This window comes from Bacillus sp. NTK034 (assembly GCF_017303275.1).
Lineage (GTDB): Bacteria > Bacillota > Bacilli > Bacillales > Cytobacillaceae > Cytobacillus.
The window spans coordinates 172,455-364,459 of record NZ_JAFKOJ010000006.1 but is presented as its reverse complement, the minus strand read 5'-3'; the positions used below and the strand labels follow the sequence as shown (position 1 = coordinate 364,459).

General features: G+C 42.3%; 196 protein-coding genes, 2 pseudogenes and 2 riboswitches (1 of these 200 only partly in view). Of the genes and pseudogenes, 63 read left to right on the top strand and 135 right to left on the bottom strand.

Annotation, left to right across the window (positions count from 1 at the left end):
• Positions 1 to 330 precede the first annotated feature (330 nt).
• Positions 331 to 1,206: a nucleotidyltransferase-like protein gene (locus tag JI665_RS18715; protein WP_206842701.1), complete on the bottom strand. Its 876-nt coding sequence runs from the start codon at positions 1,204 to 1,206 to the stop codon at positions 331 to 333.
• 150 nt (positions 1,207 to 1,356) lie between these two features.
• On the opposite strand from JI665_RS18715, the gene JI665_RS18710 reads away from it, so the two are divergent.
• Positions 1,357 to 1,713, top strand: coding sequence for a YgzB family protein (locus JI665_RS18710; protein WP_009335859.1), 357 nt, complete (start codon positions 1,357 to 1,359; stop codon positions 1,711 to 1,713).
• Between the two features lie 112 nt (positions 1,714 to 1,825).
• On the opposite strand, the gene perR is transcribed toward JI665_RS18710, so the two are convergent.
• From perR to JI665_RS18675, 7 genes are all read right to left on the bottom strand, one after another.
• Positions 1,826 to 2,263: a peroxide-responsive transcriptional repressor PerR gene (gene perR, locus JI665_RS18705; protein ID WP_166672513.1), complete on the bottom strand. Its 438-nt coding sequence runs from the start codon at positions 2,261 to 2,263 to the stop codon at positions 1,826 to 1,828.
• Positions 2,264 to 2,371: 108 nt separating this feature from the next.
• Entirely contained in the window at positions 2,372 to 2,929 is a 558-nt protein-coding gene (locus JI665_RS18700; RefSeq protein ID WP_206842630.1) for a cob(I)yrinic acid a,c-diamide adenosyltransferase, read from the bottom strand.
• 405 nt (positions 2,930 to 3,334) lie between these two features.
• The gene (gene bcp / locus JI665_RS18695) at positions 3,335 to 3,805 is read right to left on the bottom strand and encodes a thioredoxin-dependent thiol peroxidase (protein WP_206842620.1); all 471 of its coding nucleotides are present in this window, start codon (positions 3,803 to 3,805) and stop codon (positions 3,335 to 3,337) included.
• Positions 3,806 to 3,879: 74 nt separating this feature from the next.
• Positions 3,880 to 4,293, bottom strand: coding sequence for a potassium channel family protein (locus JI665_RS18690; protein ID WP_206842618.1), 414 nt, complete (start codon positions 4,291 to 4,293; stop codon positions 3,880 to 3,882).
• Between the two features lie 139 nt (positions 4,294 to 4,432).
• Positions 4,433 to 5,218 (bottom strand): ABC transporter permease, encoded by a 786-nt coding sequence (locus JI665_RS18685; protein WP_206842616.1) that lies wholly within the window; start codon positions 5,216 to 5,218, stop codon positions 4,433 to 4,435.
• Between the two features lie 3 nt (positions 5,219 to 5,221).
• On the bottom strand, positions 5,222 to 6,013 hold the full coding sequence (locus JI665_RS18680) for an ABC transporter permease (RefSeq protein ID WP_206842600.1): 792 nt from the start codon (positions 6,011 to 6,013) through the stop codon (positions 5,222 to 5,224).
• Positions 6,014 to 6,049: 36 nt separating this feature from the next.
• On the bottom strand, positions 6,050 to 7,057 hold the full coding sequence (locus JI665_RS18675; protein WP_206842700.1) for an ABC transporter ATP-binding protein: 1,008 nt from the start codon (positions 7,055 to 7,057) through the stop codon (positions 6,050 to 6,052).
• A 193-nt stretch (positions 7,058 to 7,250) separates the two neighbouring features.
• Between JI665_RS18675 and JI665_RS18670 the strand changes: the two genes are divergently transcribed.
• The 3 genes from JI665_RS18670 to JI665_RS18660 all read left to right on the top strand — a co-directional run bounded on the left by JI665_RS18670 (position 7,251) and on the right by JI665_RS18660 (position 15,059).
• Positions 7,251 to 8,546 carry a glutamate-1-semialdehyde 2,1-aminomutase gene (locus JI665_RS18670; protein ID WP_206842598.1) on the top strand — a complete coding sequence of 432 codons (1,296 nt, stop codon included), beginning with the start codon at positions 7,251 to 7,253 and terminating at the stop codon, positions 8,544 to 8,546.
• 411 nt (positions 8,547 to 8,957) lie between these two features.
• Positions 8,958 to 13,430, top strand: coding sequence for a glutamate synthase-related protein (locus JI665_RS18665; protein ID WP_206842596.1), 4,473 nt, complete (start codon positions 8,958 to 8,960; stop codon positions 13,428 to 13,430).
• 549 nt (positions 13,431 to 13,979) lie between these two features.
• Positions 13,980 to 15,059 carry an FUSC family protein gene (locus tag JI665_RS18660; RefSeq protein ID WP_206842594.1) on the top strand — a complete coding sequence of 360 codons (1,080 nt, stop codon included), beginning with the start codon at positions 13,980 to 13,982 and terminating at the stop codon, positions 15,057 to 15,059.
• A 59-nt stretch (positions 15,060 to 15,118) separates the two neighbouring features.
• Here the strand turns inward: JI665_RS18660 and nikC are convergent, their stop codons facing one another.
• From nikC to fabL, 10 genes are all read right to left on the bottom strand, one after another.
• On the bottom strand, positions 15,119 to 15,979 hold the full coding sequence (gene nikC / locus JI665_RS18655) for a nickel transporter permease (protein WP_206842697.1): 861 nt from the start codon (positions 15,977 to 15,979) through the stop codon (positions 15,119 to 15,121).
• Positions 15,980 to 16,033: 54 nt separating this feature from the next.
• Positions 16,034 to 17,038: an ABC transporter permease gene (locus JI665_RS18650; protein ID WP_206842591.1), complete on the bottom strand. Its 1,005-nt coding sequence runs from the start codon at positions 17,036 to 17,038 to the stop codon at positions 16,034 to 16,036.
• Between the two features lie 118 nt (positions 17,039 to 17,156).
• Positions 17,157 to 18,767 carry an ABC transporter substrate-binding protein gene (locus JI665_RS18645; RefSeq protein ID WP_206842590.1) on the bottom strand — a complete coding sequence of 537 codons (1,611 nt, stop codon included), beginning with the start codon at positions 18,765 to 18,767 and terminating at the stop codon, positions 17,157 to 17,159.
• Between the two features lie 78 nt (positions 18,768 to 18,845).
• Complete coding sequence (locus JI665_RS18640; RefSeq protein ID WP_206842588.1) at positions 18,846 to 19,814, bottom strand: ABC transporter ATP-binding protein; 969 nt, start codon at positions 19,812 to 19,814, stop codon at positions 18,846 to 18,848.
• A complete protein-coding gene (locus JI665_RS18635; RefSeq protein ID WP_206842586.1) occupies positions 19,789 to 20,805 on the bottom strand; it encodes an ABC transporter ATP-binding protein in 1,017 nt (338 codons plus the stop codon). Before JI665_RS18635 ends, JI665_RS18640 begins: the two co-directional genes overlap by 26 nt.
• 330 nt (positions 20,806 to 21,135) lie before the next feature.
• Entirely contained in the window at positions 21,136 to 22,884 is a 1,749-nt protein-coding gene (locus JI665_RS18630; RefSeq protein ID WP_280516106.1) for an ABC transporter ATP-binding protein, read from the bottom strand.
• Between the two features lie 177 nt (positions 22,885 to 23,061).
• Entirely contained in the window at positions 23,062 to 23,592 is a 531-nt protein-coding gene (gene ntdP, locus JI665_RS18625) for a nucleoside tri-diphosphate phosphatase (protein ID WP_009335840.1), read from the bottom strand.
• A 292-nt stretch (positions 23,593 to 23,884) separates the two neighbouring features.
• On the bottom strand, positions 23,885 to 24,136 hold the full coding sequence (locus JI665_RS18620; protein WP_009335839.1) for a YgaB family protein: 252 nt from the start codon (positions 24,134 to 24,136) through the stop codon (positions 23,885 to 23,887).
• A 205-nt stretch (positions 24,137 to 24,341) separates the two neighbouring features.
• A complete protein-coding gene (locus JI665_RS18615) occupies positions 24,342 to 24,533 on the bottom strand; it encodes a gamma-type small acid-soluble spore protein (protein WP_035333109.1) in 192 nt (63 codons plus the stop codon).
• 86 nt (positions 24,534 to 24,619) lie between these two features.
• Positions 24,620 to 25,369 carry an enoyl-[acyl-carrier-protein] reductase FabL gene (gene fabL, locus JI665_RS18610; RefSeq protein ID WP_206842584.1) on the bottom strand — a complete coding sequence of 250 codons (750 nt, stop codon included), beginning with the start codon at positions 25,367 to 25,369 and terminating at the stop codon, positions 24,620 to 24,622.
• 230 nt (positions 25,370 to 25,599) lie between these two features.
• Here fabL and JI665_RS18605 point away from each other — a divergent pair, with 230 nt between their 5' ends.
• On the top strand, positions 25,600 to 25,824 hold the full coding sequence (locus tag JI665_RS18605; RefSeq protein ID WP_019383506.1) for a hypothetical protein: 225 nt from the start codon (positions 25,600 to 25,602) through the stop codon (positions 25,822 to 25,824).
• Positions 25,825 to 25,855: 31 nt separating this feature from the next.
• Here JI665_RS18605 and mutY read toward each other — a convergent pair whose 3' ends face one another.
• The gene (gene mutY, locus JI665_RS18600) at positions 25,856 to 26,956 is read right to left on the bottom strand and encodes an A/G-specific adenine glycosylase (RefSeq protein ID WP_206842576.1); all 1,101 of its coding nucleotides are present in this window, start codon (positions 26,954 to 26,956) and stop codon (positions 25,856 to 25,858) included.
• Between the two features lie 243 nt (positions 26,957 to 27,199).
• On the opposite strand from mutY, the gene JI665_RS18595 reads away from it, so the two are divergent.
• On the top strand, positions 27,200 to 28,180 hold the full coding sequence (locus JI665_RS18595; protein ID WP_206842574.1) for a metal-dependent hydrolase: 981 nt from the start codon (positions 27,200 to 27,202) through the stop codon (positions 28,178 to 28,180).
• A gap of 33 nt (positions 28,181 to 28,213) precedes the next feature.
• On the opposite strand, the gene JI665_RS18590 is transcribed toward JI665_RS18595, so the two are convergent.
• On the bottom strand, positions 28,214 to 28,483 hold the full coding sequence (locus JI665_RS18590) for a YfhJ family protein (protein ID WP_206842572.1): 270 nt from the start codon (positions 28,481 to 28,483) through the stop codon (positions 28,214 to 28,216).
• A gap of 128 nt (positions 28,484 to 28,611) precedes the next feature.
• Here JI665_RS18590 and JI665_RS18585 point away from each other — a divergent pair, with 128 nt between their 5' ends.
• A complete protein-coding gene (locus JI665_RS18585) occupies positions 28,612 to 28,782 on the top strand; it encodes a small, acid-soluble spore protein K (protein WP_009335832.1) in 171 nt (56 codons plus the stop codon).
• Positions 28,783 to 28,801: 19 nt separating this feature from the next.
• The gene (locus JI665_RS18580; RefSeq protein ID WP_009335831.1) at positions 28,802 to 28,960 is read left to right on the top strand and encodes a YpzG family protein; all 159 of its coding nucleotides are present in this window, start codon (positions 28,802 to 28,804) and stop codon (positions 28,958 to 28,960) included.
• Positions 28,961 to 28,982: 22 nt separating this feature from the next.
• Here JI665_RS18580 and JI665_RS18575 read toward each other — a convergent pair whose 3' ends face one another.
• The gene (locus JI665_RS18575) at positions 28,983 to 29,312 is read right to left on the bottom strand and encodes a YfhH family protein (RefSeq protein ID WP_206842570.1); all 330 of its coding nucleotides are present in this window, start codon (positions 29,310 to 29,312) and stop codon (positions 28,983 to 28,985) included.
• Positions 29,313 to 29,512: 200 nt separating this feature from the next.
• Here JI665_RS18575 and JI665_RS18570 point away from each other — a divergent pair, with 200 nt between their 5' ends.
• The gene (locus tag JI665_RS18570) at positions 29,513 to 30,184 is read left to right on the top strand and encodes an SDR family NAD(P)-dependent oxidoreductase (protein WP_206842568.1); all 672 of its coding nucleotides are present in this window, start codon (positions 29,513 to 29,515) and stop codon (positions 30,182 to 30,184) included.
• Between the two features lie 18 nt (positions 30,185 to 30,202).
• On the opposite strand, the gene recX is transcribed toward JI665_RS18570, so the two are convergent.
• Entirely contained in the window at positions 30,203 to 31,009 is an 807-nt protein-coding gene (recX, locus tag JI665_RS18565) for a recombination regulator RecX (protein WP_206842558.1), read from the bottom strand.
• Between the two features lie 105 nt (positions 31,010 to 31,114).
• Between recX and JI665_RS18560 the strand changes: the two genes are divergently transcribed.
• The 3 genes from JI665_RS18560 (at position 31,115) to JI665_RS18550 (ending at position 32,501) form a co-directional block, all read left to right on the top strand.
• Positions 31,115 to 32,020, top strand: a complete 906-nt coding sequence (locus tag JI665_RS18560; RefSeq protein ID WP_206842557.1) for a TIGR01777 family oxidoreductase — start codon at positions 31,115 to 31,117, stop codon at positions 32,018 to 32,020.
• A 73-nt stretch (positions 32,021 to 32,093) separates the two neighbouring features.
• The gene (locus JI665_RS18555) at positions 32,094 to 32,219 is read left to right on the top strand and encodes a YfhE family protein (protein ID WP_206842555.1); all 126 of its coding nucleotides are present in this window, start codon (positions 32,094 to 32,096) and stop codon (positions 32,217 to 32,219) included.
• A gap of 93 nt (positions 32,220 to 32,312) precedes the next feature.
• Complete coding sequence (locus tag JI665_RS18550; protein WP_206842545.1) at positions 32,313 to 32,501, top strand: YfhD family protein; 189 nt, start codon at positions 32,313 to 32,315, stop codon at positions 32,499 to 32,501.
• Between the two features lie 54 nt (positions 32,502 to 32,555).
• On the opposite strand, the gene JI665_RS18545 is transcribed toward JI665_RS18550, so the two are convergent.
• On the bottom strand, positions 32,556 to 33,059 hold the full coding sequence (locus tag JI665_RS18545) for a DoxX family protein (protein WP_206842543.1): 504 nt from the start codon (positions 33,057 to 33,059) through the stop codon (positions 32,556 to 32,558).
• Between the two features lie 309 nt (positions 33,060 to 33,368).
• Between JI665_RS18545 and JI665_RS18540 the strand changes: the two genes are divergently transcribed.
• Positions 33,369 to 34,430 (top strand): M20 family metallopeptidase, encoded by a 1,062-nt coding sequence (locus JI665_RS18540; RefSeq protein ID WP_206842541.1) that lies wholly within the window; start codon positions 33,369 to 33,371, stop codon positions 34,428 to 34,430.
• A gap of 71 nt (positions 34,431 to 34,501) precedes the next feature.
• Positions 34,502 to 35,170, top strand: coding sequence for a vWA domain-containing protein (locus JI665_RS18535; protein WP_206842531.1), 669 nt, complete (start codon positions 34,502 to 34,504; stop codon positions 35,168 to 35,170).
• A gap of 102 nt (positions 35,171 to 35,272) precedes the next feature.
• On the opposite strand, the gene JI665_RS18530 is transcribed toward JI665_RS18535, so the two are convergent.
• The 8 genes from JI665_RS18530 to JI665_RS18495 all read right to left on the bottom strand — a co-directional run bounded on the left by JI665_RS18530 (position 35,273) and on the right by JI665_RS18495 (position 44,637).
• A complete protein-coding gene (locus JI665_RS18530; protein ID WP_206842522.1) occupies positions 35,273 to 37,102 on the bottom strand; it encodes an ABC transporter ATP-binding protein in 1,830 nt (609 codons plus the stop codon).
• On the bottom strand, positions 37,095 to 38,825 hold the full coding sequence (locus JI665_RS18525) for an ABC transporter ATP-binding protein (RefSeq protein ID WP_206842520.1): 1,731 nt from the start codon (positions 38,823 to 38,825) through the stop codon (positions 37,095 to 37,097). Before JI665_RS18525 ends, JI665_RS18530 begins: the two co-directional genes overlap by 8 nt.
• A gap of 170 nt (positions 38,826 to 38,995) precedes the next feature.
• Positions 38,996 to 39,970 (bottom strand): glycerophosphodiester phosphodiesterase family protein, encoded by a 975-nt coding sequence (locus tag JI665_RS18520; protein ID WP_206842518.1) that lies wholly within the window; start codon positions 39,968 to 39,970, stop codon positions 38,996 to 38,998.
• Positions 39,971 to 40,075: 105 nt separating this feature from the next.
• Entirely contained in the window at positions 40,076 to 40,786 is a 711-nt protein-coding gene (locus tag JI665_RS18515) for an ABC transporter ATP-binding protein (protein ID WP_206842516.1), read from the bottom strand.
• The gene (locus JI665_RS18510; protein WP_206842514.1) at positions 40,779 to 41,552 is read right to left on the bottom strand and encodes an ABC transporter ATP-binding protein; all 774 of its coding nucleotides are present in this window, start codon (positions 41,550 to 41,552) and stop codon (positions 40,779 to 40,781) included. The genes JI665_RS18515 and JI665_RS18510 overlap by 8 nt, the downstream gene beginning before the upstream one ends.
• Positions 41,524 to 42,501 carry a branched-chain amino acid ABC transporter permease gene (locus JI665_RS18505; protein WP_206842513.1) on the bottom strand — a complete coding sequence of 326 codons (978 nt, stop codon included), beginning with the start codon at positions 42,499 to 42,501 and terminating at the stop codon, positions 41,524 to 41,526. Before JI665_RS18505 ends, JI665_RS18510 begins: the two co-directional genes overlap by 29 nt.
• A gap of 12 nt (positions 42,502 to 42,513) precedes the next feature.
• On the bottom strand, positions 42,514 to 43,389 hold the full coding sequence (locus tag JI665_RS18500; RefSeq protein ID WP_206842509.1) for a branched-chain amino acid ABC transporter permease: 876 nt from the start codon (positions 43,387 to 43,389) through the stop codon (positions 42,514 to 42,516).
• A gap of 93 nt (positions 43,390 to 43,482) precedes the next feature.
• Positions 43,483 to 44,637, bottom strand: coding sequence for an ABC transporter substrate-binding protein (locus JI665_RS18495; protein ID WP_206842499.1), 1,155 nt, complete (start codon positions 44,635 to 44,637; stop codon positions 43,483 to 43,485).
• A gap of 300 nt (positions 44,638 to 44,937) precedes the next feature.
• On the opposite strand from JI665_RS18495, the gene JI665_RS18490 reads away from it, so the two are divergent.
• The 3 genes from JI665_RS18490 (at position 44,938) to JI665_RS18480 (ending at position 48,827) form a co-directional block, all read left to right on the top strand.
• On the top strand, positions 44,938 to 45,855 hold the full coding sequence (locus JI665_RS18490; protein WP_206842497.1) for a proline dehydrogenase family protein: 918 nt from the start codon (positions 44,938 to 44,940) through the stop codon (positions 45,853 to 45,855).
• A 171-nt stretch (positions 45,856 to 46,026) separates the two neighbouring features.
• Positions 46,027 to 47,475, top strand: coding sequence for a sodium/proline symporter PutP (putP, locus tag JI665_RS18485; protein WP_280516109.1), 1,449 nt, complete (start codon positions 46,027 to 46,029; stop codon positions 47,473 to 47,475).
• A gap of 122 nt (positions 47,476 to 47,597) precedes the next feature.
• The gene (locus tag JI665_RS18480) at positions 47,598 to 48,827 is read left to right on the top strand and encodes a PucR family transcriptional regulator (RefSeq protein ID WP_206842493.1); all 1,230 of its coding nucleotides are present in this window, start codon (positions 47,598 to 47,600) and stop codon (positions 48,825 to 48,827) included.
• A gap of 187 nt (positions 48,828 to 49,014) precedes the next feature.
• Here JI665_RS18480 and JI665_RS18475 read toward each other — a convergent pair whose 3' ends face one another.
• The gene (locus JI665_RS18475) at positions 49,015 to 49,203 is read right to left on the bottom strand and encodes a hypothetical protein (protein WP_312886244.1); all 189 of its coding nucleotides are present in this window, start codon (positions 49,201 to 49,203) and stop codon (positions 49,015 to 49,017) included.
• 89 nt (positions 49,204 to 49,292) lie between these two features.
• Positions 49,293 to 49,478: a histidine kinase gene (locus JI665_RS18470; protein ID WP_206842489.1), complete on the bottom strand. Its 186-nt coding sequence runs from the start codon at positions 49,476 to 49,478 to the stop codon at positions 49,293 to 49,295.
• A 227-nt stretch (positions 49,479 to 49,705) separates the two neighbouring features.
• On the opposite strand from JI665_RS18470, the gene JI665_RS18465 reads away from it, so the two are divergent.
• The 5 genes from JI665_RS18465 (at position 49,706) to JI665_RS18445 (ending at position 54,100) form a co-directional block, all read left to right on the top strand.
• Positions 49,706 to 50,554, top strand: coding sequence for a YitT family protein (locus JI665_RS18465; RefSeq protein WP_206842488.1), 849 nt, complete (start codon positions 49,706 to 49,708; stop codon positions 50,552 to 50,554).
• 193 nt (positions 50,555 to 50,747) lie between these two features.
• Entirely contained in the window at positions 50,748 to 51,377 is a 630-nt protein-coding gene (locus JI665_RS18460; RefSeq protein WP_206842487.1) for an NAD(P)H-binding protein, read from the top strand.
• 14 nt (positions 51,378 to 51,391) lie between these two features.
• On the top strand, positions 51,392 to 52,999 hold the full coding sequence (locus JI665_RS18455; RefSeq protein WP_206842486.1) for an FMN-binding glutamate synthase family protein: 1,608 nt from the start codon (positions 51,392 to 51,394) through the stop codon (positions 52,997 to 52,999).
• A 223-nt stretch (positions 53,000 to 53,222) separates the two neighbouring features.
• On the top strand, positions 53,223 to 53,600 hold the full coding sequence (locus JI665_RS18450; RefSeq protein ID WP_048010370.1) for a hypothetical protein: 378 nt from the start codon (positions 53,223 to 53,225) through the stop codon (positions 53,598 to 53,600).
• Positions 53,597 to 54,100, top strand: a complete 504-nt coding sequence (locus JI665_RS18445; RefSeq protein WP_206842483.1) for a hypothetical protein — start codon at positions 53,597 to 53,599, stop codon at positions 54,098 to 54,100. The genes JI665_RS18450 and JI665_RS18445 overlap by 4 nt, the downstream gene beginning before the upstream one ends.
• A 213-nt stretch (positions 54,101 to 54,313) precedes the next feature.
• Here JI665_RS18445 and JI665_RS18440 read toward each other — a convergent pair whose 3' ends face one another.
• The 3 genes from JI665_RS18440 to JI665_RS18430 all read right to left on the bottom strand — a co-directional run bounded on the left by JI665_RS18440 (position 54,314) and on the right by JI665_RS18430 (position 55,825).
• Entirely contained in the window at positions 54,314 to 55,096 is a 783-nt protein-coding gene (locus tag JI665_RS18440; RefSeq protein WP_206842481.1) for an alpha/beta fold hydrolase, read from the bottom strand.
• Positions 55,097 to 55,110: 14 nt separating this feature from the next.
• Positions 55,111 to 55,392: a GNAT family N-acetyltransferase gene (locus JI665_RS18435; protein WP_206842479.1), complete on the bottom strand. Its 282-nt coding sequence runs from the start codon at positions 55,390 to 55,392 to the stop codon at positions 55,111 to 55,113.
• 67 nt (positions 55,393 to 55,459) lie between these two features.
• Positions 55,460 to 55,825, bottom strand: a complete 366-nt coding sequence (locus tag JI665_RS18430; protein ID WP_206842478.1) for a DUF488 domain-containing protein — start codon at positions 55,823 to 55,825, stop codon at positions 55,460 to 55,462.
• A 96-nt stretch (positions 55,826 to 55,921) separates the two neighbouring features.
• Here JI665_RS18430 and JI665_RS18425 point away from each other — a divergent pair, with 96 nt between their 5' ends.
• A complete protein-coding gene (locus JI665_RS18425; protein WP_206842476.1) occupies positions 55,922 to 56,146 on the top strand; it encodes a hypothetical protein in 225 nt (74 codons plus the stop codon).
• 39 nt (positions 56,147 to 56,185) lie between these two features.
• On the opposite strand, the gene hemG is transcribed toward JI665_RS18425, so the two are convergent.
• The 8 genes from hemG to JI665_RS18385 all read right to left on the bottom strand — a co-directional run bounded on the left by hemG (position 56,186) and on the right by JI665_RS18385 (position 65,905).
• A complete protein-coding gene (gene hemG / locus JI665_RS18420) occupies positions 56,186 to 57,571 on the bottom strand; it encodes a protoporphyrinogen oxidase (protein WP_206842473.1) in 1,386 nt (461 codons plus the stop codon).
• 142 nt (positions 57,572 to 57,713) lie between these two features.
• Complete coding sequence (locus JI665_RS18415) at positions 57,714 to 58,778, bottom strand: C45 family autoproteolytic acyltransferase/hydolase (protein ID WP_206842463.1); 1,065 nt, start codon at positions 58,776 to 58,778, stop codon at positions 57,714 to 57,716.
• Between the two features lie 207 nt (positions 58,779 to 58,985).
• Positions 58,986 to 59,702: a LutC/YkgG family protein gene (locus JI665_RS18410; RefSeq protein ID WP_206842689.1), complete on the bottom strand. Its 717-nt coding sequence runs from the start codon at positions 59,700 to 59,702 to the stop codon at positions 58,986 to 58,988.
• Positions 59,702 to 61,129, bottom strand: a complete 1,428-nt coding sequence (locus JI665_RS18405) for a LutB/LldF family L-lactate oxidation iron-sulfur protein (protein WP_206842461.1) — start codon at positions 61,127 to 61,129, stop codon at positions 59,702 to 59,704. The genes JI665_RS18410 and JI665_RS18405 overlap by 1 nt, the downstream gene beginning before the upstream one ends.
• Before the next feature lie 18 nt (positions 61,130 to 61,147).
• Entirely contained in the window at positions 61,148 to 61,864 is a 717-nt protein-coding gene (locus JI665_RS18400; protein ID WP_206842459.1) for a (Fe-S)-binding protein, read from the bottom strand.
• Between the two features lie 139 nt (positions 61,865 to 62,003).
• Entirely contained in the window at positions 62,004 to 63,788 is a 1,785-nt protein-coding gene (locus JI665_RS18395; RefSeq protein WP_206842458.1) for an L-lactate permease, read from the bottom strand.
• A 182-nt stretch (positions 63,789 to 63,970) separates the two neighbouring features.
• Positions 63,971 to 64,690, bottom strand: a complete 720-nt coding sequence (locus JI665_RS18390; protein WP_206842456.1) for a FadR/GntR family transcriptional regulator — start codon at positions 64,688 to 64,690, stop codon at positions 63,971 to 63,973.
• A gap of 165 nt (positions 64,691 to 64,855) precedes the next feature.
• Positions 64,856 to 65,905, bottom strand: a complete 1,050-nt coding sequence (locus tag JI665_RS18385) for a DUF1835 domain-containing protein (protein ID WP_206842454.1) — start codon at positions 65,903 to 65,905, stop codon at positions 64,856 to 64,858.
• A gap of 147 nt (positions 65,906 to 66,052) precedes the next feature.
• Here JI665_RS18385 and JI665_RS18380 point away from each other — a divergent pair, with 147 nt between their 5' ends.
• The 4 genes from JI665_RS18380 (at position 66,053) to JI665_RS18365 (ending at position 67,882) form a co-directional block, all read left to right on the top strand.
• Entirely contained in the window at positions 66,053 to 66,529 is a 477-nt protein-coding gene (locus JI665_RS18380) for a glutathione peroxidase (protein WP_009335774.1), read from the top strand.
• A gap of 20 nt (positions 66,530 to 66,549) precedes the next feature.
• Positions 66,550 to 66,990: a MarR family winged helix-turn-helix transcriptional regulator gene (locus JI665_RS18375; protein WP_206842451.1), complete on the top strand. Its 441-nt coding sequence runs from the start codon at positions 66,550 to 66,552 to the stop codon at positions 66,988 to 66,990.
• An 87-nt stretch (positions 66,991 to 67,077) separates the two neighbouring features.
• Positions 67,078 to 67,380 (top strand): DUF5634 family protein, encoded by a 303-nt coding sequence (locus tag JI665_RS18370; protein ID WP_206842449.1) that lies wholly within the window; start codon positions 67,078 to 67,080, stop codon positions 67,378 to 67,380.
• Between the two features lie 85 nt (positions 67,381 to 67,465).
• On the top strand, positions 67,466 to 67,882 hold the full coding sequence (locus JI665_RS18365) for a VOC family protein (RefSeq protein WP_206842447.1): 417 nt from the start codon (positions 67,466 to 67,468) through the stop codon (positions 67,880 to 67,882).
• A gap of 38 nt (positions 67,883 to 67,920) precedes the next feature.
• On the opposite strand, the gene JI665_RS18360 is transcribed toward JI665_RS18365, so the two are convergent.
• The 9 genes and pseudogenes from JI665_RS18360 to JI665_RS28450 all read right to left on the bottom strand — a co-directional run.
• Entirely contained in the window at positions 67,921 to 68,673 is a 753-nt protein-coding gene (locus JI665_RS18360; RefSeq protein WP_206842445.1) for an AAA family ATPase, read from the bottom strand.
• Positions 68,674 to 68,701: 28 nt separating this feature from the next.
• Positions 68,702 to 69,544, bottom strand: coding sequence for an SPL family radical SAM protein (locus tag JI665_RS18355; protein WP_206842688.1), 843 nt, complete (start codon positions 69,542 to 69,544; stop codon positions 68,702 to 68,704).
• A gap of 92 nt (positions 69,545 to 69,636) precedes the next feature.
• Positions 69,637 to 69,987 carry a VOC family protein gene (locus JI665_RS18350; protein ID WP_206842442.1) on the bottom strand — a complete coding sequence of 117 codons (351 nt, stop codon included), beginning with the start codon at positions 69,985 to 69,987 and terminating at the stop codon, positions 69,637 to 69,639.
• Positions 69,988 to 70,095: 108 nt separating this feature from the next.
• On the bottom strand, positions 70,096 to 71,562 hold the full coding sequence (locus JI665_RS18345) for a protein adenylyltransferase SelO (protein WP_206842672.1): 1,467 nt from the start codon (positions 71,560 to 71,562) through the stop codon (positions 70,096 to 70,098).
• Between the two features lie 145 nt (positions 71,563 to 71,707).
• A complete protein-coding gene (locus JI665_RS18340; RefSeq protein ID WP_064503396.1) occupies positions 71,708 to 71,863 on the bottom strand; it encodes a DUF1540 domain-containing protein in 156 nt (51 codons plus the stop codon).
• A gap of 103 nt (positions 71,864 to 71,966) precedes the next feature.
• The gene (locus JI665_RS18335; RefSeq protein ID WP_206842435.1) at positions 71,967 to 72,386 is read right to left on the bottom strand and encodes a hypothetical protein; all 420 of its coding nucleotides are present in this window, start codon (positions 72,384 to 72,386) and stop codon (positions 71,967 to 71,969) included.
• 15 nt (positions 72,387 to 72,401) lie between these two features.
• On the bottom strand, positions 72,402 to 72,563 hold the full coding sequence (locus tag JI665_RS18330; protein ID WP_211202614.1) for a hypothetical protein: 162 nt from the start codon (positions 72,561 to 72,563) through the stop codon (positions 72,402 to 72,404).
• A 181-nt stretch (positions 72,564 to 72,744) separates the two neighbouring features.
• Positions 72,745 to 73,722, bottom strand: a complete 978-nt coding sequence (locus JI665_RS18325) for a tRNA dihydrouridine synthase (protein WP_206842432.1) — start codon at positions 73,720 to 73,722, stop codon at positions 72,745 to 72,747.
• A 183-nt stretch (positions 73,723 to 73,905) separates the two neighbouring features.
• Positions 73,906 to 74,043 (bottom strand): annotated as a pseudogene (locus JI665_RS28450) (conserved phage C-terminal domain-containing protein); the annotation flags it as partial.
• Between the two features lie 201 nt (positions 74,044 to 74,244).
• Here JI665_RS28450 and JI665_RS18315 point away from each other — a divergent pair.
• Positions 74,245 to 75,987: an ABC transporter ATP-binding protein gene (locus JI665_RS18315; protein WP_206842430.1), complete on the top strand. Its 1,743-nt coding sequence runs from the start codon at positions 74,245 to 74,247 to the stop codon at positions 75,985 to 75,987.
• 130 nt (positions 75,988 to 76,117) lie between these two features.
• Here the strand turns inward: JI665_RS18315 and rlmD are convergent, their stop codons facing one another.
• The 5 genes from rlmD to JI665_RS18290 all read right to left on the bottom strand — a co-directional run bounded on the left by rlmD (position 76,118) and on the right by JI665_RS18290 (position 81,496).
• Positions 76,118 to 77,506 (bottom strand): 23S rRNA (uracil(1939)-C(5))-methyltransferase RlmD, encoded by a 1,389-nt coding sequence (gene rlmD, locus JI665_RS18310; RefSeq protein WP_206842428.1) that lies wholly within the window; start codon positions 77,504 to 77,506, stop codon positions 76,118 to 76,120.
• A 21-nt stretch (positions 77,507 to 77,527) separates the two neighbouring features.
• The gene (locus JI665_RS18305) at positions 77,528 to 78,388 is read right to left on the bottom strand and encodes a DNA-3-methyladenine glycosylase family protein (protein ID WP_206842407.1); all 861 of its coding nucleotides are present in this window, start codon (positions 78,386 to 78,388) and stop codon (positions 77,528 to 77,530) included.
• A 273-nt stretch (positions 78,389 to 78,661) separates the two neighbouring features.
• Complete coding sequence (gene pdaA / locus JI665_RS18300; protein WP_206842405.1) at positions 78,662 to 79,453, bottom strand: delta-lactam-biosynthetic de-N-acetylase; 792 nt, start codon at positions 79,451 to 79,453, stop codon at positions 78,662 to 78,664.
• 119 nt (positions 79,454 to 79,572) lie between these two features.
• Positions 79,573 to 81,126 carry a fumarate hydratase gene (locus JI665_RS18295; protein WP_211202613.1) on the bottom strand — a complete coding sequence of 518 codons (1,554 nt, stop codon included), beginning with the start codon at positions 81,124 to 81,126 and terminating at the stop codon, positions 79,573 to 79,575.
• Between the two features lie 187 nt (positions 81,127 to 81,313).
• A complete protein-coding gene (locus JI665_RS18290) occupies positions 81,314 to 81,496 on the bottom strand; it encodes an SE1561 family protein (RefSeq protein WP_009335760.1) in 183 nt (60 codons plus the stop codon).
• A gap of 173 nt (positions 81,497 to 81,669) precedes the next feature.
• On the opposite strand from JI665_RS18290, the gene JI665_RS18285 reads away from it, so the two are divergent.
• Positions 81,670 to 82,188, top strand: a complete 519-nt coding sequence (locus tag JI665_RS18285; protein ID WP_206842394.1) for a DUF421 domain-containing protein — start codon at positions 81,670 to 81,672, stop codon at positions 82,186 to 82,188.
• A gap of 12 nt (positions 82,189 to 82,200) precedes the next feature.
• Here JI665_RS18285 and ggt (JI665_RS18280) read toward each other — a convergent pair whose 3' ends face one another.
• Together ggt (JI665_RS18280) and JI665_RS18275 are read right to left on the bottom strand one after the other, a co-directional pair.
• Positions 82,201 to 83,907 carry a gamma-glutamyltransferase gene (gene ggt / locus JI665_RS18280; protein WP_206842392.1) on the bottom strand — a complete coding sequence of 569 codons (1,707 nt, stop codon included), beginning with the start codon at positions 83,905 to 83,907 and terminating at the stop codon, positions 82,201 to 82,203.
• A 140-nt stretch (positions 83,908 to 84,047) separates the two neighbouring features.
• Entirely contained in the window at positions 84,048 to 84,677 is a 630-nt protein-coding gene (locus tag JI665_RS18275; protein WP_206842390.1) for a YtxH domain-containing protein, read from the bottom strand.
• Between the two features lie 169 nt (positions 84,678 to 84,846).
• On the opposite strand from JI665_RS18275, the gene yfkAB reads away from it, so the two are divergent.
• On the top strand, positions 84,847 to 85,962 hold the full coding sequence (gene yfkAB, locus JI665_RS18270) for a radical SAM/CxCxxxxC motif protein YfkAB (protein ID WP_211202612.1): 1,116 nt from the start codon (positions 84,847 to 84,849) through the stop codon (positions 85,960 to 85,962).
• 38 nt (positions 85,963 to 86,000) lie between these two features.
• Here yfkAB and JI665_RS18265 read toward each other — a convergent pair whose 3' ends face one another.
• The 4 genes from JI665_RS18265 to JI665_RS18250 all read right to left on the bottom strand — a co-directional run bounded on the left by JI665_RS18265 (position 86,001) and on the right by JI665_RS18250 (position 90,341).
• Entirely contained in the window at positions 86,001 to 86,822 is an 822-nt protein-coding gene (locus JI665_RS18265; protein ID WP_206842388.1) for a YfkD famly protein, read from the bottom strand.
• Between the two features lie 439 nt (positions 86,823 to 87,261).
• Complete coding sequence (gene cax / locus JI665_RS18260; RefSeq protein WP_206842386.1) at positions 87,262 to 88,323, bottom strand: calcium/proton exchanger; 1,062 nt, start codon at positions 88,321 to 88,323, stop codon at positions 87,262 to 87,264.
• A gap of 346 nt (positions 88,324 to 88,669) precedes the next feature.
• A complete protein-coding gene (locus tag JI665_RS18255; RefSeq protein WP_206842375.1) occupies positions 88,670 to 89,812 on the bottom strand; it encodes an acyl-CoA dehydrogenase family protein in 1,143 nt (380 codons plus the stop codon).
• 145 nt (positions 89,813 to 89,957) lie between these two features.
• The gene (locus JI665_RS18250; protein ID WP_206842373.1) at positions 89,958 to 90,341 is read right to left on the bottom strand and encodes an OsmC family protein; all 384 of its coding nucleotides are present in this window, start codon (positions 90,339 to 90,341) and stop codon (positions 89,958 to 89,960) included.
• Between the two features lie 160 nt (positions 90,342 to 90,501).
• Here JI665_RS18250 and JI665_RS18245 point away from each other — a divergent pair, with 160 nt between their 5' ends.
• Both JI665_RS18245 and JI665_RS18240 read left to right on the top strand, forming a co-directional pair.
• Positions 90,502 to 91,680, top strand: coding sequence for an MFS transporter (locus JI665_RS18245; RefSeq protein WP_206842372.1), 1,179 nt, complete (start codon positions 90,502 to 90,504; stop codon positions 91,678 to 91,680).
• A 439-nt stretch (positions 91,681 to 92,119) separates the two neighbouring features.
• Positions 92,120 to 94,042 (top strand): heavy metal translocating P-type ATPase, encoded by a 1,923-nt coding sequence (locus JI665_RS18240; RefSeq protein WP_206842371.1) that lies wholly within the window; start codon positions 92,120 to 92,122, stop codon positions 94,040 to 94,042.
• Between the two features lie 223 nt (positions 94,043 to 94,265).
• Here the strand turns inward: JI665_RS18240 and JI665_RS18235 are convergent, their stop codons facing one another.
• A complete protein-coding gene (locus JI665_RS18235; RefSeq protein ID WP_206842369.1) occupies positions 94,266 to 95,090 on the bottom strand; it encodes a YihY/virulence factor BrkB family protein in 825 nt (274 codons plus the stop codon).
• A gap of 19 nt (positions 95,091 to 95,109) precedes the next feature.
• A complete protein-coding gene (locus tag JI665_RS18230; protein WP_206842367.1) occupies positions 95,110 to 95,490 on the bottom strand; it encodes a YtxH domain-containing protein in 381 nt (126 codons plus the stop codon).
• A gap of 250 nt (positions 95,491 to 95,740) precedes the next feature.
• Between JI665_RS18230 and JI665_RS18225 the strand changes: the two genes are divergently transcribed.
• Positions 95,741 to 95,971 carry a DUF1128 domain-containing protein gene (locus JI665_RS18225; protein WP_009334896.1) on the top strand — a complete coding sequence of 77 codons (231 nt, stop codon included), beginning with the start codon at positions 95,741 to 95,743 and terminating at the stop codon, positions 95,969 to 95,971.
• A 301-nt stretch (positions 95,972 to 96,272) separates the two neighbouring features.
• On the opposite strand, the gene JI665_RS18220 is transcribed toward JI665_RS18225, so the two are convergent.
• The 4 genes from JI665_RS18220 to JI665_RS18205 all read right to left on the bottom strand — a co-directional run bounded on the left by JI665_RS18220 (position 96,273) and on the right by JI665_RS18205 (position 99,948).
• The gene (locus tag JI665_RS18220; protein ID WP_206842366.1) at positions 96,273 to 96,788 is read right to left on the bottom strand and encodes a type 1 glutamine amidotransferase domain-containing protein; all 516 of its coding nucleotides are present in this window, start codon (positions 96,786 to 96,788) and stop codon (positions 96,273 to 96,275) included.
• A gap of 83 nt (positions 96,789 to 96,871) precedes the next feature.
• A complete protein-coding gene (gene treR, locus JI665_RS18215; RefSeq protein WP_206842364.1) occupies positions 96,872 to 97,600 on the bottom strand; it encodes a trehalose operon repressor in 729 nt (242 codons plus the stop codon).
• Between the two features lie 60 nt (positions 97,601 to 97,660).
• Positions 97,661 to 98,650 (bottom strand): class I SAM-dependent methyltransferase, encoded by a 990-nt coding sequence (locus JI665_RS18210; RefSeq protein ID WP_206842361.1) that lies wholly within the window; start codon positions 98,648 to 98,650, stop codon positions 97,661 to 97,663.
• Complete coding sequence (locus JI665_RS18205; RefSeq protein WP_206842359.1) at positions 98,647 to 99,948, bottom strand: FAD-dependent oxidoreductase; 1,302 nt, start codon at positions 99,946 to 99,948, stop codon at positions 98,647 to 98,649. Before JI665_RS18205 ends, JI665_RS18210 begins: the two co-directional genes overlap by 4 nt.
• A 372-nt stretch (positions 99,949 to 100,320) precedes the next feature.
• Here JI665_RS18205 and mnmH point away from each other — a divergent pair, with 372 nt between their 5' ends.
• Positions 100,321 to 101,379 carry a tRNA 2-selenouridine(34) synthase MnmH gene (gene mnmH, locus JI665_RS18200; RefSeq protein WP_206842350.1) on the top strand — a complete coding sequence of 353 codons (1,059 nt, stop codon included), beginning with the start codon at positions 100,321 to 100,323 and terminating at the stop codon, positions 101,377 to 101,379.
• A gap of 180 nt (positions 101,380 to 101,559) precedes the next feature.
• Entirely contained in the window at positions 101,560 to 101,886 is a 327-nt protein-coding gene (locus JI665_RS18195; protein WP_159346328.1) for a helix-turn-helix domain-containing protein, read from the top strand.
• Between the two features lie 38 nt (positions 101,887 to 101,924).
• On the opposite strand, the gene JI665_RS18190 is transcribed toward JI665_RS18195, so the two are convergent.
• The 7 genes from JI665_RS18190 to JI665_RS18160 form a co-directional block, all read right to left on the bottom strand.
• Positions 101,925 to 102,212, bottom strand: a complete 288-nt coding sequence (locus tag JI665_RS18190) for a DUF5658 family protein (protein WP_206842336.1) — start codon at positions 102,210 to 102,212, stop codon at positions 101,925 to 101,927.
• Positions 102,213 to 102,282: 70 nt separating this feature from the next.
• Positions 102,283 to 103,086, bottom strand: a complete 804-nt coding sequence (locus JI665_RS18185; RefSeq protein WP_206842333.1) for an LPXTG cell wall anchor domain-containing protein — start codon at positions 103,084 to 103,086, stop codon at positions 102,283 to 102,285.
• 81 nt (positions 103,087 to 103,167) lie between these two features.
• A complete protein-coding gene (locus tag JI665_RS18180; protein WP_206842323.1) occupies positions 103,168 to 104,022 on the bottom strand; it encodes a TasA family protein in 855 nt (284 codons plus the stop codon).
• An 87-nt stretch (positions 104,023 to 104,109) separates the two neighbouring features.
• On the bottom strand, positions 104,110 to 104,679 hold the full coding sequence (sipW, locus tag JI665_RS18175) for a signal peptidase I SipW (protein WP_206842319.1): 570 nt from the start codon (positions 104,677 to 104,679) through the stop codon (positions 104,110 to 104,112).
• A gap of 48 nt (positions 104,680 to 104,727) precedes the next feature.
• Complete coding sequence (locus tag JI665_RS18170) at positions 104,728 to 105,447, bottom strand: hypothetical protein (RefSeq protein WP_206842313.1); 720 nt, start codon at positions 105,445 to 105,447, stop codon at positions 104,728 to 104,730.
• A 294-nt stretch (positions 105,448 to 105,741) separates the two neighbouring features.
• Complete coding sequence (locus JI665_RS18165) at positions 105,742 to 105,888, bottom strand: anti-repressor SinI family protein (RefSeq protein ID WP_206842309.1); 147 nt, start codon at positions 105,886 to 105,888, stop codon at positions 105,742 to 105,744.
• Positions 105,889 to 105,917: 29 nt separating this feature from the next.
• A riboswitch (cyclic di-GMP riboswitch) is annotated at positions 105,918 to 106,006 on the bottom strand.
• Positions 106,007 to 106,171: 165 nt separating this feature from the next.
• Positions 106,172 to 106,423, bottom strand: coding sequence for a hypothetical protein (locus JI665_RS18160; RefSeq protein ID WP_206842306.1), 252 nt, complete (start codon positions 106,421 to 106,423; stop codon positions 106,172 to 106,174).
• 266 nt (positions 106,424 to 106,689) lie between these two features.
• On the opposite strand from JI665_RS18160, the gene JI665_RS18155 reads away from it, so the two are divergent.
• Both JI665_RS18155 and JI665_RS18150 read left to right on the top strand, forming a co-directional pair.
• Positions 106,690 to 107,031, top strand: a complete 342-nt coding sequence (locus tag JI665_RS18155; RefSeq protein WP_206842655.1) for a helix-turn-helix domain-containing protein — start codon at positions 106,690 to 106,692, stop codon at positions 107,029 to 107,031.
• Positions 107,032 to 107,643, top strand: a complete 612-nt coding sequence (locus JI665_RS18150; protein WP_206842304.1) for a class D sortase — start codon at positions 107,032 to 107,034, stop codon at positions 107,641 to 107,643.
• Between the two features lie 216 nt (positions 107,644 to 107,859).
• Here the strand turns inward: JI665_RS18150 and JI665_RS18145 are convergent, their stop codons facing one another.
• The 3 genes from JI665_RS18145 to JI665_RS18135 form a co-directional block, all read right to left on the bottom strand.
• Positions 107,860 to 108,771: a pseudouridine-5'-phosphate glycosidase gene (locus tag JI665_RS18145; RefSeq protein WP_206842300.1), complete on the bottom strand. Its 912-nt coding sequence runs from the start codon at positions 108,769 to 108,771 to the stop codon at positions 107,860 to 107,862.
• Between the two features lie 14 nt (positions 108,772 to 108,785).
• Positions 108,786 to 109,883, bottom strand: coding sequence for a carbohydrate kinase (locus tag JI665_RS18140; RefSeq protein ID WP_206842287.1), 1,098 nt, complete (start codon positions 109,881 to 109,883; stop codon positions 108,786 to 108,788).
• A gap of 131 nt (positions 109,884 to 110,014) precedes the next feature.
• Positions 110,015 to 111,400 carry an alanine/glycine:cation symporter family protein gene (locus JI665_RS18135; RefSeq protein WP_206842284.1) on the bottom strand — a complete coding sequence of 462 codons (1,386 nt, stop codon included), beginning with the start codon at positions 111,398 to 111,400 and terminating at the stop codon, positions 110,015 to 110,017.
• 160 nt (positions 111,401 to 111,560) lie between these two features.
• Here JI665_RS18135 and JI665_RS18130 point away from each other — a divergent pair, with 160 nt between their 5' ends.
• Both JI665_RS18130 and JI665_RS18125 read left to right on the top strand, forming a co-directional pair.
• Positions 111,561 to 111,989, top strand: a complete 429-nt coding sequence (locus tag JI665_RS18130) for a MarR family winged helix-turn-helix transcriptional regulator (RefSeq protein ID WP_206842282.1) — start codon at positions 111,561 to 111,563, stop codon at positions 111,987 to 111,989.
• A 54-nt stretch (positions 111,990 to 112,043) separates the two neighbouring features.
• The gene (locus JI665_RS18125) at positions 112,044 to 113,240 is read left to right on the top strand and encodes an MFS transporter (RefSeq protein ID WP_206842269.1); all 1,197 of its coding nucleotides are present in this window, start codon (positions 112,044 to 112,046) and stop codon (positions 113,238 to 113,240) included.
• A 306-nt stretch (positions 113,241 to 113,546) separates the two neighbouring features.
• Here JI665_RS18125 and motB read toward each other — a convergent pair whose 3' ends face one another.
• From motB to JI665_RS18095, 6 genes are all read right to left on the bottom strand, one after another.
• Positions 113,547 to 114,344, bottom strand: a complete 798-nt coding sequence (gene motB / locus JI665_RS18120; protein ID WP_206842266.1) for a flagellar motor protein MotB — start codon at positions 114,342 to 114,344, stop codon at positions 113,547 to 113,549.
• A complete protein-coding gene (gene motA / locus JI665_RS18115) occupies positions 114,337 to 115,131 on the bottom strand; it encodes a flagellar motor stator protein MotA (RefSeq protein WP_206842245.1) in 795 nt (264 codons plus the stop codon). The genes motB and motA overlap by 8 nt, the downstream gene beginning before the upstream one ends.
• A gap of 136 nt (positions 115,132 to 115,267) precedes the next feature.
• Positions 115,268 to 115,663 carry a hypothetical protein gene (locus tag JI665_RS18110; RefSeq protein WP_206842243.1) on the bottom strand — a complete coding sequence of 132 codons (396 nt, stop codon included), beginning with the start codon at positions 115,661 to 115,663 and terminating at the stop codon, positions 115,268 to 115,270.
• Positions 115,664 to 115,803: 140 nt separating this feature from the next.
• The gene (locus tag JI665_RS18105) at positions 115,804 to 116,265 is read right to left on the bottom strand and encodes an STAS domain-containing protein (RefSeq protein WP_206842240.1); all 462 of its coding nucleotides are present in this window, start codon (positions 116,263 to 116,265) and stop codon (positions 115,804 to 115,806) included.
• Between the two features lie 30 nt (positions 116,266 to 116,295).
• Positions 116,296 to 116,670: a DnaJ family domain-containing protein gene (locus tag JI665_RS18100; protein WP_206842238.1), complete on the bottom strand. Its 375-nt coding sequence runs from the start codon at positions 116,668 to 116,670 to the stop codon at positions 116,296 to 116,298.
• A 124-nt stretch (positions 116,671 to 116,794) separates the two neighbouring features.
• Positions 116,795 to 117,382 (bottom strand): peroxiredoxin, encoded by a 588-nt coding sequence (locus tag JI665_RS18095; RefSeq protein WP_244671246.1) that lies wholly within the window; start codon positions 117,380 to 117,382, stop codon positions 116,795 to 116,797.
• Between the two features lie 161 nt (positions 117,383 to 117,543).
• On the opposite strand from JI665_RS18095, the gene JI665_RS18085 reads away from it, so the two are divergent.
• A complete protein-coding gene (locus tag JI665_RS18085) occupies positions 117,544 to 117,732 on the top strand; it encodes a hypothetical protein (protein ID WP_009334922.1) in 189 nt (62 codons plus the stop codon).
• 130 nt (positions 117,733 to 117,862) lie between these two features.
• Here the strand turns inward: JI665_RS18085 and hutH are convergent, their stop codons facing one another.
• Together hutH and JI665_RS18075 are read right to left on the bottom strand one after the other, a co-directional pair.
• Entirely contained in the window at positions 117,863 to 119,356 is a 1,494-nt protein-coding gene (hutH, locus tag JI665_RS18080) for a histidine ammonia-lyase (protein WP_206842653.1), read from the bottom strand.
• 349 nt (positions 119,357 to 119,705) lie between these two features.
• Positions 119,706 to 120,542 carry an STAS domain-containing protein gene (locus JI665_RS18075; protein ID WP_206842174.1) on the bottom strand — a complete coding sequence of 279 codons (837 nt, stop codon included), beginning with the start codon at positions 120,540 to 120,542 and terminating at the stop codon, positions 119,706 to 119,708.
• Between the two features lie 203 nt (positions 120,543 to 120,745).
• Between JI665_RS18075 and JI665_RS18070 the strand changes: the two genes are divergently transcribed.
• The 4 genes from JI665_RS18070 (at position 120,746) to JI665_RS18055 (ending at position 127,012) form a co-directional block, all read left to right on the top strand.
• A complete protein-coding gene (locus tag JI665_RS18070) occupies positions 120,746 to 122,839 on the top strand; it encodes a DNA topoisomerase III (protein WP_206842144.1) in 2,094 nt (697 codons plus the stop codon).
• Positions 122,840 to 122,939: 100 nt separating this feature from the next.
• Positions 122,940 to 124,250 (top strand): short-chain fatty acid transporter, encoded by a 1,311-nt coding sequence (locus JI665_RS18065; protein ID WP_206842141.1) that lies wholly within the window; start codon positions 122,940 to 122,942, stop codon positions 124,248 to 124,250.
• Positions 124,251 to 124,365: 115 nt separating this feature from the next.
• Positions 124,366 to 125,643 carry an MDR family MFS transporter gene (locus JI665_RS18060; protein WP_206842138.1) on the top strand — a complete coding sequence of 426 codons (1,278 nt, stop codon included), beginning with the start codon at positions 124,366 to 124,368 and terminating at the stop codon, positions 125,641 to 125,643.
• A gap of 136 nt (positions 125,644 to 125,779) precedes the next feature.
• Entirely contained in the window at positions 125,780 to 127,012 is a 1,233-nt protein-coding gene (locus tag JI665_RS18055; protein WP_206842135.1) for an aminopeptidase, read from the top strand.
• Positions 127,013 to 127,033: 21 nt separating this feature from the next.
• Here JI665_RS18055 and JI665_RS18050 read toward each other — a convergent pair whose 3' ends face one another.
• The 4 genes from JI665_RS18050 to queF all read right to left on the bottom strand — a co-directional run bounded on the left by JI665_RS18050 (position 127,034) and on the right by queF (position 130,889).
• On the bottom strand, positions 127,034 to 128,230 hold the full coding sequence (locus JI665_RS18050) for a hypothetical protein (protein ID WP_206842131.1): 1,197 nt from the start codon (positions 128,228 to 128,230) through the stop codon (positions 127,034 to 127,036).
• Positions 128,231 to 128,502: 272 nt separating this feature from the next.
• The gene (panF, locus tag JI665_RS18045; RefSeq protein ID WP_206842128.1) at positions 128,503 to 129,945 is read right to left on the bottom strand and encodes a sodium/pantothenate symporter; all 1,443 of its coding nucleotides are present in this window, start codon (positions 129,943 to 129,945) and stop codon (positions 128,503 to 128,505) included.
• Entirely contained in the window at positions 129,942 to 130,232 is a 291-nt protein-coding gene (locus tag JI665_RS18040; RefSeq protein ID WP_206842126.1) for a YhdT family protein, read from the bottom strand. The genes panF and JI665_RS18040 overlap by 4 nt, the downstream gene beginning before the upstream one ends.
• Positions 130,233 to 130,391: 159 nt before the next feature.
• Positions 130,392 to 130,889 carry a preQ(1) synthase gene (gene queF, locus JI665_RS18035; RefSeq protein ID WP_095244376.1) on the bottom strand — a complete coding sequence of 166 codons (498 nt, stop codon included), beginning with the start codon at positions 130,887 to 130,889 and terminating at the stop codon, positions 130,392 to 130,394.
• A 114-nt stretch (positions 130,890 to 131,003) separates the two neighbouring features.
• A riboswitch (PreQ1 riboswitch) is annotated at positions 131,004 to 131,049 on the bottom strand.
• Positions 131,050 to 131,191: 142 nt separating this feature from the next.
• On the opposite strand from queF, the gene mscL reads away from it, so the two are divergent.
• The 3 genes and pseudogenes from mscL to JI665_RS18020 all read left to right on the top strand — a co-directional run.
• Complete coding sequence (gene mscL, locus JI665_RS18030; RefSeq protein ID WP_206842109.1) at positions 131,192 to 131,563, top strand: large conductance mechanosensitive channel protein MscL; 372 nt, start codon at positions 131,192 to 131,194, stop codon at positions 131,561 to 131,563.
• Between the two features lie 69 nt (positions 131,564 to 131,632).
• Entirely contained in the window at positions 131,633 to 132,274 is a 642-nt protein-coding gene (locus JI665_RS18025) for a Bax inhibitor-1/YccA family protein (RefSeq protein ID WP_206842107.1), read from the top strand.
• A 220-nt stretch (positions 132,275 to 132,494) separates the two neighbouring features.
• Positions 132,495 to 132,932, top strand: a pseudogene (locus JI665_RS18020) (AhpC/TSA family protein); the annotation flags it as partial.
• Between the two features lie 7 nt (positions 132,933 to 132,939).
• Here JI665_RS18020 and JI665_RS18015 read toward each other — a convergent pair.
• Positions 132,940 to 133,668, bottom strand: a complete 729-nt coding sequence (locus JI665_RS18015) for a 5-formyltetrahydrofolate cyclo-ligase (protein WP_206842101.1) — start codon at positions 133,666 to 133,668, stop codon at positions 132,940 to 132,942.
• A 460-nt stretch (positions 133,669 to 134,128) separates the two neighbouring features.
• Here JI665_RS18015 and JI665_RS18010 point away from each other — a divergent pair, with 460 nt between their 5' ends.
• The 5 genes from JI665_RS18010 to JI665_RS17990 all read left to right on the top strand — a co-directional run bounded on the left by JI665_RS18010 (position 134,129) and on the right by JI665_RS17990 (position 138,037).
• Positions 134,129 to 134,893: a gluconate 2-dehydrogenase subunit 3 family protein gene (locus tag JI665_RS18010; RefSeq protein ID WP_206842099.1), complete on the top strand. Its 765-nt coding sequence runs from the start codon at positions 134,129 to 134,131 to the stop codon at positions 134,891 to 134,893.
• Positions 134,894 to 134,919: 26 nt separating this feature from the next.
• Positions 134,920 to 136,629: a GMC family oxidoreductase gene (locus JI665_RS18005; RefSeq protein WP_206842095.1), complete on the top strand. Its 1,710-nt coding sequence runs from the start codon at positions 134,920 to 134,922 to the stop codon at positions 136,627 to 136,629.
• A gap of 38 nt (positions 136,630 to 136,667) precedes the next feature.
• Positions 136,668 to 136,886, top strand: a complete 219-nt coding sequence (gene tatA, locus JI665_RS18000) for a twin-arginine translocase TatA/TatE family subunit (protein WP_095244370.1) — start codon at positions 136,668 to 136,670, stop codon at positions 136,884 to 136,886.
• Between the two features lie 14 nt (positions 136,887 to 136,900).
• Positions 136,901 to 137,629 (top strand): twin-arginine translocase subunit TatC, encoded by a 729-nt coding sequence (gene tatC / locus JI665_RS17995; protein ID WP_206842092.1) that lies wholly within the window; start codon positions 136,901 to 136,903, stop codon positions 137,627 to 137,629.
• Between the two features lie 66 nt (positions 137,630 to 137,695).
• Positions 137,696 to 138,037 carry a DUF3243 domain-containing protein gene (locus JI665_RS17990; RefSeq protein WP_206842079.1) on the top strand — a complete coding sequence of 114 codons (342 nt, stop codon included), beginning with the start codon at positions 137,696 to 137,698 and terminating at the stop codon, positions 138,035 to 138,037.
• A 41-nt stretch (positions 138,038 to 138,078) separates the two neighbouring features.
• Here the strand turns inward: JI665_RS17990 and JI665_RS17985 are convergent, their stop codons facing one another.
• The 5 genes from JI665_RS17985 to JI665_RS17965 form a co-directional block, all read right to left on the bottom strand.
• Positions 138,079 to 138,360 (bottom strand): hypothetical protein, encoded by a 282-nt coding sequence (locus JI665_RS17985; protein ID WP_206842076.1) that lies wholly within the window; start codon positions 138,358 to 138,360, stop codon positions 138,079 to 138,081.
• Positions 138,361 to 138,430: 70 nt separating this feature from the next.
• Positions 138,431 to 138,967 carry a GNAT family N-acetyltransferase gene (locus JI665_RS17980; RefSeq protein ID WP_206842073.1) on the bottom strand — a complete coding sequence of 179 codons (537 nt, stop codon included), beginning with the start codon at positions 138,965 to 138,967 and terminating at the stop codon, positions 138,431 to 138,433.
• Positions 138,968 to 138,983: 16 nt separating this feature from the next.
• Positions 138,984 to 139,466, bottom strand: a complete 483-nt coding sequence (locus JI665_RS17975; protein WP_206842070.1) for a GNAT family N-acetyltransferase — start codon at positions 139,464 to 139,466, stop codon at positions 138,984 to 138,986.
• A gap of 68 nt (positions 139,467 to 139,534) precedes the next feature.
• The gene (locus JI665_RS17970; RefSeq protein WP_206842054.1) at positions 139,535 to 140,893 is read right to left on the bottom strand and encodes a TldD/PmbA family protein; all 1,359 of its coding nucleotides are present in this window, start codon (positions 140,891 to 140,893) and stop codon (positions 139,535 to 139,537) included.
• Between the two features lies 1 nt (position 140,894).
• Positions 140,895 to 142,286 (bottom strand): TldD/PmbA family protein, encoded by a 1,392-nt coding sequence (locus JI665_RS17965; RefSeq protein ID WP_206842052.1) that lies wholly within the window; start codon positions 142,284 to 142,286, stop codon positions 140,895 to 140,897.
• A 145-nt stretch (positions 142,287 to 142,431) separates the two neighbouring features.
• Between JI665_RS17965 and JI665_RS17960 the strand changes: the two genes are divergently transcribed.
• Positions 142,432 to 142,728: a hypothetical protein gene (locus JI665_RS17960; protein WP_206842048.1), complete on the top strand. Its 297-nt coding sequence runs from the start codon at positions 142,432 to 142,434 to the stop codon at positions 142,726 to 142,728.
• Here JI665_RS17960 and cls read toward each other — a convergent pair.
• The 3 genes from cls to JI665_RS17945 all read right to left on the bottom strand — a co-directional run bounded on the left by cls (position 142,723) and on the right by JI665_RS17945 (position 144,836).
• Entirely contained in the window at positions 142,723 to 144,234 is a 1,512-nt protein-coding gene (gene cls, locus JI665_RS17955; RefSeq protein ID WP_206842045.1) for a cardiolipin synthase, read from the bottom strand. The two genes, JI665_RS17960 and cls, sit on opposite strands and share 6 nt — an antisense overlap.
• A gap of 163 nt (positions 144,235 to 144,397) precedes the next feature.
• Positions 144,398 to 144,571, bottom strand: coding sequence for a hypothetical protein (locus JI665_RS17950; protein ID WP_206842021.1), 174 nt, complete (start codon positions 144,569 to 144,571; stop codon positions 144,398 to 144,400).
• A 121-nt stretch (positions 144,572 to 144,692) separates the two neighbouring features.
• The gene (locus tag JI665_RS17945) at positions 144,693 to 144,836 is read right to left on the bottom strand and encodes a hypothetical protein (RefSeq protein ID WP_206842018.1); all 144 of its coding nucleotides are present in this window, start codon (positions 144,834 to 144,836) and stop codon (positions 144,693 to 144,695) included.
• A gap of 134 nt (positions 144,837 to 144,970) precedes the next feature.
• Here JI665_RS17945 and JI665_RS17940 point away from each other — a divergent pair, with 134 nt between their 5' ends.
• On the top strand, positions 144,971 to 145,468 hold the full coding sequence (locus JI665_RS17940; RefSeq protein ID WP_206842015.1) for a GNAT family N-acetyltransferase: 498 nt from the start codon (positions 144,971 to 144,973) through the stop codon (positions 145,466 to 145,468).
• 40 nt (positions 145,469 to 145,508) lie between these two features.
• Here JI665_RS17940 and JI665_RS17935 read toward each other — a convergent pair whose 3' ends face one another.
• From JI665_RS17935 to JI665_RS17920, 4 genes are all read right to left on the bottom strand, one after another.
• Positions 145,509 to 145,835: an SCP2 sterol-binding domain-containing protein gene (locus tag JI665_RS17935; protein ID WP_206842013.1), complete on the bottom strand. Its 327-nt coding sequence runs from the start codon at positions 145,833 to 145,835 to the stop codon at positions 145,509 to 145,511.
• Positions 145,836 to 145,977: 142 nt separating this feature from the next.
• On the bottom strand, positions 145,978 to 147,759 hold the full coding sequence (gene ggt / locus JI665_RS17930) for a gamma-glutamyltransferase (RefSeq protein ID WP_206842010.1): 1,782 nt from the start codon (positions 147,757 to 147,759) through the stop codon (positions 145,978 to 145,980).
• A gap of 160 nt (positions 147,760 to 147,919) precedes the next feature.
• Entirely contained in the window at positions 147,920 to 148,525 is a 606-nt protein-coding gene (locus JI665_RS17925; RefSeq protein ID WP_206842006.1) for a zinc dependent phospholipase C family protein, read from the bottom strand.
• Positions 148,526 to 148,540: 15 nt separating this feature from the next.
• Positions 148,541 to 149,053 (bottom strand): acyl-CoA thioesterase, encoded by a 513-nt coding sequence (locus JI665_RS17920; RefSeq protein ID WP_206842002.1) that lies wholly within the window; start codon positions 149,051 to 149,053, stop codon positions 148,541 to 148,543.
• Between the two features lie 144 nt (positions 149,054 to 149,197).
• Between JI665_RS17920 and JI665_RS17915 the strand changes: the two genes are divergently transcribed.
• Complete coding sequence (locus tag JI665_RS17915) at positions 149,198 to 149,770, top strand: TetR/AcrR family transcriptional regulator (protein ID WP_206841998.1); 573 nt, start codon at positions 149,198 to 149,200, stop codon at positions 149,768 to 149,770.
• A 76-nt stretch (positions 149,771 to 149,846) separates the two neighbouring features.
• A complete protein-coding gene (locus JI665_RS17910) occupies positions 149,847 to 150,797 on the top strand; it encodes an NAD-dependent epimerase/dehydratase family protein (protein WP_206841995.1) in 951 nt (316 codons plus the stop codon).
• 10 nt (positions 150,798 to 150,807) lie between these two features.
• Here JI665_RS17910 and JI665_RS17905 read toward each other — a convergent pair whose 3' ends face one another.
• A complete protein-coding gene (locus tag JI665_RS17905; protein WP_206841992.1) occupies positions 150,808 to 151,746 on the bottom strand; it encodes a magnesium transporter CorA family protein in 939 nt (312 codons plus the stop codon).
• Between the two features lie 201 nt (positions 151,747 to 151,947).
• Between JI665_RS17905 and JI665_RS17900 the strand changes: the two genes are divergently transcribed.
• Both JI665_RS17900 and JI665_RS17895 read left to right on the top strand, forming a co-directional pair.
• Positions 151,948 to 152,211: a hypothetical protein gene (locus JI665_RS17900; protein ID WP_206841989.1), complete on the top strand. Its 264-nt coding sequence runs from the start codon at positions 151,948 to 151,950 to the stop codon at positions 152,209 to 152,211.
• A gap of 58 nt (positions 152,212 to 152,269) precedes the next feature.
• Positions 152,270 to 152,944: a hypothetical protein gene (locus tag JI665_RS17895; RefSeq protein WP_206841987.1), complete on the top strand. Its 675-nt coding sequence runs from the start codon at positions 152,270 to 152,272 to the stop codon at positions 152,942 to 152,944.
• Between the two features lie 34 nt (positions 152,945 to 152,978).
• Here JI665_RS17895 and JI665_RS17890 read toward each other — a convergent pair whose 3' ends face one another.
• From JI665_RS17890 to JI665_RS17840, 12 genes are all read right to left on the bottom strand, one after another.
• Positions 152,979 to 154,304, bottom strand: coding sequence for a polysaccharide biosynthesis protein (locus JI665_RS17890; protein ID WP_206841985.1), 1,326 nt, complete (start codon positions 154,302 to 154,304; stop codon positions 152,979 to 152,981).
• A gap of 134 nt (positions 154,305 to 154,438) precedes the next feature.
• Positions 154,439 to 155,806 carry a YjiH family protein gene (locus JI665_RS17885; protein ID WP_206841980.1) on the bottom strand — a complete coding sequence of 456 codons (1,368 nt, stop codon included), beginning with the start codon at positions 155,804 to 155,806 and terminating at the stop codon, positions 154,439 to 154,441.
• 12 nt (positions 155,807 to 155,818) lie between these two features.
• Positions 155,819 to 157,138: an aspartate aminotransferase family protein gene (locus tag JI665_RS17880; RefSeq protein WP_206841965.1), complete on the bottom strand. Its 1,320-nt coding sequence runs from the start codon at positions 157,136 to 157,138 to the stop codon at positions 155,819 to 155,821.
• 93 nt (positions 157,139 to 157,231) lie between these two features.
• The gene (locus JI665_RS17875; RefSeq protein WP_206841962.1) at positions 157,232 to 158,602 is read right to left on the bottom strand and encodes a sigma-54 interaction domain-containing protein; all 1,371 of its coding nucleotides are present in this window, start codon (positions 158,600 to 158,602) and stop codon (positions 157,232 to 157,234) included.
• Between the two features lie 229 nt (positions 158,603 to 158,831).
• Entirely contained in the window at positions 158,832 to 160,712 is a 1,881-nt protein-coding gene (gene abc-f, locus JI665_RS17870; RefSeq protein WP_206841948.1) for a ribosomal protection-like ABC-F family protein, read from the bottom strand.
• Between the two features lie 329 nt (positions 160,713 to 161,041).
• A complete protein-coding gene (locus JI665_RS29000) occupies positions 161,042 to 161,176 on the bottom strand; it encodes an RAxF-45 family protein (RefSeq protein ID WP_264740266.1) in 135 nt (44 codons plus the stop codon).
• A gap of 174 nt (positions 161,177 to 161,350) precedes the next feature.
• Positions 161,351 to 162,301, bottom strand: a complete 951-nt coding sequence (locus JI665_RS17865; protein ID WP_206841945.1) for a cation diffusion facilitator family transporter — start codon at positions 162,299 to 162,301, stop codon at positions 161,351 to 161,353.
• Positions 162,302 to 162,438: 137 nt separating this feature from the next.
• Complete coding sequence (locus JI665_RS17860) at positions 162,439 to 163,071, bottom strand: response regulator transcription factor (RefSeq protein ID WP_206841942.1); 633 nt, start codon at positions 163,069 to 163,071, stop codon at positions 162,439 to 162,441.
• 45 nt (positions 163,072 to 163,116) lie between these two features.
• Positions 163,117 to 164,133 carry a sensor histidine kinase gene (locus JI665_RS17855; protein ID WP_206841940.1) on the bottom strand — a complete coding sequence of 339 codons (1,017 nt, stop codon included), beginning with the start codon at positions 164,131 to 164,133 and terminating at the stop codon, positions 163,117 to 163,119.
• The gene (gene liaF, locus JI665_RS17850) at positions 164,130 to 164,864 is read right to left on the bottom strand and encodes a cell wall-active antibiotics response protein LiaF (RefSeq protein ID WP_206841937.1); all 735 of its coding nucleotides are present in this window, start codon (positions 164,862 to 164,864) and stop codon (positions 164,130 to 164,132) included. The genes JI665_RS17855 and liaF overlap by 4 nt, the downstream gene beginning before the upstream one ends.
• 219 nt (positions 164,865 to 165,083) lie before the next feature.
• Positions 165,084 to 165,716, bottom strand: a complete 633-nt coding sequence (locus tag JI665_RS17845; protein WP_206841934.1) for a PspA/IM30 family protein — start codon at positions 165,714 to 165,716, stop codon at positions 165,084 to 165,086.
• A 16-nt stretch (positions 165,717 to 165,732) separates the two neighbouring features.
• Entirely contained in the window at positions 165,733 to 166,080 is a 348-nt protein-coding gene (locus JI665_RS17840; RefSeq protein ID WP_206841931.1) for a flagellar basal body rod protein, read from the bottom strand.
• 247 nt (positions 166,081 to 166,327) lie between these two features.
• On the opposite strand from JI665_RS17840, the gene JI665_RS17835 reads away from it, so the two are divergent.
• Entirely contained in the window at positions 166,328 to 166,840 is a 513-nt protein-coding gene (locus JI665_RS17835; protein WP_206841929.1) for a hypothetical protein, read from the top strand.
• Positions 166,841 to 167,079: 239 nt separating this feature from the next.
• On the opposite strand, the gene shc is transcribed toward JI665_RS17835, so the two are convergent.
• Positions 167,080 to 168,972 carry a squalene--hopene cyclase gene (shc, locus tag JI665_RS17830; RefSeq protein ID WP_206841927.1) on the bottom strand — a complete coding sequence of 631 codons (1,893 nt, stop codon included), beginning with the start codon at positions 168,970 to 168,972 and terminating at the stop codon, positions 167,080 to 167,082.
• 230 nt (positions 168,973 to 169,202) lie between these two features.
• Between shc and JI665_RS17825 the strand changes: the two genes are divergently transcribed.
• Complete coding sequence (locus JI665_RS17825) at positions 169,203 to 170,138, top strand: VanW family protein (protein ID WP_206841909.1); 936 nt, start codon at positions 169,203 to 169,205, stop codon at positions 170,136 to 170,138.
• A gap of 54 nt (positions 170,139 to 170,192) precedes the next feature.
• Here the strand turns inward: JI665_RS17825 and JI665_RS17820 are convergent, their stop codons facing one another.
• Together JI665_RS17820 and rraA are read right to left on the bottom strand one after the other, a co-directional pair.
• Complete coding sequence (locus JI665_RS17820) at positions 170,193 to 170,450, bottom strand: hypothetical protein (RefSeq protein ID WP_206841890.1); 258 nt, start codon at positions 170,448 to 170,450, stop codon at positions 170,193 to 170,195.
• Positions 170,451 to 170,541: 91 nt separating this feature from the next.
• Positions 170,542 to 171,021 (bottom strand): ribonuclease E activity regulator RraA, encoded by a 480-nt coding sequence (gene rraA, locus JI665_RS17815; RefSeq protein WP_206841887.1) that lies wholly within the window; start codon positions 171,019 to 171,021, stop codon positions 170,542 to 170,544.
• 519 nt (positions 171,022 to 171,540) lie between these two features.
• On the opposite strand from rraA, the gene JI665_RS17810 reads away from it, so the two are divergent.
• Complete coding sequence (locus tag JI665_RS17810) at positions 171,541 to 171,684, top strand: hypothetical protein (RefSeq protein ID WP_019382584.1); 144 nt, start codon at positions 171,541 to 171,543, stop codon at positions 171,682 to 171,684.
• A 33-nt stretch (positions 171,685 to 171,717) separates the two neighbouring features.
• Here JI665_RS17810 and JI665_RS17805 read toward each other — a convergent pair whose 3' ends face one another.
• Complete coding sequence (locus tag JI665_RS17805) at positions 171,718 to 172,527, bottom strand: Fpg/Nei family DNA glycosylase (protein ID WP_206841884.1); 810 nt, start codon at positions 172,525 to 172,527, stop codon at positions 171,718 to 171,720.
• A 248-nt stretch (positions 172,528 to 172,775) separates the two neighbouring features.
• Between JI665_RS17805 and JI665_RS17800 the strand changes: the two genes are divergently transcribed.
• Positions 172,776 to 173,189 (top strand): hypothetical protein, encoded by a 414-nt coding sequence (locus tag JI665_RS17800; protein WP_244671245.1) that lies wholly within the window; start codon positions 172,776 to 172,778, stop codon positions 173,187 to 173,189.
• Between the two features lie 6 nt (positions 173,190 to 173,195).
• Here the strand turns inward: JI665_RS17800 and JI665_RS17795 are convergent, their stop codons facing one another.
• From JI665_RS17795 to JI665_RS17775, 5 genes are all read right to left on the bottom strand, one after another.
• The gene (locus tag JI665_RS17795; RefSeq protein WP_206841882.1) at positions 173,196 to 174,329 is read right to left on the bottom strand and encodes a trans-sulfuration enzyme family protein; all 1,134 of its coding nucleotides are present in this window, start codon (positions 174,327 to 174,329) and stop codon (positions 173,196 to 173,198) included.
• 123 nt (positions 174,330 to 174,452) lie between these two features.
• Entirely contained in the window at positions 174,453 to 175,646 is a 1,194-nt protein-coding gene (locus tag JI665_RS17790; RefSeq protein ID WP_206841879.1) for a Ger(x)C family spore germination protein, read from the bottom strand.
• Positions 175,643 to 177,232, bottom strand: coding sequence for a spore germination protein (locus tag JI665_RS17785; RefSeq protein WP_206841864.1), 1,590 nt, complete (start codon positions 177,230 to 177,232; stop codon positions 175,643 to 175,645). The genes JI665_RS17790 and JI665_RS17785 overlap by 4 nt, the downstream gene beginning before the upstream one ends.
• Positions 177,229 to 178,350, bottom strand: coding sequence for a GerAB/ArcD/ProY family transporter (locus tag JI665_RS17780; protein ID WP_206841861.1), 1,122 nt, complete (start codon positions 178,348 to 178,350; stop codon positions 177,229 to 177,231). Before JI665_RS17780 ends, JI665_RS17785 begins: the two co-directional genes overlap by 4 nt.
• 56 nt (positions 178,351 to 178,406) lie before the next feature.
• Positions 178,407 to 178,640: a hypothetical protein gene (locus JI665_RS17775; RefSeq protein ID WP_206841858.1), complete on the bottom strand. Its 234-nt coding sequence runs from the start codon at positions 178,638 to 178,640 to the stop codon at positions 178,407 to 178,409.
• 212 nt (positions 178,641 to 178,852) lie between these two features.
• Between JI665_RS17775 and JI665_RS17770 the strand changes: the two genes are divergently transcribed.
• Positions 178,853 to 180,379 (top strand): FAD-dependent oxidoreductase, encoded by a 1,527-nt coding sequence (locus JI665_RS17770; protein WP_206841855.1) that lies wholly within the window; start codon positions 178,853 to 178,855, stop codon positions 180,377 to 180,379.
• Positions 180,380 to 180,570: 191 nt separating this feature from the next.
• On the opposite strand, the gene JI665_RS17765 is transcribed toward JI665_RS17770, so the two are convergent.
• The 8 genes from JI665_RS17765 to JI665_RS17735 all read right to left on the bottom strand — a co-directional run.
• Positions 180,571 to 180,741 (bottom strand): hypothetical protein, encoded by a 171-nt coding sequence (locus tag JI665_RS17765; protein ID WP_206841853.1) that lies wholly within the window; start codon positions 180,739 to 180,741, stop codon positions 180,571 to 180,573.
• A 38-nt stretch (positions 180,742 to 180,779) separates the two neighbouring features.
• Positions 180,780 to 180,914: a hypothetical protein gene (locus tag JI665_RS28995; RefSeq protein WP_019382593.1), complete on the bottom strand. Its 135-nt coding sequence runs from the start codon at positions 180,912 to 180,914 to the stop codon at positions 180,780 to 180,782.
• A 58-nt stretch (positions 180,915 to 180,972) separates the two neighbouring features.
• Positions 180,973 to 182,454, bottom strand: a complete 1,482-nt coding sequence (locus JI665_RS17760) for an amidase family protein (protein ID WP_206842650.1) — start codon at positions 182,452 to 182,454, stop codon at positions 180,973 to 180,975.
• A 127-nt stretch (positions 182,455 to 182,581) separates the two neighbouring features.
• Positions 182,582 to 183,706: a DEAD/DEAH box helicase gene (locus JI665_RS17755; protein WP_206841850.1), complete on the bottom strand. Its 1,125-nt coding sequence runs from the start codon at positions 183,704 to 183,706 to the stop codon at positions 182,582 to 182,584.
• A gap of 164 nt (positions 183,707 to 183,870) precedes the next feature.
• On the bottom strand, positions 183,871 to 186,261 hold the full coding sequence (locus JI665_RS17750; RefSeq protein WP_206841846.1) for an immune inhibitor A domain-containing protein: 2,391 nt from the start codon (positions 186,259 to 186,261) through the stop codon (positions 183,871 to 183,873).
• A 231-nt stretch (positions 186,262 to 186,492) separates the two neighbouring features.
• Positions 186,493 to 190,011, bottom strand: coding sequence for a bifunctional 2',3'-cyclic-nucleotide 2'-phosphodiesterase/3'-nucleotidase (locus tag JI665_RS17745; protein WP_244671244.1), 3,519 nt, complete (start codon positions 190,009 to 190,011; stop codon positions 186,493 to 186,495).
• 262 nt (positions 190,012 to 190,273) lie between these two features.
• Positions 190,274 to 191,512: an ATP-binding protein gene (locus JI665_RS17740; protein WP_206841814.1), complete on the bottom strand. Its 1,239-nt coding sequence runs from the start codon at positions 191,510 to 191,512 to the stop codon at positions 190,274 to 190,276.
• A 138-nt stretch (positions 191,513 to 191,650) separates the two neighbouring features.
• Positions 191,651 to 192,005: the 3' portion of a zinc-dependent alcohol dehydrogenase gene (locus JI665_RS17735; protein WP_206841812.1), read on the bottom strand. It continues 779 nt past the right edge of the window; only the last 355 of its 1,134 coding nucleotides appear in the window; the start codon falls outside the window, past its right edge; the stop codon is at positions 191,651 to 191,653.

The window sequence follows — 192,005 nt, the reverse complement described above, 5'->3', positions numbered from 1 at the left end:
TATTAGGCACGCCGCCAGCGTTCGTCCTGAGCCAGGATCAAACTCTCCATATAAGAGTTGATTAAGCTCATAAGTTGTCTTTTCAAAAAAGACTAAAGATTTAACGTTGACGTTTATGTTCGTTCAGTTTTCAAAGATCAATTTCTCTTTGTTATATTTTACCTGATCGCTCAGAAGCGACTTTATAAATATAACACGTGCTGATTTTAGTTGTCAACACTTTTTTTATAAGTTATCCGTCGTCTGTGAAAATGTTTTTCGTTCATATCGCAGCGACGGATATAAATATAACAAGGATTTAAATAAAGGTCAATAACTTTTAAAGTTTTTTTACGATAATTTTTTTTTGAGTTTGTAATACCTGTGATAAATCCCTTGACCTTTTGTTTCCACATTTACTACTTCGATAAAATGCTTATCAATCAAATACTCAAGAAGCATGCTTAAGTCAACTGCATATAGATAAAGCTCCTCATGGTTCATAATATCGTGGATGGACCATTCATCTTTCTCAGCAAGCACATCTGCAAGATGGCTGATTCCTTGCTTAGTTCTTGAATGAATTAAAAATTCACTTGCAAGGAATAGAAGCTCCAGTCTCTTTTCGAGAGGCTCCTGGCTATTCACCAATTCTTCATATAGCTTCATTATTTCAGGTTCAATTTGCTTTACCTGATTCCAGACAGTTACCTCTGGATGGAATCCATTTTCGATAACAGCCAGCCTGGCCAGGTGATGAAGGGAATGAACAATATGGTTATAGGCATCGAAATAATGGCGATTTTCAAAAAAGGCTTTGCCATCCATATATCTTCTAATCAGCTTGGCAAACTCAAGACCCATTTTTAATTTTCGCCCATAGAACGGAAACTCTCTTAATTCCACCTTCAGGTTATGAATATATTCATTTCGATCAAATAAAACTTTCCCATTATAGAGCCAGTCAAAGATCTTTCGGTTCGTCCCCAGCAGGATCCATTCACGAAGCTGCTTGTCTGTCACGATATGAAGAGCAGCCTTTTTATCTTTATATGTGTAATGTTTAACAAACACAGGTTCATCTGCTTCCTCTACAAGGATCAGCAGTACAGCATCAAATGTATCAGTAGCAGGAATCGCTTTATGCAGTTTTTCGGTCATAATCACGCCAAGAGTGTTTGTCTGGCTTGCCCGTTCTTGATATATAGGACGGAGAATATCTTCCATCATAATTCCTCCATTTTATTGATAGCGTATATCTTCGACAATTATAAATGAAATCCTTCCTAAATGTGAGACATTTTTCGACACCATTCTATATTAATATTTATTTAAGCAAAAGGAGTATGGTATAGTTAGTTTTTAGGAGGGAGCAGAATGGCTAAGTACTCAAATAAAATCAATAAGATTCGTACATTTGCCCTTAGTTTAATTTTTATCGGATTTATCGTTATGTATCTCGGAATATTCTTTAGGAATTCCGCTCTTCTCATGACAATATTTATGCTTCTTGGAATGCTCTGCATTCTTGCTAGCACCGGTGTATATTTTTGGATCGGCATGCTTTCAACAAAAACCGTGCAGGTGGTTTGCCCTAATTGCGGAAAACATACAAAGATGCTTGGCCGCGTTGATATGTGCATGTACTGTAATGAACCTTTAACGCTCGATCCAAAACTTGAGGGCGTTGAATTTGATGAAAAATACAACAAAAAAAATACGAAGCAGAGCTGATTTATCTCCTGCTTCATACTCAAGTTCAAGAATGACCGGCTAAATGACAGCCGGTTTTTTAATGGAAAAATAAAAAGCTGACAGCACACAGCCGGCAGCTTTAAATAATTTATTAGTGAGCTTCTTTACTTGCACATTCCGGACACGTTCCGTAAATCTCCATTCTATGATGGCTAATTTTAAAACCTGTAACATGTGAAGCAAGGTGCTCTACTTCATCAAGACCAGGATAGTGGAAGTCTACAATCTTGCCGCAGCTTTCACATATGACATGATAATGATGAGTGGTTACAAAATCGAAGCGGCTAGATGCGTCACCATATGTCAGTTCCTTTACCAGGCCAACCTCACGGAATACTCGTAAATTATTGTAAACTGTTGCCACACTCATATTTGGAAATTTACCCTCTAATGCTTTGTATATATCGTCAGCAGTAGGGTGTGACATGGAGTTTATTAAATATTCAAGTATCGCATGACGCTGCGGAGTGATACGGACTCCAGTGTCTTTTAAAGTATCCAGCGCCTCTTTTAATTCCATATGCGCCACCGCCATGCACCTCTTTTCCAACAAATATTCTTACTTTATAATCTTTATAAATAGTGTACTAATTTTTTACCACATTTGTCAATATTACAAACTCCTTAATAAAGGGAATCAACTCTTTTCAGAGTGAAGCGATTGCTCACCAGAACCTAAATGATGATTGACAAATCGGGCAGCAACAAACAGCAGATCTGACAATCGGTTCAGGTATACTAAAACGAGCGGATTCAATTCTTCGCCGAGTGAGACCGCACATCGTTCCGCTCTCCTCGCCACCGTTCTAGCCACATGGAATGCAGCTCCCGAAGGATGACCGCCGGGTAATATAAAGTTATTAAGCTCTGCAAGGTCAGCTTCCCACTCATCAATTTGCTTTTCCATGAAGGTGATATCCTCTTCTTTTATCGTCCATTTAACTTCTTTTCCAGCAGGCGTTGCCAGCTCTGCTCCTGCATGAAACAGGTCTGTCTGCACTTTATGAAATACCTGTTCCACTTTTTCTTTGCCGCTGAAATACTCACTTTTTAGATAGCTTAAGGCCATTCCAATCATTGAATTTGCCTCATCACATGAGCCGTAAGCCTCAACGCTAATGTCATTTTTACCGACTCTCTGCCCGTATATTAATGACGTTGTTCCCTTATCTCCCGTTTTTGTATAAATCCTCATCTTAATACCCTCTTTCAAAATCGATCACGTTAATATAATCTTTGTTATTTTTTATATATGTATGAAGGTTATGCTTAAAAATTTCAAAAGATCTGGGCAAATAGCTTTTTGTTCTGCTTGGTAAATGAGGAGTGACTGTACTTCCTTCAATACTCCATAATGGATGCCCTTTAGGCAGAGGCTCTCTTTTTCAAAAACATCCAGGCAGGCATGTGAAATTCGGTTATTTTTTTCAAGTGCACTTTTTCCTCGGCATAAATAATAAATATAAAAAAAACGAACCTGTTCAGGTCCGTTTCGAAAAAGTATCTGAGGAGGTATGCCCTAATAAAATGATATGCAAAACTTGTTCTTAGGAATGGACAAAAGCCTTGTTCCGTTAAAAAATAGGCAACCCATTTACAGCTAGGCCAGATTCTCCTTAATATATTCCAGTGCCTCCTCGACATGCCCTTTTACCTTCACCTTGCGCCACTCTTTAACCAGTTTGCCTTCCTGGTCAATAATAAAAGTGGAACGCTCAATGCCCATATATTCTTTTCCGAAGTTCTTTTTCAGTTTCCAGACACCGTACGTCTCTGCCGCTTTATGGTCCTCATCTGAAAGCAGCAGGAAAGGCAATCCATGCTTTTCAATAAACTTCTCATGCCTGCTGAGGGGATCGGGGCTAACTCCTAAAACGACTGCGTTCACTTCTGCAAAATTCTCATGCCGGTCCTTGAAATCACATGCCTGAGTTGTGCAGCCAGGCGTCATGTCTTTTGGGTAAAAATAAAGAACAATATTTTTCCCGCGGTAATCTGATAGCTTTATTTTTTCACCATTGCTTGCCGCCAGTTCAAAATCCGGTGCCAATTCTCCAATTGAAATTGTCATCTTTTATTCCTCCTGTTGGATAAGTTTCTTACTCTAAGCCTATCCAACTTTTTGTTCAAAAACAACTCCTGGCATTATGGAGCCCGGTCACCTGCATCAAATACCACCCTGGCTACAAATGCTGCAGGGATCACATAGCCAATCAAAGCCTCAAGTACCGCGATCAGCCTGCCTATTCCAATAGGACTGATATCTCCATACCCAACCGAAAAAAGGGTTACCGCACTAAAATAAAAGCCCGTCTCCAGTCTTTCGAGGAAACCAGTTTCCATATAGTCAGTGCCATCCATTAAAACCACCAGCCCATGTAAATCAAGCCAAATATATATCAGGCCAAACCCAATCATAATCGTTGCATACAAACTTATTAGATAAAGAAAGTTCTCAACAGAAACCCATCTTCCTTTTATCTTGGCGGATGAAAAAAGAGTCTGCAGACTCATGATCATGCACAGCACAATTAAAATCAGCGATAAATAAAATGCCATACTGCACCTCATTTCGAAATGCTTTTCAATTCATTTATACGCTTATGGCCAGTCCTGTATGACAGCCTGTCTCTGAAACGTCTTTCTGCTTATAGCCAGAATTTCTTCCCATAAAAAAAGCCAGGTTTATAACCCGGCTTTAATTGCCCGCACCGCGATAACGCTTAACACCCGAATTCCAAGTCAGGATTGAAATGCCGAAAAATACTATACCGATTACAGGCGTTAAAAAGGAATACAAAAACCATTCCTCTTTCCCCAAAAAGTATGAAGCAGGATATACACCAACAAAGGCAAACGGAAGCACCCAGGTTAAGACGAAGCGTATGACACTGTTATAAATATCAACCGGATACCTTCCATAATTCCCGATGTTGTACATCATCGGCATGATTGATGTTCTGGCATCCGCCCAAAAGCTGATGCAGGCAATCATGACAAAGATGCCTCCGTACACTAGCATTCCACCTATCACAAATATGAAGAATAAGAATGGATCTGTCCAGCTTATCTCTAACCCAAGACTGTTACCGGCGTAAATCATAACCGCAATTCCAGTAACAGCCCCAAAAAGAGATTCAAGTTCCATCCGTTCTAAAACGATTTGGAATAGACTATGGATCGGGCGGGTCAAAATCCTATCGAGTTCTCCTTTTACAATATACCTCTCATTAAAATCCCAGATATTAAAGAAAGATGAAAACAGTGCATAGGGAACAAGGAAAAATCCGTAAATAAAGATAATTTCATCCCTTGTCCAGCCCCCAAGGAGATTTGTATGGCCAAAGACTACTAAGATAAAAATTAAATTAACTGCCTGAAATAATAGATCTGAAAAGATCTCAACAAATAAATCTGCACGGTACTGCATTCTTGTTTTCATATATTGGGCGACATATTGAAAGAAAATAGTTATATAAAACATCTGTCACCCTCCTTGAATAATGAGCTGTTTTTTCGCTATGATCCACAAAACCTGAATTGGTATGATTAGAACAATCACCCATACACCCTGCATCACGATCGCCTGAACGGCTTCAGTATTCGAAAAACTATTAGTAAAAATCATACTCGGCACATAGCTGATCCCCTGAAAAGGAAGAAATCTTAAGACATCCTGTGCCCATAACGGAAAAAAGCTGATAGGAATCAGAAGGCCGGAAAAGAGATCGATTACAACTCTTTTCGCCCGGATAAGCCCAGTATTATTAAATAAGAAGAAAGTGGTAATACCTGTCAGCAAATTAATTTGCGTATTTATAAGAAAACTTAATAAAATCGATGCAGCAAAGAAAATCCAGGTAGTCCAATCCCCAGAAAATTGGAGCGGAAAAATAAACGAGACAATGACCATTCCCGGAACCGAGAAAAAGAAGAGACGGAATATCCCTTCTCCCAATCCCTGCATCGTTTTCATGCCCAAATAATTATATGGGCGGATCAGTTCCACCGCTACTTTACCTTCTTTAATTTCAGCAGCCATTTCCCGATCTATATTATTAAAGTAAAATGCCCTCGCCATCCAGGCTACAGCCACATATGTCGACATCTGGATCACAGACATTCCCTCAATCGCATCTTTTTCTCCATAAATGGCGCTCCACAAGAAATAGTAAGCGCCAATATTAATGCTGTATATCAGAATGCCTGTATAGTAATTCGTTCGGTAGGCAAGCATCATCAAAAAGCGGATCCGAATCATTTCTATATATTTATCCACAGGAACACCCCCCCCCGATATAAATAAATCCTTTCATTAAGAGATCCCCCGGTCATAAATTTTTCTAATTATTTCCTCAGTTGAAGTTTCTTTAATATTGATGTCTTTCACTTTCAATTCCGCCACGACTTTAGCTATCAGCAGGGAAATCAGTTCATCATTATCCTCTGCAAAGGCTGTAAAGATCGCTTCTTTCTCATCCTTCTCCCATTTCACTTCCGATGATGCCGTTATTTTGTTTAAATCACTAAGATCCACTTCTTCAAGAAATTGAAATTCTATTTCCTTCCCCTCTCCCCATTTTTCCTTAAGGCTTTTTAAAGCCCCATCATAGATGATTTTCCCGTCATCTAACATAACCACGCGTTCGCATAGCGCCTCAATATCCGACAGATCATGAGTAGTAAGCAGGATGGTTGTATTATATTTTTCATTAATTTCTTTTAAAAACTCCCTGATTTTTAACTTAACAAGTACATCAAGCCCAATTGTCGGCTCATCCAAGAACAGCAGCGGCGGATTATGGATGAGTGCTGCTGCCAGTTCACACCTCATTCTCTGCCCGAGTGAAAGCTTCCGGACCGGCTTATCTAGCAGTGGTTCAATATCTAAGGTTTTGATAACATGCGCCATATGGCTGTTGTATTGCTCATCAGTAACTTTATACACCTTCTTGAGCAGCCTGAAGGATTCCTGTACAGCAATATCCCACCAAAGCTGAGATCTCTGGCCGAAGACAACTCCAATCGTGCTGACGAATTTTTCACGGTCTTTATGAGGGTTCATTCCATTCACAATCACTTCACCGCTGGTTGGGGTTAGAATCCCCGTCAGCATTTTTATGGTGGTTGATTTCCCTGCTCCATTTTCACCAATATACCCAACCATTTCCCCTTGCTTTACAGTGAAACTGATATTGTTAACCGCTGGCACAATCTTATAATTCCTTGTAAGCAAATCACGGAAAGCACCTTTTAATCCTGAGCGGCTTGAATAAGCTTTAAACTCCTTCTTTAAGTTCCTTACTGTTATTGCATCATTCATCATTACTCCTCCTGCCGATTAATGCCCTAATGAAATAGTTTAGACAAACAGCGCATTCTTCACAACTAGATTGCTCCATTTACGCTTTCTAAAATACAGAATAGTCCGCCTTCCTTTTAGATTGGACGAAGCCCCTTCCATACATGTTAAAATAATGATGAACTTATAATTGGATTCTATCAGGAGGATTAACATGCAATTTACTAATTCTGAACGGCTGCATAAACAGGCTTTAGAACATATTGTCGGAGGAGTGAACAGTCCTTCCCGCTCCTATAAAGCTGTTGGCGGCGGCTCGCCGGTTGCAATGGAACGTGCGCAGGGCGCTTATTTCTGGGATGTGGACGGCAATCAGTATATCGATTATCTTGCTGCGTACGGTCCCATCATTACCGGACATGCCCACCCCCATATTACAGAAGCAATAAAAACAGCAGCTGAGCGCGGAGTATTATATGGAACTCCTACACCTCATGAAGTGAAATTCGCGGAAATGCTAAAGGAAGCAATGCCTAATTTGGATAAAGTCCGCTTTGTGAACTCAGGAACTGAAGCGGTCATGACCACGATCCGTGTTGCAAGAGCCTATACAGGCAGGGACAAAATCATTAAATTTGCAGGCTGCTATCACGGCCATTCCGATCTTGTACTGGTTGCTGCAGGTTCAGGGCCGTCGACACTTGGAACCCCTGACTCTGCCGGGGTTCCAAAGAGCATTGCCCAGGAAGTGATCACAGTTCCTTTCAATGAAATCGAACCATATAAGGAAGCGCTGGAAAAATGGGGCGACCAAATCGCTGCCGTCCTGGTTGAACCGATTGTCGGCAACTTTGGAATTGTTGAACCTAAACCAGGGTTTTTGGAACAGGTTAACGAATTAACACATGCAGCCGGTGCACTAGTCATTTATGATGAAGTCATCACAGCTTTCCGGTTTATGTATGGCGGCGCACAGGACCTGCTGGGCGTAAAACCGGACTTGACAGCTATAGGGAAAATCATTGGAGGCGGCCTTCCAATCGGTGCGTATGGCGGAAAAAAGGAAATCATGGAAACAGTAGCTCCGTTAGGTCCTGCATATCAAGCCGGTACAATGGCTGGTAATCCAGCTTCGATTCTGTCAGGAATTGCATGTCTCGAAGTATTGAAACAGCCGGGTGTCTATGAATATCTGGACCAACTTGGCGAAATGCTTGAAAAAGGCATTAGCTCAGCTGCTGAAGAACATAACATTCCAATAACAATTAACCGATTAAAGGGTGCCCTGACAATTTACTTTACAGAAGAAAAAGTTGTGAATTATGAGCAGGCGGAAAATACAGATGGAGAAATGTTCGCAAAATTCTTCAAACTGATGCTCAATCAGGGAATAAACCTGGCTCCATCAAAATATGAAGCATGGTTTATGACAATCGCGCATACCGAGGAAGATATCCAAGCAACGATTCACGCAGTACAAAATGCATTTCAGCAATTAAAAGGCGAATAAATATTCATATTTTTATACATTAACGGGAGCAGAAATGCTTCCGTTTTCTTTAACTCCAATAATGAAAACGTTTACAAACAAGGCGATTTTTTATTCATAAACCAATGTCCTCCTTTAAATCATATCCAACTTTTTGTATAAATAATTGATTTCTGAAAATTCATATGATATGATAGGAGAAATCTTTTGTGTAAGAGCGGATTACGCTGACATAAAGAGTTAATAATTTTATTAGCCTGTCCCGAATAATCTAACTATTCATTTAATAAATGCCTATGCATTTATCCTTTCAAAACAAGATTAACTTTGCAGTAGCCTCATTTAAAACCCGTAAACATTAAATTTTTATAGATTACTATTTTTCAGGAGGTGAACGGCTTTAAGGCACAGCCTTATTTTCAGCCGAATTTTATGACATTACAGCAATGGAGTCCTTCACTTTTTACAGAGTTTCACCGCCAGGAGCACGATGCGTGCGGCATTGTTTCTGCAATGGAGAAAAAGAAAGTCCCAACCCGCGAAAATATTTTCAGCTGCATCAACGCACTTGTTACGATGAATCACCGTGCCGGTTTTATAAATGGAGAAGGCGACGGCGTAGGGATTCATATTGATATCCCGAGAGAGCTGTGGAAAGAAAAGTTAAAGGAAGCAGGAGCAGATCCTAAAGCAGCAGAAAAGGAAGGATTTGTCGTTGGACATGTGTTCATGTCCAGAAAGCAGGATACTGAATCACTTAAAGCCATTTTGCTGCAAAAGCTTGCTGACGCAAAACTAATGGTTATTTATGCATCTGACGAAGTAACTGAGTCGTCAGCTTTAGGTCCCATTGCCATTCAGGAGAATCCTGTATTCTGGCAGTTTGCCTGTTTAGCAGAGGAAACTGGAGGGGAGCTTTCAAAAAAGCTGTTTGAATTGATTGTTGACTTTGAAGAAGACGAACATGTTCATGTCGCTTCCCTAAGCCAGTATCATGCTGTATACAAAGTAATGGGAGCGGGAGACATTCTGCCTAAATACTACCATGATTTAGCAAGCCCTCTTGTTGCTTCAACAATGACTCTTGGGCACAATCGCTACTCCACTAACACATTATCAAGCTTTTTCCGCGTACAGCCTTTTAGTGTGTTAGGACATAACGGAGAAATCAACACGATTGCCAAACTCAGGGATGAAGCCAAAATGGTTGGCGTTCCGCTTGTAAAAGACGGCAGTGACTCTCAGGATCTGAGCAGGACACTTGAAACGTTTATCTGCAGGGATGGCTATACCCTCTTTGAAGCAATGGATGTCATGTTCCCGCCTATCGTGAATGAAATCAAGTCATACCCTGATCACCTTCAGGATATGTACGCCTATATCCGTGAAGCATGGGGACATTTTGCTCAAGGTCCAGCAGGAATTATTTCCCGATTTGCCGATGAGGCTGTTTTCAGTGTCGATGCGCTGGGTCTCCGCCCGCTTTGGATGCTGGAAACTGAAAGTTCCTATCTGTTCTCTTCTGAGCCTGGCATCATCCCATCCAGTGAATATGTAAATGAACCTAAGCCGCTTTCACCGGGTGAAAAGGTTGGTTTAAAATGGGACGGCGATACACTTGCCGTTTACGAACACAGCCATTACCAGGCTGAAGTTTTTGACAGATTTTCAAAGAGAGTGGACGCTGAAAACTTCCGGATTCGCCTGCAATCTCCTAAACTGGAGAAAACCATCTCAGTAAACTATCCGGATAAGATTCATAACGGGCAGTATAAAGCCTTCGGCTGGGAGAGAGACCATGTCCAGCTTGTCGAGCAAATGGCAGAAAAAGGAGCGGAGCCAATTCGTTCTCTTGGACACGACTCCCCTTTAGCAGCACTAAATCCTCAGCGGAAAAACATCGCTGATTTTATTAAGGAAAGTGTTGCTGTCGTTACAAACCCTGCCATTGACCGTGACCGGGAAACTGAGCATTTCTCAACCCGCACGATTATCGGCCAGCGTCCTTCATTATTTGAAAAACAGGAGCCAGGGGCAGTAATTGAATTGCAGACTCCTATTTTAATAGAGGGCAAGGCAGGCTTTGAATGTTCCGATGAACTTAATCAGCCGACCTACGATCAGGTAACCTGCTTCTATCAGGAACAAAAGCTGATATCTTATCTGTCTACCACATTTAATAAAGATGAAACGGTAAAAGAAGCATTGGACCGCTTATCAGCAGAAGCAGTTGATGCTGTCAAAAATGGCAAAACCCTGCTTGTACTCGATGACGCCAATGCTCATCAGGAGGATGCTTACTGGATTGATCCGCACCTTGCCGTCTCTGCAATCGATCAAGCTCTGGTAAAAGAAGCTATACGCCGTGAATGTTCCCTATTACTGCGCTCAGCTTCAATCAGATCGCTTCATGATATCATCACAGCATTCGGTTTAGGCGCTGATATTATAAGTCCTTACTATATGTTTATGACAGTTCTAGGCGAATCTGAAACACCGCTGAAGAATCTTTACTCAGCTCTGACTAAAGGACTTGAAAAAGTCATTTCAACAATCGGCATTCATGAATTAAGAGGCTATGGACGTTTATTCTCTGCCATTGGTCTTCACGAAGAATTAGCCGAATATCTGAATATAGTAAATTTCTTCGGATCTAAGGAGCTTTCTTTTAGCTTTAGCGCTTTAAAGGAAGATGCTTTTGCAAGAGCAGAAGATTACCAGAATGAAAAAGAACGGATCGGAAAAACATTCAGCCTTTTCCCACGTATCTGGAAAGCGATCGGCGAAGTTGCCTCAACTGGTGACTACAATGCATATAAGGAAAAAATAACAGAACAGGAAGACCAGAATCCAACAACAATCCGTCATTTAACCGGATTTAAGGAAACTGATTCTCACCTAAATCCTGAGGATATCAGCTTGCATGTGGGCGAGCATGACCTGCCATTTGTCATCTCCTCCATGTCCTTTGGGTCTCAGAATGAAACAGCCTTCAGAGCCTATGCTGAAGGTGCTGACCGCTTGAACATGGTCAGCCTCAATGGAGAAGGCGGAGAAATTAAGGATATGCTTGGAAAATATCCGAGAACCCGCGGACAGCAAGTAGCATCAGGGCGCTTCGGAGTTAATGCAGAGCTCCTTAATTCATCCAACCTGCTGGAGATAAAAATTGGGCAGGGTGCAAAGCCGGGTGAAGGAGGTCACCTTCCTGGATCCAAGGTAACTGCAAAAATTGCAGAGGCACGTAATGCAACAATTGGATCGGATTTGATTTCACCTTCGAACAATCATGATATATACTCGATTGAAGATTTGGCACAGATGATTCACGAACTTAAAACAGCCAATGACATAGCTAAAGTTGCTGTAAAGGTGCCGGTTGTACCAAATATTGGAACCATCGCAGTCGGTATTGCAAAAGCTGGCGCCGATATTATCACATTGAGCGGTTTTGACGGAGGTACAGGCGCAGCCAGAATTCATGCCTTGCAGCACGTAGGCCTACCGGTTGAAATTGGTGTTAAGGCAGCCCACAATGCCCTGCTGGAAGCAGGAATCCGCGATAGTGTGGAGCTTTGGGCTGATGGCGGAATCAAGAGTGCAGCAGACGTATTGAAGGTTATGCTGCTAGGAGCTAACCGTGTAGGCTTCGGTACACTTTCCATGCTTGCTATCGGCTGTACGACATGCCGCGGCTGCCATCTTGATACTTGTCATGTCGGGATTGCAACACAAATTGATTCAGAAGCACAGGCGAAGGAACATGGCTTAAGAAGGTTTGTTCCACGCCAATTCGACCTTGCTGTCCAAGGCATTATGAACCTGTTTACTGCTTTTGGCAACGAACTGAAAGCATTGGCAGCTTCAATTGGTGTAAAAAACCTGCAGGATGCAGTAGGGCGTTCTGACCTGCTTGTACAGATTAAGGGGCAGGATCAGCTCGATCTTACTCACCTTCTGAAAACACTTGAAATCGGCCAATTCTCTATTCAGGAAACACCTGAAGCCCTGCAGGAAGCCCAGCTGCAGGTAGCTGTTGGAGCAGAGTATCTGGACGCAAGTGTGGAAGAATTACATCAGTCACGTGAGTTCCATAGCATCACTTCCGAGCAGCGTGTACTGGGAAGCCGGGTTTCCTGCCACCGTGTAAGAGACAGACTGGACGGTTCTTATAAAACTCTTCCGCAAGTTGATTTGAAATACAAGGGCGGATCCATCCCGGGCAATGGCCTTGGAGCTTACAACAGCTTCGGCATCAACATCGAAGTTGCTGGAGGAGCACAGGATGGCATCGGAAAAACTTCTTTCGGCGGACAAATTAAAATCTTTAAAGCAAAAGGCAAGAATGGCAAGTTTTACAATGGCTCTGTTGGTAAAGGCTTTGGTTATGGTGCTCAGCAAGGTTTGCTTGTGGCTCAAGGAAACGCTGACGCCCGTGCCGGAATCAGATTATCTGGAGCAGATATGATTATCGGCGGCCAGCTGCAAAAGCCGCTGCCTGAAAAAGAATACGGCAATATCGGTTCAGATGCCAATATTAAAGGGTTTGCCTTTGAGTATATGACTAATGGCCGAGGCCTGGTCCTGGGCGATGCTGGTCCATGGATCTGCGCAGGAATGACAGGCGGTGTTGTTTACTTAAGACATCAGCCGGAAATGGGCTTAACAAAAGAAGCCATCCAGCGCAGAATTGCCAAGGGAGCAAAAGTCTCTGTTACTACTCTATCCGATAAAGGAAAGGAAGATGTAAAAGACCTGCTTGGCCAATACGTTGCATTGCTTAAAGATCAATGCCAGGAAGAAGAAGCTTCAAAGCTTGCTTCCCTTCTTAATCATCCGGAAGACCACTTCGTTCAAGTCATTCCGGTTAAAGAACAGGCAGATCCTTCTGTTTCCACAGAGTGATGATCTGCACCAATCAAGCCCCATCCGTTTATGCGGATGGGGCTTTAAGTTTTAGTTTGGCTTCTTTATTCTGTTTTGGCACAACTCTTTAGTTCCCTTTACTGCTTCTGTGCCTCGTCCAGCGGCACTATTCCGTTTCTTTAGTTCCTTTCGTTGCTTCTGTGCCTCGTCCAGCGGCACTATTCCGTTGCTTTAGTTCCTTTCGTTGCTTTTAGTTCCTTTCACTGTTTCCACAATTCGCCCAGCGGCACTATTCCGCTCCTTGTGTTCCATTCGCTGTTTCCATGCTGCCTCAGCGGCACTATTATCCGTTCTCTTGAACTTTTCACATCATTTAGGCACCCTTACCTTTTTTAATAACTTTTTATAAAAATTTCATGAAAATGCCCCTTGAACTTCTTTCCATATCCCTGTATAGTACAATATTGTTTAATAATGAGCAAAACCGTTTAAAGTATGTATAATTACTGTAATTACGGTTTAATTCAAGTTGCTTTTTAATGAGCCATAAGATAAAAAAATCTTAAAGAAAGAAAGGACATTTATTGTATGAAACTTGGCGCCCGCATACTTAAGACGGGAATCGCAATCATTCTATCTCTTTTATTATCGGAACTTTTTCATCTGCCTGCCCCTATCTTTGCTGGAATAGCAGCTATTTTTGCCGTTCAGCCGACTATTTACAGATCTTATCTTTCTATTGTTGAACAGATCCAGGGAAATGCGATCGGTGCATTAATTGCCGTGATATTCGTGCTTTTATTCGGCAACGATGTATTCATCATAGGTCTGGCAGCTATCATTGTTATTACGATCAATCTAAAGCTTAAAATCGAAAATACGATTGGCCTGTCACTAGTAACCCTGATTGCCATAATGGAAACACCAGGCGATACTTTTTTGCAGTTTGCACTTATTCGTTTTTCAACCATAATGCTTGGTGTATTATCAGCTTTTATTGTTAACCTTGTCTTCCTGCCTCCTAAATATGAGAATAAGCTTTACTTTAAAATATCCAATAACACAGAGGAAATTACTAAATGGATCAGGTTAAATATACGGCATGCATCTGAGCACAAGCTGCTGAAAAACGATATTGATAAAATGAAAGAAAGCAATGTGAAGCTTGATCAGCTGTATTTAATGTATAAAGAGGAAAGAAATTATTTTAAACGAAATGATCTGGTTAAATCCAGAAAACTCGTTATATATAGGCAAATGATCTCGACTGTTAAACGCTCTCTGGAAACGTTAAAAAAGCTTCACCGCTATGAAAATGATCTGCAGCAAATGCCAGAAGAATTTCAGCATGCAGTTCAGCAGCAGCTTGATATTCTTATCCATTATCATGAACACGTCATGCTTAAATTTATTGGGAAAGTTCGGCCCAATGTAGTGTTTGAGGAAGGCGATTTCAGCCTTAGCAGAAAGGAACTGGTGAACCTTTTCCTGGCTCAGCAAAAAGAGTATGAACATGATGAAGAGTCCATTCTCCCGCATATCATGCAAGTTGTATCAGCTATTGTTGATTACGATGAACATGTGGAGCACCTTGATAAACTGATATCCAGTTTTCAGGCATATCATAAAGAGGAAAATGAGGTTTCAATACCGGAGAACGCCGAATAGACCGGGGTATATGATATACGATTCATAGGAAAAAGCAGCTGATTTCAGCTGCTTTTTTGTTAGTTCTTCATTCTTGGATCAAGTGCATCCCTTAATCCGTCACCCATTAAGTTAAAACCTAGAACCGTAAGCATAATCGCAAGCCCAGGGAAAATCATCGTCCATGGAGCTTGTATTAGATATGCCTTAGCATCAGAAAGCATTTTTCCCCACTCAGGATTTGGAGCCTCAGCACCGAGACCAAGGAATCCAAGGGCCGCACATTCAATGATTGCAGTGGCGATGGCAAGTGTTCCCTGTACAATAATCGGAGCCATGCTATTAGGCAGCACATGCCTGAAGAGAATCCGGCTGTTGCTCATTCCGATCGCTTTTGCGGCCATTATATATTCCTCCTGTTTGACACTCAGCACCCTTGAACGGATAAGTCTGCCAAAGTTAGGAATATTGATTACCGCAATGGCAATCAGGGCATTTCTCAATGATGGGCCAAGCACTGCCACAATCGCAATGGCCAGCAAGATGCTTGGGAAAGCAAGCATGATATCAAAAATGCGTGAGATAATTGTATCAACCCATTTGCCATAATATCCCGCCACAACACCTAAAAGGCAGCCAACTACAATAGATCCGATTACGGCCAGAAACCCTACCCATAAGGAGATCCTTGCACCATAAACAACCCTTGAGAAGATATCCCTGCCGAAGTCATCCGTTCCAAACCAATGCTCGCCTGATGGCGCCTGAAGCCTTTTTGACAGCATTTGTTCATTAATTCCCTGCGGCGCAATAAGCGGTGCAAATACAGCAAGAAGAACGAAAAATAATACAATAATGGTGCCGATTAAAGCCAGTTTATTTTTTCTAAAGCTCCTCCATGCTTCCACCCAGGGGGAAACTGCTTTTTCTTCAGCTGGCATAATAGGCGGCTGAAGGTCTTTTTGTGTTGAAAGTTCCAAGTACGTTCCCCCTCCTTAATTATATTTAATCCGCGGATCAATTGCTGCATACAGCAAGTCCACCACTAGATTGATCATGACAAAGATAAATGCAATGATAAGTATGCCTGACTGGATAACAGGATAGTCCCGATAGTTGATAGCCTCATAAATATATCGTCCGATTCCCGGCCAGCTGAAAATTGTTTCAGTTAAAATGGCGCCTCCCAGCAATAATCCCATTTGAAGACCGATAATCGTAAGAACAGGAATGATGGCATTCTTTAATGAGTGCTTATAAACAACCCAGAACATTCTCAAGCCTTTGGCCCTCGCTGTTCTGACAAAATCGGATCTCATTACTTCAAGCATCGTAGAACGGGTAATCCTCGCAATGATCGCCATTGGGATGGTCGCCAAGGCAAATGCCGGCAGAATCAGGTGTCTGATGACATCCCAGAATTGATCGATTCTTCCCTGCAAGAGAGCATCGATCATATATATGTTCGTTATGGCCTCAATCGGATTTCTTACTTCTTCCCTTCCCGATGTAGGAAGCCAGTCCAGCTTTATGGCAAACGCCCATTGTTCCATTAAGCCAAGCCAGAAGATTGGCATGGAAACACCAATAAGTGCAAGCACCATTGCCACATAATCAAACCATGAATTCTGATACCATGCACTGATGATTCCGGCATTCACACCGATAAAAACAGCAATTAACATGGCAACGAATGTAAGTTCAATTGTTGCAGCCAGATACGGCCAAATTTCCTGGCTTATTTCTGTTTTTGTACGGAGTGATTCTCCAAGGTCCCCCGTAAAAAGCCCGCCAAGATATGTAAAATATTGAAGGTACCAAGGCTGATCAAGCCCCAGCTGCTTCGTTAATTCCTCTACTGCTTCTTTTGTTGCCAATTGTCCCAAGATAATCTGTGCCGGATTACCAGGAATTGCCCGAATCATAAAAAAGACGATAAGGGAAAGCCCCAGCAGAACTGGAATAAGGGAAAACAAACGCTTTAGTGTATAGGACAGCATTGCCATTTCACCTCTCTTGAAGGTTATCTAAAATTGTTGGAATAGAAAAGGGAGCTACAGAACTGTACTCCCTTTTCCTTGAATATAAGAAGTATACTTATCTCACTTGAAAAGCATCTTATTTAAATTCTACAGTTGCCAGTAAATCCGAACCTGTTGGATGCGGCTTGAAGCCTGTGATATCAGCCTTGCCCGCAAGGATAGGTCTTGAGTGGACAAGCGGAATCCACGGAGCATCTTCTTTGATCAGAACCTGAGCCTGTTTGTAAAGCTCTTCACGCTCTGCCTGGTCTGCACTAGCCTGAGCTTTTACAAGCAATTCATGCACCTCAGGATTTTCATAGTAAGTGTAGTTGTTGGAGCCGATGCTGTCCTGGTCTAGAAGCACATATAGGAAGTTATCAGCATCCCCATTGTCGCCAGTCCATCCTAATAGGAATGTATCAGCTTCACCATTCTTTGCTTTATCCAGGTAAGTACCCCACTCATAAGTAACGATTTTTGCCTTTACGCCAATTGCATCAAAGTTGGCTTGAAGTGCTTCAGCCACTTTTTGTCCGTCCGGCATATATGGTCTAGGAACCGGCATTGCCCAAAGTTCCATTTCAAATCCATTTTCATATCCTGCTTCTTTTAAAAGTTCTTTAGCCTTTTCAGGATCGAATTCATAATCTACAACATCATCGTTGTAACCCGCTACTACTGAAGGCATAGGGTTTTTCGCGGGCTCAGCTGCACCAGCATAGAAGGCATCAATTAGAGCTTGCTTATCGACTGCATAGTTTAATGCCTGGCGGACTTTTTTATCTTTTAATGGTCCGCGAGTACTTGTTAACCCGAGATAAGCTACGTTTAAGGATGGACGTTCAAAAGTTTGAAGATCCGGATTTCCTTCAATTTGGCCAATATCACTGAAGTTAACACCATCGATTAAGTCTACTTCGCCTGTAGCCAATGCATTTAGACGCGCAGAGTTTTCTGGAATGACACGGAAGATAACCTCATCAAGCTTTGGAAGACCTTCCTGCCAGTATTCTTCATTTTTCACAAGAGTGATGCGGTCATTTGCTTTGTATTCCTTAAATACAAATGGTCCTGTCCCAACCGGGTTGTGAAGGAATTTTTCACCGTGCTTTTCAACAGCAGCCGGGCTTGCAATTCCAAATGGAGACATTGCAAGGTTCTTTAAGAATGGTGCAATTGGCTTGTTTAAAGTAAATTCAACTGTGTAATCATCTACAGCTTTTACTTCAGAGATCTTGTCTCCAAACTGAGAGTTATAGTAATAGAACTGCTCAGCGTTTCCAGCTTTCCATCTTTCAAAGTTGAAGACAACCGCTTCGGCATTAAAATCAGTTCCATCGTGGAACTTTACACCTTCACGAAGCTTTAATGTATGCTTTAGCCCGTCTTCACTTGTTTCCCATTCAGTAGCAAGGCCAGGCTGAATTTCTGTATCCTGCTCACCAAATTCAATCAAAGTTTCATAGATGTTTTTTGTTACTTTAAAAGATTCACCTTCTGTTGTGATAGCGGGATCAAGCGAAGTTGAGTCACCGCCGCGGCCAAATACTAATGTGCCGCCTGAAGACGTTTCTTCTGTATCTGTACCTTTCTCATTATCCTTTTCGTCTTTCGTTCCGCTGCTTGAGTTGCTGCTGCAGCCGGCAAGAGCCAGTGACAGAAGCAAAGCTGCAACAAGGAACCAAATGCCATTGCGCTTCTTCATTGTTTTCCCCCTTTTTTCTTTTGCCGGTATCGGCTATTTACATATTTATCATCCATGCAGCCCTGCCCTTTTTATAGCTCAGCTATAAAGATGACAGGCTGCAAAGTGACCTGGTTCAATTTCCTTCAGCTGCGGCCTCTCTGTTTGGCAGATCTCCATGCATTCTTTGCATCTAGTATGGAATGCACATCCAGCTGGCGGATTCTGCGGACTTGGAATGTCCCCTGTTAATAGCTCCCTGTCTTTCTTTAAAGTCGGGTCAGGGATTGGAACTGCACCAAGCAAAGCCTTTGTATACGGATGGAGCGGTTTATCGTAGAGCTGGTCAGATGTTGTGATCTCAACTAGTCTCCCAAGATACATAACACCAACTCTATCACTAATATGTTTAACTACCCCGAGATCGTGGGCAATGAATATATACGTCAGCTGGAATTCCTTTTGCAGATCTTCCAGCAGGTTGAGGACCTGCGACTGAATGGATACATCAAGAGCTGAAACAGGCTCATCTGCAATGATTAGCTTAGGCTTGGTCATTAATGCTCTTGCAATTCCAATCCTCTGCCTTTGGCCACCGCTGAATTGATGCGGATAGCGTTTTGCATGGTAGCTGCTGAGGCCGACAACCTCAAGCATCTCCCTAACCCGCTGTTTCCGCTCTTCTTTATTACCGATGCCGTGGACAATGAGAGGCTCCTCCAAAATCTGCTCAACTGTATGGCGCGGATTTAAGGAAGCAAAAGGATCCTGGAATACCATCTGCATTTCCTTTCTCATTTTTCGCATCTCCGCTGAGTTTAGAGCAGTCAAATCCTTGCCTTCAAAAACTACTTTACCCTCTGTTGGCTCTATCAGGCGCATCAGCATTCTGCCTGTGGTTGATTTGCCGCATCCTGATTCACCAACCAATCCGAGCGTTTCCCCTTTATTAACGAAGAAGCTGATATCGTCAACCGCTTTCACATCACCTTGTTTTCTTCCAAACAGACCCCCGGTTACTGGAAAATACTTTTTTAACTGATTAACTTCCAACAGCACTTCGGTCATTAATGACACCCCCAGACTCATGCAGGAAACAGCGCACAGTATGCTGTTCTGCTTTTTCGACATTGTAAAGCGGAGGACTTTCCGTCATGCATCGGTCATGAACAAATTCACAGCGCGCTGCAAAACGGCATCCAGTCTTGATGGAGCCCGGTTTTGGGACATTTCCAGGTATGGAATATAGACGCTCCTTCTTTTCTCTTACATCAGGCACAGATTGAAGAAGTCCTTGGGTATAAGGGTGCTTCGGGTTTTTGAATATCTCTTCTACCGGAGCTTCTTCCACTATCTTCCCGGCATACATAACAATTACTCTTTCACAGACTTCGGCAACGACCCCTAAATCATGAGTGATCATAATAATGGCTGTATCCAGTTTTTCATTAAGATCCTTCATTAGAGATAGAATCTGGGCCTGGATTGTCACGTCCAAAGCGGTCGTCGGCTCATCCGCAATCAAAAGGCGCGGATGGCAGGACAAAGCCATGGCAATCATTACCCTTTGCCTCATTCCCCCTGACAGCTGATGGGGGTATTCCTTCATAATCTGCTCTGCCCTTGGCAGTCCAACAAGCTTCAGCATTTCAATTGCCTGCTGGCTCGCTTCCTTCTTTTTTAATTTTTTATGTAATTTGATTCCTTCTACCAGCTGATCTCCAATTGTAAATAACGGATTTAATGAAGTCATCGGCTCCTGGAAAATCATAGCCACTTCATTGCCTCTTAGTTCACGCATTCTTTTTTCTGATGCATTAACAAGATCTTCTCCATCCAAAAGGATTTCGCCGCCCGTAATTTTTCCCGGTGGCTGTGGAATCAGCTTCATAATGGAGAGAGAGGTAACGCTCTTTCCGCAGCCTGATTCACCTACAATTCCAAGAATTTCGCCCTTGTTAACCGAGAAACTGATATCATCCACGGCGGGAACTTCTCCATCGGAAGAGAAAAAGGAAGTCCTCAGCTGCTTTACCTCTAAAACTGGAGCTTGAGTCACACGGATACTCCTTTCTTGATCGTCCGTTTCTATGAATTAGGACATTTTTAACAAATTTGAATCTAAGGTCACTATCTTTTTTTCATTCTATAAAAAAAGAATGATGAAGTCTACTTATTTTTCTAAATTATTTAAATATAGTAAACATTATATATATTTTTCGACATGAATAGGTAAATATAATAACAATATCCTGCTAATATTTATGAAAAAGATGGAGATTATTGACCGCAATGTGCCTGCAGCTGTTTTAACACTATAGTAATTTAACGCATTGCAATAAAAAAGCACACAATAAAGCCGGCCCTGTAATAGAGCCGGCTTTTAGACCTAATTTTCAAGCTGCTGAACCTGAAAAAGCTTATAATAATTACCCTGTTTATTCATTAATTCTTCATGGCTTCCCGCTTCCGAAATTTCACCATGCTCTATGAGGATAATTCTATCCGCATGAGTGATGGTGGAAAGGCGATGAGCCACGATGAAAGTCGTGCGGTCTTTAGCCAATTTTTCCAACGCTTCCTGTATCAGATGCTCACTCTCTAAATCAAGGGCTGAAGTGGCTTCATCCAGCACAAGGATCGGAGGGTTTTTCAAAAAAATTCTCGCAATGGCGATCCGCTGCTTTTGCCCCCCCGATAGTTTCACACCTCGCTCGCCAACCCTGGTATCATATCCTTCAGGCAAATTCATAATAAATTCGTGGGCATTGGCAGCCTTGGCAGCTCCTATTACTTCCTCCTCCGTGGCATCGGGCTTGCCGAGAAGTATGTTTGTTTTAACCGATTCACTGAACAGAATATTATCCTGAAGCACCATGCCGATTTTATCGCGAAGACTCCTTACTTTAAACGAACGGATATCAGTGCCATCAAGCAGGATTCTGCCTTTGCTGACATCATAAAAACGCGGAATCAGCCCTACTAATGAGGACTTCCCTCCTCCGCTCATTCCAACAAGGGCAATAGTCTCCCCTGCTGATACATCAAGATTAATCTCCTTTAACACTGGAGGCTCATTCTCATTGTAGGAAAAGCTCACTTCTTCAAATTGAATATGCCCTTTAACATTCCGGCATTGGATTGCATCAGTGGAATCGTCAATATCATATTTCTCATCAATTAACTCAAATACACGATCCATGGATGCTATCGATTGAGTTAAGGTTGTTGATGAGTTAACAAGCCTTCTCAGCGGGCCGTACAATCTATCTATATAAGCGACAAACGCCATCATGACACCCAGAGAAATTTCCCCCTGGATCACCTGATATCCTGAATAGCCAATAACTAAAAGCGGTGATATATCTGTAATGGTGTTAACAACTGCAAATGCCTTTGCGTTCCACTTCGTATGGTCGATCGCTTTTGTCAGGAAGTTTTTATTTTGCGCATCAAATTGGGTTTGCTCATAATCTTCAATTGCAAAGCTTTTAACAACTGCCATCCCCTGAACCCGTTCATGCAGATAGCCCTGTACTTCTGCAAGAGCCTGTGAACGGGCCCTTGTCAGCTTTCTGAGGTTCCCAAAAAAGTATTTGACTGAAAAAGCATAAAACGGAAATAGAAGCAGTGACACAATTGTCAATGTAACATCCATATTCAGCATAATGACAACTGCAATTAATATGGTTGCCACATCAAGCCATAAATTCATTAAGCCTGTTACTACGAAAGTTTTGGTTTGCTCAACATCATTTATGACCCTGGAGATGACTTCCCCTGTTCTTGTATTTGCATAGAATCTGAAGCTTAACTTTTGAATGTGGGTAAAAAGCTTATCCCGGATATCGTATAGAATTTTGCTTGCCACCCATTGGGCAAAGTATTGGCGGTAATACTCAATTGGCGGACGGGCGATGACAAATAAAGCAATCATCACAGCCATAACCATTAAAAGTGTGCTGGTCTTATCGCTCTGGCTCAATGCCTCATTGCCAATAATATCATCTATTACATACTTAATCAGAAGCGGAATCAAAAGCGGAATGGCAAATTTAATGATGCCTATTATTATGGTTCCGATAATCTGAAGCCGATACGGCTTTACGAATTTCAAATATCTCTTTATACTATCCAACCGGATCGCTCCCCCTCTCTGCATCATGCAGCTTTCTTATATTTGACTATCAGCCGATATTTCCAGTTATTTTCTTAAACTTACCCCTAAACTTGGTAATCATGCAGATCTGGACAAAAATAAAAACCTGCTGACTCAAGGTCCAACAGGCGTTTTTTTTCGGCATTCAGCCATTTTTTAGCGTCTGTAAGTAAGATAACGTTCATACCATATATCAATAAAGTCGGGTGCAAAAGGACCTTTTCTCTGACGGATCCAATGGATGAGATTGTCAACATTCGATTTAAGGATGCTGTCAATTACATCGGGATAATTCATCTCCTGACGGTGCCGTTCATACTCATCTTCGTCAAGCAGATTGAATGTCATGTCAGGATACACTTTAATATCCAGATCATAATCAATATACTTTAACGCTTCTCCGTCAAAAATAAATGGTGAACTGATATTGCAGTAATAATAAACACCATCTTCCCGAATCATTCCAATCACATTAAACCAGTGCTGTGAATGGAAATAACAAATGGCCGGCTCTCTTGTTACCCATGTTCTTCCGTCAGATTCTGTTACGATTGTCCGGTCATTTCCGCCAATCACTAAATTTTGTGTCCCTTTTAATACGGTTGTTTCCTCCCAGACGCGGTGGATATGCCCATTATGTTTATAGCTGTGTATTTGCATTGGTTCGCCTTCGATGGGTACCGCCATTTTTTTCCCCTACTTTCCATTCCGGAAGCTTTGCAACCTGAAAATACTTTTTTTGGCGCCATGAATAGGCGTCCTCCCCTTCATGCCTGTGTTTACTGCACAGCATGACTCAATAATATCCAAAAGAAAAAGGCAACAAAGTACGATTCCTGTTTTCTACTATTATAACGGTAAAAGGAAATTTTTAAAACAAAGAGCCATTGAAATGTATCAACGGCTTAAAAAAAAGGATATAATAGCTGATTTTATAGGTATTAAAAAACAGATAGATTTAGGGAAGGAATGTCATTTTTTAAACAGTTACATTTACTTCCTGATAGGAGCGGATGACCTCTTCGGTCTGTTCCTCAAATATACGATGAATTTCTTTTAGTTCTTCTTTCATCCTTGCAATCTCATACTGTACACTTTCCAGCTCCGTTTCCTGCTGAATAGCCTTCAATTCTTCTTCTATCTCTTGGCAGCGCTCCAATTCACTTTGGAGATAAAGAAGCTTTTCCATCGTTTTCATCTGTTCTGAAACTAAACTGTTAAAGTTCTCCATGTTTGTTTCACCGTCCCCATTATTTTTCCTATTTCTATATTTCGCTGCACCTTTTTTTAACCCTTTGACTAGTTATGTTGACTTTATGGAAGTTTTGTCGAAGAGATGGCCAGAGATAAAATTAACAGAGGACTTTATATCTAAACCGAAGCAAAAAAAGAAGCCGCCCTTTCCAATTAAAGGCGGCTTCTTTCTTTAAATGCTATTAGCGGCTTTGTTTGCCGGCATTTTGACCTTTGCGGGCTTCAGCTTGCTGATTCTGCTGTCTTACTTCAGCAGCGTTTGTTTCGCTGGCAAATTCAGTACCGAATTGTCCTTGGCCAGCAGATTGTGCGTTTTGTTGTCTTACTTCTTGAACGTTAGTTCCAGCTTGAGATTGGTTTGGTTGTTTAGCCATTATAATCACCTCCACGCTCATTAATTTAACCGGGAGTGGAGGAAACTATCCAACTTTTTTAATAACCAAAGATATCCATTTTTTTATTAAACAAGCAAAGAAATACCACCATCCACAATAATCGTTTGGCCGCGGATCATGCTGGATTCCTCACTTATCAAAAACATAACGGTATCAACCATATCTTCAATTTCCACCATACGCCCTGCAGGAGTTTTGGTCTTTGCTTCTTCGAGAAGCTCTGCACGGTTAGGGAAATGCTTTAAAGCTTCAGTATCAACTGCACCGCCTGAAACAGCGTTTACGACGATATTTTTAGGAGCCAGCTCAATAGCCAAGTAACGTGTCAGTGCTTCTAATGCCGCTTTTGAAACCCCTACAGTTGTATAGTTTTCCAGATAGCGGATCGAACCCAGCGAGCTGATGCTTACAATTTTTCCGCCTCCATTTTTCTCCATTAGCTTTGCAGCTTCCTGGCCGCAGAATAGGAGGGCTTTGCTGTTAATATTCATCGTCCAGTCCCAATGAGATTCTTCCAGTTCCATTGCCGGACGCAGAACGCCGGATGCTGCATTGTTTACAAACACATCCAATCTTCCAAATTCACGGTCAATCTCCTGGAAAAGCACTTTAATTTTTTCTACATCACCCACGTTTGCTTTTACAACCAGAACCTTTCTTCCCAGTGCCTCAATTTCGGATGCTGTTTCATTTGCAGCTGATTTGCTCCGTACGTAATTGATGACAATGTCATAGCCTTCTTTGGCAAGCCTGATGGCCGTGGCTTTTCCAATTCCTCTGCTGCTTCCTGTTATCAATGCTACTTTTTGTGTCATGACTCAGTTTCCTTTCTGTTATGTATTCCTGTTCGTAACTGTTTAGCGATTTGTTTTTCCGGGAAATTAAAAATTAAGCTTTTTTCTCTAGTTTGTTGATTTAGCCTAACTTTAAAGAATTGGCCTAAACAAAAATACCTTACCGATTTCATTTTAGCTTTTTCCATGTATATATGGCAATTCGAATTAAAACACTATCTGTAATCCAAATGAGGAAAGGAAGATGGCAAATGTTTGTCGGACGTGATATGACAGAGCTTTCCATGATGTCAAAATCAGACTGGAAGGACAGTGAGCTTGCTTTTTACCATCATTCGTTTCAGCAGATCATGCCTTATCTAAATGCTGAGGGCCAAACCATCCATAGGGAGATCATTGAAGAAATAGAAAACCGCGGCGGCTTGAAAAGACAGGAAGCTGATTATACGCATGGAACCCGGGTAAGCTACGATTAACTTAAAGAAAAAGGGGGCACGCCCCCTTTTTCTATGCTTTGCTTTCCAAATATTGCTTCCATATCTTCTGATGGGAAACCGGAAAAGGAAATTCCTTAATTTCTTCAAGGCTGACTAATCTCAAATCGCTTTTTTCCTTTTCGAGTTTTAATATTTCTCCTTTATACACATTTATGTTCCATGTTAGGTGGGAAAAAACGTGCTCAATCTGACCAGTCATTTCTTGTATTTCCACCATGGCACCAAATTGTGTGCTGAACACATCTTTCATCTGCTCTTTGTCGCTTACATAAGAAATATTGATTTCTGCCATCGGAAATTCCCAAAGATTACCAAGAAGGCCTTTTCCAGGTCTTTTGTGTATCAAAACTCTTTTGTGATCATCTATGAGGACAGCTGCTGCTAATTGGACATTTCTTTGCTTCTTTGTTTTGGTTTTTACAGGGAGCTCATGCTGCGTCCCCTCATAAAAAGCAGTACAATGTTCTCTCACCGGGCATAATAAGCATGAAGGTGACGTTGGTGTGCAAATTAATGCTCCAAGCTCCATCAGGGCCTGATTGAAATGGGACGGATTTTCATGTGAAATTAATTTCCGGACGGAAGCCTCAAAGATTTTCCTGGAAGAAGGCTTGGCGATATCATCCCAGATAGAGAGGATACGCGAAAGGACCCGCATGACATTGCCATCCACAGCCGGTTCCGGTATCCCGTAAGCAATACTGAGAATTGCTCCTGCTGTATAAGGCCCTACTCCTTTTAATGAAGAAATTTCTTTTGGTGTATCTGGAACAATTCCGCCATATTTTTCATGGACTTCCCGGACGGCCGCCTGAAGGTTTCTTGCTCTTGAATAATAGCCCAAACCCTCCCAGGCTTTTAATACCTTTTCTTCGTCTGCTTCAGAAAGATCTTTTATGGTTGGAAACTTTTCAATAAAGCGATGAAAGTAAGGAATAACGGTATCCACACGCGTCTGCTGAAGCATAATCTCAGAAACCCAAACTTTGTAAGGATCCTGGTCCTTTCTCCAGGGCAAATCCCTTTGCTCAGCTTCAAACCACCTGAGCAAATCATTTTGAAAACCTTTTATATCAACTGATTCAATATTATTTTGACTAATTTCTTTCAATTTTTAATCCTCCTGATGTTAAACAATCGGGAAATATGGGAATATATTAGTACAGTTGCTTATTTAATCGTTAGTTCTTGATGATTGAATATTTTGTTTCAATTTCAGCAACTCCTTTAAAGGTACCCATATTCAGCTGTTAATACAAGAAATTTGCTGGTACACTTTAGAAAGCGGCCATTGAGTCCGCAATATATAAAAACAAACAATAGATCATGTCCCAAGGAAGGAGGTATTTTCCTCTTGGATACCGGCACACATGTAGTTATGGGGCTGGCGATTGGCGGGATTGCCACTCTTGACCCCGTTGTTGCGGAGAGTTCTGCTACAGCAACAAGTGTCATGATTGGAGCCATAGTCGGTTCACAAATACCAGATATAGATACTGTCTTAAAACTAAGAAATAATGCCGTTTATATTCGCAATCACAGGGGAATTACCCACTCCATACCTGCAGTTCTGCTTTGGCCACTTGTCATACTTGCAGTTGTTTACCCATTTTTTCCAGCGGCAAATTTGCTTCACTTATGGCTGTGGACATTTTTGGCTGTTTTCCTGCATGTTTTTGTCGACATTTTTAATGCTTATGGAACACAGGCACTTCGCCCCTTTTCATCGAAATGGGTAGCATTGGGAATCATCAACACATTCGACCCATTCATTTTCGGGATTCATGTTGCTGGATTATTTATATGGGCCTTCGGGGCTCATCCTGGTTATACATTTTTAATTATTTATGGCATTATTGTCGTGTACTACCTTCTTCGTTTTGCAGCTCAGAGAAGTGTACTGAGGGCTGTAAAAGTAATTATTCCGGATGCCACAGAAATCATCATTGCCCCAACCATGAGGTTCAATCAATGGCGTGTTGCGGTGATGAGCAGGCAGCAATTTTTCGTTGGGCGTGCTGTAAAAAACCATGTGAGGATTCTCGATCAATTTAATCGCGTTCCTGTCCCTGAGACACCAGTAATTGAAGCGGCGAAGAAAGATAAAAATTTATCTGCATTCCTATCCTTCTCACCAGTTTACCGCTGGGAAGTGGATGAATATGATGATTATTATGAAGTTCGATTCATTGACCTCCGCTACCGGAGCAATGGACATTATCCATTTGTAGCCGTGGTCCAGCTCGATCGGGAGTTTAACATTCAATCATCCTATACAGGCTGGATTTTCAGTGAGGAAAAACTTCGAAAAAAACTGGATATTATTCCCGGCTAACGAAAACAGGCTGCTAATATACGCAGCCTGTTTTTAATTTAGCTTATTTTCGTCCTGTTCAAGCAAATGCTTGTAATTAGGGTTATCAGCAACAAATACATGGAGCCTGCTTCCATGGTTTTCTACCCATTGCCTTACGATTCTTTCTGTCATTTCGGCACCTTTATATTCTCTGCCAGCCTTGGCATATGTTGCTTCAAAATCTTCCCATAAAAGCTCAATCCATGTCTGGGCCTGGCTTGCTGAAAGCATGTGGTTTTTTTTCAATAAAAGCTCATAAAGCTTTTTCTGGTACTCATTCATAAAAGTCACCTCATTACCATTAATTAATAACCTGTATCCTTCATAGCCTCCCGAAAAAAACAAATAATAGTATTACGTGATTGGCAAATTTGCCGGTCGCGCCCGTATTCCGGTTTAGGAGGCTGCATATGCGCAATAAAGCGAGAAATTTCCCAAATCAAAACAACATAAAACTGGAGGGGGAGCCGCGGGCTAAAGCAGAATATGCTTCACGCCGGGCTGATGGCACGATTAATACGCACCCTCAGGAACGAATGAGAGCTTCATCAAACCGCGAAAGTGACACACCAGAATTTTAAATACGAGGAGGGCTTGGTTATGGGAAACAGCAAAAACTTTTTTGGGGATAATCCTTATTCCAGTCCATTTACTTCACCGCACTTTAGGCCTAAGCGTGCACATTCACAAGTAAATGGTGAGACCCAGCAAACTCAAGACCTCATTATTTTAAAACGGCAGATTCGCAAAAATTCATAAAGCAGAAAGAGGATGGTTTACATCATCCTCTTTCTTCCAGTTTTTTCAGCATGGAGATCGGCAAAGCTTCTTCACCTTTACTGCCATTTAGCCGGAATCCCCAGGCAAACACGCCATTCATATATTCAATTTTAAAGTAAACTCCTGGATCCCCGTCGATTTCATAAATTTCACCAGGGGAAAAATCATCCGGATTGAGCAGGTAGGATTTTCCCATTATTACTTTGCGCTCAAGCACGGCAAACTCATTTACCATGCCCATCTGTTCCGCTTTCCTTGCTTTTTCATTTAAGCTGGCAATTTCTTGCTGAAGCTCATACGTAGTCATTGTACTGTACCTTTTCTCCTGCATACTTAATCCCTTACTTTCTTCAGATAGTTGGCCAAGCTAATTTATATTCACTTTTACTTCATTTCCACTCCACATTGCTAAGTATATGAGAAAATGCCTGTTTAGAAAAGGCTCCAGCTTTTTGTTTTTCATACCATTTCGCAAGTATTGAACTTTTTTGTTAAGATGGGGTTTATAAGACCTTCAAAGGAGCGAAACATATGAAGTCTGTCATCATTACCGGCGCGGGGTCCGGATTAGGTAAAGAGCTTGCCTTATTATTTGCCAAACAGGGCTACCATACTATTTTAACAGGAAGGACATTGGATAAACTGCAAAGTGTAGAAAAGGAGATTCATGAAGCTGGCGGAAGTACTCAGGTCTTTACATTAGATATTACTAAGCCCCAGGAGATCAGCAGCTTGTTGTCGCAAATCCAAAGCCATGAACTTTACGGCTTAATTAATAATGCCGGAGTTGGATATTTTGGGCCATTAGACCATCTTGGAGAGCAGGAAATACAGGATATGCTTCAAACAAACGTGCTGGGCACTATTTATATGACTCAGGCTGTTTTGCCTCATTTTAAAGATAAAAACTGCGGCTTGCTGATGAATATCATTTCGACAGCTGGCTTAAAAGGAAAAGTAAATGAATCAGTGTATGCTGCAAGCAAGTTTGCTGTAAGAGGATTTACAGAGAGCCTTCAGAAAGAACTTGAAAGCACTGATATTAAAGTTAAGGCCGTTTATATGGGCGGAATGGATACCCCATTCTGGGATGAAAGCGACCATATCAAGGATAAATCCAGGCTTCGTTCTCCTGAAGAAGTGGCAGCAATAATTCTGGATAATATGGATGAAGAATCAATTGTAATCGAATCTAAAAAATAACACATGGGTTTCCATGTGTTATTCTTCTCCATCACTTAAATATTGCTCAATTAAATTGAAAGAAAAGCCCTTTCTGAATAAGGCTTGTTTCATTTTTTGCCTGTATTCGAATTCGGGAAGGTTCTCATATTTCCTCTTGGCTTTTTCCGCCTGGTACTTTAGGGCTGCCAATTCTTCATCCTCTTCTTTTTCAATCTCCGTTTCAGATACTGCTTCTTGAATGATGTCAAAATTAAAACCTTTGCGCATTAACATCTGTTCCAGTTTTTGTTTGAGGATCTTTGATGAATCACGGGCATATTTCTGTGAATGCTTTTCACACAGCCTTTTTGCTGTACTTAATTCAGCTTCCCATGGATACTCCTTCAGCGCTTCTTCGATTAATTCAGGGGAAATCCCTTTCTCTTTTAGTTCAGTGCGGATTAATCCTTTCCCTTTATCAGATGTGTTCATTTGTGTACGCACAAATGCTAGTGCATATTCTTCATCATTTAAAAATTTGTAGTCGTACAATTTGTGGACAACTTCCTGAATAACCGGTTCTTCAACTTCTTTTTCTGCTAAATGTTTGCGGACTTCGGTTTCTGAGCGCATCCTTCTGGATAAATAATGAATAGCCATATTATATGATTTTCGGATATCATCCTGGAAGCCAATTTCATTTAGTGAAAATTCATCCAGCTCCATTCCTTTTTTGAGCTGATGTTTTATTAACACATCTTCATCCACACTAAATGCATATTCTTCACCTTTCCCATAATCCATATATATATTGTAGCGGTCTGTGTTTTTTTTCTGAAATGTGATTTTCGTAATGATCGGCATTTTTCTCCACCTCTTTTCTTAAATGTAACATATCCAAAAAAGGAATTTGAAAGAAAACGTCGTAAATTGTAACAAAGTATTTGCCACTTGAAAGGGGAATCTCCCATGAGAATAGCCATCACAGGCGGAACTGGGTTTGTTGGAAACGCATTGGTGAAAAAATTCCTGGAGAAAAAACATGAAATATTTATTCTAACGAGAAATATATCTGATAAGCAGCATTCTAAAAATTTGAATTATGTACAATGGCTGAACGATGATGATTCACCGGAGGATGCTCTGGAAGGCATTGACGTGTTTATTAACCTGGCAGGTGAGTCCATTAACAGCGGAAGATGGACAGAAGAACGCAAAAAACGGATATTAAACAGCCGCATTACAGCCACGAAGGAAGTTCTCCGTATTATTAGCCGCCTGGAAGAAAAGCCGTATACACTAATCAATGCCAGTGCTGTCGGTTACTATGGCACTTCCCAGACTGAAACCTTCACCGAAGCTTCCAGGAAAAGCGGTACTGATTTTTTGGCTGAAACAGTACGACGCTGGGAGGAAGAGGCATCCAAAGCAGAAGAATTTGAAGTCAGGACAGTTTTCTGCAGGTTTGGAATCATTCTTGAAAAAAACGATGGAGCTCTTCCGCGAATGGCCTTTCCTTATAAATTATTTGCCGGTGGGACTGTCGGAACAGGCAGCCAATGGGTTTCATGGATTCATTTAGATGATGCCGTAAACGGAATCCTTTTTTGCATTGATCAAGGACAGCTTCAAGGTCCCCTAAATTTTACATCACCATATCCTGTGACAATGAAGGAATTTGGACAAATACTTGGAAAAGTCCTTAATCGCCCTCACTGGATGCCTGCTCCGGGTTTTGCTTTAAAGATAGCTCTTGGGGAGATGAGTACACTGGTATTAGAGGGGCAAAAAGTGCTTCCTGAAAAATTGCAGTCATTAGGTTTTGATTTTTTATATCCAGATTTAAAGGCAGCTCTTGACGATATTTATCAATGAAATTTGTATCATTTTTTTCAAATAAGGGAAAAATAAGGGAAGTGTGAACCTTATTCTGAAAGGATGTTGCGAAGTGGATAAAAAAAAGAAAGACAAATCCAAAAGCACTTTATCAAGCATGCAGGAAGTAACTTATTCAAGAGAATTCAAAAGAGCTGACAAAGCAGGCGGATTTACAGGCAGACAGTCAAAACATTAATTTCCACCCATACCAGCCCTATTAATGGCACATGATAAAGGTACGGAAACATTCAGGTTTCCGCACCTTTATTGCTGAAAGGGGTTATTTACAATGGGCCGTGCACATGGACATAAAACTCGTGATAAAAACAAAGCATCACTTCCACAAGTACCAAAGAATATGAAATCTGACGGCATCGACGTAGAGTTCAACCGCGAGCTTGCCGATCAAGAAGATCTCGAGGCAATGGCACGTTCCAATGCAGCCAATCAGCGGGTTAAGAACAGTCAAAAACGCTAAGGTGCAATTTACACAAAAAAGGAGCAGGGACATTCAGCCCCTGCTTCTTTCAATTCAGTGATTGTGTGCTTCTTTTTTGCCTATTCCGTGTCCGCCTTTCATCATTGTCTTAATATATGGGATGGCGACTTTGTCAACTCCCCAGTAGTAAGCACCTGCACCTGTAAATAGAAGGATGATTGCTGCTGTATATAGTATTGGGTTAGTGCTTGTTGTTCCTGCTAATAAGAAGTTTAGATTCATGAATGCGCCTGCTATTAATGCCGGAATGGTTGCTGCTCCGAGTATTAGTCCAATTCCAACAAGAACTTCACCCCATGCAACTAAAGTGCTGAATAAATCTGCGTTTGGCAATGCTACATTTTCCAGGAAGCCCGCATACCACCCCTGCACGGCCGGATGGTCGCCAGCGGCTTGGGCTATTGCCCCCTGCATGAACCCTCCTGCATTAAATCCGTCTGCTACCTTATGCCATCCTGCTTCCAGCCATTGTATACCAAGCCAAACCCTTAAAATCGTCCACACGACTGCTGCCTTAGGAGTTTTCCACCATTTCATAATAATCATCTCCATGTTATTATTGTGAATAATTTCACATAATCTCTTAAAAATTTTTCCCTATCAGGGGACTTAATAAGCCGGCCAGCTCTTGAGAAGAAAGATTGCTGAAGTGAAGTTATTTGTGAAGTACTTCACTAACTTTCCTCACTTTTAATATACTCCTTACCTTCCCTTTTCGCAATATACTTCACTAATTCTTCACAAATATTGGGCTATCATTGATCAGGCTGTTTTCATCCTGCCAAAGCGGGAATAGGATTAGTACTGTGTAAAATCATTGCTGCATTAAAGGAGGACCTTTGACACATGCTTGAAAGCTTACTGAAAGATCTCATTTCTATTAAAAGCTCTTCTAAGGAAGGAGCAAACCAGGCTATCGAATATTGCCATCAATGGCTGTCGGGCCAGGACCTTCCTTCTAGAATAATCGAAAATAATGGCTATAAAATGGCAGTATGTGAAATTGGAAGCGGTGATCAGACCGTTATTTTTAATGGACATGTGGATGTTGTCTCGGGAAAGGATGAACAGTTCATTCCTGTAGAACTCCGCGATAAGATATATGGACGCGGGGCAGCAGATATGAAAGCCGGGGTGGCTGCCATGATGTGTGCAGTGAAAGAACTACGCAATAAGCCAATTGGTGTAAAAATACAGCTTCAAATTGTATCAGATGAAGAAATTGGCGGTTTTAATTGCTCCGGTTATTTAGCAGAACAGGGGTATCGCGGGGATTTTGTCATTTGTTCTGAACCGACGCAGCTCGGAATTGCGCTGGAAGCAAAAGGAGTAATCCGGCTGGACATCCAGATAGACGGAGATCCGGCACACGGCAGCCGTCCATGGGAAGGAGTCAATGCCATTGAAAAGGCTTTTGAAGTACATCAAAAACTATTAAAATTGCCCTTTGCAAAAGAAGCATCTGAATTCTTTCCACAGCCTTCGATTAATCTGGCAAAAATTACCGGAGGAGATGTTTATAATAAGGTGCCTGAAAAATGTATAATGTCGTATGATATCCGATACTTGCCTGAACAGGATCATGAAGAGATTATCAAACAAATCGAAAATATCACAGATGGGGAAATTATCATGAATATGTTCTCAAAGCCGCTTGTGACAGACAGAGACAATCCTTTCATCCTGATGCTTGAACCTATTGTTGAAAAACATACAGAAGATAAAGCTGTTTTCTTTGGACAGCATGGTTCTGCTGATACTGTGTTCTTTGCCAATTACGGGATACCAGCTGTCGAGTTTGGTCCAACCGGCATGAACTGGCATGGTGATCATGAATATGTCCTGCCGCATTCCATCCATTTATATGAAAAAATGCTTATCGACTTTGCCATGAAATTTTCAAATTAAAGCTTTATTAATGCTAATAGTCTCCCGATATGGTAAATTTTTGGATAGATAATTAAAGGGGGATTCACAGAATGAGCTCTATTAGTTTATTAAAAAAATCAGCGGGAATTGTACTGGAGAAAAAGGAACTGACAAATGTTACTGCCAGAGTAGGACTTGTGCTGGACATTTCAGGCTCCATGCGCAAGTTATATAAAAACGGGACTGTCCAAAGGGTTGTGGAGAGAATCTTAGCAGTTGCCAGCCAATTTGATGATGACGGCGCACTTGATATTTGGGTCTATGATAATGAATTTTCCAGGTTGAAGCCTGTAACAGAACATGACTTTGAAGGATATGTGGATCAATATATCTTAAATAATGATCTGATTCACAAATTCGGAAGAAATGATGAACCGCCCGTAATGGAGGATGTTATTCAGAAATATACCTCAGAAGATATAAGTAAAGACCCTGCCTTCATTGTTTTCATTAATGATGGAGGCTGTAAAAGAACGATCAAAAAACCCGTTGTTGCTTCATCCGATAAACCATTATTTTGGCAGTTTGTCGGGATAGGCGATTCTAACTTTGAAGTACTGGAAAAGCTGGATGAAATGGATGGCCGCTATATCGATAACGCAAACTTTTTCCACATTAAAGATGTCGAGACCATTTCTGATAACGAACTATATGACCTCTTGCTGAATGAATTCCCGGACTGGCTAAAAGAAGCACAAGAAAAGAATATCATTTTATAGGTAAGCAAAAAGGCGGATTTGATTTAGTCAAGTCCGCCTTTTGTTTGTAAAATTCAATGTTTCGCTAAAGGGCAAAAATCTTTTTTGTATCCAACTGCCATATCATGCATTCGCACCCACAGACGCTTTACCATGAAGCCGATAATAAAAGCCTTCCTGTTCAAGCAGAGATTCATGTGTACCTTCCTCAATAATCCTGCCCTCTTCAAGAACAAAAATTTTATCCGCTTTCTGAATCGTATTCAAACGGTGGGCAATGACAAAACTGGTCCTGCCTTTCATCAGTTCCTGAAGGGCATCCTGAATTTTAAGCTCTGTCACCGTATCAATGCTGCTTGTCGCTTCATCCAGAATTAAAATGCACGGGTTGGCAAGAAATGCACGTGCAATGGAAAGAAGCTGCTTCTGCCCCTGACTAATGCCATTTCCATCCTGACTCAGCAGTGTGTCATACTGTTGGGGAAGTTTCATGATAAAAGAATGGGCATTGGCAAGCTCAGCCGCTTCCACCACTTCTTCATCTGAGGCTTCCAGCCTGCCGTAGCGGATATTTTCACGCACAGTGCCGCGGAATAGAAATGAATCCTGCAGGACAAATCCCATATGCTTCCTCAGGCTTTCTTTTTTCACATTAGCTATATCTTCGCCGTCAATTAAAATACGGCCTGACTCCCGTTCATAAAATCGGGAGAGCAAATTGATCATTGTTGTCTTTCCTGCACCTGTTGGGCCAACTAAAGCAGCAGTCTGTCCTGCTTTTACATGAAGGCTTACATCCCTGACCGTATTTCCATCTTCTTCATATGAAAAAGATACTTTATGGAATTCAACCTCACCTTTCACTTCGGTAAGTTCTTTTAGCTGCTCCTCATTCCTGAATTCTTCATCTTCATCCATAATGTCAAATACCCGCTCTGCTCCTGCAATCGCTGATAAAAGTGTGTTAAATTGGTTTGCAAGGTCATTAAGCGGGCGTGTAAATTGTCGGGAATACTCCGTGAATATGACAATGACACCGATTGAAATCATTCCATTCAGGGCAAAAATGCCTCCAACCCCCGCAATAATGGCAAAGCTCAAGTTGTTTAGAACATTCATGAGCTTCGGGATAAATCCGGAATATGTCTGAGCCCAGAACCCTGCCCCCCTAAGTTTTTCTCCTTTTTCCCTGAACTCGGCCATAACTTTCTTTTCCTGTGAAAAGGTCTTGATGATCCTCTGTCCTGATATGGTCTCTTCAATAAAACCGTTCAGCTCTCCAAGATTCTTTTGCTGCTCTTTGAATAACCTTCCTGTCCGAGCTGTAATCCATTTCATTCCAAAAAACATCAGCGGCACAATGATCAGTGTAATGAGCGTCAGCAAAGGGCTGAGCCAAAGCATAACTGAAACAGTGCCAATTAAAGTCAGCAGGCTGGAAAAGACCTGGATCACTGAACTGTTCAGAGTCGAGCTGACATTTTCAATATCGTTTGTTACCCTGCTCATCAGTTCCCCCTGCTGCCGCTTGTCAAAGAACGGAATGGGGAGCTTATGCAAATGTTTGAAAAGCTTCGTTCTCATTGTAAATACAGTTTCCTGTGCGATGCCGATCATCCAATAATTCTGAAACCAAAGTGCAAGCGAATTCAGCACATAAATGACCCCTAGCCAGATCAGTAAGGCTATAAATCCATTGCTGTTTTTTGTGACAATATACTCGTCGATCGCCATCCCGACTAAATATGGACCAAGCAGCCCCATTGCTGAGCTGATAACCACCATTAATAGAACAAGAGATAACAATCCTTGATTGTAGGCTAAGTATGTCCAGACTCTTTTTAATGTGGAGTTAATGTTCTCAGATTTCGGCTTTTTCCCTTTAGTAAATTCAACATTTAAGTCGAGAGGAATCTTTTTATATTGGAAAGGTTCTTTGAGCTGTTTAAGCATAATTTCTGTTCTCCTCTCCAGATTGAGATTGAAAAATCCGCTTATACAATCCCGATGTTTGAAGAAGAGTATCGTGGTCACCCTCAGCCAGAAGCCTTCCATCTTCAAGCAATAAGGTTCTGTCTGCTTCCATTGCTGTACTGATTTTCTGTGTGATAATCAGTGTTGTACAAGTATATTTTTTTAAAGAACTCAAAAGTTTTGCCTCTATTTTCATATCCAGTGCACTTGTGCTGTCATCAAGCAGAAGGATTTTCGGCATTCTTACCAGCGCCCGGGCAATGGATAGACGCTGTTTTTGCCCGCCCGATAAATTAACACCCTTTTGTCCTACTTTTGTTTCATAACCTTGAGGCAGCTTCATAATCGTTTCATGTATTTGCGCATTGACAGCTGCTTCAGTTATTTCCATCATCACGGCATCTTCCTTGCCCCATTTAATGTTCTCTTTCACACTTCCTGTAAAAAGCAGGGCTTCCTGAGGCACAAAGCCAATTTTCCTGCGAAGATTCTCCATTTTCATTTCCCGGACATCATGCCCGTCAATTTCAACCTTTCCTCCGGTCACATCATAAAGCCGGGGGATGAGCTGGAATAAAGAGGTTTTCCCTGAGCCTGTTGCACCTAATATCGCTACTGTTTCCCCGGGATTTATAGTAAAGCTGATGCAGTCCAGCACCTTCTCTGAAGTACCTGGGTATATAAAAGATACATTTTCAAAATGAATTTTTCCCTGATTTACTGTTAGGACATTCTTGGATTCTGAGCTGTCTGTCAAATCCACATCAGTCTCCAGTACCTCTGCAACACGATTTGCAGAGGCCCGCGCCCTTGAGAATGCCATGATAATCCAGGAGAAAATGGAAAAAGCGGCCGTTATTCTGGTTGCATAGTTAACAATGGCAACAATCTCTCCTACCTTTACATCCCCTTCATTTACCTGTATACTGCCAAACCAAAGCACGCCAAGAATACTCAGATTCATGATTAAAAGCAAAACAGGCATGGTCACTTCCATCAGACGCAATGCTTTAACCGTTCCATCTCTAAGATCCTCATTCGTGCGCGTAAATCGTTTTACTTCATGATGTCTGCGGACAAACGCTTTAATTAGCCGAATCCCAGTCAGATTTTCCTGCATGACGCTGTTCACAGAGTCCAGCTTTTCCTGGACAGCTTTAAAGAGCGCGCCGCCTTTTCCCATTACCCAGAACAGAAATAGAAAAAGGAATGGGGCCACAGCTGACAAGATAAGAGCAAGCTTCACATCTACCACAAAAGCCATTATAAGGCCGCCAATTATTAATAAAGGAGCTCTCATCATGATTCGCAGACTCATAAAGACGGTATTTTGCAGCTGCGTAATATCATTAGTCATTCGGGTAATTAATGAAGATGTCGGGAAAAGATTAAAGTTGGCAAAAGAGAAGGACTGCACTTTGTCATATAAGCTTTTCCTTACATCAAAACCAAAGCTTTGGCTGACGTGGGCAGCATAAAAGGAATTAATGACTCCAGCTGCAAAAGCGGCAAAAGAAGCAGCCAGCATAAGCCCTCCCCACTTCACGACCTCCTGAAGATTATTCTGAAGGATGCCTTGATCTATGATCTTTGCCATTAATAATGGCTGAATAAGCTCAACAGCAAGCTCAGTCAGCATTAAGCATAATGCTATTGCCACCGCTATCCGGTAAGGCTTAAGAAATGCTAAAACTTTCGCCATTTATAGTCCCCCAAGCTGTAATTTGCAATTTATAATATATGTATAATAAGACACCTGAAATCCTTCGACAAACTAAATAATCCTTATTAATATCATAATCCTTTTTACAAAATTTTTAAATAATTCCATTAAAAAAATCAAAAACGCCTGGATAAACCAAGCGCCTATTCTTACTTATATATGGGGGCAATCAGGTCTATCCTGTTTGTCCAGATGCCTCCTGAATAATCATCAGGCAGCCGTTCCAGGTCTTTAGGTCTATCAAATCCTTCCGACCAGCTTCCGTCTCCTGCAACCACAATAACTCTTGTGCCTGCATCGTCCATCCGATTTATAAATTTATTCGGCCAGCCCCACATCAGCTTCGTATATGATTCAGGAATATGAAGCTGTGTGTTTTTGCAGGAGTTTGGAACATACCCTGTCCATCCCGCCCCTATATAAGGCAGAAGACAATCTTTCAATGTTGCCTTTGACATCACCCTCATTGCAGGCATTTCTTCCTTCAGTGCAGCAATAGGTTCGTCTCCTCCATACACAGATATTTTCTCCAATCTGTCTTTTGAAAACATGGACAGGTACTCAGCAAGCTTTTCTCCTTCCTGGGGGTCATTGCTTTTAATATGGAGTAATAAATCGCCTTCCGGAAACTCTTTCATGACCTCATCGAGACTTGGCATCATCCCGATTCCTTTACCGCGAAACGGAAAGGTTTTTCCATTATCCGCTGTATAGCCGTAACCAATGTCCAGCTTTTTTAATTCCTGCATTGTATATTCTCTCGTATTTCCCTTTGCATTTGTCCGGCATTCCAGCTTCCAATCATGGAACACAGCAAACTGTCCATCTTTTGTAAGCTGAATATCCAATTCAACTGCATCTGCACCTGCTTCAAAAGCTGCTTCCATGGAAGGAATCGTATTTTCAAGTAAGGAATGCTCAGGCTCGTAGATTCTTTCAGCCGTACACGTCTCCCCCGTTATCCCTTCCATATGAAAGGTCTGGGCCATTCCTCGATGGGCGAGAAGCAGCGGCTCAGCATTTCTTTCTTTTGTAAGCAGGGAGGTATTGTTTAAAAACATAAATACGCCGAGAATTAATAAAATTATAATCAGCCGTTTTAAGATCTTCTTTATTTTTTTCATTTATCCTCCGGTTTTTGCACTAATAATTCTTTTCTCATCCGATTTTACCATAATGCAATAGGTAAAAATATAAAAGGCCAAATCTAAAGATTCGGCCTTTTATTGTTAGCTTGATTTCCGCCCCAGGTAGGCTTCCATGATTCTAGGGTCATTCAGCAGCTTCTGTGAGCTTCCCTCAGCAACCATTTTTCCGGTTTCCAGGACATACCCATAATCGGATATTTTTAGTGCCTGCCTGGCATTCTGCTCCACCAGAAGAACGGTAGTGCCCATTTCGTTAATTTCTTTAATAATCTTAAAGATATCAGCCACTATCAGAGGTGCCAGCCCCATTGACGGCTCATCAAGGAGAAGCAGCTTGGGTTTACTCAGGATCGCTCTGGCAATGGCCAGCATCTGCTGCTGTCCGCCGGATAAGGTTCCACCTTGCTGTTTCTGTCTTTCTTCGAGGATTGGAAAACGCTTCATTACATCCTTAATATCCTGGTCAATTTCATTGTCCTTACGGTGATACGCACCCATTTCCAGATTTTCGAGCACTGTCATTCCTGAAAGGATCTGGCGGCCTTCCGGAACAAGGGCAATCCCTTTACGGAGCAGCTGGTCCGGCCGAAGTCCCGTTACATTATGCCCCTGAAATTGAATATTTCCGGCTTGAGGCTTAAGCAACCCGGAAATGGTCTTCATGGTTGTTGTCTTCCCAGCTCCGTTTGCGCCAAGTATCGTAACAATACTGCCTTCTTCCACTTCGAGGCTAATGTTCTTAAGCACCTGGATTTTTCCATAAAAAGCGTTAATCCCGTTTACCTTAAGCATACAAATCTTCCTCCTCACTGCCGAGATAGGCTTCGATGACATCAGGATTATTTTGGATTTCAGCAGGTGTGCCTTCAGCAATTTTTTTGCCGAAGTTAAGCACGGCAATACGGTCGCATAATTTCATGACAAGCGGCATGTCATGCTCGATCAGGAGGACAGTGATGCCCTGTTCCTGAATTTTTTTGATGAGATGAAATAATTCACTTGTTTCTGTTTCATTCATTCCGGCTGCCGGTTCATCCAGCAGCAGCAGCTGAGGAGAGCTGGCCAGTGCCCTGGCAATTTCCAGCCTTCTTTGCTGGCCGTATGCCAGGCTGTCAGAAACGACCTCCGCAAAACCTCCCAGCCCAACAAACTCTAATAGTTCATTCGCTTTGCTGCGGATTCTTTCTTCTTCTTTTCGCTGTGATTTTGTCCTGAATACACTGCTGAATACGCCGGACTTACTTCTGCAGTGCTCCCCAACCATCACATTTTCTTCTGCTGTCATCTGCGGAAACAGGCGAATATTCTGGAATGTTCTGCAAATGCCCTTTTTCGTGATCAGGTGCGGCTTTAAGCCATTGATGTTGTCTTCATTAAAGATAATCTCGCCTGAGGTAGGAGTAAACATCGATGTAATCAGATTGAACATCGTTGTCTTCCCGGCTCCGTTAGGACCGATCAGCCCAAAAATTTCACCCTGATTGATAGAGAACGAGACATCAGACAAGGCACTTAGCCCGCCAAAGTTTTTACATGCTTTTTTGACTTGAAGTACCATGCTTTTGCCCCCTCTTTGATGTTTTAAGCTTAAGCCAGTTTAAAATATTTACATCAATTAATCCCTGCGGCCGGACAGCCATCATAATAATAATGATCAGACCATAAATCATGTAGCGGTATTCGCTGATAAACCGGAGCACTTCAGGCATTACAGTTAAGAAGAGCGCTCCAAACACCGGTCCCCATATTACTTCGCTTCCCCCGAAAACCGCGAAAATCAGTATCTCAACAGCACGGTGATAGGCAAAATCGGCAGGACTTATGTATGCAAGAACATGTGCAAATAATGCCCCTGCAAATCCAGCTACCAATGCTCCCTGTGCAAATGCCAGGACCTTATAATAAGTAATATTGATGCCCATTGACTCTGCTGCTTTTTCATCCAGCTTAATCGCTGCGAAAGCACGTCCCACCCTGGAACGGTTCTGCCTTCTGAAAAAAGTGATAATGATAATCGTAACCCCTAATAAAATGAGGAAAATAGCAAGAAATACAAACTGGTTATTTTGAAGTCCAAGTATTTTCGGATCAAAGCCAAAGTCTTTTAAAGTATTCAGCAGTTCACGGCCCATATGCGGTATGCCTGATAAACCTACAGCTCCCTTTGTCATAGACTCCCAGTTTACAAAAATAACCCGGATAACCTCTCCAAACCCGAGGGTAACAATGGCGAGGTAAACCCCCTGAAGCCTTAGTGTCGGTATCCCGATAAGGATTCCAAATAACCCCGCCAATAAAGTGCCCGCCAGTATCCCCACAATAATCGGAAGGTCAAAGTTCAGCGTCAGAAGGGCAGATGTATAGGCACCGATCCCCATAAATCCTGCATTGGCAAGCGAGAGCTGACCGGTTGATAGAGTAATATATATACTAACCCCTAAAATTATGTTGATTAATATAAAAGAAGCAACTTGTAAATAATATGGATTTATTAATTCTGCAAGCATGAGTTCACCTTCTTACGCTGAAATTTTTTGGCCAAACAATCCCTGCGGCCTGATGAGAAGGATGACGATAATAGCCGCAAAAGCTATTGCATCCTTGTATCCCGAATTGCCGTAAACAACGACAAAGGTTTCCGCCAGACCAAGGATAAGGCCCCCGGCCATCGCTCCCTTGACATTCCCCATGCCGCCAAGAATGATAATGGCAAGTCCTTTTAGCCCGATGGACAATCCCATTTGAGGCGTAACAGAGTTAAATGCCATTCCGACCAGGATCCCGGCAATCCCGCCCATCGCAGATGCGATGATAACAGTCATCGTAATCGTTCTTTTCACATCAACACCAAGAAGGCTGGCAGTTTCCAGGTTTTCAGCAGTTGCCCTTAAGGCTTTCCCTGCCTTTGTTTTGCCTAGCCAAAAAGAAAGGGCGTACATGAGAAGGACAGAGATGACAAAGATGACAATCTGCACAAGATATACGGTGATCGAACCAATCTGGAAACTAATTTCCGCAAATGAAGCACGGAAAGGATGGTTGCCTGGGCCAAAAATGTGGTGAGACAGGTTTTCCAGCAGTATGGAAACACCAATTGTGCTGATCAATGGCGCGAGATGGGATACCCCCTGTTTATTCCGGAGCGGTCTCAAAGCAAATCGCTCAAGCAGATATCCCATTGCGGCAGTTACCAAAATTGCTGCCATAAAGGCCAGCCAAAGCGGCCCTTTAAATGTAGAAGTGACAACTACACCAATGAAGGCCCCGAACATAAAGATTTCTCCGTGTGCCATATTGATAATGCCAAGCACTCCGAAAACCAATGTAAACCCAAGAGCAACGATGGCATAAATGCTGCCAAGGGTAATTCCGTTTATTAATTGTTCAATTAACACGGTATTCACCTACTAACCTTTATTTATATGAATCATTTTCTTAAAAGTAAGCTCTGGCACTGAAAGCGCCAGAGCTTTACTTTTGCAGCTTTCTTAATTAAATTCTTTAAATGCCCCGCCTTCGATAACCAAAACGGTCGGATCCATTACGACATCCCCTTCTTCATCAAAAGAGAACTCTCCAAGGATTCCGTTAAAGCCTCTGATTTCGGCCAAAGCATCACGAAGTGCATCACGGTCAGCTTCACCTGCATTTTTTAATGCTTCAGCCATAATGTATAGTGCATCATAAGCCTGGGCTGCAAATTGGTCAGGCTTTTTGCCGTATTCTTCCTCATACTTACCGACAAATTCCTTGACCTTATCATCTTCTTTTTCACCATACCAAGGAGTTGCCACAATCAGGCCATTTGCTGCATCCCCTGCGATATTGATGACCTCAGGAGAATTGAAGCCGTTTCCTCCGACAAACGGGACATCAATGCCCATTTTCCTTGCCTGATCCATTATGACTGCACCTTCATTGTATAGAGCCGACGCCAGAATAAGGTCCGGCTTTAAACCTTTAATTTTCGTCAGCTGTGCGTTATAGTCTGATTGTCCTTTTTGGAATGTCTCAATCGTTAAGATTTCAAGGCCCTTCTCTTCTGCTGCTTTTTTCATCGTGTCAAAGCCCGATTTTGTAAAAACATCATCATTTCCATATAGAATTGCTACTTTTTTAGCATCATATTTTTCAATGGCTTTATCTATTGAAGCCGGAATTGCCAATGCCTCAGGCAGCGAGTTGCGGAAGACATAATCCCCAATTTGCGGAATCCCTTCTGCAGTTGTTGAAGTACCCATGATCGGCACCCCATTCAGATCGGCTTCAGGACCTACTACATTCATTTCTGTACTTAATGTAGGCCCGATAATGGCTGTCACATTCTCTGAATTCATAAGCTTTTGTGCTGCTGTTAATGCCTGATCCTGCTTGCCGGCAGAATCCTCAATTACAAGGTTTATCTCGACTTCACCCTTGCCATTGATTTCTTCCTGTGCGAGCTTTAAGCCATTCGTGATAGCTTCGCCATATGCTGCACCTGGCCCGCTGATATAAGAAATAACTCCAATATCCGCTTTAACAGCTCCTCCGCTGCTCTCCCCTTCCTCATCCCCAGCAGCCTGATTGCCGCCGCAAGCAGCGAGAACAAGCAAACTGGACAATGCTGTAAATTGCGCAAATTTCTTTAACTGCTTTCTCATTTTCTCTAACCCCCATTTTCAGAAATAAGTTAATATTCAAAACTATATTACTATTTAAATACAAATGCTTGTCAATGTAAACAATAATTATGGAAACTTTTCTTACATATTAATTGACAACAGAAAGCGGAAGTTGCCTGGAACTGAAGCAGATGTTTTCTCGTCTGGAAAATGCAGCCTTTCATTGTCTTCAGTCAACAATAGAAATATAGAATCTTTGTTTTAAATGAACATTGTCGTAACTTGTCACAGAATTGTAAGATTAATCTAAAGAAATAACCATTGGAGGTGCTTGTTAAAATGGAAGCGATTACAAGAGATTTTTTTCTATATTTATCAAAAAATAGCTTACTGAATAAAATTGCCCAGAACAGAGGCGGAAGTTTTGCCGCAGGTAAATTAATTGGCGGAGTTGATTTTAAAAGCAGCGTCCGCTTTATCAGAGATCTGAATAATCAAGGACTTTCTGTAACAGTGGACCATTTGGGAGAATTTGTTGATTCTGTTGAAGTGGCCAATGAACGGACAGAGGAATGTATTTCAACCATTGAAATGATCAGCAAAGAAGGACTTGATTCACAAGTATCCCTTAAAATGACTTCCCTTGGCCTGGATATCGATCATGATCTTGTTGTGAAAAACATGACCAGAATTCTTGATACTGCCGAGAAGCATAAGATAATGGTGACAATCGATATGGAGGATGTTCCTCGCTGCCAGGCCACTATCGATTTGTTTAAACAGTTTAAAGAGAAGTACAGCTGTGTAAGCACAGTTCTGCAGGCTTACCTGTACCGGACTGAAAAGGACCTAGAGGATCTGGGAAAATACCAGCCTTTCTTAAGAATGGTAAAAGGTGCTTATAAAGAATCACCGGAGCATGCATTTCCTGAAAAGACAGATGTAGATGAAAACTATAAGAAATTAATTGAGCAAAGTCTGTTAAATGGAAATTATACAGCAATAGCTTCTCACGATGATCAGATCATCGAGTACACAAAAAAATTAGCAAAGAAGCATAACATTCCAAACGATCGCTTTGAATTCCAAATGCTCTATGGCATGAGGAATAAAACACAGCTGGAACTGGCAAAGCAAGGCTATAAGATGCGTGTCTATGTACCTTATGGAATGGACTGGTATGGATATTTCATGAGAAGGCTCGCTGAACGCCCGTCTAATATTGCTTTTGCATTTAAGGGCATTTTCAAAAAGTAAAACTTTAAAATTATTTTTCTTCCAAAACAATAAAATATGGCTATAATAATAAACAACCATTCTTGATTTCTAAGTAATGAGAAAGCTATTCCACTGCTTTCTCATCGCTTATTTTATCTAAATATTTTGTTAAACTAACAAAAAGGAGGCTTACAAATGGATTATGCATTAATGATATCCATTACCGTGTATATGATTGGGATGCTTTGGATTGGCTATTATGCCTATAAACGGACTTCCAATCTATCAGATTACATGCTCGGCGGACGAACACTGGGTCCTGCAGTAACTGCTTTAAGTGCGGGCGCATCCGATATGAGCGGCTGGCTGCTGATGGGACTCCCGGGAGCCATGTATGCCACTGGCCTAAGCGCTTCCTGGATTGTCCTTGGCTTAACTCTCGGGGCATGGGCGAACTGGATCTATGTTGCGCCAAGGCTTCGCACATATACTGAGGTAGCCAATGATTCAATTACGATTCCCGGTTATCTAGAAAACCGCTTCGGGGATGCTTCCAAAATCCTGCGCCTGATTTCAGGATTAGTTATCTTAATTTTCTTTACCTTTTATGTATCATCAGGCATGGTATCCGGTGGAGTATTATTCCAAAGCACTTTCGGACTGGATTACCATACGGGTTTATGGATCATTACAGGTGTTGTAGTAGCGTATACACTATTTGGAGGATTTCTTGCGGTTAGCTGGACAGACTTTGTTCAAGGTTTGATTATGTTTATCGCCCTTATTCTTGTACCATTAGTAACACTATTCCATGTTGGCGGGTTTGGGCCGGCAATTGATACTGCAAGAACAATCAATCCAGCTTTCCTTGATGTCTTTAAAGGGACAAGTCTATTAGGCATCATTTCCCTATTTGCATGGGGCCTTGGCTATTTTGGCCAGCCTCATATTATCGTCCGTTTTATGGCTATCAGTTCTGTAAAAGAAATCAAGAAAGCCACCCGAATTGGGATGGGCTGGATGATTTTCTCGAGTATTGGAGCTATGCTGACTGGTTTCGTCGGAATTGCATATGTGGCTGATACAGGCATTTCAATTGACGACCCTGAAACCATTTTCATCCTTCTCGGAGAGGTCTTATTTCACCCGATCATTACCGGCTTTTTAATCTCGGCAATTCTCGCAGCTATTATGAGTACCATCTCATCACAGCTGCTTGTAACATCAAGCTCATTAACTGAAGACTTATATAAAACATTTTTCCGCCGCTCAGCTACAGATAAAGAATTAGTTACAATAGGAAGATTATCTGTATTGCTGGTTTCTGTCATTGCATTGATTATTTCATGGGAGAAAAATGAAACGATTCTGGACCTTGTGGGTTATGCATGGGCTGGTTTCGGATCCGCTTTCGGACCTCTTATCATTCTTAGCTTATATTGGAAGCGCATGACAAGATGGGGAGCATTAGCCGGAATGGTTGTTGGGGCCAGCACTGTTATAATTTGGTCTCAGGCCGGTTTATCTGATGTACTTTATGAAATGATTCCAGGTTTTGCTGCCAGCTTAATTGCCATTATAGTGGTAAGCCTTCTAACTGCAAAGCCATCTGCAGAAATCGAAAAACAATTTAGTGACTTTGAAAAGTCATTAAAATAACCTAAATGTTTCAGGACTGGGCGAAGAAAATGCCCGGTCCTTTTTCTTATGGCAAAATTCGAGTGGTGTCTCCCATTATTTTTCACTATAATAAGAACAGCAATGTTTAGGAGTGAGCCTTAATGAGTCAGCCGCTGGAGAAAATCCTTAATATGTCAGATATTGATGAGATTACAGAAATGGTCAGTACTTTTTTAAAGAAGCCTGTTGTCATCGAGGATGAGCAATTCTCACTGCTGGCCTATAGCTCGTATTATATTGAACATTTTGATTTGGCGAACCAGCAGACCATATTTTCGAAGAGATGGCCCATTCCCATTTTGGAGAAATTTATGGATGAAGGCATTGTTGATCAGTTAAAGACAATTCCTGAGCCTTTTAGAATTAAGAAAATGGAAGAAATAGGCCTTAACCAGCGCGTGGTTGTAAGTGCAAAATATAAAGAGCAGATACTGGGTTTTATTTGGGTTCAGGAAATAGAAGACTTTCTATCTGAAAGCGAAATGAGCTTTCTGCATGATGTTTCCTTCCATATTGGAAAGCTATTATATCAGAAAAACCTGAAAAAACTGCGCAAAGAAGAAGAAAAACATCAATTTTATCAAAAGATTATTGATCGTACCTATCAGACGGAAGATCAGATCAAATGGGAAGCGGCGAATGTTAAAATCATCCTCCCGGAGGCCTTTATCATCAATGTATTTACGGTAGTGCAGGCAGATGAAGAGATATTTGCGGAATTGAATGAAACCGTTCGGCTGTTTGCGAATGCCCTCAGCCATCCGGCTCATATATTTACAAACCAGCATGAAATTATCGTCATGATCGGCAGCAGTTCCCCTGCACCTGGCAGCCTGGCAGAAGACGCACATGAATTAACCAATACCGTCCTTAGCCAATTCAGATCGAAGATTGTGTATGCAGGAATTGGAGGAGAATATTCCTCCATCTTAAAACTGCGCAAAAGCTATGCAGAGGCTTTGGAGGTTATCAAAGCCGCCAAATTCATTGGATCGCCTGAAGAATTGCCTTATGAATATAAAAAGCTGTGGGTATTCCGGTATTTAGAACCTATCGCACAGCATAACAGCATGACTAAATATGTAAATGAAGATCTTATGAAGCTGCAGAAAAAAGACCTGGAAAGCCAAACCAGCCTGCTGAAGACGCTTGAAGTATATTTATTGAATAACTGCCGCCTTAAGCCGACAGCGGAACAGCTTTTCATCCATACAAATACATTAAAATACCGAATGAAACAAATTACTGATTTAACATCCATCGACTTTGATGACTTTAACACAAGATGCCAGCTGTACATTGATTTACAGCTGCTTAAGCGGAAGAAATAGGAGAGCTGGCTGGCGGAAGCGATTCATGATGACTTTTTCATGTTTGTTACCTGAAATTCGGCTTCATGTAGCGCTCATGGCGACACTTTTTCTCTTTGCTTCCTGGTTTTCGGCTTCATGAAGCGCTCATGGCGACCATTTTTCTCTTCGCTTCCTGGTTTTCGGCTTCATGAAGAATTCTCTTCTATCACCGGCTTCTAAACTTGCCTGGATTCTCAACTCTAATAGAAACCACTTCTCCGCAGCTTAAACAAAAGCGATAGATTTTTAAGGATCCTGCTGAGAGTTTTTTATTTAATGGTTTAACCGGCATGAAGTCGGTGCCTTCCGCAAATTCAGTACCTTTGCACCCTGGGCATTCTTCAATATGATTCACCTCTATCAACCCCTTCTGCTTATATACGATCCCAAATGGGAAAGGTTACAAAAAGAAATGCCAGTCCCTTTACGAGGGAGCAGGCATCTTTATTGTTCTTCTTTTTCCGGCTTGAATAGAAAGTATGAGATAACTCCTGATAATAGTGCTGCACCAGCTGCTATCATCAATCGAATCAACACATCTATTTGCTGATAATCTTTATTAAGCATCCACATTGCAGCTGCAGCTACAAGAATCATAATGGGAATGACAATAAGCTTCCTATTTTTCAAGATTTCTTTACATCCTTTCGAATCGTGCTAATCATAACTTATTATATAAGAATTAAACAAAAATAGATAATAACATCCCCTTTTGCAAACCCTCCCAATTTTCATAATTATTAAACCTTATTTTTTTGACCTTATTCCCTTTACAAAGGAGCTTTAAGGGCTTTATAATCCCGTTGTTCCACTTTATACGGATCTCGAAAAAAACTATAAAAAAGGAGGTTGCGGCGATGCGGCAAAAACTGTTTTCTTTTACCATGATCAATCTGGGAGCATTCCTGGTTTCTATAAATGTCCACTTTTTCTTGTCCCCCAATAATTTAGCAACTGGAGGGGTCAGCGGATTGTCGATTATCATGAATGACTTATTTCCCGTTTTCTCGATTGGTACTTTCATGATTTTTGTCAATTTGATCTTGTTTGCAGTTGGTTTTATTTTTCTTGGATCAGGTTTTGGGGCAAAAACCATTTATGCGAGCTTCGCCTTGTCTTTTTATGTGTGGGCGCTTGAAAAATTCGCCCCAATGGCCCAACCGCTAAGCAATGACCTGCTTATTCAGCTGATCATTGGGCAATGCATCGCCGCGACCGGAATGGCAATTGTCTTCAACCAGCAGGCTTCTACTGGCGGGACAGACATCATCGCCATGATTTTTAATAAATACTTAAATATTGAAGTTGGCAGAGGAGTGCTTCTTGCCGATTTATTGATCGCCCTGTCTTCTGCCGTTCTGTTCGGCCCGCAAGTCGGCATGTATGCATTTTTTGGGGTCATCATTAATGGGTTTGTCATTGATTATGCACTCCAGCAATTCAATTCAAACAAGGAAATTGTGATTATCAGCCGCCACAGTGATGAAATTAAAACCTATATCGTTCATGAACTGGGCAAAGGGGCAACCATCCACACTGCAACCGGTGCTTTCACATCCGATAAAAAAGAAGTCATTACAACCATCCTGGGGAGAAAGGATTTCACAAAGTTGAAAAGTTACATTACCCAGGTTGATAATAAGGCATTTATCACCGTTCATACAATGAATGAAATTCTTGGCCAAAATTTTAAAAGGCTGGCATAATGGCGAAGCTTCATCCGCAAAGGATGGAGCTTATTTTTTTACAGTGAGATTTGCTTTGGGCTGCAGAGCCATGCAGTGATTTATAGTAAAAATGGAATCCTATAAGCGGTCCTAATGGTCCGCTTTTTTGTTTGCCTCATTTTGGTTTTAAATAAACCCTATGTGGAAAAAGGGTAGAAAAGGAGGCGTTAGCATGAAAGTAATTGTAATCGGTGCCAATGGAGATGTAGGTGAGCATGTCATCAGAAAGCTCGCGGAGAGAAAGCATGAAGCTCTTGCCGTTGCTGCAAATGAAAACCAAATTGAAGATCTTGTAAAATTGGGTGCAGCCCATGCAACTGTTTATGACGAGCAAAAGCTGATTCCCCATCTTCAGGCATCAGATGCAGTGATTTATTTAACAGGCGTCAATCCTAAAAAACATACGAGCAAAACAGTCATGGTCGATCACCAATCTATTTCAGATATCATCGAATTGGCTCAACAATCCGGCGTCAGACGATTTGTGATGATGAGTGCAGTCAAAGCGGAGGAAAGTGAAACGGACTCTTCCCGCAAGATTGCGGCGAAGGATCTTCCAGAAGATATGCTTAAAGCTGCCGATTTGGTCTACACGGTTATCCGGATTGGCCAATTGACGGACAATCCCGGCAGCGGAAAGATTACCCTGTCAAAGAAAATCCATGACCGGGATGCTGAGATTCCGCGTGAGGACGCAGCCGAAGTTCTGGTAGAGTCTATTGATAAAGAAGCTGTCTTTCATTCAACCATAGAGGCAGCCTCTGGCAACATCGCTATACGAGAAGCCCTAAGCCAGTTTTAGAGAAGGAGGACAAAATGAGTTTAACAGATTACCTTGTGATTGCTTTATTTATATTTATTGCAGTAGTTATTTTAGTACCAGTCATTCTATTTATTTATTGGTATGTAAAAGATGACAGGCAGAAACAGCACTCCATACTCAGAAACTTCCCGGTAATTGGGAAGGTACGATACATCACAGAAAAAGTGGGACCTGAACTAAGACAATACCTATTCAATAATGATACAGAAGGCAAGCCTTTTTCCAGAAAGGAATACCAGGATGTTGTCAAAGCAGGCAAATACAAAGAAAGGTTAATTGGATTCGGCTCTATAAGAGATTTTGAAGAAGAAGGCTTCTATATACGCAATACCTTGTTCCCTAAACTCGTTGATGAGATGAAGATGGATAATACACAGAAAGTTAAAACACGTGTTTATAAAGTGGATGGAGACAATCTGTTTTCAAGAAAGGAACACAGCGAAGAAAAATTGGCAGATCCTTACTATCTGCGTGATGAAGATGCGGTTGTGCTGGGGGAAAAGACCTGCCGGCAGCCATTCAGAGTCAAGGGACTTGTAGGCCAATCGGCCATGAGCTATGGCTCTCTTGGCGAAAAAGCGATCACTGCACTTTCAAAAGGCCTTGGCCTTGCAGGCGGCACCTGGATGAATACTGGTGAAGGCGGTCTGTCTCAGTATCATCTGGCCGGCAGCCCGGACATCATAATGCAAATTGGCCCTGATATGTTCGGTGTCCGAAAGGCTAACGGGGAATTCTCCTGGGAAGAATTTAAAAAGAAAAGTGAACTGCCTGAGGTAAAAGCCTTTGAATTAAAACTTGCGCAGGGTGCGAAAACCCGCGGCGGCCATGTTGAAGGTGAAAAAGTAACCGAAGAAATTGCCCGTATCCGGCTTGTAGAGGTTGGCAAAACGATTAACAGTCCAAACCGTTTCTATGAATTTGATGATGTCCCTTCCATGTTCAATTTTATTGAGGAGCTCCGAAGTGTAGGCGGAAAACCTGTCGGAATGAAAATAGTGGTAGGCGATCTTGATGCCCTGGAGAGCATGATTTCCTATATGAAGAAGAGCGGCAAAGGCCCTGATTTTATTACAGTTGATGGCGGTGAAGGCGGAACAGGCGCTACTTATCAGGAGCTTGCAGACAGTGTGGGGCTCCCCATTCAATCAGCCCTGACAGTTGTGGATGAAATGCTGAGAGAGTACGGAGTCAGAGACCGCGTAAAAATTATCGCTTCCGGTAAGTTAATCACTCCTGATAAAATTGCCATTGCTCTTGCGATGGGAGCGGATCTTGTCAATATTGCCAGGGGCTTTATGATCAGCGTCGGCTGCATCATGGCCCAAGTTTGCCATACCAATCATTGTCCTGCAGGGGTTGCAACAACAGACAAGAAGCTGCAGGACGGATTGATTATTGATGAAAAGCATTACCGTGTCTGCAACTATGTCATCTCTCTAAGAGAAGGACTATTTAATCTTGCGGCAGCTGCAGGTATCGATAATCCGACTCAATTTGAAAGAAAACATATTGTTCATAAAGATAAATTCGGCAGGGTCTCTCCTATTGAAGATATACTGCATGCAGCCAAACGCGCACAGCTGCAGAAAGAAAGCTGACAACCTGATGCCTGGTCCTGTATGGACCGGGCTTTTGTCCTCTTATTTTCCTTTTGATAAGAAATAAGATTTACCATCCGCACCTTTTTCTTACATAAATTCAGGACTATCGTGTTATTTTTGAGTTTATCATTCGAAATCCCCCGGCATTAAAGGTATAATTTATTTTGGTTAAAAAATAGATACATAGAAAAAATGTGTTTACATAAGGGAGGATTTTAGGATGGGATGGGTAATCGCCATATTATTTGGTTCAGCAGTCGTGCTGCTCATTTTATCGTTTTTAAAAACGGCGCAATCCAAATCAAATATTGAGCAGCAAATCGATCAGGTTACTTTTACATTAAAAAATGAAATTCATGAGCTGCAGCAGCAGATCAGAAATATTGAATTGGATGCTGAGATTACAGCAAAGCAATCAGGGGCAATGAGCGGGCCATCAGAAGAAAGACTATTGCTTCGCGAAGTATTGGATATGCATAAACGCGGATATTCTAATGAAAGCATTGCATTAAAGAAACAGCTTACACCGAACGAGGTCGACCTGATGCTCCTGCCTTATTCAGCGAACAAAGGTGAAAGGAGCATGGTTGCCCAATGACACCAAATACCTTGCGCAGTTTTGCAGCAGGCCTTTTAGCGGCGGCCATCTTAACAGGAAGTGTCTACCTTTTTGGACCCTCTGAAGCAAAGAGTACAGAAAAGCCTTCTAATAAAACTGAGAAAGCAGAAAAGCTGTCAGATAAAGAAATGATTGAACTGCTGGCATCTAAAGGATACGTCATCAACACTGAAGCTGAATGGAGCAAACAGCTCGCTGCCGCAGCAAAGTCCAGCGAGAAAAAAGATGAAAAGGCAGAAGAGAAAACTGAGGGCAAAACTGGCGAAAAAGTTGTTTACCGGACTATTTTAACCGTATCAATGGGAATGACCAGCATTGACGTTGGGAACGCACTTGAAAAAGCCCACATTATTGAAAGCGGAGTCCAATTCTATAAAGATGTAGAAAAACGCGGTCTTGAGAATGATTTGCGTCCCGGCACGTTTGAAATTGAAAGCGGTATGACGACGGATGAGATTATTTCAGTTATATTTAAGTAAGATAAAGCTCCTTTTCTGGTGAAAAGGAGCTTTTTTTCTATATTTCAATCGCAAAAATGATTAATTTGGCGGCAAAGGAACCTTTCTGTGCGCATAACGCCAATTTATGTGCGGATAAGATTTTTTATATGCGGATAACCCAAATTTATGTGCGGATAACCCAAATTTATGTGCGGATAAAAAAATTTATGTGCTCTCCAAAACAGAGACTGCTTACTCTTTCAAAAACCCGAGGATAACCTCTGCCAGTTCATCCGGTGCTTCGTACATGCTCATGTGCCCCGCACCATTAATGGTCACCGGCTTGATGTTAGATCCTTTAACTGTAAATGATTTTTCTGGAGGGACAATCTGGTCTTGTTCTCCAGCCACAATTAAAACTGGGAACTTTGTACTTTTCAAGACATGACTGCGGTCCTCACGCTGTTTCATCGCTTTCAGTGCAGCCTTTGCACCTTCAGCTCTTGTACGATAGCCAATTTCTTTTGCCATTTGAATTTCGTCCGGGTGTTTCTCCCCAGGTGCAAAAAGCTTCGGCACCAGCCCATCTATAAAGGACTCCATTCCTTCCTTATCAATTTTACCGGCAGCGACATCCCTTCCCTTTTTCCCTTCTTCAGAATCCGGGCTGGCTGTTGAATGGATAAGTGAAAAGGATTTCAGCTTCTCCCCATACGCTTCAGCAAATGCAAGGCTTACATAACCGCCCAATGAGTGGCCAAAAAGAGATACTTTATCAAGTCCGAGCTCATCTATAGCCCCTTTGATTGCTTCAGCCATCTTTTCAATAGAGGGTTCACCCTCTGGCAGCCCTGAACTCCCATGCCCCGGAAGATCCACCGCAATGACGCGAAAGTCCTCTGCCAATAATGGAATGACCCTTGCCCAGTAATCTTTGCTGCCGCAAAATCCATGCAGTAATACAAGCGGATCCCCTGTGCCTTCATCATAGTATGAAATGGCTGTTCCATTTACATCTATTATTTTTGCGTCCATTCAGAAAACCTCCTTTAGTTTGCAAGCAAATCCTGATATCCGCTCTTTCGGTCAAAAACAGCTTTTGCATATGAGCAGGCAGGCACAATCTTATATCCCTTGCTGCGTGCCTCCTGAACAACGCTTTCCAAAAGCTTTCCTGCAACTCCCTGACCGCGGAGGGACTCACTTACATATGTATGGTCTATGGTTATGACAGAATCACCGCTTGGAATATAGGTAATTTCAGCAATCATATTCCCTTCATCATCATTCATAAAAAACCGGTTTTCTTCTTTTTGTATATTTGCATTCATATCATTTCCTCCTGTATTTAAAATTAACTTAATCTTTCTATCTTGCTTTCCCTCCTTATTAGAAAGACTAAACATACCTTTTCATGATTTCCTCACACAGAACTCTCGCATGGTTATGAATGGGATCTTTGGCAGCATATAATAAAGTAACCTTCTGCTCTTTTGACATTCTCGCCAGCTCATCTAATTTGCGGATTTTATCGTCCTGTGTTCGCAGCTCTGCAAGATATTTTTTCCGAAATTCTTCAAAAAGCTCAGGCTTATGGTTAAACGCCTTTCTAATCTCATTGCTTGGCGCAGCCTCTTTTTCCCATGCTGATAAACGGGCATCTTCTTTTTTAATTCCGCGGGGCCACAGCCGGTCAATAAGCACCCGATAGCCGTCTGCTTCGTTGTATGGGTCATAAATTCTTTTTATAAAAATTCCAGTCAATTTAAGACACCCCTTGTATATCCCTTGTGATTTGCTATTATTATAAACATAATATACAATTTTTTCTAATTCAATCAAATGTGAGGTGCAGGAAATTTGACAGGTATTATTGCTGTGGTTATGACTTTCTCTATTCCCATCATTGCCATCATGACTGTTCATACTCAAAAACTCGCAAAGATCAAACATAATATGATAAAAGATGAAATCACCTTGGAAAAGCTGAAGCAGGAAAACTTTTTGCTTGAAACAGAAAAAATGAAGCTCGAACTGGAGCAAATGAGAATTGAAAGTCCTAAGGATCTTTCCAAAAGCATATAAGCTAAAAATCCCCAGCTTACACAGAAGGGGATTTTTGTTTTACATATTCTCAATAATTTTTCCGGCAGTTTCTGCCCCATTTTCGATGCAGTCAGGAATGCCAACACCATAATACGAGCAGCCGGCAAGCCATATTCCAGGGTATTCCTGAGCCAATCTGTTTTCAATTGCCTCTACTGTCTGAGGATGGGATATCAGATAGTTTGGCATTTTTTCAGTCCACTTCGTCACTTCACTTGCAGCGGGAACAGATGTAATGCCAAGGCTTTTTTCAATATCGGCCACAGCCGTCTGCAGCAAATCGTCTTCGTTCATTTCCTTTAGAGTTGCAAAGGCCGGATGGCTGCTTTTATAAAATAATCTTACAAGTAAATTACCGCTTTCAGAAGTATGCTTCCATTTGCGGCTTGTCCATGTACAGGCATTGCAGGTCAATTCTTCCATATTTGCAGTGATGAAGCCTGTCCCGTCTTCAGGCAGCTCGCTGTCTGGAATATCATAAGCAAGATAAATAGAGATTAAGGAACTGTTCTTCAAAAGTCCGAATTCCGCTTTCAGCTCCTCATGATCGAACAGCGCTGCAGCGGCATTATGCGGAATGCTTAGAACCACATGATCGGCCTCCAGGCTTTCCCCATTCGAGAAATCGACTATATATCTGCGATCACTTTTCTTTATTTTAACTGCCTTCGTGTTTTTAAATATTTCTGTTTCATCCAATTTTTCCTCATAAGCATCTATCATCGCATCAAGACCTTTTTTAAAGGAAAGAAACTTCTTGCCCCCTCCAATCTGGAACACCTTTTTATTTTCTTCAAAACCTTTAATGATGCTGCCGTATTTTTCTTTATAATCAAACACCTGCGGAAGTGTCGAAGCAATAGTTAAGTCACTGAGATTCCCGGAATATACTCCAGAAAGAACAGGCGCAATTTGTTTTTCCACCAGCTCTTTTCCGAAGAAATGCTCCAGGAAATCACCGATGGAATCGTTCTTTGTAAAGCCATCATTTTTCGTATAAAAATCTTTTAGGGCTTCAACTTTTCCTTCTGCTGAAACAAGAGCAGATTTGGCAAGAGATTCAACACTGGCCGGTATCCCAAACACAGAATCTGCAGGGATCAGCTTCAGCTCTCCATCACTGTATATATAAGACCGCCCCGCAGCATTGTAGACAACAGCTTCTTCCAGCCCCAGCTCCTGGATAAAATTCATCGCATTTGCTTTGCGGGCAACAATCGAATCAGCTCCCGCCTCGATTACAAATCCGCCTTCCCTGACTGTGCGGATTTTTCCGCCGAGCTGTTCTGCTGATTCTGCCAGCACAAGCCTAATATCCTGATCCTTTTCTTTTTTCCACTTATTCAGTTCATACATAGCGGACAATCCTGTTACACCGCCGCCTATGACCAATACTGTTTTCACGTGTATGCACCTCAGTTTACATCCAATTCATATATAAAGTGTACCACAACATAAAGATAAGAAAGAATGTGAGGGTTTGTCCAAATGATGAATATATTCTTTCAAAATAGGAAAAAAACGGAGAAAGTAACTCTCCGTTTCATCATTTCCTAAACCAATTCGCCTGTTCATCCATATGCAAAAAGGGAATGTCCGTATCAACTTCACCAGTGATTCTATTCATTTTAATATCCTGGCCATCGAGCCAGTCCCTGAAATCAAAAATTACTGGCTCTCTGTCACCGCCGAGCGCAAACCAGGCTTTCATCTCTCCCGGCAAATAGGCTGATGTATGAATTGTCCCGGCCCAGCTCCCATAAAGATCCGAGAAAACGCCTTTATCGTTATCATTCAAGAGGCGGAAAGCATCATGTACATCTAAACGCTCACCCTGATGGCTTTTCATGACATCCAGCCTGCGCAGGCTGTCAGCTAGATGATTGCGATTTTCATCCTTCATGATTTCAAAATGGTTAGTACAGGCAGTTGTCTGACGGACCTGTACACCTCTTGGAGATGTTTCCACTGCATAAGCCTCTCCGCTTGTGTCATACACCACATATGTAAAGGAATGGCGGTGCGGTATTTCCTTCAGCATCTCAACCGCTTCTTCCACATTTGCACATGATTCCAAAATCAGGCGGCCGATCATGCAGCAGATAAAGCCATCAGCAGGCTTTTTCCGGTTCATAAAATTATAGCCGATTACAAGTCCTTTTTCGTTCATGCCATCCATCCGTCCGGTCATCCTCTGGCTTGGACCAATCATCGCATATCCCTGATCTGTTGGCTGATAAAAAGTATAGCGCCCCTCATAGGTTTTCGGATGGTAATCATAATTGCGGATCAGGTAATCAGCCCCTGTAAGGATGGAACATCCCGAGCGGACATAATCGAGGCGATAGCCGCCAAACTCCTTCAAAACCCGCTCCATCGGCCAGTGCAATGCTTCCCGTATCCCAAGCAGTTCATCCCAAATACCAGGGGCAAACCTCGTAATCGCTTTTTTCACTTCGGCTTCATTTATTGAAAATCGCGGCTTTCTTACCTTCCATTGATCCTCCCGATTTTTCACAGAAAGAGAATCCTTTATAAGTTCTCCCTGCATGAAGCCAAAATCAAAGTGGGTTCCGCGGAATTGAATAATATCACTGTAAATCTTTTTCAAGATGAATCCCTCTTCTATTCTTTTCTTTTATTAAGAATAAATGAAGCCTGCATGAAATTCCAGCAGATGGCTTATCAGAAAAGCGGAAGCGCCTTGCCCACCTCCGACACCTCGAGGGGTAGCACTGGAGATAGACAGTTATCGAAGTTCAAAAATTTTACTACCTTATAAAAGACTGAGCTGCATTTTTCTGCAGATCAGCCTCCTTTATTTATCGTTAACAATGATATATACAGCCTGCACAGGACCATGTACACCTACAATTAAATTCATTTCAATATCGGCACTGTTGCTTGGGCCTGAAATGAAATTTACACAGGATGGGACAGGTTCGCCATTCTCCACAATTGTGTGGATATGCTTTGCAACCTGGGTCATTCTTGGAACAATTGTGCTTTTTGGGATAATGGCAAAGTAAATCACTGGAAGAAGGCTTACTGCTCGCCCCTTCCCTTTATCACTGAACAAAACAACAGTTCCTGACTCTGCAAGCGCAGCATCACTAAAGGTAATTCCGATGTCTGCATGTGCGGAGAAAGCAAGATTCTCTTCTCCTCCTTCTTGATCCCAGACATGGACTGCTATTCCATTGCCATTCAAATCAATAGGGAGGGAAGATAATCCAAATTCTTCAAAGCGCGGATCATCCCATGTAACGACCGATTTGCCTCCGTATTCTTTAATCAAGCGGCCGATTTGCTCAGGTAGCTCTGCAGAAGGTGTTTCATATACATCCGTATGAATTAACAAACATTGCTTCTTCAGGACCTCTACAAGCTCGTCCTGTGAGGCGCCCTTTAAAACGTCCCACTGAGGATTATGATCCCATGCAGGTTTTTCTACCTCAGAAAGACGTTTTCTCCCCAGATTTTTTGCCAGATTGTCAAGGAAAGAAGTGCGATTATACACTTGTCCAGCTGCCATCATTCTCCCCTCTCTTTCTTTCTCTTTTTATATAAATCTCTGAATCTGTCTTTCTTTGGTGCGGGGAAATCCCGAATTTCCGTCCAATTTTTTAAAGGGCCGGGACCAGCTGAAATTTTATCATCCTTTGTGAATGCTCCCAATGCCTTGGGTGCCAGCTTTGAGCCGATATTGTACATGGATGGTGAAGCTGTGCCGAGACTGAAGGCTTTCATGGATAAGTTTTCAAACACCGGTGCTCTGCCTTCTTTTTCAACAATCTCCTGGCGGTGGCGGAGCAAATGCTCGTGTAATGGAATTTTTACCGGACAAGCTTCCGTACATGCTGCACACAGCGTTGAAGCATATGGCAGTTCTTTATATTCATCATAGCCGCCAAGAAGAGGAGTCAATACCGCTCCTACTGGCCCCGGATAGATAGATCCATAGGAGTGACCGCCGACATGGCGATAGACTGGACAGACATTAATGCAGGCTGCACAGCGGATGCAGTGAAGGATGGACTGGAATGCTGTTCCTAAAATTTTTGAACGGCCATTATCCACAATAACAAGATGGAATTCTTCTGGACCATCTATTTCTCCCTCTTGCTTTGGACCAGTTAATGCAGTTATATAACTCGTTAATTTCTGCCCGACTGCTGCGCGGGTCAGCAGGCTTACCAGAACTTCCATCTCTTCCCAGGTAGGCACAATCCGCTCCATTCCCATTACAGTAATTTGCGTTTTTGGAATGGTTGTCACCATCCGCGCATTTCCTTCATTTGTCACCAGGGAAATCGTTCCGGATTCGGCAATGGCAAAATTGCATCCCGTAATGCCAATATCCGCCTGAAGAAACTCTTCCCGCAGTTTTTCTCTTGCAAAAAATGCAAGCTCTTCAGGCTTCTCGGTTTTGTCATAGCCTAATTTATCCCTAAAAACATCGCGAATCTGTTCTTTATTTTTATGAAGGGCAGGTGTAACGATATGGGACGGTGGATCATGATCGTCCACTTGCAGAATCCACTCGCCAAGGTCGCTTTCAATGACTTCACAGCCAGCATTTTCAAGCGCTTCGTTCATATTAATTTCTTCTGTCACCATCGACTTGGATTTGACAACCTTTTTACCATTTTTCTTTTTAACTACATTGGTAATATACTCATTTGCCTCTTCAGCTGTTTCAGCGAAAAAAACATATCCCCCTCGCTTAGAGACATTTTCGCTCATGAGTTCCAGATAATAATCCAGATTCTCAATGGTATGGGTCCGAATCTCTTCACCCAGCTTGCGCCATTCCTCCCAATTTCCTAATTCTTCAGCTGCGTTCAGCCTTCCGCTGCGAAAACGCCCCTGTGCAGAGGAAACAGCACCGCGCATAAAAACATCGCCTATCCCGTCTTTGACACGCTCTTTAAAAGGTTTTTCCCCTATTTTCATAGCCATATGTGTTTCCCTCTTTTCCTATCTGCTATTTAATACAGAAGCAATATGCATCACCTTAATCGGCTTCCCTTTTCTGTCTATCCGTCCTCCAATATTCATCAGGCATCCGCAGTCGGCTCCTATTAGAATTTCAGCTCCGCAATCTTCAACACTCTGAACCTTTTCATCTACCATCTGCTCTGAGATTTCCCCCATCTTTACCGAGAAAGTGCCGCCAAAGCCACAGCAATTATAGTTGTGTGCGAGCGGCTTCATCTCAAGACCTTCTACATTGCTTAACAGCTTCATTGGGGCTTCCTTTACTCCTAATAATCTCGTCATATGACAAGAAGTGTGGTAGGTCGCTATTCCATTCAGCTTTGCCCCTACGTCCTCCACTCCTAAAACAGCCACGATAAACTGTGTCAGTTCATACGTTTTTTCAGCTAATTTTTTGGCGCGCGGCTCCCACACTGGGTCTCCTTTAAAAACGTGCGGATACTCTCTGAACATAGTTCCACATGATCCCGAAGGAGTTACAACATAATCTGAATGTTCGAAAACAGAAATCATATGCTTCATGGATTCTTTCGCCTTATCCACATATCCGCTATTATAGGCAGGCTGCCCGCAGCATGTCTGCTTTTCTGGAAAATCTACTTCGCAGCCCAGCTTTTCCAGTAGTTCTAAAGTATCCATTCCTACATCCGTCTGAAAAATATCTATTAAACAGGTTACAAATAATGATACTTTCATAGATCTCACCTTTACTTTCTTCAAGTAAATATATTCATTCTGGGTCTTAACTAAGTTTAAGCCCAGATACCCGCACAGTCAACAGGTCATCAGATGACTTTAGTGTAATATAGCAAGCCCCTCAATGGAGCTTGCACCATTATGCTGACTTTTTCAGCCTTTTATCTTCCATTCTGTTCTGTTCCTGGCCTTTAGCAATAAAAACTGCAATGAATACTGCCACTGCGGCCAGGATAAGCGTTCCAATATTCATGCCAATTCCATTGATGGCCACATACCCGATTCCGCCTGCAAAAATAACATAGAAAGTCATTGGGATAAGCGTTTTTCGTATTAAGCTTCCTTCCCTTCCTATTAAACCGGCAGAAGATGAAGCAGCAACAACATTATGGACACAAATCATGTTACCTGCTGCTCCGCCGACAGCCTGCAAGGCAACAATGGTGGCGGGAGAAGCAAGGATATTATCAGCTACTCCGAATTGAAACAAAGAGAACATCATGTTGCTTACTGTATTGCTTCCTGCAGCAAATGCTCCAATCGCACCGATTGTTGGCGCCGCAAGTGGCCAATAGCTCCCAAATATATTGGAAATCCCCTCTGCCAATGCCAGTGGCATGCTAGTAAAATCGGCTGCATTGATTCCTGAGTTGATAAATACCTGGACCATTGGGACCGCAAATACCAGAGCAGCCATTGCACTGACAATCGTTTTAAAAGAGTCTTTTACTGCCTGTCCGTAATCTCTCACATTCATTTTAAAAATAAAGATTGAAAGCAAGGATACTACAATAAAAATGACACCAGGAAGATTTAGCGGCTTGGATTCAATTGTTATAGCCGTCCCGAAAACGCTCTCAAATTTCAGGACAAAGGCTTGAAGCCAGGCCGAGAAAGGCAAGTATTGCACACGTGTTAAAACTAATAGAACAGCCACCAGCAGGTATGGCAGCCAGGCAGCCAGAAATGATACTTGTTTCTTTGGTTTGTCTGCCGCGTCCACATCAAGGGAGCCCGTCCATGAAGGATTCCAATGGCTTTTTTCTTCGAAGTCCCATGCTTTTACAGGGGTAAATAATCCTTTTTTAGCGGCTGGCACCACAATCGCCAGGCCGATTAAACCGCCAATCAAAGATGGAAATTCAGGACCCAGTAAATTGGCAACTAAAGCATATGGGACTGTAAATGCCAAACCTGCAAAAACGGCAAACTTCCATATGGCCAGCCCTTCTGCAATTGATTTATTTTTTCCGAAGAAGTAAGTCAGCATTGTTACCATAAATAATGGAATAAATATGCCGATGACACCATGAATCAGGGCAACCTGTCCTCCGATTGCATTTATGTAGGCATCAAATGTCGTGCCTTGCTCTGCAATATAGCTTTGAACAAGAGGCGAATCCTTCAACCCTGAATGGACCCCGATTAATATCGGTGTTCCTACAGCCCCATAGGAAACGGGTGTGGATTGCAGAATAAGCGCGACCATAACTGCACCCATTGCTGGAAAGCCAATCGCAACTAAAAGAGGACCAACTATAGTGGCTGGAGCCCCCCAGCCAGCTGCCCCTTCCAGGAAAGATCCGAATAGCCAGCAAACGATAATTGTTTGGACACGGCGGTCAGGGGAGATGCTCATAAAGCCTTTACGAATGGTAAAAATAGCACCACTTACTTTCAGTGTGTTCAGCAGCAGGATGGCACCAAATACAATCACTCCCACTTCAAGCGCCGTGACAATCCCTTTCGCACTTGCTGCAGCTATTTGGTTTCCCGGAACTTTCCATATGAACATAGCCATAAGGATGGTCAGAATCAGAGAAACCGGCATAGCCCTCTTAGCTGGCCAGCGTAAAATAACCAAAAATAGAAAGACAGAAACAATAGGCAATGTAGCAATTAAAGCTAATAAACCAATACTCAAATTTCTCTTCCCCTTTCATGATGAAGGAATACTTCCTGGATGGAATTAATCCTATTAACAGGTCATCTGATGACTTTAGTATATTAAACAGTATAAATAAAACGCTTTCATATCTCAATAGAATTTTTCGAAAAATTTGCAGAATTAAACCCAATCGTAGGAATTACGATTGGGTAGTCCTATTACATTTCAATTTCCTGAAAGTATTCCATTAATACATCTTCCACACTTTGAAGATGCTGAAGCAATAGTTTTTGTGCTCTTGCACCATCCCTTTGTTCAATTGCCTCATAAATGCTGGCATGCTCAAGGGTCAGCCGGCCAAGTGTAGATTTTTCCGAATAAAGCCATAGCCTGCGGGTTTCACGCATAGTTGTGAACATCATTTCTGAAACATTGTTCATGAGGCTGATCAGCAAATCATTTTGGGATGCTCTTGCGATGGCCATATGAAAACGAAAGTCAGCTTCTTCTCCTAATTCTTCATCATTAGCATTTTTCATTTTCTCCAGTGCTTCTTTAATTTCAGAAAGTTGCTCTGCCGTCCGTCTTGACGCTGCGGCTTCAACAGCTCCTACTTCAAGAATCCTGCGAACTTCAAGCAAATTCTTCACATCGTCCTTTTTCATTAAGACGGCAATTTGCACTGGCAGCTTAAGCATATTTGAATTGAATTCACGGACATAGGTACCTTCCCCCTGATGCATTTCAACCAGGCCCATAGCCCGCAGTGCACTCAGTGCCTCCCGAACCGCCGAACGCCCAACCTGAAAATTCTCAGCCAGCTGCTGAACAGAATCGAGCTTATCACCCGGCTTCAGATCACCAGCTTTTATCATATCCATAATGGCTTCAGCCACTTCTTCATATATTTTGCGTGGTTTAATACGTTTATAATTCAATCATGTTCACCCCATTATGTATCTAACTATGATTTTATAGTAATATGTGCGGTGAGACAAACGCTAATTTGTAAGCGGTTAATCCATATAACAAGGAAAATGCTATTTTTTCTGGTCCTTCCTGCAAACATTAGGTTTCAGCTAAATCATATACCACAGTTTCTGCTAATCAACTGATGACGGACGGTCTCCGCATTTAGCTTTTAGTTCTTTTAGCTTAATGCTATAAAACCTCATACTTTTCGGAATTCCTTTTATGGCAAATATTCCGTTATAAATTAAGGATCTTACTCTATACTCGGCAAAGCCATCACCAATTGGCTCATCCAGATGCCCTATCACTTCCCCAATTAATCTGGCTGATTTTATAAAACCTTTATTGCTTTTATGGAGCTTTTTGGCTGATTCGATGATATTTTCATCAAAATAACTCTCTCGTACACTATGTATTTCATTATCTTTCCATATGCGCAATAATTCCTTTGTTTTGGAGAGGGACTGCCAATCAGATACAAACCTATTTCTTTCTTCTGCAGATAAAGGGCTTCCCATTTTTTTTTCTAATATGATCTTCAGTTTTTCTGGAGCTGCTTCACCTGAGTGCCTTAAAATGTATTGTTTCTTTTTCGCAGGAAAAAGCTCCTTATATGACCGAGCAGTATTAATAACATGCACAATATTTTCTTTGTTTCTTAATAAGTGAAGGAAATACCGCAAACCGGTTTGTTCATCTGCATTGTCAGCTGTCCAGATCACGATCGGTTTTCCCGCTGGAATTTCATCGATCTCCTCAAGTGCTTTGGCTATTTTTCTTTCATATTCCTTTTCCAGATAATCTTCATGCATATTAATATGATCCATCAGCCATTCTAATCGCTTTTTTCTCCCCTCCTCTTCATGCAGCCTCCAGAGAGGTCCATTGCTAAAGAAGTCAGGAAAACCAATGACCTTATTTTCTTTATTAAGCCCAACCTTTAAAGCGCCTGCCGGTGATTCTCCGCACACAATGTGGTATGTTTCATATTCCCGTTCCAATTTCCTCTCTTGGGAATAAAAGATTATCTTTTTTTGGATATTATTGAGCAGTTCAATGATATCTTCCTGGGAATCAACGCTGTTTTTCAATAAGTGGACCCGAAGTAATATGTGGAATAAATAGCTCTTCGCTCCCCTCTCAGGGAGTTTCTCAATCGCTTCCCGCAGTTCGTCCAACATCCTGATCACCCTTTGTAAATGAATTAGAAATCTATCTTTCTACGAATGAACTTTAATGGTAGTTTCATAAAAAGCTGATTTGTTTGCAAAAAGACTTTAGATCGCTTAAGATTAAATCGCACACGATTTAAAATAGGAGGGATTCTTATGACAACAGTTTATGATTTTGAAGTCAAAAAAACGAATGGTGAATTGAAATCTCTGAAAGAATATGAAGGAAAGCCTCTAATTATTGTAAACACAGCCAGCAAATGCGGGTTAACGCCACAATTCAAAGGACTTCAGGAGCTTTATGAAAAGTATAAAGACAGCGGCGTTGAAATTCTTGGGTTTCCTTGTGATCAGTTCAATAACCAGGAATTCGATAATATTGAGGAAACAACTGAGTTCTGCCAGCTTAATTATGGTGTGTCTTTCCCGATTTTCGCAAAAATTGATGTAAATGGTGACAATACTGACCCATTATTTGCTTACCTAAAAGAACAGAAAAAGGGAATTCTGTCTAAAAACATTAAGTGGAACTTTACTAAATTCCTCGTGGACCGCAATGGCCAGGTTGTAGAACGGTATGCACCTACAACTGAACCAGGAAAAATCGAGGATGATTTGACGAAGTTATTGTAATTCTGGAATCAGGTGATGATGTGAAAGATTTTTATACACTGGATAAACAGCTGTGTTTTGCTGTTTATGAAACAGCAGGCGAATTTACAAAACTGTATACAAGTGCCCTTCAGCCATTTGGCTTAACCTATCCGCAGTATCTGGTTCTTCTGGCACTTTGGGAAAAGGATGGACTGACAGCAAAGGAGCTTGGAGAAAGACTAAATCTTGGCACGGGGACACTCACCCCTATGATTTCCAGAATGATTTCTAATGGATGGCTTCGAAAAGAGCGTTCCAAAGCTGATGAACGCAAGGTGTATATCTTCCTTGAGGAAAAAGCACGCAAGGAAAAAGAGGTTATCACGCAGAAAGCCGGAGAGGCTATTCAGGCTTGCAGCATTGAGCGGGAAGAATATGAAGAACTTATGGAGCTTCTCGGAAAACTTAGATTTAAGTTAAGGAGCAGAGTACTTCGCTGATGCGGAGTACTCTTTTCACAGTTCAATGTTTAATCCCTCCAAAAAAAGCCATATTAAGGGATAGATAATCGGAAGGGAGCAAGCATAATGGAGTTTTTACCAAGAGAGCAAATTATCAGTGCATTGCAGGAGCCATTTCAGTCATATTTAGACAAATATGAAATCGATGATATTGGTATTTTCGAGGAAGAAGGCCAGGATCATAATTACTATATAGGATACACGGTGAAAAAGGCAGGGAAAACTTATCACGTACATAGTCCATTCATTAAAGATGGTAATGGAGGATTAACTCCTGCAGAAAATGAGTGGACAATTGAATCGGATGAACCTGATAGCATTGACCGAAGAGGCTTCAGTAATATAGAACAAGCACTTCAAGAATTATAAAGATGTTCTGATTTTGACTTTTGAACTATATTAATTTTAGAATATTTTGTCTATAATGGAATTGTATTAGGAAGGAGTGAAAGGAATGGCTGTTAATGCCTATCTTAATTTTGAAGGAAATACTCGTGAAGCAATTGAATTTTATGTAAAGGCTTTTGAACTGGAAATGCCTGAGATTTCAACTTTTGGTGAATCACCGCAACATCCTGAATATCCTCTTCCAGAGGAAGCAAAGAATTTGGTCATGCATTCAAGCCTTAACATTTGCGGCAGTAATGTAATGTTTTCAGATACTTTTCCAGGTATGCCATTTACAGTAGGAAATAACATTAATCTCGCAGTTGTCATTAATGACCTGGATGACCTGAGAAAGTATTTTAACAATCTGCAGGAGGGTGGCAAAGTAACCATGGAGCTGCAGGAAACATTCTGGAGCAAGAGCTTCGGCCAGTTAACCGATAAATTCGGTATAAACTGGATGTTCAGCCACGAAAGTGAATAAGATACATAGACAAAATGGAGGCATTCGGCCTCCATTTTTTATTCATCCAGCAAATGGTGAAGCATTCTTTTCTTATCATCAAAGAATTGTTTCATGATGCGGTAATGATTCGTTTCCTCCAGCTTCTTTTCTGAAATGCCTTCCTCGCTGAATTCATATATTACTGCGTCCGGATAGGCCATAATGATCGGAGAATGTGTGGCTATAATAAATTGTGAGTGTTCCCTGACTAAATCATGAATTCTTGTCAGCATGGACATTTGCCGCAAAGGAGAGAGTGCTGCCTCCGGCTCGTCAAGGATGTAGATTCCATTGCCGCGAAACCGGTGAAGAAATGTGGAGAAAAACGCTTCTCCATGAGATTGCTCATGTAAAGAACGGCCTCCAAAGGAGTCGATTACTTTTGGTGCGCTGCCTCCCCTGTCCATTTCCTCAATATTGGAAGCGACATTATAGAAACTCTCCGCCCTTAGGAAAAAGCCATCAGACGGTCTATCTATGCCTTTTATCACCTTGAGATAATCTCCCAGCACAGAATGCGAATCGAAGGTTGAAAAATTAAAATTGAAAGATCCCCCTTCAGCATTAAATCCTAAAGCTACCGCTACGGCCTCCATCAGTGTCGACTTTCCCATTCCATTCTCGCCGATCAGAAAGGTTACTTTCGGGTGGAAAGGCATCTCATCCATGGTTTTCAAGCTGGGAAGGCTGAAGGGATACTGATTGAAGGATGGAATATCTTCTCTTTTAAGCCTAATGCCTCTTACGTACTGTGAACTTAATAGATCCATAATAATACCTCATATATCCTTTAGTCAGCTATTTGCCATCAGGGCTGAACCCCGTCTTGGATACACCTAATTGAATGGGTGCACCTTGAAATTCCTGCTCCAGCATTTTAAGAACCACTTTATATGCAGACGGATTATACCATTTCTCCAAACCAAGCTCATCAAAAATCTTGCGGATTCCCAGTCTTTCGGTCCTTCTTCCTCCGCTTCCATCCCCCATCCAAAAATCGTCAATCGTCACACGGTTTGCAATAGATTTAAGTTTTGCAGGAAATTCCCTCGAGCATGGAAGTAACGGGGCCAGTGTTGCCTGAGTTATAATTCCTGCATCTTTTATGTCTTTTAGTGCAGCCATTCTTGCCGGGATGGGAGGTGCCGCTGGTGCAAATGCTTTTCTGACTTCTTCTTTGTCTGTCTCGATTGTCATAGAAATTCTGATTCTTTCTCTGAATTGCTGGAATAAATCGATATCCCTCTTTACCAATGGCGAACGGGTTTGTACATGTAAAAAGTCAGGCTGATTTTCAAGCATAACTTCCAATAAACTTCTGGTCAGTTTTGAGGTATATTCAATCGGCTGGTAAGGATCAGTGGAAGAGGACATAAATAAAGCAACTTTTCCGCTTTTTTTAGCTTTAGCCAATTCTTTCTCCAAAAGCTCGGCCGCATTTGATTTTATATCAATCCACGCACCCCATTCCTCTTCACGGAAAATGGAAACAGGGAGCTCCCTTACGTAGCAATATTTACAGCCAAAAGCACAGCCCGCATAGGGGTTCAATGAATGAGTAAAGTTGTCTATTGCACCTTTGGCAGGTGTTAAGATACTTTTTGATATGATTTCTTTAATTTGTATGTTCAAGTTAACCACCAAACAGAATGTATGTTCTGTCTTAAAAGTAACACTCTGATAACCTGATGTCAACAATAAGCACTAACTTCTCCTGCCATTAGACTCTTCTATCAATTAGTGAACTCAACTATTTCAATTTGATTTCCTGAAGGATCCTCAATAATGAAGTAACGGCCAGGAGGACAAGGCTGAGGATTTTCAAAAAGCATTTTCACACCAGCTTCTCTCATTCTGCTAAAATCACTTTCGATATTCTTTGAGAGGATTCCAGGCAATACGTTTGATCCCGTTTTTTCATCTGCGCTTTCTTCCAGAACAACCGGCACATCATTATGTACAAGACTGACAATTTTATCTCCATAATGTTTCGATACTTTGAAGTCTAAAACCTCAGTGTAAAAATTCACCGCACTTTTCAAATCCGTTACTTTGATTGTAATAACACATAATTGATTTAACATGGAAATTCCCTCCTTTTTTTAATCATAGATAGTATTCTTTTCTAAAATGAAAATTCCTGCATAATAAAAAATGCCTGACCCGATAATGGGTCAGGCTTTGCCCATTTATTAAGTTCCGCAAAATGTTCGATAGGGTGCGCCGGTTGGCTCTGGAAGTTTGCAGTATTCTTCCTGATCTTCCCTATAAGCATAAGGATTCTCCAGCACTGCAAGAAGCTTTTTCATCACGCTGTAATCTCCATTGTTAACAGCTGCTTCCAGAGCTTCTTCCACCCGGTGGTTTCGCGGGATGACGGCCGGGTTGCTGGTTCTCATTAATTCATTTACTTCTTCTTTCGATTCCTTCTGCCTGGTCAGCCTTTCCTGCCATTGACCATGCCAGCCGGCAAATTCCTGATCATTACCTAACACAGTGTTCTCAAGATCGCCCAGCGTTAAGGCACGGAATGTGTTCGTATAATCGGCTTCAGACTTTTGCATAATCTTTAGAAGTCCGGTAAAAAGGGCTTCATCTTCTGCTTCTTCATTAAAGATCCCAAGCTTTGCCCTCATGCCGGCAAGCCAATAGTCCTGATACATTTTATTGTATTCTGAAATGGCGCCCTGAGCTATTTTAACAGCTTCCTCTTCATCTTCATGCAGCAGAGGCAAAAGGGTTTCCGCAAATCTCGCCAGATTCCAGCCGCCAATATAAGGCTGATTTCCATAAGCATAACGGCCTTCCCTGTCAATGGAACTGAAGACAGTTGCCAGATCATACTTATCCATAAAGGCGCACGGACCATAATCAATCGTTTCTCCGCTGATTGCCATGTTGTCGGTGTTCATGACTCCATGGATGAAGCCTATGTGCTGCCATTTTGCAATGAGCGCAGCCTGACGCTGGATCACTTTCTTTAGGAGAGCCAGGTAAGGATTGTCATCTTCTTTGATTTCAGGATAATGACGCTCAATTGTGTAATATGCCAGGGTTCTAAGCTCCCCAACAGGCCGCCAATTCGCCGCATATTGAAAAGTCCCCACCCGTATATGGCTATCCGCAACTCTTATCAGGATCGCACCCGGAAGCATAGTCTCCCGGATAATGGCTTCCCCTGTTGTTACAACCGCCAGACTGCGGGTCGTGGGAATTCCCAGTGCATGCATGGCTTCACTGATAATGTACTCCCGGAGCATAGGGCCCAGAGCCGCCCGCCCATCTCCGCCGCGCGAAAATGGCGTTCTGCCGGAGCCCTTCAGCTGAATGTCGACCCTTTTATCCTCTGGTGTTATCTGCTCGCCAATCAGCATTGCCCGGCCATCCCCAAGCATATTAAAATGTCCAAACTGATGTCCTGCATAAGCTTGAGCAAGTGGTTCAGCGTCTTCTGGAACTTGAGAGCCTGAAAGGACCTCAATGCCTGTTTCACTTGTCAATGCATCCATATTTAACCCCAGAGATTTCGCCAGTTCCCCGTTAAAGATTACCAGCTCAGGGGATTGTACAGGGTTAGGCTTCATTTTTGAGAAGAATGTCTGCGGAAGCCGCGCATAGCTATTATCAAAATTCCATCCGATTTCATTGCTAATTGTCATCATAACTCCTTCCTTGCCTTCATGGTTTTATAGTCATTTTCCTTTATTATACCCTTTCTTGTAAAACATAGTGGGCATCTTTTTGTATGTAAAAAAACCTGACAGCCGGGATTTTTCATCCTCCGGCGGTCAGGCTTTCTCATGCTTATGCATCTGGCTCAAACGTTTTACAGGCTGTTTCCTCTATTTCATCCGCTTCTCGGCCATTCTGGCCAATCACATAAATAGAGTCAGCTACACATTTATCACCTTCAGCCCAGTACTTACAGTTTTCCACGTTACACAAAACTTCTACTTCCATTTTTGGCCACCTCCTTTTGGTTTAGTGATTATATACCCCTTTTTCGGATAGTTAACCATATGGGATAATATTCCAAATTAAGGCAGGAAAGCCTTGGAGGGAGTTAGTCTGAGAGGATTAGGCTTCTTAGTTTCTTTGTCATTTGCGGTGAAGTCTGGTAAATATCTTCATTGGTAATATACATGAATGCGCTCTTTTCATTATCCTCACCGAGCCATAAATGAATGCCGTGAGAAGGAAGATCTCCTTTGTATTCTACTGCTATATCATACTCAGGTTTACTGATATCGGCCTTCCCTGACTGTTTTACAGCAGTTGTTATTGCTTTTTCGAATACAGCGATCGATTTTCTGTCCTTGAAAGAAATAAAACTTTCTTCATTTATTCCGCCTAAACCCTCTGATTTTGAAACTTTGATTTCACGTATTTCTTCATCCAAGAGAACCATTGTTTCAGCTGATTGACAGCCTGTTATAAGTGCAAAAGAAAATACCATGAATGTGCATAATAAAAAAGCTTTCATCCTCGTACCTCAAGTTTAATATTTTAATTCTTTTCCTATATATTGTTGTTTTCGCTTAGCAATGCTGTCCGTTGATTTCAGCTCCAGGCTGCTCAGCGAACCGCGGGGCGGGCGGTAAGCCTCCTCGACGCTGCGCGTCTGTGGGGTCTCACCTGTCCCGCTACTCCCGCTGGACATTGAATAAGCTCCCTTGAGTAAACACCGCACGAAGAAAATGCGAATGCATTTTCGAGGATCCCGTACCTTCCGCTACAATCAACTCAGTAAATATAATACAAAAAGCAAAAAACTTGTGAAGAAAGCCAAAATTTATTTTTATAAAAGGAGGATAGACCGCTAGCCCATCCCCCTTAAGAATTCAATTATTATTTTCAAGGTTCTGTAAAGCGAAAGCATTAAGCAATTCACGTACTTCATTTGTTGACCTTGTGTTCATCAAATGATTTCTTAGTGCACTTGCCCCTGGGAATCCTTTGACATAGATCTTGAAGAAGCGGTGAAGAGCCGTGAACGGCCGCAGCTCTAAATGTGAATATTGATCATGGAGATCCATATGCAATCTTAAGAGGTCCAGCAATTCCTCACTAGTATGATCCTTCTTCTCCATTTCAAAGGCAAATGGATTATGGAATATGCCGCGCCCAATCATGACTCCATCAATCCCGTATTTCTCGGCAAGCTCCAAGCCCTTTTGACGATCAGGAATATCTCCATTGATCGTCAAAAGTGTATCCGGTGCAACCTGGTCACGAAGTTCCTTAATCTCCGGAATCAGCTCCCAATGCGCCGGCACTTTGCTCATTTCGTCCCGTGTCCGCAGATGAATGGATAGGTTAGCAATGTCCTGCTCCAAAATGTGTTTCAGCCAGACCTTCCATTCGTCTACCTCCGTGAAGCCAAGCCTTGTCTTTACACTTACCGGCAAACCTCCTGCTTTGGCTGCCTGTATTAGTTCTGCTGCCAGTTCGGGACGGCGGATCAAGCCGCTTCCCTTCCCGTGCTGTGCCACATTGGGGACAGGACAGCCCATATTAATATCCAATCCCTTAAAGCCCATCTCCGCCACACCAATACTCATTTGCCGGAAATATTCAGGCTTATCCCCCCATATATGGGCGACAATCGGCTGTTCATCCTCTGTAAAAGTCAAACGCCCTCGCACACTATTGATTCCCTCAGGGTGACAATAACTATCTGAGTTTGTAAACTCAGTAAAAAACACATCAGGTCTTGCTGCTTCACTCACCACATGGCGGAAAACAACATCTGTCACCTCTTCCATGGGTGCCAGTATAAAAAATGGCCGCGGTAACTCACGCCAAAAATTTTCTTTCATCTTTTTATTCCAATCCTCTCATTATGGGATACCATACTAACCCATATCCCAAAATTAAAAAGCAGCGTGTCTCTGCTTCTTTTACACTTATACCATGGTTGGGCACTTTTTATCAAACTGCCTGCAGAGGTTCCACATTAGATATTTTTTCCTAGTTTTTATCAGCGGCTCTTTAGCGTTTAGTCAGTCAAGGTTAAAATCTTCCTCCCGCAGCTGTTTTGCCTGCGGCTTTTGATTTAAATACGCTTCAAATTTTGAGCCAAACAGTGTTTCAGGTCTCAGGTAGCGGAAATATTGCGGGTCTATCTTCCACTCATGTTTTAGGCGCGTTAATTTTACGAATATTCTGTACACATTTAATACAATTAGATTATACTTTTCTTATCAATGATTAAGGAGGAATTTCAATGAGAAACATCGTGAACAAAACCGTACAGACATATAAGGGGGAAACACTTCTTTAATTGTAACGGTGTACTCCCTTATATGTGTTTATTTAAATAACACATAAAGGGGTAACTCATGGATTTTTCTGTCAAAAAATTTTTCTCTTATTATAAGCCTTATCGGAAATTGTTATTGTCCGTATTGGCATGTGCCTTTATCGTCTCCGCCTTGTCTCTGTTGTTTCCACTTCTCGTAAGGTATATTACAAAGGATGTCCTGGAAGGGAACCTGTCAATCGCATTAAAAAAAGTGTTTTGGATTGGCGGGCTGATGCTTGTTCTAACCGCAATCCAAAATCTTGCGAATTACTTTGTTGACTTTAAAGGACATGAATTAGGCGCTCGCATGGAAAGCGCCCTGCGCGGCGAACTGTTTGAGCACATGCAAAAACTTTCTTTCAGTTTTTACGATAAAGAAAAAATCGGCAAGCTCATGTCGAGGATTACGAACGACCTATTGATGCTTTCCGAGCTATACCATCATGCACCAGAAGATTATCTAAAATACCTGGTTCGCTTAATCGGCGCGTTTGTCATCTTATTCTTAATCAATGCCCCCCTGACGATTATTGTATTTTGCTTTTTGCCGTTCCTGGGTTTATTTATTTTTCAGCTCAATAAGATTGAAAACAGGGCATTAAGAAAGAACAAAGAAAGGATTGCCGACGTAAACGCTCAGGTAGAGGATAGTCTGGCTGGCATCCGCGTTGTAAAATCGTTCACCAATGAAAAGGTGGAAATTAAAAAATTCGCTCGTGAAAATAACCTCTTCCTTGAAAGCAGGATAGCCTTCTATAAAGCAGAAGCGATTTTTTACAATGGGGTACAAACATTTATCCAGCTGATTACAATTGCAGTTATTATTTTCGGCAGTGCCAGTATTGTAAAAAACACACTTGATTTAGCAGATTTAATTACTTTTTTGCTGTATATAAATTTTATGCTGGAACCGATTCAAAAAATGGTGCATATGAGCACGCAACTCCAGGAAGGAATTACCGGCTTTCAGCGCTTTATGGAAATTATGAATCTAAAGCCCGCAATTGAAAGCAAACCTAATGCCGTGAGTCTCAAGAAAGTCCTTGGTGAAATTGAATTCAGGCATGTTCAATTCCGTTATGAAGACCATTTGGATCATGTTTTGGAAAATATGTCTCTTAAAATAAAACCGGGAGAATATGTTGCCTTGGTTGGCCCATCGGGTGCAGGAAAAACGACTTTCTGCTCTCTTATCCCCCGCTTTTATGATGTAACTGACGGCAAGATAATGCTGGACGGAATTGATATCCGTGATATCGATCTTTATTCATTAAGAAAAAACATCGGTATCGTTCAGCAGGATGTTTACCTGTTTTCAGGAACGGTAATGGAAAATATCCGGTACGGGAATCCCCATGCAAGTGATGAGGAAATTATCGCTGCGGCCCAGTGCGCCAATGCACATGAATTTATCATGAAGCTGACAGACGGTTACAATTCTGAAATTGGTCAGCGAGGGGTCAGACTTTCGGGCGGACAAAAACAGCGGATAAGCATTGCCCGTGTATTCCTTAAGAATCCGACAATCCTCATTTTGGATGAAGCAACGAGTGCACTTGATAACGAAAGCGAAAGCATCATTAAGGATTCACTAGAATTGCTCGCAAAAGGGCGAACAACCCTCGTCATAGCCCACCGCCTTTCAACAATTCGGAACGCACAGCGGATTATCGTTTTGACTGAGGAGGGTATTGTCGAAGAAGGAACACACGATGCACTGCTTGCAAAACATGGAGCCTATTCAAGCCTCTACTCCAAACAGTTTGAATCGATATTCTAATTTTCTTGTTAACTCTGCTCTTAAAATAGGGCCGAGTTTTTGTTCGTGCCTTGGTATCCTCAGACATTAAAAACGGGAATGAATTAGTCGGATTTCCATTCCACAAACAAAAAGGCAACTCCCTTAAGGGTTAGTTGCCTTCTTTTAAAATAAGCTGCGCCACACACTCAACATGCGCCGTCTGGGGAAACATGTCCACAGGCTGTATGCCATTTACTTTATATTTGGAGCTCAAGACTGAAATATCCTTTGACAATGTAGATGGGTTACATGAGACATAAACCACTTTCTTCGGCTGGACTTTTAAAATAGTTTTTAACAGCTGCTGGTCCAGCCCTGTTCTTGGCGGATCGACGATGATAACATCCGGACGCCATCCTTCTTTTGTCCATTTCCGAAGCCATTCTTCTGCTTTGCCAACCACGTATTGGGAATGTTTAATTCCATGCCGTACAGCATTTTTCTTAGCGTCCTCAATGGATTCTCTGATGATATCCATGCCGCGGATTTCGGCTGCCTGATCGGCTACCCATAGTCCAATCGTTCCGACGCCGCAGTATGCGTCAGCTACTTTTTCTTTGCCGGTCAAAGCCGCTGCTCTTTTGACTTCATTATAAAGCTTCACTGTCTGTTCAGGGTTCAGCTGGAAAAATGTCCTGGCTGATAGTTCAAACTGAAGATCTCCAAGTGTTTCCTGGATAAAGTCGCTTCCGTCCAGATTCATGGTTTCCTGTCCAAAAATAAGGGAGGTTTTTTCACCATTCACATTTTGGATGATTGATTTTACTTCAGGTAGCTCGGTTTTGATTTTTTCTATAATGATCTCTTTCTTTGGAAGCTCTTTTTGAGTTGTGATCAGTACAATCTGAAGCTCTCCTGTCTGGATTCCCACCCTGGCAACGATTGTCCTTACGATGCCTTTTCGGCTTCTTTCATTATAGATTGGGATTCTCAAATCCTGGAGAATCCGTTTCACTGCTTCAGTCGCCTTTGTTGTTTGCGGATGCTGTACCGCACAGTGCTCAATATTAATCAGGCGGTGCGAATTCATGCCATATAATCCGGCAAGCACCTTCCCGTCTTTTTGGCCAACCTGGAACTGGCTTTTATTTCTGTAGCTCCACGGATCTTCCATTCCAATGGTTTCTTTGATATCCAGCTTCTCAGGATTCAGCTTTGTATGGCGCTCTAAAGCCTGAATGATGATATCCCGTTTCTCCTTCAGCTGCTGATCATAGCGGAGATGCTGCAGCTGGCAGCCCCCGCACTCATGATATACCGGGCATGGCGGCTGAACACGAAATTCCGACTTTTTGCGGATTTTCTTTATTTTCGCCTCAGCAAACTTCGGATTTACCTTTGTTGCTTCAGCTGTGATTTCCTCGCCGGGCAGCGCTCCCGGAACAAAGACGACCTGCCTTTTAAAATAACCGACACCTTCGCCATTGATGCCAAGCCTTTTGATTGTCAGCGGAAAAGTTTGCTTAAGTTTTAATTTAGCTGTTTGTTCTTGTTTCATGGTGCTCCATCACACTCCAAATTACTCGATACTTCTCCACAAATAAAGAGAAGCATAGCTTAAATAAGGATCCCAGTTCTTCGAAAATGTCTCCATTTCCTCCCGAGTCGGTTTCGCTTCTAATTTATATAATTTCTTTAAGGCATTCTGGATGCCTATATCTGCTGCTGGAAAAAGATTTGGCCGGCCAAGCCCGAACATCAAGAAGTTCTGAACAGTCCAGGGACCGACACCGCGCAATTTGATAAGTTTATCATAAATTTCTTCATCTGAAAGGTTTTTAAGCTCGTCAAAGTTTAATTTTCCCGCAGCCGTTTCTTTTGCGATGCCAATGACATATTCAGCCTTCCGTCCGCTGAACTGCAATTCCCTGAGGTCATCCACCTTAAGACCTGCCACTTTTTCAGGGAGCGGATAAAACCACACACCGTCCTTTTCAAATCCAAATGCTTTTACAAACCGTTCTGTTAATGTGTGGGCAAAAGCAAGATTAAGCTGCTGGTGAATAATGCATTTTAATATACAGTTATATGGATCAAAGTCGAGGACAATCGGAGTACCATAATGAGCATCGAAAATTGGCTGTAATTCCGTGTTTTGAAAATGTTTGTGAATTCTCTCAAGCGGCAGATGCCATTGAAAAATTTCCGATATGCGGTCAGCTGCTTTTTCTTTAAGAGGGCCCTCCGTTCCGGTTATTAAAAATTCCGGATTATCAGTCGTTCCGAATGCTTTTACTTCTGCCACAACCGGCTGATTGCTGAGCAGCATTGGCACTTTCACAGACCGATTTTCTATATCCACCTGATTAAGAGGATCATTCGAAAGCCTGTCCAGTACCAGATCAAAATTATAAGGTCCTTCTACCTGAATCTTTTCCAAAAGAGAATCCGTCCTTTATCATTTTCCCCGATTATAGCATTTTTTAAGGAAGTTTTACTAAATAGGCTGTAAAAATAGGAAGAAACCCGAAGAATGGGCATCCCCGGGTCTTTGAAGAATAAAAATTTCCTATAGTTAACGGTCAGAATTTCATTTTATCGGTCAGGTTTTTCTGTTTATCGGTCTGTTTCCAAATATATCGGTCACTTTTGAAAGTTTATCGGTTAACTATCCGATTTATCGGTCACTTGTTGATATACCGGCTTTGAAAAATCAGTACAGCATCCTCTCCCCAATTGCCTGTTCCCATGTCAGGTCATCAAGGCTCTTAAAGGTATATCCGCGTTTTTTCAGATCCTGTATGGCTTTTTGGAGAGCATCGGCATTGTCCTTTGAAACAGTGTGCAAAAGAAGGATACAGCCTGGATGGATCTGGCGCATAATATTGTCGTAAGAATACTGCCAGCCCTTTTGACGGTCTGTGTTCCAATCGACAAAGGCCAGTGACCAGAAGACATGAGTGTAGCCCTCCTTCTTAGCCAAAGCCAAAGTGCGTTCGCTGAAAATGCCGCGAGGCGGACGCAAGTAAGACATATGCTTAACACCTGTAAGCTTTTCGTTTTCAGCACGGACCATTTCAAGCTCTTTGATAAATTTTTCATCGCTCACTCTTGTCATATCAGGATGATGCCAGGAGTGATTACCTATGATATGCCCTTCAGCTGCCATCCTCTTTACAAGATCGGGTGCGCTTTTTAAATAATGTCCTGTTACAAAAAAGGCAGCAGGAACGTTTTCCTTTTTCAGAACATCTAAAATTTGCCCTGTATAGCCGTTTTCATATCCATTATCAAATGTTAGATAAATGTCTTTTTTTCTTGTATCGCCTTTATAATAGGAACCATGTCTTTCAAGCAGTGAGTCGAGCGGCTTTCCTGCTTCGGCAGGCACTTCATTTTTTGCTTTTTTGAATCCCCAGTGAACCGGCGAGTTGCCATAATTCGCATAAGCTGTCCCGGAAAAAAACAAAATAAAAACACTCAGGAAGATACTTAATTTTTTCATCTGAGCTCCTCCAATATTTTTTCTTAGTGTTTGTGAATGTAATAAAAACATTCGCAGGGATCATTGGCAAAAAAATGCACAAAAAAGAGAGGCCAAACAGCCTCTCTCCCGTTCATCTATTAGAAAACACGCTCTTTAAATTGAGCCAATTTCTCAAGTGAAGATTTATCTACATCCCTATGAAGACTGTTTCCATGGGAATCCATTGTCACAACTGCAGTAAAGCCTTCAACCTTCAAGTGCCACATTGCTTCCGGAATACCGAATTCCATGAGGTCTACGCCTTCAACCGATTTGATGCAGTCAGCATAATATTGTGCTGCTCCGCCGATTGCATTTAAGTAAACACCGCCATGTTCCTGGAGTGCTGCCAGGGTTTTCGGACCCATTCCGCCTTTACCGATAACAGCGCGAATGCCAAACTTTTTCATGATATCGCCCTGATATGGCTCCTCACGAATACTTGTAGTCGGTCCAGCAGCTTTTACATGCCACTTGCCGTCTTCATCCTTCATCATGACCGGGCCGCAGTGGTAAATAACCTGCCCATTAAGATCAACTGGTGCATCATGGTCCATCAAGTGGTGGTGAATGGCGTCACGGCCCGTGTACATCATGCCGTTGATTTGAACCACATCACCAACCTTAAGATTGCGTATCTGTTCTTCAGTGATCGGTGCCTGCAATGTCACGATGTTTGTTTGCTCTGCTGATTCTGCTGCTGCCGCTGTCTCAAGTTCGGCTTCAGAAGCACCAAAATCGATATGCTCGCCTTCCTGGTACATCCATTCATTAATTTCACCTGTTTCCATGCTGATTGCTGCGCCAAGGCGGCGGAACGCCCAGCAATTATAGGCAACAGATACGAAGAAGCTTGCAGGAATACGGTTCATAACACCGACTTTACAGCCTAAAAGGGTGGTTTCCCCGCCGAAGCCCATTGTTCCGATTCCTAACTCATTTGCATTCTCCATCACGTAATCCTCGAGTTTGCGGAGGTCTTCATTAGAATTCACATCATCTACAGAACGGAACAGCTGCTCTTTCGCCAGGTCATAGCCAGAAGAGCGGTCTCCCCCGATGCCGACACCGATAAAGCCGGCACTGCATCCCTGTCCCTGCGCCTGGTATACAGAGTGCATGATGCATTTGCGGATTCCATCAAGGTCTCGTCCAGCTCTGCCAAGGCCTTCAAGTTCGCAGGGAAGACTGTATTGGATATTTTTATTTTCACAGCCGCCGCCTTTAAGAATCAGGCGGGCGTCAATATAATCCTTTTCCCATTGTTCAAATTTAATGACAGGTGTTCCGTAACCAAGATTGTCCCCGCTGTTGGCGCCAGTTAAGGAATCCACAGAGTTCGGGCGAAGCTTTCCGTCCTTAGTCGCCTGAGCGATTGCGTTTTTGATCGCTTCCTTCATAACCAGCTGGTTAGCACCGACTGGCGTCTTGATTTTGAACGTCGGCAATCCGGTATCCTGGCAAATTGGCGACACATTATCATCAGCCATTTTAATATTATTCGTAATGGTATCTAAGCTCATCGCCGCTCTCGTGCCAGCATTTTCTCTTTCTTTCGCTGATTTGATTGCACGGCGCACATCACGCGGAAGATTAGTGGATGTCTCAACAATCAGCTGATACATGCTTTCCTGAAATTTGTCGATATTCATTGCTTTAGTCCCCTTCCCTTTGCTCCCTATATAGCTTATATCTTTTATGAAAATTACAATTATTAATCGTCTACCATTATACTCCTATCTGATGCGTATTTAAAGACAAAGGTTGCAATCGTTTACAGGATGAAAGAGGAAATTTCCAAATCAATTTCCATAAAAAAAGAGCCATCAGGCTCCTGTTTTAATCGCGGTTATTAAATTCACGGCATTTGGATTCGAGGTCATCGATCATCGCAATAAGACGGTCGATGTCTTCGATTTCGGTGTCTTCCGGCTCAATAGCTTCCAGTACATCCAGGAACATATTTAAGCGCTGTTTTAGAAAAGTAACCTGTGAATTCTTATCTTGAATCGGACTGCCCAAAACGTTCTCTCCTTTCGTCTCGATTACATCCTACATGAAATTAGTTATTTCAGCAAATAAGTATTTTACTTAATATACCCTCTATTGGCTTCATGCAATATAAAAGAATCATTAATCGTCCGTTTACTGCCTTCCTATAAAAGGAATAAGAACCATATAGAAGGGAGGCACTCATGCTTTTTTCCAGCTGGCAGGATTTATGGAGAGTTCTTTCTATTGGAGCTATGAGCTATATTTTTCTGATTCTGTTCCTGAGAATATCAGGAAAACGGACCTTAACAAAAATGAATGCATTTGATTTAGTGGTAACAGTGGCCCTTGGGTCTACTCTGGCGACTATTTTCCTTAACAAACAGGTGTCACTTGCAGAGGGGCTGACTGCATATGTTCTATTAATTGGCATGCAGTATACAGTAGCCTGGCTTTCTCTTCATTCATCCAAATTCAATGAATTCATTAAATCCAGGCCTGAACTGCTTTATTATCAAGGACAATTCATAGAGTCAGCCTTAAATAAAAACAGGGTTTTGAAATCAGAAATTATACAGGCTATTCGTTCCAATGGGTATTCCTCAATGGAAGGTGTTGAGGCAGTTGTATTCGAGACTGACGGAAGTATGTCAGTCATTAAAAGGAGCAGCTCAAGCAGCAATATGAGCACGCTATCAAATATTGACCCAAAGAAAAGCTGACGCCAGGCGGCATCAGCTTTTTATTTGGTCCTCTGTAATTCCGGCTGCCTTTCCTTCGCGGCTGGAGTCAGCCGCGCCATACAGACGGCCTTTATCCCGGTCGATCTGAATGGCCTGAACATTCCCGATCCGGCTTGGCTTATCGCCAAATTCAAATCCGCTTGATTCCATTTCGCCTTTGGATTCCATGCTTATTCCCGGCTCCCATTCAATGAGCGGGCCAGTTGTGGCAAAGATCCGGGGCTCTTCAATGGCTTCCTTCAAATTCATTTTATGATCAATGATATTTACGATTGTTTGAAAAACTGAGCCAATAATGGTCGGTCCGCCTGGTGAACCAAGAGTTAGTACGGGCTGGTCATCCTTAAATAAGATTGTCGGGCTTTTACAGCTGACTGGCCTTTTGTCCGGTTTTGGTTCATTAATTCCGCCAGGGTTGGCATCAAAGTCTGTAAGCTCATTGTTTAATAAAAATCCGTAGCCCTTTACCATAATCCCTGACCCAAATGGATGCTCAACGGTTGATGTACATGCGGCAATATTGCCCCATTGGTCGACAACCGTGAAATGAGTTGTTTCACTTTTCTCTAAGTCATCAAGCTGGCGAATAATCTGCTTTGGTTCGCCTTCCTGGTATTTCCAGGGGTTTCCAAAATCTATTGCATCATTTCTTCTTTTAAAATTAATGGCTTTTACCCTTTCAGCAATATAATCATCATGTAGCAGTCCTTCTATAGGGAGATCAGAGAATTCCGGATCCCCTGAATAGGCAACTTTGTCCGCAAAAGCCAAACGCATAGCTTCGGTAATCAGATAATACTTTTCCCAGGACTTTGCGTCATATTGGCTTAAATCCAACTTCTCCAGCATTTTAAGAATTTGGATAACGGTTACCCCGCCTGCACTTGGAGGAGCTGACGAAGCAATCTTATAGCCTTTATACTCGCCCCATATCGGCTCATCAATGGTAAGCCGGTAATTCTTTAGGTCCTCAAGCGTCATAAAGCCTCCTTCCTCTTTTAACGTATCTACGATGGCTTCAGCTATCTCTCCTTCATAAAAGGAGGCTATTCCTTCCTTTTGCAGGATCCGGAATGTCTTCGCTAAATGATCCTTGACCAGTCTGTCACCTTCCTTTAAAGATTTGCCTTCCGGAAAATAAAAGGCTTTCGCTTCCTCACCCAGCCTGTAATGAAAGTTCTGAAGTGCTTCCTCCATCACCCAGTTCACTTCCACACCGCTCTCTGCTGCATCTATTGCCGGCTGAATCAGATCGGCTAATGGCTTGGAACCGTGTTCCTTAATAGCTGTATCAAAAGCTTTTAAGATACCGGGAATCCCTACTGCTGTACCATGCGTTGAACGTTTGCGAAAGTCGATAACTTTTCCATTGTTATCGAGGAACATCTCAGGATACACGCCTTTTGGCGCCCTTGTGTGGCCATCATATATTTTTACATCTTTCTTTTTATTGTCGTAAACCATTAAAAATCCGCTTCCGCCAATTCCTGTCATCATTGATTCTACTACATTTAAAGCAAATTGGATGGCTGCTGCAGCATCTACTGCATTGCCTCCCTCCCGCAGTATTTTTTCACCTATATCTGTGGCAACTGAATGAGGAGTGACTACCATCCCTGCAGTTCCAACAGCTGTTTCTCTTTCGTAAGATTGTTTTTCCATATCCTTTGATAATGATTTCCCTCGTCTATAACCCATAAATGTAACCTCCAAAAAATGTCCTATACCTATAGTTAAGGGTTACCCCCTCCGTGTATATATAAAACAACCATCATTAGGAAACAGAACCAATAAAAAATCCTCCACTCATAAGAGCAGAGGAAATTTTATATTATTAATTATAGGTTATTGCTGTTCTTTTGAGTCTCAGGGCTGTAAGTGACTGCACTTTCGCCACGCTCTACCGGAAAAGCAGTGTCTGAACTGCTCACTGAGCTTGTTGCCTGATAGTTTGAGCCAGAGGAAGTTCCGCCGTTTTCTACAGGGCTTTCCATTAATTCTGAACCTGCTTCCTTTACTTTTGACCCGATATCAGCCAGCTCGCTTTTCGCTTCCTTTGCTGTTGACATGGCTTCGTTAGAAACTTCTTTTACCATATCCATGTTGCCGAAAACATCTTCGTTGACACGCTGGTACAAACTTTGGGCATCTTTAATGGCTTCTTTAAGAGTATTGGAAGCACTCTTAAACTGGTTAATCATATTTTCCTTTACATCTCCAGGATTTTCTTTCACTTCGGATATAAGATTTGCAGAAGAATCCTTTAGATCCATCGCTTTTGTTTTTACTTTTGTTCTTGTTGTACTATCCAGCATTGCTAAAGCCCCGCCAATAATACCGCCAATGACAATCCCTTTCATCAGCTTGCTGTTTGGTCCGTTATCATGGTCATAATTCATGTCCTGTCCATAATCTGATCTCAAAGCAGTTGTTGTGTTTGCTGTATTATAAGTGTTATTCTGTTCCATGTTAAATCCTCCTCTTAAGTTAAAAAGTGTTTCGCGTTTGTTATTGAGTTAATTCCCGCAGGAGGAGAAATTAAACGTTTTTATATCATTTTTAGTCCAAACTATCGATTGACAAGGGATATGAAAGATTAAATAATGACAAAGGACTTAGATTTAAAAGGAGATACATATGAAAACACAACTTTCACCTATCACACCGGAAAATGATCCATGGGAAGCTTATTCTGATATCGATCAGCACGGAAAATTGGTGCTTTCAAATATTGAATTCACAACAACTGTATTATGTAATATGCGCTGCGAACACTGCGCTGTCGGCTATACACTTCAGCCTAAGGACCCCGATGCCCTGCCCATTGATTTGATGCTTAAGAGGCTTGATGAAATTCCTCATTTAAGCTCATTGAGCATTACAGGCGGGGAGCCGATGCTTTCAAAAAAATCGGTTAAAAATTATGTTGCGCCGCTGCTTCGCTATGCGCATGAAAGAGGGGTCAGAACACAGATTAATTCTAATCTGACACTGGAGTTAGCCCGTTATGAAGAAATCATTCCATACTTGGATGTCCTTCATATTTCTCATAACTGGGGAACTGAGGAGGACTTTATCGAGGGCGGCTTTGCTATGATGGAGCGAAAGCCGACGATAGAGCAGCGTCAGCGGCTCTTTTACAGAATGATTGAAAACAGCAGGGAGCTCGTGAAAGCGGGGGTAATGGTTTCTGCTGAAACAATGCTCAACAAACGGACATTGCCTTATCTGGAAAAAATTCATAAACAGATTACAGAAGAAATGAACTGTCAGCGCCATGAGGTCCATCCGATGTACCCATCAGATTTCGCCTCAACATTAGAAACTTTAACTCTTGAAGAAATGAGATCAGCCATCCATCATCTGCTGGATATCCGGGATGAGAATACATGGATGCTGTTTGGCACTCTGCCCTTTTATGCCTGCAGCAGCAATAAAGAAGACCTGGAGCTTCTAAGAAGATTGCACTCATCCAATAATGTAACCGTCCGGAATGACCCTGATGGAAGATCACGGCTGAATATAAATATTTTTACCGGTGATGTCATCGTGACTGACTTTGGCGATACACCGCCGCTCGGTAATATCCAAACCGATCAGCTTGAGGATATTTATCAAAAATGGAGCAGAACGGAACTCGCTGATTCTCTGAACTGTCATTGTGCGGGGGTTAGATGCCTTGGCCCTAACGTTCTTGTTAAAAACAGCTATTATAAAGAAACAAATTTTAAAACAAAACGCTCGAATATCTAAAAGATTAAGCCAGCCTATATGTCAGGCTGGCTTTTTTATTATCTAGGCCTTTCGGAAACAAGAAACCCAAACGTCACATGATCCTGAATCGGAATCCAGGCACCTATTCCCTGTGAAGTGACATTTTTAATAACGATCATTTTCTTGCTGCCTTTTAACATTAAATATACTTCTCCATACGTTACTTTCCCCTTTTCGTTGATTGCAGGGGCATAGCCGTATAGGTACCCTAATCTTTTGGGCGGAATGTTATAGATATGATCCTTTTTAGTGCCTGCTCCAACAATCGTCTCAAAAGCAAGAGGCAGACCCGATTTTTCCATGGCTTTGAGGAGCATCATCTTTTTTACATCCTCGGCATTGGGAACCTTGGCAGTCAGACCTCCGCGGACAACCTTTTGGGCTTCCTGCACGTAATGAATCTGATAAGGAGCTTTGCCGCCGCGGTTGTCGAAATAATTCGTGTTAATCCTCTGATATTCCCAATTAGGGGAGGTTTCAGCAGACTCATAATTAAGCGGCCACTGACCGAGATATACAATGGCTCTGTATCCAAGTGCGAACGGAGTGCTGCTCACAGATGTTTCATTCAGCATCCGAATGAGATCCGGATTTTCGATTTTAACCTTGGAAGAATCAATGAGCTGCTGGGTTAATTCACTCGGCTGGAGTGTCGGCATATCCTGAGCCGGATTCGGATACGTATTTTCCTTTGTAACATTCAGCACCGAATTAGGGACAGCAATGGCCTTCGGCGGCTGTTTTGCCGATTTCTCAGTCCCTTTCTGCGCTTCTGCGGCCGGATGGAACGACAGCATTAATATAAGACCTAAAAAAAGAATGCTTACGTATTTTTTCATGATGTCTTTCTCCTTTCAAGTCACAATCTTTTTAGGTTGATATTAGTTTTTTCGGAGAAAGTGAATATTATCCCTCCCGTGAAAAATTAGAAAGTGATTAATGAAGGAATGAACAGTAAAAATATTTCATTTGTAATGATTTTGTAAAAATCTGAATATTTACAAATATCTAATAATGTTTTATAATAGGCTTACTAAACAAAAGGAGGGCAGTGGAAATCAACCCCACTACTATGTAAAAGGAGGAGAATCGTTTTTTTGTTAAGTCATCTGCAAGTCAGGTTAATGGTCAAATATCAGCGTAAAGGTTGGTGATCAATGACTGAAAGCGAACAGAACCATTCTCTGAAAAACATAATCCATTAAAAAAGTACTTAAATACCCATATAAATAACCGGCCCTGAGATTTATTCAGAGCCGGTTTTCTGTTTGGTCTGCCCTATAAAAGATAAAACCCTATTCCCATGATAACGTAAGCTGCCAGCAAAGTGGCGCCTTCAAACCAGTTGGTTTCTCCATCATTGCCAATGACAATCATCAGCAGCACCGATGTGACCATGGCAATTAACTCAGGCATTGTAAAGACAAGAGGCATTGCAGCCGGGAACAGCAATGAAAGCAGTACAAGGACAGGTGCTACAAACATCGCAATCTGCAGCGTGGAACCAACAGCAATTTCAACAGCTATATCCATTTTATTTTTATAAGCCATAATGATGGCAGAAGCATGCTCAGCCGCATTTCCCACGATTGCCACAATGACTACCCCAATAAACAGTTCTGTCCAGCCAAACGCTTCTCCCACTTCTTCGAAGGTGTGAACCAGATTCTCTGATACATAAGCAACGGCAATGGTCGCAATGGCAAGTACAGCAATGGCTTTCCCTTTGCTCCACTCCGGAGTTTCCTCCTCATGAGAGCTTCCGCCTTCTTCGTTTGTTTGATAGACGCCCCGGTGAGTGACCAGCTTGAAGAACAAAGCCGCTAGGTAAAGAGCGATTAAAATGACCGAGATGCCGATGCTGAAAGTAATTGTTTCTGCTTCATCCATGGTCATTGAAAACACTTCAGGAATCACAAAAGCCACAATGACGGCAAACATCAAAAGTCCTGAGTTATGGCGTGCATCATAGACATTAAAGGACTGGGTCTTGTATTTAACTCCGCCAACGAAAAATGAAAGGCCTGCCACTAACAGTAAATTCCCCAAAACGGATCCTGTCAGTGATGCAAGAACCACACTAATCAGGCCGGCCTTCAATGCAAAAATCGATATGATCAGTTCAACCGCATTTCCAAAGGTGGCATTCAGCAACCCTCCAATTCGGGGGCCTGCAACTATGGCAAGGCTTTCTGTCGCCCTTCCCATATAGCTGGCCAATGCGATAATGGTGATACAGTAAATCACAAACAGCAAAATATTGGACCAATGCATCAATGTTCCGATAACAGACAGCGGCACACCTGCAAATGCCAATACCATAAAAATTTTATTAGTCATATCTCTTTTCTCCTTACGTTTTAATATTTTTAGTATTGCCTGCTCATTCCCGCCTATGTGATTATATGCAGTGAGTTTATGTAAAACGTTCTTTCTCTTTAGCCGATTTCGTAAAAATTCAAACTTGGAGCAGGATTTAGGCATTTTAAAAACAGGCATAAAATTTGGCTTTTGCTTTCCGAACTCGGGGCAGCTTCGGACACAATCCACGGTTTTTGCTGTCCGAACTTAAAGCTAATTCAGATTTGAAGACAACAAAATAGCCCAATCACCAGGCGATTGGGGCTACAATGATATAAGTTTTTTTAAACAATAACTAAAGCTGCTAAGACAGCTGCCTTCCAGGTTACTTTATAGCTTTTTTTGCTAAGGCCTGAATCGTCATATCATCCATTGGCGGATTATGGAGGCCGGCACGCACATCCCTGTAATAACGCTGCAGAGGATTTTTTGCTGATAAACTGCGGGCACCTGCCACACGCATGGCTAAATCGACTACTGCAATGGCAGCGTTTGTTACAGCCAGCTTGACTGCTCCCAATTCAGGCTGCATTGTGCTTCTGGCTTCATCATTTGCTTCATCCCATTTGTTTGCAACGGAATAGAGAAAATGGCGTGCTCTCATCAGTTCAAGCTCCATCTCGCCAATTTTTTGCTGAACATTGGGCAAATCAATGATGGCACCGCTAATGCTGTTCGGGGAATAATTTTTGGCAAAAGTAATGGCATAATCTTGAGCTGCCTGTGCAATGCCTAAATAACAGGCCGGTATATGGAGAAGCCAGCCTGCCGCTCCTTTTTTGCCGGGCTGAAACAGCTCAACAAGAGCGTTCTGCTTAACCCTTGCATTTTTTAAAAGAAGGTCGTGGCTCCCCGTTCCCCTCATAGCAATGCTGTCCCATGTTTCTTCTATCTCCAGGCCTTCGGAACTTCTCGGAATTAAGAAGTTCCCTATTTCCCCGCTTTCTTCAATCGTGGCGCTCACATTGAAGTAATCAAGCACAGGAGCCATTGTCGTAAAGCTCTTCCGGCCATTAATAATCCAAGAATCTCCTTCTTTTCTGGCAGAGGTAACTGGCTTTCCTCCCCTTGTAGGGCTGCCCGTCTGCGGTTCTGTTGCACAGTTATTCATTAATGCTCCCTTTTTCACTTCTTCACATAAAGTCCTAAATATGGATTCATCCCAGTTGTTTTTCTCGCCCAGGCTTTTGATAATGCCCATATGCCAGCCAATGGATAAGGCTGTGGAGCCATCTCCTTCAGCAATTTTTTCCTGGAGGCGGAGAAATTCAGAAAGGGAGATTTCCTTTCCTCCATATCGTCTGGGGACTGTTAATGATGTATATCCTGATTCTTTAAGTTCTTTTATATTTTCAAAGGGGAAAAGACCCTCTTCATCATTTTTGCCAGCTCTTGATAAAAACGCTTCCGAGAGTTTTTCCATGAGCTGGATTCTTTCTTCGGCTGTATGTAAGTCTTGGAATTTCATTGAGAGGCACCTCACTTCAAATTTTTAATTCTTATTATTTTTATAGGAATTATTATACTATTTTTCATTCACCCTTCACAAAGATACCTGATGAAAAGCTTGCCTATAAAAAAAAGAAAGAGGCACCCTCTTCCTTTTTTGCGTTTTAAATAAGTTCAAATGTCTCTTCAATTTCAATGCTTCCCTCAACTGAGCGTACCATTGAACAATTCTTTCTAGTCAATTCCAATGCTTTGTGAAGCTTATCCTTATTTAAGTCAGTTCCTTTTATGATGAAATGAATATGTACCTTCTCAACACGGTCAGCGACTTCAGGGTTTCTTTCCACATTGGTTTTTATTTCGATGTCTTCAAATTCCATGCGCATTTTTTTCATGATTTTCCTCAAAACACCCCCGCTGCACACAGCCAGCGAAGCGACAAGCAGCTGGTACGGTCTGAAGCCATACTCTTCATCCCCGGCAACATCCAGGCGTCCAAATGGCAAATCGGTATAAAAGCCTGCTTCTTCCTTCATTTTAAATTCCATGGTATTCGCCCCTTTTTATCTTATTAATATTAGAGATTACACTATTTTACCTACAAACAAAAATATTATGACCAGCAACTTTCTCTTGCCAAGATTCCCTAATCCCGATACCATCATTTAGGAGACATTTATATTTCACGTCAGAAAATGAGGTTTTAATATGAATAAAGAAACGTTGCGGTTTTGGATTCTCATCACCATTGTGGCCATCTCAGGTTTTAGCCAGGGAATGCTGCTTCCTTTAATTGCAATTATTTTTGAAAATGACGGCATTTCCTCAAGCTTAAATGGTTTGAATGCAACAGGTTTATACATTGGGATCCTGCTCATCTCTCCTTTTATGGAATATCCATTGCGCAAATACGGCTACAAACCGGTTATTATCCTTGGAGGTTTATTAGTGGTGGTATCTCTCATCCTTTTCCCTCTCTGGAAATCCTTTTGGTTTTGGTTCATTCTCCGGCTGTTAATTGGAATTGGAGACCATGCCCTGCACTTCGGCACACAAACATGGATCACATCCTTTTCACCTGAAAACAAGCGCGGCCGGAATATTTCATTATATGGACTTTTCTTCGGGGTAGGATTTGGAGTAGGGCCATTAATGGCACCCCTTGTCAAAATTAATGAAACCCTGCCGTTTGTCATTTCTTCCATACTGTGTCTGATTGCCTGGCTGTTTTTATTTACATTGAAAAATGACTTTCCAGAACAGTCCATTGAAATCAACTCATTCAGAGAAACAATGAAGCGTTTTTCGAAAGCTACGAAATATGGATGGGTTGCCTTCTTGCCTGCGTTGGGCTACGGGTTCCTTGAAGCCTCCTTGAACGGCAGCTTCCCTATTTACGGCCTGCGCATCGGGCTGGAAGTTTCAAGCGTTTCGCTGCTGCTGACTTCTTTTGCAATTGGCGGAATCATATTCCAGCTTCCTTTAGGAATCATGAGTGATAAATTCGGAAGACGCAATGTGTTAATGAGTGTTCTTTTTATCGGGTTTATCAGCTTCGTCGCCGCAAGCATGCTCGAAGAATTGGTCTTTGCTCTGACAGTTTGCTTATTCATTGCCGGCATGGCCGTCGGATCAACCTTTTCACTTGGCATCACCTATATGGCAGACTTAATGCCAAAAAACCTGCTTCCAACCGGCAACCTGCTATGCGGAGTAGCATTTAGCATTGGCAGCCTGATTGGCCCCTATTTCGGCGGCCTGTTCATTGAACTATTCAAATCCATAAGCTTCTTCAATATTATCAGTGTCATGCTTTTGATTATCTTTGTCGCCGTCACATTGTTTGGGAATAAACAGCAGATATTGGAGAAGAGCCAGTCGTTTTAATTTCGGTATAGCAGAATTTACAAAGGTTATATGATAGTTTGGCCTTGAAATACAAATAAAGTTTTACCTGCTGAGTTGATTGTAGCGGAGGGCACTTGACTCCTGCGGGAGGAGAGGGAAGTGAGAGACCCCGCAGGCGAAGCCGAGGAGGCTCTCATGCCTCCCCGCGGAAAGCAACGGGCTACATCAGAAGCTAACAAGTTTAAATATAAAAAGAAAAGTAACTGTTTAACTTTTCTTTTCATAGGCTATATAGTAATATAAGTGTAATAGAATACAATATTTGCATAATGCTAGCTGCATTACCTGTATGACTGGATTTTAACGCTGTCACCTAATTGGTGGCAGCTTTCGTCGTTTTTTAGGGGTATTGAATGTGATTATTCTTCTCAATAAGACAACTGACAAAACTTTAAATTCATTTTTAGGAGGACAAACGATGAGTATGGAGGCAAAGGCATTGCTTAAAAGCAGCAGAGTATCTGAAGAAAACCTTTTAGAAAAAATCAAGCCACATGCTGAACTGATTGCCGCTCTCTTAAGCGGTGTATTGATTCTGGCAGGCTGGTTATTAGACCGAAGCGAAATGGAAGCTGCATCAATTGCAGCTTACCTGCTGGCTTTCATTATCGGCGGCTTTGCGAAAGCAAAAGAAGGCATCGAAGAAACCATCGAGAATAAAGAACTGAATGTTGAAATGCTGATGATATTCGCTGCGATCGGATCAGCGATTATTGGCTATTGGACAGAAGGCGCCATCCTGATATTCATCTTCGCGGTCAGCGGCGCATTAGAAACATATACCATGAACAAAAGCCATAAAGAAATCTCTTCCCTCATGGAACTGCAGCCAGAAGAAGCCCTGAGGATCATAGATGGGGCTGAGGAACGTGTGCATGTGTCTGAGCTGGAAATCGGGGATTTAATCCTGGTAAAACCAGGTGAGCGGGTTCCATCGGATGGAATGATCGTAAAAGGCATTTCATCATTGGATGAGGCAGCCATCACGGGTGAATCACTTCCAGTTTCCAAAGGAGCAGATGACCAGGTCTTTGCCGGTACTGTGAATTTAAACGGATCGATTACAGTTGAAATAACAAAACCAAATAATGAAACTCTTTTCCAAAAAATTATTGAACTGGTGCAATCAGCCCAAAGCGAGAAGTCTCCTTCACAGCTTTTCATTGAAAGGTTTGAAGGAACCTATGTCAAAGTAGTTTTGGCTGTTGTCGTTTTAATGATGTTTGCTCCTCACTTTCTTTTAGGATGGAGCTGGACAGAAACCTTTTATCGGGCAATGATTCTGCTCGTCGTCGCTTCACCTTGTGCCCTGGTTGCATCAATCATGCCCGCGACTTTATCAGCCATTTCGAATGGAGCGAAACACGGTATACTGTTTAAAGGCGGCGTGCACCTCGAAAACTTAAGTCATCTTAAAGCGATCGCCTTTGATAAAACCGGCACACTGACAAAAGGAAAACCGGAAGTAACTGATGTAGTAGTCAAGGATGGTCTTTCCGGGGAAGATCTGCTTCTGAAGGTAGCTTCTATCGAGAGTCATTCAAACCACCCGCTCGCAAATGCCATTGTCAAATATGCCAAGGAAACACTGTCAGAATCCCTTATTCGTCCGGAGAGCATTGAAGATGTTACCGGATTTGGAGTGAAAGCCAAAGTTGATCAGGATGAATGGAAAATCGGCAAAGCCTCTTTTGTCGGTAAAACTGAGGCCAAGGTATTTGCAAATGGAGCAGCCGATCGCATGGCAAGTGAAGGAAAGACTGTTGTATTTATACAGAAAAATGAAGAAGTCATTGGCCTTATTTCCCTCAAGGATGTTGTCCGTGAAGAAACCAAACAGGCTATTGATCTATTGAAGCAGCAAGGAATTTACACCATTATGCTTACTGGAGACAGCCAGACAACAGCAGCAGCCATTGCCAGCGAAAGCCATGTCAATGAGCATATTGCCGAGTGCCTGCCTGAAAACAAGGTTGAGCATTTGAAAAAGCTAAAGGAAAGATACAGCAATGTCGCCATGGTCGGTGACGGAATTAACGATGCCCCTGCCCTTGCAACGGCAAATGTCGGAATTGCCATGGGCGAAGGAACGGATGTAGCGCTTGAAACAGCTGATGTTGTGTTAATGAAAAATGACCTGCCAAAAATTGCCGAAGCCATTGAACTTTCAAGCCGAATGAATCGCATTATCAAACAAAATGTCATCTTTTCAATAACGGTCATTATGTTTTTAATTGCATCTAATTTCCTGCAGATACTTGACCTTCCTTATGGAGTAATCGGCCATGAAGGGTCTACCATCTTAGTTATTTTAAACAGTCTGAGGTTATTGAGATCATAAGGAAAGCCTGGGAACTCAGTTTCCCAGGCTTTATTTTTAATGGTAGCCGTTCTGCCCGTTAGCAGATCCGGATGTCTTTTGCTTAGGTTTATTTTTGCCTTTTTGCTTTGTGCCGCCGTCTTTTTTCGTGTGTTTTGTCATATCAATGCCCTCCTGAAGAATTCATTTTCCCCCATTACTATTGTGTTACGGAAAGTGCTTTTTTAAGAAGGAAACTTTTTCATCAGCAATCCTCTTTATTGATCCTGGAATTGATGGCATTGATTTCCCCGCCAAGAATGATGATAATCCCGGATATGTAAAACCAGATCATAAGCACAATAATGGCCCCAATGCTTCCATAGGTAGCGGAAAAATTGCCGAAGCTGCTGACATAGTATGAAAAGGCAAGGGATGACATCACCCAGCCGACTGTGGCAAAAATGGCACCAGGTACAACACTAATACACTTTAACTTTTTATTGGGGGCAATCCAGTATAGCCCTGTAAACACCATAAAAAGGATAAATGGACTCACTAACCAGCGAACCATATTCCAAATCGCCAGAAATTGACCTGACAAACCAAATTCCGAAGATATAAACAAACCAATCTGTCTCCCAAAAACAGGAAGGAGCAGCGCCAGCACAAACACAAAAATCATCGCAAACGTCAGTAATATCGCCATCCCGCGTGCAATAATAAAATGACGGGTTTCCTTTACGTCATACGCCTTATTAAACGCCTTCACCACAGCATTGATTCCATTTGAAGCTGACCAGAGCGTAGCGATGATTCCAAAGGAAAGCAGCTTTCCATTTCTTTGCGTAATTTCATAGATATTGGTTTCAATGAGCTTCATGGTCTCTCCTGGTGCAAAATCACGGACAACATTTAAGATATCCTGCTGTGTGATCGGCAAATAAGGAACGAGTGTGACCAGGAAAATAAGGAGCGGAAATAGAGAGAGAAGAAAGAAATACGCCAATTGGGCAGCAAGTCCAAACACATCATCTTCTTCTACTCTCTTCCATAAGTTTGGAATCAGTGCCGAAAAAGTTCGTCCCACTCCAACACCTCACTTGTTTTTAATGCGGAATCTGAACTGAATCGTCAGAAGATTTTTCCGGCAGTTCACTTGATCCCTTCTGCTTAATATCTGAAAAGGCCTGCTTTGTATTCTGAACAATCTGTGTTACTTCCGGTGCCATTTCTCTTATTTCTTCCACTGTTCCAGTAATAAAAGCAACGTCTTCACTAACCTGGTCAATAGCTGTTTTGACCTTGTTGGAAACATCCTTTACCTGATTCACAGCTTCACTTGGATGCTTTATGTAATAGCCGACATTGCTTGACGTTTTCCTGCAATTGTCAAAAACGGTTTCCCTTGTGGATTTGTCAAGAAGGCTTAGCGCACCGCCTGCAAGTGCTCCATATAGTACACCTTTCCAAAACAATGATTTCCCCATATTTTATTCTCCTTTAGCAAAATTATTATATGAAAATTTGGTTCAATTTTTCCCTATTTTCCAGTTGACGAAACCTGACTCGTTCTTTTTTTGAAAGATCCTATATAATTTGTCCAAACTTCTCCTTTATTTTCTACTAATTTCCATGGTACATGCAAGTCTAATTTATGTTGACAATTTGCTGATATCGTGGAAAGATGATAAGAAAAGCGTGAGCGTTCAAATACATAGCTATGAGAGGGTGTTGGGAATGAATAATTTGTCGGAGAAATCGGTTGAGAATGTGGAGTTTATGATTGAGGCTATTAAGGAAAAGCTGAAGGTGTTAAACTTAGGTGCTATTAAGCCTTCTCATTTTGATGAGGAAATGTATGAGGAATTGAAGGATATTTATGATCTTGTCATGAAAAAGGATTCGTTTAGTCCTAATGAAATGCAGGCTTTGGTGGAAGAGCTGGGGAGTTTGAGGAAGAATAAATAATTATTGGAGCAGCCTTTTGATGGCTGCTTTTTAATGTCTTTGAGTAGACTTATATAACATAATATGCAACTGTTGAGTTGGTGCTGATTTCCGCTGCAGGCACTCGCTTTCCACGGGGCTACCGAGAGCCTCCTCGGCGCGACCGCCTGCGGGGTCTCCCCTGGTTCGCCACTCCCGTAGGAGTCTCGCGCCTTCCGCTCCATCAGCACGTATTAATAATAACCATTCTTAATCAAAGCCCGTATCATTTATTTCAATACAAAAACCCCCTGCCAAATCAGGCAGAGGGCTGTCAATTTTATTAGCCTAACAACTTAAGCGATTCACGTGTAAATGCCGGAATGTCTTCTGGCTGGCGGCTTGTGACTAACTGGTTTTGGCAGACGACGACTTCTGAGTCCTGGAATTTGGCGCCTGCGTATTCCATGTCGACTTGGATGGATTTGTAGCCAGTTGCGTCGCGGCCTTCGAGTGTCTTGGCTGTCAGCAGCAGCTGCGGCCCGTGGCAGATCGCGAATACTGGTTTCTTTTCGTCCATGAAGGATTTTGTAAATTGAACAAATCGGTCATCGGCACGAAGCTGGTCCGGTGAGAATCCGCCTGGCAGGAACAGGGCATCGAAGTCCTGCGGGTTTACGTTATCAATGCTTTGATCTATTTGAACAGTGGCTTCACCCTGTTTGCCTTTAATGGATTTGCCTTGTTCCTTTTCAATTGTCACAACCTCATGGCCGGCTTCTTTAAATGCTTGAGCAGGTTCCGTGTATTCACTATCTTCGAACATTTCGGTAATTAAGCATGCGATTTTTTTACTCATTTATAACATCTCCTTTGAAAAATCTTCACATAAGGAGATTTCCCTGAATTGACAATCTTAAACGTAAAAATGCATGTTCGCCCTTAAAACACCCCACTGTCCATTCTTCTGGCAAAGTCAACAAACCTGAATTTGTCGGGTCTATGCCTGGATTCCGTATATTGAAAAAGGGTGGCGTCGTCAAAGTAAATATAATTTTTTACCACAACAATGGCATGGAATCCTTCCATATCAAGGAGCCTGCGATCTTCAGCTGTTGGTTCCTCCACTGTAAATTCCTTTTTGGCAAAGCTGATTTTTTTTCCAAGTTCGCCCTCAATATAGGCAAAAATAGAGCTCTGGCATATTTCTTTGGTTAAGCCCGGGACATATTTCTCAACTAAAAAATCCTTATCCAAAATTATCCGCTCATCTTCAATTTTTCGGACACGATAAACTTTCCATACCTTTTCACTTTTATCAACATGGAGATGCTTCATCTTTTCTGCGTCAGGCTGAATAAGTGAAAATTCGTCCACAATCGTTTCGGCACGCTGACCCATTTTCCCGGCCAGCTCTTTAAAGCTGACCAGTCCGGATATGGGGAACTGCAGCTTTTTTAAATCAAGGACCATCGAGCCTTTTCCGCGGATTTTCTGGATAAAACCGTTTTGTGCAAGCAAATTCAAAGCTTTGCGGATGGTTTCCCTTGAAGTGGAATACATCTCTGTCAATTCATGTTCAGATGGCAGAATGGATCGGGCAGGATATTTGCCTTCCTGTATTTGCTGGGCAAGCTCCTCATAAATCACTAAATATTTATTATTTCTCATTTAAATCACCATTTCAGTCATGTTTTACACCATTCTACCATTTATCCGGCCTGCTTTCATTTACCTGTTGGACAGCTGGATGAAATACCACCCTCCTTCGGTTACGACCGGCTTGAAGGTTTTTACTTTCAGCTTCAGCTCTTTAGCGATTTGATGGATATCCTCCTCAGTCGGGGTTGGATATAGGTTTTCAAATGCAGAAAAGAAGCTGTTAAAAACACTTGAAAACTCTTCCCCTTTTTTCGAATGAAGAATGGGCGTGATAATAGTTATGGATCCTTTCCGGCTAAGCCAGCTTTTCAAGCGGGATAAGAGCTGCTTGCGATCCTCCGGCTGGATGTAGTGAAGCAGGTTATTGACCATAATTAAATCAGCCTGCTGCTCAGTTGAGTACTTATGAACGTCCGCTGTAACAATTTTAATGTTGGGAATATCCCTGCAATTTGTACGGGCAGAATCTGCGACCTCTTCATTAATTTCAATGCCTGCCAGTTTTGCCTGCGGGAACTTTTGGCTGATTCTGCTTAAATAGCCGCCTTCCCCGCAGCCAATGTCTATGATTCTTACCATTTTGTTTTTCTTAATGGTTTTCATCAGACGCGGCAGTGCAAGCTGTTCAAGCAGTGAAGAGGTTCTTGCTACGGTAGGTCCATGCTCTTCATGGTCAAAAGTGTTTTTCTTATTGGAACGGAGCAGTTCTGGATAAGAGAGTAAAGTCGGGATATGCAATTCCATCATTTCCTTCAGGATGATTCCTGTGGATCGGGGGTTTTTCGGCGTGGATGGAAGACTGAATTTAGATGCTGTCTTAATTTTATCCTTCCCTTTCTTTTTCAAATGGCGGATCGAAAGCCCCACCTCCACCCACCTTAAAAGCAGCTCTTCCTGAAGATTTCTGCTTGATGCCACCTCTTTTACTGTCCTCCAGCTGCGGAACTGGGAGAAAAGGTCAAGCTCGAAGCCTACATATGCATGCCAGCTGTACAAAAAAGGCTGGTTCTTTTTCATCCAATTTCGTGCTTTTAGTAATCTCACATATTCATTTATCATTGATGTTCAACCTTCTTCCAGGGATAGTCATCTTTTTCTGTATAAAAATAATGGCTTTTATCCGCCGCTGATAATTCTGTTCTTCTTGCCGGCAGCATTCCTGCCTGAATCAATCGATCCCACAGGCTCTCTGACCAATATCCAAGGCCCGAAACATTCAGCATTTGCTTATATTGCAGGGTTTTATCTCTTTCGATCTGCTTCAGGCCTTTACGGCGTATTCCAGTAAAAACCCGGTTGGAATAAGAATAGGCTAAGGCCGATAAATGGCTGAGACTAATCATATTTTCAGCCCGGGGCTTCCTGACTTTTTCATACCATTTAAGCTTGTCCGGCGAAATTCTTCCGCTCGCATACATCTCTGCAAGCAATTCACCAAGCACATCCGCATCCTGAATCGCCATATTCATCCCTTCACCTGCCATAGGGTGGACCGTGTGGGCTGCATCCCCCAAAATAGCGAGTTTTCCATTCACATATTTATCTGCATAAAAGGCTGTCGGAATCATTAGCTGAATATCCTTCCAATTTTTCAGCCTGTTCACATACCCCTCCAATTCCGGAAAAAGCTCTAAATAGTTTTGATGGAAATGGTGAATTCCTTTTTGGAAATGTTCCTTATAAGTGCCCTCCGGAATTAAATAGACAGACCGTACCTTCGCATCCGGCAGCGGAAATAATCCGAGGAACCGTTCATCTTTGGAAATGATCTTCCCTTCTTCTAATGATTGAGGCCGCGGAAACGTGACAGTTAAAAACTGATGATTGTACTCAATCTTTTTAATCTTGCAGTTCATTACTTTTCTTGTTATGGAATTCCTTCCCTCAGCACCTATAAAAAAGTCAGCCTTCACTGTCAGCTGCTCCTTTACATCCTTCCGCTCAACCATTAATTCGCCATTGTCATAGCCTTTTGCCAGGGTCCCTGACAAATAATGAAAGCTTGGATATTGAAGCGCCTGATTCAGAAGGATTCCTTTCAGCTTTTCATGCTCGATCATGAGGGAGTAATCATAATTCCCCGGCAGAATGCTGTAATCCATGGTAAACTCTTTTTCCCCTTCCTCAAACGCAATACGGGAAAATGAAAAGCCATTCTCGCGGATTACATCCAAAATATCCAGCCGTTTAAAAATTTTCAGGCTCTTCGGCTGCAGGAGTTCGCCTTTATAAATGGAAGATGGGGCATCCAGCTTTTCTATAACGAGGACATCAATATTGGCTTGAGCCAGCTTCAATCCAAGCGTCAAGCCGCCAATCCCTCCGCCCACAATTGCAACCTCTGTATTCAAGGACATGTTTCCACCACCTTTGCCTTTTATTTAACCTCCTTTTTAAAAAGCAAAACCAATGGATATGCTGATATTACAAAGTCTGGAAAAAATTATAAGAACAAACTTTTGAAAATAGGAGTATGATTGTGGGTGACACCTATATTTTCAAAATCCTGTATAATAGAGAGAGTAAAATCAATTAACGTTCCTTTTAGGGCGATATATAGCATTATCGCAGTCTAACGGGCAGTAAGATCCCCACTTAAAACTGCAGTAAAATTCAAAGTTGAATTAACGTGGCCCAAACTGCCCGTAAGGCCCGATTAGTTCAACTAACAATCAGCGGAAAAAACCCCCACTGATTGAAGTTTCACTTTATTTTTTGGAGGCATTAAAATGAGAGAAATAGCAGTCGAACAATATATCCAAATGGACAACGCAGTTCCGGTCGATGTCAGGTCTCCAATTGAATTTGAGGAGTGCAGCATTCCCGGTGCTGTCAATGTGCCGCTTTTCACTAATGAAGAACGTGTAGAAATCGGAACACTATATAAGAAAGAAGGATCTGATGCGGCTAAGTGGAGAGCGATGGAAATCGTTTCACCTAAAATTCCGTCCATGATGCAGAAAATCAGAGAACTTAAAAATGATGGCTTACAGCCTGTCATTTACTGCTGGCGCGGCGGAATGCGCAGCAAGGCCGTTACTACATTTATCACATATGCGGGCGTTTCAATCCCCCGTTTAATTGGGGGCTATCGAGCGTACCGTCAATATATACTTGAAAACACAGCAGACTTGATTCCTGAAAAAGCAGTTGTTCTGCACGGAATGACCGGCGTAGGGAAAACGGATGTGCTGAAGGTGTTAAGCGAAAAAGGATATCCTGTTATTGACCTTGAAGAAATGGCCGGGCATCGCGGATCAATCTTCGGTTCCTTTGGCATGGGAAACGGCAGCACACAGAAAACGTTTGATGCTCTATTGTATCAAGCCCTTTCTAAGATTAAAGGTTCCCCTTATGTTATTATGGAAGCTGAAAGCAAACGAATAGGCAAGATTGTTCAGCCGGACGAGCTGCTTGATACCAAAAAAACCGGAATTCACATTGATATGTTCGCCAGCATGGAATCCCGTGTCCAGCGCATCATTCGTGACTATGTTGAGCTTTATAAAAATGAAGAATGGTTCAAGCCGAAAGTGGATGAAAGCCTTGTGTTTATTAAAAAACGTCTGAAAGATACTGAAATCCGCGAGCAGCTGGATGAATCAGCTGAAGCAGGAAACTACGAGCTATTTATCAAGCTTTTATTAGAACATTATTACGATCCACGCTATGCCTTTAAGCAGCATGATTATGAAGGCCAATTCCACCATGTGAATGCAGATGATGTGGAAGCAGCTGCACAGCAAATTATTGACATTATTGAAAAGCAAAATGCTCCCGTCCTCTGACGCGGAGCATTACTTTTTGCGAGCGACAAAAGATATATTTTTATAAAACTTAGATAACTAACTATTTAAATCGGTTGACACTGTGGTATGATGATAATAATATTGAACAAATCGTTCTTAATATGGAACTAAATATATGATATAATCCTATTACATACAAAATAAGGTGTGTGGTATACCATGATCGGGGATCGTGTAAAAAAACTTCGCCAGGAAAAGAAAATGTCCTTATCCGAGCTTGCGGACCAGGCTGGTGTGGCAAAATCATATTTAAGCTCACTTGAGCGCAATCTGCAAACCAACCCATCGATTCAATTCCTTGAAAAAATTGCTGGTGTTCTGAATGTCCCCGTGGATCATTTAATTCATGAGCAAATCAACAAGGAAGATCTTGATTCAGAATGGATGAAAATTGTGAAGGAAGCGATGGAGTCTGGTGTTTCGAAGGAGCAATTTCGGGAGTTTTTGGATTTTAATAAGTGGAGAGTTGAACAGAAGAAGGACTAATGTATAACCTGTCAAATTGGACAGGTTTTTTATTCGGTTTATATTATCCAATTTAGATGTAATACCATTACGGCTGTATATAAAACAGACGCAATGAAAGAAAGCTCAGGGATAGGCCTCCTAAAAGAAACACTCTTTACAGAAATTAAAGCAACAAGAAAACAAGATAAAACTAACTTTAGAACAAGAAAAAATACAGGATTAGCATTATAAACGAGCTCCATTAATGGGTTCCCTTCTTTAATGTGACCATACTGTATTCCAATATAAGTAATAAAGCCATCTAGAAAGTTCAAAAATGCAAGGTATGCAAATATCCACTTCATCTCTTTCCCCTCCTCTATTTTTAAATAAAAGCAGACCTTGTTGGTCTCCAATCCCCCATCAAGGCCTTAACTAATCATGTTTTACTTTTCTCTTCCTTTTTTGACGAATAAACAAACCTCCACCGCTTATGACTAACAATATCCCTAACAACAAATTGTTATACAAATTTGTAGCTGTTGAAGGCAGAATTTGACCATCTACTGGAGGATTATCTAATTCCTCTGCCGGTATAGGACGCTGTGGCAGGATTGGGTCACCACCATCATCAGCAGGATCACTTGGATCTGGGTTTCCTGGGTTAGATGGCTCTTCAGGCTCTGTAACCGGATCAGAAGGTTCGGCAGGATTTTCTGGATCTGGATCTGGATCTGGATCTGGGTCTGGATCTGGGTCTGGATCTGGGTCTGGATTTCTACCCTCAATAATGAATCTCAACTCAAAGTCAAAACTTAAGTTCTGATATTCATTCCCAAGTTCATATGGAAACTTAACCTCAAATTTCAGGTCTTCTTGTTTTCCAGCTGGAAGATTTCTTGGATTTAGCCCCTGGAATTTATGCAATTTTTCATTAAATATTAGACCGTTAGAATCCCAAATTTTTAATTGAAATTCATTGTATAGTTTTTCTGATCCATTTGTAAATTCAACTCTGGTATTATAGGTAAAATTGCTGTTCCCTCGATTTTGAATGGCTAGATTTCTAGTTACCCAGTCACCTGGTTTCATATTAGTGAGATTGAATAAGTATCTATCAGCCTGGTGAGTATCTATACTAAACTTAGAGTCTATATGTGCTGAAGTACTTAATGGGGAAAATAATAAAAAAATTAACATTAAAAATACATATAAACTCCAAAATTTTCTCTTTCTCATATATAACCCCTTATTATATGTGATTACATTATTAAATTATAGAAAAGGCGGGAAAGAGCCCGCCTTTTCTATTAACCAATATTAGTTATCAACTACTTCATTACCATTATACACTGGTGCAGGTGTTCCAACTGATGGATTAGAAGGTTGAGTTGTAGGAGTAGTTGTATCATCAGCAGAACCTTGGATTCCATTATTTACAGAACCATTTGGATCGTTAGTATCAACTTCTACACCAGCCCATTGAGTAGCTTCTAGGTTAAAGAAGAAGTCAACTTTATCACCTTGGTATTTATTTTGGTCATAGTTCTTACCATCAGTTTTAGTAAGGTCATTTTTGTATTCAATTTCAATAAATACAGCATCACTATCAGTTGGATTTACAGGTATACCACGATACTGACTATCAGCTGCCGTTAAAGGAGCTAAATTAATACGTGTACCATCAGTTCCAAGATAAGTTGGATTCACCTTAGAAACAAAAGATCCATCTACTAATTCAGCCAATGTTACTTCACTTGTGAATACGTTATTTCTAGGTTCCCAGCTAGCTGATTCACCATCAACAGAAGCGAAATTTATTACAAATTGAGATAAGAAAGCGCTCTTTGAATTTTGTCCCCCATTCTCTGCTACCAAGTCATCAACGAAATTTTTGGCCGTAACATCCAATAAAACTTCTTTAATTGCAATTGAACCTGCATTATTTAATTTAAATATTCTTTGTACACTATCTCCTGGTTTCATGTTGGATAGGTCAAAATTCATTTGGTGACTTGGGTGATTTTTTCCTACTTCCAAATCTAAAGTACCGGATGCAAAATGGTTATTAATAGTCGCAGTATCATTAAACGCAGCCCAAGTCCCTCCACCTACCAATGACACTCCAAGTACTGCAGATGCTACACCTAAACCTAATTTCTTTTTAATAGACATTTCTTTTCCTCCTTGATTTCTCCCCCGCTTTTGAGGTATGTAGTTTTTTATATTGACTCTTACGTTACCATAAGAGAATCAACCAATTTATGCAGTCTTTTGATCAGTTTGAGGCTTACTATTCTTTTCAATTTCTCTTATTGCCTGGTAAATCGTCAGTCCAGAGTAAGCAAGTAATAGAATTCCTGGGATGATTAGTAGCATTGCTGTTCCCTTGCTAGATTTTGCAAAATCTATTAAATATCCTAGATAAGGAATGGTTATACCCGTGTAAACAGCTGATACGTTTTGAGCCAACACTGGCTGGCTATCCAAGTCTTCGTTATTATCACCTTTGGTTTGGAACATGGTATTTTCTCCATTTTTTATTACTTCTATTACTCTGTGTGTAACAAAGCTTCCATCTTCTTGGACATATGTGATGACATCATCTTTTTTTATCGTGGTTGGATCTTCAACCGCTTTGACAGCTATGATTGAGCCTGTTTTAAATGTTGGTTCCATTGAACCAGATAACACTGTTTTTAACTGGTTGCCGAATATCTCCGGCTCCCCTCCTGAAGCTTTAGAAGAGATGACAATAAAAATCATCGTTAACAGCAATAAGAACAAAAGGAGAGTTAAGGTGTTACTTAAGATCCTCATAACTAGTTTCAATTTGTTCACCTCAGAATTTACAAATTTTTTGTTATTTTTTTTATTTCATCATTGTTCTTCAACCGACGAGATTGTATTTGCACTATCTGTTTCTTGGATAGGATTAGTTTCAGTTTCTGAATTTTGACCACTTATATTGCTAGTATTTCCAGCACTGTTATCCTTGCCTTGTTCTTGGTCTGGGTCTTTGTCATTCCCGTTGCCTTGGCCTCCGTTATTTCCATTGCCTTGACCTTTGCCATTTCCATTGTCCTGACCTCCGCCATTTTCGTTGCCCTGGCCTCCGCCATTTTCGTTGCCCTGGCCTCCGCCATTTTCGTTGCCCTGGCCTCCGTCATTTCCGTTGCCTTTGTCCTGGCCTTCTCCATTTCCGTTGTCCTGGCCTCCACCATTATTATTACCAGGACCCTGACCTTGATTTTGGTCATTGCCTTCTGGACAATCTTTCCCGTGTGCTGGGTTATCCGGATCACATTTTTCTCCAGAATCTTCACCATCAGCTGGATCTTTTCCGTTTCCTATACCAGCATTGTCTTTGCAATATTTTTTTGTGTATTCATCATCACCTTCGCAAAAATCTTTCGCTGCACCAATTGTTTCGGAAAAACTTTCAGTGTCATTAAAAGCTGAATATGTATCAGATACTAAATAGCTAAAACCTATTAGTAAGAAGTAACAAACCCATAAGTTAGCCACAAGCTTTAACTTTTTATTTTTCTTAAACCGCATTTTTCGTGATTTGTTTTTGCGACTCAAGTAATAACTCATGGAGTCCCTCCTATTTTGCCTAATCTTTTATTTCGTTCTTTTTTTGTTCGTTTTAAAGAACTTATAACTTGAGTATATTCCATGGTTTTAAAATTGGAAAACCTCAAATATAGCCAGTTTTTCGTTTTAAAGAACGTTTTTCTCATATTTTCTTTATTTATCTCTAGTTTTCTTACTTTTTTGTAATTTATTTAGAACATTTTGTTCATTATATAAAACAACTACGAAAATAAAAAGCATTTCTTAAAGGATCAATTTCTCCTTTTAAGAAATACTTAGACAATTAACATTTTATTAACTTCTCACCAATTGCTCTTTTGCCGAGTTCTCTAGAAAGAACCTTTTGAGTTCTTCTTTCTCAATGCCCAAGTTCTTTGCCTCAATAATAAGCTGGACCCAATCCTGATCTAATTGCTCAGTTTGTACCTTAGTGTTAATCACTCTTTTCCCCCCAAAATACGATGCGTATTCCAGGCAATCCAGCCATCCTAGTATTTCTCAATACCTTAGATCTGTGACTTTGCGTCCTCATTTTTCAATGAGTTTGCCCTTTTCTGTGTCTTTACTATTATTTTCCTATAGGTGTATTCTACTATGCCCATATTGATAATTATGTCTCTTCTTGTCAATATTAAAAATTATTTTAATATTAAATTAATTTATGTTTCGACATTTAGTTGCTGATTTTAACAAGAATTAATTATAAATCGGTTAAAAAATTAGTCTAATGAGTCGATCTAATTTTAGAATAATAAGAAAGACCAATCCTTTTTCTATAATTTCTATTAACCTGTTTTACGGAACTACGTGGAACAAAAGTCTTAGAGTTATAAGAAACAAAGATTCTTTCCCTTGTCATTGCATCAAAAAATGGATTATCAGTTAAATCTGAACCACAAACAGGACAAAGCCATTCTCCAATTTCACTGCTGCTAAAAGAAGTTTTTTTACAGTGTTCACACACCTTTTGATACATTACGTCCACCTTCCTTACTAATTAGTATATTTATTCCGGATTAAGCTTTGTAATGCCATTTATTTAGTTCCTTGATGAATAGTCTAGGACTAACTAACTGTTTTTGAAAAATTCCAAATTCAGCCGTTTTTTCGTTTTAAGGAACGATTTTCGTTCTTTTACTAAGAATATCTCGAGAATTCTCATTATTTTGTATTTTTTATTGAACATTTTGTTCGTTATAATGAAAACATCTTTACATTTTATGATAAGGGAGTATTATGCCTATGATAGGTGGCCGGATTAAATGCTTAAGAATCAAGAAGGGATACTCGATTAATGAGCTTTCTGAAAAAGCCGAGGTATCGAAATCGTATTTGAGCTACATTGAGAGAGGCATACAGGAGAACCCTTCATTGCAGGTTTTATCACGAATCGCCAGGACACTGGATGCAAATCTTGAGGATCTGCTGGAAGAAAACAAAGATGAAATTACCGATTTGTCTAAGCTGGATGAGGAATGGGTGTCCCTTGTCAAAGAAGCAATCCTACAGGGAATCACAAAAGAGGATTTTTCCTATTATCTGGAGTTTATTAAATTTAAGAAGATGAATGGGGGTAAAGTTTAGTTGAAGGTCAAAGGCCATTTGCTGATTGTAGCTGCCTCCTTCCTTATCTTAATCGGAGGCGGATTGGTTCTTTTCTCGCTGCAGGAAATGTACGCTCAAGAGAAGAAAACAAAGGATTCTTTAGCCCTCGCACAAGAAAGAGTTCAGAATGAAGTAAACAAAGAAAGCAAAAGTGTTCTCCAATCAGAACAACCTATTGATGTTTCCTTTGAGCAGGGTGAAGCCATTGGCATCTTAAAAATTCCCCGCTTGAAAGCTGAACTTCCCATTATAGAAGGAACAGATGAGGATGATCTGGAAAAAGGAGTTGGCCATTACTCCACAACTGTATTTCCAGGGCAGCCCGATCAGATTTTATTATCTGGGCATCGGGATACAGTATTTCGCAGCCTCGGCGAACTTGAAATCGGGGATATTTTTGAAGTCAGCATGCCATATGGTGAGTTTACATATGAAATTACCGATTCCAAGATTGTTGATGCAGACGATACCACTGTGATCCGATCCACCGCTCCTAACGAAATTCTCACTGTTTCCACCTGCTATCCCTTCTCTTATGTGGGAAATGCCCCTTCCCGGTATATCCTGAATGCCAAAAGAATACAAAATTAAGAGGCACATCCACCAGGAAAGTGCCCTTTTTACTGTATATAGACAAACACCCTTCCCCCATCCAAGAACCTGTACATATCATCTAATATATGGGTTTCCAGAAGGGACAGATCCTGATGATCAATTTCTTAAGATTACTATTCTATTTAGCCATCATCATCACAGCTATCATTCTATCAATATAAAAAGCCAGACTCTTAAGTCTGGCTTTTCCCCTTACTTATTCAAACTAACAGCAATCTTAGAACCCACTTCGGCATTATGCTTCACCAATGCAATGTTCGCCGTCAAGCTTCTTCCTTCTGTTAATTCCTTCACTTTTCCAAGAAGGAATGGTGTTACTTTTTTGCCGGCGATGTTGTTTTCTTTTGCTTCTTTAAGAGCAGTTTCAATAACATTTGTGATAAACACTTCTTCCAGTGCATCTTTTTCAGGGATTGGGTTGGCAATCACAACGCCGCCTTTTAGGCCCAGTTCCCACTTTGTGCGGATCATTTCGGCTGCTTCTTCTGCATTGTCGACCCGGTAGTTCACGCTGAACGGACTTGTGCGAGTGTAGAATGCAGGCAATTCATCTGTTTCAAAGCCAACGACCGGAACGCCGTGGGTTTCTAGGTATTCAAGTGTCAAACCGATATCCAGGATGGATTTCGCACCTGCACAGATAACGGCCACATTAGTTTGCGCAAGCTCCTGAAGGTCAGCCGAGATGTCCATTGTGATTTCAGCTTCGCGGTGAACTCCGCCTATTCCGCCTGTAACAAAGACTTCAATACCGGCAAGCTCTGCACAGATCATGGTGGCCGCTACAGTTGTTGCACCATTTTTCTTCTTAGCCACCAGATATGGCAGATCGCGGCGGCTTGCTTTCTCCACGTCCTTGCTTTGGGCCAGGAACTCCAGCTCCTCATCAGACAGACCAATTTTAATTTTCCCGTTTAAAATGGCAATGGTTGCTGGAACCGCACCGTTTTTGCGGATAATTTCTTCTACCTCTTTTGCTGTCTGAACGTTTTGGGGATACGGCATTCCATGTGAAATAATTGTGGATTCAAGGGCAACAACCGGTTTATTTGCTTTCTTTGCCTCTAACACTTCTTCTGAGTACTCAAGCCATTTTTCTAACATGATGTCACTTCTCCTTAGTCGAAATATTGTTTGAATGTTTCCTGCAAGCGTGTGTTGTTTAAATTCGGATTAACGGTTTCTAGGGACTGCAGAGCCAGCATGGAGCAGGACATCCCGATTTTGCACGCATCCTCTGTGCCCAAGCCCTTTAAATGGGCAAATATAATTCCCGATACAAGGGAGTCGCCTGCCCCAGTGACATCAGCAATTTTTACTTTCGGAGGAAGCTGCACACCTGCTTCCCCTGTGCTTGTAAAGTAGATCAGCCCTTTATCTCCCCGGCTGATGACGACTTTTCCAACGCCTTTTTTCATAATTTCCTGTGCTGCCTTGAAGAAGTCTCCTTCATTGCTGATCTCCATCCCTGTAAGTGCTTCTGCCTCATTCTTGTTGGCAATCAGCCAGGTAACACCCTTCAAATCTTCCGGCAGATTTTTTATTTTTGGTGCAGAAACAGGAGTGATGCAAAGCGGAATGTTCTCTTCGTAACACCTTGTAATAATCTGTTCTAAAACCTTGGGCGGGAAGTTTGTATCCAGAATCACCATTTCCGAAGATGCCAGGTAACCCCACTTTTTCTCAACAAATTCTCTGCTAACGCTTTCATAAATGGACATATCAGCTAGTGCTACAGCCATTTCTCCTTCATTATCAAGCACAGCTGTATAGGTACCGGTAGTGGTTCCTGCCAGCGACTGTGAAGGAGTGACATCCGCAAAAGCTTTCGTATATTCAAGAAGCCATTCGCCTTCCGGATCATCTCCCACTACTGTCATCAAACCCACATCACAGCCCAGCCTGCCAAGGTTTTCAGCAATGTTGCGGGCCACTCCGCCGCAGGATTGGGAGCTCTCTGCAGGGTTCGAAGTTCCGTATTGGAGCTGGCCAGTTGTCTGGATTTTTCTGTCCACATTGGCCCCTCCCACGCAAAGCACTTCTTTCTTTTGAGGCAGGACATAAGCTCTGCCAAGAATTTTCCCCTGCTTGGTCAGTGAAGAGATATAGCCGGCTACCGCAGACCTGGAGAGTCCCGTTTTTTCAGCCAGCTCGTTTTGGGCAATAAATGGATCTTCTTTAATCAGCTGCAAAATCAATATTTCTTTATCATTCATAATTGATCAGCCCTGCCTTATTAAACTTTTGTCTATATTATAGACTTATGTCCATTTGTAATACAAGTGTTATTTTTCAAAAAATTTGCCAAGTTAATAAAAAAGCCTCCCGCCTTACGGGAGACCACTTTTTACGCAGCATTATCGTCTTTTTTAATATCCTTTAAATAATACTTTTCCGAAGTGAAAAACTCGTTTTTCAGCTGTTTAACCTCTTTGCTTAGAAGCAGAACAGCCACGATGTTTGGTATCAAAATCATGGCAAGAGCCAGGTCAAGGAACTGCCAGATCGTTTTAGCTGCTCCCACTGAACCAAGAACAATGGCTGCAATGTAAACCACTTTAATGGCTTTTCCAGCAAAAGAGCCAAAAAGGAATTCTGCCATTTTGGCTCCATAAAAGACTACGACAATGATCGTTGAAATGACAAAGAATACCAGTGATACAGCTACAAGAATACCTCCAAATGACCCAAAGTATTCCGTAAATGCCGCTGCTGTCAGGGCTGAAGGATCTTTCATTGCCCCTTCCCTTGTCCACACCCCGGAGGATAGGACAACAAATGCAGTTGCAGTACAAACAATCAGCGTATCAACAACGATACCGACAATCGCCCAGAAGCCCTGTCGCACCGGGTGATCGGTTGTGGCTGCTGCATGGGCGATCGGTGCCGTCCCGAGTCCTGCCTCATTGGAATATAATCCTCGTGCAAATCCCCAGCGAATGATTTCGCCAATTGCCGCTCCGGCAAATCCGCCCATTGCAGACATTGGCTGAAACGCATAAGTGAAGATTAATTCCAACACTTCAGGAAGTTTGCCCAGATTCATAAATAAGACTACTAACGCCGCGCCTACATAGATGAGCGCCATAAACGGAACAAAGATTTCGGTGACTTTGCCGATTCTCTGAATCCCTCCAAAAACAACTAAAGAAACAAGTACTGCTACAGCAATTCCGGTATACAAGCCATCAATTTTAAATGTCTCGCCAACAGCAGCGGCTACTGCATTTCCCTGTACCATGATGCTTGGGATCAGTTCAATCATCAGTGCGAAGGCAAAGATCACTCCAAGCCACTTCATGTTCAGCCCTTTTGTCATGTAATACATAGGGCCGCCCACATATTCTCCATCTTCATTTTTCTCTCTGTACTTAATGGCCAAAACACTTTCCGAGAACTTGATGGCCATTCCAATGAGGGCAATGACCCACATCCAGAAGACAGCACCCGGACCTCCAAACATGATGGCTGCCGGTACACCTACAATGTTCGCGGCACCAATGGTTGAAGCCAGTGCAGATGTGAGTGCCTGCAATGGTGTAACGGTTCCTTTTCCCTTCGGCTTTTTAAAAACACTTCCGAATGTTTGCTTAAAAATATATACCGGATAACGGAACTGGAAGAAACCAAGCAAAAAGGTTAAATACAGCCCTGTTCCGGCTAATAATAGGATGATGGGATATCCCCACAGCCATCCTGAAATATCTCCTACGAATTCTAATAACGTATCCAAAAAAATTTCCCCCTTATTGTTATGCACAGTTGCCCTTATAACTCCATTCCCTTTTATTTGCCAGTTAAACACTTAGTTAGCATAAAGAATAAGTGAGGTAGACATTTTCATAGATTTCATGTATAGTTAGCTAGGTAACTATTTTAAGCAGGTGAATACAATGCACCCTAATCAAAGTGAATTTTTTCATTCCATTAACCAATTTACCCGCCATTTTTCCAAAGTACTTAATGAAAGTTTGGTGCCCCTTGGTTTATATGCAGCTCAATGGACAATTATTTACCGTCTGAAAGTTGGAGGCCCGAGCACTCAAAAAGAGATTTCTTCTTATCTGGGAGTTGAGGCTCCAACCATGACCAGGACATTGGCCCGTCTTGAGAAATCGGGCTGGATCACCAGAACGGCAGGAAAGGACAAACGTGAAAAATTGATTTCACTGACTGATGCAGCCATCCAGGAGTACGACAATTGGCTTGCAGCCGTGCGATCAAGTGAAAGCAATGTTTTGCAGAATATTACGGAAGAAGAAATCAGCACGATGATCAGACTTATGGCAAAAATGAGAGAAAATATGGTACCAGGCACCTAGACCAGTTCACCAAATTGGTATAGGTACCTGGTACTTCATTGTTAGGAGGACAACATGAAGAAACAGCCATTATGGACGAAGGATTTTTTGAGCATTTCTATTACAAGTTTTTTCTTATTTATGGGGTTTTATGTTTTGCTGACTACGCTTCCTCTTTATATTTTGGATGATTTAAAAGGGGACGAAACACAGGTGGGGCTGATTATTTCGGTCTTTCTGATTGCTGCAGTGATCAGCCGGCCTTTTACAGGGAAATGGATTGACGAGGTTGGACGCCGAAAGATCCTGCTTGCTTCCTTGATTGTGTTTGCTGTATCTTCCCTGCTTTACTTCTGGGCTGATTCTACCCCTGCTCTTTTAGCACTGAGATTTCTGCACGGAGTTGGATTCGGTATGGCTACCACTGCAACTGGGGCTATCGTTGCTGATATTGTGCCGAATGAACGCAGAGGCGAAGGGCTTGGCTATTATGCGATGTTCATGAATCTGGCCATGGTCATTGGACCGTTTGCCGGTTTGACGATTGTTCAATACGCAAGCTTCACATGGATTTTTGCTTTATGTACAGTCTTATCATTTATTGCTATAGTGCTGGGTGTTTTTGTAAAAATACCGCAAAAAACAGAGAGCTCTGTGAAGCATCCAAAATTTACACTTTCAAGCTTATTTGAAAAAAATGCAGTTCCTGTGGCGATTTCGGCAGGCATCCTTGCTTTCGCTTACTCTGGAATTCTTTCCTTTATTTCTGTTTATGCGAAAGAGCTTGATTTGCTTGAAGCTGCCAGCTTCTTTTTTGTGGTATATGCGGTATTCATTATAATGTCCCGCCCCTTTACTGGCCGCTGGTTTGATGCGTACGGAGAAAATAAAGTGATCTATCCGGCCACTATTCTTTTTGCCGCAGGGTTATTTTTGCTCAGCCAGGCAAACAGCACCTTTGTGTTTCTGCTGTCAGGTGCGATAATCGGATTAGGATATGGCACCATTGTTCCGAGTCTTCAAACGGTTGCAATTAAACAGGCCGATCCTGCTAAACGCGGGCTTGCTACCTCGACCTTTTTCACACTCTTTGATACCGGAATTGGATTAGGATCCTATGTGCTTGGAGTACTTGCTGTAAAAACAGGCTTCGCATCACTTTATTTTATGCTTGCGGGCGTAGCATTGTTTGGATTGCTTGTTTACTACCTGCTTCATGGAAAAAAGACAGAACCAAAAACCATTCATTCAGAAGCAGATCTTCCATTATAAGAGCCCGTATGCGGCTCTTTTCTTTTTGTCAATCTAAAATTATGTATATTTTCTGAATATTGATTGTCTTTTCTGTGAGCATTGGCATATAATGTAATTAATACCTTAGGGGAGGTTCGCTGATGACCATTGTTCATGTATTGAATTTTTCAATTCCAATTGCCTGTGTATTTCTGTTTGGTGTAATGGTCGACCGCATGTGCAAACCGGATGGCACGGAACATGAAGCAAATGAATAATGTTTTTTTATTCAAAGCGGCTGGATCACAGCGCTTTTTTAATTTTCAAGCAAAAAGAAACCAGCCCCTATGGCTGATTCCCCGTTCTTGGCAATATTAAAATCTCTACCCGTCTGTTCTTCGCTCTGCCTTCCCTGGTATCATTTCCGGCAACCGGCTGGAATTCTCCAAAGCCTTTGGCACTGAACCATTTAGGGTCCAGCTGGCCATTTTTCAGGATGATTTTCATAAAGTTGACAGCGCGCATCACACTGAGCTCCCAGTTGGACTCAAAGTTTGAGTTGCGGATCGGGACATTGTCTGTATGGCCGCTGATGATAATGTTCCTTGGCGGGTCCATGATGAGAAGCTCTGCAATTTCACCTGCCATATTTAAATCCTGTTCACGGACTTCTGCACTCCCTGAGCCGAACAGGACATTATCCCTGATTGACACAAGCAGTCCTTCGGTGGTTAAAGAGGTTTCCAGTTTATCTGCCAGGTTTTGATTTTCGATAAAGGCATTGACTCTTTGCTGCAGCTCTGCCAATTCTTCCTGATCGGCAGCCTGCTTCAGCTTTTCTTTTTCCAATTCATCCAGAGCTGCCATCTCCTCGAGATCCTTGCTTGGCTTTTCGGACACTGCATCAGTGGATTGCATTTGCCCTTCTGGCATTGGGCTTGGGAATTCAAATACCCCGGTCCCGCCTGAAAAGACATCGTTGAATGCCTTTGACAGCTTTTGAAATTTCTGGGCATCTACAGAACTCATTGCGAAAAGGACAATGAACAGGGCCAGAAGCAGAGTTAATAAATCAGCATATGGCAATAGCCAGGATTCATCTACATGCTCCTCATGGTGCTGCTTCTTTTTCCGCCTACTCATCCTTCGCCACGCTGCTTTCTTCAAGGAATTTCCGGCGTTCTCCTGCAGGAAGGTAGGAAGCAAGCTTTTGTTCTATTACCCGGGGAGCCTCCCCTTCTAAAATAGAAAGAATTCCTTCAATCATCATGCTTTTAATTTTTGCTTCCTGCTTGGATTTTCTCTTTAGCTTATTGGCAAAAGGATGCCAGAACACATAACCCGTGAAAATCCCCAGTAATGTTGCTACGAATGCCGCACTGATAGCATGTCCCAGGCTGGTGGTGTCCTCCATATTTCCCAGTGCTGCGATCAACCCAATAACTGCGCCCAATACTCCAAGAGATGGGGCATAGGTACCTGCCTGGCTGAAAATTTGCGCTCCGGCCTGATGTCTTTCTTCCATCGCTTCGATTTCTTCGCTTAATACATCACGTATATAATCGGCACTTTGCCCATCAACAGCCAGAGATAAGCCGTTTTTTAAAAAAGGGTTTTCGATTTCGTTCGTTTTGACTTCAAGTGCAAGCAATCCTTCTTTTCTTGCCAGCTGAGCCCAATCCGAAAACATCTTAATCATCTCAGCAGGGTTCATCAGCTTTTCTTCTTTAAATAAAATGCCAAAAAGCTTTGGCACCCGTTTGATTTCATTCGTTGGAAATGCAATTGCCACTGCTGCTGCAGTTCCCAGGATAATGATCAAAATAGCGGCCGGATTAATCAGAACAGAAGGGGAAACCCCTTTAAAAACCATCCCTATTCCAACTGCTATGATCCCTAATATAACTCCTATTATCGTTGTCTTATCCATACAAGCCACACCTTCTATGTAGTCTGAAAATCTCTAATACCTTCTATTATTAATTTCGGTTGATTTTTACAGTTCTTTAGGAAAATTTTCATATATAAAAGGCAGAGGTGCTTCCCCTGCCTTTTTTTCATCGATATTAGATCCAGCGGCATCCGCAGAAACCTCTTCTTCTGCGGTCATCGTCATCCCGGCGGCATCTGCAGCCTCTGCCAGATCCGGCTAAGTCTCTGTTGTACCATAAGTCACCTGCACCGCGTACATTGTCACGGCGGTGTTTTCTGCGGTCATCTTCTGCTCCGCCAACATTATTCCGGCAACCCCAGCCGCATCCCCAGCCACATCCGCATCCTCTTCTGCGTCTATCTTCAATTCCAGCTACATCGTCATCCCGGCGGTGCTTCCTGCGACGGTCTTCCGCCCCTCTTACATCATCATCCCGGCGATCATCATCTTCTTTTACAATAACTCTATCGGCTCTGATCTCCACTTCATCTGCATTAACCTCAAATCTTCTTCTCCAATCTCTCGACATATGTCTACCTCCCTTCTCATGGATACTATAGATTATGTGTCGCAGAAGGTTTTCGCATGGACAAATCCCCAATCGGAAAGAAAATGTGCCTGTTTAAAGAAAAAAACCCCTGTCCTTTTCAGGAGAGGAGTTTGCAAATTTTATACTTTTTGAAAGACGAGGCTGTTTATTTTCATTAAATGCTTTAAGGCCGCCTGGAAAGTAGCATGTGTTTCAGCATTTAATTGAATGCCGGATAAGACAATTTCCTTTATCAGCTGCGGGGTCATTCCCACAAAGTAAGGCTTTACTCCCATGAGGTTAATGGAATCAGTCAGGTTGCGGATTTGCTGTCCAAGTTCGGAAAGGCACATCTTCTCTATGCGGTCGACCGTAATATCTGTAAAATCTATGATGGCAAATTCAGTGTCATGTTCTTTAATATGATTCAGGATTTTAGCTGTAATTTTTTCGAATCTTTCTGCCATGAGCAGGCCTGTAATTGGCACCAGGATCGTCTGGGGAATAATCGAAGGAATAATCGGTGCAGTCATATCCGCAATGGCTGCCTCATATTCTTCCACTCTTTTTTCAAGGACCGCTATATATTCATCTTTGTTCATGTATTCTCCTCAATTCCGATCATCTAACCATTAGAATAATTTATTGTTAATTTTTTCTCCGTAGTTCTTGAAAAGGGATGAGTTGGTGTTTTGTCTTCGTTTCGCCATCATGCTGTTAAATCGGAGCATCTTTTCGTTCAGTTTCTTCTGCAATGCCTTTTTTTCTTCCTGATCCTCACATTGTTTAATAAGATCTTCGATCGTCAGCATTTCTTTCTTCATTTGGTTTTCTTCATCAGTGAATCCGGCATTCTTCATGATGCGGTATGCCATGCGCAAATTCTCAGGGACGGAAGACAGGTCATCGAACGGAAGCGGTTTTCCATAGCCTGGCAAATGATCAAATTCGCCATCCTTATACGCTTTCTTTATCCGATCTTCAGACAATATAGAAAAGAAGTCCAATCTCAAGTTCCCCCTTCACTTCATTTGTTACTTATTATTATATATTTTCGTCGCTGCTTATTAAAGTAATTATGTATATGGAGGATCTGCAGAAAAATCAAGAGAAAGCTTGCGCCTCCTCCCTTCAGATTTTGCCTATTAAGTTCGGATCCATGTTAATCCCGGTCTGGCCAGGCTGCCAATTAGCCGGCACACCTTTCCCTGTCTGCTGTGCATATTGAATTCCCTGCATGATTCTGACATGTTCATGCAGATTTCTGCCGACTTCCCCGGGGTAAATGAGCTTCGCCGCAATAATGCCATTGGGGTCGATAAAAACAGATGCCCTGACCGCCGCTCCAGACTTTTCATCCAAAACCCTATAAGCTCTGCTTATTTGATGGGTTCGATCGCTTACCATTGGATAATTTACATTTTTTAATGAGGGAGATGTTTCCTTAAATACTTTATGGGCATATACACTGTCCGTACTGATGGACATTACTTCACAGTTTAAGGCTTTTAAATATGGATTCACAGCGGCGACCGCCGCCAATTCTGTCGGTCAGACAAATGTAAAATCACTCGGGTAAAAAAACAGCAGCACCCATTTTCCAATAAAATTCTCCAAATTGACCTTTTTTATTTGATGATCAATGACAGCATCTGCAATAAATACCGGCGCCCGGTCACCCCGGCCCGCACAGAATACGGAAGCATTCGGATCTTTCATGGCTATCCCCCTCCCTTCCTCTTTCGTCTCTGCTATATATACTTATGCGCATAAAGGCAAAGTTGAACGGAAAATATTGAATGAGAGAGCCATACATAGTCCTGATGCCCAAGGGAAAAATAGTGAAAGAATGCTACTTCAAGAATGAAAGGAGCCTGATTATGTCACGCGGAGTCCATTTTAATCATAAAAGAAAACATCACCCCGGGGAATTTCCTGAACACACAATGGTCGAGCGCCACACTACAGAAGCCCAGGAAGATGAAGAATTTATTGTGACACAGGAAGCGTTTAAAAACCGCTTTGAAGAAGATGAAGCAAAGCAACTTGAGGAAAGAGCCAAAGATTAAGTAAAGCGGAAGCGCCTTGCTCACCCCGGACACCTCGGCGGCAGGCTGCTTGCGCAAGACAGTTCTCGATGTTCAAAATTATTTACTTTATTAATTTAGAGGGGTCTGAGAACATTCAGACCCCTGCTGCTTATATTGCGTCTATTTCAACTTCTTTCAGCCAGGACGCGCATGCTTCAATATCTTTTGAAAATACGCGGTCTTTTGTAATGGAAGGCACCACTTTCCTTGCTTCTTCATAAAAACGTTTTGTTTTATCAGCCATTTTATCAGAACCGCGGTATTCCGCTGCCTGCAGGGCGCAAATCAGTTCAATTGCAAGCACTTTATTGACATTCTGGATAATCTGATAAGCATGTCTTGATCCGATGGTTCCCATGCTCACATGATCTTCCTGATTACCGGATGAAGGGATCGAATCCACACTTGCCGGATGGGCAAGTGTCTTATTTTCTGAAACAAGTGATGCTGCAACATATTGGAGAATCATCGCACCTGACTGGAGTCCAGGCTCCGGGCTTAAAAATGGCGGCAAATCGCTCAGCTGAGGGTTAACAAGTCTCTCAATCCGGCGCTCTGAAATATTGGCCAATTCCGCGACCGCAATTTTCATGAAGTCCATTGCAAGTGCGATTGGCTGCCCATGAAAGTTTCCGCCGGATATGACGCTTTCCCCATTTTCAAAAATAAGCGGGTTATCCGTAGCTGCATTCATTTCAATTTCAAGCTTTTCTTTTACATAATCAAGAGCCTGCCAGGATGCCCCATGCACCTGCGGGATGCAGCGGATGGAATAGGCGTCCTGCACCCGGATTTCTCCCTGTCTTGTGATCAGGCTGCTGCCTGACAGATATTCCCTTACTCTTCTTGCTGTATCCACCTGCTGCTGATAGCCTCTTGCCTGATGTATATTTTCATCAAACGCATCAATAATGCCGTTTAAGCCCTCCATTGTAACTGCAGCGATCAATTCACTTTGATAAGCGATTTTTTCCGCTTCCAGATAACCAATGACTCCCATTGCCGTCATCGCTTGAGTGCCGTTAATCAGGGCAAGCCCTTCCTTCGCCTGTAAAGTTAATGGCTTTATTCCCTCCTGAACAAGCACTTCCAGCGCAGGCTTTCTTTCACCCTTGAAAAACACTTCACCTTCTCCCATTAGTACTAATGCCAAATGGGAAAGAGGCGCCAAATCGCCGCTCGCTCCAAGAGAACCCTGCTGCGGGATGACGGGATGGATTTGTTTATTCACAAGCGCTAAAAGAGTTTCTATCACGACAGGCCGGACTCCTGAGAACCCTTTCAATAAAGCATTGGCTCTTAATAGGAGCATAGCTCTCGAGACAGGCTCAGGGAATGGTTCCCCTACACCGCATGCATGAGAGCGGATTAAATTCAGCTGAAGATCCTCTACATCTCCCTGATCAATTCGTACATCGCTGAATTTGCCAAATCCGGTGTTAATGCCGTAAATGACTTTTTCTTCACTTACAATTCTCTTAACGGCTTCACGGCTGTTTTTTACACGCTGCATGCTTTCTTCTGATGCTGCAGCCATTACTCCTTCAAAAAGCACTCTTTTGACTTCAGACAAAGTAAGGGTATTTCCATTTAAAGTAACCACGTTGCTCTCCTCCCCGCGAGTTAAAGTCATCATCGATTCTGTCAATTTTTCCATTTCAAATCCTCCCCGGTACGTTAGCGAGATAAAGAAAAGGCTGTATCTCAAACACAGGTTTGAAATACAGCCTTTTTAAAAAGATTATTTGCAGTATCCGTTTTTAGATGCCTCATCTTTATCACAGCCTATTTTTAATATATTTTCTGAATATAATTAATTCTATGTGCCATATGAGAAGATGTCAATTAATTTTTACCATTTTTTAACAAGTTAGATTGTTAGAATGGTAACACAGTAAAGCGTTTTTATTATAGCCATATAAAAAGCCGGCATTTCTGCCAGCCTGGTTTCATTAAATGTCTTGTCTTTTCAATGCTTGCTTTAACGTACCGTAAGTATGAATGCCTGTGAAGTCCAGGCCAAGCTGAATGGAAGTCTGGGCAACTTCAGGGCTGATGCCGGAGATGGTGGATTTTACCCCCAGGAGCTTTAAAGCTGTCGTTAATGAGAATATTTGATGGGCAACCATCGTGTCGATGATGGCCACACCTGATAAATCAATGAATAGATGTTCCACATCTTCTTTTGCACATTTTTTCGGAATTTCCTCCAGCAGGATTCGTGCACGTTCGGTGTCAATATTGCCGATAAGCGGCAGTACTGCTGTATGGTCTTTTACAGGAATGACCGGAGTTCCAAGTTCATTGATCAGACTTTGCTGGGCAACAAGCCGACTGGTCGTCAGTTCATAATATTTCTCTGAAAATTTATTGATGAGCTTATCAAAAGCCTTGTTAATGATCGTGCTCCATTTCAATACATCATCTGTTTTGACTTCGGACTGGTTTTCGTTAATAAACTTTTCCACAAAATGCCAATAGGTTTCCCGCACATTGCTTAAAGCTTCAAGCACTTGAAATATGGGCGTATTAGAATCCACTCTGCTCTCCGCTACTGTAATGGCCCATTCCTCCATATTCTCGTTAAATGTGTCCTCATCAAGCAGAGCTGCTGAAACGGTGCGGTTGGTAAACGTATTTTGTTCTCTCAGGAGCTTCTCATAAGCGGGGTCTGCATCTGCAGAATAAATGGAGCCTTTTTGTTTATCCCTTAAAGACAGCCACATGTCTGTGATATTTTTTGAATTCTCCTGAATGTAATCATAAAGATGCTGATTTTTTGCATTCATTCATTTCACCTTGTCTCTTTCTATTTGTAAACAAACTGGTAAGTCCATTGTAGAATGAATTGTGACTAATGAAAAGCAATACAACTTAGGCAGTAATTTACTTCTCTGCCCAGCAAAAAATTTATCCGATTACAAATATGGATGATTTTCAGCTATACTTAGTTTGGACGAAAATGGCTGAATGTAATTTGAAAGGAGTAATTATGAAATCACTTGTTCTTGCTGAAAAGCCCAGTGTTGCCCGTGAACTTGCACGGGTTCTGGGATGCCGGCAATCTCATAAAAGCTATATGGAAGGCGATAAATATATCGTGACATGGGCTCTTGGCCATCTAATCGAGTTAAAGATGCCTGAGCATTATGACAGCAAATATAAAAACTGGAATCTGGAGGATCTGCCGATTATTCCTGATCAAATGGGCCTGAAGGTGATGAAGCAGACCAGCCACCAGTATAAAGCCATTGAGAACCTGGCAAAACGGATGGATATTAAGGAAATTATCATTGCTACTGATGCAGGCCGCGAAGGGGAGCTTGTCGCACGCTGGATATTGGAAAAAATCCGCTGGCGCAAAACAATCAAACGCTTATGGATTTCTTCTGTAACGGACCGCGCCATCCGGGACGGTTTTCAAAACCTTAAGCCAGGAAAACAATTTGAAGATTTGTATGAATCCGCCGTCTGCCGGGCAGAGGCCGATTGGCTCATCGGCTTGAATGTCACAAGGGCCCTGACGACTAAATACAAGGATCCCCTATCCGCCGGCCGGGTGCAGACGCCGACACTGGCTCTCGTGATGGAAAGGGAGCAATTGATTCAAAAATTTGTTCCAAAAGAGTACTGGACGATTCGCGCTCAAATTGGCCCCCTGCAGGCTGACTGGGAGAAAAATGGTGAAAGGCGCCTCTTTTCTAAAGAAGCAGCTGATGGAGTCCTTTCTAAAGTGAAGGGCCAAAAAGCGGTTATCCAGTCCATTAACCGGAAGGAAAGAACAGAGCCGCAGCCGCTTCCTTATGATTTGACGGAGCTGCAGCGTGACGCCAATAAGCGTTACGGCTTTTCCGCCAAGAAAACGTCTAATGTGCTGCAGAAACTTTATGAGCAGCATAAGCTTGTCACCTATCCGCGGACAGACTCGCGCTATTTGACAAAAGATATGGAAGCAACCATGATGGATCGCCTTCATGGCATTGCAGCTTCCTATAAGGACGAAGTGAAGCCAATCCTTGCAAATCAGGGCAAGGTCCTGGCAAAGCGAGTCTTTAATAATGAAAAAGTAACCGACCATCATGCAATTATTCCGACTGAAGAACGTGTACACCTCGGTGATTTGTCGGCTGATGAGCGGAAGCTGTACGAATTGATTCTGCGCAGATTTCTGGCCATCTTCCATAACCCTTATAAGTATGAAACCATCCATGCTGCTATTGATGTTAACGGTGAAACATTCACAGCCAGGGAAACAGCAGTTATCGACCTGGGTTATCGCAAGGTTGAAGGCAGCAGTGATGAAGAAGCAGGAAAACAGAGCCTGAAGAACATCTCAAAAGGACAGAGTTTTACGGTACAAACGGCTGAATTGTCCGCCAAGCTTACTGAACCTCCTCTTCGCTATTCCGAAGCTGACATTTTGACCCAGATGGAAAAATATAGCTTAGGAACACCTGCGACTAGAGCGGAAATCATTGAACGGCTCCTTGATACGGAAGCGATCGAAAGGCAAAATGGACGCCTGTTTCCGACTAAAAAGGGCAAACAGCTGATGGACCTGGTAAATGAAGATCTGAAATCACCGGAACTGACTGCTAAATGGGAACAGGAGCTGGAGAAAATCGCACGCGGAAAAGCAGACCCCAAAGAGTTTCTGCAGAATATCCGCAAGCAGACACGGACATTGGTTTCTGAAATTAAAAAGAGCGACAAATCGTATCGTGCCCACAATCTCACTGGGTCAAAATGTCCAGAATGCGATTCCTTCCTAAAAGAAAGGAATACCAAGGACGGAAAAATACTTGTCTGCTCCAATCTTGATTGTAATTTCCGGAAACGCAAGGATCCAAAGCTTTCAAACCGCCGCTGCCCTCAGTGCCGCAAAAAGATGGAAATCCACCAGGGCAAGGCAGGCGCCTACTTCCAGTGCAGGCCATGCAATGTGGTGGAAAAAGCACAGGACAAAAAGAAAGCCGTCAACAAACGGGAAGAGCGAAAACTTGTTCAGAAATACACCCAGAAGGAAGATTCCTTTGGAACAAGCCTTGGCGATTTGCTGAAGGCTGCCATGGAAGATAAGGATTAATAGATAGCCCTGGCTGATGTCAGGGCTATTTCTGTATGATCTGGCATACACAGCTTGTCCTCTCCATAGCATGTACTAATACTGAAAGGAGAGTGAAAAGATGTTAACCAGAGTGGCAGACCGTTTCTCCAAGCTTGTGGAAAGGTATCTCCCGGACGCCTTTGTCATTGCGGTATTAATGACTCTGTTTGTGTTTATTGCCGGTTTTTTCATGAAGCCTTCCGAGCCTGTTGAGCTGTTTAAATCCTTCGGTGACGGATTTTGGGTGTATCTAGCTTTTACCATGCAGATGGTGCTCCTCTTAATGACAGGCATGGCGCTTGCATCTGTTCCTTCTGTACAGCGGATACTTGAAAAGCTGTCCTCAAAAGCAAAGACAGCCAACCAGGCTTACGTGCTGACTTTTCTCGTTTCATCTGCTGCTTATTATATTAACTGGGGCCTTGCTGTTGTCGTTGGCGCCATTATTGCCCGTGAAGTTGGAAAAAGAAATCAGAACGCACACTTTCCTCTATTAGTGGCTGCAGCCTATGCACCAACTGCTCTTTATACTGCCGGTTTATCGAGTTCAATTGGTTTGACTGTTGCGACCAGGGGCCATTTTCTGGAGGAAGTGGCTGGCGTCATCCCAACTTCGGAGACCATTTTCCATCCTGGAACAATTGCTATTTTAATTGCTCTTGTTATTACGATGCCGATTTTCATTGTGCTGATGGCACCCAAAAAAGGCATTATCTCATACGTTCCCCCTAAGGCACCCAAGCAGGAATCTGAACAGGAAGTTTTAATAACACCCGCCGGAAAGCTTGAAAGAACACCCTTTCTCGGCATCATTACCGGATTAATCGGGATAATCTATGTCATATTTGAGTTTGTAAACGGGCGTGACCTTGACTTGAATATTATCAATATTGCCTTTCTATCGTTAGGCCTCATCCTTCATAAATCGCTCGTACAATACGCCAATGCTTTTAAAGAAGCGGGTTCTGCCATTTCTCCTATCATTCTGCAATTCCCGTTTTACGCCGGCATAATCGCCGTTCTCGGCAGCTCCGGGTTAGCAGAGTCTATCATTAATGGGATGGCATCCATAGCAAGTAAAGACACCTTTGATATATTCACCTACTGGGCTGCCGGACTCGTCAATATTCTTGCTCCTTCAGGCGGCGGGCAGTGGGCATTGCAAGGGCCGCTTCAAGTGCCTGCAGGTCTGCAGCTGGGGGTGGATCCCGCCATTACTGCTATGGCTGTAGGCTGGGGGGATGCCTGGACCAACCTGATCCAGCCTTTCTGGGCCCTTCCTATACTGAGTGTGGTTGGCCTTCATATTCGTCATATAATGGGCTACTGTGCATTGCTGGCCATATGGGTGGGCATTGTTACGACCGTTTTGATGTTTTTTGTATATTGATTAAGAAAAGCCAAGCCTGATCAAGGTTTGGCTTTTTTGGAAAAAGTCTTCTTGTGTTTCATCCAATTTTGGTAGTATGATAGCGTTATTCTGAGATTGAAGTTGGGGAAACAGCATGAAAATAAAAGATTGGGATAAGAATTTAAAAGTAAGGTTATTTGGGGAAGCGCTTATGAACATTACATTCTGGATGTTCTTCCCGTTTTTAACGATTTATTTCGCGGATGAATTCGGAAAAGACAAGGCTGGTTTATTGCTCATTTTTTCTCAGGTATTCTCCGTGCTTGCCAACTTAATGGGAGGTTATACTGCTGACCGTTTTGGACGCAAAAAAATGATGGTTCTCTCTGCATGCGGACAGGGACTTTCATTTATCATTTTTGGATTTGCCAGTTCACCCTGGCTGGATTCACCTGTGCTTGGTTTTATCTGCTTTGCTTTTGTGGGAATCTTCGGTTCATTTTATTGGCCCGCAAGCCAGGCAATGGTTGCCGATGTGGTGCAGGAAAAGGACAGAAGCCAGGTTTTTGCTATTTTTTACACTTCCATTAATATTGCGGTTGTGGTGGGTCCCATTCTAGGAGCCATTTTCTATGTCCATTACCGTTTTCAGCTTCTTATGGCCGCCGGCATTATCTGTATTCTGTTATCTTTCATCCTTTTACGGTGGACAAGGGAAACATTGCCAATACAAGTACATGCAGAAAGCGGAACTAGTAAATGGCATGCCGCTTTATTAAAGCAAACGAAAGATTATGGCATTATCTTCAGAGACAAAACCTTTCTCCTTTTTATCATAGCAGGTGTTCTGGCTGCACAGACCTTTATGCAGCTTGATCTTTTAATACCTGTCTATACAAATGAAGCAGTTCATAATCAGGCGCTTTTTAAATGGAATGACTGGTCCTTTTCTGTTCATGGAGAACAGGCTTTTGGCATTCTGCTGTCTGAGAACGGCTTCCTCGTAGCCTTATTTACCGTAGCCGTAACGAAAATGATGTTAAAGTACAGGGAAAGAAATGTCTTTATCTTATCATCTCTTACTTATGCAGCAGCCATCATCATGTTTGGGCAAACGCAATGGATTTGGGGATTAATTCTGGCTATGGCCGTTTTCACTATGGGTGAATTAATGACAGCTGGCCTTCAGCAGAGCTATGTATCCAAAATTGCTCCAGATCATATGCGGGGTCAGTACTTTGCAGCTGCCTCCCTTCGATTTACAATCGGGAAAACCATTGCACCTATTTCCATTCCGCTTACAGTCTGGATCGGATATGACTGGACATTCTTTATACTGGCGCTGCTGGCTGTTGTAAGTGCGTTTTTGTATTGGCTGATGTTTGCTTTGCCTGAAAATAATGCATTCCATGCCAAAAAGGAATCTGTATAAGATTCCTTTTTAATTTTGTCTCCGTCCATAGATGGAGATCCAAGGTTCTGGAGGACGATTTTCAGTTCAATAGGTTTCTTTTTGCGAACAGAACAGCTACAATGAAAATGAAGATTCTGACAAAGGAGAATACATAATGAGTCAATTTCAAACGAATTTAGAGAAATACGCAGAGCTTGCCGTAAAGGTCGGCGTAAATGTACAAAAAGGACAGACGCTTGTTATTAACACAACCCTTGATGCCGCTGACCTCGTTCGTACAATTGTTAAAAAGGCCTATGAAGCAGGAGCTCATAACGTAGTTGTGAACTGGAGCGATGATGCGGTCACACGCACAAAGTACGATTTGGCACCGGATGAGTCCTTCTCCGAATACCCGGAATGGCGGGCAAAGGAAGTCGAAGATTTAGCTGAGAAGGGTGCGGCATTCATGTCAATCGTTTCAGCAAGCCCTGATTTGCTGAAAGGCGTGAAATCAGAGCGAATCTCAAGCTTCCAGAAAGCTGCCGGAAAGGCGCTTGCAAAATACCGCAAATTCATCCAGTCCGATAAAGTAAGCTGGACAGTCATTGCAGCCCCATCTCAGGCCTGGGCAAACATGGTATTCCCTGACGCACCGGAAGAATCCCGTGTGGAAATGCTTTGGGAAGCTATTTTTAAAGCGACTCGCGCTGATTTGGATAGCCCGGTTGAAGCCTGGAAAAAGCATGATGAAACACTTCATGAAAAAGTGGATTATTTGAACAGCAGGCGATATCAGAAGCTTCATTATAAAGCTCCAGGTACGGACCTGACGATTGAGCTTCCAAAAGGCCACTTATGGGTCGGAGCAGGCAGCGTTAATGAACAGGGACATGAATTCATGGCTAACATGCCGACTGAAGAAGTATTTACAGTACCTTACAAGACAGGTGTTAACGGCACGGTTACCAGCACAAAGCCTTTAAGCTATGGAGGAAATATCATCTATAATTTCAGCCTGACCTTTGAAAACGGGCGCATTGTCGATGTGAAAGCGGAAGAAGGCGAAGAGATTCTTAAGCAGCTTGTTGAGACAGATGAAGGATCCCACTATCTTGGTGAAGTGGCCCTGGTTCCTTTCAACTCGCCAATTTCACAATCCAATCTGCTTTTCTATAATACTTTATTTGATGAAAATGCTTCAAACCACCTTGCCATTGGCAGTGCGTATGCATTCTGCATTGAAGGCGGCAAGAAAATGTCCAGTGTAGAACTGGCTGAAAACGGCTTGAACGAAAGCTTAACACATGTTGACTTCATGATTGGTTCCGCTGAAATGGATATCGACGGAATCAATGAAGACGGCAGCGCTGAACCTGTATTCAGGAAAGGTGATTGGGCATTTTAAGAAACGCCAAAAATCATGCGGTCATTGTGCCGCATGATTTTTTGTTTTCATTAATACTATTTCACTAACATTTCCTTCTAAATCAGAAATGATTTCGATGGAATATTTATCTGCCAGGTAGGTGGAAATAGTTTCTCCTGACAGCATCTTTTCCAATACCTGCGCAGGGGTGCCAAACATAGCAGTAATCTCTTCAATTGAAGTTCTCACCCGCTGTCCAGGAATAGAAATAGCCGTTACATTGCCGGTTTCCCGTTCAAAATAATAGGTGATTTCAGGATACATGACAAAAGTGCTGCCATTTTCAAACCCTTCCTTAATAAAATTTGGATCTGATTTCTTAATTTCAGATATGTTTGTGCCAATCGGATATGGGCTTCCGAGCGGAATTCCCTGTTTTGCTTTTTCAATGGCATCCACGCTGAGTGCCAGGTTTTTAAAAGGATAGTACAGGGCTTCCTCTTTTAACCACAAATTCATCCAGTCGATCTCAGAATGATCTTCTTTGTTCAGCTCTATTTGGTCATGCAGGCTCATCGTTAGGGTTTCGTCATTAAATTGCCATGTTGAAATAACCCATCTATCATTCTTATTTTGGGCAGTTTGAAGATACTTCTGATTAATATTTTTTATTTTCGCTTTGGAGGAAGTGATCACTTCTTTTTCTGTACTGATTTTCAGCACTTCTCCATCGTTAATAGCCAGAAGCTGGGCCTTAACTGCATTTTCCCCCTTTGGCTGAAAGATTGAGACAATGGTTTTGTTCCTCATTATTTGAGTGTAAACCTGCTCCTTCGATGGATTAAATGACATTTCAGCACTGTTATTCAAGACCTCTTGTCTGTAAGCCTCTTTCGAACCTTTTTCAGCCAGGTAAACTGAATAATGTCCTGTAAAATAAGAATCGCCTTTCTTCCCTTTCGAACTGTCCTCTTCCAGAATGGTTCTTCTTTGGTCTGCCGCATAAAGGTAGACTGAATATTTCTTTTTCCCATCTGTAGCGTCCACCTGGAATAGTGACTTGCCTTCAAGCCATACAGTATCTTTTTTCTCTTTTCCGTCCTCTTTTACAGCTAATGTATTTTGCTCAGCTTCCACTTTATCTTCTTTTTTAAATTTTATTTCTTCTGTATTTAAAGATGCGTTTATTTCACTTGAGCAGCCTGCTATAACGGATGATAGCATGGCAATCATAATCATATTTATAAAATTTTTCATTATATTCTCCCTAATGTTATAAAAACATTTCCATTTAAAGTCAAATGTTACAATTACGTTTCAACTAATTAAGTGTAACAAATAGGGATCGTTTCTACAAACCTATCAATATGCTCATTTTTTTACAAAAACAAGGGTTTCCTCCCGTATCCTTTATATATGACTCTTCTCCTGCTTCAATCAAACGTTTGATTGAAGCGCTCCGTTCCCTATTTATCAGCCTTTTGCCGTTACATACAAGAGGCTCCGGAATAGTCTCCGGAGCCTCTTGCTTAAATTTCTGCAGATTCTGATGCTGATTTTTCCGTAAATAGACTTACAGCTACATAAGCCGCCAGTGACAAAGCAATAGGCAATACGACTGTATTCATGCCTAATGCATTTGGATAAAAAGTATGGAATAAAATATAGGTGGCCGTTCCGGTTATCATCGAGGCCACTGCACCATATCTATTTCCCTTAGCCCAATAAAGGCCCAGCACAACAGGCCATATGAAGGCGGCTTCCAGTCCCCCAAAAGAAAAGAGATTCAGCCAGATCAGCAAATCGGGCGGACTGAGAGCCATGATGCAAACCAGAATGCCAAGCAGAGCAGTAACCGCAAAACTCAGTTTTTTGATGGCAGCTTCTTTGGCATCAGGCTTAATGTAATTAATATAGACATCTTTCACAATCGCCGAGCTGACCAGAAGGAGCAGGGAATCCACTGTTGACATGATGGCAGCCATCGGTGCTGCCAGTACAATTCCCGCGAGCCATGGAGGAAGCACTTCCATCGCAATCATCGGCATGACTTTATCCCCCACTTCAATCCCTGGAAGAATTGGCCGGGCAAATACGCCAATTAAATGCATGCCAAGCATGATAAAGCCGACTACTATTGTTCCGATGATAATGGCCCTATGCATGGCTCTGGCATTTTTATAGGACATGGCCCTCACGGCTACCTGCGGAAGTCCCACAACTCCCACTCCCACCAAAATCCAGAATGAGGATACATATAAAGGAGTCAACCCGCCATCAAAGCCAAATGGTGTAATCAGATTCGGGTTTTCTGAAGACAGGTCACTGATAATATTCGGAATTCCCCCGCCTGCCACAATAACAGCAATCAGAAGGATCATAGTGCCGATGAACATGATTCCCCCTTGGACGGCATCAGTTACGGCAACAGCACGGAAGCCGCCGATCACCACGTAGACCATAACGGAAGCTGCAAAAATGAATAAAGCAGATAAATAGCTTAATCCTGTCAGTGACTCAATTAATCTTGCTCCGCCAACCCATTGGGCAGCCATGGCAGAAAACAGGAAAATAATGATGCTGAGAGAGGATAGCCAGACGACCCATCTGCTGTTATATCTTTCTTTTAGAAAATCGATGAGCGTCACAGCATTATATTTTCTTGCTGTAATGGCAAACTTTTTCCCCAGAACCATGAGAACGAAATAACCTGTGACAACCTGTGACATCGCAAGCAGCACCCAGCCAAGCCCCTGTGTGTATGCAACGCCCGGCCCACCAATGAAACTGCTGGCACTTCCGTAGGTTGCAATCATGGTCATAGCCAGAATAAATCCGCCCAGCTGCCTTCCTCCAAGAAAGTAATCCTGCAGGAACGAGCTTCCGGTATCAATCTTTCTGCTGGACCATAAGCCGACGAGAAAAATAATGATTAAGAAGATGAGAAGAGGAGCAATAACCTGCCAGTTCATTCGGATTCTCTCCCCTCTTCATTTTCTTCGAATGGAACTTCTTTAAACAGAAACTTAACAGCTGCTGTTACCAGAATCACCATTACAGCAAACCCTGCCACACAGCTCCAGAAAAACCAGGCAGGCAGCCCCATTATGTATGTATACTCATCTGCGGGCCTTGATCCCATCCCGTAGGCAAACCCATACCACCATACAAAATTGAAGAGTACCAGACCAATGCCAATCCATGCTTCTCTCTCTGCGATTTTGAAGCGCGGATCTTTTTTATGTATGCCTTTCTTCATTTTGTCCCCCTTCAGAGCTTTTTTATAGTAACGCTCACAAAAATACAGAATATTCCCTAAATATAATCCCACTTATGTATTTTTTCTGCAACAAAAAAAGCAGATTGCTCTGCCTTTTTTGATATTATTTTAAAATTGCACTTTAAGCAAGCTGTGGTCTTAACGATTATCAATTGTCTCCGGGTAAAGGTCATGGTTCATCAAACGGTAATCCGCCATTTTTTCATATTTCGTCCCAGGCTTTCCGTAGTTGCAATACGGATCGATGGAGATTCCTCCACGTGGCGTAAATTTGCCCCAAACCTCAATATAGCGGGGATCCATTAATTCAATAAGATCATTCATAATGATGTTCATGCAGTCCTCATGGAAATCGCCATGATTTCTAAAGCTGAAAAGATACAGCTTTAATGACTTGCTCTCTACCATTTTCTGATCCGGAATATAGCTGATATAGATGGTCGCAAAATCCGGCTGTCCCGTTTTAGGGCAAAGACTCGTAAACTCAGGGCAATTAAACTTTACAAAATAATCGCGGTTTGGATGCTTATTGTCAAAAGCCTCCAGAATCTCAGGCGAGTATTCAAAAAGATAGTTTGTACCCTGATTTCCCAATAGTGTAATATCCGTTAATTCCTCATCTTTTCTTCCTGACATCAAAAAAGCCTCCCTTTATATGATCCCGCTGATCCTAAGGAGAGGTCCAAAAAGTACAGCTTGAAAAAACAAAAACCATATCCTCTTATGGATATGGTTGATTATTGTATAATCAAAGCCATAGTTTTTTATAGAGGGTGAAGCTATGAACCTCTCCCGTTCGCACGGGAATATTCGAAATATAATTGTCATTGTTACTATAGAGAAAAAGCCTGTTTCTGTCAATAGGGGCTTCCTTATCTGGTTTTCATTTATTCTTCATAGTATAATTACGGTAATTTTTCAAAGAAAGGTGACATGTTATGTGGAATGAGTTTAAAAAATTCGCCCTAAAGGGAAATGTGCTTGATTTGGCTGTCGGGGTTGTTATCGGAGCTGCCTTCGGAAAGATTGTATCTTCTCTTGTAGATGATATCATCATGCCGCTTGTTGGATTGCTGATGGGCGGAGTAGACTTTAGCGATCTGATGATAAAGGTCGGCAGCGCGGAAGTCAAATACGGTTTATTCATACAAAATGTGGTTGATTTCTTCATCGTGGCATTCTCAATCTTCGTCTTTATCAGGATTATCAACAATCGTTTCAAAAAGAAAGAAGAAGCAATGCCTGCACCAGCAGTGGATAAAAACGTTGAGCTTTTAACTGAAATAAGAGACCTTTTAAAAACAAAATAAAAAATGAAACTTAAACAATAGTTCTGACGTATATACATATACAAATGATTTTAGAGGAGAAATGAAAAAATGTATGTACAGCATACTGCAAATAACAGTTATTTGCCTTCTGTCTTACGGGCGTTTGCCTTATCATTGGGTATTGCTTTTATCGGAACGATGGCGGGTGTCTTCATCCCTCCAGCCCTATTTTTGCCGCTCATGATTCTTGAACTCGGAATGCTGCTTTTCGCTTTCCTCCTTCGCCGCAAAAAGGCTATTGGTTATCCATTCCTGTATGTATTTACATTTATTTCCGGTATGACGACTTATCCAATTGTTGCCCATTACCTGGCTGCCATTGGCCCGAACCCCGTACTGGTTGCACTTGCAGCGACAACGGTTGTATTCACAGGTTTGGCCGTTTACGCTACGACAACCAAGCGGGATTTATCTTTCCTTGGCGGCATGCTGATGGCAGCATTGCTTGCCCTTATTGCAATCTCGATTTTCAGCATCTTCTGGCCGCTAAGCTCTAATGCTATGCTGGCATTCTCCTTCATCGGAGTGCTTGTATTCAGCGGATATGTGCTATTCGACTTTAACCGCATGAAGCATTATGGAGTGTCACCGGAAGAAGTGCCTTTGATGGCTCTTAACCTATACCTTGATTTTATCAACCTGTTCATTAATATTCTTCGCATTTTTGGAATTTTGGGGAGCAGGGACTAAACAGGAGTGCGACCTCCTGTTTTTTTATGTGCAAGCCGCATTTCTTTATTCCTTTAAAAAGTTTAGGTATGATCAGAAGTAAAATCCGAGAGGCGGGATAATAATGAATTATATTTTAGAAACCCAAAATCCTGATAAAAATATTACTCTTGAACAGGCCATTAATGGCCAATACACAATGGCTGTTTTCGTCCGCCACCTTGGCTGACCGGTCTGCAGAGAATATCTTGCGCAGTTGCGCGAGCGCATAAGTGAATGGGAATCCAGAGGTTTTCAGGTCATTGTCGTAGCTCCTTCCAAAGGAACCTTCATCAATCAATTCCTTGAGCAATTCGGACCGTTCCCTTTCCCGATCCTTGGCGATCCTTCCCGGGAAGCTTATAGAGGAATGGGACATAAAACGATGCCAAAGTGGAAGCTTCTTTCAAAAGCAGCTTTTGGATTTATTACTGGCAAGGTAAAAAGGTTTTTCCCTGATAATGAAAAACAGAAGGAGTTTGTCATGAAATCCATGAAGACCCAGGATGTCTACATTCAGGGCGGGACATGGCCTTTCTCTCCGCAGGGAAAAATTTTATGGAAGCATATTGATGAATCACCTGAAGATCACGCAAAGATTAATGATGTTCTAAAGAAAATGGACGAAGTTAAAGCTTAAAAGGCAGTCAATTACCTGGCTGCCTTTCTTTTGTGATCTCCCATATTTCACGCAATACCGGCATCTCTTCCATTTGTTCCTCGGTTACAAGATCCCATTGAATGCCGCTTGGCTTTGAATATGGCGTATTGGTTCTGATCAGTTCCTTTTCGGTTGCAATCCAGTCGACGGTCAAATCATACGGGTCCCTCGGGATATCTGCCTCTGTAACCTGGACGCTGTTGACTGTTCCAATCACAGGGATTTCCGGATTTCCCAGCTCTCTGATGATGGCATATTCACGGTCAGCATAGCCCTCCCCTTTTCCGACACGCCGGCCATCCCGATGAAGGCCTACAGATCCGGCAAAAAACAAATCAATCCTCGGCAATTCTGTGAGAGGAACTTCTTTTCCATATGAGCGGATATGCTTAAGGCTCGCTGCTTTCCGCTCCTCCCCGGCGGGTACCCATTCGGGCTTTACCATAATAAATCCAGCTTTAAGCCTTGGAGTGGGCACCAGCAATGTCTTTCCATCTTTCAAAATTTGAGTGCGGATCGGCAGCTGCGGAGAATCAGGATTTACTTTAATTACCTTTGCCTCTTTATACTCAGGCATCTTAAAAATAAATGCAGCCGCTTTTTCAGCTCCTTTGAAATTGGGGATTCTATTTTTTAAAGGAAACGGAAAGCGGCCAAGCTTATTCTCCTCAAGATAATTCCATATGTACTCACGGATTTCTTTCTTCGTATTCATTGCGTTCACTTCCTTTCTTTCATTTTATCTATAAAAGAAAGAAACTCCAATTTTTTAAATAAAAAGGTTTTAAGACAAGTACACGGGGTAAACAAATAATGCAAGGCCAATAACAAAACAGAAGGGACTGGTTGACGATGAATAGCGTAACAGCGACTTCAAGGTTCGTCATTGGCATTGCAAGAAACCAGGGAGGGTTTGCAGAGCGTTCGAAAGGCACTCTCGTCTATAACCGATATATTTAAAATCGGTTCGGCCCTATGCAAATCATAATCCTCAGGTTGTCCGTCATCGGACTTAAAAAAGGTGCAGACCAATCGGTTTGCATCTTTTTTAATGCCTCATATATCCCCTTCTCTCCCCTCTTCTTTTCTCCCTATCTCCCAAAAAAATTCCTGATCATTGTTTAGACATGTATGTTTTTCACCATAATGGCAAATAAAAGGAGGTTTCTAGGTAAATGTCTGAACATGAACAAAAACAAGAATCAACCATGTCCCGTAGGAGATTCATCCGCAATTCCGGGTTAGTTGCCGGCGGTTTGGTAGGAGGCGGCATTCTTGGCGGCTTAATTGGTGCCAACATGAATAAAGACGGTACAGCAACAGAAGAGAATGCCCATACAAACGGGCATAATCAGGTTGCCTACCAGCAGTCACCTTTATATTTCACAAACCCTGAAATATTCGGAATTCTGCAGGCTGCAGTTGAAAGAATTTATCCAAAGGATGAAAATGGCCCTGGTGCTAATGATTTGGATGTTCCTTTTTTTATCGACCATCAGCTTGCGGGCTCATGGGGAAACAATACAAGGGAATATATGCAGGGCCCATTCTTCCCAGGCTCAAACTTTCAGGGTTACCAATCCCCTTTAAAACGGCATGAAGTCTTTGATGTCGGCCTTGTCGCCCTGCAGACCTACAGCAATGATAAGTTCAAAAAGCCTTTCGCTGAACTTGAGGGTGAACAGCAGGATGAAATCCTTACGGCCTTTGAGGAAGATAAAGTAGAGCTTCGGGGTGTTACCTCAAGGACATTTTTTAATATTCTCAGGGCAGCAACTATTGAAGGCGTCTATGCAGATCCTGCCTATGCTGGAAACAAGAATATGGAAGGCTGGAAAATGAAAGACTTTCCTGGCCATCAAATGAGCTATATCAATCAAATAGAGTCTGAAAAATTTGTTGAAATTAAACCGAACAGTCTCCATTCATATACCAAATAGTACTATCTCTTAAGGAAGTGGTAAACATGGCTAAAACATTGCCAAAAACAGATGCAGTCGTTGTAGGAGTCGGATGGGCAGGCGGCATCATTGCGGCTGAACTTGGAAAACAGGGGTTAAAAGTAGTTGGTCTGGAGCGGGGAAAAGAGCGCGGAGTTAAGGACTACTATGTTGTCCATGATGAACTCCGATATGGAATCCGCTATGAATTAATGCAGGATCTTTCAAAAGAAACGATCACGTTCCGCAACCATGGGAAGGAACGATCTCTTCCTATGCGTCAGCTTGGCTCCTTTTTGCTTGGCGAGGGCTTAGGAGGATCCGGTGTTCACTGGAATGGGCATACCTTCCGCTTTTTGCCCTATGACTTTGAAATTAAATCACAGACGGTAAAAAAATATGGCGAAGCAAAAATTAAAGGTCTTCAAGTTCAGGACTGGGGCATTACATACGATGAATTGGAGCCCTATTTCTACGAATTTGAAAAAGCAGCAGGGATTAGCGGAGAAGAAGGCGAGTTAGGACCGAAGAGAGCAAATCCGTTCCCGAATCCCCCAATGAAGGAGACGCCCATTACGGCTAGATTTAAAGAAGCAGCGAAGTCATTGGGGATGAAACCTTACCATATGCCATCGGGCAATATGAGCCAGGCTTATGAAAACCAATATGGCGCCAAGCTGGCTCCTTGTCAGTACTGTGCGTTCTGTGAACGTTTTGGCTGTGAATATGGAGCCAAGGCAGATCCGACCGTGGCCGTCATTCCATTTGCGAAAGAAACTGGAAATGTAGATATCCGCAACTTTGCAAATGTAACAGAAATTATTCATGACGGCAAAAAAGCAACCGGTGTGCGCTATGTGGATGTGCAAACAAAGGAAGAATTCATCCAGCCGGCAGAAATGGTTATTCTGACAAGCTATGTCATGAATAACACCCGCCTGCTGCTGACATCCAAACTTGGACGCCCTTATAATCCTGACACAGGCAAAGGAGTTATTGGAAAGAATTATTGCTACCAAATCCTTCCTGGATCAGCGGGATTTTTTGATGAAGAGCAATTTAATACATTTATGGGTGCAGGTGCTCTTGGTGCAACTGTGGATGATTACAATGGAGACAATTTTGATCACTCCGATCTTAACTTCATCCATGGCGGTTCCATTTCGATCAACCAATCAGGATACCGACCAATCCAATATAATATGGTTCCGACTGATACACCGAAATGGGGCAGCAAGTTCAAAGAGAACTCCATTAAATATTTCACCAGAGCCTTGAGCATTGGAACACAGGGGGCTTCCATGCCTGTGCAGCACAACTATATGGACCTGGACCCTTCATATAAAGATGCTTACGGGCTCCCTCTGCTTCGCCTGACATATGATTTCACGGAACAGGATAAGAATCTTTATAACTATATTGGAAAAATCACAGACAACATCATGAAGGAAATGGGACCGGCAAAAATTAACGACAGGCAGCAGCTGGAGCACTATGACATCGTCCCTTATCAGACAACACACAATACCGGCGGCGTGATCATGGGGGCTGAGCCCGAATCTTCAGCTGTAAATAACTATCTGCAGATGTGGGATGCAGAAAATGTATTTGTCATTGGCGCATCCGCTTTCCCTCACAACGGAGGGTATAATCCGACAGGAACAGTTGGGGCACTCGCCTACCGTGCTGCCGAAGGAATCATCAAATACAGCAAAGAAGGCGGCCTTCTGGCATAAAGGATACCTTTTAAATCTGACAAAAAGGAGTGAACATCATGGGGCTTTCAAATATAGGAATTCCCGGATTGATTATTATCCTTGTTATTACCTTAATTATCTTTGGTCCAAAAAAGCTTCCTGAGATCGGGTCTGCCTTTGGAAGGACCTTATCAGAATTCAAGAAATCAGCCAGAGACATTATGAGCGACGACGATGAACCCGATTCAAAAACTCGCTCTATTGAAACGGCTGATCGGAAGGATAAACCGCTTTAATAGGAGGGTTTAGATTGAAAACGGAAGAACAAACCCTTGTAGAGCATTTAACGGATCTTAGAAAAGTGCTGATTCGATCACTGTTTTTCTTTATAGCCAGCTTTGCCCTATGTCTGATTTTTATCAACAGACTGATACCCATGCTCGCGAATGATCATGAGCTTGTCATGCTTGGACCGCTGGATGTCATTAAGCTGTATACGGGAATTGCAGGAAGCATAAGCCTTGGACTTGCGCTTCCTTTTATCTCCTATCAGATTTGGCTATTTGTAAAGCCGGCATTAACGGAAAAAGAAAGCAGAGTATCCTTAATGTTTTTTCCGGCCATTCTCTTCAGCTTTATCGGCGGTCTTTGCTTCGGCTTTTTTATTATATTCCCTGCTATTTATCAGTTTCTAATGCTATTGGGTGAATCACATTTTGCGATGATGATCACTGCCAGGGAGTATTTTTCTTTTCTGCTGATGTCGACCATTCCTTTTGGTTTTCTGTTTGAAGTGCCTTTGCTGTTATTGTTTCTGACAACGATCGGCATTGTCACCCCAGCCATGCTCAGCTCGATGCGAAAATACGCTTATTTGATCATGGCTGTCGTATCAGCTCTTATTACACCGCCTGATTTATTCTCACAGATTCTTGTCCTTGTGCCCCTTATCGGGCTATATGAAATTGGCGTTATTTTGTCAAAAGTAAAATTCAAGAAATTGAAAGCAGTTCAGGAATCTCCATCCAGCGAGATTTAAACAAGTTTAGGTTTGCCCCCAAAGGGATATTTAATAAGAAAACGTTCCTTTGGGAGGTCTATAAAAATGAATGAACAGGATCATGTAATCAAACAAGATGGTGAATTGGATGCAAAAAATATCAAGAGCGCAATGGCCAAGATGTCGAATGAAAGAGCGGAAGATATTTTAAGCAGCTTCGAGGAGTTTAAAAGCTATCTGGCTGAAAGAATCGAGCTTGGAAAAAAGCTGGGCTTAAATGAGGAACAGCTTGCGGTAACAGCGGAAAAAGTGGCAGGCTACCTGGCTGAAAATGTGGAACCAAAAAACCGTGAAGAACAGCTTCTGAAAGAATTATGGAAAGCTGGCAATGAAGAAGAAAAGCATAAGCTGGCCCATATGCTTGTACGCCTGACAGAACAGGCCTAATAACAAAGCCGGAATTGTTGTGTATGGCAATTCCGGCTTTGTTACTTTTTTAAATCTCTATAAAGATTTATAAACTGGTTTGGCGCTGACTTTACTTGAAAAGAGAATAGTCCCCGATTGGTATGAAGATAAAGGAAACCAATTTCGCAATTGGAAGATCTGTATGACATATCCCAAACTTCATCAATCAGAAATTTATCCGTTGGCGAAAGGATGTGATCTTCAAATAAATGAAGATAGAGTTCCTTTTCAATGTATTGCTGCTGATTCCAGTCGATTTTCCGGGTGACTGTTATAAAAGGATGGGAAGCAAGGATCCGCACATGAACCTCCATATTTAAAGATTTGCTTCCATTGAAACATATTGCAGATCAGGATTCAAATGCAGGCACCTTACCCTAAGTATTCATCCCGTAAAATTGCATAATAAGTCAGGTCTACCGGCCTGCCATCTTTCATCGCATGCTGGCGTAAAATTCCTTCATGCTTCATTCCTGCTTTCTCCATAATCCTCCATGATCCGGGATTGTCCGTAAAAGCAAGGGCATAAATGCGGTTATGATTCAGCTCTTCGAAACCATATTTAATAACTGTCCTGGCTGCCTCTGTACCATATCCTTTTCCCCAGAAAGGCTTGCCGATCCAATAGCCGATTTCTGCTCTTCTGTTTGCATTAGTGCCTGTAATATTGATGAGGCCTATTAAGCTATTATCCTCTTTTTTTGTAATGGCGAAAATCGCAATTTTACCGTTTCTCTCTGCTTCGAGGATGCTCGAAATAAACTCCTTTGCTCCACCTTCAGGATAAGGATGGGGAATATTTAGTGTTGTTTTGGCTACATCATAATCGCTTGCATATTCTTCAACCTTAGGTGCATCGTCCAGGATAAGGCTGCGAAGAATTAGGCGGTTTGCTTCAAGAGTTTTCATTTCTCGGACCTCCTTTTTAACCTTTAAAAGCAGTTGTTCCTGCTTTCGCTAACTTCTCCATAAAAATAAATATGGTTTCTTCTCTATCCAGCTTTTCTTTCTTATATCCCGCGTAACCGAGCTTTTCATAGAAACAAATATTTTTTTCGCTTTCACTGCCGGTAAATAGTTCAAATCGTTCCACATTAAACTGACGTTCGATTTCATTCATTAGTGCTTTTCCAATTCCTTTATTCTGAAAGTCTGGATGCACCATTAATTTTCCTATATAGCATGTTCTATCTTTTTGATATGCTCTAACAGAGCCAACTAGCTCTCCATCTTCTATGTATTTTAAAATTAGATAATCTTCAAAAGCCTTTTCAACATCACTTACGGTTTGCTTTAATGGCTCTATATTAAAATCCCCATAAAGTTCTGCTTCACTTCTATATGCCAGCTTTTGTATGGATAATATTTTCGCTGCGTCGCCAATTTTGGCTTCAATAATCTTTCCCATTATTTGTCCCCCTATAATAAAACGAAATTTTTTCAAAAAAGCGCACCACTTGGTGATGCGCTCTTGACTTACTCCACAGTCACAGCCAGCTCCCTGATTAATAGAGATGGCGAACCAATGTAGCCTGTGGCCATGAATCCCATCGAAAATTCCAGGTCTGAACCGATGGCTTCAATATTATTCAATAGCTCATAGAAGTTTCCGGCAATCGTCATTTGGTTTACTGCATTTTGCACTTTTCCGTCTTTAACATAATAGCCGTTGGCCGCAATGGAGAAGTCACCTGATACGGTATTGGCACCGGAATGGAGGCCGGATAATTCGGTTATGATTATGCCCTCCGGCAGCGAAGATACCAGCTCATTATAGCTTTGATCAGATGGAATGACATGAAGGTTCGTTGGAGCTACCGTTAGAGCGCTCTTATAAGAAGCTTTGTAGGCATTGCCTGTCGATTCCACTCCATCTTTTTGAGCTGTTTTGCGGTTATGCATCAGGGTAACAAGCCTGCCGTCTTTCACAATATCTTTTCTGGCAGTGGCGACCCCTTCGCTGTCGAAATTAGAGCTGAGCAGACCTGCTTCTAAAAATGGATCATCTACTATATTCAATGACGCTGCTGCAATGACTTCACCTGTTTTGCCCTTTAAAGCCGATTGCCCTTTTTGGGTATTTTCCGCTGAGAAGATAGGGATGTATGTCTGAAGCAGAGCGCTGGCAGCATCATTTCTCAATAATACAGGGTATTTCTTGCTTTCAGCACTTCTGGCATTAAGCTGAGATAATGCTTCTTCTACGGCATGGCTGGCAATTTCCTCGGGATTCAAGATGGAAAAGTCTCTCGTAAACTTGGAGTATTCACCGTTCTTCACTAGATCTCCCTGCTTAACGATAACTGATATATAAATGCCGGCATGATTGGTCTTTTCACTGAGATTCAGACCTTTGCTGTTGAGGAGAACCCTTTCTGTTTCACCGCTGCTCAGCATGAAATAATCAGTCCCGGTTACCCGCTCATCAAATGCATAGATATGCCTTTCTATTTCCTTAAGCAAATTTATTTTTTCAGCGATCGTAACTTCAGCAAGACTGCTTGAATAGTAGCTTCCTGCCTCATACTTTTCGCTGCCGGCAAAGATTTCTTCCTGTACTTCATCTTCAATGAATTGAGAGTTTTCCTTCGCATTCTCGACTAGAAAAGACAGGGATTCCTCATCCAGTTTCTCGGTAAAAGCATAGCCCATCCTGCCTTCGTAAAGGCCTCGGAAGGAGGTTCCGAACACTTCGGAAGTGTCGTAGGAATCGATTTCTCCTTTGTACAGCTCGCAGGCGAACTTTTCCTCTCTCTCATAATAAAGCTCCATATCTGTAAAACCATGCTGCCCGCCAAGCTGAAATAGCTTTTCCTTAAATTCCTGCAGGTTCATATTATTCGCCCCCCCTTGTGCCACCAACAGTCATTTCACTAACGCGAATCATCGGCTGGCCAACATTGACAGGAATGCTTCCGCTTTGTGAACCGCACATGCCTGCACCGTGGTCCAGGTTATTCCCCACCATATCAACCAACTGAAGAGTTTTCGGGCCATTTCCTATTAATGTAGCACCTTTTAACGGCTTGCCGATTTTTCCGTCTTTTACAAGATACGCCTCCATGACAGCGAAATTGTAATCGCCAGTTGTGGTATTAACTTGACCGCCGCCCATGTATTTTGTATAAATTCCATACTCTGTATTTGAAATGATTTCTTCCGGAGTGGATTTGCCGTTTGCAATGTACGTATTGGTCATCCTTGAAGTCGGTGCAAAGCGGTAGGACTGCCGCCTTCCTGATCCTGTTGACTCCATGCCCATTCTGCGGCCACCGAATTTATCAATCAAGTAACCTTTTAAAATCCCATTCTCAATCAGCACATTTTTACGGGCTTTTTCGCCTTCATCATCTATCGTAATCGATCCCCACTCATTGGCAAGCGTGCCGTCATCAATGTATGTAACGACATCTGAAGCCACTTTTTCGCCGATCCGGTTTGCAAAAACGGAGTTTTCCTTTGCCACAGATGTCGCCTCCAGGCCATGTCCGCATGCTTCATGGAAAATAACGCCGCCGAATTCATTATCGATAATGACAGGCAATTTTCCGCTCGGGCATGGCTCTGCTCCAAGCATTGTAACCGCGATGCGGGAAGCTTCATTGGCATAATGCTCAAGATTCAGATTTTCCATGAATTCAAAGCCTTTATGGGCTCCAGGTCCATAGAATCCTGTCTGCATTTGATTTCCTTCCGCAGCAATCGACTGAATGGCAAGGCGGCTTCGCACCCGGCGGTCTTCAACAAATTTACCATCCGAGTTGGCAATCAGCACATTCTGTTCTTCATCCAAATACCTGACCGTAACCTGCTGGATGCTGTTATGATAGTTTTTCGCAATTTCGTAAGCCTTTTTCATCACATCTACTTTGAGAAGCTTCTCCACTTCACGCGGATTAAGAGATATAGGATGAGCTGCCGGAATGATTTCCTTTTGCAGCTGTGCGGGCTGAATGATTTTTTCTCCTTTAATCGCCTGGGCAGCATTCCCCGCAGCTTTCAATAAACCTTCCTTTGAACCATCCGTTGTGTAAGCATAAACACTATGCAGCCCTTTAAACACACGAATGCCTATCCCGTAATCCCTGCCCGATAAGCTGCTCTCAATTTTACCGGCCTGCAATGCGAGGTTATTGGTAAAACGATCTTCAACAAACACTTCAGCAAAATCCCCGCCAGTGGCCAGGGCTGCTGTAATAACATCATGAATGACTGATTGTGAAAGCATAAAGACCCTCCCTATTTCCAACTTTTCAAACTATTCTAATCATATCGCACTGATCTTTATTTTAGTATGATTTTTTCCTTTTTTGACCAATAAGGAGGATGATTATGCCTCGGTCTGGAGACTTAAATAGGGGATTTACTTGTACGTGAGCTGGGCTATTTGCAGGTTTGCTCATCTATTTGTCATTTCGGTTGTTCTATTTGCAAGGTTGCTCGTCTATTTGCAGGTTGGTGGACTCTATTTGCATTTTACCTATCTATTTGCAAGTTTGGCTGGGCTATTTGCAGGTATAGGAGCACTATTTGCATTCACCTATATATTTGCGAATTCCACTGTTCTATTTGCAAGTACCCCTCATCTATTTGCAGATTATAGAATTTTACTTGCCAAGCAGTTGATCCACACAAAAAAAAGCGCCACAGCCATGGCACTTTCTTTATAATACCCCGGAAAACAGCCGGGCGAAGGATTCCTTCGATCTTTCCGCCAGTCCGCGTTTATAATACTGGACCGGGCTTATCTTTTCACTTTCTTCCATATCTTCTTCATAGTGGGCGGCAAGATCACGGATTGAGCTTGTACCGTATAGAAAGACGTTTACTTCAAAGTTCAAGTGGAAGCTGCGCATATCCATGTTTGCAGTTCCTATTGAGGCGAGGATTCCGTCAACGATAATGATCTTCTGATGCAAGAAGCCTCTTTTATAGGAATAAATTTCGACACCATATCGAAGCAGTTCCGCAAAATAAGACCGGCTTGCGTATTGTGTCAGGAAGCTGTCATTGATCTCAGGGACCAGGATGCGAACTTCCACTCCTTTAGCGGCAGCCACCCTCAATGCGGTGCGAATGGATTCATCGGGAACAAAATATGGTGTGGCAATCCAGATGGATCTGGTGGCGCAGGATATCATTGAATAATAAAGATCACTCATAATTCCCTGCTGTGTGTCGGGACCGCTGGCCACCACCTGCACCGCACCATCGAGCACATCATCATCAATTGGATACTTTACATCTCTGTATTCCTCCAGCACATCCTCCTTGCTGACATATTCCCAGTCCAAGAGAAATACTGTATGCAGTGTGTACACAGCCTCCCCCTTCAGGAGCATGTGAGTATCCCGCCAGAAGCCGATTTTTTCATTTTCGCCCAGGTATTCAACGCCCACATTCAGTCCGCCCACAAAGCCGACTTTCCCATCTATTACAACAATCTTGCGATGGTTTCGGAAGTTGAATTTCTGATTAAAAAAACCGTATTTCAGCGGAGAAAATGGCCTTACCTTAATGCCTGCATCCTCCATCGACTGCAAGTCCTCCAGTGTAATCCCCATGCTGCCTGCCGCATCAAAAATAAACAGCACTTCTACACCCTGCCTGGCTTTATCCATCAAGATATTGATGATTTCCTTGCCAAGCCTGTCAGACCGAAAAATATAATATTCCATATGGATAAACTCTTCTGCTTCACGCAGCTTATTCTTAATTTCATTAAATGTCTCCTCGCCATTTTTAAGGATCTTCGCCCTTGAATTGGTGCTTAGCGGGGTCAATGCCACATTATTGGCGAATTTTGCAAAGCAGTGCTGGCTATCCTGCAGGAATGATATATCTGGCGTGTCTTCTCTTTTCATCAGCCTTTTCCATTCATCCCTGTCCCTGCTTCTTTTGCTTTTAAACAAGTAGCCTTTCAAATAAAGCTGGCCGGAAAACAAATAAAACAGATAGCCCGCTACCGGAAAAAACACCAGCACATACATCCACAGTAAGGTCTGGTTAGGGCTGCGATTCTCAAGCATCAAGGAATAGGCGCTGATGAATATAACGGCTGAATAAAGCAGGACAGCACCGATTTTAATTGGCGAGCCGGCATCCGTGAAACATATCGTATACACTGATGCAATCAGGATAAAAACAAATAAGGATTCCACTCTTCTTTTTTTCATAGCCCACTTCTCCAAATCTAAAAAGGTTACAATATTTATGTTTCCTTATACCCTTTTTGATGCCCTATAGAAACCCGGCAACATTAGCTTTTCCCATTTTCAGGAGAAGAAAGCATGTTCCGGGAAAAAAGAAGAGCCTTGCTGATAACGCAAAACTCCATGGCTATTGTCCGCCTCCTGTATAATGATTATCACCCATCGTATAATTCGTGCTTTCCCCCGGTTTTTCACTTGAGCTGATTCCTTTTTGCATCGTATTGTTTATCTTTTTCCTTCTTCGGTCGATCCAATAAGCGGAAGCCAGAGTCGCGACAATTAAACCAAACAGCACTCCCATTCTGCATCCCCCTTTTTTATATGTATATTCAACTAGAGTAAATCATTGCTTAGTATTCGGGTCGGGAGTCTTTCTTCCTTTATAAAAGGAGAGCTATTCTTCATAGCTCTCTCTCTTAAAGTTACTTCCTCATATTCTCCTGATCCTTCAAACGGTTTTGCTGATCCGGCTTACGCTCCTGATCTTTTAATGACTGTGCTTGTTTCTGACCGGTGTTTTGCCCTTTTACAATATCTTTTAAGTCCTTGCTGTTTTCATGAGACATTCCAATCCCTCCTGTACCTTTTTTATCCTGTTCCCTTATAAAGGCAGAAAAAAACTAATTTCAGAAAAATGTTAAAGGAGTTTTTCCTGTTAACGAGAATCTAAGGGTTAGGAAAAAATAAAGGAGTGTCGAGGATGGAAATTAGGCTTCTGCTCACGGATGATGCTGAAATATACAAAGAGATAAGATTGGAAGGATTAAAAAAGAATCCGGAAGCATTTGGTTCAAGCTATGAGGAGGAAGCCGGGAGGCCCCCTGAAGTGTACGGAGAAAGATTTAAGGGTGATAACTCCTTTCACTTCGGAGCATTTGAAAAAGGAAAACTTATAGGTGTAGTCAGTTTAGTACGAGAAACCGGATTGAAAGTGAATCATCGATCCAATATTTATGCAATGTATGTTACAGAGTCCTCGCGTCAGAATGGTGTCGGCAGGAGACTGGTCGGCAAGGCTGTGGAAAAGGCCCGCTCCTGGGACGGGGTCGAACAAATCCACCTTGCTGTAATGTCTGAAAATATTCCAGCTAAAAAACTTTATGCTTCTTTCGGCTTTGAGGTTTACGGCAAGGAGAGGCATGCACTGAAGATTGATGGAAAGTACTATGATGAAGACATGATGGCATTATTTTTATAATAAAATAAGGCAGCTTCCTGTTTGAAGGGCTGCCTTATTATCATTGATATTTCTTTACAATTTCCTGCAGCTTCAGGGCTAGCCCCATTTTCCCATCCACTTTAAGGCTGCCTGTCATAAATGCCATTGTCGTATTGAGATCATCTTTTAATAACTTAGAAAAGTTTTTGTCTGACAGTTTCAGTGTCACTTCAGGCTCATGAGGAGCCCCCTCTTCCACTATGACTTTTCCCTCCTTTAATAAAATCTGAATGGGACCGCTTTCCTCAAGGTCCACTTGAAATACCCTATTTTTTTCATCCTTGATATGTACGGGATCAGCGTTCATTTTATCTGCCAGCTGGTATAATTCATCTTTGACTGCCATGGCATGTTCCTCCTTCTTTTATGAATACCTTCATAAATTATATTTCAACAGATAAACATAAATTCCTGCCGAAAAATGAACCCCTATTCATTTCACATCCAAAGAATAGCACCTTATTGATAAGGCGCTATTCTCACAAATCTTATTTGCTTTTCCCTTTTCCTTTCAAATCAACACCAATGGCAGCACCATTGCGGCTTGAATCTGCCACACCTTTGAAAATTCCTTTATCACGGTCGATCAAAATACTTTGGACGTTTCCAATCGTGGTCGGACTCGGACCGAAGCTATGCCCCATCCCTTTTAGCCTATTAATAACTTCTGAAGGAATGCCCTCTTCATAGCGGTAGGAATTCAGGCTATTTGTATAGATTCGTGTTTCTTCTACTGCAGCTTTTAGCTCCATGTCATATTCTATGGCGTAAAGAATCGTCTGCAGGACGGATGTTATAATCGTTGGGCCGCCTGGTGAACCGACTGTCAGTACAGGCTCGTCATCTTCAAAGACAATCGTCGGTGTCATCGAGCTTAAAGGCCGCTTGTTAGGCTGGACTTCATTTGCCCCGCCTGGTACGGCATCAAAATCTGTCAGCTCATTATTCAGCATCAGCCCGTAGCCTGGAACCATGATTCCTGTTCCGAATACCTGTTCAATCGTTGTCGTATAAGAGACAACATTACCCCATCTGTCCGTTACAGAAAAATGGGTAGTCTCGCCGTATTGGCGGTCATTCGGCTGTTCAGTTCTTTCATAATCTGCTTCACTCTCTTCATATTTCCATGGATCGCCTGCTTCTGGATTTTTGTTGACTTTATCCAGACTGATGAGTTCCTGGCGCTCTTTAATGTAATCCGGGTGAAGGAGCCCATTGACCGGGACATTTACAAACTCTGGATCCCCTGCATAAACGGCGCGGTCTGCATAAGCAAGATGCATCGTCTCAGCAAGCAGATGATATTTTTCCCAGGATTTTAAATCATATTGAGAAAGATTAAAGTCATCCAAAACCTTCAGCATCTGCAGCAAAAACACTCCGCCAGAGCTTGGAGGCGGCATGCTAGCAATTTCATATCCCTGGTAATCTCCCCAAATAGGCTCGTCAATAGTTACTTCATATCCTGCAAGGTCCTCAGGTGTCATCGATCCGCCAAAATCCTGCACCACACCAGCAAGAGCGTCTGCAATTTCCCCATTATAAAAAGCGTCTGTTCCGCCAGCACGTATCATCTTCAGGGTTTTTGCAAGATCCTTCTGTACCAGACGGTCCCCTTCTCCAAGAGGTTCACCCTTAGGCAAAAACACTTTGCCGGCAGCCGTTCTGCCAAGCTTATCCTGATTATCGGCAATCGCATCGGCTAATACAGAATCAATCGGGAAGCCTTTATCTGCCAGCTTAATCGCAGGACCGATAAGCTGCTGCATAGGGCGTGTTCCCCATTTTTCAAGGGCCGTTTCCAATCCCTTCAATGTGCCGGGCACACCGACAGCCGTACCGCCAGTTGAACGCTCCGCAAATGGAATCGGCTTTCCGCTTTCATCCAGGAACATATCTGGTGAGGCACCGGCTGGGGCACGTTCACGGCTGTTAATGATGCTGGTTTCTTTCGTTTTGCCATCATAGACCATCATGAAACCCCCGCCGCCAATTCCGGACATCATTGGTTCCACAACATTGAGGGCAAGTTGAACAGCGACAGCCGCATCGATGGCATTACCGCCCTTTTTCAAAACATCTGCACCAATTTTTGACGCAAGCGGATGGGCTGAAGCCACCATTCCATCCTTGCCGACATCAACCTGGCTATAACCGCCATAACCATCATCAGGCTTTGGCTGTTTCGCCTGCCCGGTTAAAGGCATGGTTCCGGCAACTAGTAAAATACTTAAAAGCATTAGAATACTAGCTTTCAAAACTCTTCTCATAATCTTCCTCCTTTTGTTAAGTTCTACACGTCTAACTTAAGAGGAAGGAAAAGGATAATCAAGAAATAAGAGTTAATATTCTGAAAGTTAAATCTATTTTACTAGACGCTGGTGTGTAAAAAGGTTCAATTATCCCTGCAGAATAGGAAGATATAAGGAGTCAGTTTTTTACAATTGACAGTTTCTTTAACTCGGCAGCCCCCAGCTCCACGGATGTTTCCACGTAGCCGATGATCTGCTGGAAAGTAAACACTTCAAGGGACTTTTCAGCGTCGTTTTTATCATATTCGAAGTCTTTTAAAATATAAGGGATGAAAGCACTGACTTGATCGGCAGAAACCTCATCTAAATCTGGCACCTTTACATTTTTCATCTCAAATTTAACTTGGCCGTATTGTTCAGACAGCTTTGCGTTACAAAGGCGAAAATCATTATGATAGCGGTTTAAGACTTCCTCATCTTTTTCCATTCTGTTTTTCAGCCAGGGAAGATAGAAGCCTGTCAGCCAGACATGGTCTGCAATTAAGTGGGTGTAATAGCCGAGGATGTAAGGTGAAAGACTTTTGCTCCTGTATTTATCAAGGAAACTCTTATAATCTATACTTCGCGTGTAATCATCCGTATTCCCTTTGTAAAAATGGGAAAGATCTTTGGGAGAAACAGCGTCAGGCGCTATTCCTCCAAGTAAAAATGCTGCTTTGTCCTCTATTTTCATTCTGGAAGCAATTTCATTGTTGATAATGCTATGCATCACTCTGGATCCCATTCTTCTCCCCCTTATTTACCAGGGCAGACCTGTACCGTATTTCTTTGCCCTGGCTTCACTGTCCTTTCTCCGTCTTTTGCGAATTTCGGCACGTTCTTTTGCTGATTCATATAAGCTCTTTTCCTCATCTGTCTCAGGCACAACCGCTGGCACCGGAGTCGGCTTTCCATTCTCGTCAACCGCAACCATTGTCAAAAAGGACATAGCACACACATTTCGGTCGCCTGTCAGCAGGTCTTCTGCAATTACTTTTACGAAGATCTCCATTGATGTCCGGCCTGTGTAGGTAACAAAAGCCTCCAGGCAGACTGAATTGCCTTCATAAACCGGATGAAGAAAGTCAACAGAGTCTGTAGATGCGGTTACGACATTTCTCCTTCCATGCCTCATAGCCGCGATGGCTGCGACATCATCAATATAAGCCATTAGCTTGCCGCCGAATAGTGTTCCATATGTATTCGTGTCTGGCGGAAGCACAATGCTGGTTTTTACCGTAAAAGATTCTCTGCATGTTTTGGTCTCACTCATGTTGTTCCCTCCTGTTTTAGTAAAGCATATCAAAAGCTGATGGCTAATAAAAATAATTTGAATAGACTGTAAAAAAACATTGCCAAAATATCCTCTTCGTCATATAATCTTATTGACCAGTGTTCAATAATGAAAGGTGATTCCATGAGTCCAAGAAAATCAGCCCATGACGAACTAACAAAAGAAGCAATCATCTCTGTTGCACGTGACCTGTTTGTAAAGGAAGGATATTCAGCAGCATCCATGAGAAAAATTGCTGACACCCTTCAGTGCAGCCATGGTGCCATCTATTATCATTTCAAAAATAAGGCTCAATTATTTTACGAAATGGTTGAAGCCGATTTCCAAAAGCTCGATCAAGTCCTCGACAGTGTGCTGGGAGAATCTGCAGATACCAATGAACAGAAGCTTTTCAGCATTTTTTACCGTTATATCCAATTTGGCCTTACCCATCAAAAACATTATGAGCTGATGTTTTTAATTCGTGATGATAATGTGAAAAGCTATCTAAATGAAGGACCAAATAAAAGCTACATGCATTTTGCGCAAGCGATTAATTCACTTGCACCAAGATCTCTTTCCATAAAGGATATTTGGTCTGTATTTCTAAGCTTGCACGGCTTTGTCACACATTATTGCAGATCGGAAACAACATTTGAAGAAGTGAAGGAACTCGCCTCTTCACATGCACAATTTTTAATAAAAGCAATTTTTTAAAGAAATGACATCGCATTTCTTTAATTTTTCCCTTTTATTGAACGGTGGTCAATTAAATAAAAAGGATGATGAATTAATGATGAAAACAGCTGCAGTTTTAGGAGCAACAGGCGGAATGGGATATGCTTTAACAGAGGCATTATGCCGCAGGAATATTAAAACTATCGCTTTTGCAAGATCTGAAGAAAACCTGCTTAACTTCCAAAAAGACTGGGGGTCAAATGCTGTTATCCATTCAGGCGATGCACTGAATGCAAATGATGTTGAAAAGGCCTTGTCCGAAGCAGATGCTGTTTTTCATGCCATCAATATCCCTTACCCGGACTGGGATCCCGCCCTCTCAATTATCTTAAATAATATCCTGCAGGCGTGCCGTAAACATCATAAGCCTTTTATATATGCTGATAATATATACTCCTATGGCCTTCAATCCAGCCCTGCTGCCGAAGTTTCCCCAAAAAATCCGCACACAAAAAAAGGGATGCTGCGCCAGGCACTAATTGAGACTATTAAAAAATCAGGCGTGCCATACATCATTGCCCACTTCCCTGACTTTTACGGCCCTCATACAGGAAACACTCTCTTACACTATACACTGAGCCAGATTACTGAAAAGAATAAGGGCATGTTTGTCGGCAAAACCAATATACCGAGGGAATTCATTTATATTAAAGATGGAGCGGAAGCTTTAGCCGAACTTGCATTGAATGAAAACTCATACGGTGAAGTCTGGAATGTCCCTGGTGCAGGAACCATTACCGGGGAAGAAATAGCCAGCATTGTTTCTCAGCATCTTAGCAGAGGCGTTACCTTCAGACCTGTCCACAAATGGATGATTCGTGCCATCGGTGTTTTTGATCCCATGATGAGGGAATATACAGAATTGATGTATTTGAATGAGAAGCCTGTTATTTTGGACGGCAGTAAATATGAAGCGAGAATTGGCTCTCTCCCTAAAACACCATATGAGGCAGGGATTAAAGTGACACTGGATCATTTACTAAACGAAAGGAATGCCGCATTCTAACGGCATTCCTTTATTTAAAGAATGAATTCTTCTTTTTTCCCCTTAGGATATCACCCATCCAGCCTTTTTTAACAAGCATGATATAGAGGGCTGCGGTAGAAGCGATGATAATGATAATGGAGAACAAATACCCATACTTCCATTCCAGTTCGGGCATAATCTTGAAGTTCATGCCCCATAGCGCTCCCCAGGTTGCAATTGGAGTCATAAGGGTGGTAATGACCGTGAGCGTCTTCACAATTTCGTTTCCCCGGTGCATGGATACCATTTCTTCAAAATTAACCAAATCATCAATTTCCTGCTGATACTCCCGCACCAGCGTATATCCCCTTTCAATTCGCTTGCAGGTTCTTTTAAATTCAGTTCCTTCTATAACCCCTTCACCAAACGCTTCTTCGACTCCCATCCTGATTTCCTTAACAGGAATCATGATATTTTTCCATACAAGGATCTGGTGACGGAGCTCATAAATTTCTTCCAGGCGGTTAATATTGTTTTTCTCTTTTATTTTCCAAAGCAGTTCATTTAACCGTACTTCAAACTTATCAATCTTCTGGATGTTATCACTTAGAACCTCGCCTAAAATCACGAAAAATCCATCAATGGCATTATGGGTATAATCCATTTTTTTCAATAGCAGTGATTCATCGGACTGAATGACAGACGAATCAAAGTTGACGGTGATGAGAAAATCCCTTGTCAGAAAATAGTGGAACAAACTATTTTCATGCTGCTCTTTGATTGTTTGCTGATAAATGAGCGAGCCGCTGAGAAATTCCTTATCACGAACGAAAGTATCTATTTCCATTACATTGGTTTTGTTCTCGGAAGTGTTCCTGGCCCATTCCTGTAATGCCTCTTTATAGTCGCCGGCCACATTAAACTCTATTTCATCCAAATGATCATAACGATACCATTTCCAATGATCTTCATTATATTCTTTTTCCATCCCCATCTTCCTCCTGGAATCCTAATCCTTTTTAATAAATACATAATTCCCCTCTCACGGCTCCAGTAAAACCCTTTAGAAGGAGTAATTATTTCTAGTACTGGAAACAATGTTATTTAAACTATATGTTTGCATTTAATTATGCCGGGTAAATATACACCAAGAAATACAAATTCAATTATTTGAAGGAGGAGCATAATCATGAATTCTCGTCCGTTAAATCCATATCTGTTAGCCGGTGTTGGCATTACAAGTATTTTATTGTTGGCAAGCAAAAACAATCGAAATAAAGTTCAGTCTCTTGCTGTTAAAATGAAAGGCATGCTTCCAGACCGCTTTTTAAATGATACAGTTCCAGAAGAAAAACTTGGCCACCCGGACCCGCATAATATTGAAGATAACAAAATGGTAGATGAAGGTGCCATGTATTCAGTAAATTACTATAACCAAACCGTACAGCAATGACCTAAGGACTGGCTTCCTTAGGTTTTTTACATAATTCTAAATTTTCGGAGGAAATAAGATGGGTGTTCTTTTCATCCTGATTTATTTGGGAATCGTTTTGGCTGTTATCGAAATTCATACCCTTATCTTCACATATACTGGGCTTGATAAGCATATTGCGAGATTTCAGGTGATCAGCATGCTGACAGGAACCGGCTTTACAACCGGGGAATCGGAACTGATTATCGACCATCCGATCCGCAGAAGGTTCGGGGCCTTTTTAATTTTATTTGGTGCCTTCTCATTGGCAGTTATTATTTCTGCAATCAGCAGCATCCTTTCAGATGAATTTTTTACTGCTAAGATCTCGTTCGTTGCCGCCGCCCTAATCATGGTTATTTTTATTTTAAAGATGCCTAAAATGCGGGATTATCTTTCGGGGAAACTGGAGCATGAGCTCGAAGAACATTATGATTTTCGTGATCTCCCGATAAGAGAGGCGCTGCTTACAGATGATACTGATCAAGTATTGGATTATTTCATTGATGAAACATGTGGATTTAAGGAAAAGGAGTTAGGAGATATTATCGAAGAGGATGAGGATATCAATGTGCTGTATATCCAGCGGGGTGACATAAAGATTAGAAAAGAACGGCTAGTGACGGAGCTTCAGGAAGGCGATCATATAATCCTGTACGGAGATGAACATACAATTGAGAGTAAATTCGGGGAAAAAAATGAGGGAAAAAAATAGCATCTGCCCATGGAGGGGAGATGCTTTTTCATTTTCAGTAAAACTGCTTAGCTGGCGATAGATACAGAGTCAGTCCAATTTTCCTGCATACTGTTACATAATGCATCATGGCGAGGAGCACTGCTCCTGTATTCATGCCCATAATGATCCCATCCATCTGCAGGCTATGCATAGAACCAAGCAGGTACATGACTGTAAATGAAACAACCGTGGACCATACTGAATGATAAGCTGCATCTTTCATCAGGCCCAGGCCGATTAAGTAGGCCTGCATCGGGATAATGAAGAAGTGAAGCAAAAAGAATGGCCAAAGCATCTGCAAATACACTGCTGCATCTGTTGAATGAAAAAACACATCGGTCAGCGGCCGTGCGAAAAAGTAAAAAAGTCCAACTGAAGGAATTCCGTATAAAAAGGTGACAAAAAACACCTGCTGAAGAAGCCTCCTCAGTTCATCCAGGTTTTTATCCGCATATTCTTTAGACACAGTTGGAATCAGCATAATTAAAAATGAATGGGCAATGAAGGATGGAAAAAAGCCGATTGTCATGGCCACACCTGCAAGCATACCAAAATGCTCTGTCGCAATTTCTCCCGGCACCCCTGCTTTAAATAGCGCAGCTTTAATCAAAAATGGCTGTACTGCATGGGTCAAGGCATGAAAAACTCGTAAAGCGGTAGTCGGCACAGAAACAGATAGAAGGTTTTGCCGAACACTTTTACCGCTGATAAAACTCGATGGCTCTTTTTTAATGCGCTGATACTGAATAATAAACATATGCAGAAGATATAGGAAAACAACAATCTCACTTCCTACAAAAGTACAAAAAGCAATGAATACTGCGGTATTGGCATCAAATTGAAAGGCCTGGTAAAGAACCACAAGCAAAAGGAGCTGAACGGATTTGCGCAGAAAATTGGAGGCTGCAATTTTCCCCATTTGATGCTTCCCCATGAAAAAGCCTCTGGCAATCGAGGAAAATGACACGATTGGGATAAAGCCGATCACAACCCATCTCAGCAGCGGGTGGTACTCATTAAAGACACTGACGAACGGAATAATAGCCGATGCAGCTGGCACCAAAACGGCTGTAAAGATAATAGTAAGCTTGATGACATGATGGAGCATGCTGAGGTGGTACCTTTTATCTTTTTCTGCAATGAATTTGGAAATAGAGATCGGAAGCTCAAAACTTGCCAGCAGCACAATCAAAAATATGGTCGGCAAAATCGACATGTACATGCCGAGGCCCCTCTCCCCCAGTTCCCGGGCGAGCACCATATTCACCACAAACTCTATACATTCGCTTGCAAAAGCCGCCAGTGCAAGCAATATGACTCCCTTGAAGAATTTACTCATTGCGCCTCTCCTTATATAATGCAGATTCTATATAAGATATGAGACATGCCCCGATAATATATTGCCCTTTTGGAACTTTTAAGAAAATTAATATAACGAAAAGGAGGGCTGGCTATATGCCGCCCTCCTTTCAGCTAAAATACAAAAACATGTGCAATCAGTACAATAACAGGTAGAGTAATAACCGTTCTTTCAATAAAAATAACTAATAAATCCACAAAGCTCAGCGGAATGTTCGAACGCAGGATCAGGATCCCGATTTCAGACATGTATACTAATTGTGTTAATGACAGGCCCGCCACGACAAATCTTGTCAGTTCGCTCTCAATCCCGCTCCCGATAACGGCTGGAAGGAACATATCAGCAAAGCCAACAAGCATGGTCTGTGCTGCTGCTCCTGCTTCCGGCAATTGCATAAACTCCAAAACCGGAATGAGCGGATATGAAATAAACTTAAATGCAGGTGTGTATTCCGCAATGATCAGTGCTGCTGCTCCCAGGCTCATCACAAGCGGAATCAGGCCCATCCAAATATCCAAAACGGTTTCAATGCCATTGGTTAACAGCTTTTTGGGACCTGGAGCATTCCTTGCTTTATCAATTGCCTGCTCCCATCCCCATTTCAATTTCGAAACCCCTTCCGGAATGGTTTCATCAATCTGCTGTCCTACTGGCTCATAATAAGTATCCGGCTTCCGGGATAATGGCGGAATTCTTGGCATAATCAATGCTGCCACTACACAGGCGGCAGAAACGGTTAAATAAAAAGGGATGAATAAATGGCCAAGGCCAACCACATTCGCAACTACAAGGCTGAAAGCAACAGATGCAATCGAAAAGGTTGTCGCAATGACCGCTGCTTCTCTTTTTGTGTAAAAACCTTCATCATATTGCTTCGTTGTTACCAATACACCTACTGTTCCGGCGCCCATCCAGGACGCAAGGCAATCGATGGAGGACCTTCCGGGAAGTGTGAAAAATGGCCTCATAAATTTCTGGACAAGCGCCCCAATGAACTCCATTAATCCAAATTCCACTAAAAGCGGCAGAAGGATGCCGGCAAACAGGAACCACGTAAGTAAAACGGGAGCCAGGTCGTAGAGAACCACTCCGCCTGTATTTCGCGACCAGATAAATTCAGGCCCGACCTCAAACAAAGTCATAATTCCTACTGCGAATCCAAGGATTCTCATGGTTAATCCAAACTTCCCGGTATCAAATAATCCTTTTAAAAACTTATTATCCAGTATAAATGCCGGTTTTGCTGCTTTTGTCAGGATGGAAAGAAAAACGGATATCCCTAAAATAAAAATGATAATGGCAGGCATCTGTTCACTGAACGCATTGCCTAAAAGAGATGCTAATATACCAACACCAATCGTGACATCTCCCTGAAATTTAACTGGAACCAGAAATAGGAGCGATCCAATTAAAGATGGGATGACAAATTTCCAATACTCTCCTGTGACAGCCTGCGGCTTAACCCTTGTCTCAGCTTTCATTCTCATACCTCCTTATGATTTGGAAACAACTGCTTCATGTTCTGTAAGTGCTTCTTCCAATACTTTCAGACCCTGGTCGATTTGCTCTCTTGTCACGATAAGCGGCGGAATCATCCGAATCACTTCCCCTGAATTTCCGCAGAGATAAAAGAGGACTCCCTTATCAAGTGAAGAGTTCAGAATATCCATTACAGCATTTCCATCCGGTTTTCCGGTTTGCGGGTCGATTATTTCAATGCCGATCATCAGCCCCAGACCTCGGACACTGCCAATTGCAGGATGTTCGGCTTGCAAATCGTGTAATTTCTTTAATGCATACTCTCCCATTTGCTTTGCGTTTTCCAAAAGATTTTCCGTTTTTAGGACTTCAAGGGACGCTAATGCTGCAGAGCAGGCAATCGGATTTCCGCCGAAGGTTGTTCCATGGGCACCCAGCGGCCATTTTTCCATCAATTCTTTTGAAGCTGCAGTTGCGCTTAGCGGCAATCCTGCCGCGATTCCTTTTGCAATTGCCATGATATCCGGCACAACATCAAAAGCCTGTGCGGCGAACCACTCTCCAGTACGCCCAAAGCCGGTTTGCACTTCATCAAATATCAGCAGGATTCCATGCCGGTCACAGATTTCCCTGATTTTCTGCATCCATCTCTTCGGAGGAATGATATAGCCTCCTTCCCCGAGAACCGGTTCAATGATCATGCAGGCAACCTCTTCCGGGTCCACCTGATGCTTGAAGAGTGTTTCGGCATCCTTTTCCAGTTTTCTTGGAAAGTACTCTTCAGGATCTTCACCAAAAGGGCAATCCCGCTCATCCGCATATGGAAGTTGATAAGTCAGCCAGGACGGCTGCTGAAACTTGCGGTATTTACTTTTGGATGTGGATACACTTAGCGCCCCCATCGACCTTCCATGGAAACAGCCTGTGAAGGAGACAACATAGGGCCTCCGCGTGACATACTTTGCCAGCTTAATAGCTCCTTCGATTGCTTCAGTCCCGCTATTCGCAAAGAAAAAGCAATCCAGATTTCCCGGCGTAATTTTTCCAAGCTCATCTGCGAGCCTCAAAATCGACTCATAGATGATAACGCCTGACGGGCCGTGCACCAAATGGTCTGCACTGTCTTTAATAGCCTGTACAACCTTTGGATGGCGATGTCCGACATTTTCCACTGCGATGCCTGATGTAAAATCCAAATACTCTTTTCCATCGACACCGTAGTAATAGCAGCCTTCCGCCTTAACCACCGGCAAATTAGGGTGATCCTTTGCCATGCTTGGCGCCAATAAGTTTGAAATGTTCCCGACAAGATGAATCCAATTTTCTCCGTTCATACTTTCCCCTCCTGAATCCTGCATAGATGAAAAATGCTATGTTTGCTCTGCTATTCTTTAATGCAATATTCATGCCAAAGTATGTATTAACAATCATATTTTTTTTAATTTTCTTACTACTGAAGGCTGACTGATCCCCAGGGCACCCGCTATTTCAGTTGTGGTTCGGTAACGCTTCCTCGCATTGATTAATACTTTCTTCTCTACATCTTCCAAAATCGCAGGAAGAGATTGTCCCTCATAATCTATAAAACCATCTTTTTTTCCTTGCATATGGTATTCATAAGGCAGGTCCTCTTTTGTAATCATCAGGCTGGTGCTTGTCACGATAAGCCGCTCCATCAGATTTTCAAGTTCTCTTACGTTTCCCTTCCATTCCAGCTGCAGCAAGTGATCGACCAGGGATCTGTCCAGCTGTCTTTCCCGATTATGCCTCTTGGAGATTGAGTGGAGAAAATAATGAATGAGCGCAAATAAATCATCTTTCCTCTCCCTTAAAGGCGGAATCTTCAATGGCACCACGTTCAGCCGGAAGAATAAGTCCTGCCTGAAATCCTTGGATTCAACTGCTTTTTCGAGATCCTTGTTTGTTGCTGCCAGGAGACGAAAATCAGCCTGAACCGGCTTTGTCCCCCCCACTCTATAAAACTGCTTGTCTTGTATGAATTTCAGCAGCTTTGCCTGCAGATGGGCTGAGAGTTCACCAATTTCATCAAGAAATAGCGTGCCTCCTTTTGCCATTTCAGCAAATCCCATTTTGCCTTTATTCTTTGCCCCTGTAAAAGCACCGCCTTCATACCCGAAAAACTCAGCTTCAAAGATGGATTCCGGAATGGCACTGCAGTTCACTTCAATGAACGGACCGTCTTTTCGCGTGCTGTTTTGATGTATCCATTTAGCGAGAGCCGATTTTCCGACACCTGATTCACCCAGGAGCAGGACTGTGACATCTACATCCCGGATTCTTCTGATGGTTTCGGCAATATTTCTCATCGCCAGGCTGTCAGCTATCATGCCATCCATTTTGATGCTCTTATTGCGAAGGAGATCCAGTTCGCTTTTCACCCTGGCCATTTCTTCTTCAACGCTGTTCAGATATTCTTTTATAACAAGAAGCTCCGAAACATCGTAGGAATAACTGACAATATGATCGATTTTTCCAGTTTCATTGAATACTGGAATACCGGTAACCAGGATCTTTTTGCCTGATCCGGCTTTTTGCACCAGAATGACTTTTTTCTTTTTCTTTAATACTTCTGGAGTGATCGCAGGCTTGAAAACCCCTTTTTTTTCCAGATCATATACAGATTCGCCAAGGAGAGATTCCGGTTCAACTCCATAATGGCTGCCGCTGCCTTTACTGACTTTTATAATTATTCCGTCTGCATTGGTTACCATAATGTCTTCTTCCATTGAGGATATAACTTCTTTATCATTATTCCAGTCCATGAAAAAGCTGTTCATTAGTCCCTCCGAAAAAATTATTCAATATTGAATAGCGTTTCTTCTTTTGAATGATCTTATTATTAATAGAAAATATCGTAAAATTATTCAGATTTAAATAATTATTCAACTTTGTATATTACTATACAGGAAATAGATGAAAACTGAAAGGTTTATTTAAAATAATTTTATATTAATTCAATATAATGAATAAAAAAAGGCTAACCCGTTTGTTAGCCTTCACTCGCTTTTATAAAATAGCATCCAATTTCCCGTATAGCTCTTCCCTCTGCTTTTCAAGTTCTTCTTTTTCTTGATAAGCTATCTGCAGCTTCTCTAAATCCATTTCCTTTTCCAAAACCATTTCTAATTTTATAAGACTAGTCTCAATTTGTTCAATTGCGTACTCTAATTCCTCTGGTGCCAGCCCTTTATTATTTTTTTTCGGAAAAACAGCCTCTATCTTTGCCTTTTTAACTGCAGGCACTACAATCTCCTCTTTCCGCTTCTCCTCCATTTTCTTTCTGGCCCAATCATAATTCCCTTCATAATAATGAAGTTCTTTTTGATCAATCCAGTAAATTTTGCTGAATATTCGATTGATAAAATAACGGTCATGAGAGACAGCCAAAATCGTTCCATTGAATTCTTCCAGTGCCTCTTCGAGTACCTCTCTAGATTCGATATCAAGATGATTGGTCGGTTCATCAAGTATAAGAAAGTTAATATCCCTGTGCATGAGCTGGGCCAGGCGCAGCCTCATTCTTTCACCGCCGCTCAATTGCGATACTTTACGAAAAACAGTATGGCCATAAAAGAGGAAACCGGCAAGAATATGGCGTGCCTCTCCCTCTGTTATAGTCAGCCCTTCCCTAAAAGTATCAATTACCGATTGATCATCAGCTCTTGAGAAAACATGCTGTGACAGATAGCCAATTTTAAGGCTGCTTCCTTTCCTGATTTCCCCTGCATCTGGTTCCAGCTCTCCCAGGATCATTTTGACCAAAGTCGATTTTCCTGTTCCATTATCCCCGACAATAGAGGTCCGATCGCGGAATTGGATGTGCATGCTGACGTTTTGGAATAAGTGCTTACTCCCAAAAGACTTGCTTACTTCTTTCATTAAAACCACATCTTTTCCGCTCCGCTCAGATGATTCAAGATCCATATTCATTTTTTTTCGGTTTAATACTGGCCGGTCCAGCTTCTCCATACGCTGGAGAGCTTTTTCCATGCTGCTTGCCCGTTTATGGAGACCCGCGTTAGGCGGGGTGCATTGATTGGCCCATTCTCTTAACCTCTTGATGGCTTCCTTCATCTTCTTGATTTTTTTCTGCTGTTCTTCATATTGCTGAAACTCTCTCAGCAGCCTTTCTTCTTTCTCTTTTACAAAGCCTGAATAGTTTGTCTGATAAAGGGTGATTTCTCCATCTTCCAAATCCAGAATCCTGCTGACCGTTTCATCTAAAAAATACCGATCATGTGAAATGAGCACTACTGTCCCTTCATAATTCTTTATAAAATCTGCCAGCCATTCTACTGCCTTAATATCCAGGTGGTTGGTCGGCTCATCCAGCAGAAGCAGATTCGGGGATTTCAGGAGCATGTGGGCGAGGCATACCTTTGTTTTTTCTCCACCGCTTAGACTGCTGAAATCCTTGTTCAGAAGACTGCTGATATTGAGGCCATTTGAGATGCGGTCTATCTGGCTATCCATTTCATAGCCATTGTTCAGTGCAAACTGATCCTGCAGCTCCCCATACTCTCCAATAAGTTTATTTAATTGATCCGGAACCGTTTCATTCGCCATCTCCTGTTCCATTTTCTTCATCGTTTTTTCCATTTCAAGCAAATAAGCAAAAGCTGTTTTTAAAACATCAATTGCCTTCATACTAGCTGGATAATCTGGAATTTGCGCCAGATAGCCAATCTCACAACCCTTTTTCCAATGAATCTTGCCTGTATCCGGGACTTCTGCTCCAGCCAGCAATTTAAACAGAGTCGTTTTTCCGCTTCCATTTCTTCCTGTCAAACCAACCCTGTCCTTCTCATGAATTTCAAAGCATATATTTTCAAACACGATATTTCCGCCGTAAGTTTTTCCGGCTTGCTGTGCGCTGCATGCGATCATAGATAATTCCTCCAAATTTATAAAAATATACATAAAAAAGCCATAGGAAACATTCTCCTATGGCCTAGATAAAATCTGATAAAATGAAGCTTTTACTGGACGATTTACTGCTCACAGTTAGCTATGCGGCTATGCGCCGGCCACTCAGCTGCTGCTGCCAAAATGCGTCAGCATTATACTGAGTTCATTTAATCAGACTTATATGAAAGCTTGACGCAACAAGATTCCTTACTCTGGTTGCGAAGCTCACCGCAATTAAACGGGATAAAAAAAGAGAGCTTGAAGAAGCCCCCTTCACCGTTCTTGAAATGCGCGTTAAAGAGATGTTTTCACTGTTTTGTTTTCATATGAAATTTGCTAAAAAAGGACAGACTTGTCCCGTTAACAGCAAAACCATGAAAAATTGCACGGTAAATTGTCAGGAATTCAATCCATTCACCACGTGCCAAAACAGTTCCAATCATCTCTTCTCCACCTCCATTTCAAATAAGTTAGTTTTATTTTAATATTTCTTCAATTCAAAAGCAATGGGTATTATCCTGCATTTTCCAAAAATAATGTGCATTTTATAGGAACTGTTAAGAAAAAATTATACTTACTGAAAAAGGATGCCTTTGGTTCAGGCTTCCTTTTCATTATTATTTCCACGTCTGAATCTGGTCTGTTTCAAGAATACCAAGAGTTACATCACTAATATCAGGGTCATCAAGCAGCTGATTTCTTACACCAATTTTTATATCATCCGCATCGGCAAGCGTGAGGCCTTCGACCAGCTCAATATACCCCTCCACATGATATCTTCTTCCCTCCTGGATCAGCCGCAGCTGCTTAATATCCACGACTTGAGGATCACCGAGAATAATTTGGGCGATACGGTCTTCAATATCTTTTGGTGCCGCTACTCCAATCAGGCCTAACGTATTTTCAAATCCAATTTTCACAGCGATGCCCACCAGAAGCAGTCCAATTAAAATTGTGCCGACCCCATCCAGGAAGTAAAGTCCTGTAAAATGAGCAATTAAAATCGAAACAAGGGCAAGTAAGGCACCAAATGTCGCAATAATATCTTCATAAAAAACCAGGCGTGTTGGGGGGGATGCAAGCCTGACATTTTTAAAGGCAACAGGCACTATGCCAAATCCTTTGGCTGGAGTCCTGGTTTCATGGCCGATTTCTTTCATCGCTTTTAATAAAATAAATCCATCGACTGCTACTGCAAGAAGCATAACTCCCACATTGAGCCAAAGGTCGGTTGATTCCTTTGGATGCTGAATCAATTCCCAGCCTTTATGTATCGTTTCATAGGCCATGATAGAAATGACAATAACAGCAATTAATACGAACAAGTTGATCACCCGGCCAAATCCTGTAGGGAACCTTTTGGTTGGCGCCTTTTCTGCAAGCGCACTGCCAAAAAACACAAACCCCTGGTTCAGTGCATCTGCAAGAGAATGAAGGGTTGTGGCAAGCATGGCCCCGCTCCCACTTGCAAAAGCTGCCAGACCTTTGGCAATTGCCAGTGCCGTATTTCCGATTGCCGCCATCCCCGATGATTTATTTCCTTTTTTCAATAAAGCAATCACAGACATCTCATCACCGCCAAATTTTTTTGTTTGGTTTTATTGTTACCCTCATGAGCCGATTCTGAATCATTTTTTTCTGGTTCATCATTCATCATTCAGGCAAAAATAAAAAGAGCTAATCTCACAATTAGCTCTCCAGAACATTATTTAACCAGCGAGTGCTTGAAGGCATAGATGACTGCCTGGGTCCTGTCCTGCACCTGCAGCTTGCTTAATATATTGCTCACATGTGTTTTGACTGTTTTTAAGGCAATGAAAAGTTCGTCGGCGATTTCCTGGTTCGTTTTGCCTTCTGTCATCAAAAGAAGGATTTCCATCTCGCGGCTCGTCAGTTCTTCATGGGGCAGCTGCTGGTTTTTCTGCCTCATTTTCACCATCATTTTACCGGTCACTTCCGGCTCCAGCACTGATTGTCCATGATAGGTTGAGCGGACTGCCTCAGCAATTTCACTTGCTTTAGAGGTTTTCAGCATATAGCTTGTCGCTCCTGCCTCCAATGCCGGATAAACTTTTTCATCATCAAGGAAGCTTGTCACAATGATGATCTTAGCTTCCGGCCATTTCTCAATGATTCTTCTGGTCGCCTCTATGCCGTCCATTTCTTTCATAACGAGATCCATCAAAATGATATCCGGCCTCAATTCGAGTGCCAGATCAATAGCTGTACTCCCGTTATCGGCTTCTCCTATAACCTCAATATCCGGCTGTGCCGTCAAATAGGAAGAAACTCCAATCCGAACCATTTCATGGTCATCCACAAATAAAACTTTAATCATTGGCCTCACCCTCAGTATTTAGTCTTGCCTCGCAGCAGACATTATTTACATAATCGGAACCTTTACTTCAAGACGGGTTCCTTTGTTTCTTACACTGATGATTTTCATGCTTCCGCCAACTTCAGCAGCCCGCTCATGCATGTTCTGCAGGCCGTAGGAGCCGGCCCTCGTTTCCTCTACGTCAAATCCTACTCCATCATCAGCCACCCGGAGTATGGCATAATCATCTCTTTGAATCAGGAGGACTTCAAGATTTTGCGATTTTGAATGGCGGAGTGTATTAGACACAGCTTCCTGAAGAATGCGGAATAGATGGTCTTCCACCCCTTTATCAAGCGGAAAATTCTCTACCTTCCATTCAATCTCCATAGATACTTTTTGAAGCAATTCGACCAGAAGCTCTTCAATTCCTTCCTGGAGGCTTTTCCCCTTAAGGGCCGCTGGACGAAGGTGCAGCAGCAGGGCACGCATTTCCAGCTGTGACTGATGGATCATTTCTTCCACCATTTTCAGCTGTTTTGCCTGCCTGTCTTCCGGATCCTGCTGGGTTTCAGTAATCGCGGACATCATCATGGATGCTGCAAACAGCTGCTGGCTGACAGAGTCGTGAAGCTCGCGTGCAAGCCTGTTCCGTTCCTGGGAAACGATTTCCTGCATCCTGTTCTCGATATCTTCCGCTTTTTCATTTGCCAGTTTTTGAGAAATCTTCGCCTGATCTGCCATATGCTTTTGAATTTTCTCGGCCCTGACTGCTATGGATTGCAATTCTTTACCCGTTTCCTGCACATCCAATTGGCGGCCTTCCTCCACCTGGTGAAGCATAGTGTCCACTGCAAAAAGCTGCCGGCGCCAGTAAATGCCTGACAATAATCCAAAGATCAGGCCAAGAGCCAGGCTTACGCTCGGCACAAATAAGATAAACGGAATATCGAGTATTTCCGTTTCCCACAGATCCCGCCAGCCTGGAATGGGAAACATCGTAAAAAAAGAAGCTGTCAGGACAGCAAGAATAAAGAGGGACATGCCCGCTCCCCAGGCAATCTGCCGCTGAATGATACTCATACGCGCTTCACCTCGATATCCCCGACTGCAAGTGAAGTGAAAATCTTAACGCGCTGTCCTGATTGATCATAGCCGGGAGTTTGAAGCTGAAGGAGCTGGTTAAACATCTTTGATTCTTCGTGCTCGAAGATTCTGGCCTTACCCACAATGGCTGAATGGCTGACACTAACCTCCACGTCGTAGGGCACAAGCACCTGCACATTTCCGATGAAGTTGCGGATGAAAATAACGGTTTCTCCCTTGGGAATAACCGTATAGCTTAAGTCTATGACCGTATCGCCTATGCCGGTCTGTATATTTATATCATTCCATTCGTATACTTGCTCAGGTGTTTTTTGCTGGCCGACAAATATATTGGAAAAAAGAGGATTCTTTTTAATGACTGTTTCTTTCTGGAGATTCACTGCCGGTTCCTTGAACTCCGGCTGAATCCGTTTAGGATCTTTTTTCGACTGCCCAAATTGAATCAGCAGGTGAATCAGAATTGCCAGCAGGAAGAATTTCAGAGTCATCATGCTGAAAATATTGATGAGCAGAAAAATTAGCCCAAGCCAGAAAAGCCATTTTCCGGAGCTCTTAGGCATCCTCTTTCTTCCGATATATACCATTCCAATCGGCACTAGAAGAGAGAATAACACGCCGCTATTAAAAAAGGCTATTTCCACAAAGAGAAAGACAATGCCCAATATGATAATCCAGCTCATATAATCGCTTTTGTTGTTCATGTTCATGAGGCATCCCCCCTTCTGTGTTTTGGAATGATAAGAAAAGCGCAAGCGCTGTTGTCAATAGACTATAAAAGGCGCAGTATCCCTACGCCTTTTTAGAATACCATTTTTTGTTCATAAAATAGAAAGAGTTTTTATCTTTTTTGGGAAAAAGATAGGACAGGCAGGAGTATTTATTGTTTTTTTTGCATGTTACAGACTTTTCAAGTTTAGTAGGCTGTATTACAGTACAGGCTTCTTCTCCATCTCTTTTTCCAGCTGGGCGATGCGGGCATCGATTGTGCTGCGGTGATAGGAGCTTTTCACCTGATGTTCAAGACGGTCAAGATAGGATTCGATTTCCTGGAATCTTGTAAAGGACTTATCATTGTTTTGATCAAGCACCTTATCCATTTGGTGGTTGGCGCGTGTGATGTTTTCACGGCCCATCAGCTCCATGCGGCGGATGTGCATATCCTTCAGTTTATGCTTCATTTCCTCGTATTTTCTTTCAAGGTCACCCATTTGCTGTACAGCCTGGTTCAGAAGATCCTTCAAACGGCTGGCACGCTCTTCATACTGCATTTGCTCCTGAGCTGCAAACTGATAGAGTTCTTCTTCACCTGCCTGTGATGCAACCTCTGCCTGGCGCTTGCGTTTGTCTGCAAGGTTTTTCGCCTGCTCGCATTCTCGAGTGAACTCTTCCTTCAATGTATATTGACGTTCCAAAAGCTTGCGGACCTTTTCGGTTTCGCGCTCACATTCACGAAGGTATTGGTTTAAGAGTGCGATTGGATTCTTTTTCTCCTTTTTATCCAATGCTTCATGAAGGTCTGCCATTACTGTATCTTTGATTCTCGTTAATAGGTTTGCCATTTGTATCTCTCCTTTTTTAGTTTCTGTTTAAATCCGCCCATTGCTTTTCAAAGTTAGCAAAAGGGTCATTGTCTTCTTCCATTACACTTGAGCTTGAATCGTTCCACTTTTTATAGACCAGATATAGAACGTATGCAGCTGCAAGCCCTAAGATTGCCGGGAAGTTGGAAGCGGTGGCCATCAAAGCGATGAACCCGATGATTCCATAGCCGATTTTTCCCATCGTGCTTTCTGCTTTTAAAAATTGTTTCAACACAAAGTATAGAATCGCCGCGCTTACTGCCAGACCCACGATCGGGCCAAGATTTGAAATCAGCACCATGGCTGCAATTCCACCTGCTATCAGTAATCCAAGTTTTTTCATTTTCGTTTCCTCCTTTCTTGATTTCATCTTACCTGTTTAATGAGAATGCTATAACGAGCCTCAGCTTTATTTTCAAATAAGACCTGAGACGTAGCAGATGGTCGGACTTTTTCAATCAAGATGGGAAATATGGAAAAAGAATGTACGTTAATACGGAAAGATGCGGGGTAGACATGGGGTAGGCAAACAAATAATGATGCTGCATTGCGCAGGTTTTTCATACATCTATTGAAATGGAGGTCTTCCCGTGTTTGGGTATGATGATTTTTTGAAATTCATTCAAGCCTTTTTTGTGGTTTTCCCAGTGGTCACACTGATTCATTTATTGGGTCATATCTTCTTTGCAGGCCTTTTTGGAGGAAAAGGGATACGGGTTATCATTGGCACAGGCAAAATACTATTCTGTATGAGATTTTTGGAGGTTAGGCGGTTTTACTTCTGGTATGGAGGGTGTAAGTTTACATCTTTAAAATACAACAATAAACTGACCAAATCTCTTATCTTTTTAGGAGGGTCTATTTTTAACATAGGGAGTATTTTTATTGTAAATTACTTGATCCGGATTGGCATTCTGGAAGCTAACATGCTGTGGTACCAATTTGTATATTTCTCCTTTTATTACGTCTTTTTCGCCCTGCTGCCAATGGATATGGCAGATGGCACGCTTAGTGACGGGAAGGCCATGTACAAGCTCTGGTTTGATAAAAATAAAGATGATTCCTCAGCAGACTGCCAGCTGGTTGACGAGGAGAAAAGATAATGAGAAGGATTATGAGCGAATTTTCGGTTTTATCGGCGAAACTCCAAAGTTATGAGCGAAATCCCGGATTTATCGGCGAAACTCCAAAGTTATGAGCGAAATCCTGGATTTATCGGCGAAATTTCAAAGTTATGAGCGAAATCTCTGTTTTATCGGCGAAATTTCAGTAATATGAGCGAAACCACAAAATTATCCGCAAAATCCCTAATTAATAAGCCTATAAAAAAAGGAAGCCCCAATCATTCGGGGCTTCCTTTTTGCATGAATTTCTTTTCATAATGGCTCTGAGCCAAAAGCGGCCAAATATACCGGTAGCTGTGATAGTGCATGTACAGAAAACCTGCCATTCCCTGCCCTTTTGGGTAATCGTTTGTCCAGTCATTTCTTTGTCCTTCGCGGATCAGGAAGGCTATGCCTTTTCTGATCTCAGGGCTGTTTTCATTAGAAATGGCAATCAAAGCATCCACGGCCCAGGCAGTATGTGTTAAGGTACTGCTTCCCAATGGTACATAGCGTTTTTCCATATCGCTTCTGCAGGACTCTCCCCAGCCGCCGTCTTCATTCTGCACAGACTTCAGCCACTCTGCCGCTTTTCTGATATATTCCTCATCTGCCTTTTCCCCTGCAGCGGCGAGGCCGGTAAGGGCTGCCCAGGTTCCATACAGATAGCAAATCCCCCAGCGTCCATACCAGGAACCGTTTCTCCTCTGATTCTTTTTCAGCCAGCCTATTCCTTTTTTAATTGAAGTTTCGGCTCCTGTGGAAAAGGTGCCTAAATATTCAATGGTCCTGCCTGTTAAATCTGCTGTGGACGGATCGGTAAGAATAAACTCTGCTCCCTGAATGGGGATTAGATTCAGCAGGCGATTATCCACATTTTTTTCAAATGCCGGCCATCCTCCATCACGGTTTTGCATGGATAAAACCCATTGCACTCCTCTCTGCCTGGATTTCTCAAAAACCACTCCTGTTTGGTTGTGAATACTTCTCAGACTGGCGGTCGTATCATCCACATCAGGATGTAAAGTGTTGAAGTCTGAAAATCCCCAGCCTCCAGGAAGTCCCTCGCGGTTGTGGACCGTCCAGTCTCCATGAAGGGTATGCTGCTTTGAAAGCAAATATTTATTTGCTTTAAGAATCGCTGCATCTGAATCATCCACACCCGCCTCCTGGAGGGCGTGGGAAATTAAAGCGGTATTCCACACTTTAGCGTCAGTGAATTGAAAATGGATATGTCCATCTATTTTACAGGACATTCCCTTTAATCCCTTCACCGCCTTGATAATGACTGGATTTTTGGGCGAATAGCCGATAGCGAGGAGGGCAAAAATCATATAAAACGTGCTGCTGAAATAATTTAATGATGTTCCATCCGGTTCAATCCGATCGAGCATATATTGCTTTGTTCCCTCATATGCCATACTGCGGAGCCGATCCGGTAATCCAATTAAGCTTTCGGCCATGCCGGCAAGAATGTTAACAAGGTTTCTCCATTCATCAGATCGGCTTTCTTCCCATAGTTCTTCTCTGTCCCTTGTTCCATAGATTTCGTCCAAATCCGGACTATTTTCCGTTCTTCGCCTGAATTTTTTGCTGCCAAGCACGATCACCGGCGAGAGATGAATTCTGGCAAAGCTCGAAAGCTGGTAGATGCTGATTGGACTGGATGGAGGGAGCAGCACAATTTCGATGGGCACTGGAAAAACGGCAGGCCATGGATATTGGCCTGTCATTGCAAGCAGGATTTTCGTAAAAACCCCTGCTTTTTTTATTCCGCCCTTTGATAAAATAAATTTCCGTGCAGCTGCCAGATGCGGGTCATGCTTCTGTCTATAGCCTGAGTACAAAAGGGCGTAATAGGCTTCAATGGTTAATGATAAGTTCCCTTCTTTTTCGTCTTTAAAAAGCTTCCACGCACCGCTTTCATCCTGGCGGCTTTCTATTCTCTCCGCCAGTTTCTGAATTAGCTCTTCATCCTTCATTTTGAGCGTTCTCAGCAGGATAATCATATAAGCATCAGTCATGATTCCAATTTCAAACGGATACGCCCAGGAGCCATCCTGAGATTGGCTGCTTTTCAGCAAATCGGTTAACCGGCTTATTTCTGCCTTGACTGGCTGCACATTCCTCATTCCCTCACTAAAGTTTTATTACACTATATTCCATAATCAATTAAAGAATTCAACCTTCCGGAAGAGTTTGCTAAGGGCATTCTAACGGTCAGAGAATCCTGCAGCAGTCCGGTTCATGATGACATGGCTTCATGGCAGCAGTTCAAAGAGGGGACCTATAATCATTCATATTTTCGGCACATGAAACAATTCTCTCCTGCTCATACTAAGGTCGGAGGTGCGCCAGCGATATGAAATTCTCATGGGTATTGGGGATCATGCTATTAACACAAACTCAAACTGCCAGTCTACCTGATGACTTATCCATTGAACATGACGGCAGATCCATTGCAAGTGTCAACAGGTCAGAATATCAACTGCCGTTTCCCGAGGTTCCGCTAGTGGACGGTGAACGGTTCACTCAGCTCCTGGAAAAATTAGATCGCCAGACGTATATTCCGCCTATGAACGCGTACATAGGCGAAAGCGGGCGCGTCATTGCCGAGAAGCCTGGAAAAATACTGCACCGCAAAGCATTCACAGATATTTTTTATACATATTTTTATAGTAACGGGCCGGCTAAAATTGAGATCCCAATACTCCCCGTATACCCGAGAGTGGATCGGGATCTTATCTCCCATATCCGGGTTAAAATGATCGGCCAGTATGTTACGTACTTTAATCCGAATAACGCCTCACGCTCCCATAATATTCAGCTTGCTGCCGAAGCACTTGATAATTATGTTGTTTTTCCGAATGAAGTATTTTCTTTTAACCGTGCTGTCGGCAAAAGAACGGCAGGGAAGGGCTATAAGCGTGCACCGGTTATCGTTAGAGGGGAACTGTCAGAAGATATCGGGGGCGGGATCTGCCAGGTTTCCTCAACTCTATTCAATGCAGTTGACCGGGCAGGCGTTAAAGTGATCGAGCGTTATTCCCACAGCAAAAAGGTTCCCTATGTACCGCCTGGCCGGGATGCAACTGTAAGCTGGTATGGCCCGGATTTCACCTTTAGGAACCGTTACAGCTCTCCCCTGCTCATTCGGGCAAAAGCTATGCATGGCCAAGTGGTAATCAGAGTATACTCCTCTGATGAGATTGATTATGAGCCCCGCCAGGTTCCGAAAGCGTCAACAATGCTGCCGGAAGAAATCAGCATTGAAAAGGAAGCGGTTATAGAGGATTGATAGCCTTATGAATGGCATTTATGATGGCATCCGCCTCCCGGCAATTTAATGCCATCAATAAAAAAGGCCAAGGACCATTATGACCAGCCCGAAAATCGCAGAGCCGCGCTTCACGCTTCTGTTCTGCCCGGGCTTTAGGTATAAACTGATGACAAACCCAACTGGCAAAACAATGCCATTAAAGCTAAAAGTAAATGTGCCTAATAGATAATAACCAATCAGTTTCAGTACCAAAAGCTCTTCTTCCTCTTTCCTGCTCCGGTACAAAAGATAAATGCCGGCTGCCCAAAATAATAAAAAGATCATAAACATATGGTGCACCCCCTTTTAAATACGGTATTCTATGTTAAGCAGGAAAGTGAATATAAACAGAAAACACCCGCTTAACAGCGGGTGTTCATCTTTAGATAAGAGCTTTCGAAGAGACAATTACGCCATCTTCATCTGCATATACATATTCTCCCGGCTTCCAGTCAATCCCGCCAAATGTGACAGGTATATCGTGATCCCCTTTTCCCTCTTTCCGGCTTTTCAAAGGATTGCTGCCAAGTGCGAAGATTCCTATATCCAGGCTTCCTAGCTCCACAGTATCGCGAACACAGCCGTATATAATTACTCCGGCAAGCTTTCTTGATTGGGCAATCTCACCAAGCCGATCACCCATTAAGGCGCATCTTTTTGATCCGCCGCCATCCACCACCAGCACACTTCCCTCTGGAATGGACTCCAGTGCTTCTTTTACCAGAACGTTATCTTCAAACACTCTAACCGTTGAAATGGGACCGGAAAACTTTCTTTTTTGCCCATAAGATTTAAACTCCTGCTGGCAAATAAGCAGCTCTTTGCTGTGGTCATCACATAAATCGGCCGTTTTGAAATCCAAAAGAGATCTCCTCCTTTAGCGCTTTTGGCTGTAAAACACTATGCCATCTTCTTTACTTCGATAGGCAGCACCCTGTTCCCTTCCTTTTTTCATAATCGAAAGGGAAAGATTGAATATTTCAGGCATATACCTTTTAGTAAGGAAACGTTCTTGGTTCAGAAAAGCGGAAGCGCCTTGCCCACGAAGGAACGCAGACTAAAAGAGCCACGTCCTGTGGCAACGTCTGCATGACCCCCATCCTGGGGGCCTCAAGCACAAGACCAGCCTCCCGGAAAGGCATTCTTTGTCTTTTCGGGAGGATTGCTCGAAATGTGGAGGCGACTGCCCAGGGACGACAGGCATAAGCCGGTTCCTGTAAGAAGGCGTTCTTCCTTCTGAAAGGAAAAGGCTTATGACCCCGAGTCCCTAGGAGCCGCAACAAGACATGCTTGTGACCTCGAGGGGGCAGGCGCTGGAGCTAGACAGTTATCGACGTTCAAAATTTATACTTTCTATCTTATGAAAATGGGAGGTTAAAGGATGGCTCTAATGTGGGCAATTACAATCGGTTTTATGGTTTCATTGGGACTGGCCGGATTTATGCTTGTCCATTTTTTAAAGGGGGCAATGGATTCCAGTGATTCCACGACAGTTGATAGGATTCAGAGTGATCCGGAAGAGTAGAGAAAAGAGGCTGCAGTAAAGGCAGCCTCTTTCTTAGTTTTGGCAATTTGCGCAAAAAAACGTTTTCCGGGAAGAAATTTCTTCTTTCACTATAGGGCTGCCGCAGCGGAGGCATGGCTCTGCTTCTCGATCGTATACTCTGCATTGTTTATTATACCCCCCGGTTTTAGCATCTCCTTTAAACAAAGGCACTTCCATATAGCCGCCAAACTGGATGGCCCTGGTTAAGACACCCTTCATAGATTGAAAAAGGATTTTTATTTCCTCCTCATCCAATTCATCCGCTTTTCTCATAGGCAGCAAGCCCGCTTCAAAACAGATTTCATCGCTGTAGCAGTTGCCGATTCCTGAAAGGAACTGCTGATTGATAAATGTCGTTTTCAGCATTCCTCTTCTGCTTCCGATCAGTTCGCGAAAGGCCGGAAATCCTAATGTTTGATCCAAGGGCTCCGGTCCCAGATCTGAAAGCTCCTTTTCCAACTCTGTGTCTGTCAGCAAGTGGAGATAGCCAAGTCTAAGTCCAATAAAGTAAAGCTTTTTATCTCCAAAAGAGATAATGATCTGTTTGGTGCGGTCAGGATTGTCTGTTTCATTGCCAATATACATCCAGCCGCCAAGCATCAGATGCAGCAACAGATTTTTACCGGAGCTCAGCTTAAAAATAAGATGTTTAGCCCTTCGGTGGATTTCGGATATTTGCGTATTAATCAGCTGACTTTTAAATTGGACAGGCGGCACGTTGATGGATTTCTCCCGATTCACCTCTACATCTGTAATGACTTTACGGGCCAGCTGCTCCGTTAAAAGCCTTTTGTAGGTTTCCATTTCCGGAAGTTCAGGCATGGCGTCAGCTCCTTCCTAAAATACTATTACCTTAGTATTTAATGGAAGGAATCACTTCATTCCTGAAAACTGCGCCTTGAATTTTTTTACAATTGTTCGATATTTCGTAACAGTACTTTCCAATATTTTGATATTGAAAATGGTACGATGGTGTTATAGGGAGGTTTTTCAAATGCAAAAGAACCGTTCCAGCAAGCAAACTTTTATGTTTTTTCTCATTTATTTTGCGTTATTATGCAGTTTAATTTTTGCGGCTGTTACCCTTAAACCTTCTTTTCTACAAGAACAGCCTTCAGAAATTTCTTCTGCTTTTTCAAAAGAACTCGAGATTCACAAGCACAAACAGGAAAAGAAAACAGCTGAGAACGAAGGAAAATGGCAGCCATCCTACCTTTGTGATCACAGCTATTTCTATTGGCTCTTGTCTAGATATTATCGTTGTACTTCTCTGGGCCCGTCATGAAAATAAAAAGAAACGGGACGGACAATTCTCTAACCCTAATAGATTGACCAATAAGAAGTGGTTCTGGTACTTGGTTTCAATGGGCATTGTTCTGCACAAGGATGGCAAGTTGACATTCAGCCTGAAAAACTTCATCGTAACTATTATCTTTTTGGTATTATTGAAGCTTTGGCTGTTTGACCAGCTTGAGAGCATCTAATAGTCATCACAGACTCTGAATAATAGCCTTATTCAGCTGGGCAATGATATCATCCGCATGTTCAATTCCGATGGATATCCGCACCACCTGCTTGGTAATGCCGAGTTCCCTGCATACTTCAGGGGGCAGTGCCCGGTGCGATGTTGTCAGCGGATGGGATACTGACGTTTCAACACCCGCAAGTGTCGGCACAATTTTAATCCACCCCAGCTCTTTAAAAAACTCATTCACATCAGCACTGTCAGCCAATTCAATCGTCACAATGGCGCCAAACCCTTCTTCACCGTGCTGAAAAGGATAATAGACATTTTTTATTTCTTGATTTTGCTCTAATGCCCTTGCCGCTCTAATGGCATTTGCTGACTGCTGCTTCATTCTGAGAGCCAGGGTTTTCGCTCCCCTGCAAGTCAGCCAGGCCTCAAACGGACTTAAATTAGCCCCAAGGTTAACAATTTTTCCGCGTGCTTTTCCGATCAGCTCTTCTTCTCCAGCCAGGACACCTGCTGTAATATCGCTATGCCCGCCAATGTACTTCGTTGCACTATGAACAACTAAATCAATGCCTTTCAAATAAGGCTGGCAATGATATGGAGTGGCAAATGTATTATCGATCAGGGTAACGAGATTATGCTTCTTTGCCAGGCGGACGACTTCCTCAAGGTTTTCCACCCGCAATAGAGGATTTGTGATGGATTCAGAATAAAGAAGTTTTGTATTCTCCTGTATGGCTTCCTCCACTTGTGAAGCATCAGAGAAAGGAACAACGGTTACTTCTATACCGAGCTGTGTCAGCTCTTCTTTGATTAATTGGAAGCTTCCGCCGTACAGGTCATCCGCTGCCACAATATGGTCGCCGCTTTTGACCACAGCAAGCACTCCCGCCAGAATGGCAGATAAACCGGATGAGGCAGCCGTCCCGGCTGGTGCTCCTTCCAGGCTGGCAATTAATTCACCAAGCTCATCCGTATTTGGATTTCCGACCCGGGAATATAGATAATTGCCGTTTCCCTGATAAAATCCCTCGAGCTCATCCAGATCATTGAATGAGAAGGCTGAAGTTTGATAGATCGGCGTTACTTTGCTTTGAATTTTGCGGTTGCTCTTACTTTTCTTGTGCAGAACAGAAGTTTCGAAATTCATTTGGCTTTCCCCTTTAAAAGAAATAAGGGCTGGACAATGCCCAGACCTTTAATGCAATAATTAGCTGAATTATAGAAAAATTATATCAATACAGCTTTTATGCGTCAATGAAGGAAAGGATCTCTACTTTACTTCCTTCAAAAAGCTTTTAGTCCTGATGCCTGTTCGCCGAATGATTAAAGTTGTGTCTACATTTATATCAGCATCACTAAATTTTTCATCCCAGTTTTTCTGGACTTTTTTGAAATTCTGATAATCCTGTCTCAGCACAACTTCACCAAAACCAAAAATATCGGTACCATATTCCTGCTGAACCTTCTCAATCGTTTTTGTGACCATCTCATTAATCTGTTTTTGGGCAGTTTCTGCACTTTCTTTATAAGTCCTTGCTTTATCAAACTGATCGTTGCAATGAGTCCCGTCAATATACGCCTCAGCTCTGATTTTTATATTAATCTTTGCTTTTCCATTTTCGAGTTTTCCTTTAATCTTTGTCCTTGTATCATATATTCTAAGCCCCATATACCGGTTTTCACTGCATTTGACTGTAATGGATGTTTTTTTGATCTTATTCTGAAGCCATAAGTAATTTCTTGAATCCTCCAGTGTCAGAAATCCTTCCAGCTTATCACCTTTGAATATAGCCAGTGAGTCCAGGACGACAAGCGCATCCGGGGTGACCTTCATCATATTTTCCGCGCTGGCGCCAGCTTCCGGGTCACCCTTGATCCTGACAGCAGCCATTACAGGCTGACGTCCCGGAGCGGTCCATGCTGTAATGACATCATTCATCCTCACGCCTGGATCTCCGCCCCAATCCTTCATCATGGTGTCCAGCTGAGTGTGCAATTTTAAAGAAGTAGATTTCTGAAATTGATACGTCACTTTTAATACATCAGATCCCTTTCCCCCTCTTGCAATCAAAATATTAAAATCATCCCGGATTTCCCGGTTTCTCTCCAGAAAATCAATAAAATCAATAATCCCTTCTTTTGCAAGTTCTTCTCCAATAATCAAAGTGCGCATGTGGGAATAGATCAAATGCCTGGAAATCCCTTCATTCACTCTATAAGTCAGTTCTGCCAGAGAGTTTCCTTCAGCAGAATAAACAATGGATGGCGCATTTCCGCTGGCAGTGCGGTTATTCAATTCTGTTGCATTTATGCCTTCTACAGTCAGAGTATACTTTTCATCCTCGCCCTTATCCACAGCCATTCCTGTCACAACGGTTATTTCGCCCAGCTCTCTCTGATCCCAGCATCCAGAGAGCAGTATAGCAGTCAAAATAACGGCAAACACCACACCATAATTTCTCAATTGGACTGCTCTCCTTCCATTGGAGGAGGAGAAGGCGACCCGGTCTTTGAAAACTTTTCAGGATTCTGTGTTTTTAGGTAAGCTGGCCGCTTCCACATACTCCAAATCGGGAACCGGAAAAAGACATCTTTCTGCTGCTCAATGATAAATGGAGCAACAGGTGAAAGATAAGGAACGCCAAAGGATCTGAGAGAGCTTAGATGGGCGACAATAAAAACAAGAACAATCAGGACGCCATAAAGGCCCAGAAAAGCCGACACAATGATCAGCAGGAATCTTAACAGCCTTGCTGCAGCAGCAAAACTATAAGTGGGTGATACAAAATTGGCGATGGCTGTAATGGCGACAATGATGACCATTATATTTGATATAATCCCTGCTTCAGCTGCAGCCTGTCCGATTACGAGAGCGCCTACAATTGATACTGTCTGCCCGACAGCACGAGGCATCCGGACACCGGCTTCACGCAGAATCTCAAAGGTAACTTCCATCAATAGCACTTCAATGACTGCCGGAAATGGCACTCCCTCCCGCTGTGCGATGATACCGAGAAGCAGGGGTGTCGGCAGAAGTTCATGATGAAAGGTTAAAATCCCGACATATAAGGATGGCGTAATCAAGGCAATCATAAACGATAAATACCTGATCATTCTTAAAAAGCTTCCCATCATGAAGTTTTGATAATAATCTTCTGCAATGGAAAAGAAATCAACCAGAACAGCCGGAACTACCAGCACAAAAGGAGTCCCGTCAACAAGGATGGCAATTTTCCCTTCAAGCAAATTGGATGCCACCGCATCTGGCCTTTCTGTATTCAGCGCCAGCGGAAAGGGTGTAGCTGATTTGTCTGCAATCAGCTCTTCAATATTTCCAGATTCAAAAATGGCGTTCACTTTGATTTGGCCAAGCCTTTTGCGGACTTCCTGGACGATCTTCTCATTTGATATGCCTTCCATGTACCCGATGTATACAGAAGTATTAGTCTCAGATCCAATAATAAATTTTTCAAAACGAAGCTTTCTGTTTTTAATTCTTCTCCTCAGCAGACTAACATTTGTTGATATCGATTCCACAAAACCATCCTTTGGCCCCCTAATAACCGTCTGGGTGCTTGGCTCTGTAATGGAACGGTCTTCACCTGAGGCCATGGAAAGGGAAAGCGCTTTTTCCATATCTTTAAAAATAATAATGATGTTGCCATAAAGGAGTGCAGTAATGATATCATCGAATGACTTAACCAGCTGGTAACCTGCCCCTCCGAATTTCTCTTTGCATAGCGATTTCAAATCGTCCTCCGTTGTTAATTCAATTCCATCCTCCTTCCCGCTGAGCGATTGCAGGATCGTTTCTTTTAATAATTTTGTATCAATCATTGTTGTAAGATAGATGAGTAAAGCATCTTTTCCTTCTGTTTTCAGCTCATCCATGCTTAAATCAACCGTGCTGCCGAACTCTGCATTTATTCTTTTTTTCAGCTGTTCCAGACTCATGCTTTTAAGATCTGGGCCAGAGTCCGCAGCTTCCGCAGGCTGAACAGGATATTCTTTCTTTTGGCGCATTTTTAAAAGTGATTTAAGAATACTCAAAACTTCATCCCCTTCACACCGGGTTTAGCCTTTTTCTTTCGCCGCTTCCACAAAACTGCGATCAGCAGAAGTGATGGCAGTCCAAACTGCAATGGCAAGTGCAGGAAGTATGGGACCAACTCAAGCCCCTCCTGCCAATGATCACCGAAATTTACTGATATTAATATAGAAAAAGATGAAACAATCATGGCTACCGGCAAGGAAAAATACCGGTAAGGAAGCCGGAAGGTGTACTCAAGGCCTTTCAATCCAGCAAACATGAACACCGAACCCTTGACCAAAATCCCCAGCATCATAATAAAAACAACGAGTGCATCTATTCTTTCAATAAAATTGCCGATTGAGACTTCGCGTGCAGAACTGAGCATAGGAAAATTGGAACGCTGCAAAGCATCAGCTCCAAGTGTGACAATCATCAGAAACATCGCAAATAATAAAAGTGCACCTGCTATTCCCACTCCCATCAATGAAACACGCAAACAATATTTAAAGTTGGTTACAACCGGTAGAATGAGTGTAAATGCAATGAGCTCGCCAAAAGGGAACACGATTAAAGTTGGAAAAAGCGCATTCAAAACTGGCCGAAGCCCATCCCCAAGCACAGGCTTAATCTCATGTAGATTGGCATTGCCGCTTGCAAATAGCAGGATGGTTAGAAGAAACAAAAATCCGAATAAATAAGGAGTGAAAATTTCCGAAGTTCTCCCCAGGACTTCAAGACCGAGATACAAAATATAAGACATCAGCAGACAGATGGTCAGCGAGATGATTTCTATTGGTGTCGATGGCAGAATGGCCGAAGCAATCAATTCGCCAAAATCACGGACCACCCTGCAGGCCAGATACAGAAAGTAAACCACGTATATAATAGAAAAAATGATTGCAAGCGGCCTTTTAAAGCCAAACTCCATCATCTCGAATAAATTTTTTCCAGGCACCCGGCTGATTAAGAAATAATAGAATAGCATGATTCCAAACCCGATCATTATGGCGGCTGCGATTGCAATCCAGGCATCTTTCTTGGCATCCCCGCCTACTCCGACAACAATGGCGCTTCCTAAAAGGAAATTGATCAACAATGTCAGCAGCTGGCTGAGAGATATATTCTCTTTTAACATTCCATCACCAATCCCTTTTAAAATGTACGTTCAGTTAGCATGTCCCAGCGATTCCTTTACCTGGATGCCCCTGATTTTTTCTTCGCTTTAAAAAGACGAAAATCAATGACTGCACTTGAAAGCAATCCAATAAGTACAGAAACAATAATGATCATTCTTCCAGTGGCAATCTCCGTAAACAGTAAATTCCTCAAAGCTTCCCATATCGTATAATCAAATATTTTCATATCAAAAAGTGCAGCTAATATAGTCAATAGCAGAAATATGCTCAGATAGCTTAATGTAATCATGACTGTACCCCATTAACATTCGATACTGTATATCTTTTCTCGGCCTGCACATTTTATCCAGAATTGATAAAAAAAACAGTTGAGAACCTGATTTATCATTCCCCCTGATTAATTAACAATTTAATGGGTATGGTTAGAGAAGGAGAATTTGTATAGGAATAGGGTTTGCAGGAAAAATTATGGACGAATATAACGTTACAGGAGGACAGGGTATGACGACATCCAACCACAAAACGCCCCAATATCCAGAGCCTTATTGGAGGGAGGAGGAACTTCCGGCCTTCGACAAGCTCAGAGAAGATGCTCAAACGGAAATTGCCATTGTAGGTGGCGGCATCACAGGCATTACGGCGGGTTACCTTCTTGCCAAAGAAGGCTATAAAGTGGCTATTCTTGAAGCCGGCAATATATTAAACGGTACTACCGGACATACGACAGCAAAATTAACAGCACAGCATGGATTAATTTATGATGAATTGATCAGTCATTTTGGCGAGGAAAAAACCAAACTCTATTATCAGGCTTCAGCAGATGCTATAGATTTTGTACGGAACATTGTATCAGAAAAACAAATTGATTGTGATTTCAGCAACGAAGAAGCAATCATATATGCTGTTTCAGAAGAGTATGCCCGAAAAGTTGAAAAAGAGCGGCAAGCCTATGAAAAACTCGGAATTCCAAGCGGAATGAAAGAGAGCATTCCTTTTAACATCAAAACAACAGCGGTGCTCTCCATGTTTGATCAAGCCCAGTTTCATCCGCTGAAATACCTGAAAAAGCTTCTTAAAGATTTTGTGGATTTAGGCGGTATTGTTTATGAAAATACAACAGCTGCAGACATTGAAGAAGGCAGTCTGCCTGATGTCGTGACAAGAGAAGGCCATCGCCTGAAATGCAAATATGTCATTGCTGCTTCCCACTTCCCTTTTGCGGATATGAAAGGTTTTTATTTTGCCAGATTATCTCCGGAAAGATCTTATGTCCTTGGCGTAAAAACCAAAGAGGATTTTCCTGGAGGCATGTATTACAGTGCCGATTCACCTACCCGCTCACTGAGGTACACACCCTATAACGGAGACAAACTCATTTTAGTGAGCGGCGACAGCCACAAGACGGGCCATGGACCGGATACGATGAAGCATTACGAAGCCCTTGAAGTCTTTGCGGAAGAGGTGCTCGGCATAACCGATTATCCTTATCGCTGGTCTGCCCAGGATTTATATACGCTTGATAAAGTCCCGTATATCGGCCCAATTACGTCCAAACAGAAGAATATCTTTGTCGCAACCGGCTACCGGAAATGGGGAATGACAAACGGGACTGCAGCCGCCATGCTGATAAAAGATCAGATTATGGAAATGGACAACCCTTATGCCGAGCTGTTTACGCCATCCAGATTCCAGGCTGACCCAAGCATTAAAAAGTTTATTGCAGCCAATACAGATGTAGCCGGCCAGCTGATCAAAGGGAAGCTTGAATTCGTGCCTAAAGAAACGGCAGATCTGTCCCATGATCAAGGCGGCGTCGTGATGATCAATGGCAAACGGACAGGTGCATACAGGGATCCTGAAGGCAGTCTCCATCTTGTGGATACAACCTGTACTCACATGGGATGTGAATGTGAATGGAACCACGGCGACCGCACCTGGGACTGCCCGTGCCACGGCTCCCGCTTCTCCTATGACGGAACAGTCGTTGAAGGTCCTGCTGCCAAGCCTCTGAAGAAAGTTGAAGAATAAGGCATTAATACGTTTTTTTAATTGAAATGTAAAAAAAGACAGTCTTCAAAGGGAAAACTGTCTTTTTTATGCACTTTGCGAGGATTTACTTGCCAGTAATGGAGCTAGTACCGATTTATGTGCGGATAGAATTTTTTCTGTGCGTATAGCTCAAATTTATGTGCGGATAAAATTTATTCTGTGCGTATAGCTCATTTTATGTGCGGATAGTATTCTGCGTTGAAAATATGGCTGCATTCTAGTTTTTGAAATGCTGGATAGCCTGCTTTTACTTCCGGATAGCTGGATTTTACTTGCAGATAGCTCATTTTTATTTTCGGATAAACCGTTTTATTGCGGCATAGTTCATTTTTCTCCAGCAACAAAAAAATCCCCCTTCTAAAAAGGAGGATTTGGTTCATCAGTCCTGCACGTTGTTTTCTTTCTTTTCTTTGCTTCCGGTTGTAAATTCAACAAGCTCTTCGCTTGTGCGTTGTGGTCTGTGTTTATTGTTATTGCGCTGTGCATTGCCGTTGCCGCGTTTGGTTCTGCCCATATTATCATCTGCTCCTTTTTTGTTTTATCAGGAGTAGTATGAGTCAATAAAGGAACAGTTATTCTGATGCCGGGAGTTCAATTTCTGGAGCTTTCCTATGCTTAGTGGCCTGTTCAAAGGCATAAGCCAGTTTGATGAGAAGAGGTTCACTGTAAGCAAGTCCTGTAAATGTGATGCCCACCGGCTCGCCTTCCGGGGTATATCCGGCCTGCACTGTGATGGATGGATATCCCGCTTTTGCAGGGATGCCTGCACCATAATTATTCGGGAACACGATGGCATCGAGATGATGCTCTTTCATTACGTAATCAATGCCCTTCTCACCTGAAAAATAAATATCCTTCTCAAGTGCAGATATATAGGCCATTTCCGTCAGGTTTCCGCTTGTTTCCTCTGATTCAATCAGGATGGTTTGGCCATATTTTAAGCATTTTCCGCTATGATTTTCATTAAAATCAATGACATCGGACAGTGAGTGAATATTAAGGTGCTGTGCGACCGTTCGCAGGTAGGCATTCAAATCAACTTTAAATTCATATGTCAGGACATCATAGCTCCACTCTCCTTTGGCGGAAGGAATCACTACCCCGTCCAGCACCTCTGCACCCAGCTCTTTTAAATCGTTTACCGCCTTATTCATGACTGAGAGCTTCTCTGAACTTAGGTAGTCAAAATAAGTCTCCCTGGCAATGCCGATTCGCGCCCCCTGTAATCCGGCTTCATCAAGGAAAACGGTAAAATCCATGCCCTGCAGATCTTTATTTGTCAGGGTAATCGGGTCATTTTCGTCAGGTACTGCAAGCACGTTCAATAATAAAGCGGCATCCTTAACCGTTCTCGCCATCGGTCCGGCAGTATCCTGACTATGGGCAATTGGAATAATGCCGGTTCGGCTGACAAGTCCGACTGTCGGCTTAATTCCAACGAGAGAATTCTGGCTGGCTGGACTTAAAATGGAACCTGATGTCTCCGTTCCAATGGCTGCGGCCGCAAAATTAGCGGCGATGGCTGCACCGGATCCTGCGCTCGAACCTCCCACATCAAATTTTCCCGTTCCATATGGATTCAAGGTTTGTCCGCCCCGTGAGCTGTATCCGCTTGGCATCCCTTCCGTCATAAAATTGGCCCATTCTGTCATATTTGTTTTTCCTAAAATAACGGCTCCCGCTTGTCTTAATTGAGACGCCACAAATGAATCCTTTTGTGCACAATGATCCTTCAAAGCGAGTGAACCTGCAGTTGTATGCATTTTGTCCCCTGTATCAATATTATCCTTTATCAATATGGGAATGCCGTGAAGAGGGCCGCGCGCACCCTGTTCTTTTCTTTCCGCATCCAGAGACGCTGCTATATGCAATGCATCCGGATTGAGTTCTAAAACAGAATGAATCTTTTTATCCAGATGTCCAATCCGGTTCATGTACATCAATACAAGTTCTTTGGAGGAAATTTCCCCAACCTGCATTTTTTCCTGCAATTCATCTATCGTCGCTTCAATAAGATCGTTATCATGAAAGCTCTTTAGCATTGGATTCTCCATCATCGATTTCCCCTTATTCTTTAGTTAAATAAAGCTCCACATACTAATTCGCTTAGAAAAGGAGAAATTCCTTTTTATAAAAAGAATGCCAGGCACCAACTGATATGGGTGCCTGGCTGTTTGATCATTATACGATTTGGCCGCCTCGCATTACCTTCTTTTCTGCATTGAGGCCCAGTTCTTTGCCCATTTTCTTAAGTTCGCGCTCTTCTCTTTCAGTAACAAGGGAGATAACGGTTCCGCTTGCGCCGAATCTTCCTGTTCTTCCTGAGCGATGAACATATTGATTAACATCTTTCGGGAAGTCGAAATGGACAACATGGGAGACTCCTTTGATGTCCAGCCCTCTTGCCGCAACATCTGTAGCAATCAGCATATTGGTTTTGCCGGTGCGGAAGTTCTTGATTGCTTTCTGTCTGTCGAATTTGCTCAGATCACTGTGCAGGGTGCTTGAAGAGATATTTTTAAAATCAAGCTTTTCGGCCATAACGGTCAGGTTGCCGATATCCTTAACGAATACCAATGCTTTTATGTCCTCGAGCCTTGAGATTTTTTCAAGCATTTTAATTTTGTCCCTCGCTTCTGCCACAAAATAAATATGGTCCACACCTGCAGCCTGAATGGTTTCATCCTTCTCAACACGAATCACTTCAGCATCAGCTGTAAGCTCTTTCGCAAGCTGTTCAACAACCGGCGGCAGTGTCGCTGAGAATAATAGGACCTGGCGTTCTTTAAGTGTAGATTTAACAATATTTTGCACAGTCTGAGCATGTTCAGGCACGAGAAGCTGATCTCCTTCATCAAGGACAACAGTTTTTACTTCATGCATTTTCAGCTTTTTCTGTTTAATCAGCTCCAGCACCCGGCCTGGCGTTCCTAAAGCGATGTGCGGGTGCTTCTTCAATTTCTCAAGCTGCCTTTTCACATTGGCTCCGCCGATAAAAGAAGCAGCTTTAATCCCGCTGCCCTCAGCCCATTTTTGGATCTCACTTAAGATTTGCATCACAAGCTCCTGTGAAGAGGCTAAAATAACGGCCTGTACCGCCTGTTTATCCGGGTCAATTTTCTCAAGGGCCGGCAGCAAATACGCAAGTGTCTTGCCTGTTCCGGTCGGTGACTCGGCAATAATATCCCTGCCTTCCAAAGCCTGTGGAACCGCCTCTGCCTGAACGGTCGTCGGCTGTGCAAATGCAGACTTTTTCCATGCCTCCTGGATAAATGGCTTCATATTGTCAATAAAAGATTGTGTCATATGTTACTCCTTTTAACTTTTTCGAGTGTAATCAGATATTTATTAGTATAGCCGAAAATCGGAAAAAACTAGTATCGGTAATGATACTAGCTTATAGGCTGGGAGTTGTCCACCCTCAACAGAAAAAGGCGCGAAGCCATTGCTGGCATTCGCACCTTTAAAGCTTATTTGTGAATCCATACGGCTCCAGCAGAGTTATCCTTCGCTTCACCAATCACTTGGAATTTCAGGCCATGTTCCGGAACGATGCGTCCTGCATCAGGAATAAGGCTGTTAATATATGTTTTTGAATCATCAAAAACAGAAATTCCCTTTAAACCAGGGTAGTCATAATCACCGCGAGTTGGCGAGCTTACTTCCCATGCTGGTGCTTTGTCCAGGGAGAACGCAGCATCTGCAATCTGATATCTTGTGCTTTGAGATACTGTTTCTTTGCCGTCTAACAGACCGGTAATGGCTTCCGGATGTGAATCCACCACTCCAAGGAAACCTTCCCCAGGATGAACGCCAACCCAGTTGTCTGTGTGGCTGTCATCGGCATACCAAACAACTAAACCAGTGTTGTATTTAACTCCTCTTGATTGGGCAAGGGCAGCGTCGGAGCCTGCGTAATTTCTCCACTCCAGATAATAATGGTTCTTCGCATAGCTGATTCCGTTGGAAACAATGAATCCGTCAAGAGTCATCTGTGTCCCGCCTTCAGCATCGTCTGTGAAAATCACATTTCCATCAGCAGTTACAGTGATTTCATCAATCGCAAATCCGTCCAATGCCAAGCCGCCATCTGTTACATATTCGAATGTCAGGCTAACTTTTTTACCGGCAAATCCGCTTAGGTCATATGTCTTATCTTCCCATTCGCCTTTTGAAGATTCAGCACGGGCATCCCCATCTGTATCATCATCACCAATTACATCGAGCTCAGCTTCTGTCCCATCGTCTGCTTTTGCAGTAACAGTCAGATAATCATAATCAAACTCAATATCATAGTAAACTTTCGCATTGAAGGCAGCTGTTTCCGCATTTGTTAAGTCTAATTCAGGCGTCGTCAAAGTCGTATGAAGATCATCACCCTTCGTGCTGTAGTAATATTTCTCGCCAAACGCAGGTGCAATCCCCTTTACTTCTTTTTCTGGAAGATTTACTTTTACAATTCCAGGGTTTTTAGATTTGGTTACACTTTGGTCAATAACAGTTGCCAAACCTTTATTATCAATATCTTCATAATTTACTTCCATAATATTAGCCCAGTTTCCGCCCATGCCTTTTTGGAAAAATTCTTTATTTTGCGGTGAGAAACTAGTTGGTTCAGTACCTGCTATTTCGCCGTTCCAGCTGCCGCCGCTCATGATGGACCATGAAGCAACCGGCTCACCTTGACCGGTATATTGCGTATCATACTCATCCGGCAATCCTAAATCATGTCCAAACTCATGGGCAAACACCCCGACCGCTCCATCTTCAGGCTGAATGGTATAATCGAATGCACCCATTTTTCCGCCCCAATAATCTACCTTGGCTGTAGTATTCGGAACAGCAAATACTCCGCCAAGTGTCCAGCGGTGTGACCAGATGGCATCATCACCAAGCGCTCCGCCGCCAGCTTCCTGTCCTGTGCCGGCGTGGATAATCATGAGGTGATCAACTAATCCATCAGGCTCATTAAAGTTTCCATCTCCATCTAAATCATATAAATCAAATTCATCATATTCCGAAAGATCCATTCCAGCGTTCACAGCTGCTTTTAAAGCCTCTTTTACTAAGTCGCGAGGTCCAAGAGGTGATAGATTATCATGACCTCCGGCAGGACTATCATCACCATAATCGCTCGCATTTCCAGGGACTGTCAGCCATTCTGACACAGTGCCATCCACAGTGTAGCTGCCGCCGGACTGCTCTTCATAGAACTGCTTAAACGTTTTTACTTTATCTCCATTAAATAATTCAAATTCAGTATCGCCAAACATCAGCTTCTCATAGTGCTCTTTGTTGAAATCCTCAGCGTACATATATCCCTCTTCCTGAGTTACATTGTTATGCTTGAAATCTTCAAATTCAGTTAGAAGCACAAGCACTTTGTCTGTTCTGACATCACCATTGTAGCTTGCTTCTTTGGCCGGATCTACTTTTACATAGCCGTCCGGTTTGCCCTTTTTATAGTTTTTATGACCTTTATTCAGCTGCTTTGTCATCTGTTCTTTTTGTTTCGTTAAGAAATCCTTTGTTTTTTTATCAAACTCATCCTTATGGTCATGGCTATTTGCTGTATTTCCAGGCTGCTTTTCACCTTGCTTTTCTTTTATGTACTCCTTAACTGCCTTTTCTATTTCTTTAGAGGAAGCATCCTTTTTAACCAATCCTCTGTCTTTTAATGCCTTCCCCAGCCTGTCTTCATTCACAATATTCAAATCAATCGGTGCAGAAAGTTCCTCTGCTGAAACTTTTGAAGGAGCTGCTGTTGTCCCGGCAAAAGATCCCGCAAATAGTGCAGCTGCCATCATCGTGCTGGCTGTAATGGAAGATACAACCTTAAAAGGTTTTTTCTTATTACTCATTCTTATAGCCTCCTATTTAGTTTTTCTGAATTTTCGAAGTGCGAGATTAATTCTATCAAATTAACATAAAGTTTTTAATAGTCTAACAATACTGTTATTTTAATATTTCGATAACATTTGAGTAGGTAATTTTAATCAATTTATCCGCCGCTAAAAGAAAAAACGGGTACCTATACCTATTTTCGAGGGATATAGAAAAGGAGCATCAGACTGCCTGATGCTCCCTTCCTGTTATTTATTCAATTTAGTAATTCTTCCTTCAACCGCCGGGTTTACTTCTTTCTGCTCTTTAATGTAGTTGATTAAAGCATCAAGGTCGACGATATCCACAGTGCGGTTCCTGCCGTTTAAAAGGGCGCTATAGCCGTCTCCACCATCAGCCATATAGTTGTTTACCGTCACAGAATATTCCTGTTCTGCAGCGATTGGCGTTCCATCGTTCTTTACTAAAGAAACAATCCGATCTCCAGCAGCTCTCGAAGAATCGTACGTCACCTTTAAGCCGGAAACATGCATGATTCTTTCTTTTGAACCCCATTGCTGTTCAAAAAGTTCTTTTATCTGGGCACCGGTCAATGTCAATGTCACAAGGTCATTTCCGAAAGGCTGTACCGTAAAAGCTTCTTTCCACGTAATATCTCCAGCATCAATGCCTGCACGGACGCCGCCTGAGTTCATGAAGGCAAAATCGGTATTGGTCTGCGCAATCATGGAATCTGCAATCAGGTTGCCCATCGGAGATTCTCCATCAGCATTTACCTCTCTCGTAATACCTGTTGAAGTATGACCGATGACTTCATTTAAAATCGGAGCGACATCAGCAATATAAGCATCAAGCATTTGCTTAATTTCTGCATCAGGTTCAACGTCACGTGTGGCGCTTACGATTTCAGCCTTTTTAGCAACAATATCTTTCGTCACTGGATCAATTGTTAAGTCCACATCGGAAAAAGCAGTTCCATAGGAATAAGATTGAACAAGCAATTTCCCGTCCACCACAGTATTTGTGTACTGATGGTTATGGCCGCCAAACATCACATCCACTTCATCATCAACTGCATTCGCAATGTCAGCGAGTTCCTCTTGAGGATTAGACCCATCTATATCGGACTTTACAGGGTTATGAGTAATGACCACAATCGATTTAACACCCTGTTCCTTCAGCTCAGCTGTGTACTTGTTGATTGCTTCCGCTTCGTCCGTGAATTCTACACCTGCCGTTCCGCTTGGCGTAACAATTCCAGGAGTATCGGAATAGGCAATGCCAATAAAGCCGACTGGCACTCCATTTACTTCTTTAATTACATAGGGATCAAGGATTGGCTCCTTTGTTGTTTCATCCACTACATTAGCTGCAACATACGGGAAGTTTGCTCCTTCAAACTCGCCATACTTCTCTACAGTTTTTGGATGGGCCCCGCCATTGATAAGGCGTCGCATTTCGTCTACCCCTTCATCGAATTCATGGTTGCCGACTGTACCTATATCAAAGCCGATCTCATTAAGCATTTTAATTGTTGGCTCGTCCTGAAGTAGGGCCGAAACAGGGGAGCTCGCCCCTACTGCATCACCTGCATGCAGCATAATTGTATTGGGATTCTCTGCTTCACGCTGTTTTAAGTGTGCAGCTAAATACTCGATTCCACCCGCATTCAAACCGGAATTAAATGTATCAAGCTGACCATGGAAATCATTGATCCCCAAAAGTTGGACTTCAAATGGCTTTGGCTCCGGGAATTGAAGCGAATATTTCGCAAAGCCATTGGCTGCTTCCCCCGCATAGCCGATTCCGCTGCCTTCAGCAATCGCATCCTTTGCATCCGGTGAAGATTCGAACGTTACATTTACGCCACCGGCAACCGGTGCAAATGACCAATTGGCATCTGCAGAAGGATCGATGGTTTGTTCTTCTCGGATATAATCAATGATCGCCTGGCGGTTTTCATCCGGATAAAGCTCTACTGCCGTGTTGTTTCTGACTCCAGGGAAAGTGCCGCTGGCCCGATAATTATTTGTCACAACGATGAATTCCTGATCCGGATCAATAGGTGCTCCGTTATACTGAAGATTTTTGATTCTGTTTGCATCAGCATTAACCTGCTTGCCATCTTTATCATACTTAGCAGGTTCTGTTACATCGATCTCATATGTCACACCATCGATTACATCATAGTTATAAGTAGGGAAATCATTATTAATGAGTGACTGTTCTCCCGCTTCATTATCTTTTATCTGATTGAACTGGCCTGCAGACATTTCAAGCCATTCCTTCACATCTGCCCCTTTAATTTTTACCGTAGCGACTGTATTCGGATACAGGTATAGATCGGCTACATTTTTAATGGCGATTGTGCCTTCAGGGATATATGTGTAATAGCTTGCCCCGTTGCGGCCGCCTGCTTTAAAAGGAGCTCCCGCCGAAAGCACTGGTGTATTTTCATCTGGTGTTCCTTTTAATTGCTTCTCAATATACCACTTCTGTGCATTCGTCACAATTTGAATGGACGGGTCATCTTTTACAAGTGCAAAATAGCTGTGGATATCAGCTGTTGTTTCCCCGACAGGCTGGCGGACATAATTCACGGTTCCATCATGTTCTTCCTTTACAGCTTTCAAAATAGCAGGATCTGCATCTGCAAGGCTTTCCTTGACGGTCGCGCCGGATTCATTTTTATAGCTTCTGAAAATAGACCTTAAAGATGACTGGGAATCCTTAACCTCCCACTTGCCCTTTACCTTGGCAATAGTCAGGTCCATAACGCCAAGCTGATTGCCCCAGCTGCCCGGCATGATGAAGGGCACCCCGTTGACCGTTCCCTTTTCTGCATCCACTTCAGGAAGATCGGTGAAATCTCCCGGAAAATTCTTATGGTTGTGTCCGGAAATAACCGCATCAATGCCTTCTACTTTTGTTAAGTCGTAGGCTGCATTCTCTTCCATCTCAGCATATGCTGCGTCCCCCATGCCGGAGTGCGCAAGTGCAATGATAATGTCCGCACCCTCTTCTTTCATTTTAGGAATATTGGCTTCTACTGATTTTACAATGTCTTTTGTGATGATTTTTCCATCAAGATTGGCTTTGTCCCATTGTGTAATCTGCGGAGTCACAGCACCGATAACCCCAACCTTAATGACCTGTTTTCTTCCTTTTTCATCAACGACTTTTTTCTTGATGATTTTATATGGTTTAAAGTAATTTTTATCGTTTTCCGGATTATTATCATCGTCGTCTTTGTAGACATTGGCATTTACATAAGGAAATGGCGCATCATCCAGAACCTCATCCAGATAATCGAGGCCATAATTGAATTCATGGTTTCCTACCGTAGCGGCATCATAATCTAATAGTTCCATAGCCTTGAACACGGGATGCATTTCCCCATCCTCAAGCTGATCTACTTTTGCTTTATAATCTCCAAGCGGATTACCCTGAATGAGGTCTCCGTTGTCAAATAATAATGTATTCTTTGCTTCTTTTCTTGCCTGTTTGATTAAGGTAGCTGTTTTAGCCAGACCAAATTCAATGGTTTCTGCATCTTTATAGTAATCATAGTTATAAAGGTGTGTATGTATATCTGTTGTTCCCAGTATCCGCAGGCTTACTTCATGGCTGAATTTAATTTCCGGTTTCCCTGCATGATCAGGCTTTGCCGCCATGACAGAATCATATGAAATAGGAGCTGCTAAGACAGATAGGGCCATCGTTGTTGCGAGTATCGTCTTTCCAAGTTTGCGCATAGGCTTTTTCAAATGAATACATCTCCTCAAATTATAGTAGATTAGGATGATAACATTCATAATTCTATCTATTTTTAGACTTATTTGAGAATGAGCAATTAGTCGGAATTAACATAGGAAAATTATTAAATTTTTGTAAAAAAGAAGCCTATTTACCTAATAAAATACAGCACCCTCATAGGGTGCTGTATGATTTCGAATAGTATTATTATAATGTCAGTTACTATTTTCCAGGTCTGCCCTGAACATTAAATGACATCCTCCTGAATTCTTTTTATTGGGTTGGCTGCTCTATAGGAATAGTAAGGTTCACAATTGTCCCTTTCCCCTTTTCACTTTCAAAAGTGATTCCCGCCTTGTGTTCATCCACAATCTGCTTGGTAACCATCAGCCCTAAACCGGTTCCATCCGGTTTAGTTGTATAAAATGGATCCACGACCCGTTCCATATTTTCAGCATCGATCCCGCAGCCTTCATCTTTAATACTGATCAAAACCTGATCGCCCTCCGCCATTTTGGCCGAAATCAGGATCGTGCCGCCTTCTGTCATAGATTCCATCGCATTCTTAACCAAATTAATAAAAGCCTGCTTAAGCATATTTTCGTCGCACTGAATTTTAGGAACAGCTTCCAGATTTTCTGTTTCAAGACGGATGTTCTGATTGGCTGCCTGTTCATGTATGATCGAAATAACATAGTTAATCACTGCATTCAGTTCAACTCTTTTAAACATAGGCAGTCTTGGCTTGCTTAAGATCATAAGGTCATCGGCAATCAGATTAATGCGGTCGATTTCCTCAATCATGATTTTATAGCGGTCCTGATCTTCAGGATGTTTTTCCATCTGCAGCTGAGTAAACCCTCTTAATGCTGCTAAAGGATTTCTTACTTCATGGCCGACTGCCGAAGCCATCTGACCGACAGCAGCCAGCTTTTCAGTCTGGCGGAGCTCCTGGAAAACATGTGTCAGCGAGTGAATATAGGAATAGAAGCGGTTCAGCAGAACATATGAAACACTTGAAAAAATGGCCATAAGCACGATTGGCACCATTACCTTTTGGCTGCTCAACAGTAAGCCGGCAAGCAGATACTTCGCAATCATTCCGCCGGTTACTATCCAAAAATAGCGCTTATTCACAAAAATCGGTGAAAATATAATAAATAAAAGTTCTACTGCACTTCCGCTCTGAAATTCCTTCGATTCTCCGAAATAGATCAGCATGCTGTTACTAAAATCTATCAGCAAAAACCCTGCAAAAAATAAGTATTTTACCTGAAAAGGGCGTTTTGTCCTGATTAAATACAGCGCTAAAGGCAAGAGCCCGATAATAGCCAGATAATAACCCCATCCAAGCCCGCCCTTTGGAAGCCCGATGCTGCCGCCAGTATTGAGGGGAAGCAGATAATAATAAAACAAATCATAAAGTGTTAAAATGATATAGAATAGCCATATAAAAAGCATAACTGCTTTTGTTTCTTCTTTTATCAAAGTCTGTTGATTAAAGCCTTTCATCTACATGCTCCTTGGTTAACTCTATTAATATTGTGTCTTTAGCACTATTATATACGTTTATGTCGAAACATGTATAATATGTTATATTCTTAAACTTCAAAAAACCGGCCATGGGATATCCAGGCCGGTTTGTATTTATTACGGTTTTAAGATGACTTTAATGCAGTCATCTTCATGGTCATTAAAAATTTTATACGCACGATCTGCTTCTTCGAGAGGAATCTGATGAGTGATGATTGACTTCGGATCGAATTCCTTATTCGTTATTTTTTCAAATAGCTCAGGCATGTAGTGCACCACAGGGGCCTGGCCCATTTTAATGGTGATGTTTCTCGAGAAAAATTCCTCGAGCGGGAACATATTATAAGTCAGCCCGTACACACCGGTCAGCTGGACAGTACCAAATTTACGGACTGCTTTCGTCGCGATTTGGATCGGGCCAAGCGTTCCGCCCTGGAGCTTAAGCTTCTGTTCTATTTTCTCTACAGCGGAT

What these genes read in the sequence shown, in the direction of transcription:
- JI665_RS18715 (WP_206842701.1), bottom strand. Translation starts at nt 1,206, where the DNA reads ATGGAAGATATTCTCCGTCCTATATATCAAGAACGGGCAAGCCAGACA.
- JI665_RS18710 (WP_009335859.1), top strand. Translation starts at nt 1,357, where the DNA reads ATGGCTAAGTACTCAAATAAAATCAATAAGATTCGTACATTTGCCCTT.
- JI665_RS18700 (WP_206842630.1), bottom strand. Translation starts at nt 2,929, where the DNA reads ATGAGGATTTATACAAAAACGGGAGATAAGGGAACAACGTCATTAATA.
- bcp (WP_206842620.1), bottom strand. Translation starts at nt 3,805, where the DNA reads ATGACAATTTCAATTGGAGAATTGGCACCGGATTTTGAACTGGCGGCA.
- JI665_RS18690 (WP_206842618.1), bottom strand. Translation starts at nt 4,293, where the DNA reads ATGGCATTTTATTTATCGCTGATTTTAATTGTGCTGTGCATGATCATG.
- JI665_RS18685 (WP_206842616.1), bottom strand. Translation starts at nt 5,218, where the DNA reads ATGTTTTATATAACTATTTTCTTTCAATATGTCGCCCAATATATGAAA.
- JI665_RS18675 (WP_206842700.1), bottom strand. Translation starts at nt 7,057, where the DNA reads ATGAATGATGCAATAACAGTAAGGAACTTAAAGAAGGAGTTTAAAGCT.
- JI665_RS18670 (WP_206842598.1), top strand. Translation starts at nt 7,251, where the DNA reads ATGCAATTTACTAATTCTGAACGGCTGCATAAACAGGCTTTAGAACAT.
- JI665_RS18665 (WP_206842596.1), top strand. Translation starts at nt 8,958, where the DNA reads ATGACATTACAGCAATGGAGTCCTTCACTTTTTACAGAGTTTCACCGC.
- JI665_RS18660 (WP_206842594.1), top strand. Translation starts at nt 13,980, where the DNA reads ATGAAACTTGGCGCCCGCATACTTAAGACGGGAATCGCAATCATTCTA.
- nikC (WP_206842697.1), bottom strand. Translation starts at nt 15,979, where the DNA reads ATGCCAGCTGAAGAAAAAGCAGTTTCCCCCTGGGTGGAAGCATGGAGG.
- JI665_RS18650 (WP_206842591.1), bottom strand. Translation starts at nt 17,038, where the DNA reads ATGCTGTCCTATACACTAAAGCGTTTGTTTTCCCTTATTCCAGTTCTG.
- JI665_RS18645 (WP_206842590.1), bottom strand. Translation starts at nt 18,767, where the DNA reads ATGAAGAAGCGCAATGGCATTTGGTTCCTTGTTGCAGCTTTGCTTCTG.
- JI665_RS18640 (WP_206842588.1), bottom strand. Translation starts at nt 19,814, where the DNA reads ATGACCGAAGTGCTGTTGGAAGTTAATCAGTTAAAAAAGTATTTTCCA.
- ntdP (WP_009335840.1), bottom strand. Translation starts at nt 23,592, where the DNA reads ATGGCGGTACCCATCGAAGGCGAACCAATGCAAATACACAGCTATAAA.
- JI665_RS18620 (WP_009335839.1), bottom strand. Translation starts at nt 24,136, where the DNA reads ATGGAGAACTTTAACAGTTTAGTTTCAGAACAGATGAAAACGATGGAA.
- JI665_RS18615 (WP_035333109.1), bottom strand. Translation starts at nt 24,533, where the DNA reads ATGGCTAAACAACCAAACCAATCTCAAGCTGGAACTAACGTTCAAGAA.
- fabL (WP_206842584.1), bottom strand. Translation starts at nt 25,369, where the DNA reads ATGACACAAAAAGTAGCATTGATAACAGGAAGCAGCAGAGGAATTGGA.
- JI665_RS18605 (WP_019383506.1), top strand. Translation starts at nt 25,600, where the DNA reads ATGTTTGTCGGACGTGATATGACAGAGCTTTCCATGATGTCAAAATCA.
- JI665_RS18590 (WP_206842572.1), bottom strand. Translation starts at nt 28,483, where the DNA reads ATGAATGAGTACCAGAAAAAGCTTTATGAGCTTTTATTGAAAAAAAAC.
- JI665_RS18585 (WP_009335832.1), top strand. Translation starts at nt 28,612, where the DNA reads ATGCGCAATAAAGCGAGAAATTTCCCAAATCAAAACAACATAAAACTG.
- JI665_RS18580 (WP_009335831.1), top strand. Translation starts at nt 28,802, where the DNA reads ATGGGAAACAGCAAAAACTTTTTTGGGGATAATCCTTATTCCAGTCCA.
- JI665_RS18575 (WP_206842570.1), bottom strand. Translation starts at nt 29,312, where the DNA reads ATGCAGGAGAAAAGGTACAGTACAATGACTACGTATGAGCTTCAGCAA.
- JI665_RS18570 (WP_206842568.1), top strand. Translation starts at nt 29,513, where the DNA reads ATGAAGTCTGTCATCATTACCGGCGCGGGGTCCGGATTAGGTAAAGAG.
- recX (WP_206842558.1), bottom strand. Translation starts at nt 31,009, where the DNA reads ATGCCGATCATTACGAAAATCACATTTCAGAAAAAAAACACAGACCGC.
- JI665_RS18560 (WP_206842557.1), top strand. Translation starts at nt 31,115, where the DNA reads ATGAGAATAGCCATCACAGGCGGAACTGGGTTTGTTGGAAACGCATTG.
- JI665_RS18550 (WP_206842545.1), top strand. Translation starts at nt 32,313, where the DNA reads ATGGGCCGTGCACATGGACATAAAACTCGTGATAAAAACAAAGCATCA.
- JI665_RS18545 (WP_206842543.1), bottom strand. Translation starts at nt 33,059, where the DNA reads ATGAAATGGTGGAAAACTCCTAAGGCAGCAGTCGTGTGGACGATTTTA.
- JI665_RS18540 (WP_206842541.1), top strand. Translation starts at nt 33,369, where the DNA reads ATGCTTGAAAGCTTACTGAAAGATCTCATTTCTATTAAAAGCTCTTCT.
- JI665_RS18535 (WP_206842531.1), top strand. Translation starts at nt 34,502, where the DNA reads ATGAGCTCTATTAGTTTATTAAAAAAATCAGCGGGAATTGTACTGGAG.
- JI665_RS18530 (WP_206842522.1), bottom strand. Translation starts at nt 37,102, where the DNA reads ATGCTTAAACAGCTCAAAGAACCTTTCCAATATAAAAAGATTCCTCTC.
- JI665_RS18525 (WP_206842520.1), bottom strand. Translation starts at nt 38,825, where the DNA reads ATGGCGAAAGTTTTAGCATTTCTTAAGCCTTACCGGATAGCGGTGGCA.
- JI665_RS18520 (WP_206842518.1), bottom strand. Translation starts at nt 39,970, where the DNA reads ATGAAAAAAATAAAGAAGATCTTAAAACGGCTGATTATAATTTTATTA.
- JI665_RS18515 (WP_206842516.1), bottom strand. Translation starts at nt 40,786, where the DNA reads ATGCTTAAGGTAAACGGGATTAACGCTTTTTATGGAAAAATCCAGGTG.
- JI665_RS18510 (WP_206842514.1), bottom strand. Translation starts at nt 41,552, where the DNA reads ATGGTACTTCAAGTCAAAAAAGCATGTAAAAACTTTGGCGGGCTAAGT.
- JI665_RS18505 (WP_206842513.1), bottom strand. Translation starts at nt 42,501, where the DNA reads ATGCTTGCAGAATTAATAAATCCATATTATTTACAAGTTGCTTCTTTT.
- JI665_RS18495 (WP_206842499.1), bottom strand. Translation starts at nt 44,637, where the DNA reads ATGAGAAAGCAGTTAAAGAAATTTGCGCAATTTACAGCATTGTCCAGT.
- JI665_RS18490 (WP_206842497.1), top strand. Translation starts at nt 44,938, where the DNA reads ATGGAAGCGATTACAAGAGATTTTTTTCTATATTTATCAAAAAATAGC.
- putP (WP_280516109.1), top strand. Translation starts at nt 46,027, where the DNA reads ATGATATCCATTACCGTGTATATGATTGGGATGCTTTGGATTGGCTAT.
- JI665_RS18480 (WP_206842493.1), top strand. Translation starts at nt 47,598, where the DNA reads ATGAGTCAGCCGCTGGAGAAAATCCTTAATATGTCAGATATTGATGAG.
- JI665_RS18465 (WP_206842488.1), top strand. Translation starts at nt 49,706, where the DNA reads ATGCGGCAAAAACTGTTTTCTTTTACCATGATCAATCTGGGAGCATTC.
- JI665_RS18460 (WP_206842487.1), top strand. Translation starts at nt 50,748, where the DNA reads ATGAAAGTAATTGTAATCGGTGCCAATGGAGATGTAGGTGAGCATGTC.
- JI665_RS18455 (WP_206842486.1), top strand. Translation starts at nt 51,392, where the DNA reads ATGAGTTTAACAGATTACCTTGTGATTGCTTTATTTATATTTATTGCA.
- JI665_RS18450 (WP_048010370.1), top strand. Translation starts at nt 53,223, where the DNA reads ATGGGATGGGTAATCGCCATATTATTTGGTTCAGCAGTCGTGCTGCTC.
- JI665_RS18445 (WP_206842483.1), top strand. Translation starts at nt 53,597, where the DNA reads ATGACACCAAATACCTTGCGCAGTTTTGCAGCAGGCCTTTTAGCGGCG.
- JI665_RS18440 (WP_206842481.1), bottom strand. Translation starts at nt 55,096, where the DNA reads ATGGACGCAAAAATAATAGATGTAAATGGAACAGCCATTTCATACTAT.
- JI665_RS18435 (WP_206842479.1), bottom strand. Translation starts at nt 55,392, where the DNA reads ATGAATGCAAATATACAAAAAGAAGAAAACCGGTTTTTTATGAATGAT.
- JI665_RS18410 (WP_206842689.1), bottom strand. Translation starts at nt 59,702, where the DNA reads ATGGCAGCTGGACAAGTGTATAATCGCACTTCTTTCCTTGACAATCTG.
- JI665_RS18405 (WP_206842461.1), bottom strand. Translation starts at nt 61,129, where the DNA reads ATGGCTATGAAAATAGGGGAAAAACCTTTTAAAGAGCGTGTCAAAGAC.
- JI665_RS18400 (WP_206842459.1), bottom strand. Translation starts at nt 61,864, where the DNA reads ATGAAAGTATCATTATTTGTAACCTGTTTAATAGATATTTTTCAGACG.
- JI665_RS18385 (WP_206842454.1), bottom strand. Translation starts at nt 65,905, where the DNA reads ATGTTGGACGAACTGCGGGAAGCGATTGAGAAACTCCCTGAGAGGGGA.
- JI665_RS18380 (WP_009335774.1), top strand. Translation starts at nt 66,053, where the DNA reads ATGACAACAGTTTATGATTTTGAAGTCAAAAAAACGAATGGTGAATTG.
- JI665_RS18370 (WP_206842449.1), top strand. Translation starts at nt 67,078, where the DNA reads ATGGAGTTTTTACCAAGAGAGCAAATTATCAGTGCATTGCAGGAGCCA.
- JI665_RS18365 (WP_206842447.1), top strand. Translation starts at nt 67,466, where the DNA reads ATGGCTGTTAATGCCTATCTTAATTTTGAAGGAAATACTCGTGAAGCA.
- JI665_RS18360 (WP_206842445.1), bottom strand. Translation starts at nt 68,673, where the DNA reads ATGGATCTATTAAGTTCACAGTACGTAAGAGGCATTAGGCTTAAAAGA.
- JI665_RS18350 (WP_206842442.1), bottom strand. Translation starts at nt 69,987, where the DNA reads ATGTTAAATCAATTATGTGTTATTACAATCAAAGTAACGGATTTGAAA.
- JI665_RS18345 (WP_206842672.1), bottom strand. Translation starts at nt 71,562, where the DNA reads ATGACAATTAGCAATGAAATCGGATGGAATTTTGATAATAGCTATGCG.
- JI665_RS18340 (WP_064503396.1), bottom strand. Translation starts at nt 71,863, where the DNA reads ATGGAAGTAGAAGTTTTGTGTAACGTGGAAAACTGTAAGTACTGGGCT.
- JI665_RS18335 (WP_206842435.1), bottom strand. Translation starts at nt 72,386, where the DNA reads ATGAAAGCTTTTTTATTATGCACATTCATGGTATTTTCTTTTGCACTT.
- JI665_RS18330 (WP_211202614.1), bottom strand. Translation starts at nt 72,563, where the DNA reads ATGTCCAGCGGGAGTAGCGGGACAGGTGAGACCCCACAGACGCGCAGC.
- JI665_RS18325 (WP_206842432.1), bottom strand. Translation starts at nt 73,722, where the DNA reads ATGAAAGAAAATTTTTGGCGTGAGTTACCGCGGCCATTTTTTATACTG.
- JI665_RS18315 (WP_206842430.1), top strand. Translation starts at nt 74,245, where the DNA reads ATGGATTTTTCTGTCAAAAAATTTTTCTCTTATTATAAGCCTTATCGG.
- rlmD (WP_206842428.1), bottom strand. Translation starts at nt 77,506, where the DNA reads ATGAAACAAGAACAAACAGCTAAATTAAAACTTAAGCAAACTTTTCCG.
- pdaA (WP_206842405.1), bottom strand. Translation starts at nt 79,453, where the DNA reads ATGAAAAAATTAAGTATCTTCCTGAGTGTTTTTATTTTGTTTTTTTCC.
- JI665_RS18295 (WP_211202613.1), bottom strand. Translation starts at nt 81,126, where the DNA reads ATGAATATCGACAAATTTCAGGAAAGCATGTATCAGCTGATTGTTGAG.
- JI665_RS18285 (WP_206842394.1), top strand. Translation starts at nt 81,670, where the DNA reads ATGCTTTTTTCCAGCTGGCAGGATTTATGGAGAGTTCTTTCTATTGGA.
- ggt (WP_206842392.1), bottom strand. Translation starts at nt 83,907, where the DNA reads ATGGGTTATAGACGAGGGAAATCATTATCAAAGGATATGGAAAAACAA.
- JI665_RS18275 (WP_206842390.1), bottom strand. Translation starts at nt 84,677, where the DNA reads ATGGAACAGAATAACACTTATAATACAGCAAACACAACAACTGCTTTG.
- yfkAB (WP_211202612.1), top strand. Translation starts at nt 84,847, where the DNA reads ATGAAAACACAACTTTCACCTATCACACCGGAAAATGATCCATGGGAA.
- JI665_RS18265 (WP_206842388.1), bottom strand. Translation starts at nt 86,822, where the DNA reads ATGAAAAAATACGTAAGCATTCTTTTTTTAGGTCTTATATTAATGCTG.
- cax (WP_206842386.1), bottom strand. Translation starts at nt 88,323, where the DNA reads ATGACTAATAAAATTTTTATGGTATTGGCATTTGCAGGTGTGCCGCTG.
- JI665_RS18255 (WP_206842375.1), bottom strand. Translation starts at nt 89,812, where the DNA reads ATGAAATTCCAAGACTTACATACAGCCGAAGAAAGAATCCAGCTCATG.
- JI665_RS18250 (WP_206842373.1), bottom strand. Translation starts at nt 90,341, where the DNA reads ATGGAATTTAAAATGAAGGAAGAAGCAGGCTTTTATACCGATTTGCCA.
- JI665_RS18245 (WP_206842372.1), top strand. Translation starts at nt 90,502, where the DNA reads ATGAATAAAGAAACGTTGCGGTTTTGGATTCTCATCACCATTGTGGCC.
- JI665_RS18240 (WP_206842371.1), top strand. Translation starts at nt 92,120, where the DNA reads ATGAGTATGGAGGCAAAGGCATTGCTTAAAAGCAGCAGAGTATCTGAA.
- JI665_RS18230 (WP_206842367.1), bottom strand. Translation starts at nt 95,490, where the DNA reads ATGGGGAAATCATTGTTTTGGAAAGGTGTACTATATGGAGCACTTGCA.
- JI665_RS18225 (WP_009334896.1), top strand. Translation starts at nt 95,741, where the DNA reads ATGAATAATTTGTCGGAGAAATCGGTTGAGAATGTGGAGTTTATGATT.
- JI665_RS18220 (WP_206842366.1), bottom strand. Translation starts at nt 96,788, where the DNA reads ATGAGTAAAAAAATCGCATGCTTAATTACCGAAATGTTCGAAGATAGT.
- treR (WP_206842364.1), bottom strand. Translation starts at nt 97,600, where the DNA reads ATGAGAAATAATAAATATTTAGTGATTTATGAGGAGCTTGCCCAGCAA.
- JI665_RS18210 (WP_206842361.1), bottom strand. Translation starts at nt 98,650, where the DNA reads ATGATAAATGAATATGTGAGATTACTAAAAGCACGAAATTGGATGAAA.
- JI665_RS18205 (WP_206842359.1), bottom strand. Translation starts at nt 99,948, where the DNA reads ATGTCCTTGAATACAGAGGTTGCAATTGTGGGCGGAGGGATTGGCGGC.
- mnmH (WP_206842350.1), top strand. Translation starts at nt 100,321, where the DNA reads ATGAGAGAAATAGCAGTCGAACAATATATCCAAATGGACAACGCAGTT.
- JI665_RS18195 (WP_159346328.1), top strand. Translation starts at nt 101,560, where the DNA reads ATGATCGGGGATCGTGTAAAAAAACTTCGCCAGGAAAAGAAAATGTCC.
- JI665_RS18190 (WP_206842336.1), bottom strand. Translation starts at nt 102,212, where the DNA reads ATGAAGTGGATATTTGCATACCTTGCATTTTTGAACTTTCTAGATGGC.
- JI665_RS18185 (WP_206842333.1), bottom strand. Translation starts at nt 103,086, where the DNA reads ATGAGAAAGAGAAAATTTTGGAGTTTATATGTATTTTTAATGTTAATT.
- JI665_RS18180 (WP_206842323.1), bottom strand. Translation starts at nt 104,022, where the DNA reads ATGTCTATTAAAAAGAAATTAGGTTTAGGTGTAGCATCTGCAGTACTT.
- JI665_RS18170 (WP_206842313.1), bottom strand. Translation starts at nt 105,447, where the DNA reads ATGAGTTATTACTTGAGTCGCAAAAACAAATCACGAAAAATGCGGTTT.
- JI665_RS18160 (WP_206842306.1), bottom strand. Translation starts at nt 106,423, where the DNA reads ATGTATCAAAAGGTGTGTGAACACTGTAAAAAAACTTCTTTTAGCAGC.
- JI665_RS18155 (WP_206842655.1), top strand. Translation starts at nt 106,690, where the DNA reads ATGATAGGTGGCCGGATTAAATGCTTAAGAATCAAGAAGGGATACTCG.
- JI665_RS18145 (WP_206842300.1), bottom strand. Translation starts at nt 108,771, where the DNA reads ATGTTAGAAAAATGGCTTGAGTACTCAGAAGAAGTGTTAGAGGCAAAG.
- JI665_RS18140 (WP_206842287.1), bottom strand. Translation starts at nt 109,883, where the DNA reads ATGAATGATAAAGAAATATTGATTTTGCAGCTGATTAAAGAAGATCCA.
- JI665_RS18130 (WP_206842282.1), top strand. Translation starts at nt 111,561, where the DNA reads ATGCACCCTAATCAAAGTGAATTTTTTCATTCCATTAACCAATTTACC.
- JI665_RS18125 (WP_206842269.1), top strand. Translation starts at nt 112,044, where the DNA reads ATGAAGAAACAGCCATTATGGACGAAGGATTTTTTGAGCATTTCTATT.
- motB (WP_206842266.1), bottom strand. Translation starts at nt 114,344, where the DNA reads ATGAGTAGGCGGAAAAAGAAGCAGCACCATGAGGAGCATGTAGATGAA.
- motA (WP_206842245.1), bottom strand. Translation starts at nt 115,131, where the DNA reads ATGGATAAGACAACGATAATAGGAGTTATATTAGGGATCATAGCAGTT.
- JI665_RS18110 (WP_206842243.1), bottom strand. Translation starts at nt 115,663, where the DNA reads ATGTCGAGAGATTGGAGAAGAAGATTTGAGGTTAATGCAGATGAAGTG.
- JI665_RS18105 (WP_206842240.1), bottom strand. Translation starts at nt 116,265, where the DNA reads ATGAACAAAGATGAATATATAGCGGTCCTTGAAAAAAGAGTGGAAGAA.
- JI665_RS18085 (WP_009334922.1), top strand. Translation starts at nt 117,544, where the DNA reads ATGTCACGCGGAGTCCATTTTAATCATAAAAGAAAACATCACCCCGGG.
- JI665_RS18075 (WP_206842174.1), bottom strand. Translation starts at nt 120,542, where the DNA reads ATGAATGCAAAAAATCAGCATCTTTATGATTACATTCAGGAGAATTCA.
- JI665_RS18070 (WP_206842144.1), top strand. Translation starts at nt 120,746, where the DNA reads ATGAAATCACTTGTTCTTGCTGAAAAGCCCAGTGTTGCCCGTGAACTT.
- JI665_RS18065 (WP_206842141.1), top strand. Translation starts at nt 122,940, where the DNA reads ATGTTAACCAGAGTGGCAGACCGTTTCTCCAAGCTTGTGGAAAGGTAT.
- JI665_RS18060 (WP_206842138.1), top strand. Translation starts at nt 124,366, where the DNA reads ATGAAAATAAAAGATTGGGATAAGAATTTAAAAGTAAGGTTATTTGGG.
- JI665_RS18055 (WP_206842135.1), top strand. Translation starts at nt 125,780, where the DNA reads ATGAGTCAATTTCAAACGAATTTAGAGAAATACGCAGAGCTTGCCGTA.
- JI665_RS18050 (WP_206842131.1), bottom strand. Translation starts at nt 128,230, where the DNA reads ATGAAAAATTTTATAAATATGATTATGATTGCCATGCTATCATCCGTT.
- panF (WP_206842128.1), bottom strand. Translation starts at nt 129,945, where the DNA reads ATGAACTGGCAGGTTATTGCTCCTCTTCTCATCTTCTTAATCATTATT.
- JI665_RS18040 (WP_206842126.1), bottom strand. Translation starts at nt 130,232, where the DNA reads ATGAAGAAAGGCATACATAAAAAAGATCCGCGCTTCAAAATCGCAGAG.
- queF (WP_095244376.1), bottom strand. Translation starts at nt 130,889, where the DNA reads ATGTCAGGAAGAAAAGATGAGGAATTAACGGATATTACACTATTGGGA.
- mscL (WP_206842109.1), top strand. Translation starts at nt 131,192, where the DNA reads ATGTGGAATGAGTTTAAAAAATTCGCCCTAAAGGGAAATGTGCTTGAT.
- JI665_RS18025 (WP_206842107.1), top strand. Translation starts at nt 131,633, where the DNA reads ATGTATGTACAGCATACTGCAAATAACAGTTATTTGCCTTCTGTCTTA.
- JI665_RS18015 (WP_206842101.1), bottom strand. Translation starts at nt 133,668, where the DNA reads ATGAATACGAAGAAAGAAATCCGTGAGTACATATGGAATTATCTTGAG.
- JI665_RS18010 (WP_206842099.1), top strand. Translation starts at nt 134,129, where the DNA reads ATGTCTGAACATGAACAAAAACAAGAATCAACCATGTCCCGTAGGAGA.
- JI665_RS18005 (WP_206842095.1), top strand. Translation starts at nt 134,920, where the DNA reads ATGGCTAAAACATTGCCAAAAACAGATGCAGTCGTTGTAGGAGTCGGA.
- tatA (WP_095244370.1), top strand. Translation starts at nt 136,668, where the DNA reads ATGGGGCTTTCAAATATAGGAATTCCCGGATTGATTATTATCCTTGTT.
- JI665_RS17990 (WP_206842079.1), top strand. Translation starts at nt 137,696, where the DNA reads ATGAATGAACAGGATCATGTAATCAAACAAGATGGTGAATTGGATGCA.
- JI665_RS17980 (WP_206842073.1), bottom strand. Translation starts at nt 138,967, where the DNA reads ATGAAAACTCTTGAAGCAAACCGCCTAATTCTTCGCAGCCTTATCCTG.
- JI665_RS17975 (WP_206842070.1), bottom strand. Translation starts at nt 139,466, where the DNA reads ATGGGAAAGATTATTGAAGCCAAAATTGGCGACGCAGCGAAAATATTA.
- JI665_RS17970 (WP_206842054.1), bottom strand. Translation starts at nt 140,893, where the DNA reads ATGAACCTGCAGGAATTTAAGGAAAAGCTATTTCAGCTTGGCGGGCAG.
- JI665_RS17965 (WP_206842052.1), bottom strand. Translation starts at nt 142,286, where the DNA reads ATGCTTTCACAATCAGTCATTCATGATGTTATTACAGCAGCCCTGGCC.
- cls (WP_206842045.1), bottom strand. Translation starts at nt 144,234, where the DNA reads ATGAAAAAAAGAAGAGTGGAATCCTTATTTGTTTTTATCCTGATTGCA.
- JI665_RS17950 (WP_206842021.1), bottom strand. Translation starts at nt 144,571, where the DNA reads ATGGGAGTGCTGTTTGGTTTAATTGTCGCGACTCTGGCTTCCGCTTAT.
- JI665_RS17945 (WP_206842018.1), bottom strand. Translation starts at nt 144,836, where the DNA reads ATGTCTCATGAAAACAGCAAGGACTTAAAAGATATTGTAAAAGGGCAA.
- JI665_RS17940 (WP_206842015.1), top strand. Translation starts at nt 144,971, where the DNA reads ATGGAAATTAGGCTTCTGCTCACGGATGATGCTGAAATATACAAAGAG.
- JI665_RS17935 (WP_206842013.1), bottom strand. Translation starts at nt 145,835, where the DNA reads ATGGCAGTCAAAGATGAATTATACCAGCTGGCAGATAAAATGAACGCT.
- ggt (WP_206842010.1), bottom strand. Translation starts at nt 147,759, where the DNA reads ATGAGAAGAGTTTTGAAAGCTAGTATTCTAATGCTTTTAAGTATTTTA.
- JI665_RS17925 (WP_206842006.1), bottom strand. Translation starts at nt 148,525, where the DNA reads ATGGGATCCAGAGTGATGCATAGCATTATCAACAATGAAATTGCTTCC.
- JI665_RS17920 (WP_206842002.1), bottom strand. Translation starts at nt 149,053, where the DNA reads ATGAGTGAGACCAAAACATGCAGAGAATCTTTTACGGTAAAAACCAGC.
- JI665_RS17915 (WP_206841998.1), top strand. Translation starts at nt 149,198, where the DNA reads ATGAGTCCAAGAAAATCAGCCCATGACGAACTAACAAAAGAAGCAATC.
- JI665_RS17910 (WP_206841995.1), top strand. Translation starts at nt 149,847, where the DNA reads ATGATGAAAACAGCTGCAGTTTTAGGAGCAACAGGCGGAATGGGATAT.
- JI665_RS17905 (WP_206841992.1), bottom strand. Translation starts at nt 151,746, where the DNA reads ATGGAAAAAGAATATAATGAAGATCATTGGAAATGGTATCGTTATGAT.
- JI665_RS17900 (WP_206841989.1), top strand. Translation starts at nt 151,948, where the DNA reads ATGAATTCTCGTCCGTTAAATCCATATCTGTTAGCCGGTGTTGGCATT.
- JI665_RS17895 (WP_206841987.1), top strand. Translation starts at nt 152,270, where the DNA reads ATGGGTGTTCTTTTCATCCTGATTTATTTGGGAATCGTTTTGGCTGTT.
- JI665_RS17890 (WP_206841985.1), bottom strand. Translation starts at nt 154,304, where the DNA reads ATGAGTAAATTCTTCAAGGGAGTCATATTGCTTGCACTGGCGGCTTTT.
- JI665_RS17885 (WP_206841980.1), bottom strand. Translation starts at nt 155,806, where the DNA reads ATGAAAGCTGAGACAAGGGTTAAGCCGCAGGCTGTCACAGGAGAGTAT.
- JI665_RS17880 (WP_206841965.1), bottom strand. Translation starts at nt 157,138, where the DNA reads ATGAACGGAGAAAATTGGATTCATCTTGTCGGGAACATTTCAAACTTA.
- JI665_RS17875 (WP_206841962.1), bottom strand. Translation starts at nt 158,602, where the DNA reads ATGAACAGCTTTTTCATGGACTGGAATAATGATAAAGAAGTTATATCC.
- abc-f (WP_206841948.1), bottom strand. Translation starts at nt 160,712, where the DNA reads ATGATCGCATGCAGCGCACAGCAAGCCGGAAAAACTTACGGCGGAAAT.
- JI665_RS29000 (WP_264740266.1), bottom strand. Translation starts at nt 161,176, where the DNA reads ATGATTGGAACTGTTTTGGCACGTGGTGAATGGATTGAATTCCTGACA.
- JI665_RS17865 (WP_206841945.1), bottom strand. Translation starts at nt 162,301, where the DNA reads ATGTCTGTGATTGCTTTATTGAAAAAAGGAAATAAATCATCGGGGATG.
- JI665_RS17860 (WP_206841942.1), bottom strand. Translation starts at nt 163,071, where the DNA reads ATGATTAAAGTTTTATTTGTGGATGACCATGAAATGGTTCGGATTGGA.
- JI665_RS17855 (WP_206841940.1), bottom strand. Translation starts at nt 164,133, where the DNA reads ATGAGTATCATTCAGCGGCAGATTGCCTGGGGAGCGGGCATGTCCCTC.
- liaF (WP_206841937.1), bottom strand. Translation starts at nt 164,864, where the DNA reads ATGAACATGAACAACAAAAGCGATTATATGAGCTGGATTATCATATTG.
- JI665_RS17845 (WP_206841934.1), bottom strand. Translation starts at nt 165,716, where the DNA reads ATGGCAAACCTATTAACGAGAATCAAAGATACAGTAATGGCAGACCTT.
- JI665_RS17840 (WP_206841931.1), bottom strand. Translation starts at nt 166,080, where the DNA reads ATGAAAAAACTTGGATTACTGATAGCAGGTGGAATTGCAGCCATGGTG.
- shc (WP_206841927.1), bottom strand. Translation starts at nt 168,972, where the DNA reads ATGAGGAATGTGCAGCCAGTCAAGGCAGAAATAAGCCGGTTAACCGAT.
- JI665_RS17825 (WP_206841909.1), top strand. Translation starts at nt 169,203, where the DNA reads ATGAAATTCTCATGGGTATTGGGGATCATGCTATTAACACAAACTCAA.
- JI665_RS17820 (WP_206841890.1), bottom strand. Translation starts at nt 170,450, where the DNA reads ATGTTTATGATCTTTTTATTATTTTGGGCAGCCGGCATTTATCTTTTG.
- JI665_RS17810 (WP_019382584.1), top strand. Translation starts at nt 171,541, where the DNA reads ATGGCTCTAATGTGGGCAATTACAATCGGTTTTATGGTTTCATTGGGA.
- JI665_RS17805 (WP_206841884.1), bottom strand. Translation starts at nt 172,527, where the DNA reads ATGCCTGAACTTCCGGAAATGGAAACCTACAAAAGGCTTTTAACGGAG.
- JI665_RS17795 (WP_206841882.1), bottom strand. Translation starts at nt 174,329, where the DNA reads ATGAATTTCGAAACTTCTGTTCTGCACAAGAAAAGTAAGAGCAACCGC.
- JI665_RS17780 (WP_206841861.1), bottom strand. Translation starts at nt 178,350, where the DNA reads ATGTTAAAAGAGAATATATCTCTCAGCCAGCTGCTGACATTGTTGATC.
- JI665_RS17775 (WP_206841858.1), bottom strand. Translation starts at nt 178,640, where the DNA reads ATGATTACATTAAGCTATCTGAGCATATTTCTGCTATTGACTATATTA.
- JI665_RS17770 (WP_206841855.1), top strand. Translation starts at nt 178,853, where the DNA reads ATGACGACATCCAACCACAAAACGCCCCAATATCCAGAGCCTTATTGG.
- JI665_RS28995 (WP_019382593.1), bottom strand. Translation starts at nt 180,914, where the DNA reads ATGGGCAGAACCAAACGCGGCAACGGCAATGCACAGCGCAATAACAAT.
- JI665_RS17760 (WP_206842650.1), bottom strand. Translation starts at nt 182,454, where the DNA reads ATGGAGAATCCAATGCTAAAGAGCTTTCATGATAACGATCTTATTGAA.
- JI665_RS17755 (WP_206841850.1), bottom strand. Translation starts at nt 183,706, where the DNA reads ATGACACAATCTTTTATTGACAATATGAAGCCATTTATCCAGGAGGCA.
- JI665_RS17750 (WP_206841846.1), bottom strand. Translation starts at nt 186,261, where the DNA reads ATGAGTAATAAGAAAAAACCTTTTAAGGTTGTATCTTCCATTACAGCC.
- JI665_RS17740 (WP_206841814.1), bottom strand. Translation starts at nt 191,512, where the DNA reads ATGAAAGGCTTTAATCAACAGACTTTGATAAAAGAAGAAACAAAAGCA.